Consider the following 230,686-nt stretch of genomic DNA (forward strand, 5'->3'; position numbering starts at 1 on the left):
TGGCTACCGCATCAGCTAGCCCTGGCTGGCTGGCAGCCTGATTGTAAAGCATACCGTGAGGCTTTACGTGCGACAGCATTCCCCCTTCAGCAGCAACGATCGCGCTGAGCGCACCAAGCTGATAGACCATCTGCGCAAAGACAATTTCTGCGGGTACATTCATCGCCTTGCGACCAAAATTTTCACGATCGAGAAAACTTGGGTGAGCGCCAAGCGCGACCCCATAGCCCATCCCCCAGCGTACTGACTGGCGCATGGTCTGTGCATCACCGGCGTGAAATCCACAGGCAATATTGGCCGATGTCACCAACTTCAGTAGCGCTTCATCGTTCTCACCGCCCTCGCCCAAATCAGCATTTAGATCAATAATCATGCAGCCTCCACGCCAATTGTTCGAGGTAACGCCGCTGTTCTTCTGCGGCTTTTTGCGCCTGAGCGGGCGTACAGTGAATAAAATGTATCGGTTCACCGAGCCGGATTTGCGCCAAATGGAATAAATCCGCTTCAATCACACTCGCAATACGCGGGTAACCGCCGGTGGTCTGCGCATCCGCCAGCAGGACAATAGGATGACCATTGTGGGGAACCTGCACGACGCCCGGCAGCAACCCATGTGAAGGTAGCTCGCGCGGTTTATTACCTGATGACGTAGTGCGCTGTAGCTCAGCCCCCACCAAACGATATCCCATGCGGTTACTTTGCGGGCTCAACTGCCAGGAGGTGCGCCAGAACAACTCCTGCATCTCTTCGCTGAACTCCTGATATTCAGGCCCCGGTAATGCCCGCACACGGTTGCTGAATAACAACTGCTTAATACCCACTTCTCGCGTCAATTCACGAATCGGCGTTCCCAGCGGAAGTTCATCGCCATCCATCAGCAAGCGTCCGTCAAAGCCCCCAAAACCAGCTTTCAAATCGGTACTGCGCGAACCCAGTGCCTCCGGCACATCAACACCACCAGACAGAGCCAGATAGCTGCGCATTCCATTACGCGGCAGGCGCATTTTCAACGTTTGCCCCGGCTTCACGGCGAAGCGCCAGCCTGTCCAGAGCGGCTTGCCATCGAGGTCGGCATGGCAATCCGCACCGGTCAGCGCCACCCAGCAGGCGGTGGTGAATGTTGCGGTAAACTTGCCCAGCGTAATTTCCAGCGCGGCCGCATTCTCCGCGTTGCCCACCAGCAGGTTAGCCATTTGCAGAGCAGGCAGATCGAGTGCACCTGACTGGCTGATGCCCAAACGACGAAAACCGACGCGACCGCCGTCTTGCACTGACGTATGCAATCCGGCATGGATAACTTTCAGCATACGCCCTCCTTCTGTGGCAGAAACCGAACGTTATCCCCAGGGCGCAACAGCGTTGGCGGCATCGTTTGCGGGTTGAACAGCTTCAATGAGGTGCGGCCAATTAATTGCCAACCACCCGGTGTCGCCAGCGGATAAATCCCCGTTTGCGCACCGCCAATCCCAACCGATCCAGCGGGCACACTCAGGCGCGGCTCGGCGCGACGCGGCATATGCAATTTCTCATTTAACCCACCGAGGTAGGCAAAGCCCGGCTGGAAGCCCAAAAAGTAGACCACGTACTGTGCAGCCGCATGCGCTTCCACAACCTGGCTCGCCGACAGGCCACTGTAAGCGGCAACTTCTGTCAGATCCGGCCCCGCTTCTCCACCATAAACAACGGGAATGTCGATGTCGCGCGGGTCAAACACTAGCGACTCACTCTCCTCCCACCAGCGCTGTAAACGCTCAATCGCATCCAGCGCCATCTGTTGCGGATGTGCCAACAGCACCGTCAGATTGTTCATGCCCGGGATCGCTTCCAGCACCTCTTCATGGTGATTCAAGCGCTCGGCAAGCCCCCATATTCGCTGCTGGCTCTCCAGAGACATAGGCGGTTCCAGTTCCAGAACAACAGCCCTCTCGCCCAGAAGGTAACACCGTGCTCGTTGCAATCTTTCCTCCTGAATCACGTTTTATCCATCATGGTGAACATGGCTAAATGATTAGCACTGCTTACTGTTCTGTTTTCTTCTCAATAGCGAAGCAACAACGATGCCAACATCAAAAATACGCCATCATTCCTGTGCGATACCGATATTTTCAGCCCATCAGGCCGGGTTAGGAATATCAATAAATGTCACATCAAAACCATGTTGCGTCGCCAACCATTCGCCCAACGCACGAATGCCGCCGCGCTCGGTAGCGTGGTGTCCGGCAGCGAAGAAGTGCAGCCCCATCTCGCGAGCAATATGGATGGTTTGCTCAGACACTTCACCAGTAATAAAGGCATCAACGCCGAACCGGGCCGCTTGTTCAATAAACCCTTGGCCGCCACCGGTACACCAGGCCACACGCTGTATCTGTTGCGGTGCATTATCCCCACAATGCAGCACGGTGCGCCCCAGCCGCTTTTCTACGCGACGGCAAAATGCCTCTGCTGTCATGGGCTGCACCAGCTCGCCATACGGCACCAGCGGTTCGATCATGCCCTGCACCTGAATCTCAAGCAGCGCAGCCAACTGTGCGTTATTCCCCAATTCCGGGTGTGCATCCAGCGGCAGATGATAGCCGTATAGGTTGATATCATTGAGCAGCAGCGTTTTCAGTCGGTTACGCTTCATGCCACAGACTATTTGCGGTTCGTTTTTCCAAAAATAGCCGTGGTGAACCAGAATCGCATCGGCCTGCTTTTCTACCGCCGCATCCAACAGCGCCTGTGAGGCCGTTACGCCCGTCACAATGCGTTTGATTTCGGCACGTCCCTCAACCTGTAAACCATTAGGCGAGTAATCCTGAAACGCCGCGGTACTCAGCTTCTCGTTAATGACCCTTTCCAATTCCGTATTACGCATACTTACTCTTCTCTTCTCGATCGTTATTCGCCATACCGGTATTTTTTGCCGCTTCAAATGCCGCCAACGTATCCTGACGGGCGGTTTTGTGGTCGACGATGGGCAGCGGATAGCTCAGCTTAAAATGTTGTTTGTCGGCCCAGCGATGGGGCTGATGAATGTCTTTATCCGGCACGGCGGCCAATTCGGGTAGCCAGTGACGAATAAACCGACCGTCGGGATCAAAACGCTCGCCCTGCGTTGTCGGATTAAAAATACGAAAATAAGGTGCCGCATCGGTGCCGGTCGAGGCAGCCCACTGCCAGCCGCCGTTATTCGCCGCCAGATCGCCATCCAGCAGTTGCGACATAAAGTAGCGCTCGCCTTCACGCCAATCGATCAGTAAATCTTTGACGAGAAAGCTGGCGCAGATCATACGCAATCGATTATGCATCCACCCCGTTTCATTCAGTTGACGCATCGCGGCGTCTACAATCGGATAGCCAGTTTTCCCCTGTTGCCAGGCCGCTAAATCCTCCGGCGATTCCCGCCATTTCACCCACTGCGTCCACGCAGTAAATGGACGGTGTTTACACAACTGCGGCCAGGAGACGATCAGGTGACGGTAAAATTCACGCCAGACTAGCTCGTTAAACCAGGTAAATGCTCCGCCTTCACGCCGTTCCAGCATCTCTGGGCACTCAGTGCGCAGGCGGTTAAAACATTGGCGCGGCGATACCATTCCAAGTGCCAGATACGGCGACAGTTTACTGGTGCCTGGCTGCGCGGGGAAATCCCGCTGTTGGTCGTAATCCTGTACCTGCTCTCGGCAAAAACGGCGTAATTGTTGCAAAGCAGCACGTTCGCCACAGGGGAAATCATCGTTATCCACCTCACACTGTGGATAGCTGAACGGCACCAGTGCCACCGTGTGATTGATCGGTTCACCGCGAACATCCGGTGCCGGTACACACGTGGTATCCGCCTCCAGCAAGCGTTTGATAAAAGCCTGACGAAATGGCGTAAATACTTTATACATCTCGCCGTTGCCCGTCAGCACGCTTCCCGGCGGCAGCAACAGGCTGTCATGGTAGCCATGGCAAACCACGCTCTCCGCCAGTCGCGCTTTCACCTGCTTATCACGTAGGCGCTCGTTGATTTCATACTGATAATTGTAAAAAAGATCGGAGGCCTGCTGCTGCGCACAAAACTGCACTAGCCAATCAACCGACGCCGCAAAATCAGCACATTCGTGGTAATGCAACGGGATGCCTTTCTCGGCTAGCGCATGCTGTACCAACGTCAGGTTCTCTAGCAGAAAAGCCGCCTGACGCGGTGCCATATCATGCTGCTTCCACTGCGCAGGCGTCGCGATGAATACCGCCAGCACGGTCGCATTCGGATTCTGACAGGCCGCATACAGCGCCAGATTATCGGTAACGCGCAGATCATTGCGCAGCCAGACAACATGTGTAACGACAGGCGTGGTCATGAAACTCCTCAGGCGATCAAATTAGTGTCCATAACGCAGGCGCAATGCTTCCGGGTACGGCTCAAAGTAACGCTGCTGAGCCAGATACGCATCGGGGTATTCCGCCATGTAATGTTTTAGCAATGTGATCGGTGCCAATAGCGGCTGCAAACCCTGTCGATAGCGATCGATAAGCTGCGCCAGTTCCTGTCGCTGTTGAGAATTTAGCTGGCGTCGGAAGTAGCCCTGAACATGCATCAGCACATTGGTGTGGTTACGTCGCGTCGCAGGGGTTGATAGCAGCTTCATCAACCGCATTCGGTATTCAACAATATAGTCTTCCAGCGATTCCCACTTATCGATTCCCGCAACAAATGGCCCCAGCTCGCGATATTCCGGCTGAGAGTGCGCCAACAGCAGTAATTTATAGCGGCTATGAAAGGCAATAAGCGCACCACGGCTCAGCCCGTTTTGCCATAGCTGATTCAGTTCGTGCAGCGCATAAACGCGCTCAATGAAATTTTCCCGCAAGCCGGGATCTTGCAGACGCCCATCTTCCTCAACCGGCAGCCAAGGCATTTGCCGCATCAACTCCTGCGTAAACAGGCCTATTCCGCTTTTACGCGCATCCTTTTGCGCTTCATCGTAAACCTTCACGCGCTCCATGCCACAGCTTGGCGATTTCGCGCAGACGATATAACCGCATAAATGCTGAAGTTGACTGACTTTGTCAGCAGAAAACACCGTCATCTGCTGGGTGACATCCAGCGGTGAGCCATTGCTGGCGCGTAGTGTGATGTGGCTTTCCCCTTCGCGCACCAGCCTGAGTGCCGGACGCGGCACCGGTAAACCAATTGCCATTTCCGGGCAGACCGGCTCAAAACGAAAATAAGGTGCCAATTGTTCAGCAGCAAACGTCAAGCGCTTGTGTCCACCATCAAACCGCACGGGATTACCGAGCAGGCAGGCGCTGATACCAACAGGGATGAGTTCGAGCGTCATGATTTATCCTTATACCCGTCATAGTTCAAGCTGTATGTGCGTTGGCATTCTGCAAACCCTCTGACCAGCATAGCGGATTTCACCGCGATTCAGTGCAGTCACAGCAAAGAATAAAGTAATAAATCATAAGATTGGAAAGGGATAATGGGATAGCTGGCGGGAAAGGAAAGGGGCAGACAGCATCGGAGGATCGCTTAACCGATACCCCATCAATAAAATGCCGTTCATTTTTCGTGTTTATCTGCCATTCCCATTTTAGGTATACAGCAGATAAACACGACAGATCTTACACACTAGCCTTAATAAAAATCGCAGGCAGCCGCTTCAGACTGCGCCATCCATACGGGTTTATCGCTGGTTTTCAGCCAGACACGGTGTAAATAGCTGTAAAAACGTGCCCGATCGCGACGGAACAGCATCACCGGTAATGCCAACACGCCGATAGCAACCACAGCGGCGCGACGCAGGAGAATACGGTGCAAGGGATAAGTAGTATAAAGCGACATAACGATCCTCCTCTGGGATAAGCACCCTTGTTCAGCGGCGCTTTTCATAACGATAAAATAAGAACTGTGATATTGGTTAAAATTTTACCGCCTTTCCTGAAAGTTTACTACTCATCTGACCAGTAAAAGATGAAATAATCGCCAATTTTTTCGCCATCACGTTATTAGGTTACAATAACGTTAAAAATAAATTCACCATTGGTTAATTTGTGGTTTTAAATTGGATCACTTTACTCCCTCCGCTTAATTCCCTTTTCTCGCCGCAGACGATTTTGTTAACCCCGTAACGCCACTCACCTCTCCGCCGCCTACTTTTCATCCCATTTTTATACTTTTTTTACGCTCGCAGATGGGAAATTTGCACCTTCTTTTCCTGCGTTTTCCTACTCTGACGCTGTCTATTTTGTTCTGGAGGTGTGTTGTGACGCTTAGCATCGTCTTAGGCGGCCTACTCGTGCTGCTGTTACTGGTCTATCTGGTTTATGCCTTATTGAAGGCGGAGGAATTCTGATGGCCGCTGACGCTTTTTTACTGATCTTCGGTCTGCTGCTCACAGTGCTGATCGTCGCTCAGCCGTTGGGTCGCGGGCTGGCTCATCTGATTGAGGGCGAAACAGGGACGCTCCTGCAAAAATTCGAAACGGGGGCGGCACGTTTCCTTGCCTTAGATACAACGGAGATGCGCTGGCAGCAGTATGCGGCGGCTATTCTAACTCTTAATCTGATCGGTATTATCGTCCTGTTCGTGCTGCTAATGGCGCAGGGCTACCTGCCGCTTAACCCAGAAAATATGCCGGGTCTGTCGTGGCATTTGGCGTTAAACACGGCAGTCAGCTTTGTCACCAACACCAACTGGCAGGCTTACAGCGGTGAAAACACGCTGAGCTACCTGAGCCAGATGGTTGGCCTAACGGTACAAAACTTCCTGTCTGCCGCGAGCGGCATCGCCGTGGCCTTCGCGTTAATCCGCGCGTTTTCCCGTCGCTGCGTCGACACGCTGGGCAACGCGTGGCTCGATCTGTTTCGCATCACGCTGTACGTGCTGCTGCCGCTGTCCCTGCTGCTGGCGCTGTTTTTTGTTAGCCAGGGCGTGCTGCAAAACTTACTGCCTTATCAGCACTTAACCACGCTGGACGGCACACCCCAAACGCTGCCGATGGGGCCCGTTGCCTCACAGGAAGCGATTAAACTGCTCGGCACCAACGGCGGCGGCTTCTTTGGTGCCAACTCGGCTCACCCATTTGAAAATCCGACCGCGCTGAGCAACATCGTGCAAATGCTGGCGATCCTGCTGATTCCTACTGCACTGTGCTTCGCCTTTGGTAAAGCCGTCAGCGACAACCGTCAGGGCCATGCACTGCTGTGGGCCATGGGGCTAATCTTTATCGTCGCGGCAGCCGTAGTGATGAAGATGGAGGTCACCGGTAATCCCCATCTGCTGGCATTAGGCGCGGATAGCAGTGCGAATCTGGAAGGCAAGGAGACACGCTTTGGCATTCTGACGTCCAGCCTGTATGCCGTTGTCACCACGGCGACGTCGACAGGTGCAGTGAACGCCATGCACGACTCCTTCACCGCGCTCGGCGGCATGGTTCCTATGTGGTTGATGCAAATTGGCGAAGTCGTGTTCGGCGGCGTCGGCTCAGGGCTGTACGGCATGCTGCTGTTCGTGCTTCTGACCGTCTTTATTGCCGGCCTGATGATTGGCCGCTCGCCGGAATATCTGGGTAAAAAAATCGAAGTCTACGAGATGAAGATGACGGCACTGGCGATTCTGATTCCTCCTGCGCTGGTGCTGATCGGCACGGCGCTGGCACTGAGTACGGAAGCTGGGCGCAGCGGCATTCTGAACCCCGGCGCGCACGGCTTTAGCGAAGTGCTCTATGCAGTGTCCTCCGCCGCGAACAACAACGGCAGCGCGTTTGCTGGCCTGAGCGTCAACACGCCGTTCTACAACGTTCTGCTCGCTGTCGCCATGCTGCTGGGCCGCTTTGCCGTCATGATCCCCGTGCTGGCTATCGCCGGTTCGCTGGTGGTGAAAAAGCGCCAGCCGGAAAGCAAAGGTTCACTGTCTACCCGTAGTCCGCTGTTTATCGGCATGCTCATCGCCATCGTTCTACTGATTGGTGCGCTGACATTTATCCCTGCACTGGCGTTAGGGCCAGTTGCTGAACATTTACAGTTCGGCCTGACTCACTAAGGCTGGAGACTTTTTATGACTCGTCACACGATGAATCATCAGGCAACACCGGAACCCACCTCATTACAACAGGGTGAGGTCTCCCGCCACGTTGGCAAACGTAAACAGCAAACGCTGTTTGACAGCTCGTTAATCCGTTCGGCACTGAAAGAGGCGCTGAAGAAACTCGACCCACGCGTGCAATGGCGTAATCCAGTCATGTTTGTGGTGTACCTCGGTAGTCTGCTGACAACCCTCGTCTGGTTAGTTATTCTGGCAGGCAAAGCGGAAGGCAATGCCGTGTTTACCGGGCTGGTGTCACTCTGGCTATGGTTTACCGTGCTGTTTGCCAACATGGCCGAAGCGCTGGCGGAAGGTCGCAGCAAAGCACAGGCTAATGCGCTGAAAGGTGTAAAAAAAACCAGTTGGGCGAACAAACTCTCTGCACCGAATCACGATGCCAGTTCGGAATCGGTTCCGGCCGACAGCCTGCGTAAAGGCGATATCGTGCTGGTAAGCGCGGGGGAAACCATCCCGTGCGACGGTGAAGTACTGGAAGGCGGCGCGTCCGTCGATGAAAGCGCTATTACCGGGGAATCTGCCCCCGTCATCCGCGAGTCCGGCGGCGATTTCGCTTCCGTCACTGGCGGTACGCGCGTGCTGTCCGACTGGCTGGTGATTCAGTGTAGCGTCAACCCCGGCGAAACGTTTCTCGATCGAATGATCGCCATGGTCGAAGGTGCACAGCGTCGAAAAACGCCGAACGAAATCGCGCTGACTATTTTGTTGATCGAACTTACGCTCATCTTCCTGTTGGTCACCGCCACGCTCTACCCGTTTTCCTGGTTCGGCGTGCAGGCGAATCACAGCGGTGATGTCGTCGGTGTGACGGTGCTTGTCGCCCTGCTCGTCTGCTTGATCCCAACTACCATCGGCGGCCTGCTATCAGCAATCGGCGTGGCGGGGATGAGCCGGATGTTAGGGGCTAACGTGATTGCCACCAGCGGGCGGGCAGTTGAAGCGGCGGGCGATATCGATGTTCTGCTGCTGGATAAAACCGGCACCATTACACTCGGTAACCGTCAGGCTTCCGCCTTCCTGCCTGCGCCGGGCGTCACTGAGCAAGCGCTGGCTGATGCCGCACGCCTCGCTTCCTTAGCCGATGAAACGCCCGAAGGGCGCAGCATCGTGGTGCTGGCAAAGCAGCGCTTTAATTTGGCAGATCAGGATCTCACCTCGCTGGACGCCACTTTTGTTCCCTTTACGGCGCAAACACGTATGAGCGGTGTCAATTTCGGTCAGCGCACCATTCGTAAAGGTGCCGTCGATGCTCTGCGCCGCTACATTGAAGCAAACAACGGCGATTTCCCGCATCAGGTCGAAGAAGCGGTATCCAATGTGGCACGCAGCGGAGGAACGCCGCTGGTCGTTGCGGAAGGCAAACGCGTGCTTGGCGTGGTGGAACTGAAAGATATCGTGAAAAGCGGCATTAAGGCGCGTTTCGCCGAGCTACGCAATATGGGGATCAAAACCGTGATGATCACCGGCGACAACCCGCTCACGGCGGCGGCTATTGCCGCAGAAGCGGGCGTTGATGATTTTCTGGCGGAAGCCACACCGGAAACCAAGCTGGCGTTGATTCGCCAATATCAAGCCGAAGGTCGGCTGGTGGCGATGACTGGCGATGGCACTAACGATGCGCCCGCACTGGCGCAGGCAGACGTGGCCGTTGCCATGAATTCCGGTACGCAGGCAGCGAAAGAAGCGGGCAACATGGTCGATCTGGATTCCAACCCAACCAAGCTGATCGAAGTGGTGCATATCGGCAAGCAGATGCTGATGACGCGAGGTTCGCTGACGACGTTCAGTATCGCCAACGACGTGGCGAAATATTTCGCCATTATCCCGGCCGCTTTTGCTGCGACCTATCCGCAGCTCAATGCGCTAAACGTGATGCAGTTGCACTCCCCTACCTCGGCCATGCTCTCGGCAGTCATCTTCAATGCGTTGATTATTGTCTTTCTGATCCCGCTGGCGCTCAAAGGGATTAGCTATCGCCCCATGAGCGCGGCGGCACAGCTAAGCCGCAATCTGTGGATTTATGGTCTTGGCGGGCTGCTGGTGCCGTTCCTCGGTATCAAGCTCATTGATATGTTACTGACCGGGCTGAATCTGGCTTAAGGACTGACGGGTATACGCTATGCGCTATTTACGTTCTTCTTTGTTTTTATTCTTGTTATTACTGCTGTTTACCGGTCTGGCGTACCCGCTGCTGACCACCGTGCTGGCACAGTGGCTGTTCCCGACACAGGCAAACGGATCGCTGATTTACCGTGATGATGCCGTCGTCGGCTCATCCCTGATCGGGCAGCCGTTCAATCGTGCTGGCTATTTTCAGGGACGTCCCTCCGCAACATCAGATGCGCCTTATAACGCACTGGCGTCCGGTGGTAGCAATCTGGCGGCCAGCAACCCAGTGCTCGATCAGCAGATAAGCGAACGCGCCACTCGTTGGTATCAGGTAGTCGGCAATCAGCAGCCCATTCCTACCGAGCTGGTGACAGCATCCGGCAGCGGGCTGGACCCGCAGATTTCCCCAGAGGCGGCACGCTATCAGGCACTTTACGTCGCACAGGCCAGAGGGCTGTCGCTCCAGCAGATACAACACTTGATCGATCGCTTTACTGAGACCAGCAAGCCTGCGTTCATTGGGCAGCCGACGGTCAATGTCCTGTTGTTAAATCTGGCGCTGGATAAGGAAAAGCCACTGCCGTAATCGACAGTGCGTTACTATTAATCATCATACCCGTCATACTTCAAGCTGCTTGTGCGTTGGCTGCCCTTAAATACTCGGCCCGTCGTGGGCCTCGCCCTAAAGGGCCAACGCTCTGCGTTGTTCAAAACGCTAACGTTTTGTCATGCAACTCGAATTATTTAGGGTATATACGGGGAGCCAGATTCCCCGCCGTCTTTGCTGCGGCCTGACCACGTTTCAGGCCTCGCTAATAAGGGATAGAACATGCTTGACGGTGAAGATCGTCGCCCGGACCCCGATAGCCTACTGGCACAGATCGGCGCGCCGCCGCGTGGCAAGCTAAAAATATTTTTTGGTGCCTGTGCGGGCGTAGGGAAAACCTATGCCATGTTGCAGGAAGCTCAACGGCTGCGGGCGCAAGGGCTGGATATTCTTGTCGGCGTGGTCGAAACCCACGGTCGTAGCGAAACCGCCGCGCTGTTGGAGGGGTTACCGCAGCTGCCGCTCAAGCATCTTCGCCATCACGGTCGTCACACTGTCGAATTCGATCTGGATGCCGCGCTGGCACGCTGTCCGGCACTGATTCTGATCGATGAACTGGCGCACAGCAATGTGAATGGATCACGTCATCCCAAGCGCTGGCAGGACGTACAGGAACTGCTCGATGCCGGTATTGATGTCTTTACCACAGTGAACGTCCAGCATTTGGAAAGTCTGAACGACGTGGTCGGCGGCGTAACCGGTATCAGAGTGCGGGAAACCGTGCCGGACCCCATCTTCGATCAGGCCAGCGAAGTCATTTTGGTAGATCTGCCGCCGGACGATCTGCGACAGCGTTTAAATGAAGGCAAAGTGTATTTGCCGCTACAGGCCGAACGCGCCGTTGAGAATTTTTTCCGTAAAGGCAATTTGATCGCCCTGCGTGAATTAGCACTGCGGCGTCTGGCGGATCGGGTTGACGATCAAATGCGCGCCATGCGTGCGGGACAAGGACGTGAGCAGGTCTGGCATACCCGCGATGCCATTCTGCTATGCATCGGCCACGGCACAGGCAATGAAAAGCTGGTGCGCACGGCAGCACGGCTCGCGGCACGGCTGGGGAGTGTCTGGCACGCGGTTTACGTCGAAACACCGCGCTTGCACCGGTTACCCGAACCGCAGCGGCGTGCCATCTTGCGGGCACTCAAGCTAGCACAGGATCTTGGGGCTGAAACCGTTACGCTATCGGAACCCGACGAAGAGCTTGCCGTCCTGCGCTATGCGCGTGAGCACAACCTCGGAAAAATCGTCATTGGTCGCCATGTGGAACAGCGCTTCGGCTGGTGGTGGCGCACTCGCTTCGCCGAACGACTCGGCAGATTGGGACCCGATCTCGATCTGGTCGTCGTCGCCGTACAGGACGATCCCCCCGCCACACCGATAAAAACGCCTGATGCTCGTGGGCTGGTAGAAAAATGGCGCATGCAATTATTCGGTTGCGGGCTGGCAACGCTGTTGTGCGCCTTTATCACCCTGCTTGCCTCGTGGTCACCGTTTGCCATGCTGGAATCGGTCAATCTGGTGATGATTTATCTGCTGGCTGTCGTCATCGTCGCGCTCTTCTTCGGTCGTTGGCCGTCGGTGTTCGCTGCCGTGATTAACGTCGCCAGTTTCGATCTCTTTTTCATTCTGCCGCGCGGTACCTTTGCCGTATCGGATGCGCAATATCTGCTTACTTTTGCCGTGATGCTCGGCGTCGGTCTGCTGGTTGGTAATCTGACGGCAGGCGTACGCTATCAGGCCAGAGTCGCTCGTTATCGCGAGCAGCGCGTCCGTCATCTGTATGAGATGTCCAAGGCGCTGAACCGTAGCCTGTCCAGTGCAGATATCGTCGAGACCAGCCAGCATTTTCTCAGCACCACGTTTCAGGCCAAGATCGCAGTGCTGTTGACCGATAGCCTGCACCCCATCTCGCCCGACCGCCAGCAGCCCACGCGCGATAGCCAGTCCTTAATTGTCGATAACGCTATTGCGCGCTGGAGCGTCGATCATCGTGCGCCTGCCGGTGCGGGGACATCCACCCTGCCCGGTGTGTCGTATCAGGTTCTGCCACTCACCACCACGCAGCAAATCTTCGGCGTGCTGGCGATTGAACCCAATAATGCGCGGCAGTTGATGATTCCCGAGCAGCAGCGGCTGTTGGAAACCTTTACCGTGCTGATCGCTAATGCGCTGGAGCGTCTGCACCTGATGCAAAGTACAGAAAATGCCCGGCTCGATGCCGAGCGTGAGCAGTTGCGTAATTCGCTGCTTGCCGCACTCTCGCACGATCTGCGCACGCCGCTGACGGTACTTTTTGGTCAGGCCGAGATTCTGACATTGAATCTGGCGAGCGAAGGGTCACCTTACGCTCAGCAGGCCAATCAGATTCGCCAGCACATTTTGAATACTACGCGATTGGTCAATAATCTGCTCGACATGGCACGTATTCAGTCGGATGGCTTTAACCTGCGCAAAGAATGGCAAACACCCGAGGAGTTAATCGGCAGTGCCCTGCAACAGTTGGAAAGTGCGCTGGCGAAAAACACTATTCAGGTTAATCTACCTGCTGAAATGGTTCTGGTTTATTGTGATGCCGGGCTGGTGGAACGCGTGTTCATTAATCTGCTGGAGAATGCGCTGAAGTACGCCGGAGAGCAGGCCACGATCGCGATTTCGGCGAGCGTTATTCCCACCAGCCTTATTGCAGAGAACACAGCCTCGCAGCCCAGTACGCAGGAAAGCGCGCTGGAAATCATCGTGCAGGACAATGGCCCGGGGATTGAACCTGGTCAAGAAAACATGATTTTTGATAAATTTTCCCGTGGTCACAAAGAGTCGTCGATTCCCGGTGTGGGGCTGGGGCTGGCGATCTGTCGAGCAATTGTGGAAATTCACGGCGGCCGTATCTGGGCAACGAATGCGGAAAGCGGCGGTGCAGCTTTCCACTTCACGTTACCACTATCGGCACCGCCGGATCTCGAGCCGGAAGATATTGAGGAGCACTGAATCCATTGCAGGCCACTATTCTGATCGTTGAGGATGAAAAAGAGATCCGTCGTTTTGTTCGTCAGGCGCTGGAAGGCGAAGGCTGTCGCGTGTTTGACGCAGAAACGATGCAGCGCGGTTTGCTGGAAGCGGCCACGCGTAAGCCCGATCTGATTATTCTCGATTTGGGCCTGCCGGACGGCAACGGTATCGACTACATCCGCGATTTACGTCAGTGGAGCAGCCTGCCCATTATTGTGCTATCTGCCCGTACCGACGAGCAGGATAAAATAGATGCGTTGGATGCCGGTGCCGATGATTACCTAACCAAACCGTTTGGCATTGGCGAGCTGCTGGCACGGCTGCGCGTCGCGCTCCGTCGCCACAGCCATACCCAGCAGGAAACGCCGCTGGTGAGTTTCGGTACGATCACCGTAGATTTGCTTAATCGGCAGGTGAACCGCGACGGTCAGGAACTGCACCTGACGCCCATCGAATTTCGGCTTCTGGCAACCTTGCTCGCCAGCCCCGGCAAAGTGCTGACGCAGCGCCAGCTTCTAACGCAGGTCTGGGGGCCAAACGCCGTCGAGCACAGCCACTATCTGCGTATTTATATGGGGCATCTACGCCAGAAGCTGGAAAGCGACCCGGCAAGACCTCGCCATCTCTTGACTGAAACCGCTATCGGTTATCGATTTATACCGTAAAATCATCCTTCTGTATCAGGCAGCGTCCTTGGAGAACCTTTTCCACGGTGCGCGCCTGCCTTCTCTTCAGGGATACGCCGTCATGAGTAGTTGGTTAATTTATGCTTTGTTGTCTGCCGTATGTGCCGCGATGGTCGCAATATTCGGCAAGATCGGTCTGCAAAATTTGGACGCCAATACGGCGACCGCGATTCGTGCCGTCATCATGGCACTTTTTCTGGTGGGTGTAGTGGTCGCGCAAGGTAAGCTGGCGCTGGTCGGTGACGTTATCGCTAATAAGAAAGCGCTGTTGTTCATTGTGCTCAGCGGCGTCGCAGGTGCGCTGTCGTGGCTATTTTATTTTGTGGCGTTGAAGAACGGTAACGTCGCACAGGTCGCGCCGATCGATAAGCTTAGTGTGGTCTTCGCGGTCGTGCTGGCAGTCATTCTGCTGGGAGAAAAAATTTCGCTGATGGCGGGAGCTGGCGTGGCGCTGATTTCAGTGGGAGCGCTACTGGTCGCGTTGGGATAAACCTATTATACGAAGGTTACTGACAAAACCCGTAGAGCGGTAGTAACGGATAGATCGTAAAGACGCTGTAAACACATCCCTGTGCGCTCGGCTTGCGCCATCCCTGGCGCAAACGCTTTACTCTTCTATTCCGTTACTACCGTTTTTGTTCTGTAAATAGGTTTGTCAGCAGTCTGAAAGGCGCTGCAAGCAGCGCCCTTTTCACTTATTTGGCGCTTGCCAGCACCGCACTGACAATTTCTACCGCTTCTTTCTCGATTCGCTCGCGGTGTTCCACCCCGAGGAAACTTTCACAGTAGATCTTGTAGGCTTCTTCCGTACCGGAAGGACGCGCAGCAAACCAGCCATTCTCCGTCATCACTTTCAGGCCACCAATCGATGCCCCATTACCCGGCGCAGCGGTCAGACGAGCCGTAATCGGATCGCCCGCCAGCGTGCTCGCTGACACCTGCTCAGGAGACAACTTGGACAGCGCGGCTTTTTGCGCGTGCGTCGCGGAAGCCTGAATACGGTTGTAGCTTGGCGCGCCAAAGCGCTGTGCCAGCTCATCATAATGCTGCTGCGGGTTTTTACCCGTCACGGCCGTAATTTCTGCTGCCAGCAGACACAGGATGATGCCGTCTTTATCCGTCGACCACGGCGTGCCGTCAAAGCGCAGGAAAGAAGCCCCCGCGCTTTCTTCACCGCCGAAGCCAAAGCTGCCGTCATACAGTCCGTCAACGAACCATTTGAAGCCAACCGGAACTTCTACTAGCTTGCGGCCCAAATCTGCCACTACGCGATCGATCATCGCGCTGGATACCAGCGTTTTGCCGACAGCAACAGACTGTCCCCACTGTGGTCGATGCTGGAACAGGTAGTTGATCGCCACCGCCAGATAGTGGTTCGGGTTCATCAGCCCTGCTGGGGTGACAATACCGTGGCGGTCATAGTCAGGATCGTTGGCAAACGCCAGGTCGAATTTATCACGCAGCGCCAGCAGCCCAGCCATGGCGAATTCTGACGAGCAATCCATACGGATCGCGCCGTCGTGATCCAGCGACATAAAACGGAATGTTTGATCGACGGCGTCGTTAACCAGCGTCAGATCCAGCTTGTAGTGTTCTGCAATGCGCTGCCAATAGGCAATACCGGAACCGCCCAGCGGGTCGACGCCCAGTTTAAGGCCAGCGCGTTGAATCGCCGCCATGTCCACCACACTAGCCAGACCTTCGACATAAGCCTGAACCAGATCCTGCTCGTGGACATGTCCGCTTTTCAGCGCCTGATCCAACGTAATGCGTTTCACGTCACGCAGTTCATCTGCCAACAGCGCATTCGCACGCGTTTCAATCACGCTGGTCAGGTTGGTATCCGCAGGGCCGCCGTTCGGCGGGTTATATTTAATGCCACCATCTTCCGGCGGGTTGTGGGACGGCGTAATCACAATACCGTCCGCCAGCGCACCGCCCTGACGATTGTGAACCAGAATCGCGTTAGACACCGCTGGCGTTGGGGTAAAACCATTATCCAACTGAACGATCACATCCACGCCATTGGCAGCCAACACTTCCAGCACGGAAATAAAGGCAGGCTCAGAGAGCGCATGCGTGTCTTTTCCGACATAGCACGGGCCGCTGATGCCCTGCTTTTTACGCTCTTCTGCAATGGCCTGCGCAATCGCCAGAATATGTAGTTCATTAAAGCTATGACGCCCCGCGCTACCACGATGGCCAGACGTACCGAATTTCACCGCATGCGCGGTATTGCCGACTTCCGGGCGCAGCACATAATATTGTGACGTTAACTGTGCCACATTAATCAAATCGCTCTGTCGGGCAGGCTGTCCGGCCCTTGGGTGATTAGCCATTGGCGCTTCTCCCTAACGCTGTAGTTAGTGTAGTTAGATAAGTGGTTAATGTTATTCCCCTCATTCTTCGAGCTGCCTGTGCGTTGGCTTCACGCAACTCGAATTATTTAGGGGATAGGTAGATGATTAGATGGTTCCGCACACTTTCTCTGTCAGTTCCGCAGGAAACTGCATCGTCAGCATAATGTGCTCAACCATACTGCGTTTACGGCCAGTATTCGTATTGGTAATCACCCAGTATGGCGTGCCAGGAATATGTTTAGGCTTTGTGTGTGTGCCATGCTGAAGCAATGTCTGTTGGTCACCCGCGAAATAGACCCGGGTACGGCCATGAAGCGATTCTGTCGCAGCAGCAAACTCCTGCGGCGATAGGGTATACAGCGTGCACAGAACCAGCATAAAGCGATTAATGGCCTTATTTTGTTCAGCGTATTCATCTGACAGCAGCAGCTCACGCAGGGTTCGAACCCGATCGCGCGGACTCGGCGCAGTAACAGGCTGAGACGTCGCCGTTGCCGTCGCTTCTACCACCGGCGTTGTGACAGGCTGCCCGGCCGTAAATTTCAGCATACGCCGTAAAATATCCGATGCGCTCTCACCAATATGCTGTGTGTGGCTGGCAATATAACGATAAAGCTCTTCGTCGACTTCTATAGTTTTCATCTTTATCCAGTGCTGTTTTTACCCATTACCGTGCAAATTACAGAGACGCTTCCCTTCTGCAACCCGACATCGATGGGTAGATGACTCAAATCAAAAGGATTATACAGGCGTTCAAACATTATCGAACAGCGGCATAATGGGACAATACCAAAAGTCAGACTATGCCCCAATGCCTTTCACATCCATTCAAGTAGCTATACGTGTCCCTTACCATTCCTTCAGTGACAACATTGCTTCTAAAGTCATGATACCCTAAGCCCATGTCTCTCTGAATGAACTTCACCATGAAATTGAATCATCGCTGGCAAAATGCGCACCAGTCCACAGATAAACGTCCTGTTGTCCTGATTCATGGCCTGTTTGGCACATTAGATAACCTGGGTGTATTAGGACGGGATTTGCAAAATACGCATGACATCCTACAAATCGATTTACGCAACCACGGTTTGTCGCCACGTTCATCACAGATGAACTACCCCGCAATGGCAGAGGATGTGTTGGCGCTGTTAGATGAATTGCATATCGAACGCGCTATCGTTATTGGCCATTCGATGGGCGGAAAAGTCGCAATGGCGCTCAGTGCACTCATTCCTGAACGACTGGACAGACTGGTCGCGATTGATATCGCCCCGGTGGATTATCAAGTGCGCCGCCACGACACCATTTTCGCCGCACTACGTGCCGTAACGGAAGCGGGTCTGACATCACGAACCGAAGCGACAGCGCTCATGCGCCAGCATATAAAAGAAGAAGGCGTGATTCAGTTTTTGCTGAAATCTTTCCAGCAGGGAGAGTGGCGTTTTAACGTACCGGTCTTGTGGGATGAGTACGAAAACATTGTTGGCTGGCAAGAGGTTCCGGCCTGGCAAGGGCCAATATTGTTCATCCGCGGCGGCGATTCCCCCTATCTGGACGATCGCTACCGCGATTCGCTACTGCGTCAGTTCCCGGCGGCGCGGGCGCATGTTGTCAGCGGAGCTGGCCACTGGGTTCACTCAGAAAAACCCGATGCAGTTTTGCGCGCTATCCACCGTTTTCTGGACGCGAATTAACCAGACCCTACTGACACTGGCGGATTCATGGCAACAGCGGCAGTTAACCGTTGTCGCCGCCAGTGCGGCTAGGGTATGATGGCGCTCGCAGTAGAGGGACGGCTGATTCAGCCACAAGTCATTGTAACCACTTCATCAAAGTGCACGCGTAATTTCCCGGCATGTTCAACAGATAGCCAAACCGCACTCTGACAATCCTATTGCAGAGTGAGAGCAGGCATCGATTTTATCTGTAGGGCAGAACGAGCAGCGCTGTGTATTTTGGTCAGAATACCTTGCAGTATCATTACTTATGGCAAAAGAACAAACGGATCGCACTACACTGGATCTGTTCGCAGATGAGCGTCGTCCGGGCCGCCCCAAGACCAACCCGCTCACACGTGACGAACAACTAAGAATTAACAAGCGTAATCAACTACGTCGCGATAAAGTGCGTGGCTTGCGCCGTGTTGAATTAAAGATTAATAGCGACGCCGTCGATATCCTGAACAGCCTTGCTGAACAGCGGAACATTAGCCGCAGTGAATTGATTGAAGAGATGCTGCTGGCGCAGTTGGCCGAACAGCAATCCTGATTGACGTAACCTGATATTTATAAATAACTTAAGCATTCATATTTTGTGCGGCGCCATTTCTGACGCCGCCTGAACATTCACCCAAGATTACACACGCTATCTCAGATTAAAACGACGCTTAGAACTTTTCCCAGTTGTCGTTACTGGGCGGTAGCGCCTTGCTTGCACGCGGGGCAATCGCTGGCGTTTTCTGCACCGGTTTTGCCGCCACTTTCAGCCCTGACTGCGTATCGGACAGTTGGAACAGCGATACGGTCTGGTTCAACAGTGCCGCCTGCTCTTCCAAAGACAACGCTGCCGAAGAGGCCTGTTCAACCAATGCGGCATTTTGCTGCGTTACGCTGTCCATCTCCGCCACAGCCTGACCAACCTGTGCGATGCCTTTGCTCTGTTCTTCCGATGCCGAGGCAATTTCACCCATAATATCTGTTACGTTAGTCACCGCGCGAACGATATCCTGCATCGTGTCTCCGGCATCGCTAACCAGATTGGAGCCGGTATCCACGCAGCGAACCGATTCAGAAATTAGCCCTTCAATCTCTTTCGCCGCCTGAGCACTACGCTGCGCCAGACTACGTACTTCTCCGGCTACCACGGCAAAACCACGCCCTTGTTCGCCTGCACGCGCCGCTTCAACCGCCGCGTTCAACGCCAGAATGTTGGTCTGGAAAGCAATGCCGTTAATCACGGTGGTGATTTCTGCGATTTTTCTCGAACTGCCGGAGATCTCTGCCATGGTTTTCACCACGTTCTCAACGATTTCACCGCCCTTCTTCGCCGTTGTCGAGGCTTGTAACGCCAGTTGGCTGGCATGGTTGGCGTTTTCGGCATTCTGTTTCACCGTTGCCGTCAGTTGCTCCATACTCGCCGCCGTTTCTTCCAGCGCGGAAGCCTGCTCTTCGGTACGTGAAGACAGATCGTTGTTGCCTGCGGCAATCTCAGAAGCGCCCTGATAGATGGAATCCGTGCTGTTTCTAATGGTGCTAACGGTGCTAGCCAAACTCCCCTGCATTTCACGCAAAAGTGGGAACAAGCGGCCAACACAGTTATTACCAAAGTCCAGAATCGGCTTGCCCAGGTGACCAGAAGCTATCACGCTAAAGTGATCGCGCAGGTTATTCAACGGGCGAACCAAGCACACCACCAGATAACGGTCTGTCAGGAACAGCATGATGAGGCCGATAACCAACCCGCTCAGCAAAATGTTCTGCCCAATCGTGGTGATTTGTTCAAAACGCACGCCCGCCGCATCGAATTTCTCTGCGCTGGCGTTACTGAACGCAGATAGAGAAGCACCAAACTGGCGACTCAATGGCGGCACAACATTCTTGGCCTGATTTTGGTAATCATCCAGCGCGTTGGCAGCGGCCTTTTGATAAAGCGGTTCTACGCCCTGAACAACCAGATTATTCCAGTCACGGCTGACAGCTTGCACCAGAGCATCGTCCAGACTCGCATGATCGATAGCATTAAACGCCACCAGATCAGACTTCAGCTTATCCAGCGCGACGAGCGCGGAGGCCTGCTCTTTATCTGCGGTGGCATTATCACCACTGCGACGCGCATCTACAGCGCGCGCCAGACGAGTTACCATACGGAAGTATTGATCGTTACCCTGATTGATAAAGTTCATGTTCTGAACCAGCAAGGTGCTGGTTTTCGAGGTCGCTGTCATCTCTTTAAAAGAGAACATGGTATATATTGATACGCCGCCCCAAAGAACACAAAAAATGCCCAGCACCCATAGCATAGCGGTTCTGATGGCAATATTTTTAATAAGTCTCATAGCTCACTCCAAATCAGGAAAATGGTTAAAAAGATTTTTATCGCTAATCAACCGATATGAATCAGAAAATTCACACCATGAAACAGGTCACTTCTCCCTAGCGTTCACATTTCACCGAGTTGAAAACTCAAAAACCACGCTAACTCATCGGCTAAATACAGAGAATATTTAGCACTCTTGCTATATTTATTAATATAATTTTTCGCACTGATAATAAATTAGCCTATTTTTATAAATATAAGGTTTTTAATCATAGGGTTGAACGCAAACCGACGGTCACCCGCTTCCCATGCGGATTGGCGTGGGTATGCAGCCAGGCTGGCAAAGCAATTTGGGCATCATTTTCATTTTATTCTTTAACATCAAAAAGCTAAAACCTTTCTCTTTAAGGTTGCATCGTTTCAGCTGTAAATGGTTATAATTCTTATCTTCTTCATTAGGAATTTTCCCGCAAAATGTTACACGCATTCAATTCGATAAAACATTATCTTTTGTATGCATTTTAATTTCCCTGAATAGGGATGTACCGTTCCGTGACTTTTATTTTTCACAAACAGAAGTCTGCTTTTAATTACAATTGAAACAAACCATAAAATAAAAATATCATTCATAAAAAATGAAACGGTGTTGCAAATAAATAACCTTTATAATACTAAGGCTGTGTAGACCTAATCTCAGAAGACATCATACTCACACAATTAAGGTGGGTATTTTAACGCCCATGGAGAGGGTTTTCCGTTTCTTTTATTGCCCTCAGCATTTCGCATGCTCTTGATTTACGCCTCCATACCGATACGAGTTTCTCCTGATGTGAGTGTCTGTTATTATTAACAGATAAGTGGGTGAAATATTACACCATACCATTAGGAATCAAGAGGTTATTCAATTCATGGCACTCATCGGAATATTCTTTGGCAGTGATACAGGCAACACGGAAAACATCGCCAAAACGATCCAACAGCAGTTAGGCACCAACGTTGCTGATGTTCATGACATCGCCAAAAGCAGCAAAGAGGACCTCGAAGGTTTCGATATTCTGCTGTTGGGTATTCCAACCTGGTATTACGGTGAAGCTCAGTGCGATTGGGATGACTTCTTCCCTTCGCTGGAAGAGGTTGATTTCACCGGAAAATTGGTTGCCTTGTTTGGCTGCGGCGATCAGGAAGACTATGCGGAATACTTCTGTGATGCCATGGGCACCATTCGTGACATCATTGAGCCTCGTGGCGCGACGATTGTCGGCCACTGGTCAACTGAAGGTTATTACTTTGAAGCCTCTAAAGGGCTCGCCGACGACAATCACTTCATTGGTTTGGCTATCGATGAAGACCGTCAACCTGAGCTGACCAGCGAACGCGTAACGACGTGGGTGAAACAGATCAGTGATGAACTGAATCTAAAAGAGCTGGTTGGCTAAGCCATTTTGGCCCTGATAATTTCGATCAGGGCCAAAATAGTATCGATAGGTAAAACCTTTCATAATAATTGATACATTTTTTTAACTTCTATCAGTAAACCTGTACAATAATCCCATCGGTTTTATACGTGCTTCATCCTTTCTTCATTCATCAACAATGGACTGCGCTGTATATCAGTAGTATGAATGGGGACAATATTGTTAACATTCCCTTGTTTTCATTTTGTATGCGCGGTTCTATAATTGAGACGCAATTACATTTTTTGAGCCGACCGATGTCATAGGCTAGGCAGCCTCCATTGATAAGTAAGCAACAGGACTAAACCCGCATGACTGACAACAATACCGCATTAAAGAAGGCCGGCCTGAAAGTCACTCTTCCAAGACTGAAAATACTGGAAGTGCTACAGGACCCTGTCTGTCATCACGTCAGTGCGGAAGATTTATATAAGAGACTGATTGATATGGGCGAAGAGATTGGTCTTGCTACCGTCTATCGCGTACTCAACCAGTTTGATGATGCAGGCATCGTAACCCGTCATAACTTCGAAGGGGGTAAATCCGTCTTTGAACTGACGCAGCAGCATCATCACGATCACTTAATTTGCCTCGACTGTGGCAAAGTCATTGAATTCCGCGATGAATCTATCGAAGCACGTCAGCGTGAGATCGCAGAAAGACACGGTATTAAACTGACCAACCACAGTTTGTATCTCTATGGGCATTGCAGTGAAGGGGATTGTCGAGAAGACGAAACTCTGCATGAGTCCACACGATAAATCGACCGCATCAAAAAATAAAACCGCCGAGGCGGTTTTATTTTTGTCTTCTACTTCGTGGCGTTAGCCAACCCAAGTATCGCGCAGCCCGACCGTTCGGTTAAACACCAGATGTTCTGCACTGGAGTAAACACGATCGGCACAGAAGTAACCTTCGCGCTCAAACTGATACGCTTTCTCTACTTCCGCCTGTGCCAAGCTCGCTTCGACAAAACCTTGCGTCACTTTCAGTGAATCTGGGTTAATCGTCGACAGGAAGTCATCCGCCGCGCCAGGGTTTGCCACACTGAACAGACGATCGTACAAGCGGAATTCCGCAGGGACGCCATGTGCAGCGGAGACCCAGTGGATGACGCCTTTCACTTTACGTCCATCAGCCGGATCTTTGCTCAGCGTTTCTGCATCGTAACTGCAATAGATCGTGGTGATGGTGCCCTGCTCGTCTTTTTCAATGCGATCGGCTTTGATCACATAGGCATTACGCAGACGCACTTCTTTACCCAACACCAAACGTTTGTACTGCTTGTTGGCTTCTTCGCGGAAGTCAGCGCGATCGATGTAAACTTCGCGGCTGAATGCCACCTGACGTGAGCCCATTTCCGGCTTATTGGGATGATTTGGCATCGCAACAAACTCTTCGTGCTCAGCAGACAGATTCTCGATCACCACTTTGACCGGATCTAACACTGCCATTGCACGCGGAGCATTCTCATTCAGATCGTCACGGATACAGGATTCAAGTGCAGCCATTTCCACGTTATTGTCCTGCTTCGTTACGCCGATGCGCACACAGAATTCACGGACGGAAGCCGCACTATAGCCGCGACGACGCAGGCCTGAGATAGTCGGCATACGCGGATCATCCCAGCCTTCAACCACGTTTTCCACGACCAGTTGGTTCAGCTTACGCTTGGACATAATCGCGTATTCGAGATTGAGGCGGGAGAATTCGTACTGGCGTGGGTGACAAGGAATCGTGATGTTATCCAGTACCCAATCGTACAAACGGCGGTTATCCTGGAATTCCAGCGTACACAGCGAATGCGTGATCCCTTCCAATGCGTCGGAAATGCAGTGGGTGAAGTCATACATCGGGTAGATGCACCACTTATTGCCCGTCTGGTGGTGATCGGCGAACTTAATGCGATACAACACAGGATCGCGCATCACGATAAAGGATGATGCCATATCGATTTTTGCACGCAAACAAGCAGTACCTTCGGCAAACCCACCGTTGCGCATTTTTTCAAACAGCGCCAGGTTTTCCTGCACGGTACGGTCACGATAAGGGCTGTTTTTACCCGGTGCCGTCAACGTGCCACGATATTCACGAATCTGATCGGCCGTCAACTCATCAACGTAAGCCAGTCCTTTACCGATGAGCTCAACCGCATAAGCGTGCAGTTGATCGAAATAATCAGAAGAATAACGAACGTTACCGCTCCATGAAAAACCCAGCCACTCGACGTCACGTTTGATCGACTCAACGTATTCGATATCTTCTTTTACCGGATTGGTGTCGTCAAAACGCAGGTTACATTGCCCCTGGTAGTCACGCGCGATCCCAAAATTCAGACAAATAGATTTGGCATGCCCAATATGCAGATAACCGTTCGGCTCTGGCGGGAAACGCGTCTGAATATGGTCATGCTTACCGGATGCCAGATCTTCATCAATAATCTGACGGATAAAGTTAGTCGGGCGGGCTTCAGCCTCACTCATTCTTCATTCCTCAATGCTAAAACGACGTATAACCGACAATGATCCAACAAGCTACGCTGGGAAACAACCGTTAATTATTCATAACGAAAAAAAGGGGTGAGATTGCTACCTCACCCCCCTTGAGTATCATCGACATGACACGGCGTTACACAAATACCGCCATGATATTACGACTTGGCATGCTCCACTTTCAACGCCGTTGCAATCGATTCAGCCTGCGTCCCCACAACAATCTGCACGCTTTGTTTATTCAGGCGAATAACGCCCGCCGCGCCAAGACGTTTCGCCAGTGCATCATCAACCAGAGAGGAATCAGCCACGTTCAAACGCAAACGAGTGATACAGGCATCGATGCCAATCAGATTGGCTTTGCCACCCAACGCCTGCAAATACCCCTGTGCCAATTCAGCCGTATCGTTTGACTTCTTGCCCGAAGACGCCTTAATCACGTCATATCCATCGGCCTCGCTACCGCTCACTGCCAGCTCACGTCCCGGCGTTAACAGATTGAAGCGCGTGATGGTAAAACGGAACACGACATAGTAAATGACGAAGAACACCAGCCCCTGTGCGAGCAGCATATACCACTGCGTTGCAAGCGGGTTGCGCGAAGACAGCACCATGTCCACCAAACCGGCGCTGAAACCAAAACCGGCAATCCAATGCATACTGGCTGCAATAAAGACGGAAAAACCTGTCAGCAACGCATGCAGGAAATACAACACCGGCGCGACAAACATAAACGAAAATTCCAGCGGCTCGGTAATCCCGGTGAAGAATGAAGCAAATGCCGCTGCCAGCATAATCCCGGCCACTTTGCTTTTGTTCTCAGGACGCGCGCAGTGGTAAATCGCCAGTGCGGCTCCCGGCAGGCCGAACATCATAATTGGGAAAAAGCCCGCCTGATAACGTCCGGTGATCCCCACCACGGCTTTGCCAGAATCAATCGACTGTTGGCCAGCCAGGAAGTTAGGAATATCGTTGATACCCGCCACATCAAACCAGAACACAGAATTCAGCGCATGGTGTAACCCAACAGGGATCAGTAGACGGTTAAAGAACGCATAAACCCCAGCGCCAGCCGATCCCAACTGTTGAATCTGCTCACCGAACGACACCAGCGCATTGTAAATGACTGGCCAGACGTACATTAAAATGAACGCGACCAGAATCATCAGAAAAGAAACCAGAATCGGCACCAGACGCCGCCCGCTGAAGAACGACAGCGCCTTCGGCAGTTCAACCTGACTAAAGCGGTTATACAGTTCAGCGGACATCACACCGACGAGAATCCCGATGAACTGGTTTTCAATTTTGCCAAACGCAGCTGGCACCTGTTCAACGGGAATTCGCTGAATCATAGCAACCACTGCGGGGGAACACAGTGTAGTCAGCACCAGATAACCGACAAAGCCGGTCAATGCTGCCGCGCCATCCTTATCTTTCGACATACCGTAAGCGACACCGACCGCAAACAGCACCGCCATATGCCCAATAATCGCCTCACCCGATTTGATGAGAAGTGCCGCCAATGCGTTCTCGCTTCCCCATCCAACCGGATCAAGCCAATAACCTATCCCCATCAGGATAGCGGCAGCAGGCAGCGTCGCGACAGGCACCATCAATGCCCGGCCGACTTTTTGTAAATAGCTCAGAGTACTCACTTTTCCCTCTCTTACCTTTGCGAGGTAAATGAAATGTTGTGGGGCAAACAAACCTGCCAATCAATTTCACTGCCGAAAAACTTCACTGTAGAAAGCTTCATTGTCAAAAAATCTGGCCAGCGGTGGTTCCAGGAGGAGTGTAAGAAAAATAATTCGCCACACAAATTAATCACCGTAATTATGTGATAAAAATCACCAAAAAACTGCATACAAAAAGTTTATACCTGAATAAAACCCCAACTTATTTCAAGATTAAAAAAAACAGAGTAGACTAATTTTAATGCATAGACAGACGCGTCACTGGCGCGATGACGTATTTAATTTCACCAGAAATAGGAGAGCGCTGATGAGACTCATACCTTTAACTACCGCCGCAGACGTCGGAAAATGGGCCGCCCGCCACATCGTTGAGAGAATTAACGCTTTCAAGCCCAGCGCAGAGCGCCCTTTTATCCTCGGGTTGCCAACAGGCAGCTCACCACTAGAAGCCTACAAATCGCTGGTCGCCATGCACAACGCCGGCCTGGTGAGTTTCAAATACGTCGTGACCTTCAATATGGATGAATATGTCGGCCTGCCGACTGACCACCCGGAAAGCTATCATACCTTCATGTATCAGAATTTCTTCAATCACATTGATATTCCGCGTGAAAACATTAACCTGTTGAACGGTAACGCCGAAGACACCACAGCAGAATGTCGCCGTTATGAAGAGAAAATAAAATCCTACGGGAAAATTCATCTTTTCATGGGCGGCGTGGGCAACGATGGGCACATCGCCTTCAATGAGCCTGCTTCTTCTCTGGCTTCCCGCACCCGTATCAAAACGTTGACGGAAGAAACCCGTATCGCGAATTCCCGTTTCTTCGGCGGGGACGTCAATTTGGTGCCTAAATTTGCCCTAACCGTTGGCGTTGGTACGTTGCTGGATGCCGAAGAAGTGATGATTCTGGTGACCGGACGCAACAAAGCACAAGCGCTACAGGCTGCGGTAGAAGGCAACGTCAACCACATGTGGACCATCAGCTGTCTGCAACTCCATGCTAAAGCCATCATGGTTTGTGATGAGCCTTCAACGATGGAACTCAAAGTAAAAACCGTTAAATATTTCCGTGAGTTAGAAACGGAAAGTATGAAAAATCTCTAACCGATCGCGGGAGTTGATGATGTACGCGTTAACCCATAGCCGGATTTTTACCGGCCATCAGATTTTGGATAATCACGCCGTGGTGATTGCCGATGGGCTGATCGAGCAGGTCTGCCCACTTGCCGACCTCCCTTCTGGCATTGAACAACACGACTTGGGCGGTGCGTTCCTCGCCCCGGGGTTTATCGATCTCCAGTTGAACGGCTGTGGCGGCGTGCAATTCAACGACTCGCTGGACACGATCTCCGTCAATACGTTGGAAATCATGCAACAGGCGAACCAGCGTTCAGGCTGCACCAGCTTTTTACCTACGCTGATTACCTCCAGCGATGCGTTCATGAAACACAGCATCAAGGTAATGAGAGAGTGGCTGGCGCAGAATAAGCATCAGGCGCTTGGGCTACATCTCGAAGGTCCGTGGCTGAATGTGATAAAAAAAGGCACGCATGACCCTGCTTTTATTCGCAAGCCAACGCAAGATCTCGTCGACTTTCTGTGTGCCAACGCGGATGCCATTACGAAAATTACGCTGGCACCAGAAGAAGTCGAACCGTTGTTCATCCGCCAGTTGACGGCGGCAGGTATCATCGTCTCTGCTGGGCATTCTAACGCCACCTGGGAACAGGCTAAGCTGGGTTTCGCCGCAGGTATTCGTTTTGCAACCCACCTGTTCAACGCCATGCCGTACCTGACAGGTCGCGAGCCTGGACTCGTTGGCGCGATTTATGATGCCCCTGAAGTCTATTGCGGCATTATCGCGGATGGCCGACATGTGGACTGGGCCAACATTCGCAACAGCAAGCGCATTAAAGGCGATAAGCTGGTGTTGGTCACTGACGCCACAGCACCAGCAGGCGCGGATATTGACCAGTTCATTTTTGCTGGTAAAACCATATACTACCGTGATGGCATTTGTGTCGATGAACACGGCACCCTAAGCGGTTCGGCACTGACGATGATTGACGCCGTGCGTAATAGCGTCGAACACGTTGGTATCGCACTGGATGAAGCCATTCGGATGGCGACGCTCTATCCCGCTCGTGCCATTGGTGTCGACAAACGGCTAGGCAGCATTGAAAGCGGTAAAGTGGCGAACCTGACCGCCTTTGACCGTGATTATCACATTCTCAAGACATTTGTTAACGGCCACCCTGTTTGGGGGTAAAGCGAAAAGCGTCTTGGGGTAACGCGGAAATACGTTGGGAAAAACCAAACAAGGTTTCCCCAACGTTGAGTTAAACCTAAGCGAGTACTTCTTAATGACCACAGGCGGACAGGCGCAGATAGGGAATGTCGATCTGGTTAAGCAATTAAACAGCGCGGTAGTTTACCGCCTGATTGATCAGCAAGGCCCGATCTCACGGATTCAGATTGCAGAGCAGAGCCAGCTTGCACCCGCCAGCGTCACGAAAATCACCCGCCAGCTTCTGGATCGCGGGCTAATCAAGGAAGTCGATCAACAGGCTTCCACAGGTGGCAGACGTGCCATTTCGATTATCACCGAAAATCGTCCTTTTCATACCATCGCCGTACGTCTCGGCCGTTATGACGCCACCATTGCGTTGTACGATTTGCAGGGAAAAGCACTGGAAGAAGCACACTACGAACTGCAAGACAAAACGCAGGCGTCGCTGGAAGGTACGCTTTTTCAGTCTATCAGCGGCTTTATCGCCAGCCACCAGCGCCGTATCCGCGAGCTTATTGCAATTTCTGTGGTGCTGCCGGGGTTGGTTGATCCGGTTGCAGGCATCGTTCGCTATATGCCACATATCAGCGTAGATAACTGGCAACTGGTTGAAAACCTGCAACGTCGCTTCAATGTCACCAGTTTTGTCGGTCACGACATCCGCAGCCTGGCGCTGGCGGAACACTATTTCGGTGCGACCCACGATTCACTGGATTCTATTCTGGTACGCGTCCATCGGGGTACGGGGGCGGGTATTCTCGTCAACGGGCAGATTTTTCTTGGCAGCAACGGCAACGTGGGTGAAATCGGCCATATTCAAATCGATCCACTCGGCGATCGTTGCCACTGTGGTAATTTCGGCTGTCTGGAAACGATCGTCGCCAACGGTGCGATTGAACAACGCGTACAACATCTGCTGCGCCAAGGCTACCCCAGCAAACTGTCTGCGAATAACAGTACGATTTCAGCAATTTGCAAAGCAGCGAATCGAGGCGATGCCCTCGCCCGTGAAGTGATAGAACAGGTTGGACTCAACCTCGGCAAAGCGCTTTCCATCGCGATCAATCTGTTCAACCCGCAGAAGGTCGTGATCGCTGGTGAAATTACCGAAGCAGAAAAAACGCTGCTTCCTGCGATTCAACGCTGCATCAACGCGCAGGTGCTAAAAGAATTTCGTCATAATCTGCCGATTCAGATCTCAAGCCTTAACCATCTTTCCGCTATCAGCGCCTTCGCCTTGGTTAAACGTGCGATGCTAAACGGCGTGCTACTTCAGCAATTACTCGAAAACGCGTGATTCCCTTTCTAGCCGGATTATGTAATCACTAAAAATCCGGCCTTTCCCCTTTGTTAATTTGACGAATCAACACAAAATCCGCTAAATAATTATCGAAACACCACGCCAAGCGCTTTTTTCATTAAATAATATTGAATTCCCATAGTGTTTTGATGCTAAATCAATAGCACTAAGGCCGAATTCGTAATTACTGGGAGTCATGTATGTGTTCTATTTTTGGTGTGCTTGATCTGAAAAGCGATCCTGTTGAACTGCGTAAGAAAGCGCTGGAGTTATCTCGTTTAATGCGTCATCGCGGGCCAGACTGGTCCGGCGTTTATGCCAGCGACAAAGCGATTCTGGCTCACGAACGTCTGTCTATCGTTGACGTCAACACGGGCGCACAGCCACTTTACAACGCCGAGCGCACCCACATTCTGGCCGTAAACGGTGAAATTTATAACCATCAGGCATTGCGTCAGCAATACGGTGACCGTTACGCGTTTCAGACTGGCTCCGACTGCGAAGTCATTCTGGCGCTGTATCAGGAAAAAGGCCCGGAATTCCTGGACGAACTGCGCGGCATGTTCGCTTTTGCACTGTATGACAGCGAAAAAGACGCCTACCTGATTGGCCGTGACCATCTCGGCATTATCCCACTGTATATGGGCTACGATGAGCACGGTAACCTCTACGTCGCATCTGAAATGAAAGCGCTGGTGCCGGTTTGCCGTACGATCAAAGAATTCCCAGCAGGCAGCTACCTGTGGAGCAAAGACGGCGAAATTCGTGAATATTACCAGCGAGACTGGTTTGATTACGACGCAGTAAAAGACAACGAAACGGATAAAGAAGCACTGCGCGACGCGCTGGAAGAAGCGGTGAAAAGCCACCTGATGTCTGACGTGCCCTACGGCGTGTTGCTCTCTGGCGGCCTGGATTCTTCCGTTATCTCCGCAATCACCAAAAAATATGCCGCACGTCGCGTAGAAGATGACGAGCGTAGTGAAGCCTGGTGGCCTCAGTTGCACTCTTTCGCCGTCGGCTTGGAAGGCGCACCAGACCTGAAAGCTGCACAGGAAGTCGCTAACCATCTGGGCACCGTGCACCACGAAATTCACTTCACCGTGCAGGAAGGGCTGGATGCGATCCGCGACGTGATTTATCACATCGAAACCTATGACGTCACCACGATTCGCGCGTCAACGCCGATGTACCTGATGTCGCGTAAAATCAAAGCGATGGGCATCAAAATGGTGCTGTCAGGCGAAGGCTCTGACGAGGTGTTCGGCGGCTATCTCTATTTCCACAAAGCGCCAAACGCCAAAGAACTGCATGAAGAAACCGTGCGTAAGCTGCTGGCACTGCATCAGTATGACTGCGCACGTGCCAACAAAGCGATGTCAGCCTGGGGCGTGGAAGCTCGTGTGCCTTTCCTGGACAAAAACTTCCTCGATGTCGCCATGCGCATCAACCCGCGCGACAAAATGTGCGGCAACGGCAAGATGGAAAAACACATTCTGCGTGAGTGCTTTGAATCCTACCTGCCGCACAGCGTTGCCTGGCGTCAGAAAGAACAATTCTCTGACGGCGTAGGCTACAGCTGGATCGACACGCTGAAAGAAGTGGCAGCGAATCAGGTTACCGATCAACAGTTGGAAACTGCACGTTTCCGCTTCCCGTACAACACGCCTGGCTCCAAAGAAGCGTACCTGTACCGTGAAATCTTTGAAGAGCTGTTCCCGGTTCCAAGCGCAGCAGAATGCGTGCCTGGCGGCCCGTCAGTCGCCTGCTCGTCGGCTAAAGCGATTGAGTGGGATGAATCCTTCAAAAAACTGGATGATCCATCAGGCCGCGCAGTTGGTGTGCACCAATCAGCCTACAAATAATTTGATTTAGTTTTATCAGTCAACGGGCCTTTATGGCCCGTTTTTGTAGGCTTAATTGACTGGGATTACGTGCTTTTTGGCGTTTTTCTCACCATACTGTTCACAACCCAAACAAACGATACATCAAGGGCACTTTTCGGGAAAAAACTAGTTGACGCAATTAGACCAACTACGCATAATGCGCCCCGCAACGCCGATGAAGGTAGCGCGGAAAAGATGGCTACGTAGCTCAGCTGGTTAGAGCACAGCACTCATAATGCTGGGGTCACAGGTTCGATTCCCGTCGTAGCCACCATCTTTTGCGGGAGTGGCGAAATTGGTAGACGCACCAGATTTAGGTTCTGGCGCCGCAAGGTGTGCGAGTTCAAGTCTCGCCTCCCGCACCATGTTATCTTTTCGGCTTAACATCGCTTTTCGAAGCCTGTTAGTGTTTTGTAGTGATTGGGGTATCGCCAAGCGGTAAGGCACCGGTTTTTGATACCGGCATTCCCTGGTTCGAATCCAGGTACCCCAGCCATTTCAAAATACATGCCGAAAAATTTGTTGTTCTGTTGGGGTATCGCCAAGCGGTAAGGCACTGGTTTTTGATACCAGCATTCCCTGGTTCGAATCCAGGTACCCCAGCCATCTACTTGATAGTAGAAGATTTTCTTGAAGTGAATTGATAATAGCAGTATATTTGGCTACGTAGCTCAGCTGGTTAGAGCACAGCACTCATAATGCTGGGGTCACAGGTTCGATTCCCGTCGTAGCCACCACATTTTTGGGGTATCGCCAAGCGGTAAGGCACCGGATTCTGATTCCGGCATTCCGAGGTTCGAATCCTCGTACCCCAGCCAAATAAAGCTGGTAAAACAGCAAACAAACAGGGCGACAGTCGAAAGACGTCGCCCTGTTTGTTATGTCGGGTATTAACGTAGTCTGGTGCTAACATATCCCGAATCAATCATTCGATTTTCCCAAAAGGGCGGCATGAAGGTTTTATCTACATTCTTTGTTACTCATGATCTCAGTCTCGTCGTATCATCGCGGCAATCCGCTATACGCGAGCGGTTAAGCACGTTGCTACTCAGTCTAGCCCTGCTGTTTTGCTTCTCCGCTCCAGCTTATGCCGCTAATGTCGCTTCTTTCAAGATTTCATCACAAGAGTTTGCTGACAGAATGAATGCCAACCTGACGCAACTCAATATCCCTCTCAAACTGACCATTAATCTGGAGAAGGGACATTCCGTTGATGATTTTCAGCATATTTTCAATGAGCATGTCGGGTTAATCGGATCGGCTGAGAAAAAAAATCAACAACTCACAGGGCTCATCGTGTTTAGCGCCTCATCAGAATCCGCCGAAACTGCGACACAAAACCTGCAAATCGTCACAGCCGCATTTTCTGCGCTATTAGGTGGAGATAACATCGAAAACCGTGAAGTGACCGAGATGATGTACGGCCTGCTTCAGGATAGCCGAACCTCAGATAAAGGCATTCGGCAGATAGGGAATACTCGCTTTACGGCAACAACTAATGAGGACACCGATATTATCTTTACCGCCGAGCCAGTACGATAGCAGGCGGCGTCCTCATTATCATCAATCAAACACCAATGGCATATTTCAATGCGCGCTGTTTTAACACGCCAGCGCGCTGTGCGACCATCAGCGCCATATTACGTGCAAAGCTCAGCGGCGGTAATGCGTTACTGAACGCGTTATAGAATAAATCCATCCCACTTTGCATCATCAGGTTATCCGGCATACGACGACACTGATAACGGCGTAAAATCCGTTCAGAAGACCACTCTTCCCCCGCATTGCGTGCGTTGATCAACACATCCAGCAGCGCCTCAACATCTCGATACCCTAGGTTAACACCCTGCCCTGCCAGCGGATTAATGGTATGCGCGGCATCGCCCAGCAGCACTAAACCGGGTTTGATATAAGTTTGCGCATGACGTCTGACCAGAGGGAATGACCCCGCGGAGAATGCCTTTACTGTACCCAATCGCTCTGGAAACGCGGCGGTAATCTCTTTATCCAACTGTGTGAGCGGCATAGCCTGAAGCTGGCGAATACGCTGCGGGCTGTCATACCACACTAGCGACCCCCATTCGCCAAACAGCGGTAAAAATGCACGCGGGCCACTCGGCGTGAACTGTTGCCAGGTAACATCCTGCTGCGGCTGCAAAGTCTCAACGCCGATCAACATACAAGACTGACGATACTGCCAGCCGCTGATGCCAATTCCCGCCCACTGGCGAACCTGAGAGTTCGCGCCATCAGCGCCAACCACCAGTGAAGCCGTCAGCTGTTGTCCATCGGCAAGCTGTAAACACCAGTCATCCCCCATACGTTGCAGGTTCTGCGGCGTTGCCGGACAGTAACATTGGCAATGCTCTTCTTCCTGTAAGCTTTCCCAGAGCGCCAATTGCAGCACGCGATTTTCCACCATAAAGCCCAGCTCAGGCAGGTGAATGTCGGCGGCATCGAAAACCACTCTGGCATTCGCCCATTCCCAGGTTTCCAGCCGGCGATAAGGCGCACTACGCATCTGCTGCACTCGCTGCCATACGCCCAGCTCTTTCAGCAACGCAACCGACGCATAACCAATCGCCGAGATCCGTAAATCTGGCGGGCTGGCGGCATCAAACGGCGCCGGCATGTCCTGCTCAATGACCGCAACCTGAAATCCCTGTTGTGCTAGCCCAAGCGCCGCAGCCGCACCGACCATACCACCGCCAACCACAATCGCATCGTAATGCATATTGGCTTTATCCCCTCTGATTCTGGTTTATTCACACCAGTAAAAATGCATGAAAATAGTGTACTGGATTTACGGGAGATTTTTCAGAAAAGCCGCATTTTTATAGAAAGTAAGGGGTTATCAAATCAGCGCAGTTTCCGGCACTGGTCACAACGCCAGCGAACGATTACAATACCCGCCCCAAATGAGGGGAATCTTTCTTATCCGCACTGAGTAATGGCAAGTCGATGACAAAAAAACTGCATATTAAAACCTGGGGCTGTCAGATGAATGAGTACGATTCATCAAAGATGGCTGATTTACTGGGAAGTACGCACGGCTATGAGCTTACTGAAATCGCTGAAGAAGCCGATGTCCTGCTGCTCAATACCTGTTCGATCCGTGAAAAGGCGCAGGAAAAGGTCTTCCATCAACTTGGTCGCTGGAAAGCGCTGAAAGATCTTAATCCGAACCTGATTATTGGCGTCGGTGGCTGCGTTGCCTCACAGGAAGGCGCACATATTCGTGAGCGAGCGCACTACGTTGACGTTATTTTTGGCCCGCAAACCCTGCACCGCCTGCCGGAAATGATTAATCACGTTCAGGGCACGCGTAGCCCCATCGTTGACATCAGCTTCCCTGAAATCGAAAAATTTGACCGTCTGCCAGAACCGCGCGCTGAAGGGCCGACGGCGTTCGTCTCCATTATGGAAGGCTGCAATAAATATTGCACATTCTGCGTGGTGCCTTATACCCGTGGCGAAGAAGTCAGCCGCCCGTGTGATGATGTGCTGTTTGAAATCGCTCAGCTTGCAGCGCAAGGCGTACGTGAAGTTAACCTTCTGGGACAAAACGTTAACGCCTATCGCGGTGAAACCTATGACGGTGAAATCTGCTCTTTTGCCGAGCTGCTGCGCCTGGTCGCCGCCATCGACGGGATCGATCGTGTCCGCTTCACTACCAGCCATCCGATTGAATTCACAGACGATATCATCAGCGTTTATGAAGATACGCCAGAGCTGGTCAGCTTCCTGCATTTGCCAGTACAAAGCGGCTCTGACCGCGTATTGACGATGATGAAACGCCGTCATACCGCGCTGGAATACAAAGCTATCATCCGTAAACTGCACAATGCGCGTCCTGGCATCCTGATCAGTTCTGACTTTATCGTCGGTTTCCCTGGCGAAACGCAAGCTGACTTTGAACAGACCATGAAGTTGATTGCCGATGTGAATTTCGACATGAGCTACAGCTTTGTCTATTCCGCTCGTCCGGGAACGCCGGCTGCGGATATGGTCGATGATGTACCGGAAGAAGAGAAAAAACAGCGTCTATACCTTCTGCAAGAACGTATTACCCAGCAGGCAATGCGGTTTAGTCGCCTCATGCTGGGCACCATCCAGCGTATTCTGGTAGAAGGTACTTCGCGTAAGAGCGTGATGGAGCTGTCTGGCCGTACGGAAAACAACCGCGTTGTCAACTTTGAAGGCACGCCAGATATGATCGGTAAATTTGTCGATGTTGAAATCGTTGACGTTTATACCAACTCATTGCGTGGCATCGTGGTGCGTACCGAAGATCAAATGGATCTGCGTGTACATGAATCACCATCTTCCGTGATTGCTCGTACCCGTAAAGAGAACGAGATCGGCGTTGGATTCTACCAGCCGTAATCGATGTTGATGCACTTGAATAGTATTGTGGGTGGCTTTGCCACCCATTTTTTATGGCAAGCCGGAATAGCAGCCCCTTCGGGCCGTTGCTTTGCAACGTTGAAAAACGTTCCCTGCGTTTTTTTATGGCAGGTAGAGATAACCTTCTGCCAGTTTCAATTTCATGCCGCTTACATTTGCTTTTGCGAAGCGGCATCCCAATATCATTATTGTGACTTGCACCATCGGGCATTCACGATGAATAATTCATTCATATGGCGGGCACATCAGGCCGTCTGACAACCGTTCATTTTGTATGGGCAGAATAGCGCCCGTACAGTAACGCTCAAGAGGAATAATTTGAACGTAACGACAAAAGAGATTGCCCTTGAACCCGCAGATAACCAACGCCTACTCAGCCTTTGCGGTCCGTTTGATGACAATATTAAACAGCTAGAGCGCCGCTTAGGCATCGAAATCAATCGCCGAGACAATCAGTTCAAACTGGTCGGTAAAAGCCTGCTGACGCAGGCTGCGGCAGATATTCTGCAACGTCTGTATGTTGATACAGCACCGGTACGTGGCGTCATCGGTGATATCGATCCTGAGCAAATTCACCTTGCGATTAAAGAATCCCGCGTGCTGGAGCAGTCTGCGGAACACGTTCCTGACTATGGCAAAGTGGTCAATATCCGCACCAAACGCGGCGTAATCAAACCGCGCACGCCGAATCAGGCACAGTATGTCGCCAATATCCTCGATCACGACATCACGTTCGGCGTTGGTCCAGCGGGAACGGGGAAAACCTACCTGGCCGTCGCTGCCGCCGTAGATGCATTGGAGCGTCAGGATATTCGCCGTATTCTGCTAACGCGCCCAGCGGTCGAAGCCGGTGAAAAGCTGGGCTTCCTGCCTGGCGATCTAAGCCAGAAAGTCGATCCCTACCTGCGCCCACTTTATGATGCCCTATTTGAAATGCTGGGGTTTGAGCGCGTCGAAAAGCTTATCGAACGCAACGTAATCGAAGTTGCGCCACTGGCTTACATGCGTGGCCGAACGCTGAACGATGCCTTTATCATTCTGGATGAAAGCCAGAACACCACCATCGAACAGATGAAAATGTTCCTGACGCGCATCGGGTTCAACTCAAAAGCCGTCATCACTGGCGACGTTACGCAGATCGACTTGCCGAAAAACCTGAAATCCGGCCTACGCCACGCCATTGAAGTGCTGGCCGATGTGGAAGAGATCAGCTTTAACTTTTTCCACAGCGAAGACGTAGTGCGCCATCCCGTAGTCGCACGGATTGTGAATGCCTATGAAGCGTGGGAAAATGCCGAACAGAAACGTAAAGACGCCTTAGCAGAACAGCGTAAGCGTGAAGCGCAGGCAGCGGCATCAGATCAGGAGCAAAAATGAGTCAGGTGATTCTCGATTTACAAATCGCCAGCGAGCAAGCACAGGGATTACCGGAAGAGAAAGACTTTCAGCGCTGGCTGGAAGGCGTTCTGCCGCAGTTTCAGGAAGTCGCTGAAGTCACCATCCGTATCGTGGATGAAGCAGAAAGCCGCGACCTGAATAACACCTATCGCGGGAAAGACAAGCCGACCAACGTGCTGTCGTTTCCTTTTGAAGCACCGCCTGAAGTCGAACTTCCTCTGCTTGGCGATTTAATCATCTGCCGTCAGGTTGTGGAGCATGAAGCTACAGAGCAGGAAAAAACCGTAGAAGAGCACTGGGCGCACATGGTTGTCCATGGTAGCCTGCATCTGCTAGGGTATGACCATATCGAAGACAGCGAAGCCGAAGAAATGGAAGCGCTGGAAACTGAGATTATGCAAAGTATGGGTTATGCCGATCCTTACCTTGCAGAAAAAGATGGCCTCACCGAATAAATAGAAATACATTTTATCTAGCCCGAGATCGGGAAGATATCGGGTATTTATCTGCTCCACGTCAGCCGCTGTGTCGATTCCAACGGCTGGCAATAATTCCTTAACAAGAGTGATGTTAATTAAAACGCATGAGCGACGACCATTCTCAAAACAGCGATGCACCCAGTCCCAAAAAGGGCTTCTTTTCTCTTATTCTTAATCAGCTTTTTCACGGCGAGCCAAAAGATCGTAACGGTTTACTCACTCTGATTCGTGATTCCGAACAGAATGAACTGATCGATCCTGAAACGCGAGATATGCTCGAAGGCGTCATGGATATCGCCGACCAGCGTGTACGCGACATCATGATCCCTCGCTCGCAGATGATTACGCTCAAGCGCGATCAAACGCTGGAAGAGTGTCTGGACGTGATTATCGAATCCGCCCACTCTCGTTTCCCCGTCATTAGCGAAGATAAAGACCACATTGAAGGCATCCTGATGGCGAAGGATTTGCTGCCGTTTATGCGCAGCGACTCCGAGCCCTTCAGTATGGATAAAGTCCTGCGTTCAGCCGTTGTTGTGCCGGAAAGTAAACGCGTTGATAGAATGCTGAATGAGTTTCGCTCATTGCGCTATCACATGGCGATTGTCATTGATGAATTTGGTGGCGTATCCGGTCTGGTCACAATCGAAGATATCCTTGAGCTGATCGTCGGCGAAATTGAAGACGAATACGACGATGAAGAAGACAGAGATATTCGTCAGCTTAATCGCCAGACTTACACCGTCCGTGCGTTAACCGATATCGAAGATTTTAACGAAGCTTTCGGCACACGGTTTAGTGATGATGAAGTTGACACCATCGGCGGCTTGGTCATGCAGTCTTTCGGCCATCTTCCTGCTCGTGGCGAAACCATCGACATAGAAGGTTACCTGTTTAAGGTTGCGATGGCAGACAGTCGCCGTATTATTCAAGTTCATGTCAGAATCCCTGACAATGCTCCTCAACCAAAATTGGAAGAATAATTTGGCAATGGTTGTCGCTTCTTTTCTACAACGCCAGCAGGTTAAAGCCCTGCTGGCGCTCTTATTTGGTGCCTGTGGCACGCTGGCATTTTCTCCCTTTGATTTCTGGCCTGCGGCGATTATCTCGCTCATGGGGCTACAGGCACTGACGCTCAACCGCACGAGTCGCCAGTCAGCCTGGATAGGGTTTTGCTGGGGGTTAGGTCTGTTCGGCAGCGGCGTAAACTGGGTTTACGTCAGCATCGCGCAATTTGGCGGAATGCCAGGTCCTGTCAATGTGGCGCTGGTCATTCTGCTCGCCGCCTATTTGTCACTCTATCCTCTGCTGTTTTCTGCCCTGCTCTCACGCCTGTGGCCCAAAACCACGCTGTGGCGTCTGGCGATTGCCGCCCCCGTACTCTGGCAATTAACCGAATTTCTACGCGGCTGGGTGCTCACTGGCTTTCCGTGGCTACAATTCGGCTACAGCCAGATTGACGGCCCGCTAAAAGGTATTGCGCCTATTCTGGGTATCGACACCATCACCTTCCTGTTGATGAGTCTCAGTGGGCTACTCGTTTACGCTATCAATCAGCGAAAAATCGCACCGGCGGCCATTGCGATCGGCGTTTTCGTTTTAGCATGGCCGCTACGTAATGTGCAGTGGTACACCCTGCAACCAGAACGCGCCGTCAATGTCGCGTTGGTACAAGGTAATATCCCGCAGGCCATGAAGTGGGAACAAGATGAGCTGTTGAACACGCTGAGAATCTATCTGGATAACAGCCTGCCCTACATGGACAAGGCACCTATCGTTATCTGGCCGGAAACGGCAATTCCCGATATTGAAAGCCGTCAAAACGCCTATTTGAAGCAGATTGACGATATTCTACGTAGCCGTAATAGCAGCCTGATTACGGGTATCGTCGATATCCGGCGCGATGGTAATAAGACCGATTTCTATAACTCAATTATCGTACTCGGCGACAAAGAGCCATACAACTACCCCACGACGAATCGCTACAACAAAAACCATCTGGTGCCTTTTGGCGAGTTTGTCCCGCTGGAAACGCTGTTACGCCCGCTGGCCCCGTTCTTCGATCTTCCGATGTCGTCGTTTAGTCGAGGGGACTATGTTCAGCCGCAGCTTTCTGTGCATGGCTTCAAGCTTAATGCCGCTATTTGTTATGAAATCATCTTAGGGCAACAGGTACGAGATAACTTCCGGCCAGACACCGATATGCTGTTGACCATCTCGAACGACGCGTGGTTCGGCCACTCAATCGGCCCGTGGCAGCACTTCCAGATGGCACGCATGCGTGCGCTGGAATTAGGCCGTCCTCTGGTTCGTAGTACCAACAACGGCGTCACAGCGGTGATTACGCCAGATGGCAAAGTCAGCGCCAGTCTGCCGCAGTTCACGCGTGCAGTGCTGGATACGCAGGTCGTGCCAGCAACGGGGATAACGCCTTATGCGCGCTTCGGTTCCTGGCCGCTCTGGATCATTACGCTACTGGGCGGTGTTGCTGCCATTTTCTTCGGTTTGCGTCGCCGATAACCCGCCCCTCTTCACATCCCTAAGGGCATGCTTTTGCATGCCTTTTTTTATTTCTGGCACGGTATTTGCCTCTTATTACCTTGTAAAGGGTTGTTTCTGTATTTTTTTGGATATTACGTCGGCGTAAAGCTCTCTTACGGGGCAAGTAACGCACCAAATTGGTGCCACCTTCTGACATTGCTGCTATTTGGTGCGGCGGATATCGCAAAAAACAAACATTCCTATTTCAATCTATTTACAATCAGCTACTTTTTAACTGTATAGACAGTAACTTCGCGCTTTAACGGTGCAGCGTTATCACAGAGAAATCGCAAAGCATTATGAGTGATGCAGCAATACGATGTTAGCTTGAAGACAATGTTAACTTGAAAATGACAGGTATATAACGACAGCAAAGGGGTTAGAACATGCAAATGCGTAAACTGGCATTATCACTGCTTCTGCTTGGCACCGCCGCCAGCGTAGCTCAGGCTGAAGATCTGGCCGGTACATTGAAAAAGGTCAAAGATAATGGCGTGATCGTCATTGGACACCGCGAATCGTCCGTGCCTTTTTCTTACTATGACAACACGCAAAAAGTGGTCGGCTACTCTCAAGCCTACTCTGACAAAATTGTCGAAGCGGTTAAGAAAAAACTGGATGCGCCTAATCTGCAGGTCAAGCTACTCCCTATCACCTCTCAGAACCGTATCCCACTGTTGCAGAACGGTACCTTTGATTTTGAATGTGGTTCAACGACTAACAACCTGGAACGTCAGAAACAAGCCGCGTTCTCTAACACCATTTTCGTGGTCGGTACGCGTCTGTTAACCAAAAAAGATTCCGGCGTAAAAGACTTCCCGGATCTGGCGGGTAAAACCGTCGTAGTGACTTCCGGCACCACCTCTGAAGTTCTGCTGAACAAGCTGAATGAAGAAAAACAGCTGAAAATGCGTATCATCAGTGCGAAAGACCATGGCGACTCCTTCCGTACGCTGGAAAGCGGCCGCGCTGTCGCCTTTATGATGGATGATGCGCTGTTGGCAGGCGAACGTGCGAAAGCGAAAAACGCCGATCAGTGGGATATCGTCGGCAAAGCGCAGTCTGAAGAAGCCTACGGCTGTATGCTGCGTAAAGACGATCCGCAATTCAAGAAACTGGTTGATGACACCATCGCTGAAGTTCAGACCTCCGGTGAAGCTGAAAAATGGTTCGATCGCTGGTTCAAACAACCGATCCCACCAAAAGATCTTAACCTGAACTTTGCACTGTCAGACGAAATGAAAGCGCTGTTCAAAGCGCCAAATGACAACGCACTAAACTAATTAATAATGAGAATAAGGGCAGAGCTATCTGCCCTCTGATTGCTGATTCGTGGCAGGACAGACAGGCATGTGATGGTCGTTCCCCATCACATGTTGCCCCGAGAAATTTCGATAAACAGGAAAATAAACAATACACCTGTAGTTTGAAACAGAACGGGAATATGGCCGCTCATCAATCTTCAGGGTAGCTTCGCTACCCTTTTTTTACCGGAGTTCGTTATGTCAATAGATTGGAACTGGGGCATATTTCTACAAGCCGCCCCCTTCGGCAACACAACCTACCTCGGGTGGATTTTGTCCGGTCTGCAAGTCACCGTCACATTATCTATCTGTGCCTGGATTATCGCCTTTCTTATTGGTTCTTTATTTGGAATCCTGCGTACCGTCCCAAATCGTTTTCTTGCGGGCATTGGCACCTGCTACGTCGAACTATTTCGTAACGTCCCACTGATTGTCCAGTTCTTTACCTGGTATCTGGTGGTTCCCGAGCTGCTTCCCGTCAACATCGGTATGTGGTTTAAAGCCGAGCTAGATCCCAATATTCAATTTTTCCTGTCATCGATGATTTGTCTGGGGCTCTTCACCGCAGCGCGCGTTTGTGAGCAGGTGCGTGCAGGGATTCAATCGCTACCACGCGGCCAGAAAGCCGCCGGGCTAGCAATGGGCTTGACGTTGCCGCAAACCTACCGCTATGTATTACTACCGAATGCGTACCGTGTGATTGTTCCGCCGTTGACCTCAGAGATGCTGAACCTGGTAAAAAACTCGGCCATCGCTTCCACGATTGGTCTGGTTGATATGGCAGCACAGGCAGGGAAACTGCTGGACTATTCCGCCCACGCGTATGAATCCTTTACCGCCATCACGCTGGCGTACGTTGGCATCAATGCCATCATTATGTTGATTATGCAGGTCGTTGAGCGAAAAACCCGTTTGCCGGGCAATATGGGGAGCAAATAAATCATGCATGAATTTGACTGGAGCTCAATTGGGCCAAGCATGCCGTACCTGATTCAGGGGATGGTCGTCACACTCAAAATTACGCTAACGGCGGTGGTCTTCGGGATTGTCTGGGGCACGATTCTGGCGGTAATGCGCCTGTCGCCGATCAAGCCTATCAGTTGGTTCGCCAAGCTGTATGTGAACCTGTTCCGCTCCGTTCCACTCGTCATGGTTCTTCTGTGGTTCTATCTGGTGGTTCCTAGCTTATTACAAAATGTGCTTGGGCTATCGCCGAAAACCGATATTCGACTGATTTCAGCTATGGTAGCCTTCTCGCTGTTCGAGGCAGCCTATTATTCTGAAATCATTCGTGCGGGTATCCTCAGCGTGTCACGCGGTCAATCTTCCGCGGCGTTAGCATTAGGCATGACGCACTGGCAATCCATGAAGCTGGTTATTCTGCCGCAGGCATTCCGCGCGATGGTGCCGCTGTTGCTGACGCAAGGTATTGTCCTGTTTCAGGATACCTCACTGGTTTACGTACTCAGCCTCGCTGATTTCTTCCGTACCGCCTCAACCATCGGCGAGCGAGACGGAACACAAGTTGAAATGATCCTATTTGCTGGGTTCATTTATTTTCTCTTCAGCATTACTGCCTCAATGCTGGTCAGTTACCTGAAAAAAAGGACGGTTTGATGATTTCCCTGAAAAATGTTTCTAAATGGTACGGCCAATTTCAGGTGCTAGCCGACTGCTCCACAGAAGTAAAAAAAGGTGAAGTTGTGGTCGTCTGCGGGCCTTCTGGCTCGGGTAAATCAACCCTGATCAAAACCGTAAATGGTCTGGAACCGATTCAGAAAGGTGAAATTACCGTCAATGGCACTGCTGTTAACGATAAAAAAACCAATCTGGCCCAGTTACGTTCCAAAGTCGGGATGGTGTTCCAGCACTTTGAACTGTTCCCACACTTGTCGATTATCGAGAACCTGACGCTCGCGCAGGTGAAAGTGCTGAAACGTAAGCGTGAAGACGCCAAAGCTAAAGCGCAGAAGCTGTTAGAACGTGTGGGGCTGGCGGCGCACGCCAACAAATACCCAGGGCAGCTTTCCGGTGGCCAGCAACAGCGTGTCGCCATCGCGCGCGCGCTATGTATGGACCCTATCGCGATGTTATTTGACGAACCGACATCCGCACTTGATCCAGAGATGATCAACGAAGTACTGGACGTTATGGTTGAACTGGCGCAGGAAGGTATGACCATGATGGTCGTCACCCATGAAATGGGCTTTGCCCGTAAAGTAGCGCACCGCGTGATCTTTATGGATGAGGGCAAAATCGTTGAGGATACCCGCAAGGATGATTTCTTCAACAACCCACAGTCTGAGCGCGCGAAAGACTTCCTGGCGAAAATCCTGCATTAATAATCAGATACAGCGTGCCGCAAGGCACGCTGCTGACTGGTAAAGCGCGTCGAGCGGTGGTAATGGGTAGATCGTAAAGACGCTGCAAGTACATCCGTGTAAGCTCGGATTGCGCAGATATGAATATCATCCCTGAGATTCACCCTTGCAGGGCAGTCGCAAGCGACGTTCAAAAGCGTTCCTGACGCTTTTGTCCATGGCGCAAACGCTTTACTCTTCTATCCCATTATCACCGTTCTCGTTCTGTAAATCGGTTTGCCAAAAATCTTAATATGCCGTAAGGCAGCTTATTTACTGCTCCTACAGCCCTACGGCTGAAACGGCTGGCGGTGGAACAGGTCATGTGAGCATTTCGGGCACAGTGGCAAGACCTCCGGCGTGTAGAACGCAATATGGTGATGGCAGTTCTCACACACCAGATTACCTAACCCCACCACTTCACCGCTGTGGTACACCCCGTGATGGTTCACATCTTTAAAAAGCTCGCGCCACTCCAACTGCGTTTTATCCGTAATATCCGCCAGTTCCTGCCACAAACTTTCCTTAATCACTCGCATAAAAACGCTGTCGGTGAATTCATCCTGACTTTCACTATAGCTGCGGCCAAACTCTTCCAGATCGCGCTGAACAGCCTGAATCACCTGTTCTATTTCTTTCTGCGTCAGCTCCGAGCCTTCCTGCAAGGTTTTGCGGGCGCTCTGCACCAGACTATCAAGATCGCGTTCACCGTTGTTCAGCCGGGCTGTAACTGAAGCCATTAACTCGCGGTAATAGCGGGCTAGTTTATTCATGCTTCCTCCTGAATAAGCGGGTTGAGGGGCGATAAAGCACGACTATTCGCCGTCTGGCACACCAAATCAAAAACCGATATGTTGCCTATCTCTCTCTATTTTAGATTATTTTTCCCGCACAACTGAGGAAATTGTCGTCAATTTGCGCAATTCATCGCAGTATGCCGCTCGCAAATCATAAATATTCCTCAGTCAGGCGCTGGGTGTTGTTGCCTGCGCCGCTTACGGCTATGCTATGCGGATCTTTTGTTATGAATCAGAACAGGCTACTCACGTAGCGATTCTCCACTAAACAGGACCCCTGGCAGCCATGCAAGAGCAATACCGCCCAGAAGAGATAGAAGCGGACGTCCAGCTTCACTGGCAAGAGAAGCAGACATTTAAAGTCACCGAACAGCCTGGCAAGGAAAAATACTATTGCCTTTCCATGCTACCTTACCCTTCTGGTCGACTACATATGGGCCACGTCCGTAACTACACCATCGGTGACGTGATTTCCCGCTATCAGCGCATGTTGGGTAAAAACGTTCTGCAACCAATCGGTTGGGATGCGTTTGGCCTGCCAGCTGAAGGCGCTGCGGTCAAAAATAATACCGCGCCAGCGCCCTGGACCTATGCCAACATCGATTACATGAAAAACCAGCTCAAGCTGCTGGGCTTTGGCTATGACTGGGATCGTGAAGTCGCGACCTGTAAACCAGACTACTACCGCTGGGAACAGTGGTTCTTCACCAAGCTGTACGAAAAAGGTCTGGTGTATAAAAAAACCTCCGCCGTTAACTGGTGCCCGAACGACCAAACCGTGTTGGCGAACGAACAGGTTATCGACGGCTGCTGTTGGCGCTGTGACACCAAGGTTGAGCGCAAAGAGATTCCGCAGTGGTTTATCAAAATCACCGCTTATGCCGACCAACTGCTGAACGATTTGGATACGCTGGAAAGCTGGCCTGAGCAGGTCAAAACCATGCAGCGTAACTGGATTGGCCGTTCCGAAGGTGTAGAAATCACCTTTGACGTGGCAGACAGCGCAGAGAAACTGACGGTTTACACCACGCGTCCAGATACGTTTATGGGTGTGACCTACGTTGCCGTTGCCGCAGGCCACCCTCTCGCAGCACAAGCTGCCGCAGCGAATCCCGCGCTGGCCGATTTCATTGCAGAATGCCGTAATACCAAAGTTGCCGAAGCCGATATGGCGACGATGGAGAAAAAAGGCATGGCCACCGGCCTGTATGCGATTCACCCGCTGAACGGTGAGAAAGTCGCTATCTGGGTCGCCAACTTTGTTCTGATGGAATACGGCACAGGCGCAGTGATGGCCGTTCCGGGCCACGACCAGCGCGACTGGGAATTCGCCACCAAATATGACTTGTCCATCAAGCCAGTTATTTTGAATTCCGATGGCAGTGAACCCGATCTGTCTGCTGAAGCGATGACCGAAAAAGGCAACCTGTTCAACTCCGGCGAATTTGACGGTCTGGATTTCGACGCAGCCTTCAACGCCATTGCCGATAAGCTGGTAGAGAAAGGCATTGGCGAACGTAAAGTCAACTATCGCCTGCGCGACTGGGGTGTGTCTCGTCAGCGCTACTGGGGCGCGCCAATTCCAATGGTGACGCTGGAAGACGGCACCGTCATCCCAACGCCAGAAGATCAACTGCCGGTGATCCTGCCGGAAGATGTCGTGATGGATGGCATCACCAGCCCGCTGAAATCTAACCCGGAATGGGCGAAGACCACCGTTAACGGTCAGCCAGCACTGCGTGAAACCGACACGTTCGACACCTTTATGGAATCCTCCTGGTACTACGCACGCTATACGTGTCCGCAGTACGACCAAGGAATGTTAGATCCGGCTGCCGCCAACTACTGGCTGCCTGTTGACCAATATGTCGGCGGTATCGAACACGCCATCATGCACCTGATGTATTTCCGCTTCTTCCACAAACTGATGCGCGATGCAGGTCTGGTGACATCTGATGAACCCGCCAAACGCCTGCTGTGTCAGGGCATGGTGCTAGCGGATGCCTTCTACTATCTGGGTAATAACGGCGAGCGCATCTGGGTTTCACCTACCGACGTTACCGTTGAGCGTGATGAGAAAGGTCGCATCGTCAAAGCCGTCGATAACGAAGGCCGTGACGTGATCTACGCCGGTATGAGCAAAATGTCGAAGTCCAAAAACAACGGCATCGACCCGCAGGTTATGGTAGAGAAATACGGTGCAGATACCGTCCGTCTGTTCATGATGTTTGCTTCCCCGGCGGAAATGACGCTGGAATGGCAGGAATCCGGCGTAGAAGGCGCGAACCGCTTCCTGAAACGCGTCTGGAGACAAGCCTTTGAGCACACAGAGAAAGGGGCAACAACGTCGCTGGATGTCGCGACGCTAACGGAAGATCAGAAATCACTACGCCGCGATTTGCACAAAACGATCGCTAAAGTGACCGATGATATCGGCCGTCGCCAAACTTTCAACACCGCAATCGCCGCCATCATGGAACTGATGAACAAGCTGGCGAAAGCGCCGCAGGAAAGCGATCAGGACCGCGCGCTAACGCAGGAAACACTGCTGGCCGTCGTTCGTATGCTCTATCCGTTCACTCCGCACGTTTGTTTCACACTGTGGCAGGCACTGCAAGGTGAAGGCGATGTGGATACCGCACCGTGGCCGGTTGCAGATGAGAACGCGATGGTGGAAGATTCCAAACTGGTCGTCGTTCAGGTTAACGGTAAAGTACGTGGTAAAATTACCGTTGCCGCTGACGCCAGCGAAGAACAGGTTCGCGAACGCGCTGCTCAGGAACCGCTGGTCGCGAAATATCTGGACGGCGTCACGGTTCGTAAAGTGATTTATGTCCCTGGCAAACTGCTTAACCTGGTTGTAGGTTAAGGCAAGGAGGAACTGTGCGACATCGTCTATTCACGTTGTTGCTGGGGCTGGCGGTGTTAATCACCGCTGGCTGCGGTTTTCATCTGCGCGGCACGACACAAGTGCCCACGCAGTTACAAACACTCATCGTCGACAGCAGTGACCCTTATGGTCCGCTAACACGTGCGGTGCGCGAGCAGCTCCGTCTCAGCGATGTAAAAATCGTTGATGATGCGACACGTCAGGATATCCCGTCTCTGCGGGTACTGGGCTCAAGCGAAACACGTGATACTGTCTCTATTTTTCAGGACGGTAAAACAGCGGAATACCAGATGGTGCTAACGTTGCAGGCGCAAGTGCTGATGCCGGGTGAAGATATTTACCCACTCAGTGTGACGGTGTTCCGCACGTTCTTTGATAACCCGCTGGCTGCACTGGCGAAAGATGCCGAACAGGATATCGTCCGTCAGGAAATGCGTGAACAAGCTGCTCAGCAGTTGGTACGTAAGTTGCTGACTATCAACGGTAGTCAGGAAGTCAAAAATCGGCTGCAATCCACCGATTCAACGACTGCCGCCACGCGTTCATGATTCGGCTTTACCCCGAACAACTCACCGCGCAGCTCCATGAGGGGCTGCGCGGTTGTTATTTAGTCTTTGGCTCAGACCCTCTCCTGCTGCAAGAAAGTCTCGATAACATCAAGCGAGTCGCTCAGCAGCACGAATTCAGCGAGCATTTCAGCTTCATTCTGGATCTGCATACCGACTGGGATGCGATTTTCAGTACCTGTCAGGCGCTCAGCCTGTTCGCTTCTCGCCAATCGCTTCTGCTGGTCTTGCCGGAAAACGGCCCGAACGCGGCGATGAGCGACAATCTGGTCAAGCTCTCTGGATTATTACACCCCGATATTTTGCTGATTCTGCGCGGCCATAAACTGACCAAAGCGCAGGAAAACAGCGCCTGGTTTAAAGCGCTGGCACAAGACAGTGTCTATATCAATTGCCTGACGCCGGAACAAGCACAGCTCCCCCGTTGGGTTGCTCAACGCGCCAAAGCCATGAAGTTGACGCTGGATGAACAGGCCACGCAGCTCATTTGTTACTGTTATGAAGGCAACCTTCTCGCGCTGTCTCAGGCGCTAGAACGGCTGGCGCTGCTGTATCCCGATGGCAAGCTGACACTGCCGCGCGTAGAAAATGCGGTAAACGATGCCGCTCACTTCACGCCTTTCCACTGGCTTGATGCATTGCTGGCAGGTAAAGCCAAACGCGCCTGGCACATTTTGCAGCAGCTGAAGCAGGAAGATTGTGAACCTGTCATTTTGCTGCGTACACTACAGCGCGAACTACTACAGCTGTTAGCGCTGAAACGGCACATGTCAGACACGCCGCTGCGTACGTTATTCGATCAGCAAAAAGTGTGGCAAAACCGGCGTGACCTGCTCACACAGGCATTACAGCGGCTCTCTCTTCAGCAGCTACAGCAGGCCGTGCGATTGCTAACGCAGGTGGAAATAACCTTAAAGCAAGACTACGGTCAGTCCGTTTGGTCTGAACTGGAATCACTTGCCATGCTGCTGTGCGGCAAAGCCTTGCCGGAGGCATTCATCTGAATACATCATCCGCAGCACCATCGTTGACCGCGTTTTTTGGCGGCACGTTTGACCCGATTCATTACGGCCACCTTCAACCAGTGACCGCGCTGGCAAAGCTCGTGGGGCTGACTCACGTCGTCCTGATGCCCAATAACGTTCCGCCGCACCGACAGCAGCCCGAAGCCAGTTCCCGCCAGCGTTTTCATATGGCTGAGCTGGCCGTTGAAGGCAACCCACTATTTAGCGTGGACGATCGAGAACTGCAACGACAAACGCCTTCCTACACGATTGATACACTGGAAGCATTGCGGGCTGAAAAAGGCGGCGATGCACCGCTGGGTTTTATCATCGGGCAGGACTCACTGCTGACGCTACACCGCTGGCACCGCTGGCAAGATCTACTCAGCGTTTGCCATTTGCTGGTGTGCGCTCGCCCCGGCTATCGCTCGACGATGGAAACACCCGAATTACAGCAGTGGTTGGACGATCATCTGACGCACACGCCGGACGATCTTCATCAGCAACCGCACGGGCGGATCTTTTTGGCAGACACGCCACTGGTCACCATTTCCGCAACGGACATTCGCCAGCGGCGACAGCACGGTCTGAATTGTCACGATTTATTGCCTCCCATCGTGCTCAATTACATCGACGAACACGGCCTGTACCACTAGCACAGGTTTTCCCGTCCATCAGCCACGGGCTTTATACCACTCGGCAAAAGTGCGTGATATACTCCGCGGCTGGTTTCAATCACCGGGAAAAGCGGGAATTCTCGGCAATTACTCGGTGATTTACGTTTTTCTTAAACAATTCAGCGCCACACGCGTTCATCAGTGACTGATAGAACGCCATTGAGGGGGAACCTTTGCAAGGTCAAGCACTCCAAGACTTCGTTATTGATAAGGTCGATGACTTAAAAGCCCAGGATATCGTTGCACTCAACGTCCAGGGTAAATCCAGCATCACCGATTACATGGTTATCTGTACGGGCACCTCTACACGCCATGTAGCGTCTATTGCCGATCACGTCGTGCAATCTTCACGCGCCGCGGGCCTGATCCCACTCGGAGTAGAAGGCGAAAGCGCCGCTGACTGGGTTGTTGTCGATTTAGGTGACGTGATGGTTCATGTCATGCAAGAAGAAAGTCGCCAGTTGTACGAACTGGAAAAACTGTGGGGCTAGCATGAAACTGCAACTGGTCGCCGTTGGCACCAAAATGCCCGACTGGGTGCAGACTGGTTTCACCGATTATCTGCGGCGCTTCCCGAAGGACATGCCTTTCGAATTACTCGAAATTCCGGCGGGGAAGCGGGGTAAAAATGCCGATATTAAACGCATTCTGGAGCGCGAAGGCGAACAGATGCTGGCTGCGGTGGGCAAAGGCAACCGTATTGTTACGCTGGATATTCCAGGTACTCGCTGGGAAACGCCACAGTTGGCGCAACAGCTTGAGCGCTGGAAACAGGATGGGCGCGATGTCAGTCTGCTGATTGGCGGACCGGAAGGGCTTGCGCCAGAATGCAAAGCCGCGGCGGAACAAAGCTGGTCGCTCTCGCCATTAACGCTGCCGCACCCGCTCGTTCGCGTGCTGGTGGCAGAGAGCCTGTATCGAGCATGGAGCATTACGACTAATCACCCTTACCATCGGGAGTAAGGCGATACGATGAAACATGTGAAATAACACTGGATGAAAGTAGAACGCAAACCCTTTCGTGATTATACGGCGGAGTCCGCTCTGTTCGTGCGCCGTGCTTTGGTAGCCTTTCTGGGCATTTTGCTGCTTTCTGGTGTATTAGTCGCTAATCTTTATCACCTGCAAATTTTGCGTGTCGATGACTATCGCACGCGCTCTAACGAGAACCGCATTAAGCTGGTTCCTATCGCTCCCAGCCGCGGTATCATTTACGACCGTAACGGCACCCCGTTGGCGCTGAACCGCACCATCTATCAATTAGAACTGGTGCCTGACAAAGTCGACAGCCTGAAAGAAACGCTGGAAGCACTGCGCCCCATCGTTAATTTGACCGATGACGATCTGGAAAATTTTGAAAAAGAGCGCAAGCGTTCACGCCGTTTTACCTCCATTCCAGTAAAAACCGGGCTTGATGAGATTCAGGTCGCACGTTTTGCCGTCAACCAATACCGCTTTCCTGGCGTTGAGGTTAAAGGCTATCAACGCCGCTATTATCCTTACGGTTCTGCGTTAACGCACGTCACGGGCTATGTCTCCAAAATCAACGATAAAGACGTAGAACGGCTGACCAAAGAAGAAAAAATTGCCGACTATGCCGCGACGCGTGACATCGGCAAGCTGGGTATCGAACGTCATTATGAGGATTTGCTGCACGGCAAACCCGGTTATGAAGAAGTTGAAGTTAACAACCGTGGCCGCGTGATCCGCCAACTTCACGAACAGCCACCGCAGGCCGGGCGCGATATTTATCTAACGTTAGATCTGAGCCTACAAATCTACATCGAGAAACTGCTGGAAGGCAGCCGCGCCGCCGTCATTGTCACCGACCCACGCGACGGCGGTATTCTGGCGATGGTTTCCACGCCCAGTTACGACCCCAATCTGTTTGTCGACGGGATTTCCACCAAAAATTATACCAAACTCCAAAACGATCCCGATCGTCCACTGATCAACCGTGCAACGCAGGGAATTTACCCTCCGGCTTCCACCGTTAAACCCTATATTGCGGTTTCCGCCCTGACTGCTGGCGTTATCACCACTAACACTAGCCTGTTCGATCCTGGCTGGTGGCAATTACCCGGCTCCGAAAAGCGTTTCCGCGACTGGAAAAAATGGGGGCATGGTCGTCTTAACCTCACCAAGTCACTGGAAGAATCCGCGGATACTTTCTTCTATCAGGTCGCGTATGACATGGGAATCGATCGCCTATCCGAATGGATGAATAAATTTGGTTATGGCGAGAAAACCGGCATCGATATTTCGGAAGAAAGCGCCGGCAACATGCCAACCCGTGAGTGGAAACTCAGGCGATTTAAGAAGCCCTGGTATCAGGGGGATACCATTCCCGTCGGGATCGGCCAAGGTTACTGGACGGCGACCCCTATTCAGATGAATAAGGCATTGGTCACGCTCATTAACGACGGCCAGGTAAAAACGCCACACCTGCTTTATAGTTCGCGGGAAAATGGCGTTATCGTGCCTTTCCGACAAACTGAGAATCTACAGATTGGTAATATCCACTCTGGCTATTGGGAAGTGGCGAAGGACGGAATGTATGGCGTGGCTAACCGCGCTAACGGCACCGCACACAAGAGTTTCGATGATGCGCCTTATAAAATTGCGGCAAAATCCGGTACGGCGCAGGTTTTCGGCCTGAAAGAAAACGAAACTTATAATGCGCACAAGATCGCAGAGCATCTGCGTGACCATAAATTAATGGTCGCATTTGCCCCGTATAAGGACCCAAAAGTCGCGATGTCGATTATTCTGGAAAACGGTGGGGCTGGTCCGACCGTGGGTGCTATCACTCGCCAGATCCTTGATCATATCCTGCTGGGTGACAACAATACCGATTTACCTAGCGCGCCTCCTGCGCCGCCGGGTAGCGAGAGTGAGTAACAGACAGTCATGACCGATAGCCAACAAAAAGGTTCGTTCTGGGCGAAAATCCACATCGACCTTCCGTTCCTTCTCTGCATCCTGGCACTGCTGGGCTATAGTCTATTTGTCTTATGGAGCGCTAGCGGACAGGACGTCGGCATGATGGAGCGAAAAGTCGTTCAGATCGTGCTAGGGTTTACGGTAATGATCGTAATGGCGCAAATTCCTCCTCGCGTCTATGAAGGCTGGGCACCCTACCTCTATGTAGTTTGTGTCATTTTGCTGCTGATCGTAGATATTTTCGGACAAATAAGTAAAGGCGCACAGCGCTGGCTGGATTTAGGTTTTATTCGCTTCCAGCCATCGGAAATAGCCAAGATCGCCGTGCCACTGATGGTTGCCCGTTTTATTAACCGTGATATGTGTCCACCCTCGCTAAAAAATACGGCGATTGCGTTGATCCTGATTTTTGTTCCTACACTGCTGGTTGCTGCACAGCCGGATTTAGGCACCTCGATCCTGATTGCATTATCTGGCCTGTTTGTGCTTTTTCTCGCCGGTATGAGCTGGAGCTTGATTGGCATTGCTGTGCTACTACTCGCCGCGTTTATTCCGATACTCTGGTTCTTCCTGATGCACGATTATCAACGAGCCAGGGTCATGATGCTGCTCGATCCGGAAAGCGATCCGCTCGGTGCGGGATACCATATTATTCAGTCGAAAATTGCGATAGGCTCAGGTGGCCTGTCTGGCAAAGGCTGGCTGCATGGCACACAGTCTCAGTTAGAGTTTCTGCCGGAGCGGCACACTGACTTTATCTTTGCCGTGTTGGCTGAGGAGCTTGGATTAATCGGCGTCTTAATTCTGCTCGCGATGTACCTGTTCATGATTATGCGCGGTCTGGTCATTGCCGCTAATGCGCAAACCTCGTTCGGCCGGGTTATGGTCGGCGGACTGATGTTAATTCTGTTTTTCTATGTTTTCGTCAATATCGGGATGGTCAGCGGTATACTTCCCGTCGTTGGCGTGCCGCTGCCGCTAATCAGCTACGGCGGATCGGCGCTGGTCGTTTTAATGGCGGGATTCGGTATCGTCATGTCGATACATACTCACCGCAAACTGCTATCCAAGAATTTATAACACGAGGTGAGCGATGCGTAAGGATTGGCTTTGGGTCGGCGTAGCAACTCTGGCGCTTGCGGCCTGTACCACAACGGAACAGCGGCAGCCTGCACCGCCTGTTACTCAGGTTTACAGCGGCCCGACGGAAGAGATCGGCGGCGCGGAACCGCGTTATGAACCCTACAATCAGGGTACGCTCCAAGACTACAGCATCAAAGGCAAGAGCTATAAAATTGTCAAAGATCCACAAAACTTTAGCGAAACAGGCTTAGCTGCATGGTACGGCGAGGAGGCCAGCGGTAATCGCACGTCAATCGGCGAAACGTTTGACCCTAACGCGATAACTGCCGCCCACCCGACACTGCCGCTGCCAAGCTATGTCCGCGTCACCAACCTGAGTAACGGCCGTCGTCTGGTTGTACGCGTAAACGACCGCGGGCCATATACGCCGGGCAGAATTATCGATCTGTCGAAGGCCGCAGGCGATCGCCTGAATATTTCGAACAATACCAAAGTGAAAGTGGACTTCATCAACGTCGCACCAGACGGCACGCTTTCAGGCCCCGGAACCGTGGGCACCACCGTCGCCAAGCAAAGCTTCGCTCTGCCGGAACGTCCGAGCTTCGGTGCCAGCGGACTGGGTACACCCATGATGGAAACGACACAACCAACATCCAATAGCGACGTACGGCCAATCAGCAATAGCGGCCTGAGCGTGCCAGCAGAAAGCACGCAGCCGCAGAGCAGCGCGCCGTCGCACAGCGGTGGTTTTCTGGGGGCACCTTCCGCGCTGCGCGCTGGTGTGGTTGAGTCCAGCGTGACACCAACGGCAACCTCATCACCGTCCGCTGCGCCAGTAAACGTCGCTCCAGCGGCTGCCATCGTTGCTGCTCCCGCCGCCGCCGCACCATCTTCTACGGGTCGCTATGTCGTTCAGGTCGGTGCGTTGAGCGATCAACAGCGCGCGCAAACCTGGCAGCGTAGCCTGAGTGAACGCTTCCGCGTAGCAGGTAAAGTCACCGCGAGTGGTGGACTGTACCGTATCCAACTGGGGCCATTCCAGAATCGTCAGCAAGCCGCTGAACTTCAACAACGTTTGTCAGTCGAAGCTCAGCAGCAGTCGTTTATTACCGCCGCACCCGGCACGCTCTAGCCACGGATAATCGGCAGGCTCACGAAGCAAAAACGGCGGCTATGGCATTGAACATACCGCCCTTTTGCAAAATCACGTAACGTAATGCCTGATGCCTGCCTATTCCCCATCTGCTATAGTGTGGCTCGTTTTTTAACTCATACCCACGGATGTTGTTGTTCCAATCATGAATACTGTAAACACGTCTCGTTTTACTAAGCGTACTGCGCTTGGCGCACTGCTCGTCATTAGTGCCTCTTCCTTTGCCTATGCCGAAGATATCAATCTTAAAACGATGATCCCCGGCGTCCCGCAAATTGATGCTGAATCCTACATCCTGATTGATTACAACTCTGGGAAAGTGTTGGCGGAAATGAATGCCGACACGCGCCGCGATCCGGCCAGCTTAACGAAAATGATGACCAGCTATGTCATTGGTCAGGCGATTAAATCAGGAAAAATCAGCCCGAACGACATCGTTACCGTCGGTAAAGATGCCTGGGCAACCGGTAACCCGACCTTCCAGGGGTCTTCCCTGATGTTCCTTAAACCGGGCGACCGTGTTCCTGTTTCCCAACTCAATCGTGGCATTATCCTGCAATCGGGTAACGATGCCTGCGTCGCGATGGCCGACTATGTTGCTGGCAGTCAGGATGCTTTCGTTAACCTGATGAATGGTTACGTGAAAGCGCTGGGGCTGCAAAACACCAATTTTGAAACCGTACACGGTCTTGATGCTCCGGGTCAGTTCAGTTCGGCGCGTGATATGGCGTTGATCGGTCAGGCACTGATCCGCGATGTGCCAGAAGAGTACGCGACCTACAAAGAAAAAGAGTTCACGTTTAACAATATTCGCCAGCCTAACCGTAACGGCTTGCTGTGGGATTCCAGCCTGAATGTTGATGGCATCAAAACCGGCCATACCTCATCAGCGGGCTTTAATCTGGTTGCTTCGGCAACAGAAGGTCAGATGCGCCTGATTTCAGCGGTACTGGGCGGACGTAATGCCAAAGGGCGCGAATCAGAAAGCAAAAAATTGCTGACCTGGGGCTTCCGCTTCTTTGAAACCGTTGCGCCGTTGAAAGCAGGTAAAGAATTCGCGTCTGAACCCGTCTGGTTTGGCGACAGCGACCGTGTGGCGTTAGGCGTGGAGAAAGATGCCTATCTGACCATTCCACGTGGCCGTATGAAAGATCTGAAAGCCAGCTATGTTCTGGACAACACGGAACTGCATGCACCGTTAGCCAAAAATCAGGTTGTGGGTTCCATCAACTTCCAACTGGATGGCAAAACCATCGATCAGCGCCCGCTGGTGGTCATGAACGAAGTGAAAGAAGGCGGGATCTTTGGCCGCATGATCGACTACATCAAACTGATGTTCCACCACTGGTTCGGCTAATCCCCCTTGTCTGGGGCAAAAATGCCCCCATATAGCTAGCATCCATAACTCCCGCAGAACGCGGGAGTTATATTTTTTAGTATAATGTACCTATGTCAGTGCTAATACCGACGGTATTCCCCTCTCTGGAGCGCAAATGAAAACCAAATTAAACGAACTGCTTGAATTTCCGTGTGTTTTTACCTACAAAGTTATGGGTGAGGCAAAGCCGGAATTAGTCGATCTGGTCGTTGAAGTGGTACAGCGTCACGCGCCTGGCGACTACACCCCACAGATCAAACCCAGCAGCAAAGGGAATTATCACTCGGTTTCCATCACCATCACGGCGACACACATTGAGCAGGTGGAAACGCTGTACGAAGAACTGGGCAATATCGACATCGTGCGCATGGTTCTATAAAGCAAGGCATAGCGTTCTGTAAAAGTCGTACTGTAATCAAAACGGGCGGGGAAACTGGCGAGTGCGCCAGGGTTTTGTGATTTTGCAAAGTGCTGTTCGCTGAGGCTTCCCGCCGTTATAATCTCCCCACCTTTCCTTAACCTGAAGATGACACACTTGCTACAGGATAAGATCATCGTACGCCAATTTGACGTACAGCCGTATGAACCCGTCTCTCTGGCGATGCATAATTTCACCGACCGACGTGATGATAAAACCCCAGACGAAATCTGGCTGGTTCAGCACCCTCGCGTATTTACACAGGGTCAGGCAGGCAAAGCCGAACATGTCCTTATGCCCGGCGATATTCCCGTTATTCAAAGTGACAGAGGCGGTCAGGTGACCTACCACGGCCCCGGTCAGCAGGTTATGTACGTGTTGATTGACCTAAAGCGCCGCAAGCTCGGCGTTCGTCAGCTCGTCACCGCGATTGAAAATACCGTGATTGCTACACTGGCACACTTCCAGATTGACGCCCATGCGCGCCCTGATGCACCCGGCGTCTATGTGGGTGAGCGTAAAATCTGTTCGCTAGGACTGCGTATTCGTAAAGGTTGCTCTTTTCACGGGCTGGCGCTGAATATCGCCATGGATCTTTCTCCTTTCCTGCGCATTAACCCGTGTGGTTACGCCGGAATGGAGATGACGCAAATCAGCGATCTGGTGCAGGGCGTCACGCTGGATGACACCGCCCCTGTGCTGGTAAACACCTTTTTGCAGTTAGTCGGCTACTCCGCACCCGAATTTGTTTCGTGGAATCTGGACGTTCAGGGTGAGCCGCTTCCTGGTTAACGCATTTCATCCTGTTAATAAAAATCAGTCGGTTAGGCGATCATTTTTTGATAAATTACATTTTATTCACATAATTTCTTCATTTTGATCGCGCAAAGGCTGATTGTGATTAGGCAAGATGATATAATTTTTATAGTTTTTTAAAAAAAAGTTTAACCAAAAACATAATCCTTTGAATTTGAAAAATAAATTTAAAGAAACGATTCAGAACTGGAACTTACGCAAACATGAGTAAACCGATTCAGATCGAACGCGGCGTCAAATACCGCGATGCCGATAAGATGGCGCTAATCCCGGTACGTACTGTTGTTACCGAACGCCAAGAGCTTCTGCGCAAACCTGAATGGATGAAGATTAAACTTCCAGCGGATTCGAGCCGTATTCAGGGAATCAAAGCGGCCATGCGCAAAAACGGGTTGCACTCAGTTTGCGAAGAAGCGTCCTGTCCGAATCTGGCAGAGTGTTTCAACCACGGCACCGCCACCTTCATGATTCTGGGTGCCATTTGTACCCGTCGCTGCCCGTTCTGTGACGTTGCCCACGGCCGCCCGCTTACGCCGGATGCGAATGAGCCTGAGAAACTAGCACAGACCATCCATGACATGGGCTTGCGCTACGTCGTGATCACCTCTGTTGACCGTGATGACCTGCGCGACGGTGGTGCTCAGCACTTTGCGGATTGTATTAGCGCCATTCGCCGTAAGAACCCGAATATCCGTATCGAAACGCTGGTGCCAGACTTCCGTGGTCGTATGGATCGCGCGTTAGAAATCCTGACTGCCACGCCGCCGGATGTGTTCAACCACAACCTGGAAAATGTGCCGCGCGTTTACCGTCAGGTTCGCCCCGGTGCGAACTATGAATGGTCGCTGAAGCTGCTGGAAAACTTCAAGAGCGCGCATCCCGATATCCCGACCAAATCTGGCCTGATGGTGGGATTGGGGGAAACCAATGCTGAAATCGTAGAAGTCATGCGCGACCTGCGCCGCCACGGCGTAACGATGCTGACGCTGGGACAATATTTACAGCCGAGCCGCCATCACCTGCCGGTACAGCGCTACGTCAGCCCGGATGAGTTCGATGAGATGAAAGCCGAAGCGATGGCGATGGGCTTTACCCACGCGGCCTGTGGCCCGTTTGTTCGCTCATCCTACCATGCCGACCTACAGGCAAAGGGCATCGAAGTAAAATAAGAGCTCATAGTTTTTTACACATTTTTTGTGTGGGAATAAAAAACGGACGGCAATTGCCGTCCGTTTTGTTATGTGGAGTGCGATCAGGATTCTTTGCGAGACGAATCATTCAGCGCAGCCGTGTCATCTGTCTTGGCCGGTTGATCGTCATTCATCGCCTTTTTAAAGCCTTTAATCGCCGTACCTAAATCACCGCCCAGGCTACGAAGTTTATTCGTACCGAACAGCAGAATGATTAATGCGCCAATCACCAATAGTTTGGCAATACTGATACCTTCCATACAAACCTACCTGATTTACAGAGGCTGGAGACGCCAGCAAACGAGAACTCGTACTTGTCGAATAGTGGTTGTCAAAAAAACATCGTTGTCGAAAAAATTCTTTGTACCCTATGTCCTCTATGTAAAACCTTACGCAGCACGACACAATCTGCATCTGTAACAAAGTAAGACGCCGCTTTCGCACGCATTCAGATCGCTTTACAACTTTCCTCTCTGCATCACTACAAAAACCCTGCCTGACGGCGTAAACTTTTCATACTAAAGCGGGGATGACATTCCTCCCTACCCTAACGCCACCAAAAACGTTGGCAGCCCGAGATATAGGGTACAACCGCCACTCGGCTAATGATGTCTACGTCCACCTCGCAGAGAGGGCGTAGCGTCCTGCCCACAACTCTCCGAGATCGCAAAAAAACCATGCGGAAACAATCCATGCAAAAGCAATCCAAGAAAGGTTTCTATGCTTAGTACATTACTCGCAGTATTTATTGGCGGCGGAGTCGGTAGCGTGGCGCGCTGGCAGTTAGGCGTTAAGTTTAACAATCTGTATCCAGCGTTGCCGTTGGGTACCCTGCTTGCCAACTTGATTGGTGCTTTCGTTATTGGTGGCGCGCTCGCTTTCTTCCTGCGTCATCCCAGTCTCGATCAGGACTGGAAAATATTGATTACTACTGGGCTGTGCGGCGGCTTAACAACGTTTTCGACCTTTTCCGCAGAAGTCGTTATGTTTCTGCAAAGTGGGCAGTTGGCGGCAGCGGGGTTACACGTCCTGTTGAATCTGGCGGGTTCATTGCTGATGACCGCATTGGCGTTTGCCTTGGTCACTTGGGTGGCAACACTCTGACACCATCATGAAAAATAAAGCAAAAAAAACCCGCCATTGGCGGGTTTTTCACGAAATCGGTATAATTAAATAGCGTTAACGTTAGCAGCAGAAGGACCTTTGGCACCGTCAGTGATTTCGAACTCTACACGCTGACCTTCAGCCAGAGTTTTGAAACCATTGCTCTGGATGGCAGAGAAGTGTACGAACACGTCTTTGCTACCATCTTCTGGAGTAATGAAACCGAAGCCCTTGGACTCATTAAACCACTTAACACTACCTTTAATCTTAGACATCAAACTTACCTTTACATGAATGAAAGACACAAAATCTGTGTCACGTACAGTACAACAATAGATTGACCTTTTGTCCAGTTGAAGTTGGATAAAAAGTGATAAAAGTCGCTAAAAATGTATACCGAGTAGCCCGGTTGCCCTATTTTAATCCGATGCAGAACGCGGAGAGTTCAGTTCTGGCTGATTCATTACTTTTTATGATATCGAAGGGAGACACTATGGTAAGTAAAACGCTGGGTCTTATCGGGGGAATGAGCTGGGAATCCACTATCCCGTATTATCGCATTATTAACGAATATGTGAAAAACCAACTAGGTGGCCTGCACTCCGCCAAAATCATCCTTCACAGTGTCGATTTTCACGAGATAGAACAATTACAGTCACAGGGGGATTGGGCTCAGGCTGCTACCATGCTGGGTAATATCGCCGTAGGATTACGTCAGGCGGGAGCTGACGCGATCGTCATCTGTACCAACACCATGCATAAAGTCGCTGATGAAGTTGAACGCGCCAGCCAGCGCCCCCTTTTACATATTGCCGATGCTACCGGAGCCAGTCTGAAACAGCACGGATTGAAGAAAGTTGGTTTGCTCGGCACCCGCTACACGATGGAGCAAGACTTTTATCGCCAACGCATTCAGGAACGCTTTGGTGTAGACGTGATTGTTCCCGATCAGGCAGGAAAAGAAGCTGTTAACCGCATCATTTACGACGAGCTGTGTCTGGGGAACATTAACGACACCTCGCGACAGGTCTATCGGGACATTATCCAGCAGCTTGAACAGCAAGGCGCAGAAGGCATCATTCTGGGTTGTACGGAAATTCCGCTGTTAATCGGTGCAGCAGATGCGACGGTTCCTCTTTTTGATACGAGTTACCTCCACGCCATCGCCGCCGCGAAATTCGCCCTTAATCAGCCATTATCATGAATTAAATAGAGAAAAATAAAATTCGCACGCTAGCTAATAATAGCCTCTTTTATTTACTCAGGTTTCCCCTTTTTGGATAGAAAAAAAGCAGTATTGAGAGACTCAATACTGCTTATTCGTATGATTTTATTCCTGGTATGCAATGACTAACAGTACTTCTCGTTATTATTTACGTAACATTGCTTCAATAAAATCTTTCCAAGTACTCACTTCTACTTCTACCATGCGAACCTCTTGGTGATTAACGGCGACGCATTATACGCACACTTTTTAATCAGGTAAAAGTGTTATGAAAGTATAAAAAGTGTACTGACGCCTATTTCTGCTACACAGTTCACAGTAGATCTCCCCGCCTTTTTTCGGCATGCTGGGCTATCGCACGATTAGGCTCCGTCGAGCCGTGCTGTCCAGCACAGCAATCGTCATGCAACTCAATAAGCAGAAAGGATTTTCCCTCTATGGCGCTGACCATGTACGGCATTAAAAATTGTGACACTATAAAGAAAGCGCGCCGCTGGCTGGACGATCAGCAGGTAGCGTACCATTTTCATGATTATCGCGCCGACGGTCTGGATGCACAGCAGCTACAGCGTTTCATCGACCAATTGGGGTTTCATGCCTTACTCAACACGCGCGGAACGACCTGGCGTAAACTCAGCGAAGAACTGCGTGAACGGATCAACAGCGATACCAGCGACAGCGCAGAGGCTGCCAAAAACCTGATGCTGGAACAGCCAGCTGTGATTAAACGACCGCTGCTGATTGCCGATGACGGCAATGCATTACTTGGGTTCAGTACCGACAGCTATCAGAAATTTATTGCGGAGAACAAATAACGTGTCTTGCCCAGTCATAGAGCTTGCTCAACAGTTAATTAAACGCCCTTCCCTCAGCCCAAATGACGAGGGCTGCCAGGCACTCATGATTGAACGCCTGACGGCGATCGGCTTTACCGTCGAAGCGATGGATTTTGGCGATACTCAAAATTTCTGGGCATGGCGCGGCACAGGAAAAACATTGGCCTTCGCCGGCCACACCGACGTGGTTCCCAGCGGCGATGAAAGCCATTGGCAGCATCCGCCGTTTGAACCCATCATTCGTGACGGCATGTTGTACGGTCGCGGCGCGGCGGACATGAAAGGTTCGCTGGCCGCCATGGTGATTGCCGCCGAGCGCTTTGTCGCTGCCCACCCCAACCATCAGGGGCGTCTGGCGTTTCTGATTACGTCGGACGAAGAAGCCAGCGCCGTTAACGGCACGGTAAAAGTCGTCGACGCGCTGATGGCTCGTCACGAGCGATTGGACTATTGCTTGGTCGGCGAGCCGTCCAGTACGCATGTCGTAGGCGATGTAGTAAAAAACGGTCGTCGTGGCTCTATCACCGCGAATCTGCGCGTACACGGCGTACAAGGGCACGTAGCCTACCCTCATCTGGCGGACAACCCGGTTCACCGTGCAGCACCGGCGCTCAACGAACTGATCGCTACCGAGTGGGATCAGGGCAACGAATTCTTCCCGCCAACCACCATGCAAATCGCCAATATTCAGGCGGGTACGGGTAGCAATAACGTCATCCCCGGCGAACTGTTTGTGCAGTTCAATTTTCGCTTCAGCACCGAATTAACGGATGTGTTAATTCAGCAGCGCGTAGCGGAATTACTGGATCGCCACCAGCTTAATTACACCATCGACTGGAAGCTCTCCGGCCAGCCATTCCTAACCGCTCGCGGCGAACTGGTCGATGCCGTGGTGAATGCCGTCAAGCATTACAACGAGGTTACCCCAGAACTGCTGACAAATGGCGGCACCTCCGATGGCCGATTCATTGCCCGCATGGGCGCGCAGGTCGTTGAACTGGGTCCCGTTAATGCCACGATCCATAAAGTGGATGAATGTGTCAGCGCCGCAGACCTGCAACTGCTAAGCCGCATGTACCAGCGCATTATGGAGCAGCTCATCGCATGATGACGCCAGCTATGTTAACCGGTAAAAGCGACCAGCATCTGGTCGCTTTACATGGTCGCCACCGTCTTCAGCCAGAGGCGGTAACCGCGTTTCTGGCGCTACAGCACGCGGCCAAAACGGCAGGATTCAACCTACAGCCCGCCAGCACGTTTCGCGATTTTGAGCGCCAGCGTCAAATCTGGAATAGCAAGTTTCATGGCGAACGCCCCGTCATGGATGCCAACAGCCAACCGCTGGATGTCTCGTCTCTGGACGACGGCGAGCGCTGTGAAGCCATTCTACGCTGGTCTGCGATGCCCGGCTCCAGCCGTCACCATTGGGGCAGCGATCTTGATATCTACGATCCTGATTTATTACCCGCAGACAGCTCGCTTCAGTTGGAGCCGTGGGAATATGAAGAAGGCGGTTATTTTGCCGCGCTGAATGCATGGCTGAGCGCACACATGCATGAATACGGTTTTTATCGGCCTTATGCGCACGATCTCGGTGGTGTCGCAGTCGAACCCTGGCATATCAGCTATTATCCATTAGCACAGTATGCGGAAGAACAGCTTACACCCGACCTCATCCTTGCCGCCTGGCAAGATGAAGATATTGCAGGCTACCACTGGCTTTGCCAGCACTTGCCGCAGCTGTTTACCCGTTATATTCATAATGTTGATGAGGCGTAACCATGGCATGGCTGGCTGATTACTGGTGGATAATCCTGATTATCCTGATAGGCATGCTGATTAACGGCATCAAAGAATTGCGCAACGTTGACCATACGCGTTTTCTGCTCAATAAACCAAAATTGCCTCCACATCGTGACAACAACGACAAATGGGACAATGAAGACGACGACTGGCCGCAGAAAAAACCCTGATACCTATCATCGCCAAACCGCCTGCACGTGCGTTAAGCCTTACGCTGCGGGCGGTTTGGGTTCTCACGCGGCGGGAACAAAACTTTCCGCCCGCTCCAGAAGAAAATCATAAAATTCTTTCGCGCACACCGACAGTTGCCGTTCTTTATCCGTCACCAGATAGATGCCGCGCTGCAACGATAGATCCCGGAACGGAATAATCGCAATGTCTTTGTGCTGGAACTGGAACAGCGTCAGCCCCGTTACAATACTCACGCCATAATTTGCCGCCACCAGCCCCATCATGGTGGTCAATTGACGTACTTCCAGCACGTAGTTAAAGCCCTCCGGCTCGATAAGCTGATCGGTATACTGCCGGATGCTGGTGCCTTTGCAGAACCCGACAAACGGGTATTGCGCCACATCGACCACATCAACACTGTCGCGCTGCGCCAGCGGGTGCGAGTTCTGGCAGATCAGGTAAAAACTGTCGGCAAACAGCATGCGAGAGCTGAACGTTCCCGGCGATGGCTGCCCTGCCGTCAGTGCCAAATCGGCGCGTCCATCCAATACCGCTTTCAGGCAGCGATCCCACTGTGTATCCAGCAGTTCAACCTTTATCTTGGGGTAAGCACGATGATATTGCGCCAGCACCTGAGGCAACCATTCCACCGCCATTGACGGCAATACCGCCAGCACAATCTTCCCTTTGTACCCCGTAGCATACGACTTGATCTCACCGACAGCATCATCATGGGTTTGCACCAGCCGACGGGCAATATCAATGAAATGGAGGCCATCGGCATTGAGTTGCACTTTACGTGTATCGCGGTCAAATAGTCGATAGCCGACCTCTTCCTCTAACCCGGCAATTAATGAACTAAATGCAGGTTGCGAGAGATTTATTTTTTGAGCGGCACGCGTGAAATTATCAGTTTCAGTCAGTGCGATAAAGGCGCGTAATTGTTTTATCGATAAGTTCATAGTGTTTTTATATAAATAAAATGAAGTCTCCGGTAAGAAAGGAACAAATTCAATAAAAAAAATTGGCAACTACCATTTTTATGATCCTTCCCGCATTTATTTAATTCCATTCAAACAACGCCACTATTCATAAAAATGGACATTCTGGATAAATATCACAAATCATAAAAAACAATTAAGTGAAAAGACTTAACTATACAAACCAAATCAATCAATTAGACATTAATAAGAAAATCAAAACGATTCATATCATTAACAAATAAAATAAACCCATTAGATTTACGAATAAAATCATTTCGATTACGAGTTAGTATAAAGAGGGATGAGAGTGATAAAAATAGTGCAGACAAAAAATCAAATGACTCTGAGATAAGCATTCATTTTTATTTGTTAATTATTACATGGATTGTTATTGAGTTGTTTAATTTATTGTAAATAAAACCATACAATTATACTAATGAGGAGTTTTTATGCTGGCTCTCATCGGGGTGCTCACTATAGCTACCCTGCTCTTTTTCATCATGACCAAACGAATGTCGCCTCTGGTGGCGCTTATCGTGATTCCCGTTCTTGGCGCGCTCGCGGCAGGCAGCGGCACCGATACCGCGAAATACGTGGTAGATGGCATCACCAAACTAGCCCCAATGGCGGCAATGTTTGTTTTTGCCATCGCCTTTTTCGGTGTCGTCACCGATGCCGGCATGTTTGATCCTATCATCAAAGGGATCTTACGCATGGTCGGCACCAACCCGGTAAAAATCATTATCGGTACAGGCGTGTTAGCACTGATCGCGCACCTGGACGGTAACGGTGCCGTCACCTTCCTGATCACCATTCCCGCGATGCTGCCGCTGTTTAATAAACTCGGTATGGATAAGCGCATCCTGGTCGGCATTACCGCACTCAGCGCGGGGGTTAACTTCCTGCCGTGGACCGGGCCGATGATCCGTGCCGCCGCCGCGTTGAACACCACCACGCACGATCTGTTTATTCCCCTCATCCCAGCGCAACTTTGCGGCCTGACCTTCATGGTGCTCATGGGCTATTACTGGGGTAAGAAAGAAGAGAAGCGTCTGGGGCTGGCATCGGGTAATCCGCTGGCAAGTGGTACGCAATCCATCACCGCGGAAGCGCATGTGAAAGAGCTGACCGATGCGGAAAAAGCGCTGCGCCGCCCAAAAATGTTCTGGGTCAACATTGCGCTGGTGCTTGCCGTTATCGGCACCATGGTGTTTACCAAAATTTCACCGACGGTCGCCTTTATGATCGCCCTGACGCTGGCGTTGATGTTCAACTACCCCAACGTTGAAATGCAGAAGGAACGCATTAATGCCCATGCTAAAGCGGCGCTGATGATGGCTAGCATCCTGTTCGCAGCGGGTGCTTTCACCGGCATCATGAGCGGTACTGGCATGCTGAAAGCCATGTCGCTCTCGGCGGTCAGCTTTGTGCCAGAATCTTTTGCCTCCCACATTCCGTTTATCGTCGGCCTGATCTCCATGCCGCTGAGCCTGGTGTTTGACCCAGACTCGTACTACTTCGGCATCATGCCAGTCATTGCCCACACAGTGGACATGTTAGGCGTACCACCGATTCAGGTCGCACAGGCTTCCGTATTAGGACAAATGACCACCGGCTTCCCGGTTAGTCCGCTGACGCCAGCCACCTTCCTGCTGGTCAGCCTTGCGGGTGTCGATCTCGCCGACCACCAGAAATTCTCTATCCCTGTGCTCTGGGCCGCTAGCGTCATCATGACGTTCGCCTGCGTCATCTTCGGGGTCTTCCCCTTGTAGGGAACAGATGGTTTCCCATTGATGATGCCAACAGACACATTTCATTGATAAAGGTAAGTTTATGAAAACAATTCGTATTGGTTCCGGGGCTGGCTATGCTGGCGATCGCATCGAACCAGCCGTAGAACTGGCTCAAAAAGGCGACATTCAGTATCTGGTATTTGAATGTCTGGCAGAGCGCACTATCGCTATCGGCCAAAAGCAGAAACAGCAGAATCCAGAAAAAGGCTACAACGAGCTGCTGGCTGACCGCATGCACGCCGTGCTGCCGCTCTGCCTGGAAAAAGGTATCAAGATCATCACTAATATGGGATCGGCTAACCCTGTCGCCGCCGGTCAGCGCGTATTGGAAATCGCCAAAGAGCTCGGCGCAGACAAACTGAAGATTGCGATCGTCACCGGTGACGATGTGCATTCAGTTCTGATCGCACAAGACTCCAAATTGGATGAGATTGGCCTGCCTGTTTCACGCTGCGGTAAAGACATTCTTTCCGCCAATGCCTATCTGGGTGCGGATGCGCTGGTTGAAGCGCTGCATCAGGGTGCAGACGTGATTATCGCCGGCCGCGTTTCCGATCCGTCTTTGTTCCTGTCCGCCATGATGTATGAATTCAACTGGGCAGCCGATGACTGGGATCGTCTGGGCAAAGGTACCTGCCTCGGACACCTGCTGGAATGCGCAGGTCAAATCACCGGTGGTTACTATGCCGATCCCGGTGTTAAAGATATCCCCAATCTTGACCGTCTTGGCTTCCCAATTGCGGAAATTAGCGAAGATGGCAGCGCGGTGATCACCAAGGTTGAAGGCTCCGGCGGCTGCGTCTGTGTTGATACTTGTAAAGAACAGCTACTGTACGAAATCCACCGCCCGGATAGCTATATCACCCCGGACGTGATTGCCGATTTCAGCCACGTCACGTTTGCCCAAGACGGTGAAAACCGCGTACGCGTACAGGGAGCAACCGGACGGGAAAAAACCGACACGCTGAAAGTGTCTGTTGGCTATCAGGATGGGTTCATCGGTGAAGGCGAAATTTCTTACGCAGGTCCCGGTGCGGTGGCGCGCGGCCGTTTAGCGCTGGATATCGTCAAAGGGCGCTTTGCGCTGTGCCAGATCGATTTTCAGGAAGTGCGCTATGACCTGATCGGTGTCGATGCCCTGCACGGTGCACAGCGGTCGCAAAGCAGCGAACCGTATGAAGTGCGTGCACGCGTCGCGGCACGCTGCACCTCCAGAGCACAGGCGGTGAAAGTAGGCAATGAAGTTGAAACGCTCTATACCAACGGCCCGGCAGGCGGCGGCGGCGTTAACAAAGCGGTGAAAGAAATACTGGCGATGGATTCCACCCTGCTGTCTCGCGCCTGCGTCACACCAGCCGTTGATTATCTGGAGATTAAATAATGAAACTGCGTGAAATTGCTCACTCTCGTACCGGCGATAAAGGAAATACCTCCAATATTTCGCTGATTGCTTACCGTGCAGAAGATTACGACGTGCTGAAAGAGAAGATCACTGCCGAAAAAGTGAAATCCTGGTTTGCCGATATCGTGACGGGTGATGTCGTTCGCTATGAGTTACCGAGCATCGGCGCACTGAACTTCGTCATGTACGGCGCACTCGGCGGCGGTGTCACCCGCTCGCTAGCGCTGGACATGCACGGCAAAGGACTAAGCTCAGCCATACTGGATATCGATATTTAATTCGATAACAGGGAACAGGTGGAGTTATTCAATTCCCTCTGTTCCCGCTAAATAACGTACATGTGCCGCCATGATTAGCAGATATTTATTTATCTGCGGGGATTCGTGCGGCCATTTTTCAGAGCAACAACTTTCAGAGTCATTATTTAAGAGTAAATATGCAATGAACAATAAAGTCATTGATGCCAGCCATTTCCGTTCTTATTTATTTGACGGAATGACAATTATGTTCGGTGGTTTTATGGGCGTCGGAACACCGAAATTATTGGTAGATGAAATCATTAAATCCGGCGTCTCTGATTTAACCCTGATTGGAAATGATACCGGATTTGTCGATACCGGCGTTGGGCCGTTAATTGTCAGCGGTCAGGTAAAAAAACTGATTACTTCACACATTGGTACGAATCCAGAAACTGGACGCCGTATGCTCTCCGGTGAACTGGACGTAGAGCTAGTGCCACAAGGGACGCTGGCGGAACGCATTCGCAGCGGTGGCGCGGGGCTAGGCGGTTTTTTAACGCCAACCGGCGTTGGCACCATCGTCGAAGAAAATAAGCAAAAAATAACCATTAACGATATTACTTATTTATTAGAACTGCCCATTAAGGCCGATCTCGCCATATTACAGGCCAGCATTGCCGACACCAGCGGAAATCTTATTTATCACCTCACCGCCCGTAATTTTAACCCGCTCATTGCGCTTGCCGCGAAGAAAGTCGTGGCGCAATGCGAGCAGGTTATTCCGGTTGGTCAATTAGCACCGGAATGTATTGTCACCCCAGCCGCGCTGGTCGATCACCTGTATTTGGGAGAGAAATAATGGATGCGAAAGAATTAATCGCCCGCCGCGTCGCGCAGGAACTGAAAAACGGTGACGTGGTGAATTTAGGTATTGGCTTACCCACCAAAGTGGCGAATTACGTGCCGCACGGCATCGAAGTCACTTTCCAATCAGAGAACGGCTTTTTGGGACTCGGCGCGGTTACCGAACCGGATGGCAATCTGGTTAACGCCGGGGGTCAGGCATGCGGCATGGTGCCTGGTGCGGCCATGTTCGACAGCGCGTTTTCCTTTGCGCTAATTCGTGGCGGTCATGTCGATGTCTGCGTGTTGGGCGGTTTGCAGGTCGATGAACATGGCAACCTCGCCAACTGGATGGTACCGGGAAAAATGGTGCCCGGCATGGGCGGCGCAATGGATCTGGTTGTCGGCGCCAAGAAGGTCATCATCGCCCTTGAGCACTGCGCCAAAAATGGCGATGCGAAGTTATTGCATCAGTGCACCTACCCACTGACCGCCGCCAATAAAGTCAGCATGGTCGTCACTGAACTGGCGGTCTTCCAGTTTATCGACAGGCAAATGGTGCTGACCGAAATCAGCCCGAACATCACCGTGGACGAGCTGCGCCAGAAAACCGAGGCGAACTTCATCGTGTCCGCCGATTTACAACCCTTCAGCATTCATTAATCGAGGCGACCATGAACGACTCCGTTGTTATTGTTAGTGCCAAACGCACCGCGATTGGCAAATTCGCAGGCAGTCTGGCCAACACATCTGCTATCGAGATGGCTTCTGCCACCATTCGCGACTGTCTGTCTACGCTGCCGGACACGTTGGCGATTGATGAAGTGATTCTCGGCAACGTGCTGCAAGCCGGTCTGGGGCAAAACCCCGCGCATCAGGCGAGTCAGGCCGCCGGTATCGCCGTTGAAACGCCCTCGCTGACCGTCAGCAAAGTATGTGGTTCCGGCTTAAAAGCGGTTGTGCTGGGGGCGCAGTCTATTCTGTCTGGAGATAACCAGGTCTGTGTGACCGGCGGGATGGAAAACATGAGCGCCGCGCCTTATCTGCTGGAAAAAGCACGCCACGGTTACCGCATGGGGGATGGCAAACTCGTTGACATCATGATTAAGGATGGCCTGTGGTGTGCATTTAATGATTACCACATGGGCACCACGGCAGAAAATATCGCCGAGCGCTATCAGCTCACGCGAGAAGAACAGGATCGAGTAGCGCTGGCGTCGCAACAGAAGGCGGTCGCCGCGATTGAAGCGGGCCGCTTCAAAGCCGAAATTACCCCGCTGTCGCTGCGTAGCAAAAAAGAGACACGGATTTTCGATCGGGACGAATTCCCTCGCGCAGACACCACGCTGGCGTCGCTGGCGACGTTACGTCCTGCTTTTTCCGCTAACGGCACTGTTACCGCAGGCAATGCATCCGGCATTAATGACGCGGCCGCGACGCTGGTGTTAATGCGTGAATCCGAAGCGAAAAAACAGGGGATTACCCCACTAGCGCGCATCCGTAGCTGGGCCTCTGCCGGCGTGCCGAGTGACGTCATGGGGCTGGGGCCAATTCCTGCGACGCAGAAAGCGCTGATCAAGGCTGGGTTGACGATCGGCGATATTGACCTGATCGAAGCCAATGAAGCCTTCGCCGCACAGTTCCTAGCGGTACAGCGCGATCTCCAACTCGATCCAGCCAAGGTGAACGTTAACGGCGGCGCGATTGCATTAGGCCACCCTATCGGCGCGAGCGGCGCGCGTATTCTCGTTACGCTGGTACATGCGCTGCACAGCTATAACAAAACGCTGGGGCTGGCGACACTGTGCATTGGCGGCGGGCAAGGTATCGCGATGATCGTCGAGCGCGTTTAAAGCGGGTTGTTCCCGGTTAAAACGACAATGCAGGCCATTACGGCCTGCATTGCTTTGTTGTGCTATACGTTTCGATCAGCAGCAACACGATTCCTCAGTTAAAACGTTTCCCAATTCGCATTCGATGATCTGCCGGACGTAGGTTTGGGCAATAGCGATGTCGGTAATGCAGCCGGAGAGGGTACGCTCTCGACACGATGTGCCTGCGTTGTCGCCTGGTTAATATTGAACACCTCAACCGCGTTCTGCAAAAATCTAGCCTGTTCTTCCAATGCCGCGGCGGCAGAAGCCGATTCTTCAACCAGCGAGGCATTTTGCTGCGTGACGCGATCCATTTCATTGATCGCCTGTCCGACCTGATCGATACCCCGGCTTTGCTCATCCGATGCTGATGCGATTTCGCCCATAATATCCGTTACCCGGCTCACGGCACTGACGATTTCCTTCATCGTATCGCCCGCGTCTTTCACCTGCAAAGAACCGGTATTCGAACGGCTAACCGAATCATCAATCAGCACTTTGATCTCTTTTGCGGCCTGCGCACTGCGCTGTGCCAACGTGCGCACTTCGCCCGCCACCACGGCAAAGCCACGCCCTTGCTCCCCAGCTCGCGCAGCTTCAACCGCTGCATTCAGCGCAAGAATATTGGTTTGGAAAGCAATACCATCAATCACGCTGGTAATGTGGGCAATTTTCCGTGAGCTATCAGATATCTCATCCATCGTTTTCACGACGTTATTAACCACAATGCCACCTTTATTCGCCGTCTCTGACGCATTTTTTGCCAGCAATGTGGCCTGACGTGCATTGTCTGAGTTTTGCTTCACCGTTGAGGTCAGTTGCTCCATACTGGCAGCCGTTTCCTGTAACGAGGCGGCCTGCTGCTCCGTACGCGAAGACAGGTCATTACTGCCCGCTGAAATTTCACTGGCACCTGCGTGGATGGAGTGGGAACTGTCGCGTACCAAACTCACGGTGCGAGTTAATGACTGCTGCATATGGTGTAGCCCCGCCGCCAGTTGGCTCATCTCATTACGACCGCTAGCATCAATATGCAGCGTTAGATTACCTTCAGCAATGGCGCTGATATGTTGCATGAGCGTGCGCAGCGGATGTAAAAGGATACGCTGCAACCCGATCCAACTGAGAAGAATCACCAGCACGACAACCACAGAGAGTGCGCCTAAAACCCACAGCATCGTTTCAAACGCGACGTGGTTTTCCTGTAAACCGTCGTCTGACAGCTGGTTTTGTGCCGCACGCCACGCAATATAGGCATCCTGCATCGCCACGTTAAATGGCGTCGCCCCACCGCTCAATTTCATCGCTGCCCCTGCTAACCCACCGGAAAGCGAATCAACAATATCGTTCAGCAACTTATCGTAGGCGGTATAACTCTCTTCAAGTTTTTTAGATAATGACTCATCCAATCCGGGCGTATTAGGCAGAGACAAATAATATTTATAGCTACTCTCTGAAGCAGCCAATTGCGATTTGGCTTGCTGTAAGAGTGCCTGCATGGCCTCTTTATCCGCATTCCCCATCATCATGTTTTGTATAATAGATCCGATAGCGATGCGTGTCTGGTTCATCATAATCCAGGCATCAGTAAAGGCGGCCACATTCTGGTTAGAGCGTTGAGAAACAAGGAAACTGTCTCTATCGTTCATCAATGCCCGAACGGATAGCGCCCCTGTTAAAAACTGAGATATTCCTAATACAAACAATAAAATGACAAGGATGGTAATGACTTTAATACGCTTAAACATGGCACACCCTCTTTTTCCATAAGGATGTGATAGTTATATCCGAAAAAAGAAGGTAAATATTGAACACTCAACACAAATCAAAACATTGCCGATATTATTTAACATTCCAATATGGATAATATTATTTTTAATATGGATAAAAACCATTATTCAAAAAACATATTATTTAATTTAAATAGAGGCAACGTTCGTTATCAAAATAACCGATATACCCGTCATACTTCAAGCTGCTTGTACGTTGGCCTAAAGAGCCAACGCTACGGCTGCCGGAAGTATAATGGAATCGCGTTTATTTAAGGTAAGCCAATGCCAGTTTCAGCATCCGTTCATCAATGCCGTGCCCAACGCCGGGTACACTATCCACCGTAAACGACGTCCCCAGTTCCTGAAAGCGATGAGCAGCAGCATGCGCATGCCCAACCACAATCACGCCGTCCGCTTCACCATGAATCAGATGCACCACAACATCGGCAAATGCCGTCTCTGGTAAAACAGCAAAACGGCCGCTGAAAGCAATAATGTGTCCAGCGAGTGAGGCTTCGGACTTCAACGCTTCCAGCGACATAATGCTCCCCTGCGAGAACCCCACCAGCACGGTTTGTTCTGCACTAATGCCGCTTTGTTCCTGCCAGTGGCGCACCGTATCAACAAAACGCGGCAGGTTGGCTTCAATGCGCGATAACCGATTCTCTTCCGTCACGCCCTGAACAGAGAACCACTGCCGTCCATCGCCATAGCCAGTACTAAACGGCCCAGCAATGCTGACCACCATCGCCTGCGGTAATGCGGCAGCAAAATAGCGCCCAATTTGCGCCATACCCGCCGCGGTATCACCCACGCCATGGAACAGCAGGATTAAGCGATTCGCCTCCGAGGGCTGCTGAACAACAATATAATCTTGATTCACGTTTCTCTCCTGACGTCGTGCACCGAACGCATCATCTGCCGACATTCGTCATAAAATACGGTTAATTCTCACTATACGCCGCACGTTGACAGGAGAAATCGGGAATTACTGAACGAGATGTTCCATTTTTTGCAATAACAAGGAGGGATGCACAACAACCCGCGCGCCGTCAGTGCGATTTGATAATGCGGATCGTTGAGGCCGGATCGTTCACCAGACAACGTGCCGGCCGCACGGGCCGTTTGACCAATCCACCACCGCAGTTCGGGCAGACGTGGTGAAATAGGGAATCCGCACAGTCAGGACAGAACGTGCACTCATAGGAGCAGATATAGGTTTCTGCGTCCGGCGGTAAATCACAGTCACAGCGTTCACAGTTAGGGCGTAATTCCAGCATCGGCTTATCCTGATTCAATCAAATACGGTCGCTACAACGTAGCAGATCCCATCACCCTGCGTGAATCCATTTACCACACGGTGCCAACATCAACGTAGTGACATCACGCCTGTGGGGAAGAAAAACGTATTCATTCGGCTATCCATAAAGAATCAGTAAAAAATACCTCATGATCGCTGACGCTTTTTATTACTCATCCCACAAAGACAATGAAAGCGAAATAACCAGCCATTTTTCGAAGGCGCAGATCCCCCATTAGCCTTCCATTACGTTATTCGCCCAATGGACAACTATCCGTTATTTCGTCCCGACGTCATTCGGGAGGGAATTTTATGTCTCTTATCCTCCAGGGAAACGACTATGGCACAGCAAGAAAGCACGCTATCGCTACGCTCTCCAAATAAAAAAACCGTCTTCCATCGCTCCATACTGGCTGCGCATATTGGTCTGGCTTTATTGGTTTTAGCCGGATGTACGGGAAAAGGGGGCACAGGTAACAACGTTACCCTTTCCAGCAATTCAACCACGCCCACAACACCGACCACACCAACACCAACAACACCGACAGTGTCTGCCGTTAAAGTCGGGATTATTGATTCCGGTCTGGAAGCGGCTCGGCCAGAATTTAACTACAGCAACCTGCATTTTTCCTCTTTTGTCGGTGGCAGTTCACAGCTTCACGACAATCAGGGCGTTAACGGCCACGGTACGCTGGTTGCGTTGGCGGCAGCTGGCTTGGCCACGGCAAATTATGAGGGCGGCGTAGCACCGGACAGCGAACTCTATATTGCACAAGCATCATTCCAAAACCGTTTCGGCGATCAAAACACCACGTCTGCCGTAAACTGGCTACTCAATTCAGGCGTGAAAATTATCAATATGTCTTATGCTGCGGATGAGCGACTCACCACCACCGCAGAGCTGAATAATGCCAGTAACAGCTTGGGCTACCTCCTAGTCCGTAACCAATTGAGCAGTATCGTCGATGCCGAAGCACTGAGCATCGTCGCCACGGGGAACAATGCAGGCTCAACCCCCTCACCCAATACCCAAATCCCACTGATTTTTAGCGATGCCTCATTGCAAAAAGGCATTTTGGCCGTGACGGGCTACATCCCTGAATGGGTAGGCGGTGAAGGCACCACGCGCCCCGCTGAGCTCTATCTCTTTGATGCCTGTGGCAATGTCGCCGCTTATTGCATGAGTGCACCAGGCTATGTAGATTACCCCGTTGCGGGCAGTGAGTTTTCAGAACGAGAACACGGCACGTCATTTGCCGCTCCACGCGTGGCAGGCGGAGCTTCACGGGTACAGGCAGTCTATCCGTGGATGACCGGGTACAACCTGCAACAAACACTGCTGACTACTGCGACCTACCATACTGATGGGTTCAACCGCTATGATCCTGATAATTCTTACTACGAAATCATCAGAGACAACGATGGCAATATCATCAACAGCGTGTTTCATCCGGTCTATATTTCAATAGCAGACACCGCTAACGGTCGACCTTATAACGATACGTTTGGCTGGGGCGACATGAACGTTGAGAAGGCGATAAAAGGCCCGGCGATGTTTTATGCCGATAATTTTACTGCGCGTTTAACCGCAGGTGACTACACGTTCTCGAACGACATCAGCGGCGACTATGGGCTGATCGTCAACGGTGCCAACAATGCAGGCGGTGTGCTTCATCTGACGGGCAGCAATACTTATCGGGGCGATACGCAAGTCACCGCCAATAGTCTCTACGTTGATGGTTCAATCGTCGGTAACGCGACGGTATCCGAGGCTGGCACGCTGGCAGGAAGAGGCCGCATTGGCGGCAATGTGAGTAACACGGGTATCGTTGCCACCACCGCAGAGGGCGGGCTGACCGTCGGGGGCAATTATACCCAAGGTAGCAACGGCCTGCTGAGCGTAACGCTAGCCAACCCGTTCACCGTTGAAGGCAGCGCAGCGCTGGATGGCACATTACGCGTTGGCCTGCCCAGCGATACCTACATCGTTCAGGCACAGGAAACGCTGTTGCACAGCAATCAGGGGATCAGTGGCACATTTAGCACCACCAATCTCGGGCTGTTCCTGACGGGAAATCTGACTTACGGCAGCAACGACGTGACGGGTGCATTCAGCCGCCTCAACACCGTCGATGCAGTCACCAGCAGCGGCTTACAAAGCGCGGCACAGTTGCAGACCGCTGCCAATATCGAATCGGCGCTACGGGTTGCCGACCGCTGGTCTACCTTGTCTTCAACAACCGATCAACAATCCAGCTTGCTGGCCAAAGCCGCCGCCTTCCAGCAGTTAGGCAGTACGGGTGCTGCCGCTATCGCACTGGATTCATTGTCTGGTCAGGCGCACGCGTCCAGCAACGCTATCCTGTTTAACAGCCTGGATTATCAGAATCAGTTGCTGAACAACCGTCTGGATTTATTGGGAAGAGAGAAAAGCTACGGACTGTGGATTGAGACGGGCAAGCTGCGCGGCAATCTCAATCAAAAAGGCTATTTGGGTAGCGATTACGATATCACCCTGACCGCCATCGGGACGGATACTGATTTTAACACACCGGGATTACGTGCCGGGATTGCCTATACCAACAGCCAGATCAAAGCCGATTACGCCGGTAGCGGCGGCAACAGTGAGAATAAGCTGCACGGGGTGATGACCTATGCCCGTTATAACCTCACGCCAGAATGGTATGTTCAGGGTAACCTGAGCTATCAACATGGCCGCGATAAGCTGAACCGTTCGGTCTTACTGAATAATGTCGAAGCCGTTTCCAGCAGTACCTCAAGCGATAGCTGGCAGAGCCTGCTCAAAACCGGCTACGAATGGGCGCTCAACGATATCTTTAGCGTACAGCCCTATGCGGGACTCAAATACAGCTACCTGTCTACCGGTGGCTTTACGGATACCGGCAGCGCATTCGGTCTGACGGGGGAAGGCAACGATTACTCTCGTACCGTCGGTCTGACAGGGGTTAACCTGCGTGCTCTGCTGCAATGGAATCAGGGATGGTGGAGCAGCATCGGCGTTAACGGTGAGTATCAGCATGCGTTTACCAATCCTTCGCTGGATGTGACCGCACGCTGGAGCGGTTTGGGTCGCGAAGGAGAACGCCTGGATATTCCCGGCATCCGACTGGACAAAGACTCCCAGTGGGCAGGCGTGCGGCTGGACGTAGGTAAGGCAGCCGATGCGCGTTTCTTCCTGCGTGCTGACAAACACTTTGCTGACCGGGGTAACGAAGAAGTACTGCGCGGCGGTATCGACGTTTCCTTCTAATCATCCATGACGCCGACGGTATCATCCGTCGGCGTCAATTTGATAGTAATGTGATCACCGGAAAGAACACATTATTTAAACGGGAAATCACTTTTGGCGACGTACCACTTATTACCATCATGTATTCCACATAGCTATATTTTATCTATTCTATACCGATTAAATCATGACATATAAAATAGGCCAGATGCCGTAAATTGCGTAAAATAACTGAAAAACCGATATCGTTTCTCACCTAAAATAATAATGATATTCAATACAGGAAAAAATCGTGAAAAGGAAAATATCACTATTGGTTATTTTCAACTCTTTTATTCTCCTCATCGTAGGTTACCTTGCTGTCACCGACAAGGCCTATTCAAGCATTGCCATGTCCGTCGCTGGATGCTTCATCGGTGCCATAATAGTCCTGGCGACTAAGAAAATAATTTTTAAGCGTAAAATATCAGAATATGATGTCTCGGCTATTACTGTCATCACTATATTATTCTCTCTCGTCACCGCTACTTCTGGCCTATTCTTGTCAAATTCAACGCTGCCAATTAACGTACTCATAACCAGTGTAATCTTACTGATAGGGGGCCTTATTGCGCTGAAAATCTTTCATCATTCTAATAGAAATACACCATCCAGAAGCGAGTAACCACCTCTCAGTATCACAAGGGGAATAAAGTGGAACAGCATGATAAACCCTATTTACAACGCGTCTATTTCCATCCACAGAAAACACTCGATCCACATACTTACCCATTAAATATTCCGGCGATAAAGGATCTCGAACAGATTCGCTTTCATCCCGATGTCACTTTTCTTGTTGGCGAGAACGGTTCTGGGAAATCGACATTGTTAGAAGCCTTGGCAATCGTGATGGGCTTCAACCCGGAAGGCGGTTCGCGTAACATCAATTTCAGCACGCGAGATTCCCATTCCAGCCTGAGCGACCACCTCCGCATCGTCAAAGGTATTAAACGCCCACGCACCGGCTATTTTTTACGGGCAGAAAGTTTTTTCAATGTCGCAACAGAAATAGAAAACATCGACCCCGGCCTGATTCAACTGGCTTACGGTGGTGTTTCGCTCCACCAGCAGTCGCACGGCGAATCGTTTATGGCGCTGTTAAACCATCGCTTTGGCCCCAACGGGTTTTATCTGCTGGACGAACCGGAAGCCGCGCTGTCTCCTACCCGGCAACTCACTGCGCTAGCGCGTATCCACCAGCTAGTGAACGCGGGGTGTCAGTTCATTATTGCTACTCATTCCCCGATTATTCTGGCTTACCCCAACGCGGTGATTTATCAGTTCGATGAAAATGGCATTCAACAGGTGGAGTGGCAGGATACGGAGCACTATCAAATCACCCGGCAGTTTTTAAATAACCCGCAGGGCATGATGAATATCTTATTCGCCGATGAAGACGACGGCGACGAGAACACGTAGCATGTCGCCATATTTTCTAAAACCAAGGAAATGAGAGATGACAGGCGACAAAGATGAAGTTTATCGGCTCGTGAGTGAGCTGTTGCGCGGCATCCAACATGGCGATCCGGTTACTCTGGTAAATTTTGGTGTGAGCCCAGCTATTTACGAAGAGATGATTGAGGAACTGGAGAGCGCGGGGGAAAACATGGCTGAGTTGGCGGTTCCGCCTTACGACGTTGCTTTTACGCCTGATAAAACAGGAAGGATTCCCCTGTACAGTTATGCGATGGACGCCAGCCCGCAGCAAAAGAGAATCGAGTGTCAGCTCTGGTCTGGAGAGAAAAAAACCGATCTCACGTTAATTGCCGATTACCCAGACAAACAGGGAAAAGCGCCTCTGATTTTCCGACTCTTAGAGACGCAATAACCTGCCTATGCTCGACGCACCGATCGAGTATTCCTGTGACGATTTAACACATCACAGGAATTGACCACCCCACACGGCGAGTTTCAAAACACATCATTCATGACGTCAGGCAAAACCGCGATCGTTAAACGCTTGATGCGACGTCGCTTCATCGCCAGTCTGGTCTTCCCTATCAGGCTCGCTGCCCCTTCCGATTGCCGGTGTCAGATGCAGATGATGAGTATGGAAAGTCGCTAATGTTTCCCGGTGCGCCACGCTGATAATGGCGCTGTCAGGCAAGCAAGTCACCAGCGCCTGATAAACCCGCTGCTCGGTTTCAGGATCGAGCGCGCTGGTCGCTTCATCCAGAAAAATAAAGTCGGGCCGGTGCAGCAACGTGCGGGCTATTGCCATTCGCTGCTGTTCGCCGCCGGATAGCCGCTGCTGCCAGCGATCTTCATTCTCCAACTGCGTGACCATATCCGGCAATTCACTGTCCAGCAGCGCCTGTCGACACTGCTCGTCGGTAAAATCTCGCGCGTTGCCGGGGTAGCATAATGCCGCTTTCAGCGTCCCTGTCGGGAGATAACTTTTTTGCGGTAAAAAGAGAGTGTGGCCGTTGCGAGGACGCACAATTTCCCCTGTACCGTGCTGCCATAGTCCGGCACAGGCACGCAGCAGCGTGCTCTTGCCCACACCGGATACGCCGTTCACCATCCAACGTTCACCGGGTAAGACCTGCCAGTCGTCGAGCGCCGTCAGCGCACGCCCCTCCGGCGTTAACAGATGCAGCGCCCGGCAGGAGAACCCCGGCACATCCAGCTCCGTCACGCGAATAGGCGATGGCGACTGCTCGCTTTTATTCAGCGCGATTTCCATATCTTGCAAACGCCTCGCCAACGCCAGCCAGCGGGTAAAGGACTGATAGGCTTGCATAAAATAACTTAACACCGCCCCCAGAGAACCGTAAGCCATCTGAATCCGCGTCAAATCGCCAAAGGTGATCTCTCCACGTAACAACTGTGGCAATGCCAGCAGCGTCGGTAACGGCGAGAGGAAATGGCTAAACAGGCTTTGACCAAACGACACTTTAAAGCCGCGCAACAGCACAGACAGCGCATTATCACGCACGCGAGCAAAGCGCTGAGCGAGTCGTTCCCCTTCCCGATTGCCGCCTTGATAAAAGGCAATCTGTTCTGCATTTTCACGCAGTTGCACGCCCAGAAAACGGAAATCGCCTTCCGCATTCTGCTGGTTCATATTCAGCTTAATCAATGCCTTACCAAGCCAGTGCGAAAGGGCAACCTGAAGAACATATTCGATATATAGGGCATAGACCATATAGCCGGGTATAGCCCAGTCGCTGCCCATAAATGAGAAACGTAATACGCCAGAAACCGACCACAATAGCGCGGTGTAGGTGACGGTACTGATGATAACCGAGAGAATACTGAGAAAAAAATTTAGTGAGGCTGTCACCAGCTCATTCACATCATCGGCGATGCGCTGATCGATATTCGGCAGCACACCTTCCCTTTCTATTTGGTAATAAGCCGATGTCCCCGTCCAGCGCCGAATATAGTGAAGCGTCATCCAGGTACGCCAGCGCAAGGCCAGATAACCTTGGCCCAGTACGTTTACCCATTTCAGCATCATGGCCCCTAAGCCAAGTATAAAGCTGAAGATAAACAACGGTTTTATTTGCTCCCAATCCACCCCAATCAGCGCATCGGTAAATTTCCCGGCGACACGGTTTGCCTCCACGCTAATGTAGGCAGTCCCCAGATTGATGCTAATAATCATGGCCAGGATCAGCAGCGCCAGATACTTCTCCGGCGTCAGCCAATAGGGCACCAGAATCTGACCGATGCTCGGTCTTGTCGTACTCGCTTCTTTCACGCTCATGCGCCGTTTCTACCTGCGAATTCGTCTGGATGGCCACACAGGCCATCCGTTAAACGGGTTATCAGAACGAGTACGTTCCGGTAAGACGCCATGTCCGTCCCTCTTTCATACCGATATACAACGGCGTCGTGCTGGTGTAATAGATATCGCGATCGAAGACGTTATTGGCACCAAAGGTGACCGACCAGATTGGCTGGCGATAAAAGACGGTGACATCCGTAGAAGCCTGGCTTCCAATGGTGAAGTTTTGACGCGTATCCCCGTTTTCGGTTCTTGATGTTCCGCTAATCCCGGCAGAGGCACCAAAGCCCTGATAGCGGCCGGACTGAACCTCATAAGACGTCCAAATATTGGCGGTATGGCGCGGCGTGTTGGTCCGAAACCTTGTCGTAGCAGGGTCTTCGCTGGTGGAGTAGGTGTAGCTGGCTGAGACATCCCATCCCGGCAAGAGCGTACCATTCAAATCGACATCAAACCCTTCGCTTTTTCTCCCAGTGGAGGCAATAGGAAAACCGTTACCGTCCGTTACCCTCAGGTTGTTTTGTTCAATATTAAATACCGCCGTTGTTAACGTCAGATCATCGTCCAGCAGGCTAAATTTCAGTCCCGCTTCCTTAGATTGCCCGGTGGTCGGTGGAAGTTGGACTCCCGTCCGCGTAACGGACGCATTCCCGCTAAAACTGTTCAGCAAATTGGCATAAATCGTCACATCTGGCGTGATATCGAAGCTGACACCATAGTTAGGAATCCATTTACTGGCGGTGTAGGTCGATGGCGTCGTTCCAACCAGATACGCGTTATTCCACGTCGAGCGTTTAACCGAGAGCTGGAAATGCAGGCGTTCAAACACATCGATCTGATCCTGAAACAGGAAACCACTCTGGATTAATTTCGTTGTGTAAGACCGATAGCTTGGTTCACCGATGCCAGGGAAAGAGAGAGAATCCGAGTTATAGATATTCCCATTATTCAACAGAATAAAATCATTATCGTAGCTGGCATAACGTTCATGCTTATAGTCGTGGCCTAACAACAAGGTCTGGGTGACAGGCCCCGTCTCGATTTTACCCCGGATATCATTTTGCAGGCTAAATGTCTGATTAGTGGATTTATAGGCTAAAGGATGGCTGATTTTGTTGCCATTGGCGGCGATATCCAACGTTTCATTCATCTTCATCTGAGATGAGGTACTCTGAAAGCCCGCTTTGCTGTTGAATGTCCAATCGTTAACGAGCTTTTGCTCCAGCTCATAATACGTATTGGTGGTCTTGGTTTTATTATGATCGTCTTTGTCCCCAAGACGATATTTAGGCAACTGCTGAATGGAACCGTTCAGATACACGGTGCCTGCGGGGCCAGAACGCCTGCCCTGGCTGGTTTCCGCCCCAAACGTCAACGTGGTGTTATCATTTTTCCACGTAAAGGCAGGCGCTAAATAGTCGCTGTGATTGCCATTAAAATCAGGAAAAGCATTGCGCGACTTCATGCTCGATACATTGAGACGATAACTCCAGGACTTGTCCTCGGTAATGGCATCACCGACATCGAACGACGTTTTTATCTCGCCGTAGCTTGCCGTTTCGACTTTCACTCGACGTAGTGGTTCCGTCACGGGCTTTTTACGCACCACGTTGATCGTCCCCGCCGCCGAGCTGCTGCCAGCCAATACGGACTGTGGCCCTTTCAGCACTTCGACGCGCTCAACCCCTTCGATCTCAGTGCCACGGCCAATTCCTGCGTTGCTGGAGCCGGATAGCCCATCCGTTGCCCCAGAGGTGACGGCATAGCCACGTATCCAGTAGGTCGGTTCACCACGGTTCGACTTTATGGTGACGACGCTGCCCGAGTTTTTCAGCACATCCTCCAGTGACGTCGCCTGGCGTTCCGTAATCAGTTTATTGCTGATGACCTGAACCGACTGCGCCGTTTGCTGTAACGAGGTGCTGGTGCGTAAGGCCGAAGACGAGGTGCCAGGGTTCAATACCGTTTCATCTTCGCTCCCTGCGTTGACAGTAATCGCTGGCAACGCGTTATCGCTGGCCTGCGCCACTTCCGCATCATTAGCACGGGAAGAAATAATGGTCAGCATACCGTTATCGGTGGTCGTTAATAATAACGGCGTCCCCTGTAATAAACGTAAAATTGCCTGACGCGTCGAGTAGTTGCCATTCAGCGCGGCGCTTTGATAATTCGCCACCAGAGCAGGATTAAATGAAAGGGTTTGCTGACTTTGGTTGGCGATGGCTAGCAACCCTTTTTGTAGATCGCCAGCCGGAATAGAAAAGGCAATCGTGTCGTTTTCACCCGCCGCGTAGGCGGCAATCGGTATGGTCGTCGCACCGACGAATAAAGCGGTATTGATTGTCAGTATTTTGGTAAGAAGCAGGCGTTGCTTAAAACCCAGCCCCAGAGCGGGAGAGATACCATCTCTTTTTTTCATATTTCCCTCGTCAATTGCTTCAAAAAATCAGTTTTTATTGGTCTTCGTATGATTTGTGCAATGACGATGAAAAAGTGACAGCAATAATCATTTTTTTTTATGAACTAAATTTCATCTAGTAATAATCGACGTGATTAAAAAGACGCCGGCTCATTTTTCTACCTAAATAAACCTGCTCATCTTCATTCGGATGAAAGAAAGCCTGCCCGCCAGATAAGGAGGGAATGTGTATGGAGCCCCTATTTACCGACGTCACCATGTTCTTTCGTATTCCCCCTCAACTGGCTTTTTTTACAAATTTCTTAGCAACATAACAATTTTAAATAAACATATAAGAAAATCGTTGTTTGACTCTTCCGTGTTTTGTCTTAAAAACGCAAGACAGAATGCTCTTATTCGGAAATAACGAATTTCCCTGTATTGGCGGCCTCGGGGTATCCCGGTTCAAAGATTGTCTGTTTAGGTTGTGGTTTATGTTGCTGAGGATTCCCCATGTATACCGAGTCTGTTAAAAAAACCGACTTACTGTCGCTTATTTTTCGCAGCGATTATCGCTGGTTAACGGACCGATTACGCCGCCGTATTGCTTACGGCTGTGAAGCGGAAGACGTTGCCTCAGAAGCATTTTTACGTTTAGCCTCGCTACCCGATCTCGCCAGCGTGCAGGAGCCACGAGCGATGCTGACCACGCTGGCTAAACGTGTGCTGTACGAAAACTGGCGTCGGCGCGATCTGGAAAAGGCCTATCTCACCGCACTGGCAAGTAAGCCAGAATTTCACCACCCCTCACCGGAAGACCAACAGCTGTTAATGGAAGCGCTGTTCACTATCGATCAAGCCTTGGACGGACTTTCTACCAATGCACGGCGGGCTTTTTTGTACAGCCAGCTTGATGGTATGACCTACGCCGATATTGCCGAAAAACTCGATGTTTCCGTCAGCATGGTAAGAAAATATATCGCCAAAGCACTCACCAACTGCTACCTGGCAACACAAGACAGCAGTGATTTATAGGTGAACCGCATGGCCAGAAGACACATGGATGACCCAATTGCCGAGCAGGCAATTGAATGGATGGTGTTGTTGCGATCTGGTGAAGCAACGCAGACCGACTATGATGATTACCGCCATTGGCGAGATGAAAACGTTCTGCATGAGCGCGCCTGCCAGCGCATTGAACAAACGTTGGGACAATTTCAGCCGCTTCTCGCCGCGTTACCCAACGACCCGATTCGTCAGGCGTTGTTAGCGCCGTCGGGGCGGCGAAAAGTGTTGCAATACGGATTAGGCATGGTCGCTATCGCCTCGTTGAGCAGTCTATTGCTCAATCAGCACTACCCGCTGTCGCCACTACTGTCTGATATGAAAACCGCGACAGCACAGCGCCAGCAAGTGTCACTCAGCGACGGCAGTGCGATCATGCTCAATGCGCGTACCGCCGTCGACGTTAATGTACAACCCGAGAGCCATGCACGTCAGGTCGCCCTGCACACCGGGGGCATTTTCGCGGAAATCAGACCCGATACCCAACGTCCCTTCGTTATCGCGACCCAAATGGGTGATATTGTCGCCCTCCAGGCCAATGTGAACGTGCGTTATGAAAGCGGCGGCGTACACGTCGGCGTACTGGATAACATCGCCAAAATTACCAACCGAGCCGGGCAAAGCCTGCGCCTTAATGCGGGTCAGGGCGTATGGTTCGATGACGCAACGCTCTATCAGGTCGCTATTACGCCAGAATCAGAAATAGCCTGGCTGAAAGGTCGACTTGAAGTCCGCGATCGTTCACTCGCTTCGGTGATTAATTCGCTACGCGACTACACGCCAGGCATCATCAGGCTCGACCCTGCCATCGCTGATTTACGCGTCAGCGGAAATTTCCCCCTCAATGACATTAACTACACGCTGGATTCACTCGCGCAAACCATGCCTATCGCTATCGTGCACACCACAGATTACTGGATTCACATCCGTGCTATCAGACACGGGTAAAAAATTCACGTTATGTGGTGACACTTTTTCTACCTCGTTGCACATCATTAATAAAGAGTATGACGATTGGTCGGCTGACGTCGCCAACACAGTAAGCTAAGAGCAGTAGGGGAAAACGTGCAACAGGCATCCGTGCAACACCTATCGTTAAACGCGCGCGCTGAGGCGACTCCCGCAGCACGGTATGAAAACGTCACCACGCTGTCATCGCTAAGCGTCGGGGCATCTACTCAGGGAGAAACCAGAAGGATCGCAATCAGCTTTCTGGCGGTGGCATTGATCCATGCTGGCGTTGCAGCCTTGCTCATCACTCGCACTACCGAATATAAGCCGATCAACCTGCTTAATCCGGCTGCCAGCGTGAGCATTCAGGCCACGATGGTTGAAGCCCCAGAACCGGAACCCGTTCCCGTACTGTCACCGGAACCGCCGGTACTCACATCAGAACAAGGCGAGCGTGAAATCGCGCCCGTCGTGGAAAAAACGATCGTAGAACGGCAAGAAACCCCGCCGCCTCCCGTTAAGAAAGAGGTTCCGAAACCGCCGGTGAAACCCGTGGTTAAACCGCAGCCCGTCCGCCCCAAAACCACGGCCGAGCGTCAGCCTGCCGCGCCCCCAGCGCCAGAAAGCGTGCCAACCGTACCTGATGCCACCGCAGGGGCGCTCACCAGCGCCAGCAAAGGCAATATGATGCAGAACCATCCCGGTGCGCAGCCCAAACAGGTGGCGTCCGTTGGTTGCATCGTGCCACAGCCGGATTACCCCCGCCGCGCTAAACGTCTCCAGCAAGAGGGGGATGTGCTAGTGCGTCTGGTCATCAGCCCGGAAGGCCGCTTAATCCGGCACGATATTGCTCGCAGCAGCGGAGTTGAAGCCTTAGATGAGGCGGCCATGAGTGCTGTGGCGCAAGCACGCTGTACACCTTACCGCGAAAACGGACAGGCTATCACCGTCATGACCGTTCAGCCCGTCAACTTCCGATTGGCTCGTTAACACAGAACTCGCGTCGAAATGGCCTCACACGCCGTTTCACTGACGCCCGAATCAGTCTATTGCACAAGAGGTCACACATGAACACGTTAGATATTCAACATTTCTGGCAGCAGGGCGATGCAGTTACCCACTCGGTAGCGGTTATTTTGCTGATCATGTCGCTGTTGTCATGGACCGTTATTTTGGTCAAAGCGCGGCAACTATTGACGCTGAACAAGAGCGTTCAGCACAGCCGACAGGCATTTTGGCAGGCCACAAACCTGCAAGATAGCCTCGGCCAGTTTGGTAAACAGCATTTTAACCCGTTCCGTGATTTAGTGGTTGAAGGCCATGCACTGTTGAAACACCCGCATAAATTCTCCTCCACGCTGGGTGGACATGTCGATCTCAGCGACTGGCTGGTACGCGGCCTGAGCAACACGCTGGACACCAACGCAGGAAAACTGCAATCCGGCCTCGGAACACTGGCGTCTATTGGCAGCACTGCGCCGTTTATCGGCCTGCTTGGCACCGTCTGGGGTATTTTCCACGCGCTGCAAACCATCAGCACTATCGGCCAGCCCGATCTGGCACAGGTTGCTGGCCCTGTCGGCGAGGCGTTGATCATGACGGCGTTCGGCCTGTTCGTCGCAATCCCCGCTGTATTAGGGTTCAACGCGATCAACCGTCGTAACCGCGTCGTTCTGCATGCCATGAATCGCTTTGCCCACGATCTGCACGCTTACCTGCTGACTGGCGCACGTGTTGAAACCAGTCTCGCCGATCTGAACACGGCGATCCCGCATCAATCATCTCATCCCGTTGAACGCTCAGCCTGAGGAGGAACACTGCCATGAGTATGTCATCCCCGTTTGAAAGTCAGGACGACGCCCTGCTCAACGATATCAACATGACGCCATTTATTGATGTCATGCTGGTGCTGCTGATCGTCTTTATGATTACCCTGCCGGTCATTAATCACGCCGTCAAAGTGGAACTGCCGCGCGCCAGCGTCGAGAAAATCACGAAAGATCCGCAAGCCGTGGATATCGCGATTACCGCGACCGGACAAATTAACTGGAATAAAGAAGCGGTTGATGATGCGCAACTGATTGCCAAACTCGATGCGGCCTCAGCCGAAGGAACACACCCGAATATACGGCTGTTTGCCGATCAGGCCGTCGAGTATGGTCGAGTGGCCTATGTCATGACCAGCGCTCAGCAGCGTGGCCTGAGCAAAATCGATTTCGTCCTGCAACCGGTCAAAACACCTTGATTTTCCCTTCCCCGCAGAGGCTGACGACCTGCCGTCAGCTTCTGCGGACAACATCCCCCTTGCCTCTTAGCACCTTGTAAAAAAGTCTCACCTCGCACTGACGCTTTTCTATCTTCGTTGCACATCATGAGTAGAACACTGCTACGCATGGATACCCAATATGCCTTCTCTTGATGAATCTCTCACTCTTGCTACGCCGCAGTCTGGCACGCTCCAATCACTGGCCGGAAACGTGCTGGACCTCGCTGCCGCAAAAGGCGCAAGTCAGGCAGTCGTTAACGTTTCTCAGGGAAACCGACGCACGCTGCGCGTCAGAAAGGGTGATATGGATACGCTGACGCAAAATCAGAGCCAGTTTCTGTCCGTTACGGTTTACTTTGGTCAGCGTTCAGGCACCGTGTCATCCACCTTGTTGAGTCAGGAAGCCTTGCAGGACACCGTTGACGCTGCCAGTACGCTGGCTAAATATGCGGATGAAGATGCGTGTAGCGGCCTGCCAGACTCTCAGTATTTCGCCCGAGACATTTACGATCTGAAGCTGCACCACAACGACGCGCTAACCGTCGAACAAGCGCTGTCGCTGGCACTACGTGCCGAACAGGCCGCCAATGCCGCACACGAATACAGCTATAGCGAGAGTACGGAGATTACCTCACAGCAGGGGGACTTTATTCTGGCAAACTCGGCTGGTTTTTGCGCGGGCTACCCCACCTCGCTACACACGCTGTGGAGTCAGGCCATCGCCCGTGACAATACGGCGCGTCAGAAAGGATTCTGGCACACCACGGGACGATCGCCAGCATTCCTGGCAGCGCCGGAAACGGTCGGGCACACCGCCGCACAACGTGCCATCGCACAATTAAAGGCTCGTAAACTCTCAACTCGACGCTGCCCGGTACTGTTTGAAGCGCCCGTCGCGCATAGCCTGATTCATCATCTGGTCAATGCGCTCAGTGGCGCGGCGCTTTATCGTTCCACGTCCTTTCTGGGGCAATGCCTCGGTGAGGCCATCACCGCACCACACCTGAGCCTGTATGAAAATCCGTTTATTCCCGGCGCACTAGCCAGCGCCTGCTTTGATACCGAAGGTGTCGCCGCCGCGCCACGTCACGTTATCCACGACGGCATTGCACAAGGCTATTTTCTCTCCAGCTACAGCGCTCGACGCTTGGGGCTCACGACAACCGGACACGCTGGCGGAGCCTATAACCTGATTGTCAGCAGCAGCCAAAGTCACGCTAACAATGACTTGCCGACACTACTGCACACTATGCAGACAGGGCTATTGGTCACCACGTTGCTGGGGCATGGGCTAAATCCAATGACGGGCGACTACTCTCAGGGCGTTGCCGGTTTTTGGGTCGAAAACGGCGAAATACAGTACCCGGTCGAAGAGATCACCATCGCGGGCAACCTAAAAACGCTGCTTCAGCAATGCGTCGCGCTCGGTGCGGATATCCACACGCAGGGCAACCTCTCCTGCGGTTCCCTATTGATTGAAGAGATGCAGATCGCCGGGCAGTAATCCCCTATTGCGTCACAGAAACAGGATCACCATCATGACCATACATGCCACTGGGACGTCAGTCTCATCTGCACTGTCGGCATTCTCGCTGGGCACACCAGAGATAACGCACGCGCTGAATCACATCATGCAGCGTCAGGTGGACTATGCCGATCTCTATTTTCAGCGCCGTCAGCAGGAAGGCTGGCAGCTCGAAAACGGTATCGTGCGCCCGACAGGATTCAGCCGCGATCAAGGGGTTGGCGTTCGTGCCGTCAGCGGTGAGAAAACCGCGTTCTCCTACACCAATGACTTGAGCCCACAGGCGATTCTGCAAGCCGCCAGCACCGTAAGGGAAATCAGCCGACAGGGGCAAACGGCTAGCGTCGCGCTCCCCGCCTCTTTACCGCACGGCGCGACCACGCTCTATCCGTCAAACAATCCGCTGCTTGCCGTAACCGAAGAGCATAAGCGACAGCTACTGTTTTCGATCGATCGCAAAGCGCGCGCGCGCGACCCGCGCGTAACGCAGGTAACGGCCTACCTGAATGCTTCGCATGAAACCATTCTCATCGCCCGCCACGACGGCAAGCTCGCGACGGACGTTCGCCCGTTGGTTAATCTGTTTATCAGCGTCGTCGTGGAACAGCAGGGCCGCAGAGAGAACGGAAGCAGCGGCGGAGGAAGACGTCTCGACTACGGTTTCTTTGATGACGAAGCGATCACGCACTGGGTGAACCGAGCGGTCGATCAGGCATTGAATAATCTGGACGCCAGCCCAGTGCCAGCAGGAACGTACAGCGTGGTACTCGGCGCAGGCTCACCCGGTATTCTGCTGCATGAAGCCATCGGACACGGGTTGGAAGGCGACTTTAACCGCAAAGGCAGTTCCGCCTTTTCCAACTTGTTAGGGGAACGGGTCGCCGCACCGGGGATTACCGTCGTCGATGACGGCACACTCGCCACTCGCCGGGGCTCGCTGCATGTGGATGATGAAGGCACGCCATCGCAATGCACGACGCTCATTGAGGACGGCATACTACGCGGCTATTTACAGGACAGTCTTAACGCCAAACTGATGAATACCGCATTAACGGGCAACGCCCGCCGTTCCTCCTACTCCGCGCTACCTCTGCCACGAATGACCAACACCTACATGCTGGCAGGACAATATCCCGCAGAAGAAGTGATCGCCTCCGTTAAAAATGGCCTCTATGCCGTCGGCTTCGGTGGCGGGCAGGTTGATATCAGCAGTGGGAAATATGTTTTTTCTACGACCGAGGCCTACCTGATTGAGAACGGCAAAGTGACCCGTCCAGTTAAAGGCGCGACGCTGATTGGTCACGGGCCAGAAGCGCTGCTGCACGTCGCGATGGTAGGCAACGATCTGGCGTTGGATGACGGCAATATCGTGTGCAGTAAAGAAGGACAAACCTTGCCCGTCAGCGTCGGCCAACCGACGCTGCGCATCGACAATATGACCGTAGGGGGGTCGCAGTAAACCTCGGCTAAACCCTATTGATTTTTAACTATTTTCTAATGGAAACACTATGTCAGACACCATTATTACTGCCAGCGATACGTCGCTGGATACGCTACTCGCGACTAGCGACAAGCCCATATTGCTTGATCTGTGGGCCCCGTGGTGCCAGCCCTGTAAAACGCTGGCTCCCCTGCTGGAAACCCTCGCCGATAACACGCCAGACAATTTGACCGTGGCCAAGCTGGATGTGGAGCAATATCCGGCGTTTATGCGGCGCTTTGGCGTGCGTGGTATTCCCACCCTACTACTGTTTAAAAATGGGCAGGAAGTCTCACGACAGATCGGCGTAAAAACGCTGGCACAGCTACGCGGCTGGCTGGAATCACATCAGGTTGCGATACAAAAAACGACACAGCCCTTGGCAGATGCCCACGTAGCGTGGGGAACGTTTTACGGCGACCCGTCGCTGCGCGACTTTTTACACCAGCGCCTGCGCCAACACGCGGTCAATGGCGACATTCAACAAGCCTATGCCCCTTACTGGGAAGATAATAAAGGCACAATCTGCGCTGTGCTGGCGCACAGCGCAGATATTCGCATCTTTGAACGTTTAACCGGGTTTCCCGCGGCCCTTGGCCTGCTGCTGGAAAAACTTCCCTGCACAACGCCAGCGCAGGTGGATGCACTCTTTGCTGCGATTCCCCCAGGAAAAGCCGTAGACGGCATCGCCCTACAATGGCTGCACCACTGGTTAACTAACGACGGGAACCCATGGAGCGAGTGGCTGGCTGACCGCACGCTAAATGACTTACGCCAGCAGTGGTTACAGCTCGTTGCACCGCTGTTGGCTGGCGAAAGCGTGGCCGAAAGCGCCTGGACCGAATTGCACCAGCAGACCGTTAATTTGACAGAAGCGGCCACCAGCGAGCAGGGGCTGGAAAAAAATCTGGCGTCGCTATTGTCCCGCCTTTCCCCGCCCCCTGCGCCATCGGATGCGGAGAGCTGGCGAGGTATCTCTGTACAGCTTGGCTTTACGCTGTCGCAGATACTGCAAATTCAAGATGGCTGGAGTGCCGAAGAACGCGCAACGCCCGCCAAACGCGAACGCTGGTTTGAGAAACAGGAAGATGCCATGCCCAATAAGCAGCTAACGCGTGAGCAAATCACCCAGCTACGCGAGCAATGGCTTCAGGAAAACACCGCATTTTCCGCCAAAGAAGGCGCGTTTCATCAGCGCTATCCCGAGCTGATCGAAAATCAGAAAATCCCCTTACAGACAACGCTGTGGGAATTGCTTCGTCACGCCCCCGCCTTCAAATCGCAGTTGGACTGATGCCACAACCTGCGTTTCGATAACGATGCGTTTCAGGGATGAGGCGCATCACCCGTCGAATGGGTGGAAAGTCCCCATTGTCGCCAAAGCTCACCGCGTTGCGCATCGAGATCGATTAGCGCACTGGCAGTTTCTTCTCGCCAGCGTTTCAGAAGCGCTTTCTTTCCCGTTAGCCCCAACGTAGCGGCAGCCTGTTCGCCTTCACCCGATTTTTCCGTCAACAAACGTAGTGCAGGCAGCGGCAATGTAGTGTGAATAAGCAGGCGGCAAAGCGCAGCGAAGCTGGCTTCCATCGGCCGATGCGCAAAAGCAAATCCCGCCAGCTCACGCCAGTCGTCATCATTCAGTTCCGTACTCTCAACATCCAACGCCGTACTTTCTGTCTGCGGCAGCGTGAGGTTCAGCGGAATCATGCGCTGTAGCCAATACCAGTCACGCGCCAATTGCTGGCTCCCCTGCTCCGCCAGCTTATGGCCTGCGTTACTCAGCGGTAATATCGCCATCGCGCTGTAACAGCCGCTGCTGGCCTCAAGGTGGCTACCAATGCGCACCAGTTGAAACCCACACGATTGCCAGAACGCCCACAGCGCTGTCTGATAGCCGAAACTGACTGACAGGTAATCCAGCGCCTGTTTTTGTGCTTCGTGCATCTGCTCGGCGATTAACGCTCGTCCTACTCCCTGTCGGCGAGACGACGATGCCACCGCGATCCGGCTTATGCGACGAGCGCGTAGCATCGGCGCATTCCACAATCCAGCATGCGCCGCCAGCGATTGGGCGACCAGATTACCACGTGGGCGTCGCCGTCCGGCCCACACCTCATGAGCCAATGAAGCAGACAGCCCGCCTTCCTCCACTAGCCACAGTACGCCACACATCTCGTCCTCTACCTGTGCGCTGGCGATGTGCATACCTGGCGCATCCATCAGACGACGCAAATCCAACGGCGAGGTACGATAATGCGCACTGCACAATAGCGTGTAGCACCACGTCAGGCGTTCGGGATGTGTCAGCCAGTCGGCGGCACGTTCGGTTCGAATATCCAGTTCGGCAGAGGGCGAAACCAGCGAATCAGCAACGGGATTAAGCGGAGAATGAAGCGAGGTAGGCTCGTTGAACAGCAGTGTCTGATCCAACACGCGCTCTAGCGGATCGTTAACAGCCCAGCGCAGCGGATCGTCCAGAGAAAATACGCGACACTGCGGCAATGCCGCGCAAAACTTCAACAGAAACCCCCGCCCCGTGCCTTCATACCCTTGCACCGTCGTGGTCATCAGAATACGGGAAAAATAGGGCAACAGCGCTGAGAGGACGGAAGACGGAATCGCCGCCGCCTCATCAATTAATAACCACTCGATATCGGGCGAGCCATGAAGGCGACAGTGCGCCAACAACGCATCCGGTGCCCAGAATTGCGCATCAGCACGCGCATGCTGATGCAGGATATCCGTCGCTACGCGAGAAGGTGCGGTGAGCCAGCAGGTTCCGCGACTACGCTGCGTTAGCATACCCGCCAGCGTCGATTTCCCCCGACCACGCGGCGCGGTAATCACAAATATGCCAGACTCGGCAGTATCGAGTTCATGCAGAATCTGCTGCTGTGGCGCGGTCGGTTCACCGTTTACAGGCTGCCAGTCGCCCCGCTCAGCCAAAGGCCGAACCGCTAATTCCTGCCCCTGTTGCCAGAGAACGACATCTTCATCGGCCAACAGCTGACGTTGGAAATGCTGAATAAAGTACGGGGTAGCAATCGGCTGTTGCTGTTCGCTCCAGCGCAGGCTGTCTTCATCGGGTAAGGTCGGCCATGACTGCCACGACGGCACCAGCATAATCAGCCAGCTACCGGCCTGTAGCGTGCCTGACAGCATCGCCAACGCCTCGACATCCACGCCTTTACGCGCATCAAACACCGCGTGGAGAAACTCTCGCCCCAGCAGCATGCGAACCCGACTGGCAGAGAGTGAAGCGACGGAATCCGGCGCATCTTCGCTAATCCACAGCCAGTCGCCAATTGACTGACAACTGAGCGCCAGCGCCTGTTCTTCACACCAGTTCGCTTCACCGCTCAGCACCAACAGTCGCCGGACGCCATAGCGTTGCTGCTGGTGTTGGCTGTGGAGAAAATCACGCAGCATCATCACACGCGCCGGATGAATCAGGTCTTGCCGATCAGCAGAGAAAGTAACCCTGCGGCGATCAGCGGTCCGACCGGAACGCCGCGAAACAGCGCCACGCCCATGACCGTTCCCACCAGCAATCCCGCCACCACGGAGGGTTGGCTGCTCATCAGCGACACGCCGCGTCCGCCAAGCCAGGACACAACAACGCCAATGAGGATCGCCAGCAGGGATTTCCAGTGCAGAAAGGAATGCATCACTTCACTGGCGGTAATTTTTCCACTGGCAATCGGTGCCATTACGCCAATCGTCAGCACCACAATACCGATACTCAGCCCATATTTTTCCACCCACGGAAAATAGTTATTTAAAGGGGTGATACGTATTGCCAGCAGAACCAGAATTGCCAGCGTGACGGTCATGTTGTGGCTGATAATACCCAGCCCCGCCAGAACGAGCAGAATTAACAATGTTGGATCGAAGTAAGCCATGGATGCGAGTCTGTCGAAAGTAGTCAGGTTGCGCGTTAAGCAAACCGCGATGATAGCATTAATCGGAGTGAGGGACAGGTCAGCAAATCATTCAGCAAAGACGAGAATAGAAAGGCGGCTTTTCGAGAGAAAAATCATTAAAACATTCAGGTCGCCAGGGTATTGCAGATTGGCGACCTGAACGTAAACGATTGCGCAGTTAGTCTAATTTTACGCCGATACGGTGCGCAACTTCTTCATACGCTTCAATCAAACCACCGAGGCTCTGACGGAAACGGTCTTTATCCATTTTGTTCAGCGTTTCTTTGTCCCACAGGCGGCTACCGTCTGGTGAGAATTCATCACCCAGCACCACTTCGCCTTTGAACAGACCAAACTCCAGCTTGAAATCGACCAGAATCAGACCAGCGTCGCCAAACAGTTTGCTCAGCACATCATTCGCTTTATAGCTCAGCTCTTTCATGCGAGCCAGATTCTCTTCATTCACCCAGCCGAACGTCTTGCAGTAAGATTCGTTCACCATTGGATCATGCATCGCATCGTTTTTCAGGAACAAATCGAACAACGGCGGATTCAGCTCGATACCTTCTTCGATCCCCAGACGTTTTACCAGCGATCCCGCCGCACGGTTGCGCACGACGCACTCGACCGGCACCATCTCCAGTTTTTTCACCAGCACTTCATTGTCAGAAAGCAGGCTCACCATTTGCGTTGGGATTCCAGCTTCTTCCAGTTTGCTCATGATGAAATGGTTGAACTTGTTATTTACCATTCCTTTCCGGTCAAACTGCTCAATGCGCGCACCGTCTCCTGCTGATGTATCATTGCGGAACTCCAGCACCAGTAGATCGGGATCTTCGGTGGTGTAGACAGTTTTCGCCTTTCCACGATACAGCTCAGCTAGCTTTTGCATCTTTATTACTCCACACAGTGAGGGTCAAAAATACGACCCGTATATTTAACGCTTTCCCGAACGGTTGCCAACAGCGCCCGCCAATTCGGGTAGATAGGTTGAATGAAGAAGGGCCGGATAATCCGACCCTTGATTTATGCGTTATTTACCGAACGCCGCCTGGAATACGGCCACCAGCGCATCATTCTGAGACTGGGTTAGCGTATGCCCTTTGGAATCGATAAATTGCAAACTGCTGCGGTTATCTAAATCGCCAACCTGCAATTTGTAATCGCCGTTAGGCAGTTCAGGGTTTTTCGCGCCCAGATCATCCCAGGTTCCGCCGCTTGGTGCACGATACGTGACGGAGACAGAGCCTTGCGGACGGCTACGATCGTTCACCTTCATGCCGATCTTGTCCAGCGCCGCAGGCAGACGATCCCATACCACCGTGTACGGACCGCGTACAATCAGAAGTGGCAGGCCTGTATCATCCGCTCCACTTTGTACATCCAGCGAACCAATAGTGCGATTTGCCAGCGCATTTTCGCGTGCCGTTGCCTGAGAATCCAGACCATTGCTAAGCGCATTCAGCATCAACCCGGTGTAACGCTGAGTCTGATCGCCCGCTGTCACTGGCTGGCCGTTCAACTGCAATCCCAGCAATTTTACGACCAAAGCAACCTGATAGCCCTGCTGCTGTACGGAAACCTGATAACGCCCCTGATACGGTACGTCTTCATCTTCACGCGGCCATGAGATCCAGTCAGTGGTCAGCGTTTGGCTGGCATCCTGACGGCTAGCAATGGTGAACGCTTTGTCTTGCAACACGCGGATAACCTGAGACCAGAGCTGGCTATTTTGCGCGCTGTTTTCTAAAAACAGCGTTGCCGTATCCCCCGAAACCTGGGTACGGGAACCATTCAACAAAGCCAATGGCTGCACAGGAGGACGAATATCCAGTGCCTTGCCGACCGCACCATTCAGGGTAACCGGTGGTATGTCATAATCCCCGTTCTGCAAGGGTAAAATCATCCCGGCAGGCGTATTCAGCGCGTGATGCTCAGGCGCTTTCAAATAGGATTCATCGCCACTGACCTGACGCTTATAGCGCTGATCGCTGGAACAAGCCGCAAGCAACATCACGAGTGATAAGCCAACGACTTTTGCCACCATCGACTTTTGTAATGAATAACTCATTAAATCTCCCTAACGATTACAGCAAACCCGCTTGCTTAAGTGCTTGCCCCATCACCGTGCGGCCAGAATCGGTCAACGGTGTCATCGGCAGGCGCAGCGTATCGGTCGCTATGAGTCCCAATTCCTTACAGGCCCACTTCACCGGAATAGGATTGGGTTCAACAAATAACTTCTGATGCAGTGGCATCAGGCGCTGATTTAAACGGCGCGCTTCGACAAAATTGCCCTGCGCCGCCAGCTTGCAAAGTTCCGCCATTTCACGCGCAGCAATGTTCGCCGTTACGGAAATCACCCCTTTACCGCCGAGTTGCATAAAGTCTAACCCGCTAGCGTCATCGCCGCTCAGCAAAATGAAGTCTTCACTAACCAGCTCTTGGATCTGGCTTACCCGACTTAAGTTCCCCGTCGCTTCTTTAATTGCGACAATATTTTTCACTTCAGACAAACGGGCAACCGTTTCCGGCAGCATATCGCAACCGGTACGAGAAGGTACGTTATACAGGATTTGTGGCAAATCGGTATGTTCGGCGATCGCTTTGAAGTGCTGGAACAGCCCTTCCTGCGTCGGTTTATTATAGTACGGTGTCACCGTCAGGCAGCCAACAACGCCCGTGCCGTGAAAGCGTTTCGTCAGTGAAACACCTTCGGCGGTAGCATTCGCACCGGTTCCAGCGATAACGGGAATACGCCCGTCGCTCAGTTCCAGCGTCAACAATACAACATCGCCATGTTCGTCATGGCTCAACGTAGCGGATTCGCCCGTCGTGCCGACAGAGACAATCGCCGATGTACCGCTAGCGACATGATAATCAATCAGTTTCTTCAAGCTCGCCCGATCGACAGCGCCTTTGGCGTCCATCGGCGTAACCAGCGCAACAATACTTCCCGTAAACATTGGCCATCCCCTCCACAAACAAGTGCTTCATGGTACTTTTGACCTCTATGCAAAAGCAAGCGGACAAGGGCGTTGTAGGTGCCTGACGCAGGTTTTTTTATGACGCAGTAAACGAAATTAAAAATGCTTCTGATGTTTTGGGAAAATAGACCGCGTAAATCGAGCTAAAAATGGCTCCAGGTTTTTTACGGCGGGCTATCCCTGCCCGCCGCCCTTCGGGCCGCCGCAAGCGGCGTTAAAAATTGCTCCAGGCAATTTTTTATGTTTACCATGTATTAATGGGAAAAAAGACAGGAAGCATGATGTTGCCAAGCTCACAAGAACACTATCTGGTTATTACCGCACTGGGAGTCGATCGCCCCGGTATTGTCAATGCGATTACCCGCCACGTCAGTAGCTGTGGCTGCAATATCGAAGATAGCCGTCTTGCTATGCTGGGCAAAGAGTTCACGTTTATTATGCTGCTGTCCGGCAGTTGGAACGCCATAACGCTGATTGAATCTACCCTGCCGCTGAAAGGTGCGGAGATGGATTTATTGATCGTGATGAAGCGGACAGAGTCACAGGCCAGCCAGCCAACACCGTCCACCGTTTGGGTGAAGGTTGACGTCGCCGATTCGCCTCACATTATTGAGCGTTTCACTGATTTGTTCGATTCTCACCAGTTAAACATTGCTGAGTTGGTTTCAAAAACGCAGCCCGCAGAGGGCGGAAAACCACCGCAGCTGTATATTCAGATTGCCGCACACAGTTCTGCAACGCTTGATAGCTTAATTATTGAGCCAGCCTTTCATCAGCTATGTACAGAATTGAACGCACAAGGCAGTATTAGCGTCGTTAACTATGCCCAATAGTATAATTATGGGTATATCCACAGCATGAAGAGACACAAGACGGAGAGTCGTGATGAACACACTGAAAGCCGGTGATATTGCACCGAAATTTAGCTTGCCCGACCAAGATGGCGAACAAGTAAATTTAACCGACTTCCAGGGACAGAAAGTGTTGGTGTATTTCTACCCTAAAGCAATGACGCCAGGATGCACCGTTCAGGCTTGCGGCCTGCGCGATAACATGGACGATTTGAAAAAACATGGCGTTGAAGTTCTCGGTATTAGTACGGACAAATCAGAAAAACTGTCCCGTTTTGTCGAGAAAGAGGTCTTAAATTTCACGCTGCTTTCTGATGAGGATCATCAGGTTTCAGAAGGGTTTGGCGTTTGGGGAGAAAAAACGTTCATGGGGAAAACCTATGACGGTATTCATCGCATCAGTTTTCTGATCGATGAAAATGGCAAGGTAGAGAAGGTGTTTGACGACTTCAAAACCAGCAACCACCACGACATCGTTCTCGATTATCTGAAAAACGCCTAATTCGCGGTTTTCAAATCGCCCACCGGCACCGTCATACGTGCCGGTTTTTCCTGCCTTTATCTCTCTTCACCACGTTTTTCCCGCTCGGGCATTTCTTTGTCTTCCATCGCTGGCTAAGATAGTCGGCAGAATGCTTTCACGTTAGCTGTTGATAAGGTTATCTTCCGTTATGTCTATTCGGTTAAGAAAAACGCTCATGTCCGTCCTGTTTGGGACACTACTGGCTGGCAACCTGCTTCCTGTTCAGGCTGACACGCAGGATCGACTGCCGGATATTGGCACGACCGCAGGTGGTACGCTCAGTATCAATCAGGAACTGGCGATGGGCGATTTTTACGTCCGTCAACTGCGGGCTGGTGCGCCGCTTATCAACGATCCGCTGCTGTCCAATTACATTAACCAGCTCGGTAACAGATTGGTCAAGCAGGCTGATTCGGTACGTACGCCGTTCCATTTTTATCTAATCCGTAATGACGACATCAACGCCTTCGCCTTCTTCGGCGGCAACGTAGTACTGCATTCTGCGCTGTTTCGCTATGCCGATAGCGAAAGCGAACTGGCCTCGGTGTTGGCGCATGAAATCTCTCACGTTACCCAGCGCCATCTGGCGCGCAGCATGGAATCACAGCAGCGTAGCGCCCCGCTCACTTGGGTTGGCGCGCTCGGTTCTATTCTGCTGGCAATGGCCAATCCACAGTTGGGAATGGCAGCGCTCAGCGGCACGCTGGCAGGTGCGCAGCAGGGCATGATCACGTTCACGCAGTCGAATGAACAAGAGGCAGACCGCATCGGGATTCAGGTGTTACAGCGCGCGGGCTTCGATCCACAAGCTATGCCGAATTTCCTGCAAAAGCTGGCTGACCAATCACGTTATGCTTCAAGACCGCCGGAAATGTTGCTGACCCACCCATTGCCGGAAAGCCGCCTGTCAGACGCCCGTAACCGCGCCAATCAGATGCGCTCAACGCCCGTGCAGTCTTCTCAAGATTTCTTGTTCGCCAAAATACGCACTTTTGGCATGTATGGTTCGCCGGATCGCCCATTAAACGACGATCTGCTGGTGCAATGGGAAAAAGGTAACGTGCGGGAACAGCTGGCCGCGAAGTATGGTCGTGCCATTCAGCTGTATCAGGCCAAGAAGTACGATGACGCGCGCAATGTGCTGCAACCGCTGCTAAGCAGCGCGCCAGAAAACCCGTGGTTTCTGGATATGATGACCGATATCGATCTGGGACAAAACCGCGCTACGCAAGCTATCGCCCGTTTACAAAACGTATCCGGTATGCAGGCGAACCCGGTACTTCAGCTTAATCTGGCGAATGCTTATGTGGAAGGGAAGCAGCCGGCTGCCGCCGGCAAAATATTGTATCGCTATACCTACGCGCACCCTGACGATCCGAACGGCTGGGAGCTGTTGGCGCAGGCCGCCGCAGCCCAAGGACAGCGTGCAGAAGAGCTGGCCGCTCGTGCAGAGAGTCTGGCACTTAACGGCCAACTCGATCAATCTATTCGGCTACTGAGCAACGCGAGTTCATTGGTCAAACTGGGGAGTCTGGAGCAGGCGCGCTACGATGCCCGTATTGATCAGTTCCGCCAGTTACAACAGCGTTTCCGCCAGTACCAGAAATCCTGATAAGGAGCATAACGATGACACAGCCTTCAAAGCAAAAATCCGTGACGATTTACCATAACCCGCGCTGCTCCAAAAGCCGTGAAACGCTGGCGCTACTGCAAGAGCACAATATTGCCCCAAACGTCGTGCTCTATCTCGACACACCGCCCGATGCCGCGACACTGGCTCAGCTTATCCAACAGTTGGGTTTTAGCAGCGCGCGCGAATTGATGAGAACCAAAGAAGAGGCTTATCAGCAGTTAGGGTTGTCCGATGTTGCACTAACAGAAGTGCAGCTGATTCAGGCGATGATCGATAATCCAAAGCTCATCGAGCGCCCTATCGTCGTGGTACAAGATCAGGCACGTCTTGGTCGCCCGCCAGAACAGGTACTGGAAATTCTGTAACCGTCAGAGATCGATGATCTTCAGCTAGCGATCCCCAGCTACAGCCCGAGGATCTCTTTCACAAAAGGAATGGTCAGCTTGCGCTGTGCAGTGATGGAAGCGTGGTCAAGCTGATCGAGCGTCATAAATAACGTGCGCATTTCTCGATCCAAACGCTTAAGCAGAAAACGACTCACGTCTTCTGGCAATTCGAACCCGCGCAGTTTGGCACGCAGCTGCAATGCCTCCCCCTTTTCGTCATCCGATAACGGTTGTAGCTTGTAGATTTGTCCCCAGTCGAGACGAGAAGCCAGATCGGGCAGACGTAAATTTAGCTGACGCGGCGGACGATCTCCGGTAATTAACAGCCGGGCTCGCCCCGTTTCCTGAATGCGGTTATACAGATTAAATACCGCCATTTCCCATTCTTCATCGCCTGCGATAGATTCGATATTGTCGATACAGACCAGCGCCAGCTGTTCCATGCCTTCCAGCACGTCCGGCACAAAGTAGGCGCGTTTATCTAACGGCACATAGCCCACCGCGCGTTCCTGACGCGACAGTTCGGCACAGGCAGCATGCAGCAGATGACTGCGCCCGCCTCCTTCGCGTGACCAAAAATAGATATAGCTACCATGCTCTTGATACAAAGCATTATTGATGGCGGCAAGAAGAGACGCGTTTTCGCCCGGATAGAAACTGGCAAATGTTTCGTCATCGGGTAAGTAGAGTGGCAATGAAAGCTGTGCCGGCGTGTTCAGAATCACCTCAAGCAAAACGGGCAGGAAAACGAATCGAGTTTACCACAGAAACCAGTCCCTGTTGAGGCCGCGATATTGACGGCCTCAACGGGGTGAATAACGCCGTTATGAACGCGCGTCGTTCTCTTCCGGCGCATCGAGGATTTCTTCCTCTTTACGGAACAGGCTGATGACCTTAAACACCAGGCTCATCCCAATACCGACAACCGTCGCCAGCGCCATGCCCTTCAGCTCGGTCGAGCCCAGATGCACTTTTGCGCCGCTGACGCCGATGATCAGAATCACGGAAGTCAGGATCAAGTTTTGCGCTTTGTTGTAATCCACTTTGGATTCAATCAGCACGCGAATACCGGACGCACCGATCACGCCGTACAGCAACAGCGATACGCCGCCCATGACAGGAACCGGTACAGCCTGAATCGCCGCCGCCAGTTTACCTACGCAGGAAAGCAGGATCGCGAGGATCGCTGCACCGCCGATAACCCAGGTGCTATACACTTTGGTAATCGCCAGTACGCCGATGTTTTCGCCATAGGTCGTATTCGGCGTAGAACCGAAGAAGCCGGACAACACGGTTGAAATGCCGTTAGCGAACATAGAACGGTGCAGTCCCGGCTCACGCATCAGATCTTTCTTCACGATATTCGCCGTCACCACCAGGTGGCCAACGTGTTCAGCAATCACCACCAGCGCAGCAGGCAGTATCGCCAGAATGGCAAACCACTCAAAGCGCGGCGTGTAGAATGTCGGCATCGCGAACCAGTGCGCTTCACGAATCGGGGTTAAATCTACCACGCCCAGCGCGAACGACAGCGCATAGCCAGCCAGTACCCCGATCAGAATCGGAATGATCGCCAGAAAACCGCGAAACAGCACCGATCCCAGAATGGTGATCGCCAGCGTCGCCAGAGAAATTGTTACCGCGGTGGAATCAACGGATGTGCCATCGGCAGGCAACAATCCAGCCATCCCTGCCGCAACACCCGCCAGTTCAAGACCGATAACGGCGACAATCGCCCCCATCGCCGCAGGCGGAAACAGGACATTCAGCCAGCCGGTGCCCGCTTTCTTAACAATCAGCGCCACCAGACAAAACAACACGCCGCACATAATGAAACCACCCAGTGCGACTTCATATCCCAGCGGCAGCAGCAGTAAAACCGGAGAAATAAATGCGAAGCTCGACCCCAAATATGCCGGGATTTTTCCCTTACAAATAAATAAATAAAGCAGCGTACCCACGCCGTTGAATAACAGTACGGTCGCGGGGTTGATCTTGAACAGAATGGGGACCAGAACGGTAGCGCCAAACATCGCGAACAGATGCTGGAAACTCAACGGGATGGTTTGTAACAAGGGGGGTCGTTCACTCACCCCGATGGCGCGACGAGTCATCTTCAATATCCTCTGTAGTGTTGCTATTTGTGTGTGCAGGTAGACCCGCACTTATTATCACAGCCAGACGCATCCCGCCCCACCGTAGTGAAGCAGGAACATGTTGGCTGCTGATGTATAAAAGAACCGCGTGTGACGTAATACAGGCCGTGGCGCACCATAGGAAATACCGATACCCTAAATAATTCGAGTTGCGTGAAGGCGGCAACCGCACGAATCTCCAGGAGCTTACACAAGTAAGTGACTGGAGTGAGTAAGGGCGGCCAACGCACAAGCAGCTTGAAGTATGACGGGTATCCTTGCGCCAAAAAAAAGCCGACTATAAGTCGGCTTACCTGTTATTTCGTACCAAATATTTTATCGCCCGCATCGCCCAGGCCTGGCATGATGTAACCCTGCTCGTTGAGACCTTTATCAATGGATGCAGTATAAAGCTCGATATCCGGGTGAGCTTTCTCCAGTGCGGCAATGCCTTCTGGCGCCGCGACCAACACCAGCACCTTAATGCTGTGGCAGCCTGCTTTTTTCAGCAGATCGATCGTCGCGATCATCGAGCCACCGGTCGCCAGCATAGGGTCAACCACCAGCGCCATGCGCTCTTCGATATTGGAAACCAGCTTCTGGAAATAAGGGACAGGCTCCAGCGTCTCTTCATCACGGTAAATACCGACAACGCTGATACGCGCGCTAGGGACATTTTCCAGCACGCCTTCCATCATCCCCAATCCTGCACGCAGAATGGGTACAACGGTAATTTTCTTGCCTTTGATCTGATCGACTTCAACCGGACCGCACCAACCATCAATGGTGACTTTTTCGGTTGCCAGGTCAGCCGTCGCTTCGTAAGTCAGCAAACTTCCCACTTCGGAAGCCAGTTCACGAAAACGCTTCGTGCTAATATCGTTCTCTCGCATCAAACCCAGTTTGTGTTTGACGAGCGGGTGTTTCACCTCGACGATCTTCATCATTATCTCCCCATCGGCTAGTGGACGGACAAAAACGCCAAACGCGTTTTTAAACACCGCTTGCGGCGGCCCGCAGGGCGGCGGGCACGAGAGCCCGTCGTAAAAAAAATCGCGGGATTATACCGCCTTTTTTACTTAGCGCCATATGATTAAGCCTGATCCAGATCAACCGAGAAGAGAAATTGTCGCCATTAACGAAAAATAGCCAGCCGATGACTCATCACTCGCAAACGATTGCCTACACTGTTAGAATTAGCGCGCACTATTTTTACCACAGTATGTTTTCTAAATACCGTGTTTTCTGAATACGACCCGTAACCTTCGTGGGGACTCAGCAGTGACCGACAAAACCTCTCTCAGCTATAAAGACGCAGGCGTGGATATCGATGCAGGCAATGCATTGGTCGACCGTATTAAAGGTGTAGTGAAACAGACCCGTCGCCCGGAAGTTATGGGTGGATTGGGTGGTTTCGGTGCCTTGTGCGCCTTACCGCAAAAATACCGCGAACCGATTCTGGTTTCCGGCACTGACGGAGTCGGCACCAAACTGCGCCTGGCGATGGATCTGAAGCGCCACGATACCATCGGTATCGATCTGGTTGCGATGTGCGTGAACGATCTGGTGGTTCAGGGTGCTGAACCACTGTTCTTCCTCGACTATTACGCCACAGGCAAATTGGATGTCGATACCGCTGCCAGCGTGATTACCGGTATCGCGGAAGGCTGTAAGCAATCAGGCTGTGCGCTGGTCGGTGGCGAAACCGCCGAAATGCCGGGCATGTACCACGGCGAAGACTACGATGTTGCTGGTTTTTGCGTCGGCGTCGTAGAAAAATCGGAAATCATCGACGGCAGCAAAGTCAAAAATGGCGATGTTCTGGTTGCCCTCGCGTCCAGCGGGCCACATTCCAACGGCTATTCGCTGGTACGTAAAGTGCTTGAAGTCAGCAAGACCAATCCAGAGCAGTTCGAGCTGGAAGGCAAACCGCTGGCCGATCACCTGTTGGCACCGACCAAAATCTACGTGAAATCTATCCTGTCCCTGATTGAGAAAGTGGATGTCCACGCGATTTCTCACCTGACTGGCGGCGGCTTCTGGGAAAATATCCCACGCGTGTTGCCAGAAGGCATGCAGGCGACTATCGACGAATCCAGTTGGCAATGGCCTGCTGTCTTTAACTGGCTGCAACAGGCCGGTAATGTCAGCCGCCATGAAATGTATCGTACTTTCAACTGCGGTGTTGGTATGATCATCGCACTGCCAGCCGAACAGGCAGACGAGGCCGTTGCATTACTCAACAGCAGCGGCGAAAACGCATGGAAAATCGGCGTCATTACTCAAACCGATGCCGGAGACGCAGTGGTTATTAACTGATGAAAAACATCGTTGTGCTGATTTCAGGTCATGGAAGCAACTTACAGGCGTTGATTGACGCCTGTAAGAACGGGCGCCTTAAAGGAAAGATCGTCGCCGTATTCAGTAATAATGCGGAGGCTTACGGGCTAGAACGCGCACAGAATGCGGATATTCCTACGTGCGTCTTGAACCCTGAAGATTTTGCCGACCGCGCTGCATTTGATGCGGCACTGGCAAATGAAATTGAGCAATATGAACCGGCGCTGGTGGTCTTAGCAGGCTATATGCGCATCCTCAGCCCGGAATTTGTCGCGCAATTCGCAGGCAAAATGCTGAATATTCACCCGTCCCTGCTGCCGAAATATCCTGGATTGCATACGCACCGTAAGGCGCTGGAAAATGGCGATCGGGAACACGGCACGTCCGTGCATTTTGTCACCGATGAACTGGATGGCGGCCCGCTAATTCTGCAAGCGAAAGTGCCAGTATTTAGTGACGATACGGAAGAAAGTCTAAGCGAACGCGTGAAGACGCATGAGCACACGATTTATCCGATGGTCATTAACTGGTTCCTGAACGGTCGACTGGTGATGCGCGAAAATGAAGCCTGGTTGGACAGCGTGCGTATTCCTCCACAGGGTTATGCCGCCGAGTAATTCTGTCAGTTCGTCATATTCGTAAGGCTCTCCTGCGGGGCCTTACCTCTTCTTCTTCACGTCTTTCTTTTCCTGCCGATTCGCATCACTACCGCCCTTCCCCCTATTTACGCTTTAAATATTTACTAATCTTTTACAAAAAAATCATTAACCCACAGATAAGAAAGAACATTTCCATCAACCGGAATTACACGTACTCTTCGTCGGTTGAAAACGAAAATGACAATGATTATCTTTCCCCATCTTAAATTTTGTGAACTCCATCATGCGTACCGTCTTGTTGCTTTGTCTGCTTTCACTCAGCCCACTCCTACATGCAAAAACCGTCACCGATATTTTGGGCCGACAGGTAGAGGTTCCAGACGATCCCCAGCGCATCATCCTGGGCGAGAGCCGCATGCTATATACGTTAGCCCTACTTCAGCCCAATGAACCAGCCAAACATGTTGTCGGCTGGCCGGGCGACATGGCGCGCTACGATGCACAAAGTTGGTCACGCTATACCGAAAAATTCCCACAGATAAGTCAGATTCCACAACTCGGCAACGGTAGTCTGCAAGCGATGAACGCAGAGATGCTGCTGCCGCTAAAACCCGATTTGGTCATTCTGCCACGGTTGGCAAAAAACGCAGCTAACGAAGATCAACTGCAACAGACGCTGACTCGCGCGGGTATTCCCTTCATTTACGTCGATCTGCGTGTCGATCTACTTAACAACACATTACCCAGCGTTCGCCTGCTCGGCGAGGTGTTGAACCAACCTCAGCGCGCTGAGGCCTTCAGCAATTTCTATCAGCAGCATATGGACGTAGTTCGCCAACGCATTGCGCATTATCACGGTAAGAAACCGACAGTCATGCTGCACCTCCATCTGGGCAGACGAGACACCTGCTGCACCACGGCGGTCGGCGGCAGCCTTGGCGATCTGCTGACTTTCGCCGGTGGCGAGAATATTGCCAGCGGCACCATCAATAGTGTCTACGGCGAGCTGAGCCCAGAGCGCGTGCTGGCCGCCAATCCCGACGTTTACATCGCCACCGGTATGGCCGGGCCGGAGGGCAAACGTTTCTCCAGTCTGATGCTCGGGCCACAGGTTAACGCCGCGCAGGCGAAAGAGAGTTTCGACACGCTTATCCGCCAAGAACCTATTTTGTCTCACCTACGAGCCGTGCAAACAGGCCGTGCCTGGAGCATGTGGCACAACTTCTACCTCAGCCCGTACCACGTCGTGATGGTCGAGATGTTTGCCAAAGCACTTTATCCAGACCGGTTTGCCGATATCGATCCGCAACAGACACTACAACAACTCTATCAACAGTTTTTACCTATTGAATTTTCAGGGATTTATTGGAGTCAGATTTCGCATGAATAAGTTTGCTATAAAAAAGAATGCATTCCGTCACAGCTGGCCGCTGCTGGCGCTGTTGCCGTTTAGTATTCAGGCTGCCATCGTTGATGGCAAAGAAGACACCATGGTGGTGAATGCCACCACTGGTGGCCAGACAGGAAAAGAAACGGGCTACCAGCCGCATAAAACCGTGACCGGCACCCGTACTGAAAGCCGACTGTTAGATGTCCCACAGGCCGTCAATGTCGTCCCTACGCAGGTGCTTGAAGATCGCGCGGTACGCAATATTGATGAAGCACTGTATAACGTCAGCGGTATCACCCAGTCCAATACGCTGGGCGGTACACAGGATGCCATCATCAAACGTGGCTTCGGCGATAACCGCGACGGTTCGATCTTTCGTGATGGCGTGCGTTCCATTCAAGCACGTAACTTTACGCCCAGCAGCGAACGCGTCGAAGTGCTGAAAGGTCCGGCTTCCATGCTCTACGGCATGGGTGAGCCCGGCGGTGTTATCAATGTCATCAGCAAAAAGCCTGAACTGGTACAAAAAACGCATATTGAAGGCTGGGGAAGCAGCTTCAAAGGCGGTGGCGGGCAGTTGGATGTCACCGGCCCGTTAGGTGCGTCCGGTCTGGCTTACCGTATGGTGGTCGATCACGATGAAACTGACTATTGGCGCAACTTCGGGCGTAACCGCCAGACGACAGTTGCGCCATCCCTCATGTGGTACGGCGAAGACACCACCGTGCGTGTAGCCTACGAACATATGGAATATCTGACGCCTTTCGATCGCGGCACCCTTATCGATCCGAAGACGGGCAAACCAGTTAATACACCACGAGATCGCCGCTTTGATGAAAGCTACAATGCGACACGCGGCGATCAGGACAGCGTCACCATTCAGGTTGACCGCAACCTGAATGACCGCTGGAAAAGCAGCCTGACCTATTCGTATAACCGCAACCGCTACAGCGATAATCAGGCGCGTGCAATGGGCTATGACGCCAATACCGGAATATTAACACGCCGAGCAGACGCAACCGCCGATGCACATTCTCAGGCGCAGATCGTGCAGCTTACTGTAAATGGCGATGTGGACTGGGGACGTATCAATCACCAACTGCTGTTTGGATTTGATTACGAAGCAGACCGTACTTTCCGTGGCGATATGATCCGCGGAAGCAGTAATGCGACCAGTTTCAATATCTACAATCCAATTTACGGTCAACTGAAAGTCCCTACAGCCGCCAATGCTTCAGACAGCGATCAACGCGAGAATATCGATAGCAGGGCGTTCTTTATGCAGGACGCTATCCGCCTTAACGATCGCTGGCAGTTGTTGGGCGGCCTACGGTATGACACCTTTGATGTGATGTCAGGTAAAGGACGCCCGTTCGTCACACGGACAGATAGTACCTACAGTCGCGTCGTCCCTCGAGCGGGTGTCATCTATAATCTGACATCCTATTCTTCGCTTTATGTCAGCTACAGTGAATCATTCAAACCTAACTCCTCTATTGCAGCACAGGCCACCTCTCTGCCGCCAGAGTTAGGGCGTTCTTATGAAATCGGAGCCAAGTGGGATTTAGACAACCGTATCAGCGGTAATCTGGCTCTCTTCGATATCGAGAAACGCAACGTCATGGTGACAGAAAGAATAGGAAGTGAAAATTTTGGCCGTGTTGTAGGTCAAGTCCGTTCACAAGGAGCTGAACTTGATCTCGCAGGAAAACTAACGGATTCACTGAGTCTAATCGGTTCCTATGCCTACACCGATGCACGAGTCACCGCCGATCCAAAAAATAATGGCAAACGCATGCCGAATGCCGCTCGCCATACCGCCTCGCTATTCCTGACGCAGGATTTTGGCAATTTTGGTCTGGCCGCAGGTGACAATCTGCGCGCGGGGGCTGGCGCACGCTACGTCAGCCGTCGTGCAGGAAAAGACGATAACAATTTCTATCTGGATGCCTACACGGTCGCCGATGCGTTTATTGCCTATAGCCTGCCTCTCAACGGTTACAAGGTGAAATGGCAGCTCAACGTGAAAAATCTGTTCGACCAGACCTATTACCCCTCCAGCGGTAATGACAATCTGCGTGTCGCCATCGGCGAACCGCGTCAGGTAGTGCTGCGCGCCAGCGTCGATTTCTAATGTGCTTTCGCCCCGCATCTCAGCGATGCGGGGTCTCTTGTCGTGTTTCATTCCACATTACGCGTTCAGCGCCAGCCTATCCGCCGCTATACTAGCATTGGCATACTCATGCCAGCGTGACCCCGATAACCACGGTTCACGTCCATTTGATTAATTAAGGATTCACTATGTCCGGTACGAGCAATGCCGTTCGGCTACGACCGCTGGAGAGAGACGATCTCACTTTTGTTCATCAGTTGGATAACAACGCCAGTGTAATGCGTTATTGGTTTGAAGAGCCTTATGAGGCCTTTGTCGAACTCAGCGATCTGTACGACAAACATATTCATGACCAAAGCGAGCGGCGCTTCATTATTGAACACGAGCAGACTAAAGTCGGTTTGGTTGAACTGGTGGAGATTAACCATATCCACCGTCGCGCGGAATTTCAGATCATCATCGACCCGGCCTATCAGGGCCGTGGCTACGCCAGCATGGCGGCCAAACTGGCAATGGATTACGGCTTCTCAGTATTGAACCTCTACAAGCTGTATTTGATTGTGGATAAGGAAAACAACAAAGCGATCCACATCTACAGCAAGCTCGGTTTTGAGGTTGAAGGTGAACTGATCCACGAATTTTTCATTAACGGCGAATATCGCAACACGATCCGCATGTGTATTTTCCAACATCAATATCTGGCGAAACACAAAACCGTGACGGGAACCGGCGGCGAAGCACCGGGAAGTTCCATCAGTCAGTAAGGTAAAAAGATAGATTTCCTCTGTTATCCGGCATCAAAAATTATGCAGCGGTGAGCTTGACCGCCGAGTGAGCGACAGGACGTCGCGAAAGCCAGTGCCGCGTCGGACAAAAACGTCAGAGGCGTTTTTGAACAGCACTTGTGCTGGCCCGAAGGGCGAGCCCCATTTATGGGGCGAGTAAACGCGTCACTGGCGGCTCGGTTAGCGGTCATGAACACCGATGGAACCGCGTAGCGGCATAATTTATGCCAGAAGCCAGGGTTCGCAGGGCTGCGGCGCTTGAGCGCCCTGCGTCGGGCGCTTATAAGGTTTTGCATAAACGTGGCGGCGGTACTGCGCATGAAACTTTCTCTGTGTTTGCATAGCAATTCGTCTCAGAAAAAATGGCGTATTCTTATACGCAATTTTATCCCGAAAACTGCCGGAACAGGGCTTTACCGCGTAAGAGTCGTAGTCCCAGCCAGCCGCCGCAGAGCGACAGCAGGAACGCCGCGATTAACGGCAGTGCTATCCACATCCCGATATTCGGTTCCCAGGCAAAGTTAAAGACCTTACGCTGCAATAGCCACAAAGCCGATTCTGCGCCAATCGCCGCCGCCGTTCCTGCCACCAGCCCCAGTACCGCAAACTCACACCACAACGTGGTGCGCAGCAGGCGTAATCCGGCGCCAAGCGTTCTGTACACCATCAGTTCCTGACGCCGTTGACGCATCCCGACCTGAATTTGTGCCAGCAGCAGCAATACACCGCAGAACAACACCAGAATGACCATAATTTCCAGCGCACGGCTTACCTGCTGCAAGACCTGCCCAACCTGACGCAGAATACTGCCGATATCCAGCACGCTCACCGTCGGGAACTGGCGATTCAGTTGGGTAATCATCTTCTCATCGCCATCGTAGCGGAAGCTGGTCAGCCAGGATTGCGGCTGGTTATCCAACGCCCCTACGGGGAAAATAAAGAAGAAGTTCGGACGCAAGCTTTCCCAATCTACCTGACGGAAGCTGGTTACCGTAGCGCTAAACGGCTGCGTATCACCAGTAAAGGTCAACGTATCGCCAATATTGATCCCCATCTCTTTGGCTTCTTTCGCTTCCATCGAGACTTCACCCGCCTTGGGTGCTTCCCCTTCCACCAGTACGTTGTGCTGCGGAATCCCGTTCATCCAGGTTAGGTTCAGTTCACGGTTCACCGTGTTGCCGCCCGGATCGTCCTCATGGATCACTTCCGTCGCAATCTGTTGATTAATTTCCGTCAGCCGCGCACGAATAATCGGGAAGAACTGCTCTGGCATCACGTTATGCTGAGAGAGGAAGTCCCTCACCTGCGGCACCTGTTCCGCCGTGATGTTCAGCAGGAAATAGTTCGGACTGCCCGGTGGCAACTGCTGCTGCCAGCGATCCAGTAAATCGCCGCGCATCACCAGTAGCAACGCCAAGAGCATGAAAGACAGCGAAAACGCGGCCAGTTGACTGAGTGTCGACCACGGCTGACGCAACAGACGATTAATAGCCAAACGCAACGCCAGTCGTTTCACCGTCAAACGCCGTAACAGTAGCAGCCCGCCCCAGCCGATAACGCCCAACAGTAGCGACAGTACCGCCACACCGCCGAGCAGCGACCACAGCAGCACACCGCCGCCGGACAACACCGCAAGCAGACCGACGACAATAAGTAGAACAATCGGCATGTAGTAACGCAGCGGCCACACGTTCGCCACCACATCCTGACGCAACACACGCAGCGGCTGTGTCGCCAGCAGCAGTCGATACGGGCGCAACCCAACCAGCAGTGAAATCAGCACTAGCGACCCCAGCGCCCACACCCATGGCCATAGCCCGGATGCTGGCAGTGCGGCGGGTAGCACCGGCGCCAGCATTTTCATCAACAGCGCTTCAAAGCCCAGACCAAGCACGCTACCACAAACCGCTGCCAGCCCGAGCACAGAGAGCCACTGGCCGATGATTAAGCGCCTCAGCGCTTGTTTACCTGCGCCCAGCGTTTTCAGGATAGCGACCAAGTCATAACGGCTGCGGCAGTAATGCCCCATCGCCACTGCAACGGCAGCGATAGACAACAGCAGCGTCAGCAGCGCCGACAGCAACAGGAACTGCTGTGACCGCTTTAACGACTGGCTCAGCGCACCTTCAGAATCCTCCATGCCATACCAGCGCTGATCGGGCTTGAGCTGTGGCTTGATGAAGTTGCTAAATTCACTAATTTGCTTCTCATCACCGGAAAACATGTAGCGCCAGGTAATGCGGCCCCCCGGCTGAATCGCACCGGTTTTCTCGACATCGTCCAGATTCATCAGAATACGCGGCGCGGTTTCGAACGGGTTAAAACCGGAATCCGGTTCCTGAATCAGTTCACCGCTGATACGTAGCGAGGTATCGCCAACGTCCAGCATGTCACCGACTTTCAGCCCAAGTAACGCCAGCAGGCGCGGCGCTACCAGCACCGTTCCCGCTTCAGCATGCAGCCCTTCAGGACGCGTCTGCAAATTGCCATACAGCGGGTAGCGCTGGTCGGTAGCTTTGACCTGCGCCAGCTGCGGCGTATCGCCTGCGAACGTCATGGTCATGAAAGAAATCTGGCGGCTGAGCGTCAATCCGCGCTGTTGCGCGTCCAGAAGCCAGGTTTCCGCAACAGGCCGTGACGCACGCAGCACACGGTCACCTGCCAGAAAATCACGGCTCTGCTGACTAAGACCTTTTTCCATACGGTCGCTGATCGTGCCCAACGCCAGCACGCAGGCTACTGCCAACGTTAACGCCAGCCAGACAATCAATAAGGAAGGAGAGCGCCATTCGCGCCAGAACCACCGCCAGATCATGCGTCCTCCCGCAGCTTGCCGTCGACTAACCGCAGACGTCGCTCGCAGCGTGCCGCCAGTTGTTCATCATGCGTCACCAGAATCAGCGTCGTGGCGTAATCACGATTGAGGGAAAACAGCAGATCAACGATGCGTTCACCGGTTTTACGATCCAGATTCCCGGTAGGTTCATCGGCAAACAAGACATTAGGCCGACCGCTGAACGCACGCGCCAGCGCTACACGCTGCTGCTCACCGCCGGAAAGCTGAGCCGGGAGATGATGTAAGCGCTCACCCAGTCCAAGCTGCTGCAGAAGTTGTTCAGCTTGCCCACGGCTGTGGCTGTCGCTTTCACCGCGCAGCAACGCGGGTAACTGTACGTTCTCCAATGCATTCAGCGTCGGTACCAGCATAAAAGACTGAAAAACAAAACCGACATGCTGGGCACGTAGCGCCGCACGGCCTTCTTCATCCAGCGCATTCAGCGATTTGCCCATCAGGCTCACATCCCCTTCTGTGCCATCATCCAGACCAGCCAAAATCCCCAGCAAGGTTGACTTCCCCGAACCAGATTCGCCAATCAGGGCAATTGTCTGCGCAGGTTTGACAATAAGCTCAACTCCGGTAAGGATGGAAAGCCGATTCTCTCCTTGACCAACGTGCTTACTAAGATGATGAACTTCAAGAATGTTTTCTACGTGCGCAGTTTTGCTTGGCGTAGCACTCGCTGGGCTGGTCTTCGCAAACATGTTTTCGTCCTTTTGCTTCTGGGATTATGCAGCGTACGCGCTTTCGCCGCTGACACATTATTAATTCTGGGTGATAGCCTCAGTGCGGGCTACCAGATGCCGGCTGCTAACGCGTGGCCAACGCTGCTGAACACCCAGTGGCAGACGCAGAAAAAAGGCATCGCGGTGGTTAACGCCAGCATTAGCGGTGACACCACCGCACAAGGGCTGGCTCGTATTCCTGCTCTGCTAAAACAGCACCAGCCACGCTGGGTGCTGATTGAACTGGGCGGCAATGACGGGCTTCGAGGGTTTCCGGCAGCCAATATCGAGCAAGATCTGGCAAAAATCATTACGCTAGTCAAACAGGCTAACGCCCAGCCGCTGCTCATGCAGGTTCGTTTGCCGACCAACTATGGCCGCCGCTACACCGAGTCATTCAGCAATATCTACCCCAAACTCGCGGAGCAGTTTGCGCTTCCTCTGCTGCCTTTCTTTATGGAGCAGGTGTATCTTAAACCCGAATGGATGATGGAAGATGGCATCCATCCAACCCGTGATGCCCAACCGTTTATCGCAGAATGGATGGCGAAGCAGCTGGAACCCTTAGTTAACCATGAGTCTTAATAAATAGGCTTTTGAATTAGGTAAAGTTATGCAAAAAACGGTCTTCATTACCGGTTGCTCTAGCGGCATTGGCCTGATTGCCGCACAGGATTTGCAAAAACGCGGCTATCGCGTGATCGCGGCCTGCCGCCGCGCAGAGGATGTCGCGCGTCTGACCGCATTGGGTTTGGAAACCATTGCGCTCGATCTGGATGACAACGCCAGCGTTGAACAGGCCGCAGCGGAGGTGATCAGGCTGACCGATAACCATCTGTATGGCTTGTTTAATAACGCCGGATATGGCCTGTATGGACCATTGAATACAATCTCACGCCAGCAGCTCGAACAGCAGTTTTCCAGCAACCTGTTTGGCACGCATCAGCTTACGCAGTTGTTATTACCCGCGATGCTACCGCACGGCGAAGGCCGCATCATCCAGACCAGTTCGGTCATGGGGCTGGTATCTACACCGGGACGCGGCGCGTATGCCGCCAGCAAATATGCACTGGAAGCCTGGTCGGACGCATTGCGTATGGAATTACACGGCAGCGGGCTGCACGTCAGCCTGATCGAACCCGGCCCGATTAGCACTCGCTTTACTGATAACGTGGCACAGACGCAGACGGACAAGCCGGTCACCAACCCCGGTATCGCTAAACGTTTTACGCTACCGCCGGAAGCGATACTGCCGAAGCTCCATCATGCGCTGGAAAGCTCGCGGCCTAAATTACGCTATCCCGTGACGCTGGTAGCCCATTCCTTAACCTGGCTGCGTCGCCTGCTACCGGGATGTCTGCTGGATAAAGTATTACGAGGATAAGGCAGTAGAAAGTGACGTATTGCTCACTCACCGCTGCACGAGGCTTGTAAGTGGCACCGACAGGCCCCATCTAAAGGTCAAGTGAATTCAAGAAGTAAGAGAGACTACTCATGTTAGAACAACAAGCGACTATCGTTGACGTTAACGAATCCAACCTGCATCAGGTTTTGGAACACTCCACGACACTGCCAGTCCTGTTTTACTTCTGGTCGGGACGTAGCCAGCACTGTCTGGAATTGGAGCCGGTGCTGGATAAACTGGCGCAGGAATATGCGGGGCAGTTTGTTCTGGCGAAGGTGGACTGTGATGCCGAACAACGCGTCGCCGCTCAGTTTGGCCTGCGCTCAATCCCAACCGTTTATCTGTTTAAAGACGGGCAGCCGCTGGACGGTTTTCAAGGGCCACAACCGGAAGAAGCGATTCGTGAACTACTGAAACGCGCACTGCCGAAAGAAGAAGAGCTGAAAGTCGCTCAGGCACAGCAGCTGATTCAAGAAGACAAACTGCCAGAAGCGATGCAGCTACTGAAAGACGCCTGGCAACTCAGCCAACAGCGCAGCGACATCGGCCTGATGCTGGCAGAAGTGCAGATTCAAATTAAGCGCAGTGAAGACGCCGAAGCCGTGCTGGCGACCATTCCTTTGCAGGATCAAGACACGCGCTATCACAGCCTCGTTGCGCAGATTGAGTTGCTGAAACAGGCAGCAGACACGCCGGAAATTCAGCATTTACAGCAGCAGTTGGACGCTGACCCACAAAATGCGGATCTGGCAGTACAGTTATCTCTGCAACTGCATCAGGTTGGCCGTAATGAAGAAGCGCTTGAACTGCTGATGGGATTCCTGAAAAAAGATCTGGCCGCCGCTAACGGTAGCGCACGCAAAACGCTGATGGACATCATGGCCGCCCTCGGTACCAGCGACGCCCTCGCTGCCCGCTACCGGCGCCAACTCTACTCGCTACTGTATTAATTCTCTTGTGAAGAAGGCCAGAACGTTGATTCTGGCCTTCTTATTTCAAACATTCGTCATCGCCTATATTGGATTGATACGATGATTTCGGGTGTGCTAACTCGGCGTAAAAAATTATGCTGAGGAGATAGCAGGCTTAGGATGAGCCGCAGGACGCGGCGAAAGCTTGCGCCACGTCGGACAAAAACGTCAGAGACGTTTTTGAACAGCACTTGTGCTGGCCCGAAGGGCGAGTCCCATTTATGGGGCGAGTAAACGTGTCGCAAGCGGTCCGTTGAGCCTGATACCGACGAAGGCACCGCGTTAGCGGCATAATTTCCGCCGAAAAGCCTGGGGTCAAGGGGCGAGCGGCGTTTGAGCCGTCCCTTGTCGGGCGCGTGCTACGAGGTAGCATGAAAATAACGGTATCATCGCGCACGAAACTACCCCCGAAAGCCGAATAGAAATGCAGCTAGGCAGAGCCCCTCAATCCCCCGCTGACTACAGCGTCTTCAGCACCGTAATCCAACCGTGTCCGCCGTAGACTGACCAGCCGTTTAGCCAGCGACGCAACATATTCATCGCCAGCATCGCAACCACTTCCTGATGCGTTTTCAGGCTGTAGCGCTGTACGTTGAACTGTATCGTTTGGGCGAAAGACCCTTCCGGCGTATGCAGCGCTAAGGAAAGCTCAGCATCGTCCCTGCTGCCGACCACCAGCGCTAACGATGCGCCCTGACGCTCTGCCAGATGGCGAGCGTAGCCCGCTAATCCAGACAGGCTGGCATCTTGAACGCTTGCCAGCAACTCTCCGCCAGCCAGCGGAGCACTTGCAGACTGGAGCTGCCAGTTGAGCAACCCCGCCGTGAAGTGCTCACTCACCGCCAACGTCATATCACGTTCGGCAAGGCGTCGAGCAAGCTGTGCGGGTAACCCTTCAGTGCCTTCAAAGATCGTATTCTCTCCAGCAACAGTACGCACCGTTTCCCACAGTTGCTCCATCTTTTCCTGCTGCGCAGCCGGGCCAGTTAACTTCAGTTCAATAATCGGCATAGAAGATCGGTAGCCCAGCACCACGCCCGGCGGTAATGCCATACCATCTAACTGGCTTGCCAGATCGCTTTCTGAACGGCCAAAGGTCGTCAAACGCAAGCACAGCGGAGCATCGGCGACAGCAAAACGCTCGCGCAGACGCGGCATAATTTGCTGATCGACCATGACCTTAAACTCAGAGGGGACGCCCGGCGTAAAGAACATCAGGCATTTGTTCAATTGCAATGCAAAGCCACAGGCGGTGCCTACCGGGTTATCCACCATTTCCGCGCTGGCAGGGATTTGCGCCTGTTTGCGGTTGCTGGGAGCCATGACTCTACCGCGTTCGGCAAAGAAAGCCTCCATACGCGCCAGCCATTCGGCGTGCTCAACCAATCCCTCTCCAGCGGCGGTAGCTGCCGCCAATGCGCTGAGATCGTCGCTGGTCGGCCCCAGCCCACCGTTTACAATCAGGATATCGGCTATCTGGCTACGCTGCGTGATTGCGGTCACCAGCGCATCGAGATCGTCACCCACCGTCATCCGGCTGGTCATCGGTAATCCCTGCACAAACAGATAATCCGCCAGCCAGGCCGCATTGGTGTCAATAATCTGGCCATGCAGCACTTCATCACCGGTACATAACATCTCAACCCTAAGCATTTTTTTACTCCTGATGATAATCCTGAATCCACTTTAAAAACTCGGATGAGCAAACACAATATTTCTTTCAGCCTGTCCAATAATGCTCTGCTGCCGATGGCTCGCCTCTGGTGTAAATATAAAATTACACTCTTCGTAACGGCGTTTTGACAGAAATCACTGAATACTCTACCCTGCTGCCAAAAATATCTGGATAGCCACGCTATATATAGAGGAATAGGTGAAAAATCGTACTCTTGGCAGTATTTTTATCGTTGCTGGTACCACAATTGGAGCAGGAATGTTGGCGATGCCGTTGGCAACGGCTGGCGTCGGGTTTGGTACTACCTTGATGATATTAATCGGTCTGTGGGCGCTGATGTGTTACAGCGCCTTGTTGCTGGTCGAAGTGTATCAACATCAGCCGTCGCACACTGGGTTAGGCACGTTGGCAAAAATCTATCTCGGCCGTTGGGGACAGTGGATCACCGGTTTCAGTATGCTATTTCTGATGTATGCGCTCACGGCAGCGTATATCAGCGGCGCAGGCGAACTGCTCGCTAGCAGCATTAGTCAGTGGAGTGGCTACTCACTTCCATTGTCCGCAGGCATTCTGCTCTTCACGCTGGTTGCCGGCGGGGTCGTCTGCATCGGCACGTCTTCCGTCGACTTGTTTAACCGTATCCTGTTTAGCGGCAAGGTACTGATGCTCGTCATCATGCTCGCCGTCATGGTGCCACACATTCAACGCGTCAATCTGTTAACGCTCCCACTGCAACAGGGTCTGACGCTCTCGGCATTGCCCGTCATTCTGACCTCATTCGGCTTTCACGGCAGCATCCCCAGCATTGTCCACTACATGGGGGGCGACAGCCGTAAGCTGCGCCGAATATTTCTTATCGGTAGCGTGATACCGCTGATTGCCTATATTTTCTGGCAGCTCGTGATGTTGGGCAGCCTCAGCTCTTCAACATTCAATGCTATTTTGGCCGATCAGGCAGGATTGAATGGGTTGATGCAGGCTATTCGTACGCTGGTTGCCTCACCGCACGTTGAACTCGCCGTCCACCTGTTTGCCGATCTGGCACTGGCGACCTCTTTCCTCGGCGTGGCGCTAGGGTTATTCGATTATTTAGCCGACTTGTTTAAGCGTAAGAATAGCGTCATAGGGCGCGCGCAGACGGGCCTGCTGACCTTTATTCCACCACTGGTATTCGCACTCTTTTATCCGCAAGGTTTTGTAATGGCCTTGGGCTATGCAGCAATTGCGCTGGCCGTGCTAGCGTTACTCATTCCCGCCTTGCTGAGCTGGCAGGTACGCAAGCGGCGTCCTGAAATGCGCGCGACCCGCGGTGGTGCACCCGTCTTGGTGCTGATCTTCGCCAGCGGCGTGGGCATTATTCTGATCCAGTTAGCGATGGTGGCGGGCTGGCTGCCGTCAATCAATTAACGTCGCGTGCAGGAAGCACGCCATAAAAAAGAGCGTGAACTCAACATTCACGCTCTTTTTTCTTTCCAGTCACGACATCAAGCCAGTACACCTGCGGCTTGATGTATGACGGTATATTAGAAGTTCAGCCCAACGCCGATATAGGCAGAATCAGCCAACTTGTTATCAGGGCCGTTTTCACGCGCCATATTGATATAGCGGTAACCGACATCGACGCTCAGCGGTGCAAACACCTGCCAACGAACGCCCGCTTTCCCTTCAACATAGTGGTCAACATGGCTGGAGAATGAATCCGGCGCATAGTAACCTTCACCATACAGTGAGAACTGACGGCTTAGCGGCCACTGCACGCCACCGCCCAGAGCAACACCATAGCCATCATTGCCGTGATCCTGATTCAGGTACAGCGCTTTACCACCCAGCGTCAACTTAAGTGGGCCAACAGGGATGGTGTACCCCAGACCAAAACCGTATACATCATTGTTGTTGTCGCCATGGGAATAGCTCACGTTACCAGCAAGCCCTGGAATACCCAGACCGAAGCCCGCGCTAGCACCTGCGTAATCACGGCCTGCTTCCCCGGAAAGGCTAATGGCATGTACAGAAGCACTTGCAAGCAACAGGCTTCCCGCACAGGCAATCACAAATCTTTTCATTTTCAATATCCTTAAAACCGTCGTTAAACGCGCGTGTAAAGATGTTATCGCTGCCGATTCTACCCGAAACGCGCCTTCACTCCAGCATGAAATAGTGTAAAGCCAAGTCGCACTAAGGTTTGAGCTGGTGGCGCATGGCGTTGACCCAGCTTTTCACCTGCTGGCGAGAAAGCTTAATTCCACCGTTTTTCAGTTCAGTTGGCAACGTGTAATACGCTACCGGACGCTGAAATCCGGCAAGCTGCGGCTGTAGCCAATCTCGCACCGCATCAAGCGTCGAGGAATGCGCCACCTCGACTACCGCAACAGGGCGATGGCCAAACTCCACATCGTCAACGGGCACCACGCATGCCTGTTGAACGTCGGGATGCGTCAACAGCACGGCTTCGATATTCTCCGGCTGAATGCCTTCCCCACCGCTGAAAAATTGATTATCCAAACGCCCCTGAATGTGCCACTCGCCCTCGACAAACCGCCCGCGATCTCGCGTGTGGAACCAGCCGTCATCATCAAGCAGCGGGATCAGTTTTCCGTCACGCCAATAGCCAGTCGCTAACGTGCTGCCACGCAGCAGAATTTCCTCCTCCACCAACCGGATCTCTCGTCCCTGTAGCGGCATACCGACGCCCGAGCGACCATCGGCACGTTTAGCGCAGACAGTGGACGCCAGTTCCGTCAGACCATAACCACACCAGCAGCTTACGCCTCGTGCTTCTGCCTGCTGCGTCAGCACCTGCGGGATCGTCGCACCGCCAAGCAATACGGCTTTCAGTGCCGTAGGCAATGTCTCCTCCGACAGCAGTCGCCACAGTTGGGTTGGTACCAGAGAAGCATGGGTACAATCGCGCAGCGCACTGTCCAGAGGCTGATGCGCACGAACCACTATCGTGGCTCCCGCAGCAAGCCAGCGCCAGACGATACCTTGTCCAGACACGTGAAAGAGCGGAAGTGACAGCAGCCAACTGTCGCTGGCGGAAAATGCCATTATTTGGACTACGCCTTCCGCACTGGAGAGATGAGCAGCGAACGTGTGCACCACCGCTTTCGGCATTCCGCTAGAACCGGATGTCAGCGTCAGCGTCGCTAGCCGATCGGCCTGCCAGCATAATCGACTCGTGTAGTTGGTTGCTTCGGTATCACCTAATGACGAGGAAGCCGATGGTAAAGAAAGCGAGCGTACGGTATTCGGCCAGAGCTTATCATTCAGACACAGGCCGTAGCCCACACCCAGCGTGGGCAGCAGCGCCTCGGTTAACGTATCAGGCAATTGTGGATTCAGCGGAAGTACTCGCACACCGCACTGTAACAGCGCCAAATAACAGAACAGCATCTGTACGCTGTTTTTCCCACGTAGTGCTACCGTGCTTTCAGCGGTAACACCCTGCTGTGTGAGATGTTCTGCCAGACGATCCACCCGCTGGGCGAGCGCCTGCCAGCTCCAGCGGATTTCGTCTTCAATCAATGCAACAGACAGGGGCGTCTGGCTAGCCCAGTATCGCCAAGGCCAGTCAGTCAGGATTGCCATACCACGTCCAGTTGCTCGGTAGCCAGAAGCGGCAACGTACTATCTGGCCAGCGTTGAATCACCTGTGCCTGCATCAGATCTAACGTATCCAGCCCTGGAACCGTGTCCGGCGTTAGCCAGTGTGCCACCCGCGCCAGTTGCGTTAGACCCAGACTGGATTCAATGCTGGAGCTGATCACCGCCGTTAATCCGGCCTGATGCGTTTCCTGCACCAGTTGCTGACAGCGTGCCAGACTGCCGACCAGCGTCGGCTTGATCACAATCGCGCTCACGCCCAGCTCGGCTTCCACCCGAAAATCCGCCTCGCGCACGCTCTCGTCCCAGGCAATGTTGATGCCGGTTTCCCGCGCAAACTCACGGGATTCGTCACGGGTTTTGCAGGGCTCTTCGAGAAAGGCAATACGTGAACGCAATGACGGAGCGACATAGCGGGCGAAGCCGTCCGCTTTGGCTCGTGTCCAACTACGGTTAGCATCCAGGCGGAGCTTCAAGTCCGGCAAGGCTTCCAGCAGGACGTTAACGATCATGCCGTCACGCACCGCTTCGTACAGACCGACTTTTATCTTTGCCACTTTCTCGCCCGGCATCGCCTGAAGCATCTCGAACAGTTCATCAGGATCGCCATTACACAGCGGCGCTTTGCGATAGTCCGCCGCCTGAGGCAGGTGCTGATCCAGTTCGGCCTGTGCACAGCTCAATCCAAAGGCAACAGACGGCGGAAGATCGTCAGAAAATGCTCGCCCCGTCGCCCACGATTGCAGTTGTTCAAGCGCGGCGGATTCCGCCTCTGCCAGCGTTTCCACGCTGAACTCCGGCAACGGCGCAATCTCGCCCCAGCCCAACCGTTCACCGTCTTGCAGGCGAACGATAAGGCCATCGCGGGTTTTCAGACGCTGATTACGCAGCACCACCCCGGCTTCCATCGGCACGCTGTAACGATAGAGAGTGACCCGACGCATTACGGATTCCGTTTGAATTTGCTGAAGTCAGGCTGGCGTTTTTCATTAAACGCGTTACGACCTTCCTGCCCTTCGTCCGTCATATAGAACAACATGGTGGCGTTGCCCGCCAGTTCCTGCAAGCCAGCCTGACCGTCACAGTCCGCGTTCAGTGCCGCTTTCAGGCAACGCAACGCCATCGGGCTGTTTTGCAACATTTCACGGCACCAGCGCACCGTCTCTTTTTCCAGATCGGCCAACGGAACCACGGTGTTCACCAACCCCATATCCAACGCTTGTGCCGCATCGTACTGGCGGCACAGGAACCAGATTTCACGTGCTTTCTTCTGACCAACGATGCGAGCCATGTAAGAAGCGCCCCAGCCGCCGTCAAAGGAGCCGACGCGCGGGCCAGTTTGACCGAAGATGGCGTTTTCTGCCGCAATCGTCAGATCGCACATCATATGCAGCACATGTCCGCCACCGATGGAATAGCCTGCGACCATCGCGACAACCGGTTTTGGGCAGGTGCGGATCTGGCGCTGGAAATCCAGCACGTTCAGGTGGTGCACACCGCTGTCATCCTGATAACCGCCGTAGTCGCCACGTACTTTCTGATCGCCGCCGGAGCAGAATGCTTTATCGCCAGCACCGGTCAGGATAATCGTCCCGATACCATCGTCATGACGCGCATTATCGAGCGCCTGAATCATCTCTTTTACCGTTTGCGGACGAAACGCATTGCGTACCTGAGGACGGTTAATGGTGATTTTGGCAATCCCATCGATAGATTTATGGTAGAGAATATCGGCGAAGTCGCCGCTGCAATCGTGCCATTCAACGGGTGCGTAAAGCAGTTCTTCACTCGGATAAAGCATAGTTATCAGTCCTTAACGGGGTGCAAAAGAAAAGAGCGAACCCGCTCGGCATAGGCCGTTGGGTTCGCCTGATGAGCATTATGACCCGCCTGAGCGATGCTCAGTAACGGCAGGCCGTATTGCGCCGCCAGCGTCTGAAATTTCACATCGCGGGCACCGCATAAGTAAACAAAAGGGATCGACAGATGCCGCAGGCGTTCCGCCAAAAAAGGCTGCCGCCCCAGCGAGGTCGCTTCCAGCATCGCCGCAACAGACGCGCCATGATTGCCGCTGCGACGTACTATCAGTTGCTCACGCTGCGCTGAATCAACATCGGCAAAAACGGCCTGCTGATACCAATCCTGCAAGACCGCTGGCAAGGGCTCCTGACGAAAACGCTGCGCCCAGCGTGCATCATGATGAATACGTTCCGTACGCAGTTCTGGCGTTGCCAAACCGGGATGTCCCCCTTCGACCAGCAGCCCCAGCATGCCGTCATGGTGCCCGTCGCAGGCGTGATACATCGCAATGCGCCCACCGAGCGAATAGCCCAGCAGCCAATAACGTTCGATGCCCTGCGCCAGCAGCGTTGCGGTTAATTGGCGGCTGATATCGGCAAAATCTGCTGTAGTACTAGCTCGTGACGTGCCGTGTCCGGGTAAATCGACCAGCAGCACGGGCCAGTCACGAAAACACGGCAGGACAGGCAGCCAGTCCTCGCCACTGCCTAATAAACCATGCAGGCACACCAGCCACGGCTGCATGGGAGCCACCGCGCCATGCATCACTGTTCGACAACCTAGCCCCTGAGAATCTAGTGAACCCACGCCGCCACCTGCGCGACCAGCTCATTGAGCGTTTCCGCGCCGTCTTTCGGTTCAACCACCACTTCAAGCAGCGTGATCCCGCCCTGCGTCCAGCAATTTGACACCGTATCCGCGAGTTGTTCCCAGTTCTCGGCACGCACGTAATTCAGGCCAAACATCGCCGCAGCGTGTCCGAATTCCACATTTTGTGGCATGCAATAAAACGCTTCGCGCTGGTCAACCGGCGTAGGCAGCAGGGAAAAGATCTGACCACCGTTATTGTTCACCACGATCAGCACCAGCGGTGCGGGAGACTGACGCAACAGCGCCAGCGCATTCAAATCGTATAATGCAGAGAGATCGCCAACGATGCCCAGCGTCGCTTTCGCCGTGGCGCGCTGTACACCAGCCAGCGTAGAAATCAGGCCATCGATGCCGCTGGCTCCTCGATTCCCATACACGGGATATCCCTGCGGAAGCTGTGCCAGTGCATCGATCAGACGCACCACGAGGCTATTGCCGACAAACAGCTGCCCATCCGGCGGCAGCAGCGCTGGTATTCGCTGCGCCAACTGCGCTTCACCAAAACGGGAAGCCAGATACGTATCGATCTGCCGCTGCGTTCTGTCGGCAATATCCACCAACAAATCCGCCCACGACGCCTGTTTTTCTGCTGGATGCGCCGACAGCCATTCGCCAACATCCGCAACCAAACGACGCCCGCGATGGTGAGCCGGGTCCAGTCGTCCCGGCAGATCGTCAATTAACCAAAATTCTTGCGGCTGACACTGTTCTTGCCATTGCAGCAGGCGTTTACCGGTCAGGCTACCGCCGAACTGTAAGACGATGTCTGCCTGTCGTAAAAGACTTGCCGCTTCAGGGTGTGCCAGCCAAATATCCGCGCAAGGCAAAGGTTGCCCGCTTTGCGACAGCACATCACCAATCAACGGCCAGCCCAATTCGCTCGCCCACGCCGCAAGACGCGTTCCTTGTTCGGGGCTCACACGCCCAGCGAGGACAACGCCACGCCTCTGCCGCCACTGCGGCCAGTCCGGCTGCACCGCCAGCGCACTCTGGCGCATTTCACGTAGCCAAGGCTCGCGGCTGTTCCACCAGTCACCCAGCGTCATCAGCCAGTCTTGATAAGCCGTGCCATCATCAGCACCGTAAAGCGGTTCAGCAAAGGGACAGTTAATGTGCAACGCACCGTGCGTAAGCCGTGCCATCGCACTATCCACGGAGGAAACCAGCCAGTTAGCAGGAATATCGGGCGTAGGGCGCGGTAAATCCAGCGCCAGCGTGGGGTGTGACGCATACAGTGCATGCTGGCGAATCGCCTGATTCGCCCCGCAGTCAATCAGCTCCGGTGGACGATCGGCTGTCAAAACCACCAGCCGTTCACCGGTCAGTCCTGCTTCAATAATTGCCGGATAAAGGTTGGCAGCGGCAGTACCTGACGTCACGATAATCGCAACCGGTTCACGCGAAGCCTTTGCCAGCCCGAGCGCAAGATGCCCCAACCCCCGCTCATCAAAATGCGTGTGGCAAATTAGTGCACGATTATCTGCCGCAGACAGCGTCAGCGGGGTAGAGCGAGAACCAGGCGCGATGCAGATATGCCGGACGCCATGACGGGTCAGCGATTCCAGCAGCAATGTAGCCCAGCGGCGATTAAATACACTTGTTGACATGATGTACTCAACAACTCAGGTTGCAGGTTATTCCCGTCATACTTCAAGCTGCATGTGCGTTGGCAATACTCAGCTCATCTCTGAGCGTCACCCTGAAGGGCCGCCGCAAGCGGCGTTCAAATCGGCTAAGCCAATTTGTCCTGCAACTCGAATTATTTAGGGTATAGCAAATACTCTTGATCCAACTGTTGGCGGCCTGGTTGCCCTTCAACAACTATCGCGATCAGCCTTATTATATTTTTTTTTACCACGCCGACTTTGATATAAACCAGTACCTGGCACAACAACCATAAAACAAAACTATGACATATCACCGTCTAACAGCGATCTCAGCCCCGCAGCTTTGTTTTCCAACTCCTGCCATTCTTGTTCTGGATCAGAATCGGCCACAATTCCGGCACCAGCATAGAGCGTCAAAACATGATCCCGCACTTCTGCTGAACGCAGTGCCACGCTGAATTCAGACTGCTGACGCGACAAGTAACCCGCAGAACCCGCATACCAACCGCGCTCAAACGGCTCATTAGCCGCAATAAAGCGGCGTGCCTCCTGCCTCGGCAAACCCGCTACTGCCGCCGTAGGCTGCAATGTATTCAGGCACGCACTATCAGACGCGGTTCGCAGCGTGGCATGAATGGTGCGACGCAGGTGCTGCACCTTACGCAAACGCACAATTTCTGGCGGCATGACATCCAGCGACAGCGCAGATTGCTGTAGCCGCTGACAAATATCATCCACCACCAGCATGTTCTCGCACTGATTCTTAGTGTCTTTCATCAGCCAATCGGCTAGTTCAGCGGCTTTGTGTGCATCGCGATCGCTTGCCACCGTGCCCGCCAAAGCTTCCGTTTCCAATTCGCTCCCTCGCCGGCGATAAAGCCGCTCCGGGCTGGAACCAAGAAACGCATGACGTGCATCGTGTGCCAGCATGAAATGGAAACAGTGATGATTCGCCGCACGGCTGGCAGCCATAAAAGTGGTTGCCTGTAGTGGTTGTGTCAGGGTTAGCGTGGTTGCCCGCGCCAAAACGACTTTTTCCATTAGCCCTGTTTTGATGTCATGCAGCGCCCGCTGAAGCAAATCAATCCACCCCTGACGCTCAGGCAGATGCGCAACAGACTGCACTTGCGCATGCAAAAGAGGCAATGGCGCGGGGGGAAGCAGCAGATTAATAAACGCAGAAGCTTCGACAGCATCCTGTTGCAATGACGTTTCACTGAACAGGTTAATGCTCAGGCTGAGCGTATCATCCTGACGTCGCAGTTCCGCACGGGGCAAGAACAGGTAGCCGGGCGACGAAGCGCCCTCTTCTTTCGACTGGTTAAATGCATTCAGCCCCCAGATGCGGACATCGGGATCGCACTGCTGCTGAACGAGGAATGCCTCAGCGTCCTGAATATGACGAAATCCACACACCTTGCCACAAACGGCAACCTCTTCACGATCCTGACGGTGCTGCCAATAAAACTGGGGATACACAGGCTGAGTCGCCAACCATGGCAATAACTCAGCCGCCTCACTGAGGCGTAATGAACGCGTTATTTGTCTGAAACCTGCGCGTTCAGGCTGTGGCTCGCGCAAATCTTGCTGCATATGGCGCAGCAAGTCGGAAAGTTGTTTCACCGTCACCCCGGAGACCTAACACAAAGTAGGGGATTATACGGGAAAAAAACACGTCGTGGGTGAGAGGTTATGCAAGACGCAAAAGCCACCACCAGCAGAGTGCGTTTCAGTACATTTTTATGACGTACCATCCCTGGCCGTCACCCTTACAGGCCGTTGCTTGCGCAACGTTAAAAATTTCTCCTGGAAATTTTTTACTCCCTAAAGGGTATCCGCATGACCACAACGGTGAGCACGGGGTGAAATCGCATCAAACGGCAAAACGGTACGCACACATCGCACTAAAATCTTATTTCATCATCATTATTGCTTCAATTGACCCTTTCTTCTGCCGATTATCTAGTCGGCATTTTTTTGCGTGCGGCATCGCATCAAGACATATTTTCACCTCTCGCCTTTCGCCGTCTGCTTGGATTCTTTCCATTCAGACCGCTAATTATGGTAAAAATAGGCTCTTGTCACGTATACCGGATAGCCTCGTTCAGGATGAGTACGACACTGCATTCCAACTCGTTAAGCATTAACCAGAATCTGCCGGGCAAAAAAGCACAGGCAGCCACGCGCATCGCTTTCTTTGTTGCAGGTTTTGCTATGGCTTCCTGGGCACCGCTGGTGCCCTTTGTTAAAGCGCGACTGGCTATCAGTGATGCCTCTCTCGGGATGTTGTTACTTTCTCTGGGCATTGGTTCGCTGTTGGCCATGCCGCTCACCGGCTTCCTCACCAGTAAATGGGGATGCCGCAGCGTTATTTTGCTGGCAAGCGCGCTGCTTTGTCTGATATTGCCCGCCCTGACGCAAGCAGAAACGCTGCCGTTGATGGCAGTCGTGCTGCTCTTTTTTGGCGCATCTATTGGTATGATCGATGTTGCCATGAATATTCAGGCCGTCATCGTAGAACGTGCCAGCGGCCGCGCGATGATGTCCGGCTTTCATGGTTTCTTTAGCATCGGCGGGATTGTCGGTGCTGGTGGCGTCAGCGCCCTGCTGTGGCTTGGTCTGTCCCCGTTAATGGCGATACTGACTATTGTTGCGTTGGTGCTGCTATTCATGACAATGGCGCATAAGCACCTGCTACGCACCACAAATCAAAATGAAGGCGGCCCGCTGTTTGTGATCCCACGCGGATGGGTCATGTTCATTGGTTCACTCTGCTTCATCATGTTTCTGGCCGAAGGTTCGATATTGGATTGGAGCGCCCTCTTTCTAACGGTTGAGCGCAACCTGAGCGGCGCACAGGCGGGTATGGGCTATGCGGCATTTTCCGTCGCGATGACGCTCGGCAGACTCAATGGCGATCGCATTGTTAATGCGCTTGGGCGCTACGCGATTCTGACTGGCGGCAGCCTCTGTGCCGCACTCGGTCTGCTGTTAACGATCAGTATTGATAATGCAGTAACCGCCATTCTTGGCTTCGTGATGGTGGGTATCGGCGCATCCAATGTAGTACCGATCCTCTTCAGCGCGGCGGGAAACCAAAAGATCATGCCACCCAATCTGGCCATCGCCTCCATTACCACAGTAGGCTATGCGGGCATTCTTATCGGCCCAACCATTCTCGGCTTTATTGCGCAGCTCAGCAATTTGGCTACCGCATTCGGGTTCGTCGCACTGCTGTTGCTGGCCGTCAGCGCCAGTGCACGAGCAGTCATCCGCTAATCAGGAGCGTTAATTGATGCCAGCCATGATCTTGCGTTATTTTTCCCTCCTTACGGTGTTATCGCTCCTTATTACTGGAACGTTTGGCTATAGCTACATCAACGATTTGCTGGCGGACAAAAAGCATTCGCTGACGACCATTGCTCAGGGCATACAGAAACGCGTCGATACTTACCGTTTTTTCACCTATCAAATTTACGGCAGTCTGAACAGTGAACCGTCCGCTAGTGACGCCAACATTAGCGCGATTAATTTAATGCCCAATGTTTTCTATGTAGAAAAAAACGGTCAGAAAACGGATGCGTTGATTTTTGGGCAACACGATAAAGGGACGCTGACATCGGTTCGTCGGATATCACGCTATCTCGATATTCTCTGGGGAGCAGAGAATAACGTCTATTCCATGTATTACCTGAACGGTATCGACAACAGCCTGACGATGATTTCTACGCAAACGCTGAAAGATATCTCTTCGCAGTTCCGCGGCAATTATATTACGGTCATTGCTGAAGCCCGCCGAACAGAAATGCTACAACAGGCGAATGTATTAGACGAGCGCGAAAGTTTTTCCCCGCTGCGTAAATTACGCTTCTATAACGACTACTATTTTACGCTGCGCACCACATTCAATCAGCCGGGCCATCTGGCGACGATTCTGGCATTCGATTTGCCAATTAACGATTTAATCCCAGACACGATTCCGCGCGAGCATCTTATGCTGAAGCCAGATACGCCAGCGGCCAGCAATATTGACAGCAGCAATAATGGCGAAGGCGCAGCTGACGTGCAGCTTCATGGCTCTAATCTTGAAATCTCCGCCACACTCGTTAATGCACCGCTAAAAATCGTTTTTCAGGTGCCGGTGAAAGCTCTGATGATTGATGTGTTGCGTAATAACATCTGGTTTCTACTGCTGAATCTGGTTCTGCTGAGTTTGTCCGTTATAGGTTTTTATCTTTTCCGGCGGACGTATGCGCATCCCGACGAAGACTTATCCCATCAGTTGGAAAATAAGCTGGATATTTACCGCGAAACCACGGGAAAAATCCCGATGGGCGTATTGGTTTATGATTTCAGCAGCAACAAGATCATTATACAAAATGAGCGTGCAGAGCATCTGCTTCCTCACCTGAGCCTGCAAAAAATCACCAATATGGCAGACGAACATCAGGGCGTTATTCAGGTCACTATCAATAATGAAATGTATGAAATCCGCCAATTTCGTAGCCAATATTCGCCAGACTATTGTCTCTTCCTGCTGCGCGAACAGGATAAAGAGATTCTGGTGCAGCGGAAATTACTGCTAGCCCAGCGTGAATATGAAAAGAATATTCATGCCAGAAAACGCCTATTCCAAAACCTGCTCAGCGAATTCAAACAACCGTTGATCTCACTACAACAACATATTCAGGCGATACGCCACAGTGATGCGGCGATCATAGAAGCACAGACGCTGGAGCAACTCACAGCAGATACCCGCTGCGCGATCGAGCTGTTGGAAAATATCGCCCTGCATGAAAAGCTGGAGGCGCAGGAATGGACGGTGGTCAACGCCAGTTTTTCACCGCTAGCGCTTATCGACAATGTTCTCCTTGAGCTGCTGCCACGGTTGAATCAAAAAGGGTTAACCTTATTCCATCATTATCATCTGGATAGTAATCAAACTTATGTGGGTGATGCCGAGCTGTTGAAAAAGATGCTGGCACTGCTGCTAAATTATTCGGTGACCAATACGGATTACGGAAAAATTACGGTGTCGGTTGACAGAAAAAATAATGAGCCGGACAGGCTGGTTATTCAGGTCAGCGATACAGGAACACATATTTCAGGTAAAGAGCAGGAAAATATTCGGCATCCTTTCCTGCATCCTGCAACTTCCGACCATTTCGGACAAAATTCAGGATTGACCTTATTTTTGTGCAATCAACTCTGTAATAGACTGGGCGGCGCGTTAACCATCAACAGTAAATCCGGGCTAGGTACACACTATATTCTGACGTTAAAACTAGAGCCGGAAGCGCTGCCCGTTGAGGACGAAAAACTGCTGGATGGTATTACCGTTCTGCTGGATGTAACGTCTGATGAAGTACAGAATATCGTCGGTAATATGCTGGCGGGCTGGGGAGCGAATTATCTGATCAGCGAGGAACGCCAGATTACTCAGGAAGCCGATATTTTTATTACTGATGACCCGGAGAAAAAAGCAGATTATACGCTGCTGTTGAGTCATGACGATGACACGCTAATGCCTTTGGGCCCGCGCCGTTTACGGGTGAACTACAATATCAGCCACCTCCTGCTGGAGGCATTGCTTAAGCTGATTGAACTGCAACTGGAAACACCCCCCGATACGACGCAGGAAGGAGAACAGAACGATATCGAATTTTACGCCGCACAATTGGCGTCAAGCGACTATTATTCGCTGTTCGTGGAGACAGTACCGGATGATTTAAAGAGGCTGTATACTGAAGCGCAAGCAGGCGATTTTCCGTCACTTTCGCAGACGGCGCACCGGCTGAAAGGCGTGTTTGCCATGCTGAATCTGCACCCTGGCAAACAGTTGTGTGAACAGCTTGAACAGCATATTACCGCGCACGATAGTGTACAGATTGAGGCTAACCTTCATGAAATTGAGAGGTTTGTCAGTGCATTACTATCCCCAAGCGAACCTAAAGGGCAGCAAGGTAGCCAACAAGATGAGTAACCAAAACGATGAGTAACCTAAACGTAATTATTGCCGACGACCATCCTATTGTCCTTTTTGGCATCAAAAAATCACTTGAGCAAATTGAATGGGTCAATGTGGTTGGCGAATTTGAAGACTCAACCGCGCTGATCAATAACCTGCCTAAGCTGGACGCTAATGTTTTAATCACCGATTTATCCATGCCAGGCGATAAATACGGCGATGGTATAACGCTCATTAAATACATTAAGCGTCATTTCCCTCATCTCTCTATTATTGTTCTCACCATGAACAATAATCCGGCGATTCTGAGTGCGGTGCTGGATCTGGACATCGAAGGCATCGTACTGAAACAGGGCGCGCCGACCGATTTACCCAAAGCGCTAGCAGCCCTGCAAAAAGGAAAGAAATTCACGCCGGACAGCGTATCCAAAGTGCTGGAGAAAATCAGCGCCAGCGGCTACGGCGATAAACGTCTGTCCCCGAAAGAAAGTGAAGTACTGCGTTTGTTTGCAGAAGGCTTTTTAGTGACCGAAATCGCCAAAAAACTGAATCGCAGTATCAAAACGATCAGTAGCCAGAAGAAATCAGCCATGACCAAGCTCGGCGTCGAGAACGATATCGCCCTGCTCAACTACCTGTCCTCCGTTAACGGCGGCGCAACACAGGTCGACTAGGTTTTTCTCCCTGCATCGGCAATTGCGCCGATGCAGGTCACTTCTCGGATGTTCTCGCCTGACGCACCACGTTACTGTAATACGCCAGCGCCTGCTGCAATGTATCCAGCGTAACCGGTTTTGACAAACAGTGATCCATCCCCGCCCCAAGGCAGCGTTCTCTTTCCTCTGCCAATGCATTCGCCGTCACGCCAATGACCGGGAAGCGTAGCCCCTGCTCCCGCATGCGCTGGGTGAATAAATAACCATCCATATTCGGCATGTTGACGTCCGTCAGCACGATATCAATGTGGTGTTTACTCAATACGCTCAGCCCATCTACGCCGTCATTCGCCGTCATCGCCTGATACCCCAGAGAACCCAACTGATCGGCCAGCAATCGACGGTTGATAGGGTGATCGTCAACGACAAGAATCATAATGTCGCCATTCTCAACCCGCTCATAGTGCGTCAGCGGCGGTGAAATCTCCTCGCGAGTGTTTTCTTCACTTTCTGAGCGATAAATTTTCTCCAGCAAATCAGGCAGATGTTGAGGTGTCGATGTCCCCTGCACCCAGTGGCCCTCACTCACTTTCTGTGCCGATCCGTTATGTGCGCCGCTTATCACGATATGCGCCCGAACAGTAATATCTTCTGGCGGGCTGTAATCACTAATCATCACATCATCGGGCGACACAGTTTGATTTTGGTAACGCACAGCCTGCACGCCTTGGTTCTGCAACAACGTCAGTAGATATGCCTCCAGCCGGGCATTGCGCACCCTCAACCAGCATATTTTCCCTTGCAGGCTGGCGTTGATCGCCACGGGAGCATAGTGCGCTTTATACAACGGAATTCTGACGCCAAACAGGCTGCCGAGCCCCGGTTCCGACTCGATGGTAATGTCGCCATCCATCAGATTGATCAGCTTCTCACAAATGGCCAACCCTAGTCCTGTACCCTGAAAATGGCGCTGTACACCACTCCCCGCCTGGAAGAATGGATCAAACAACTTCACTGCCTCACGCGGTTGAATACCCACACCAGTATCACGCACCACAAATTCCAGATAACCATCGCGGCAGCCAACTTCAAAAATGATGCAGCCCGTATCCGTAAACTTGATCGCGTTACTCAACAGGTTAGACAGCACCTGCTGTAAACGAACAGGATCGCCAAACAGGCTGACCGGTACATTAGGATCGATAAAGCAGTACAGCATCAGGCGTTTTTTGACCACCAGCGGGAGATAGTTACTGGTGATGTGGCTGATCACCTCATGCGGTGCAAATTCACAGGGTTCTATCTTCAACTGCTCCGACTCAATCTTGGAAAAATCGAGGATATCGCTGATGATCTTCAGCAGCAGTGAGGAAGAGTTGTTCATCGCCAAGACCAAACGGTTAGCATCCTGCGGCAGCGCCTTGGTTTGCAGCAAATCAAGATTGCCAATAATGCCATAAAGCGGCGTGCGCAATTCATGGCTCACAGTGGCAAGGAACATCGATTTAGACTGGCTTGCCTGCTCGGCGGCATTCGCCATTTCCTGTAGCGACTCTTCCATTTTGACGCGCGCGCTAACGTCCAGCAGCACACAAATCGCCACATTTTCATTGCGGTAACGCGAATGGACAAAGCTGATTTGCAGGTGGTGGTTACGGCTGGTCATCACATCCACAAACTTGGACTGCTGCTCGCAAATAATGCGGGTAATTCTCAATCGGTCTTCGTGGGTGAGTAAATTAAGGTAGTTGTGCGCCAGTTCGTTACTGAGGATATTTGTACCGTCACTAATACGCAGAATACAAATGCCTACCGGTGCCGACGCCACGATCTTGCGGTTGAATTGCTCATTCTCTTCCAACTGAAAGGCATTCACTTCCGCAGGCAACAGCATTTTTCGCTCAAACACCAGCGCCAACACAAACAATAGAATTGCTGAAAGGATATTCAGCACGAGCATATTGATCATCAATGCACTGATATGTGACAACAGCACCTTCAGCGGCAGCGAGTACACAATACTGAACGAAGTAGGCGGCAGCGCCTTCTTCAGAATGAGTTCATCATAGCCATTCGCATAACCAAAATAGTTATGATCGGAGGGATAACCCTCTGCCGAGGAAGCAGAGAGCCCTCTGTCATCGGAAAACTGTAAAACGACCTGATTATATTGATCCAACAACTTGGCATTGAGCGGAAATTTGCTGACGGTGACGAAGTCATCCAGACGAATCGTCTGTTCAATCCCCATGATGACTTCCAGCTTGTTATCCACATAGATCGGCGTGAGTGCATATAAATAGCCGACATCGGGGATGGATGCGGGGGTAATCCAATAAAGCGTTTCATCACGCCCAGTTTGGGTACGATTTTTCTTCTGATCCTGAAACCGATCCTGCACATTTTTAAGCAAGTTATCACGGTCAAGCGACTGATTACGAATGCCAAAATCAACCATACAGCGCCGATCGCCGCCGACAAAAAAGACCCGATTAAGATCGTAGACGGCAGAGAAATTATCCTGCCAGCCATTGAAAAAATGACTCAATGAGAGCAGCGCTGCATTCCCGCCATATTGCGTGGAACAGGTTGCGCCGGGCGTAAGCGCATAAACAGAAACACCCGGCCCCCCTTCTGTTGGCGGCTCAGCCCTTTCTCTCGCCAGCACTAAACGATTTGCCGCCAGATACTGAAGTTCGCGCACAATATCCGCAGCATGGCGGATGTATCCCTGCGACTGATCAAAGCTAAGATTATATTCCTGCCGCAGCTCCGACTCTTTTTCATTCAATACTTTAGTAATATAGAAAACGGATATTAGCGCGCCTAACACCCACAGCATGATCGCCAAAACCCGGAACAAATAGCGGGAGACTTTTAATGTGGTATGGAATGAGGCGAGATATTTCAAGTGAATACCGTTGAATGATGGAAGAACCAGTTGGCTGATACACTACCGAGTGTCGATAAAAAAAGCCAGCGCATCGCGCTGGCTTACTCGGCTCATTCCAGTTTAAGGAAAAGGCTTATTCGTCATCTTCAGCGATATCATCATCGCCATCAATGTCGTCGATAGCATCATCGTCTTCGGCAATTTCGCCTTCAACGTTTACCACGCCATCCAGCTCTTCATCTTCTACCGGTTCAGCAACACGTTGCAGGCCGACAACATTTTCATCTTCCGCCGTACGAATCAGCGTCACACCCTGGGTGTTACGCCCAACGATGCTGACTTCAGACACGCGTGTACGCACCAGCGTTCCCGCATCGGTGATCATCATGATCTGGTCTGCAGCATCAACCTGAACCGCACCAACCACTTTACCGTTACGCTCGCTGACCTTGATAGAAATAACCCCTTTCGTCGCACGTGACTTGGTTGGGTACTCACTCACCGCAGTACGTTTACCAAAGCCATTTTGTGTGACGGTCAGGATGTCGCCCTCACCGCGAGGAATAATCAACGACACCACGCGATCTTCACCTTGCAGGTTGATACCACGAACGCCCGTTGCCGTACGCCCCATGGAGCGCACCGCCTGTTCAGAGAAGCGGACTACTTTACCTTCCGCTGAGAACAGCATCGCTTCATCGCTGCCATCGGTCAGGTCAACGCCAATCAGCTCATCACCCTCGTTCAGATTAACCGCGATGATCCCCGCGCTACGTGGGCGGCTGAATTCTGTCAGCGCAGTCTTCTTCACCGTACCGCTCGCCGTTGCCATGAAGATATGGCGGCCTTCTTCGTATTCACGGACTGGCAGAATCGCCGTGATACGTTCATTTGGCTCAAGCGGCAGCAGGTTAACGATCGGACGACCGCGCGCGCCACGGCTGGCTTCCGGCAATTGATACACCTTCATCCAGTACAGACGGCCACGGCTGGAGAAGCACAGGATCGTGTCGTGGGTATTGGCTACCAGCAGACGATCGATAAAGTCTTCTTCTTTAATACGAGCCGCAGATTTACCACGACCACCACGACGTTGGGCTTCGTAATCGCTCAGCGGCTGATACTTCACATAACCCTGGTGAGACAGCGTGACGACAACATCTTCCTGATTAATCAGGTCTTCGATATTGATATCGGCGCTATTCGCCGTGATTTCTGTACGGCGCTCATCGCTGTACTGCGTTTTGATTGCTTCCAGCTCTTCGCGGATCACTTCCATCAGGCGCTCAGGACTGTTGAGGATATAAAGCAGCTCAGCGATCTCCGCCAACAGCGCTTTATATTCATCCAGCAGCTTTTCGTGCTCCATCCCAGTCAGTTTTTGCAAACGTAGATCCAGAATCGCCTGCGCTTGCTGTTCTGTCAGGTAGTAGCGACCGTCACGAATACCGAACTCTGGCTCCAGCCACTCTGGACGTGCAGCATCATCGCCCGCGCGTTCCAACATGGTAGAAACGCTGCCCAGTTCCCACGCTTGTGCGATCAGCGAGGCTTTCGCTTCAGCAGGTGACGCCGCACGACGAATCAGTTCGATAATCGGATCGATGTTCGCCAGCGCAATGGCCAGACCTTCCAGGATATGGGCGCGGTCACGGGCTTTACGCAGTTCAAAAATGGTACGGCGCGTCACCACTTCACGGCGATGGCGCACAAACGCAACCAGAATATCTTTCAGCGGCATGATCTTAGGCTGGCCCTGATGCAGTGCCACCATGTTGATGCCGAATGACGTCTGAAGCTGCGTCTGGGAATACAGATTATTCAGGACCACTTCGCCCACGGCGTCGCGCTTAATCTCGATGACGATACGCATACCGTCTTTATCGGATTCGTCACGCAGGGCGCTAATCCCTTCAATACGTTTGTCTTTGACCAGCTCAGCAATTTTCTCGATCAGGCGTGCTTTGTTCACCTGGTACGGAATTTCATGCACGATGATGGTTTCACGTCCGGTTTTCGCGTCCGCTTCAACTTCAGCACGCGCACGGATGTAAATTTTACCGCGCCCGGTGCGATAGGCCTCTTCAATACCGCGTCGGCCATTGATGATCGCCGCCGTCGGGAAATCCGGGCCTTTGATGTGCTCCATCAACCCTTCAAGGGTAATGTTTTCATCGTCGATATACGCCAGACAGCCGTTCACAACTTCCGTCAGGTTGTGCGGTGGAATGTTCGTTGCCATCCCGACGGCGATACCGGAAGAACCGTTAACCAGCAGGTTGGGAATACGCGTAGGCATGACGTCAGGAATCTGCTCGGTGCCGTCATAGTTCGGCACAAAATCGACCGTCTCTTTTTCGAGATCGGCCAGCAGTTCATGAGCAATTTTCGACATGCGAATTTCGGTATAACGCATGGCCGCAGCGGAGTCGCCGTCAATCGAACCAAAGTTACCCTGACCATCAACCAGCATGTAGCGCAGTGAAAAAGGCTGCGCCATACGCACGATGGTTTCATAAACGGCAGAGTCGCCGTGTGGGTGGTATTTACCGATGACATCCCCGACGACACGGGCGGATTTTTTATACGGTTTGTTCCAGTCGTTACCCAGTACGCTCATCGCATACAGTACGCGGCGGTGTACCGGTTTCAGTCCATCTCGAACATCTGGTAATGCACGTCCGACAATAACGGACATCGCATAATCCAGATACGAGCTTTTCAGCTCTTCTTCAATATTGACCGGTGTGATTTCTCTGGCAAGGTCGCTCATGGAGCCGCTATCCCTCTATTTAGGCATCTACCCGTGTTCAGAAAAGTGAACCGTTCAGAAAGGTGAACTGTTCAAAAGGTGAAAAATTATATCACAAACCGCCGTTTCGGGGGAAACTCCCTTCCGCTCTGAACAGACTGTTTTCCTCATGAATGTTTATCCCACAGAAAAAAGCGACAGCGCTGCACGTTGCGACATGAAGGGGTATACTCGCGGCAGTAGAAGATGATGAAAGGCAGCGATGACACATGAATGTAGAAAATCAAACCCCGAACGTTGACCATCAGGAAATTGCCAAATTTGAGGCTATTGCCTCCCGCTGGTGGGATTTAGACGGTGAATTCAAACCCTTGCACCGCATTAATCCGCTGCGTCTGGGCTATATTTCACGGCGTGCGGAAGGCCTGTTCGGCAAGAAAGTGTTGGATGTCGGCTGCGGCGGCGGCATTTTGGCCGAGAGCATGGCGCGTGAAGGTGCGGACGTCACCGGGCTGGATATGGGCGCAGAGCCGTTAGACGTTGCGCGTTTACATGCGCTGGAAAGCGGTATCACTGTCGATTACGTGCAGGAAACGGTAGAAGCCCATGCTCATGCTCACCCAGGCCTTTACGATGTGGTCACCTGCATGGAGATGCTGGAACACGTTCCCGATCCGCAATCCGTGGTGCAGGCTTGCGCTAAGTTGGTCAAGCCCGGCGGGCACGTGTTTTTCTCCACGATCAACCGCAATGCAAAAGCGTGGATGATGGCCGTTATCGGCGCTGAGTATGTTTTAAAAATGGTGCCACGCGGCACGCACGATATTAAGAAATTCATTCGCCCAGCAGAGCTGATGCACTGGGTTGACAGTACGCCGCTGCGTGAAAAGCATATCACCGGGCTGCATTACAACCCGTTGACGGACCACTTTAAGCTCGGTCCAAACGTAGACGTGAACTACATGCTTCATACCCGCCACGATAAATAGAACCCATTAAGAATACTCTTAAAAGTTGCGTGGTTTTTCACCGCGCAATTTTTTGGGTTTATCTGAAAAACCAACAAAATGGACGCGACTTATTTTTTTTACAGAATATTGACATCCTCTTAGCCCTTACAAAATCAGGATTTCGAGAAACCAACGCTTCAGCAACCTGAAATTAACACCAAAATCAAGCCTTGTACTCAAACGAATCCAGACTAGAATACTCACCATGTAGTAGCCATTTATCAAAAAATATCCATATCTAGTATTTATCCACAGAGTTAGTCACAGAGGAATTTCTGTGAATAAACGGGGGATATTTTTTTATTTTCATCAACAGGTAAATCCCAACATGAACCAGAGCTTGCTCGTTACCAAACGCGATGGCAGTAAAGAAAAAATCAATTTGGATAAAATCCACCGCGTCATTACCTGGGCCGCAGAAGGTTTACACAATGTCTCCGTTTCTCAGGTGGAACTGCGTTCCCACATTCAGTTTTACGACAGTATCAAAACCTCTGATATCCATGAAACCATCATCAAGGCCGCTGCCGATCTGATCTCCCGCGAAAGCCCAGATTATCAATACCTGGCCGCGCGTCTGGCTATCTTCCATCTGCGCAAGAAAGCCTACGGTCAGTTTGAACCCCCCGCGCTGCTGACGCACGTCACCAACATGGTAGAACTGGGTAAATACGACAAGCACCTGCTGGAAGACTATAGCCCCGAAGAATTCGCTCAGATGGACGCTTTCATCGATCACTGGCGTGACATGAATTTCTCCTATGCTGCGGTTAAACAGCTGGAAGGAAAATATCTGGTCCAAAACCGCGTGACCGGTGATATCTACGAAAGCGCCCAGTTCCTGTACATTCTGGTCGCCGCCTGCCTGTTCTCCGGCTACCCGCGTGAAACCCGTCTGGATTACGTTAAACGTTTCTATGACGCGATTTCCACGTTCAAAATTTCTCTGCCGACGCCAATCATGGCGGGTGTGCGCACCCCGACACGTCAGTTCAGTTCCTGCGTGCTGATCGAATGCGGTGACAGTCTGGATTCCATCAACGCAACGTCCAGCGCTATCGTGAAATATGTTTCCCAGCGTGCCGGTATCGGCATCAACGCGGGCCACATCCGTGCGCTCGGTAGCCCAATCCGTGGCGGTGAAGCGTTCCATACCGGCTGTATCCCTTTCTATAAGCATTTCCAGACAGCCGTGAAATCCTGCTCTCAGGGCGGCGTACGCGGCGGGGCTGCCACGCTGTTCTATCCGCTGTGGCATCTGGAAGTAGAAAGTCTGCTGGTGTTGAAAAACAACCGTGGCGTAGAAGGCAACCGCGTTCGTCACCTCGATTACGGCGTACAGTTGAACAAACTGATGTATCAGCGCTTGGTAAAAGGTGAAGAGATCACGCTGTTCAGCCCATCTGACGTTCCGGGGCTATACGACGCGTTCTTCGCCGATCAGGATGAGTTCGAGCGCCTGTATGTGAAATACGAGCAGGATGACAGCATCCGCAAGCAGCGCATCAAAGCCGTTGAACTGTTCTCCCTGATGATGCAGGAACGTGCTTCTACAGGCCGTATCTATATTCAGAACGTTGACCACTGCAATACGCACAGTCCGTTCGATCCGGTGATTGCGCCGGTTCGTCAGTCCAACCTGTGTCTGGAAATCGCGTTGCCGACCAAGCCGTTGAACGATGTGAATGATGAAAACGGTGAAATCGCACTGTGTACGCTGTCAGCGTTTAACCTCGGCGCGATTAATAGCCTGGACGATTTGGAAGATTTAGCCACGCTCGCAGTACGCGCGCTGGATGCCCTGCTGGATTATCAGGATTACCCGATTAAGGCAGCAGAGCGTGGTGCGATGGGTCGTCGTACGTTGGGCATTGGCGTCATCAACTTTGCCTACTATCTGGCGAAAAATGGCGTACGTTACTCCGATGGCAGCGCCAACGGCCTGACGCACAAAACGTTTGAAGCGATCCAATACTATCTCCTGAAGGCGTCGAATGTGCTGGCGCGTGAGCAAGGTGCCTGCCCATGGTTCAATGAAACCACCTACTCACAGGGTATTTTACCGATCGATACCTACAAGCGCGATCTGGACGCGATTTGCAACGAACCGCTGCATCTCGACTGGGAAGCGTTGCGTAAAGATATTAAAGCGTACGGCCTGCGTAACTCAACGCTGTCTGCGCTGATGCCGTCTGAAACGTCGTCTCAAATCTCTAACGCCACCAACGGTATTGAACCACCGCGCGGCCACATCAGTGTCAAAGCGTCCAAAGACGGCATTTTGCGCCAAGTCGTGCCAGAGTACGAAACGCTGAAAGATGCCTACGAACTGCTGTGGGACATGCCAAATAACGATGGATACCTGCAACTGGTGGGTCTGATGCAGAAATTTGTCGATCAGGCGATCTCCTCCAACACCAACTACGATCCATCACGCTTCCCGTCAGGTCGGGTGCCAATGAAGCAGTTGCTGAAAGATCTGGTCACGGCCTACAAATTCGGCGTTAAAACGCTGTATTACCAAAACACCCGTGACGGCGCTGAAGACGTACAAGACGATCTGTTGGCAGAGCCACAGGACGATGGCTGCGAAGGCGGCGCGTGTAAGATTTAAGCCAATAATAAAAGGCTGCGATGCAGCCTTTTATCCTTTTAGCGCGGGCGTTTTACCCGCAGCCGCAAGCGGCGTTAAAAAATGCTCACGGCATTTTTTGGAGAGATTAATGGCCTACACCACTTTTTCACAGAATAAAAATGACCAGTTGCTAGAACCCATGTTCTTCGGCCAGTCTGTTAACGTTGCACGTTTCGATCAGCAAAAATATGAAATTTTCGAAAAGCTAATCGAAAAACAGCTGTCCTTCTTCTGGCGCCCGGAAGAAGTTGATGTGTCTCGCGACCGCATCGACTATCAAGCACTCCCCGATCATGAAAAACACATCTTCATCAGCAACCTGAAATACCAGACGCTGCTGGATTCGATTCAGGGACGTAGCCCAAACGTAGCGTTACTGCCGCTAATCTCTATCCCTGAGCTGGAAACCTGGGTGGAAACCTGGGCATTCTCGGAAACCATTCACTCACGTTCCTACACCCATATTATTCGTAATATCGTGAACGATCCGTCGCTGGTATTTGACGATATCGTAACGAACGAAGAGATTCTGAAGCGTGCCAAGGATATCTCCGGCTACTACGATTCACTGATCGAGATGACCAGCTACTACCATCTTCTGGGCGCAGGGACACATCAGGTTAACGGTAAAACCATCACCGTGGATTTACATACGCTGAAAAAACAGCTGTATATCTGCCTGATGAGCGTTAACGCATTGGAGGCGATTCGTTTCTATGTCAGCTTTGCCTGCTCGTTTGCTTTTGCAGAACGTGAACTGATGGAAGGCAATGCCAAAATCATCAAGCTCATCGCCCGTGACGAAGCACTGCACCTGACTGGCACGCAACACATGCTGAACCTGATGCGTTCTGGTCATGACGACCCTGAAATGGCGCAGATTGCCGAAGAGTGTCAGCAGGAGTGCTATGACCTGTTCGTACTCGCCGCTCAGCAAGAAAAAGAGTGGGCTGAATACCTGTTCCGCGACGGTTCGATGATTGGCCTGAACAAAGATATTCTGTGCCAGTACGTGGAGTACATCACCAACATCCGCATGCAGGCAGTAGGTCTGCCGCTGCCATTCCAGACGCGTACTAACCCCATTCCGTGGATTAACGCCTGGCTGGTATCCGATAACGTACAGGTTGCACCGCAGGAAGTCGAAGTCAGCTCTTATCTGGTCGGTCAGATCGATTCAGAAATCAGCGACGACGACCTGAGCGATTTCCAACTGTAATCGATGAGCAATCCAACTATTACGCTGCGCACATCAGGTGCGCAGTTTTCCTGTTCAGACGATGGCCCTTCCCTGCTGGATGTGCTGGAATCCAACCGTGTCAGCATTGAATACCAGTGCCGCTCTGGCTATTGCGGTTCCTGTCGGCTGCGTCTGGTAAAAGGCAGAGTCGCGTATCGTCAAACACCACTAGCCTGTATCCAACAGGATGAAATCCTCCCCTGCTGCTGTATGCCGCAAGGCGACATCGAACTGGATCTATAGCCCTATCTCTTTCATATTTTTTGTTCTTGCTATTGAAGATTATTTAATTGAATAAGCTCGCTTATTTGGTTATTTTTTCTTTACTCAGAATAAGTCAATAATATCGACACATCATGCCAAAATAATAACCATCATATTACAACTCGATATACATTTGTTTTACGATTTTGACTATACATAGCAAAAAAGGACCTATCACATGAGAATAAGCACAAGATTAAACACCGGATTCGGTGCAGGGATGCTAATAGTCGCTATTATTGGCTTTATTTCAACGGTTAATTTATCCAGCCTTAATAATCAAGTAGAAAAAATAGTTCAGACGCTATATCCCACCACGGCTTACGCCAATACGTTAATTAGTGAAATAAATAACGTCTTCGTCGAACAATCCGCTTTTTTTATCAATGAAAAGCCGGAAGACAACGAGGCAACAATTGAAGCGATTAAAAAACATCGCAGCAAGATGGTTGAAAATCTGGATCAACTACAGCGACTGGTCGTAAATGATCCTGGCCTTCAAGAGAAATTGGCTGAACTAAAAAAAGCGCATCAGGCCTTTTCCCAATCGAGCGATAACTTACTTCAGGAAGCCAAAATAGGTAACAAAGACGGGTTACGTGAACAGGCGTTAAATGTAACCTGGCCGCTTGGCACGACGCTGAAATCACTGGCTGAGCAGTTTATTGATGAATCGAATAATAGAATGACGCAGTCGGAAAAAACGGTACATGATGAATATCACACGGCCAGGTTATTTCTCCTGTTTATTATTGTAGTTGGTATTGTCTTTAGCTTTATCATTTCTCGCATCGTCATTCGTAGCATTATTCCGCCATTAACGCAGGCATTACATTTAGCCCAGCATGTCGCAAAAGGTAACCTGACACATTCTCTGCAAGGCTCGACGAAAGATGAAGCAGGTATATTACTTAATGAATTAAACAATATGACAGTCAGCCTACGAGATATTGTCAGTCAGGTACGCGACGGTGCCAGCGCGATCTCCACAGCGACATCGCAATTGAATGCCGGAAATAGCGATCTATCGGCTCGGACTGAACATCAGGCCAGTTCGCTGGAAGAAACCGTCTCATCAATGGAGCAGTTAACGTCCACGCTGAAAAATACGGCTGAAAATACTCATCGCGCCGACGCCCTTGCTTCCGAAGCATCGAAGGATATGCAAGACAGCACAGCGACGATGAAACAGGTAACAGAAAAAATGCGCGACATTCGCGATTCATCGCGCCGCATGGTGGAAATTATCGGTACGATTGACGGCATTGCATTCCAAACTAATATTCTGGCGCTGAACGCCGCTGTTGAAGCCGCCAGAGCGGGTGAGCAAGGGCGCGGATTTGCCGTTGTCGCAGGTGAGGTACGCAATCTGGCGCAGCGCAGCGCATTAGCCGCCAAAGAGATTAAAGTGCTCATTGATAACTCAGTAGATAAAATCCATGAAGGTATGGAGATGGTGGAAACCGCAGAATCATCGATCGGTGCGCTGGTCGACAACGCGTCAACCGTCGGCCAGATCATGAATGAGATTGCGCGCGCCAGCGGAGAGCAGAGCGAAGGGATCAACCAGATAAACATTGCCATCGGGCAAATTGACATGGCCACACAGCAAAATGTGTCGTTGGTCGAGCAGTCCACCGCGGCGACACAATCGCTGCAAGATCTGGCTCAACAGCTATCGGCATCCGTCTCCACCTTTATTCTCACTGATTCTATCGATACGCCCCAGTTCATCAATGCACCACAGCGCCTCTTGACGGGCTTGCCAGCAGCCACGTCTCGTCTCTGATCTCGACAACGCATCCCCTCAATTAACCAGCCAGTCCGACTCTCTCGGGCTGGCTGCCGTCAAAGATAGGTTTTAGCCGTGGATGGCGCTAGAATCGTCATGCAATACATTTTCGCCTAATCTTCTCTGGGACACTCAAAAAACAGTCATAAATAGAGGTTAATACTATGCTTACCGTCATTCCCGTTTTGATCTTTGTTGCACTTATCATCGTCTGGTCAGGCATCAAAATCGTACCTCAGGGATACCAATGGACTGTAGAACGTTTTGGCCGCTACACCAAAACGCTGATGCCGGGGCTTAATCTGGTCGTGCCTTTCATGGATCGTGTTGGTCGTAAAATCAACATGATGGAGCAGGTATTAGACATCCCCTCTCAGGAAATTATCTCACGCGATAACGCCAATGTAGCGATTGATGCCGTCTGCTTTATTCAGGTAATCGATCCAGCGCGGGCGGCCTATGAAGTCAGTAATCTGGAACAGGCTATCGTCAACCTCACCATGACCAACTTCCGTACCGTGCTGGGTTCCATGGAGCTGGACGAAATGTTGTCCCAGCGCGATAGCATCAATACTCGCCTGCTGCACATCGTTGACGAAGCCACCAATCCGTGGGGCATTAAAATCACGCGTATTGAGATCCGTGACGTCCGTCCGCCAGCAGAACTGATTGCGGCAATGAACGCGCAGATGAAAGCGGAACGTAACAAACGTGCCGATATTCTGGAGGCTGAAGGGGTACGTCAGGCCGCTATCCTGAAAGCCGAAGGGGAAAAGCAGTCGCAAATTCTGAAGGCGGAAGGCCAACGCCAGTCCGCATTCCTTGAAGCGGAAGCGCGTGAACGTGCGGCAGAAGCAGAAGCACAGGCAACTAAAATGGTCTCTGAGGCCATCGCGGCGGGTAACATTCAGGCAATTAACTACTTTGTCGCCCAGAAATATACCGATGCCTTGCAGCAGATTGGCTCCTCCAATAACAGCAAAGTGATCATGATGCCGCTAGAAGCCAGTAACCTGATGGGAGCCATTGGCGGGATCACCGAGCTGATTAAAGACAGCAAAGACAGCCGAGGTCAATAATGGGCATTGAACTGGTGATGGAAAATGCACACTGGTTCTGGCTGTCACTCGGCGGTCTGCTTTTAGCCGCCGAAATGCTAGGTGCCAGCGGTTATCTGCTGTGGAGCGGCTTATCCGCCGTATTGGTTGGGCTACTCACGTGGGTTATGCCGCTGGGCTGGCCATGGCAGGGGACAATTTTCGCCATCATGACGATCGTTACGGCGTTGCTCTGGTGGTATTGGCTGCGTAAGCGAACGCTGTCGCGCCCACCGTCAACGCTTAACCAACGTGGGCAACAGTTGATTGGCCTGCGCGCTACCCTGACCGAACCCGTGATTAACGGCTTTGGCCGGGTCAACATCGGCGATAGCAGTTGGCGCGTGAAATCAGAGCAGGAACTGCCTGCCGGCACGCATGTTGAAGTGTTTGCCGTTGACGGCATCACACTGCATGTCCGGCCGATTGAGCACTAACAGAGCGCACTATTTAGGGGAGCCCGACTCCCCTTTCTGACAGCAGCCCGCCAGATTATTAATGATCGGACACTCAGCACTTCCGTCACCAGGGCACTGTTCGGCCAACGCCAGCAGTTGTTCACGCATTGTTTTCAACTCTTCGATATGCATCTCGATTTCCTGCACTTTCTGCAAGGTTCGCGCTTTGACATCCGCACTGCGCCGCAGCGGATCGTTAAATAGCGTAACCAGTTCCCGGCATTCCTCCAGATTAAAACCAACCTGGCGCGCCTGACGCAGCAGCGTTAGCTCTTCGACATGATGCTCGTCGTAGCTACGATAACCATTTTCAGAACGCAGCGGCGTAGTCAGAAGTTCTTTCTCTTCATAAAAGCGAATGGTTTTACTGCTAAGACCGGTTTTTTTCGCAACATCACTGATATTCATGATTTCCCCCTTGACCCTCCCCTTGCTAGAAGGTTTACCTTACTCAATAACTAGTAGAAATCAGATAGCCGGTCAACGTCTTTCACCTCCGGCTGTGATCACGGGAGAAAATTGTTATGTCACAAACCATAGTGTTGTCCTTGCAGGGGCTGACCTGCGGGCACTGTGTTCAACGCGTTAAAAAAGCACTGGACGCGCTACCTGCTGTCGAACAAACCGACGTCACCCAACAGTATGCCAGAGTCAGCGGAGCCGTTGATTCTCAAACGCTGATCGACACTATCGAACAGGCTGGTTACGACGCGCAACTCGCCACCACGCCGGATGTGTCTCTCCAGCTTTCCGGCCTGAGCTGCAATCACTGCGTCGCCGCGACACGTAAAGTGCTGGAAGCCATTCCCGGCGTCGTGGCAACGGATGTCACTACAGAGCAGGCCGCCGTGTATGGCAACGTTGAGGCCACGGTACTGATTAGCGCGATTGAAGAAGCCGGCTATCACGCCAGCGTACAGGAGAGCGCTCACCCAAAAACTGAGCCGCTGGCACAAGTAGCGACAACGCCGGAAGCGCTGCCAGCGGCCGAGAATACTCTTCCGGCAATAACAACACGAACCACCAGCGATGACGACAGCGTACAGCTCCTGCTTCAGGGGATGAGCTGCGCCAGTTGCGTGAACCGCGTACAGACTGCACTACAAAACGTCAGCGGCGTTACGCAAGCGCGGGTGAATTTGGCCGAACGCAGCGCGTTAGTAAGCGGTCACGCTGAGCCTGAGGCGCTGATTGCTGCCGTTGAGCAAGCAGGCTATGGCGCGGAAATTATTCAGGACGAAGAAGCGCGCCGGGCGCGCCAACAGCAAACGGCTCAGCAGGCAATTCGACGTTTTCAGTGGCAGGCGGCGCTAGGTTTGCTGCTTGGTGTCCCCCTGATGCTGTGGGGCGTATTGGGCGGCAGCATGAGCCTGACGCCAGAAAGCCGCACACCATGGCTCGTCATCGGTATTCTGACGCTGGCGGTGATGGTGTTTGCTGGTAGCCATTTTTACCGTAATGCCTGGCGCAGCTTGAAAAACGGCACTGCAACCATGGATACGCTGGTCGCGCTGGGAACGGGCGCGGCATGGCTTTACTCTATCACCGTCAACCTGTGGCCGGATCTTTTCCCGATGGCGGCGCGCCATCTTTACTACGAAGCAAGCGCGATGATCATTGGTTTAATCAACCTGGGTCATGCGCTGGAACAGCGCGCCCGTCAGCGATCTTCACGTGCGTTAGAACGGCTGCTGGACTTAACACCGCCTACTGCCCGCGTCGTGACGGCAGAAGGAGAAAAATCCATTCCGCTGTCAGAAGTCCAGTCCGGCATGACGTTGCGCCTGACAACCGGCGATCGTATTCCTGTCGACGGTGAGATTTTGCAAGGCGAAGTGTGGGTCGATGAAGCCATGCTGACCGGGGAACCGATCCCGCAATCTAAAACAACTGGCGACAACGTTCACGCCGGCACATTGGTTTCCGATGGCAGCGTTCTCTTCCGGGCTGACGCAATCGGCAACCAAACTACCCTGTCGCGAATCATCAGGCTGGTCAGACAGGCGCAAAGCAGCAAACCCGCTATCGGCCAGCTAGCAGATCGTATTTCTGCCGTGTTTGTTCCCGTCGTCGTTGCCATCGCGCTTCTCAGCGGTGCGATCTGGTTCTTTGTCGGGCCACAGCCGCAGATAGTCTATACGCTCATTATCGTCACAACGGTTCTGATTATTGCTTGCCCCTGTGCGCTTGGGCTGGCAACGCCGATGTCGATTATTTCCGGCGTTGGACGTGCAGCGGAGTTTGGCGTTCTGGTTCGGGATGCCGATGCCTTGCAACAGGCCAGCAAGTTGGATGTGTTGGTGTTTGACAAAACCGGGACGCTAACTGAAGGGCAGCCGCGCGTCGTAGCGATTCATACCGTCGGTGATGTCACGGAAGCACTGGCGCTAACCTGGGCAGCGTCGTTGGAACAGGGATCTAATCATCCACTGGCGAAGGCAATTCTTGAACGTGCGGAAAACCTTACGCTCGCGCAAGTCGAGCAGTTCCGCACGCTGCGCGGTCTCGGCATCAGCGGCAAGATCTCGGATGTCGATCTACTGCTGGGGAATCCAGCACTGCTCAAACAGCATCAGATCGATATCACCGAAGGTGAAACGCTGATCAACGAGCAGGCTCAGCGCGGCATTACGCCGGTGTTGCTCGCAGCAAATGGTCACATCATTGCGGTATTCTCTATTCACGATCCACTGCGAGCGGATAGCGTCAGCGCGTTGCAACGTCTACACCAGCAGGGCTATCAATTAGTTATGCTCACAGGAGACAACCCACTCACGGCAAGGAGCATTGCTAAAGAAGCCGGTATCGATCAGGTGATTGCTGGGGTGCTGCCAGACGGCAAAGCAGAGGCTATCAAAAAGCTACAGGCGCAAGGCAAACGCGTGGCGATGATTGGCGATGGCATCAACGATGCACCCGCACTGGCGCAGGCCGATGTCGGCATTGCAATGGGCAGCGGCAGTGATATCGCGATTGAGACCGCCGCTATCACGCTGATGCGCCACAGCCTGCACGGTGTCGCCGATGCGCTGGCACTCTCCAATGCCACGCTGCGCAACATGAAGCAAAACCTGCTGGGCGCGTTTATCTATAACTCGCTGGGTATACCGATTGCCGCGGGCGTGCTCTACCCGCTGACCGGAACGCTGCTCAGCCCGGTCGTCGCCGGTGCCGCGATGGCGCTCTCCTCTATCACGGTGGTCAGCAACGCCAACCGCTTGCTGCGCTTTAAGCCTAAAAGCCAGTAATGCAAACGCGGCACGTCTCAACAACGCGCCGCGTTTTCCTTTGCCGAACATCGTCACGATATTTATCGCTGGCAACCAGACCTATTCAACCGCGCTCATTCCAGCTCATGGCGTGCGGCTTCTGCCAAAAAATGGCTGCGATCGCGATAAGTACCCGGCTGCTCTCGCACGCGATTATCAATACGCTGTATCAACGTATCGGGAAGTGAAATGTTCAATCGCTGTGGCTTTCCCTCAAAAGCTGATAGATCGATATCCAGCACGAACCAACTATCATAGTCCGCAAAATCTGGCATCGCCGCATAGATGAGGTGTCCAGCGTCATTAAGTCGTCTAATGTCCAGATTTCCACGGCTCACGGCTTCGTCAATAAGGGTTAAAATCGCTTCCCGCGCCATGCGTGCAATCTCTTGCTGGCTGTCCGCCGCAGAGAAGCAACCGTAATCATCAGTACACAATGCCGGAACGATCAGCCCATATGCCGTAGCATCATCTTTTGGCGTTTCTACACCGACTGAAAAAAACATATTGCCTCCGAAAAGGCGGGGATCAGATCCCGCCATTTTTTTGATGGATTTGACAGTTCCAAGTGGTAAATCCTTTTTTGGATGCGGCACTGGAAACGTTTTTCCAGTAATAGGTGACCACCATATTTGGTGACTCCCGCCGTTATGCCGTTTGCACTCACAACCTGCCGCTGCCAGCTCCTTTATCAGGTCGGTTGATTTCATGTATCCTCCTAACCTGACTTTTATTATACACACCAATACACACTCATCAATATTTTACGCATAGGGAGAATCGATAGGAAGTGAGTAGCCAAACACGTAGGCTTCCGCGCCCTTAGGATTGGTACCCCTTGTATTGTTCCGTATCTAGCGTTTAGCATAGTTGTTCACACATCAGGAGACGGAACCAATGGGGCAACTGCTGCGTAGGATCGCGACTTTTCTTGGCTTTGTTTCACCGCTAGCTTATGCCTACCCGGCGATAGACGTTCAACTCACTAACAAACGACGGTTGCATCTGGTCGGCAGCATTCATATGGGCAGCCAAGATATGGCACCGCTGCCCGCTACGCTGCTACAACAACTTCGACAGGCAACCGCTCTGATCGTAGAAGCCGATATCTCTGATTCTCATTCCCCCTTCGGTAAGAATGATGCCGAGCCACCGCTCGTACAGCGCCTCAGTCCAGAAAACTATCGCCAGTTGCAAAAAATCTGCGAATCGCTCTCTTTCGATGAGAGCACGGTCAATACGCTTCCGGGCTGGCAGGTCGCGCTGATGCTACAAGCAAGACAGGCCCAACTGCTGGGCTTACGCCCCGACTGCGGCATTGATTATCAGTTGATTAATGCTGCAAAATCTCACGGCATTCAGGTTATCGAACTGGAAGGACAGCAGACGCAGGTCAATCTGTTACAGCAACTGCCGCAGGGTGGCCTGTTGCTGCTAGAAGATACGATTCAACACTGGCACGCTAATGCCCGTCTGCTGCAAACGATGGTAGGCTGGTGGCTAGACAGCAGACCAGGAAAATATAAACCGGAGATTCCCGCGACGTTCAGCAATGAGATGTCCGACCTGCTGATGGGTCAACGTAACCACCGCTGGCAACAACAGCTTCAGGCGCTACCACCTGGAAATTACATTGTGGCCGTCGGCGCACTGCATCTGTATGGCGACGAAAATTTACCTTCTCTGCTAAAAGGTAGCCATTCATAAACTCAGTAAAAGAACACACTATGACGTGCCACCGCGTCCGTAAGATAAGGCCCACAAAGGGTTTAAGGATAGTGAAGTCATGACACCCGCAGTCAATTTACTCGAAAAGAACAAGATCGCCTTTACGCTACACAGCTACCACCACGACAGTGACGAAACCAACTTTGGCGAGGAAGCGGCCAGAAAGCTGGGGCTTAATAAAGAACAGGTTTATAAAACGCTACTTGTTTCCCTGAATGGTGATGCAAAAAACCTCGCCGTGGCCGTAACACCGGTCGCAGGGATGCTGGATCTCAAGAAAGTCGCTCGCGCGCTGTCTGCTAAAAAGGCCGATATGGCCGATCCGGTCATCGCTCAGCGTGTAACGGGTTATCTGGTGGGAGGAATCAGCCCGCTCGGGCAGAAGAAACTACTGCCGACCGTGATTGATGAACCGGCACGCCAGTTCGATACCATTTTCATCTCCGGCGGTAAACGAGGATTGGACATTGAACTATCGGCAAACGATTTGGCACGGCTACTGCGTGCCACCTTTGCTGATATCGCCAAACATGATTAATTACTGCGATTAAACAAGCGTAGCCTGCCAGACGATAGGTAGTAAAGGAAGCAGATAGCAGAGGACTCCACGGCCAGTGTGTCCCCTGCTACCGCCTCATATACTCGTCATACTTCAAGTTGCATGTACGTTGGCTACACTCACTCGCCCGAATCACTTACTTGAGTAAGCTCATCGGGACTCCTTCCCTTGCCGCGTTATTCGGCCTTGTGGCCTCACCCCTTTGGGGTCAGCGCAAGCGCTGTTCAAAACGTTAACGTTTTGTCCTGAAACTCGAATTATTTAGGGTATAATCGATTACTGATCGACTTTCGCCCCTTTATCCAACTGCATCACCGGACCTTCTTTCACATTTAGCGTCAGGCCTTTGGTTTGCAGCTCCGCGTTCCTTATGCGAATACCTTTATCCGCATCAATGCGCACGTTATCAAAGTGGAAACCACTGAGTGGCGCTTCCGGTACGCCGATAATGTACGCTGCGGCTTTGGTCTTCCCAGCCGATTCCAAATTCTCGATCGTCACATTGCTGAAATGCGGCGTCTTGTACTGATCGAACGGCTGCTCTGGATCGGTATCCGGTGGGTAAATCTGCTCACCCATCGTGAAGCCACCTTCGGCCAGCATCTTATCTACCTCAGCCTGCACAATCGGCGCAGCTTTGTAGTAAGCGGCAAAGACCAGCGGGATTTCGACATCCACCATTTTGGTATTACGGTAAGTGATGTTTTTCACTTCGCCGCCTTTACCACGCAGGGTTTTAATGCGGATACCGTACATGGAACCTTCAAACTGGTTGTTTTCAACCAGCACGTTATTCACGCCGCCAGACGTTTCACTGCCGATGGAAATGCCGCGTCCCTGCTTCAGGATATTGTTGGCGATGTAGATGTTATCCACGACACCATTCGGGAAGCGGCTATCCGGCTTCTCGGCTTTTATCGCAATATGGTCGTCATTACAGTCAATGTAGTTATTAGTAATGCGGATGTTCTGGCTATCAATCGGGTCAATAGCATCGGTGTTCGGCGCATGCCACGGTGACAGAATCCGCGTACCGTTAACATCCACATCGTGCGAGTAACGCATCACAATATGGAAGCTAGGGGAATGGGTGAGTGTGACACCATCCACCAGCACGTTGCTGGAGCTTTTGATATAAATCAGACGGGGACGATCGGTCCCACCTTTCTTGCCAGTCGCACGAATATTCTCACGCCAGCGCTCCCACCAGACAGCGCCCTGCCCATCAATAGTGCCTTCGCCGGTAATCGCCACGTTCTGCGCATCGGCAATACTGATAAAGGGAAGCCAGCCATTTTCCGCTTCAGCGTATTTAGTTTTTTCCGTCGCGCGATACGCCGCGACTTCGGTCGACGCGACGATAGTGGCATCTTTTGCCAGATCCAGTCGGATGTTACTTTTCAGGAACAGCGGATCGACCAGATAGTTACCGCGAGGAACATGTACCGTTCCACCGCCAGCCGCAGCACAATCATCAATTGCCTTCTGGAAAGCTTCGGTATTTAGCGCGATTTGTAGGCGATGGCCTTCAGCCCCGTATTGCGTGACGTCACAGATTTTATCCGGGAATTTCACTGAACTGGCAGCCTGTGCCGTACCAGCTTGAATACCCAGTGTGATGCAGGAAGCCATTAATGACAGAGCAAGACCACTACGCATACTTAACCTCGCAGAATAATGAAATATCGTTTTAATAAAATATCACCAACACATCATTAAAAAGCGAAGGACGATCACGTTTTAGCTCTATTTGTAATAATTACAATAAGGTAGGATTTTTTTCAGGCAATTGCACTATTCCCATTCTGAGAATCAGCACTCCCCCGTCAGACAGAATGCGACACAAGCAGAACCAGGAATAGAACGAAAATAGGATTGAAGAGATGATAGTGCTGGCCTGAATGACCAGCACAAAAAGGCAGAAACGTTATGCCGTCAGACGAGCGAAAGCATCACGGATTTCCTGTTCAGGTAAATCCACACCAATAAACACCAGCACGCTCTTTCTTTCTTCATCAGCCTGCCATTCTCTGTCCCAGTCTGCGCTATACAAGCGCTGAACGCCCTGAAACAGCAGACGACGGTCGTCACCGTTGATGGCCAGAATACCTTTATAACGCAGTAGATTATCGGAGAATTGTAGCAGCAGGTTTTCCATCACATCGGAAACAGCCTGAAGCTCAACGGCATCATCAAGATACACAACTATCGACTGCACGTTATTCTGCGTAGGTGCAACAAAGCGAAATACCGGCGTTTTCACATCCAGTTCATCGCTGAGAACATTATCGCCAAGAACAAAACCGTCGATGTTAAACAGCACGCTCAGATCGATATTACCATGTACCACAGGGTAGATCGGCGCACGCGCATTGATGCGCTGCAAACGCGGTAGCAGCGTTTCGTCTTCGGCTGCCACGTCGGTTTTGGTTAGCAGTATCCGGTCAGCATAGCCAATCTGCGACTGGGCGATAGTGAACTGATCGAGCTGTTGCTGCGCATGTACCGCGTCCACTAGCGTGATAATTCCGTCCAGAACAAAACGTTCACAGATAACGTCATGGGAGAAGAAAGTCTGTGCCACCGGCCCCGGATCGGCCATACCGGTGCATTCAATGATGACGTGATCAAAATCCAGCGTACCGTTATCCACACCATCAACCAGATCGAGCAGCGCATCAGCCAGCTCATTGGACTGTGTACAGCAGATGCAGCCGTTGCTCAACGTCGTAATCTGGCTAGCACGTTCACCGATTAATGTATTATCGATGGGGACTTCACCGAATTCGTTTTCAATCACAGCAATTTTATAACCGTGATCGGCATTCAGGATATGCCGTAGTAAGGTGGTTTTTCCTGCACCGAGAAACCCGGTCAGAATAGTGACATACACAGGTTTAGCCACATCAGATGATAAAGGTTCAGTCATAACAGATTCCAAGTCGTTAACAGCAACGCATCCCGCCTTTGCCGTCTCCGCCGTAACGTGCCTGCTGGCGTTCGCGGAAGAATTCTTCGTACGTCATCGCAGGTTTATCGGGATGATTAGTCTGCATATGCTGCACATAGGTATCATAATCTGGCATACCGACCAGCATACGCGCCGCCTGGCCCAAATATTTTCCTGCTTTTCCCAGATTGCCAAACATCATTACCTCCAGACCATCGCCTGCAATAGCGGCTAGATAAAAAATACCCTGTATAACGTTATACATTATACAGGGTATCTGTACCCGTCATCTTTCACGTTCAACCTTGCAAGCGGTCTCGCAAAATCTGACGGGCGCGAGTGGCTTAGTGACCGGAAGAAACTTTCACGCCACCTTCAGGAACCGGAACATACGGTGTTTCCTGATCGGTACGTTCAGCGACTTTACGTGCAGCCAACGCCGCTTTAATACCGTACGCGATGATGCTGTACACCACGATCAGGAACAGAATGCTCAGACCGGCGTTGGTATAGTTATTGGTCACGATATGGTTCATATTCGAAATCTGCTGCGCGCTCAGATCCGCACCACCTTCTGCAATTTTGCCCTTGAACATGTTCGCCATGTAGAAGAAGCCTTCCAACTGTGGGTTGTCGCTGAACAGTTTCAGACCCAGCGCCCAAGTGGTACAGATCAGTAGCCAAATAGCCGGAACCAGCGTGACCCAAATGTACTGTGTACGTTTCATCTTAATCAGGATAACCGTACCCAGAATCAGCGCCACCGCAGCCAGCATCTGGTTAGAGATACCGAACAACGGCCACAGGCTCTTCACGCCGCCCAGCGGATCAACCACACCTTGGTATAACAGGTAGCCCCACAGACCGACACAGCCCGCGGTGCCGATCATACCCGCGATCAGCGAGTCAGTTTTCTTCAGGAATGGAACGAAGTTACCCAAGAGATCCTGCAACATGAAGCGGCCAGCACGCGTACCCGCATCCAATGCCGTCAGAATGAACAGCGCTTCAAACAGAATACCGAAGTGATACCAGAAGCCCATGTCAGCACCAGGAATGATCTGGTGGAACACGTGTGCGATACCAACAGCCAAGGTTGGTGCACCGCCTGCACGGTTCAGGACGGAAGGCTCACCGATATCTTTCGCCGTTTGCAGAATTTGCTCAGGAGAAATCACGAAGCCCCAGGAGCTAACGGTCGCCGCCGCGTGTGCGGATACATCCTGTAACTGCGCCAGAATCATTGGCGCATCCGCCGTGCCCAATCTATGCAGATCTGGCATCGTAATACCCAACGCCGCTGGCGGGGTATTCATCGCGAAGTATAGACCTGGTTCGATGATAGACGCCGCAACCAATGCCATGATCGCCACGAAAGATTCCATCAGCATGGCACCGTAACCGATGAAACGCGCATCGTTTTCGTTAGCCATCAATTTCGGCGTAGTACCGGAAGCAATCAACGCGTGGAAACCAGACACCGCGCCACAGGCGATCGTAATAAACAGGAACGGGAACAGCGTACCTTTCCAGACTGGACCAGTGCCATCTACAAACTGCGTTACCGCTGGCATTTTCAGATCGGGATTCAGGATCACGATACCAATTGCCAGACCGACGATGACACCAATTTTCAGGAAGGTCGCCAGATAGTCACGCGGCGCCAGAATCAACCATACCGGCAGCAGCGCAGACACGAAGGCATAGCCAATAAGCGTATAGGTGATGGTTGTATCTTTGAAGGTCAGCGCTGGGCCCCAGTACGGGTCGTGTGCAACAACACCACCAAACCAGATTGCCAACACCAGCAGCACAATCCCGATCACCGAGATTTCACCGACTTTACCCGGGCGGATAAAGCGCATGTAGACACCCATAAACAGCGCGATCGGCACCGTAGAACAAACGGTAAAGACGCCCCACGGGCTTTCTGCCAGCGCTTTCACCACAATCAGCGCCAGTACGGCAAGAATGATGATCATGATAAGGAAGCAGCCGAACAGCGCAATCGTACCCGGTACTGGACCAAGTTCTTTCTTAACGATTTCGCCTAACGACGCGCCGTTACGACGGGTCGAAATAAACAGCACCATGAAGTCCTGCACGGCACCCGCCAGCACAACCCCCGCCAGCAACCATAAGGTGCCAGGCAGGTAACCGACCTGTGCGGCCAGTACCGGCCCGACCAACGGACCTGCACCGGCGATAGCAGCAAAGTGGTGCCCGAACAGCACGTTACGGTTCGTCGGCACGTAGTTAAGGCCGTCGTTATTGACAACGGCAGGGGTTGCTCTGGTTGGGTCCAACTGCATGACTTTTTGTGCGATATACAGGCTGTAGTATCGATAAGCCACGAGATAAACGGCGACAGAAGCAACAATAATCCATAAGGCACTGACATGCTCACCGCGACGTAGTGCGACTACGCCGAGGCAGGCAGCCCCAATGATTCCAAGAATCATCCAGGGGATGTGTTTAAGAATGGAATTGCTCTTCATAAGACATCCTTCAATTAAAAATCACAATCGTTTGATTTTGTTAGCTGTGGAAAAATAAACCCTGGTAAAGCGTTGTGCGATAACGCAAGCCATCGCGTATTTCAGATAAGGAAGAGAGTGGCGGCACAGTACGTCATCGCGTACGCGCGTGGAGCAGGTATTTGGGTAGGCGGCAGAATAGCGTGCTAAGCGGTTAGAATGACGCAGTGAGTGGCTGGAGAAAAATGGGGCTACATCAAAAAGAGAAGGCCGCGAAATTCGCGGCCAGTAAAGAGTTGAGTAGCGTGAGCGATTACGGAACCTGATACGCCAGTTTGTAATTACCCGCCGTCGCGGTGCGGAATGTCACGCTGTCGGTGCGCCAGCGGATTTCCACTTCCGCAGGGGATTGCACTTTCCAGCTAGACGCATCGTTGACGTTCAGCGCCAGCCGGTCAATGGTCGCGACATCCGCCACCGGATCGGTGATATCAAGTGCGAATGCAAACGCAAGTGAGTCCGGTACGCCATTGTTGGATGCAAACAGTTGCGTCCACTGTGCCGCCGTAATACTGCCTAGCTCAGTTGGCGTCATACCGTCTGCAACCAGCGCCGTTGCACCTGCCGTATCTACTGACAGCGCACCAACATCAACCCATACCCCATTGCGCAAGACATGCCAGTTCACCAGATCTCGCGTGACGGCGACACGTACTTTGCCGTTGCCCGTTTGCGTTGCCGTTAGCGTTGCGGAGTTGATTTGAGGCCATGTGGCGGGCATCAGTGATTTTTGAATGGCTATCTGATTGATTGGATAATTATTCACTGTAACACTTATCGCATGGGATGATATTATTTCAAATGGCGCTAATCGCTGCACATCATATGAGGAAATAACCCCAGACTCATAGAACCCAGTGAGTTCTATATCTAATCCAGATTCCGGTTTTTTTACTTCAGAAATAATTCCACTGTGTGATGTGTAATACCGTCCACCAGAACGTATCAACATACGTGATTCGGTACCGAATAATCGCAATTCTTGTATTGTACATGCATCTCTCGTTGTATTATATCGAGTTATATACAATCTGTAATGATTAAAACGACTCGGCACTGATAGTTTAAACTTCTTCTCTTCGTTTGATGAAAATGTGATGTCAGACCTACTATCCAGTACATTCCATTGTTTTCCGTCATTGCTTCCCTGAAGCTCAAAATCGATCGGAGTTCCACCCACATTCATATTCTGCCGAGCAGTTATTGAGTATGAATCTACTGTTGTTACTACTGGAAGCTGAATAGACAGCCAGTGCGGAGCTGGCGTATTTGTTGCTGACCATCTTGATGTATCACCAGTTACGACACCATCAAATGCCAGCCATCCCATCCATGCAGGATCGTAATAGCTATCCTGAGATACAATATAACCCGTAGGAAGGATATTTGATGACATAGAAGGTACTATTGATGATAAAGGTATTTTTATATCAATAGGCTCCCCATTATTAACAATTTCTGTTGAATAAAAATCACTATTAACTGTTAAATCGTAAGAACTTCCTGTAAATAGCTTCATTTTTCCATCAAAAATAACCGCACCAGTCGCGTTGTAATTTGGCTCACTCGACACATTAAATTCATCAACAATATAAGTCTGGTTTGCCGTACCCGCTTCTTCTTTCAGCGCATACGCCGCGAGATTAAATTTATTTTGTGGGCTAATGCTGAACACGTGATTTTGTCCTGCCGTTGCGCCCTGTCGGTCTGCGACAACATAACCGGAACTGCCGCTGCCGGAACCGCCGCCCGTAGCGCTAATTACCGTTTTCTCATTCGCAGGGTCATAGCTCAGCGTCACGCCTGTTCCTGCTTCCAGTGAGGAATGGATGAGCTGTTTTGTTTTTTGCGTGTAGTCGGTGATTTCCGCTGTGGTATGTGTATGTCCTACCGCGGCTGCCCCCATTTGCGCTGGCGTTAGTGAAAGATCACCGCTGCCCAACAATGACTGGCCAAAGAGCGTACGGATAGTAGTGCCAGAAATTAACTCATCCTGCTTCGCATTCCAGACTGCTTTTTCATCCGATGTGACAAATTTTCTGGTGGCCGTTTCGGTAATCTGATCGGCCGTATAATCTCCAGACTGGGCAGTGACAACACCAGTCCGTCCGAATACAGAGGCGACACCCGAAACGCCGGGTTCTTGCCCGCTTCCGTTATCAGAATGGCAGCAAGTGTGAGGATTAATCAGGATAGGAGGGTGAACGGTACATGTGGATTTACCTGTGCTGTCACAGACGTTGATTTCAATATTAATATCTTTCATGGTGCTAACGACTCCGTTGATAAAAGGCATCAGGAGTGTCGTTTATTTGGCGGGGGAACTATTTTAAAGCGAATTAAGAAAAAAATAATATAATTTAACAAGTCACATCAATTAATTATATTATTTCAATTTAACAGCTAAGGGACTAAATAAAACATATTTCTTGAAGATCCCTCAGAGAAAAAACAGCGGTTTTCGCCACCAGCGAAGAGACAAAAACCGCCATTATTATTAATTACTTATAAAAAATCTCACCTTTCGGTGCATAGGCTTCTGCATCCAGCGGAGAATGTTTCTCGATGTACTGCTTCAACACTTCCGCATCGACAAAGCCAGTGTTCACATAGCCTGGTAGATTATCAAGACGCGGGTAGCCATCGCCCCCCATCGCATTAAAGTTCAGCGTTGCCATACGATAAACTTTATCGGCCTGCAACGGTTCGCCTTTGATTTTCACGTTCTGCACACCTTGACCATCGGCCGTCAGGCTGACGTTAAGGAATTGTGCATAGGCACCAGAATCCACCTTTTTATTGGCGGCAACAGCCAGATATTTCTCGACGTCACTGCCTTTCATATCGATATAAACCAGCGTATTCGCAAATGGCTGAACCTTCAGTACATCTTTATAAGTGATATCACCCGGTTCAATCGAATCACGCACACCACCGCCGCTCATAATGGCAAAATCTGCCTCTGCACGCTCAAGCTGCGCTGACAGCAGCACGCGAGCCAAATTGGTCTGACGGAAACGTACCTGATTACGATCGCCTTCCAATTTGCCTTTCACGCTACCAATCTTAATACCTAGTTGCGCCTGCCCTTTTTCCTGGAACGGCGTCAGCATTTTCATGACGTCAGAATCCTGTGCGATTTCATGCGTATAGAACACACGTTCGGTTTTGCCGTCTTTTTCTACTTTCTTCTTCAGGTTGATCGGTATCAGTTGATAGTGTTCAAGCTTCAATTCGCCATTACGGAATGTGAAATCAGCACGACCGACATATTTACCCCACTCGTGCGCCTGAACAATCCAGGTGCCGTTCTGGCGATCGGGTGCACAAGGCGTACCCGGCACATAATCCACCTGTTTTTTATTTTCCTGCGCCATACAGACCGGGTCCTGCGAGTGACCACCGACGATCATGTCCAGATAGCCAGCAGGTAAGCTACGCGCCATTTCCACATCACCTGGCGCGTTAGAGCCGTGATTACCATCGTCATAGTGCCCCATGTGCGTAGCGGCAATAATCACATCCGGTTTTTCGCTCTTACGCAATTGCTCAACAACCTGCTTCGCTTCCGCCGAAGGATTACGGAATTCGATATCGGTAAAATACTCAGGATTGCCTAATTTGGCCGTATCATCCGTTGTCAGGCCGATAACTGCGATTTTTACACCTTGTTTGTCGAACAGGGCATAAGGCTTGAACAAGCGCTGATTAGTACTTTTTTGGTAGATGTTAGCCGATAATAGCGGGAATTTTGCCCATTTCTCCTGCTGACGCAGCACAGACAGTGGATTATCGAATTCGTGGTTGCCAAGCGCCATCGCATCATAGCCAACCATGTTCATACCACGAAAATCAGGCTCTGCATCCTGTAAATCAGATTCAGGGACGCCGGTATTAATATCACCGCCGGAAAGTAGTAATACGCTGCCACCTTTGCTCGCCACTTCCTGACGAATCTGGTCGACCAACGTTTTTTGTGCCGCCAAACCATATTCGCCGTGATCGTTATGCCAGAAATGGCCGTGGTGGTCATTCGTATGCAAAATAGTGATGGCGTATGTTTTGTCTTTTTCCCAAGCCATTGACATAACAGGCGTTAGCGCCAGCGATACCGCCATCGCACATCCCAGAGCTTTTAGTGAAAAGCGCATGATAAATCTCCGTTTATTTTAAAACTACAGTGGAACCACTGAGAAATTCATTGCACAAATTATCACAGCCAGATGAACAATGCGCCAAGCACGTTCACGCCGTTCGTCAGCAATGTGCGATAGCCGACAAAATCAGATTAGGCATCGTAGCTAGAGTCATATCGTATTGACCTGGCACTGTCGTCGCGCCGTCATGAACTCTTGTTAATATGGATGCTTCATCGGAATAACCCAGCATCATACCGTTTATCCTCTGTTTTCCGGGGTTTTACACCGGTAGAAAAATTTTTTTCACTGAATACACAGAAAAGCAGTGAGGCATTACAGTCAAGAACATCACGCTATCAGAATAATTACGCATGTTTATCAATGCTTATCGCCAGAAACCATCACTAAATCTGTGTTACACTATCTTTAGCTGGAGAAACTGATATTTTTCATAAAATACCACTTTTATCCAAGCAACATTTCTCTACATGCAATAGAATTTATGTATACCCAGAATAATTGGCGTTGCAGGTAGACAGCAAACGAACGCCTCCCAATACACTTTTCGATACATATAATAAAAGTGATAAGGATGCGTAAGTACTGCTAACTACGTTGCAGCTTCAAGACAAGAAGGGTAAATCCGCTCAATTACGTTTCACCTATGGCACAAGGAGTTGGGATGCATGCTGCAACACCGCTAATTTCTACTATCGCCGGGGGGCTGGTTCTTGCCTTCCTTCTTGGCATTCTGGCAAACCGCCTGCGCATCTCTCCCCTTGTTGGTTACCTTGCCGCAGGCGTACTTGTCGGTCCTTTTACCCCCGGCTTCGTCGCCGATACGTCACTGGCATCAGAACTGGCTGAACTCGGCGTAATCCTGCTGATGTTTGGCGTCGGCCTGCACTTCTCTCTGAAAGACCTGATGGCGGTAAAGTCCATCGCCATTCCCGGTGCAATAGCCCAGATAGCTGTGGCAACGCTGCTTGGAATGGGGTTGTCCACTATGCTGGGCTGGAACCTGGCGAGCGGCCTGGTTTTTGGCCTCTGTCTGTCTACCGCCAGTACCGTGGTTCTGCTACGTGCGTTGGAAGAACGTCAGCTTATTGATAGCCAACGTGGTCAAATCGCCATCGGTTGGCTGATCGTAGAAGATCTGGCTATGGTGCTTACGCTAGTCCTGCTGCCCGCCTTCGGCGACATGATCGGATCTGAACATGCCGATACCAGCAAACTGCTGGCTGACTTAGCCTGGACCATCGGTAAAGTCATTGCGTTTATCACCCTGATGATTGTAGTAGGCCGCCGTCTGGTGCCCTGGGTGTTGGCAAAAAGCGCCAGCACCGGATCACGCGAGCTTTTCACGCTGGCAGTGTTAGCGATGGCATTGGGTATTGCCTTTGGCGCAGTGAAACTGTTTGATGTCTCCTTTGCTCTAGGTGCATTCTTCGCTGGCGTGGTATTGAACGAATCAGAACTCAGCCAGCGGGCAGCGCACGATACCTTGCCGCTACGCGATGCCTTCGCTGTACTGTTCTTCGTTTCCGTCGGAATGCTGTTTGATCCGATGATCCTACTGAACGACCCCATTTCCGTGCTGATCACACTGGCAATCATTGTGTTCGGTAAGTCAGCGGCCGCTTTCGTGCTGGTTCGTCTCTTTGGTCACTCAAAACGGACGGCATTAACGATTTCCGCCAGTCTGGCGCAGATCGGTGAATTTGCCTTTATTTTGGCCGGGCTCGGCATTGTGTTAGGGCTGTTGTCTGAAGAAGGACGAAATCTGGTACTGGCTGGTGCCATTCTCTCCATCATGATAAACCCGCTCCTGTTTACGCTGCTTGAACGCTATCTGGCGAAGAACGAAACAATAGAAGAGCAAATTGTGGAAGAAGCGATTGAGGAAGAGAAACAGATTCCTGTCGATATGTGCAACCACGCGCTACTGGTCGGCTATGGCCGCGTCGGTAGTCTTATTGGTGCCAAGTTGCATCAGGCTGGAATTCCCGTAGTAGTCATTGAGAATTCACGCACACGTGTCGATGCACTGCGTGAACAAGGAATCAAGGCCGTATTGGGTAATGCCACCAAACCTGAAATTATGGATATTGCTCGTCTCGACTGTGCTCGTTGGCTATTACTGACGATTCCAAACGGCTATGAAGCCGGGGAAATCGTCGCAGCAGCCCGTGAGAAGCGCGCCGATCTGGAGATTATCGCGCGTGCGCACTATGACGATGAAGTCAGCTACATTACCGAGCACGGAGCGAACGAGGTGGTAATGGGAGAGCGGGAAATCGCCAACAGTATGATTACACTCTTGAAGCTGGATGAAATTCCACCAGCACCTCAGGCGTGTCCTATCTAAGTAGCTATATACTACTGAATACAAAAAATGGCGGACACATTATGTCCGCCATTTTTTTATGCTCTCAGATGCAGACGCGATATCGTCAAGCACCACCAAACAGACACCATCTTACCCATTTTTTCCGACTAACTGTTCCAGCAGATCGATATGCAGCGGATCATCATTGAGCGCAGGAATGTAGTGGAAAGCCTCTCCACCTGCGTGCAGGAAGATTTCACGGTTCTGTTCCTGAATTTCTTCCAACGTTTCCAGGCAGTCAGCAGCAAAACCCGGGCACATAATCTGAATATGTTTAACGCCCTGCGCAGGCAACCCCTGCATGGTTTCATCCGTATACGGCGTCAGCCAGGGTTCACGACCAAAACGCGACTGGAAGGTCATCATTATTTTTCCTTCCGGCAGCCCCAGCGCAGCAATCAGTGCCTCTGTCGTCGCCCGACAGCGCTGCGGATAGTCGTCCCCTTCGTTTGCATAACGCACAGGTATACCGTGATAGGAAATAACCAATCTGTCCGGTTCGCCATGTTCAGCAAAAGACTGCTCAACACGGTGTTTCAACGCCGCAATATAGGCAGGATGTTCAGCGTAATCACGGATAAAGCGAATCGCAGGCAGTTGACGATTATCACGCAGTTGCGCAGCTAGCCCATCCCACACGGCGGCAGTCGTTGAGCAGGAATATTGCGGATACATCGGCAAGACCACCAGTTGCGTTACACCTTGCGCCAGTAACTTATCCAGCGCTGAACGCAGGCTGGGTGAACCATAGCTCATTCCCAGCTCAACGGGCGTTTCTGGCATACGTGCAGCCAGTGCCTGCTGCTGTCGGCGGCTAATCACCAACAGCGGCGATCCCCCTTCCATCCAGACCGATTGATAGAGCTTTGCCACTCGCGGTGAGCGAGTTGGTAGTATGATGCCGCGCAGCAGAGGCCACCAGAGCAAACGCGGCGTATCCACCACACGTCTATCGCTCAGAAACTCAGCCAGATAACGTCTTACCGCCTGCGGCGTTGGGGCATCGGGTGTTCCTAAGTTCACCATCAGCACGCCGTATTTCTCTTGTTTCATCGCCGTCTTCCTTTTGTGGAGAAGCAAGCTTTCTTTCAGCCCGCCAGTGCGTAACATCAAGTGTCTATACCCTAAATAATTCGAGTTGCAGGCAGGCGGCAACCGCACGAATCCCCAGGAGCTTACACAAGTAAGTGACTGGGGTGAGCAAAGACAAATTGGCTTAGCCAATTTGAACGCCGCTTGCGGCGACCCTTCAGGGCGAGGCCCAGATATGTGCCGAGTATTGCCAACGAACATGCAGCTTGAAGTATGACGGGTATATTGTAGCGAAAAAAAGCTAAACAAATACGGGTAGATAACAGGGGTAATACCAATGCTACTAATAGAGGAAAATAAACAAGAGAGGGTTTCAGAACGAAAAAATGCCAGACGATTATCTGGCATTCAGAGGGTGGAACTCAGTTCACTAGAAAAATTAGCCCAGAATAGTTTCCAGCTCTGCGCGAACTTCTTCCACTTTACGCGTACCTTCTACTTTGAAGTAGCGCGTATTACCCGCATCAGCTTCTTTTTGATAGTAAGAAACTAACGGTGCAGTCTGCTGATGGTACTCAACCAGACGTTTACGCACGGTATCTTCCTGATCGTCCTTACGAATGCTCAGATCTTCGCCTGTCACGTCATCTTTGCCTTCAACTTTAGGCGGATTGAATTTTACATGATAGACACGACCGGATGCCGCATGCACGCGACGGCCAACGATACGATCGATGATCAGTTCGTCAGGAACGGCGAATTCGATAACGTAATCCACATCGATACCAGCGTCTTTCATCGCATCAGCTTGTGGAATAGTGCGTGGGAAGCCATCCAGCAGAAAACCATTACGGCAATCGTCCTGGGCGATGCGTTCTTTAACCAGAGCAATGACCAGTTCATCAGTGACGAGTTTACCCGCGTCCATGATTTCTTTAGCCTGTTTGCCCAATTCAGTACCCGCTTTTACCGCAGCACGCAGCATGTCACCCGTGGAAATCTGCGGAATACCGTATTTTTCCATGATGAATTGAGCCTGAGTACCTTTGCCTGCGCCCGGAGCGCCCAGCAGAATAATACGCATCGCGTAAATCCCCTTGCTATGTAATATTTATAAAATAAATTTGAAAAACGCTAAACCATACCATTCCAGACGCTTATGCTCAAGGAACGGGCTCGCTTCAGCAATGTATAGGCAGATGAAAAAAAGCCAGATACCTAAAAATACGGTTTGCCGCCTGCCCAATGTTGCCATTTAGTGTAGACGAATAAACCCTCGTCAGAGGAAGGAAGCGTAAAAGTCGGGGAAGATCCCGGTTGGCACCGGGATCTGAAGGGCATCACTATCAGGCACTTAACAGCTGATTCATACGGCGGATGAACAGATTCGGATCGTCCAACGTGCCACGTTCGGCCAGCAACGCCTGATCAAGCAGCAGCTCAACCCACTCGCCAAATTCAGCTTCATCAGAAACGTCGGCTGCACGTTTAATTAACGCATGCTCCGGGTTCAGTTCAAAGATGTACTTCACTTCCGGTGCTTGCTGGCCCGCCGCTGCGAACAGTTTTGCCATCTGTGTGCTCATCTCGTCCGCATCCGTCACGACAATCGCAGGCGTGTCGGTCAAACGGTACGTGAAACGCACGTCTTTAACACGCTCACCCAACAGCGTTTTCACACGCTCAACAAACGGCTCCAGCGCTTTTTGTGCTTCTTTCTGCGCATCGTTTTCTTCATCAGCCAGTTTATCCAGCGCATCATCCGCCTTGCTGACAGACTGGAAGGATTTACCGTCAAACTCGGTCAGGTAGCTCATCATCCATTCGTCAATACGCTCGGACAACAGCAATACCTCGATGCCTTTCTTACGGAATAGCTCCAGATGTGGGCTGCCCTTCGCCGCAGCATAGCTGTCTGCGGTGATGTAGTAGATCTTGTCCTGACCTTCTACCATTCGACTGACGTAATCTTCCAGCGATACCGTCTGCGCAGAACTGTCAGATTGCGTGGTAGCAAAACGCAGTAATTTCGCGATCGCTTCACGGTTACTGCCGTCTTCCGCCGGGCCTTCTTTCAGCACCAGGCCAAACTGTTGCCAGAACGTCTGGTATTTTTCCGCGTCGTCTTTCGCCAGTTTATCCAGCATTTGCAGCACGCGTTTAGTCAGTGCATTACGCAGGTTCTGCGTCACACGACTGTCCTGCAAAATCTCACGGGAAACGTTCAACGGCAGATCGTTGGAATCAATCAGGCCGCGCACAAAACGCAGGTAATTCGGCATGAACTGCTCGGCGTCATCCATAATAAAGACGCGCTGAACGTACAGTTTCAGACCGTGTTTATGATCACGATTCCACATATCCCACGGTGCACGCGCTGGGATGTACAGCAGGCTGGTATATTCCTGCTTACCTTCCACACGATTGTGGCTCCAGCTCAGTGGATCGGTAAAGTCATGGGAGATGTGCTTATAAAATTCGTTGTACTCATCATCGCTGACTTCAGATTTACTGCGCGTCCACAAAGCTTGTGCCTTGTTAATCTTTTCCCAGCTAACGGTGGACTCACCGCCTTCTTCTTCACTTTCTGTCCGGGATTCGATTTCTACCGGCAGCGCGATATGGTCGGAATATTTACTGATGACGGAACGCACACGCCAATCATCCAGAAACTCGTCTTCACCTTCGCGCAGGTGCAGCGTGATTTCCGTACCGCGATCGTCTTTGGTGATATCGGCAATAGTGTAATCGCCTTCACCGGCAGATTCCCAATACACGCCCTGATCGGCATTCGCGCCCGCAGCACGGGTACGCACGGTCACTTTATCCGCAACAATGAACGCGGAGTAAAAGCCCACACCGAACTGACCAATCAGTTGGCTATCTTTAACCTGCTCTGAACCCATGGATTCCAGAAAGGCCTTGGTACCAGACTTCGCAATCGTACCAAGGTTATCAATCACCTCATCACGGCTCATGCCGATACCGTTGTCAGAAATCGTCAGGGTCCGTTTTTCTTTATCGGTAGACACTCGCACGCGCAAATCGCCATCGCCTGCGTACAGTTCAGGGGTAGACAGCGCGCGAAAGCGCAATTTGTCCGCCGCATCGGAGGAGTTGGAGATCAATTCACGCAGAAAAATTTCTTTGTTGGAATAAAGCGAATGGATCATCAAATGCAGGAGTTGCTTAACTTCGGACTGGAACCCGCGAGTTTCTTGGCCTTTCATACTCATTGTTGCTTACCTCAATCCTAATATTATTCAGGCTGATTAAACTGACGATAAGTACCAGATGGGGATAAATCAGGATGATTTCAAGGGGTAAATTTCAGCGGTTCAAGAAAATGGTGGGAGAAGAAAAGAAGACGCGGCTGTCAGAGAATGACGCTGACAGCCGACAGATTAAAACCGGAAAGGCTGACGACCTGCGAGCGAATGAGAAAGCGTTGTGCCATCGACCATTTCCAGCTCACCGCCAACGGGAACACCGTGTGCAATGCGGCTGGCCATCACGCCATGTTGCGCGCAGAGTTCAGCGATATAGTTCGCCGTAGCATCACCTTCTACCGTCGGGTTGGTAGCCAGAATGACTTCGCTGATCGATTCCACTTGCAGGCGCTCTTCCAACCGCCCCAAACCGATATCGTCTGGGCCGATGCCATCCAGCGGCGACAAATGTCCCATCAGCACAAAGTAACGGCCAGCAAACTGCCCCGTCTGTTCAATCGCATGAATATCAGCCGGGCTTTCTACCACGCAAATCTGCCCATTTTGCTGGCGACGCGGGTTCGAGCAAATCGCACAAACGTCCTGCTCGGTGAATGTCCGACAATCGCTACAGTGGCCGATTTCGGACATCGCCCGCGTCAACGCCTGCGCCAGACGCATACCACCGCTGCGGTTACGTTGCAGTAGTTGAAACGCCATGCGCTGCGCCGATTTGGGTCCAACGCCCGGCAGGCAGCGCAGCGCTTCCATCAATGATTCAAGAAGCGGACTGGTCTGCATTAGAACGGCATCTTGAAGCCCGGCGGCAATTGCATACCGCTGGAAACCGCTGCCATCTTCTCTTTCTGCGTTTCAGCGATGCGACGCGCAGCATCGTTGAACGCCGCAGCGATCAGATCTTCCAGCATCTCTTTGTCGTCTTCCATCAGACTTGGATCGATTTCAACGCGACGGCAGTTATGCGCACCGTTAATTGTGATTTTCACCAGACCGGCACCTGATTCACCCGTGACTTCCAGATTCGCCACCTCTTCCTGCATCTGCTGCATTTTTTCCTGCATCTGCTGGGCTTGCTTCATCAGGTTGCCAATTCCACCTTTACCAAACATAGTTTTCTCTCTATCACGTCGGGCTGCGCACTCGCAGCGGTTAAACAGGGCGGATACTTTCTTCGTCCAGTTCCGCATCAAAGAAACGCCGCAGCGTTTGAATCGTCGTATCGGCCAGGATCGACTGACGCGCCTGCGCCAGCTTCTCTTCATAGATAGCCTGACGCCACTCCAGCGGCGTCCGCACCGCCGGGTTGTCGTCTTCAGTAATCAGTAATTCTACAGGATGCCCGTAGTGGGCCGTCAATGCATCTATCAGCGTCTTTTGCGCCGCAGGCGAATTCAGATGCCGCTGGGATGAACGCAGATGCAGATGGACTTTACCTGCTTCCTCACTCTCTTTAAACGCATTAAGCGCCAGCTGTTGTACCAGCTTTGGCAACGTCAGGCGATGGATTTCCGCCGCCCAGGCATCCCGCTCCAGCGACTCTTCCGCCAGCCGTGCCGCCAGCTCCGGCGTCTTTTCGTGCTCTAAGGCCGAACGCAGTGCCTTTGGCGTCGCCACATCGGCCTTCACCTCATCAACCTTGTTTTGCGCCCGCCAACGATACGCTTCCGGTTTTTTGGGTTCGGAAGGCGAGGTTTTCGCGTTTTGCCGTTGAATGCTACGCTCAGTTACCGAAGCCAATCGCTCCAGCGCTGAAGTTGCCGGCCGCGTGTTGTCAGACGCTGCCGGTTCAGCCTTTTTTGGTGGCGTACTCCCCTGCTTTCTCAGTAGCTGGCTGCGAGCCTGTAGCAGTTGAGACGTCGCATCAGGCAGTTCGCTCTCACCATGCTGCTCCGCGGCGCTGGCCGAAGCCGTCAGTTCCCCTAACGGCGGTGCATACGCGGAGACATCCATCGGCGGTTCGGGAGAATAAGACGACGGTAGCACGTCGTTATGAGATTCAGCGTGTTGCGACACTGGCACACGAACCGTCGCCGATGCTGTAGCTACGGGCTGTTGCACAGGAGGCTGAATAGAAGGCACTCGCGTAGCCTGAACTGGCGCGACGCTTATTGGTGCAACAGGTTCGGCAATTATCTGACTGGGATGAAACGCCAACGCTCTCAGCAACGTCATTTCCACGCCCATCCGGCGATCGGGCGCAAAAGGCAGTTCTTTGCGGCCAATGAGTATCGTCTGATAGTAAAGCTGCACGTCCGCAGGCGGTAGCACACGGGCCAACTCTCGCATACGCGCTTCAACAGCAGCGTAATCATCGCCTAGCGCTGCTGGCAGCAGTTGAACCATCGCAATACGGTGTAACAGCGTCTGGGTTTCCACCAGCAGCGACTCCCAGTCCACACCGCGTGCCGCAACCTGATCTAACAGCGACATCACCTGTGCGCCATCGCCTTTCGCCAGCGCTTCGATAAGCGCTAGCGGTTGCTCGTCGTCCAACGTACCGAGCATTTGGCTGACGGAAACGGTCGTGACCTGCCCCTGCCCCATGGCAATCGCCTGATCGGTCAAACTCAGAGCATCACGCAAGCTACCATCGGCAGCGCGCGCCAAGAGTTGCAATGCTCGTGGTTCACTGACCAGATTTTCCGCCTGTAATACCTGTTCCAAATGCGCGCGAATCTGTTCGACATCCAGCGCTTTGAGGTGAAATTGCAGGCAGCGCGACAAAATGGTCACCGGCAGTTTCTGCGGATCGGTGGTCGCTAGCAAAAATTTGACGTGTGGAGGGGGTTCCTCCAACGTTTTCAGCAGCGCATTAAAGCTGTGACGAGATAGCATGTGTACTTCGTCAATCAGGTACACCTTGAATCGCCCACGCGCTGGGGCATATTGCACGTTATCCAGCAGATCGCGTGTATCTTCTACTTTTGTGCGAGACGCGGCATCGATTTCGATTAGATCGACAAAACGACCCTGTTCGATTTCTCGGCAGTTATCACACTGGCCGCACGGCGTTGCCGTCACGCCCTGTTCGCAATTCAGCCCTTTTGCCAGCAAACGGGCAATTGTCGTCTTCCCAACACCACGAGTGCCAGAAAACAAATAAGCGTGATGGATTCTGCCTAGAGAAAGGCCGTTAGCCAACGCGGTCAGGACATGTTCCTGACCGACAACATGGGTAAAGGTTTGAGGACGCCACTTACGGGCAAGAACCTGATAGCTCATCAATACCGCAACAGTCGAGTTATTGAGGCGATCATGCTAACACAGCCACGCCGCTATCGGCGAGACTGTTATGATTAATGTCCGGGGAAGTCAACCAGGCTATAGCAGGTTACGCCCATCTCGGTCAGACGTTGCTCACCACCCAGATCGAACAAGTTAATGATAAAAGCGGCATCATTCACCGTGCCACCCAGACGACGGATCAATTTCACCGTGGCTTCGAGCGTTCCCCCCGTTGCCAGCAGATCGTCGATCACCAGCACATTATCCCCTGCGGAGATCGCATCTGCATGAATTTCCAGCGTATCTGAACCGTACTCCAGCTCATAGCTTTCACCGATCGTCGGGCGTGGCAGTTTGCCCGGTTTGCGCACGGGAACAAAACCCACGCCCAGCGCCAGAGCAACCGGTGCGCCAAACAGAAAACCACGCGCTTCCGTACCGACAACCTTCGTCACACCGGTGTTGCGGTAACGGTTCGCCAGCATCTCAATACTGGCCGCATAGGCTACGGGATCTTCCAGCAGGCTGGTGACATCACGGAACAGTATGCCCGGCTTTGGATAGTCGGGGATGCTTTTGATACTGTTTTTAATTAATTCTGCCTGCTGCTGCGCTGTTACGGTCATCATAGTTGTGCCTGATAAAACGTTCTAAACATACAAATGCCGGTCGCCACAAGGCTTTCACCATCGCATGATGTGATGAATAAGCATTATGACAAAGAGGAGAATGGCGACCCGCGCACGAAAACGCTCAAATCTAGTCAAAGTGGCGGACAAATGCAACTATCCGCACTCTGGGTGGGTATTTTTTGTATTCTTGTCACAGAGACCGCCGCTTACGCTATCTTTTCGGATTCACGCCTTGCATTTGTTGTTCTGGATCAACCACAGGTAAACGAAGCATGAAGGTCAACAACATTGCCAAAATCACCAACAGCAAAATCCTGACCCAAACCAGTTTAACCAGCCAGAGCGAAAGCGCGAACGTTAACAGAATCATGGTGACAGCCTTCCATTTTGCTCCCGGCGGCAATGCCCGATGTTGTTGCCAATGGCGCAGATAGCTGCCAAACCAGGAACGGTACAGTAGCCAGTCATGGAAACGCGGGGACGAACGGGCAAAGCACCAGGCCGCCAGTAACAAGAAAGGCGTGGTCGGTAATAAAGGCAACACGACACCCAACGTTGCCAGCACAACAGAAACCCACCCCAGTATAATCAGCAACACGCGATACATATTCACCTTTACGCTTTGTCCGCTACAACTAACATCACACTTTATCACCACCTTGCCCGATGGATTAGTTAAGATATCCTCATGCAGGCCACAAGGCGTCGTATAACTTACCATGCTGACATATCACGCCGGAGTAAGCTGGCTGAATCATTGACCTTAATCGTAAGGGAAAAAAGTGAACACGCATCAATTGCTGCAGGCGCTTGAGCAACAAATTAATTCGCTGTCGAAAGAGCTGGAACCGCTGGCGGATAAAGCGGTGCCGCAATCACGCTTTGATCGTCAACTCTTTAGCAGTTACGGCACCCGACTGCGTGATTATCGCGCCGAGGTTGAACAAAATCTGCATACAATAAAACAGCTGGTCGCAGAGCAGCGCACCGATCGCGTAGCATTTCTGGCTGAAAAGCTGGTCAGCCAGATAGCCGCCTTGCAGCGTGAGCTGGCGACGCAGTCACTACGCAGACAGGAGCAACGCACTACGCCACAGCCAGATGAAGATGTGTATCACAAGCTAGCGGAACATCAGGACTATGAACGCCGTTTGCTTTCCATGATTCAGGATAGAGAAAGTCTGCTCATCACCCAAACGCTTTTCAGCGAGCAACAGCGGCTGCAAAAAGAGCTGGCGGCGCTGGAAGGACGACTGGCACGCTGTCGTCAGGCGCTGTCACGGCTAGAACGTCAGATAGAACGCCGGGAGCAAGGGCTATAGCGCAGCGGCTTCGCAGAGAAAAAAGAGGAATTGATTCATGTCACTTGAAAACGCCCCACCTGAAGTCAAGCTGGCGGTCGATTTGATTATGCTGCTGGAAGAAAACCAGATCGAACCGCGTATCGCACTGGCTGCGCTGGAGATTGTGCGTGCCGATTTTGAGAAAAAATGCCAGCAAGAAGAAAACAGTGTGAAATCTTCTGCCCAAAAAGAATAATTCCGGTGCTTAATGGTAAAATTTGTAAGCCAGGTTAAGCCGCAGGTTTACGTAGCGCTGGGCTAAAATGCAGCATATCGATAAACGCATCCACCAGCGCCGGGGCTTCCTGATCGAGATCGAAACTTTCCGGCATAAATAGCCAGTTTTCCATCACACCGGAAAAATAGGCACGCAGCGCAATCGCAGCACGGCGGGGATAAATGTCCATCGGCAACATGCCCAGACGAATGCACTCAATCAGGTTTTCTTCAATATCAACATAGCAGGAAAGATAAAGCTCTTTGCGCGCATTATACGATTGCAACATTTCACCGACAAACTCACATTTGTGAAATGCGATTTCCATAATCGAGCGCCAGTGCGTATCGCTAACTGTTAAACGCAGCATATAAATCAACAATTCACGCATCACGCAGAGTGGATTATCAGGAAATTTTGTCTGATACTCTATTTTAAACTCATCTATTTTTGACTCAGCCAACGCCCAGATTCCGTCAAAAATTTCGGCTTTGTTTTTAAAATGCCAATAAATAGCACCGCGGGTCACACCAGCAGCAGTCGCAATGTCGGACAATGAAGTCGCAGACACGCCATGCTCAGAGAACACTCTTAACGCGGTATCCAGTATCTGTTGTCGGGTTTCCTGAGCCTGTTTTTTGGTTTTTCGTGCCATGATAATTTGGTTTTTCGTGCCATAACGCTGTATTTGAAGGAAAGTGAGATTTACATACATTCAAGTATGTATGTAACATAGCATGAACATAAGACTATAGCAGCAATGGGTTTTTGGGCTTGTGATCCATTGGTCAATTTCAAATCGGACACTTGAGGTTTATCTATGAACAAAAACAGAAGGCTAACGCCTCTGGCGGCAGTTCTGATGCTTTCTGGCGGCTTAATGCTCGCAGGATGTGATAGCGGCAATAATCAGCAAGGTGGCGCGCAGCAGCAGATGCCTGAAGTGGGTATTGTCACGTTAAAAACGGAAGCACTGAATGTCATGACCGAGCTGCCGGGCCGCACAAGTGCTTACCGCATTGCTGAGGTTCGCCCACAGGTTGGCGGAATTATCCTAAAACGCAACTTCGTTGAAGGGTCGGACGTTAAAGCGGGCGCATCGCTGTATCAGATCGATCCTGCGACCTATCAGGCAAATTACAACAGCGCCAAAGGTTCACTCGCTCAGGCTCAGGCTCAGGCAGAAATTGCCCGTCTGACGGTTAATCGCTATAAGCCACTGCTGGGCACCAACTACGTCAGCAAGCAGGATTACGATCAGGCTGTCGCCACGTCCCGTCAGGCTGATGCTGCCGTTCTGGCTGCCAAAGCAGCAGTGGATACCGCGCAAATCAATCTGGCTTACACCAAAGTTAATTCGCCGATCGAAGGCCGTGTAGGAAGATCAACGGTAACAGAAGGGGCATTAGTAGGAACCGGGCAAACGGCAGCATTAACGACCGTGCAACAGCTTGATCCGATCTATGTTGATGTCACCCAATCCAGTAATGATTTCTTGCAACTGAAAAAAGAACTGGAAAACGGCACGCTGAAGCAGAATCAAGGTAAAGCGAATGTGCGTCTGCTGTTGGAAAACGGTACTGAATATGCAGAGGCGGGTACATTGGAATTTTCTGATGTTACGGTAGATGAAACCACAGGTTCCATCACGCTGCGTGCCATTTTCCCGAACCCACAGCATAACCTGCTGCCCGGCATGTTTGTGCGTGCTCGCCTCGATTCCGGCGTTAATCCGACCGCCTTATTAGTACCACAGCAAGGCGTCACCCGCGACCCACGTGGTCAGGCTACTGCGATGGTGGTGGGAGAAGGCGATAAAGTGGAACCTCGCACGCTTAAAACCAGTAAAGCAGTTGGTGACAAATGGTTGGTTACCGAAGGCTTGAAAGCGGGCGATCGCGTTATTGTCACCGGTCTGCAAAAAATCAGACCCGGTGCACAGGTGAAAACTCAAGAAGTCGCTCCAGAAAATCAGCAGGCGCCGCAAGCGTCAGCAGAACCCGCGAAGTCTTAAGACGTTCTAACAGGAGCCGGTATAATTCATGGCTAAGTTTTTTATAGATCGACCCATTTTTGCATGGGTACTCGCCATCATGGTGATGCTGACGGGGTTGCTGGCAATTGTTAAATTACCTATTGCCCAGTATCCGACGATCGCACCGCCCGCGATTGACGTAACAGCAACTTATCCAGGGGCCGATGCATCAACGCTGCAAGATTCCGTTACACAGGTTATCGAACAGAATATGAACGGTATCGACAACCTGATGTATATGTCATCAAGCAGTGACTCTTCCGGTACAGTCCAGATTACGCTGACCTTTGAGGCAGGTACCGATCCAGATATCGCGCAGGTTCAGGTGCAGAACAAACTGCAACTGGCCATGCCGCTATTACCGCAGGAAGTACAGCAGCAAGGGGTTAACGTTCAGAAATCAAGTAGTAGCTTCCTCATGGTTGCCGCCTTCATCAGTGAAGACGGTAAAATGTCGCAGGAAGATATCGCTGACTACGTGGCCGCTAACGTTAAAGACCCTATCAGTCGTACATCCGGCGTAGGCGACGCGCAGCTATTTGGTTCCCAGTACGCTATGCGTATCTGGCTAGACCCAAACAAGCTGAATAACTATCAATTGACCGCAGGTGACGTCAGCGCAGCAATCCGAGTTCAAAACAACCAGATCGCCGCAGGGCAATTAGGGGGAGCGCCACCCGTTCCAGGCCAGCAGTTGAATGCCTCGATCATTGCTCAGACTCGCCTGAATTCAGCAGAAGAATTTTCTAAAATACTGCTGAAAGTTAACGCTGATGGTTCTCAGGTTCGCCTTAAAGACGTTGCACGCGTTGAGCTGGGTGCTGAAGGCTACGACGTTATCGCACGTTTCAATGGTAAACCCGCTGCCGGTATTGGTATCAAGTTGGCAACAGGCGCGAACGCGCTGGATACGGCAACGGCAGTAAAAGAGGCACTAACCAAAGCGGAAGAGTTCTTCCCCACAGGTTTGAAAGTCGTTTACCCGTACGATACAACGCCCTTCGTTAAGATCTCCATCAACGAAGTAGTGAAAACACTGGTGGAAGCTATCGTACTGGTCTTCCTGGTGATGTACCTGTTCTTGCAGAACTTCCGTGCCACGCTGATCCCAACAATCGCAGTACCAGTCGTTTTGCTGGGGACATTTGCTATCCTCTCCGCGTTTGGCTATTCCATAAACACCTTGACGATGTTCGCGATGGTTCTCGCTATCGGGCTTCTGGTGGATGACGCCATCGTCGTCGTGGAAAACGTGGAACGTGTCATGGCAGAAGAAGGTCTGCCGCCTAAAGAAGCAACCAAACGATCCATGGAGCAAATCCAAGGGGCGTTGGTCGGTATTGCGCTGGTATTGTCCGCTGTATTCGTCCCGATGGCGTTTACCGGTGGCTCCACAGGGGCAATCTATCGCCAGTTCTCCATCACAATCGTTTCTGCGATGGTGCTGTCAGTTCTGGTTGCGTTGATTTTGACACCAGCCCTTTGTGCGACCCTGCTAAAACCGATCGCCAAAGGCGATCACAGTGAGAAAACCGGCTTCTTCGGCTGGTTCAACAGAGTGTTTGAGAAGAGCACGCATCACTACACCGACAGCGTTGCTAATATTCTGCGTAGTACCGGTCGTTATCTCGTTATCTATCTGTTGATTGTTGTGGGCCTGGCACTCTTGTTCTTACGTTTGCCTACGTCCTTCCTGCCAGATGAAGACCAAGGGGTTCTTCTGAACATTGTTCAGTTGCCTTCAGGTGCGACGCAGGAAAACACCCAAAAAATCATGGACAGAATGACGCAATATTATCTCGAAAATGAGAAAAATAACGTCAAGTCTGTGTTTACGGTCACAGGTTTCGGGTTCTCTGGTCGTGGGCAGAATGCCGGTCTGGCTTTCGCCAGTCTGAATGACTGGAGTGAACGAAGCGGCGCAGAAAATAAAGTTATGGCGATTGCAGGCCGAGCAAACGCAGCCTTTAGCCAGTATAAAGAAGCTATGGTTTTCGCAGTCAACCTTCCTGCGATTATCGAACTGGGTACCGCAACAGGTTTCGACTTCCAGTTAATTGACCAAGCCAACCTTGGGCACGCAAAACTGACGGAAGCACGTAACCAACTGCTAGGCATGGCGGCACAACGCCCTGATACGCTGATACAAGTTCGTCCTAACGGGATGGAAGATACACCGCAGTTCCGTCTCGATATCGATCAGGAAAAAGCACAGGCGCTTGGCGTGTCGCTGTCGGATATCAGTTCAACATTGGCAACCACGCTGGGTGGTTCTTATGTAAATGACTTTATCGATCGCGGTCGCGTGAAGAAAGTGTACGTTCAGGCCGATGCGCCTTTCCGTATGCTGCCAGATGACATCAAAAACTGGTACATCCGCGGTAACAATGGACAAATGGTGCCGTTCTCTGCCTTCACGCAGAGCCACTGGGAATACGGTTCACCGCGTCTGGAACGTTATAACGGCCAGCCATCGATGCAAATCCAAGGTCAAGCCGCGCCAGGTAAGAGTACCGGTGAGGCTATGGCATTGATGGAAAGTTTCGTGGCACAGTTACCGCAAGGTATCGGCTACGAATGGACGGGGATGTCTTATCAGGAACGGTTGTCTGGTAACCAGGCACCTGCAATCTATGCCATTTCATTGATTGTCGTGTTCCTGTGTCTGGCTGCGCTTTATGAAAGCTGGTCAATACCGTTCTCCGTCATGCTGGTTGTTCCATTGGGGATCGTTGGTGCATTGATTGCAGCAAATATGACAGGTCTTGAAAACGACGTTTACTTTAAGGTGGGCCTGCTGACAACCATAGGGCTATCCGCGAAGAACGCCATATTGATTGTCGAATTTGCTAAAGATCTGATGGAAAAAGAAGGGAAAGGACTGATAGAGGCAACGCTGGATGCGGTTCGTATGCGTTTGCGCCCAATCCTGATGACATCGCTGGCCTTTATCCTCGGCGTAATGCCTCTGGTAATCAGTAGCGGTGCAGGCTCCGGTGCACAAAATGCCGTCGGTACTGGCGTAATGGGCGGGATGATTACAGCAACCGTGCTGGCCATCTTCTTCGTCCCTGTGTTCTTTGTTGTGGTTCGTCGTCGCTTCAGTAAGAAAGCAGACGATACAACAGCCCACTAATACTTCGTAACACCCCATATCTACTCTAAAAGGCCGCCTAGCGGCCTTTTTTATCTCTTCTGCCCTATACCCGACTCATACAAGCTAAACGGCACACTGTGCTTTTTTCATCTTATTCGTATCTACAATGATTTAGATAATGCTGCCGCCTCACTGCAACATAATGGTTGATCATGATGATAAAAAAGCGCAACATACAGATATGTTATAACATAACAATAGAGGCAATAATGAAGGCAGGAATTCACCCTGACTATCGTACAGTGGTATTTCACGATACCAGCGCGGATGTCTATTACAGGACAGGGTCAACCATTAAAACCGATCGGACAATCGAGCTTGAGGGCGTCAACTACCCTTACATAACTATTGATGTTTCTTCGGCGTCGCATCCCTATTACACCGGGAAGCAAAAAGAATATTCCAAAGAAGGCAGCACGGCGCGCTTCCAGCAGCGCTTTGGGAACTTCTTCAAGTAATCAGAGAGGGTTATTAAATGCAGGTGCTTAGTTCGCTGCGTTCAGCAAAAAATCGTCACAAAGATTGTATTGTGGTCCGCCGTCGCGGGCGAGTTTACGTTATATGTAAATCCAACCCACGCTTCAAGGCTGTGCAGGGCGGAAAAAAGAAAAAAGGTTAATCTTTCTCTACCACATCCCGATACAGTCTATGCTATGACGTGAGTAAGGCTGTACGGGATGTGTTTTCGTTAAAAAACTTATTAAACAATAAGATAACAATAATCACGATACCGTACTACCGAACAATCTCTTCGCATTTCTTCTACCCTTTCTCATATTTTCAGATAGAAACAATTAAATAAGCTGCCGATGGGTTTATTCTATGCTCATTGTTACAAAAAAATCTGAGGATTAATCAAAATAAATAGCGGTGAAAACCTTACCTATTATCCGCGAATTTCACGAACGCTTTTGCTATAGTCATATATAGAATGACCTAATCGTAACCAACATGGTATAGCTATACTTAAGGTTAAGTCATGATAGGTTGGTATTTACGCCAGCCCTATTTCACGACATAGTAATATGTGAGAGGTTCGAAAATCGCCGTTGTCTCATTCAATGTTGAACGAATCACAATGGCTAAACGCATTGTCTGTAACAACATCAATACGAAACAATGCTAACGTCTTTATCTTGCAGGCTTCATCAGTCTACCTGTTTACCAGGTGTTAACCGCAGTAACACTGAATAACGGCTTAACGGAGGGATTGATATGGATGAGTACACACCAAAACATTATGATATTGCCCAACTCAGATTCTTATGTGAGAATCTGTGTGATGAAAGCATAGCAACGTTAGGCGATAGCAGTCATGGCTGGGTCAATGATCCAACCTCTGCGATCAATCTCCAATTAAATGAGCTTATTGAGCATATCGCTACGTTTATTCTCACATTTAAAATAAAATACCCTAACGAAAGTGAGCTTTCAGAGCAGGTAGAAAAGTATTTAGATGATACTTACGTCTTGTTTAGCAACTATGGTATTAATGATGCTGAACTACGACGCTGGCAGAAGTCTAAAGCAAAATTATTCGGAATGTTCTCAGGGGAGAACGTCTGTACGCCTGCTAAAACTTAAGCAATAATTTATTTATATTTTTTAACCACCAGGTACTGTTTGCATAGGCCATTATGAAAAAAATCGATTATTTGATGCGTTTGCGTAAATGCACAACCATAGACACTCTCGAACGCGTTATTGAAAAAAACAAGTATGAACTCTCCAATGATGAGCTGGAGATGTTCTTTTCTGCAGCCGATCATCGTCTGGCAGAGCTGACGATGAACAAACTCTACGACAAAGTTCCTACCGCAGTATGGCGATACGTCCGTTAATTTCTAACGGCGTGCATACAAAAACTGACATTAAATACACTGTGCCGATAATATTATCGGCCTTTGTTTTTATTATCTTTTTAATACATTAATTAAACGAGACTTGTAACAAATTGTATTTTCCACATAAAAAAATGAAATACTATTTCACCCGATTTATTTCCCTGCCGTTTATCATTTATACCCTAAATAATTCGAGCTTCAGGACCAAACGAACTCATTTTGAATAATGCGGCAAGGAAAGGACAAATTCATCAGGCACGAATTTGACCAGCCAACAGTTGGCCTTCGGTGAGAGACAAGACGTCTATCATTTCATACCGATGGGTTTACTCAGGTAAGTGGTTCGGGTGAATGAATGCCGCCAATGCACAGGTAACTTGAAGTATAACGGCATATAGCAATCGCATTGATATCATCATAAATGGTATATCCCGTGATAAAAACAGGGGTCGTAATAATTGGCGCAATGATTAATCGCGAAGTAAAGAGATCCGAGAATCCGCCAGAAAAAACAGAGTTCAAGCAACGACGCCTGTAGAATCGAGAATGACGGCACAAAGATTATGTATGAGAGTGGGTTTATGGCGGCGAGTCGAGTTTATCGACAGAGAATGAATACCTCGTCGACGATGAAGCATCCATACAAGAACAGAAATGGTGGAGGCCCTGCCAGCTACATCCCGGCACACACGTCTCCTGCTGCGGCTGCTTCCTTCCGGATCTGACCGAGTCCACAGGTTAGTGTTGCGGGAGAACCGACAGGGCCTCCATTGACGACTTTATAACAATGCTACTGCTCGTCACAAAGCGGTGGGCATTATCGGCGATGAGATAAGCAATTGCAAGCTAACACACGCTAACCGTTGTTTTCTTACCCACCCTGCTGTGCCACTATGGCATCCAATCGATTCAGGAGCAGCCAGGAATATGCGCTGATGTCAGAAGAAAACGATAATTTCCGCCAACGCGTTTTTCAAATTGTCGCGGCGATTCCCTATGGAAAAATAGCAACCTATGGCGACATCGCGCAACTTGCCGACTCTCCCAGAGCCTCGAGGCAAGTCGGCGGTGTGTTAAAACGTTTGCCGAAAGACAGTAAACTCCCCTGGCATAGGGTAATCAACCGTAAAGGCGAAATATCACTCGTCGGTGGAGATTACCTACGCCAAAAATCAGCGCTACAAGCGGAAGGCATTATTTTCAATCGCCAGGGTAAGGTTGATCTTGCTAAGTATCGCTGGCAATACGCGCCATAACGGCGCGTATACTGATGAATTACCAGATTGGCTGCGCAGGCACCATAGAGGATGAAGCAGGTTGCCCCTGAAGCATATGAGGGGTTTCATTCGCCGGATTGGATATCATCGATCCCTGATTTTTCGCGGGTAACGGGACTGAAGCAACAGGCACCAATACCAAATCAGCACGGTTCACCCCATTGCTAATAACGGGTAAAACGTTCTCCGTCACCATGACGACGCGATTATCGATCGCAACTGCCGCGCTGAGTAAGATACGCGCGTTGGGCTGAATATCAGCCGGGTTATACGGTAACTCGAATTGGAAAGGTGCCTGCTTTCCTTCTGTACGCGTCACACTCTGAGTAATCACTTTTGAAGGCGCATCCGCCAGCGATGCATCAGACACCGTAACGGTCAAAACCGCGTTATGAGGCAACGCAATACGCTGACGAATATTCACTGTACCCGTTACCGCAGGCATTGCGACAGCCGGGCGCTGTGAGGAAACAGAGGTAACAGGTGCGCCAGTCTGAGGAGAAACGCCATAATCACTTCTCTGTGCACATGCGGCCAGAGTCATCGATAACGTGATACCGCCTAAGATATGCCATAATTTCATTCGGTCAGTCTCCTTTATTATTGTCAGACTACCGGTATCGTAAACCGGCACTCACAAATAGTATGATTCAATAAACATAATAGTGATGGTGCAAAATTCTGATATTTTCCTAAAAACCACACATTCATTATAGTAAAAAGCCACAAATAGATATTTTAAACCTTACAGAACAAACAGATAACTAACCACCCGCATCCATTGAGGCCGATACCATGAGTCAATCACTACAACACCTTCTCGACCTCTTGCATTTAGAGAAACTCGAAGAAGGGCTATTTCGCGGACAAAGCGATGATTTGGGGCTGCGCCAGGTCTTTGGTGGGCAAGTCGTGGGACAGGCGATGTCAGCCGCCAAGCAGACCGTTCCTATCGAGCGCAACATTCACTCTTTTCACAGCTACTTTTTGCTACCCGGCGACAGCCAGAAACCGATTATTTATGACGTTGAAAACCTACGCGATGGCAATAGTTTTAGCGCCCGACGCGTTAGTGCTATCCAAAATGGTCGACCCATTTTTTATATGACGGCCTCTTTTCAAAGCCATGAGGAAGGGTTTGAGCACCAAAATGTGATGCCAGACGTCGCACCGCCAGAAGCACTACAATCCGAACAAGAAATCGCGCAAAGTATGCAGCACCTTCTGCCGCCACGCTTTCGCGATAAATTTATTCAAGCTAGTCCGATTGAGATGCGCCCGGTTAAATTCCACAATCCCCTGAAGGGGGAAGTGGACGAGCCAGTCAGGCACGTTTGGTGTCGTGCCAGTAGCACGCTGCCGGACGATAAGCGTATTCATCAATATCTTCTCGGCTATACGTCTGACTGCAATTTCTTACTCACCGCCTTGCAGCCTCATGGCGTCGGCTTTTTGGAACCGGGTATGCAAGTTGCCACGATCGATCACTCAATGTGGTTCCACCGTGATTTCCGGCTGGATGACTGGCTGCTATACACCGTAGAAAGCACGTCCGCATCCGGCGCTCGTGGCTTCGTGCGCGGGCAATTCTATACCCGAGAAGGCGTGCTGGTTGCATCCAGCATGCAGGAAGGCGTCATGCGTCGCCGCGAGCACTAAATTCACTATACCCGTCATACTTCAAGTTGCATGTGCGTTGGCTGCGTTACTCAGCACACTGGCGTGTACCTCGCCCCGTTGGGGCCGCTGCAAGCAGCGTTCAAACCTGCCTCTGGCAGGTTTGTCAGTCACTCGAATCACTTACCTGAGTAAGCTCATCGGGATGAAATAAGAGACATCCTGTCTCTCACCGAAGGCCAGCCTCTGGCTGGTCAAATTCGTTCCAGACGAATTTGTCCTTCTCTTGCCGCCTGCCTGAAATTCGAATCATTTAGGCTATATAATGTCGTAAATAAAACAGGCGTGGAGTTTCCCCCACGCCTGTTTACTGTCGATCTCACTTACTGGTTATAAGCACAATTACTGGTTGTAAGCGCTCTCGCCATGGCTGTTGACGTCCAGACCTTCGCGCTCTTGCTCTTCAGGTACACGCAGGCCGACAATCATATCCGCCACTTTGAAAGCAACGAATGCCACTACGCCAGACCACACCAGACAAACAATCACGCTGAACAGTTGCACCCAAACCTGATGCGCCATCGTCACGCCTTCTGCATAGCCAGTACCACCCAGCGAAGCCGAAGAGAACACACCTGTCAGGATACAACCAACGATGCCGCACACGCCGTGAACACCGAACACATCACACGGGTCATCCACGCGCAGCCATCTTTTCAGTACTGTTACGCCCCACAGACCGGCAACACCACCAGCCAGACCGATGATCAATGCGCCACCCACACCTACCGTACCTGCCGCTGGGGTAATGGCCACCAGACCCGCGATACAGCCAGAGCACGCACCTAGCAGAGAAGGTTTACCGCGAACCAGCCACTCACCGCCAACCCATGCCAGAATGGCAGCAGCAGTCGCAACAACCGTGTTCAGGAAAGCCAGAGCAGCAATACCGTTCGCAGCGCCCGCAGAACCGGCATTGAAACCAAACCAGCCGATATACAGAATCGCCGTACCGATAAATACCATCGGCAGGTTATGCGGTTTAAACGCTTCTTTACCAAAGCCGGCACGCTTGCCCAGCAGGTAAGCACCAACTAACCCAGCAACCGCAGCGTTGATGTGAACGACCGTACCGCCCGCGAAGTCCAGTGCGCCATCCGCAGCCAGATAACCACCGCCCCACACCATGTGCGTCATTGGCAGATAAGAGAATGTCAGCCACAGTGCAACGAAAATCAGCACCGCAGAGAAACGAATACGCTCAGCAATTGCCCCGACAATCAGCGCAACGGTGATGCAGGCGAAGGAAGCCTGATACGCTACGTGTACAAACTGATAGAAAGTGCCACTGATAGACTCAATCCCAATGCCTTTCAACATAAAGGTGCTGAATCCACCAAAGAATGCGTTACCTTCGCTGAAGGCCAAACTATATCCATAAACAACCCACAGGATACAGACCATTGCGAATGTTACGCTCACCTGCGTCATCATAGACAGAACGTTCTTTGAACGGATCAGGCCGCCATAAAACAGTGCGATGCCCGGTATAGTCATAAAGAGTACCAGCGCGGTACAAATCATAATAAAAGCGTTATCCGCTTTATCAATCGTCGGTGTTGCAGCCATTGCCCAGGTCGGGAGTAATGCCGCCACACCGAGACCTAATGAAGAGAGTAGTTTTTTCATTTTCATCCATCCCTATTTACGTATCTACGCTAGGTGTTGTTAAAGTGCGGCTTCGTCAGTTTCACCCGTACGAATACGGATAACCCTTTGCAGCTCGGCGACAAAAATCTTGCCATCACCAATTTTTCCGGTATACGCGGCTTTGCTGATGACGTCGATGACTTCGTCCAGTTGATCGTCTGCAATCGCGATATCAATTTTTACCTTGGGCAAAAAGTTAACGCTGTATTCAGCACCACGGTATAGCTCCGCATGCCCTTTCTGACGACCAAATCCTTTCACCTCAGTGACAGTAAGCCCCTGAATGCCGACAGAAGATAACGCTTCACGTACATCTTCCAGCTTGAATGGTTTTATCACCACAGTAACCAGTTTCATTTATCTTCCCCCTAGCCATTACGTTCAGGCTTTCGCCCGCCACTTGTTCGATTACGCGCTCTATGAAGTCGGTCTACGCAATGATTAAAGCAAACGGTGTGCCATAAATGATTTATCTGGCATAAATCAGGAAAGATAACGTGATTAAAGATGGGAAAGGGTAAAAATCAAATTCACTAGGAAAGAAAGATGGAAAGATACGGGCAAAAAACGCACCGAATTAGTGCATCGAGAGTGTTTTCAGTGCAGAGCGAGCAAAAAGCTGAATCATGATGCTTGCTGATGGTGCGAAGACATGAGCTGACTGTCGTTCTGCACCACTCGACGCGGTGCAGAACGTGGAATGACAGATAATGGTGCTATGCGGTACAAGGCTCGGTACTGGTGCTAGCAAGATCCTCTCCGGCCAGTTGCAACTGATACATTTGATAATAGCGCCCCTGCTGTTGCAGCAGTTGCTCATGTGTTCCCCGTTCGACGGTTTGTCCGTGATGGAGCACCATGATCGTATCTGCCTCAACGATGGTGGAAAGCCGATGTGCAATGATAATTAAGGTTGTCTGTTCCCTAATAATTCGCAGCGCCTTTTGTACCGCTTGCTCCGTACCCGAATCAATATTCGCCGTCGCTTCATCAAGAATCAGGATTTTAGGCGTTTGCACCAGCACCCTTGCAATCGCTAACAGCTGTTTTTGTCCAGTAGACAGGTTATTCCCCTGCTCACCAATGCGCGTATGTAACCCTTCAGGGAGATCACGAACCAATTCAGCGAGCTGCACCACTTCCAGCACCCGCCAAACGGCCTCTTCACTGATATCACGCCCCAGAGTTACATTCACAAACATGGACTCCGCCAGCACTACCGGGTCCTGTTGCACCATTGCCACATTTTGGCGCAAAACTCCATGGGATAACGTCGATAGCGGCCGACCATCAAGCCGAATCTCCCCCTCCCCCGCAGCGTAATACCCCATGAGTAAGCTGGCTAATGTACTTTTTCCACTACCGGTATGCCCTACTAAAGCGACAAAGCCGCGATCGGGTATCGTCAGAGAAATATTCTGTAGCACTCGTTTTTCTGTGCCATATGAGAAAGAGACATCGTTAATATCAACGCGTCCAGACACCAGAGGACGATCGTCATTTCCGTAGCGCTGCTTTGTGCCATCCATCAACTCAAAGATACGCTCACCGGCAACAACCGCCTGCTGCAACATCGATTGCTGAGTCGTCAGTTCAATTAGCGGTTCATTCAACCGGCCAAGGTAGTTGATAAAGGCATACAAGACCCCAACACCAACCGATCCCATCGAGCTAAAACCGAATTGGATCAACAACCCACACAGTACCATCGCAGCAAATAAGCTGAGCAGAGGCCGCAGCAGGAAACCTTCCAGACGCAAGGCCTTCATACGTGCTTCGTAATGCGCATGGCTGGCTACGCCTAGCTTCTTCCCAAAGCGTGCCTGCTGGCGGAATTGCTGAATGACACCCATGCCATTAATGACTTCGTTGAAACCGTCATTAATGTCCGCCAGATAGCTTCTCACTTTGCGTACAATCGGCGTACTAAAGCGGTGGTAGAGTGCCATAACCGCCGCTACTGCGGGGAAAATCATCAGCGCAACAAGCGCCATCTGCCAGTTCAGACTGAACATCGCTACCAGCATCGCACCAACCAGTGCCGCACTGCGTAATACTGTTGACACCACCATGACGTACAAATCTTTCACGACTTCTGTGTCATTGGTGACGCGTGAAATCAACTGCCCGACAGGTTGCGTATCAAATGTGCTAAGCGGCTGGCGCAATGCAGCATCCATGACATCAATACGCAGTTGCTGCACGACACCCACTGCTACCCGATTAAACAATAACGTCTGAAAATAGTGCAGTGAAGCCGCCAAAATTTGCAGCAGGATATAGGCCATTGCCAAGCCAGCCGCAATCGCCACCGGGAATTGGCCTTTAGCCACCAGATTATCAATGAAATAGCTCACCAATATAGGACCAGAAACTTCAGCGATAGCAGCAACCCACAGCATCAGGACACCGAACATCAGCGGTTTTCGCCAAGGGGAACCATAGGCCAGCAAACGTTTCAGGGTTGGCCAAAACTGTTGGGGGCTATTCATTTTTCGATCCTTCCAACTGCGGCACATCATCCAGCGCCGCCTCCAGCTGTTGATAACGATACATATCCCGATACCAGCCAGGTTCTGCCGCCAGCGCTCGGTGCGTGCCACGCTGCACGGTTTGCCCCTGTTGCAGCACCACAATTTCATTCGCCTCGGTTAGGGCCGACAGGCGGTGTGCACTGATGATCAGCGTCCGTTTTTCGCCCCATGTTTTGAGATTCTGCAAAATCTGGTGCTCCGTTCGCCCATCAACCGCAGACAGCGCATCGTCCAGCACCAAAATTTCAGCATCCAGTAGTAGCGCTCGTGCAATCGCGATTCGCTGTTTTTGACCGCCAGAGAGCATCACGCCGCGTTCGCCAACTTCTGTCAGGTAACCCTGAGGCAAACGCAAAATATCATCATGCACACTCGCAAGCCGTGCCGCATGTTCAATCTCCTGCTGCGTGGCATTCGGGCGACCCAGTGCAATATTTTGTGCCACCGAATCCGAGAACAAAAAAGGCATTTGTCCGACAACGGCAAAACGGCTCCTGAGCTCATCCAAGCGAATGGCATTCAATGGACGCTCGTGATAACGAATCTCTCCCGATTGGCTATCGAAATTACGCAAGATCAGGGCTAGCAGCGTACTTTTTCCCGAACCTGTCGGCCCGCATAGCCCCAACATATTGCCCGGAGCCAAGGTAAATTGAATATTTTTTAAAGCATCGCGGGTATTATCAGGATAGCGAAACGCGGAGATATTCACTGCCAACACGCCCCGATCGGCAGGCAATGACTCCTCACCGTCTTTCACCACAGCGTCTTCCGCGAGTAGCTGTCGAATACGGCCATATGCCGCACTACCGCGCTCAACAATATTAAACATCCAGGCCAGCGCCAGCATCGGCCATATCATCAATCCCAGATACATGACAAAACTGGTCAACAAGCCTAATGTCAGCGAACCATTGATCACCATCCAACTGCCGCCGCCAATCGCCAGCAAATTCGACAGCCCGACGGCAATATAAATCGTGGGATCGAAGCGGGCATCGACTCGGGCAACGTGCATATTTTTAGCGCCAGCATCCGCGGCAACCTGCGCGAAACGTGCAGATTGATAGTTTTCCAATCCAAAGGCTTTAATCATCCGAATACTGGTCAAACTTTCCTGCGCCTGATCGTTAAGCGAAGAAAATGCCGCCTGTGCGGATTTAAAACGGTTATGCAGTTGGGTGCCATAACGTTTGATGAAAAGTGCCATGATGGGCATCGGGAGCAGCGCCAGCAAAGTGAGCTCCCAACTAATCTGCGTACACATGACCACCAGCACAGCACAGCCCATCACCATCGAATCAACCAGTGTCAACACGCCTTCGCCGGCAGCAAATACCACGCGATCGACATCGTTAGTCGCGCGCGCCATGAGATCGCCAGTACGGTGGCGTTGATAAAATGCAGGATGCTGGCGGCTTAACTGGCGGTAAAAATCTTCTCGTAACTCGACCGCCAACTGGTATGAGGCCCCAAACAGGAATACACGCCACACATAGCGCAGCAGATAGACCATGACGGCGGTCAGTAGCATCACGCCAATCCACTGCATCATTTCGGCCATCGACATGCCGCGTTGCGTCACACCATCGACAATCACGCCAACCAGTTTTGGAGGGAGTAATTGCAGAATAGCAATCGCAATGAGTAGTGCGACAGCGCCCAGATAGCGACGCCATTCGCGGCGAAAATACCAACTTAGTTGAGCAAACAGTCTCACGCGGTTTTCGTTCCAATAGTCAGACGGGTCATGACAGACTCAGAAAAATGATTATTAAAAGACGGATGAACGATAGATCACAGGGATAAGGGCAATGCCGTGGTATGTTTGATTCGTTCCATAGCAAAGCTAGATGTTACATCGACTAGCCCGGGAATGCCATTCACTAACCGCTTATAGAAATCATCATAGCTTTTCATATCAGCGACCTGAACCTGCATCAGGTAATCGTATTCGCCAGCCATACGATAGAAAGCCAGTACCTCCGGCATATCGGACACCACGCGAGTAAAGGTCTGATACCAGTCCCGATTGTGCTGTTGCGTCTTTAATAAGACAAACGCCGTCAACCCTAAACCCAAACGTTCATTATCTAGTAGTGCCACTCGCGCTCTGATTATCCCCTCTTCTTCCAAACGCTTTAGACGTTTCCAGCACGGTGTGGATGTCAAATTGACCGCATCGGCCAGCGTCTGTAGCGAGAGCGTGCAATCCTGTTGCAGCATATTCAGCAATGTGCGATCAATTTTATCCAACATAAGGCCACTCCATAGAAAACTTTTCTCTACTTTCCGCCATTGGGAGAGAAAAGCAATGTTCTTTCCGCCCCAAATTGGCTTCAACACTCGCTGACAACATCAGAAAACCACATCACCATTCGATAATGAAAAAACATAACGAACTGTATAATATGGGAATTCATTACCTTTTACAGAGAGTGATACGATAAACAGGCTGGTTGAGTTCTACGATTTGTGGCGATATCGACCAACAGCGTATTTTATGCCAATCAGGAGTGGCGAAAATGATGACAACAGATAAAAAGAGTAAATTCAGCACGATTGGGATGGTGCTTGGTGCATTGGCACTGCTTATTGCCGTTTCCTACTTTTGGGCAGGGCCATCGACGCCCGACGTCACCATTGAAGAACAAATCGCAGAGAAAATTGTTTCTATCCGAGACACAACCCTAAACAGGCTGATGGGGAAAGCCCCCCCGACACAACAACCTGAGTCATCCTTTAATGAACGACGACTCGTTATTGCTGCAACATCAGCATTAGGCTGTCTCGCGATTATTTTCGCTATTTTCGGCTTCTCTCGCCGTGAATCTGCCAGACCTTGCATCAGCGCGGCAATGCTCGGCATCGCAGTAATCGCATTCCCTTTCATTATTAGTGCCATCAATATGGCATTTACTTTAATGGCTCTCGTAGTAATAGCCGCTGCGATTGCTATGATTTTTGGGTAACGATGCCATCGTATTTTAATAGAAAAATAAACCCCAAAAATAAATTTAAGGAGTTAATTTTTCTATAAAATTGGTCATGAAGAGATAAAAAGATAATTTTTTTATCCTGAAAACTCGTTAATCTATTCACATAGTTATCTAACCGAGTTTTCATCATGACCAATACCTGGGTTAAAAATGCCATCAGCGCCATCGAAGCAGATTTTCAGCGTTCGGCGGATACGCATCTTATCCGTCTGACTCTGCCGGATTATCCCGGTATCTATTTTTACCTCAAAGATGAAAGCACACACCCCAGCGGCAGCTTGAAGCATCGTCTGGCTCGCTCTTTGTTTCTCTACGGGCTGTGCAACGGTTGGATTAAAGAAGACACGCCAATTATCGAAGCGTCATCTGGTAGCACAGCGGTATCAGAAGCGTATTTTGCACGCTTGCTCGGCCTACCGTTTATCGCCGTCATGCCCTCCTGCACAGCAAAAAGAAAAATTGAGCAAATCGCTTTCTATGGTGGACGTTGCCATTTTGTTGAACAGGCGGGGCAAATTTATGCGGCATCTGAACAGTTAGCGCAAGAGATGAACGGCCATTATATGGATCAGTTCACCTATGCAGAACGCGCCACTGACTGGCGTGGCAATAACAATATCGCTGACAGCATTTACCGCCAAATGGCACGCGAACCGCATCCCGTGCCGGACTACATCGTGATGAGTGCAGGAACTGGCGGCACATCGGCAACGCTCGGACGCTACATTCGTTATCAGGGATTGGATACGCAATTGGTCGTTGTCGATCCAGAAAACTCCGTCTTCTACGACTGCTACCAGCAGCGGGATCGTTCCATCACAGGTCCGTGCGGTAGCCGGATAGAAGGTATCGGCCGCCCGCGAGCCGAGCCTTCTTTCATTCCAGGCGTTATTGATAGCATGATTAAAGTACCGGACGCTGCCAGCATCGCAACACTGTACTGGCTGGAAAGCGTATTAGGCCGCAAAGCGGGAGCCTCTACCGGCACCAACGTCTGGGGTATGCTGCAACTGGCGAAAAAGATGGCTAGCCGTGGTCAAAAAGGCGCGATTGTGACCTTGCTATGCGACAGCGGAGAACGCTATTTGGATACCTACTACAACAGCAGTTGGGTAGAAAAAAATATCGGCGACATTAGCCCGTACCTTGATGCGCTAAACACCCCAGAGATATCTCATCTACTGTCTGAATCCAGCCCGGCGTGAGATCTGTGTATTCGGCGCGCAGCCACAGCGCTGAATACAGGCCATTTTTCAGGTAACCTGGTTTCAGGTAACATAGCGACTTTGTACCGCAGTGCATTACAAACGTATTGCGGTTAACGTCGCGTTAAGGTGAATGAAGAATGAAGCGTGCGGTTGTCGTTTTTAGCGGTGGACAAGATTCCACAACTTGCCTGATCCAAGCTCTGCAACATTATGATGATGTCCACTGCATCACCTTCGATTATGGTCAACGCCACCGCGCTGAAATTGATGTCGCTCGGGAACTCAGCCTGAAACTGGGTGCAACGGCACATAAGGTTCTGGACGTGGGCTTACTGAATGAACTCGCCACCAGCAGCCTGACGCGCGACAGCATCCCGGTTCCTGATTACGATGCCAATGCGCAAGGCATCCCCAACACCTTCGTTCCAGGAAGAAACATTCTCTTCCTGACACTCGCCTCCATCTACGCCTACCAGGTTGGTGCCGAAGCCGTCATTACTGGCGTGTGTGAGACCGATTTTTCCGGCTACCCAGACTGTCGCGACGAATTCGTCAAGTCATTGAATCAGGCCATCGTTTTAGGTATTGCTCGCGATATCCGTTTTGAAACGCCGCTGATGTGGCTCAATAAGGCTGAGACTTGGGCACTGGCTGATTATTACCAGCAGCTCGATACCGTACGTTATCACACGTTAACCTGCTATAACGGCATCAAGGGCGATGGATGTGGCCAGTGCACCGCCTGCCATTTACGCGCAAACGGGCTCACACAATACCAAAACGATTCTGCGGCAGTCATGGCATCACTGAAGCAAAAAGCAGGGCTACGCTGATACCTCACAACACAGAGACATCACGCAACGCCAAAAAACAGCAGGCCACGTCGTACAACCGTGGCCTGTTGCTTCAATTAACGGCAAATCTCGTTTAGGTGTTCCAGCAGTTCTCCCTCCAGCGGCAGTGCTTTTTGCGTCAATAAATCGATGCAGACAAACGTTAGCGTGGCATCGGCCACGTCGCTTTCATCAGACACTCGGGTTATCTTCTGGCTGATCACGCCACTTTTCGTATTCATCTGTAGTAGCTCGCTATCAATACGCAGCACGTCACCGAGAACGGCAGGCTTGCGATAGTTGATATTGATGTTCACCACGACGAAAGCAATATTGTTGCTATGCATCCAACCAAAAGCAGGCAACGTTTCCAGCCACTGCCAACGCGCCTCTTCCAGAAACTCCAAATAGCGCGCGTTATTAACGTGCTGATAAACATCAATGTGATAACCACGAACGGTAATGAAAGTCTGCATAGACGTAATACTCCTGTGACAAAACCAATAACTGGTATGACCTGATAATTAGCCTAGCAGAGGTTCACAGCCCAGAGAAGACGCTCGACTGGGCTGCGACTGATATCACAATTTTAAACGAGAGAGATTACGTTCAACTAATGCAGCCCCAATGCCTGGGACCTCAGTTAATTGATCGATCTGGGTAAAAGGACCATTTTGTTCACGATAGCTAACGATCGCCTCCGCCTTTTTAAGACCGACACCGTTCATGATTTCAGCTAACTCAGCCGCCCCCGTCGTGTTAATGCTTACCTTATCCTCATCACCATCAGGAAGCGTTGCTTTTTCCGCTTTCTGATCTGCTGGCGCAGACTTCACCACCGTCGCCGTACTGTCAGCGACTTTAGGTGCTGCCTGCCCCAGTAATGGCAGCCCAGACAAACTCATACCAATTATCAAGCACAGTGCTTTTATTCCTGATTTTTTCATGCTGTTTCCTCCATGTGTGTGACAGCACGGCTACCTTGCCGCAGACCTATCAACACCGCAAACAGCAGAATTTAAATGTGGAAAAGGCCGCGAAAGCGGCCTTTGGTTGTTGCAACGATTTGCAAATTTTTGCGGAGCTTATTGCTGTTCCTGCGCCGCATTGCCCATCTTGATTTTTGCTTCGCTACGCAAGCTGGACAACAGAGAATCGAACAGCGCGCCCAGAGAACCTTGCTGAACCTGGCTGGCAAACTGTGTTTTCTGCTCTTCATTTAGCTGATGTGGCGTCACGCTATCCAGCGCAGCTAACACAACGTTCCCGGCCTGATCCTGAGTAATCGCATAAGAAGGTTTATCTTTCTCTGGATGCGGCATAGCAAAAATGGTCTCGGCCGTTGCATCGCCCTGAGAGATAGATGACAGCGTTTTTGCCTCACCAAAGCTCAATCCAGCAGCTTTAAGTGCATCGTCCTTACCTTGCTTCAGTTCAGCCAGAATTTTTTCAGCGTCTACGCGAGCCTGCTGTTCAGCTTTCTGACGTTTCAGCGTCTCTACGATCTCGGTGCGAACCTGATCCAGAGGGCGAGTACTTTCGGGCTTGTGCTCAGTGATGCGCAGAACGAAAGCACGGTCGCCGTCAACGTTAATCACATCGGAGTTGTTGCCCGCAGTACCATTTTCCCCCAGCAGTGCACCGCTAAAGATAGCCTGCGTTACTGGCTGGAAGTTCAACGCGGCGGGAACCTGCTCACGCGTAAACCAATCGGTCTGCGTTGCTTTCACACCGGCAGCTTCTTCTGCTGAAGCCAGAGATTCGTTGTCATTGCTAGCCGCTTCGCTGACTTTTTGTTGCAACGCATAGTAGCCATCCTGCGCTTTATCATGCTTCACTTTCTCAGCAATTTCAGCACGCACTTCGCTCAGCGGCTTGACCTGCTGCGGCTGAACATCATCCAAACGCACGATAAGATAGCCAACAGAGGATTTAATCGCTGCGGAAACCTGACCTTTCTCCGTCAGTTTTGCCTGCTTAAGCTCATCAATCATGCTGCTTTCGTCCATCCACCCCAGATCGCCACCGTTACGACGTGAGATGATGTCAGTTGATTTCTCTTTAGCCAGCGTAGCGAAATCACCACCTTGCTTCAGCGCATCCAAAACAGACGTGGCGTCGGCCTCATTCTTCACCTGAATGACGCTGAATTTCTTGCGTTCAGGTTGGGAATAGTCGTTCTTGTTCTGTTCGTAGAAATCATTGATGGCTTTATCATCCACTTTCACACTGTCCATGATGCTTGCAGCATCCAGTGCGATATAGCTGACCTTGAATTCTTCTGGTGCGATGAAACGCCCTTTGTTTTGATCGTAATAGCTCAGGACTTCATCATCAGCCACCGCTTGAGCTTTCGCCTTGGCAGCGACATCAATGGTTGCCACACGAACAACGCGATCTTGTGCAGCCAGTTTCACCAGATTATCAATCTCCTGCGGCAGCAGGAATGCTGTATTGCCAAAGCCACGAATCAACTGTTGTGAAGTCAATTGCTTACGCAGCATCTGAGCATACATATCCGGCGTTACGCCAAGGCGACGAACCTGATCCAGATATTTTTCGTTATCAAAACGGTTGTTTGTCTGAAACGCGGGAACGTCAAAGATTGCCTGTCTGATTTGCTCATCACTGATGTTCAGTCCTAGCTTGTTGGCATACTGATCCAGCAAGGTTTCATCAATGAGTTGGGAGAGTGCCTGCTTACGCAATTGCTGCATGTAGCCGTCATTACTCGCCAGGATAGAGAAATTCTCACCCAAGGTTTCCTGCTGACGACTACGTTCGTTTTGTACCGCTTGCTCAAGCTGTCCACGGGTAATTTCCTGCCCGTTCACCTTTGCAGCGTAATCTCCTGAACCACCAATAAGATAATCACCAACGCCAGTTAAAACGAATGATGCGATGATCAAAGCAAGAATAATTTTGAGCACGACGTTATTCGCGGCCGTACGTAAATTGTCCATCATAATGTGACAACACTCCGCTGTAGAATGAATAAAACTCCCTGCGCTGGCCGGAGCCATGCATCCTTGCTATAAGCCCAATACAAGGCTAGGGCGCACTTACATACTTCAAACTGCATGTGCATTAGCTGCGTTACTCGGTACACATCCGTGTACCTCGCCGCGCAGGAGCCGCTGCAAACAGCGTTCAAATCTGCTTCTGGCAGATTTACCAGCCGCCTGAATCACTTACCGGAGTAAGCTCATCGGAACTCCCTCTTTTGCCGCCTTCACGCAACTCGAATTATTTAGGGTATGGTTCTATATAAATAAAAGGCACATCACAAAATGATGCGCCTCGTATCTTACCTTACCAATATCATTGCGTCAGGTATTGTTTGGCACCCAAAGTGGTTATCAGCCAAACCTGTGACGTAATAATCAGTTAACGGCGTCTTTCAGCGTTTTACCAGCACGGAATCCTGGTACTTTTGCCGCAGGGATACTGATTTCCTTACCAGTTTGCGGGTTACGGCCGGTACGAGCAGCACGTTCACGTACGGAGAAAGTACCAAAGCCAACCAAAGCAACATCATCCCCTTCTTTCAGGGATTCGGTAACGGAACCAATAATTGCATCTAACACACGCCCTGCTGCCGCTTTGGAAATATCAGCATCTGCGGCAATTTTGTCGATCAATTGTGACTTGTTCACTCTGTCATCCCCTCTGGAATTCTCTTATCGCGCTTCGATGTCCCAAGACGCGACACGTAACTTATTATCAATTCTGTCATGCTTAGCCAGTTACGGCTAAAACTAACAGTGCTCTAACTTAGCGGTACAAAAAAAAGCTGGCAAGCACGATTTCACTCACCAGCCCTGATTTTCTCAAGGGTTTTTGCGACAGGTCACTATTTTGCCTTGGCCTTGGTTCTGGCTTTAGGGGTCGAGACCACTTGGATGCCAGAAGGCGCATTCAGCAACGCTAACGCCAACACTTCCTCAATACGTTTCACCGGATGAATCTCCAGATCGGCAATCACGTTCTGCGGAATATCTTCCAGATCGCGTTTGTTATCATCTGGGATCAATACCGTCTTGATTCCACCGCGGTGTGCAGCCAGCAATTTCTCTTTCAGACCACCGATCGGCAACACCAGACCACGCAGAGTAATCTCACCCGTCATTGCCACGTCAGCACGTACCGGGTTCCCTGTCAGACAAGAAACCAACGCAGTACACATAGCAATACCCGCACTTGGCCCATCTTTCGGCGTCGCACCTTCAGGAACGTGAACGTGAATATCACGTTTCTCATAAAAATCAGCGTTGATGCCTAATTTTTCCGCACGGGCACGAACCACGGTAAGCGCAGCCTGAATCGACTCCTGCATTACCTCACCCAACGATCCAGTATAGGTCAGCTTGCCCTTGCCAGGGACACAGGCGGTTTCAATCGTCAACAGATCGCCGCCCACTTCTGTCCAAGCCAGGCCAGTCACCTGCCCTACGCGGTTTTCATCGTCCGCACGCCCATAGTCAAAGCGCTGTACCCCAAGGAAATCCTTAAGGTTATCGCCCGAAATCTGGATGTGTTTAGTTGATTTATCCATCAGCAGCGTTTTCACTGCTTTGCGGCACAGTTTGGAGATTTCACGCTCCAGACTACGCACGCCAGCTTCACGTGTGTAATAACGGATAATACCAACAATCGCACTGTCTTCTACCGACAACTCGCCATTTTTCAGTGCATTACGCTCAATTTGTTTCGGCAGTAAATGCTGTTTGGCGATATTCAGTTTTTCATCTTCGGTATAGCCGGAAAGACGAATAACTTCCATACGGTCAAGCAACGGTGCTGGGATGTTCATGGAGTTAGACGTGGCAACAAACATCACATCGGACAGATCGTAATCGACTTCCAGATAGTGATCGTTAAACGCGACGTTCTGCTCAGGATCGAGCACTTCCAGCAGGGCCGAGGCCGGATCGCCACGCATGTCGGAAGACATCTTGTCGATCTCATCCAACAGAAACAGCGGGTTTTTTACACCGACTTTCGCCATCTTCTGGATCAGTTTGCCCGGCATTGAACCGATATAGGTACGACGGTGCCCACGGATTTCCGCTTCGTCACGCACGCCACCCAACGCCATACGCACATACTGACGCCCGGTCGCTTTAGCAATAGACTGACCAAGCGACGTTTTACCCACGCCAGGAGGCCCTACAAGGCAGAGAATTGGACCTCTGATTTTGCTGACGCGACTCTGTACTGCGAGATATTCAAGAATACGTTCTTTGACGCGATCCAGACCATAATGATCGGTATCCAGCATTTCCTGCGCTTTCAGCAAATCTTTCTTCACTTTGCTGCGCGCATTCCATGGCACCTGCACCATCCAGTCGATATAGCTACGCACCACTGTCGCTTCCGCAGACATTGGCGACATCATCTTCAGCTTTTGCAATTCAGCTTCGGCTTTTTCACGCGCGTCTTTCGGCATTTTTGCCGCTTCAATCTTACGCTTTAACGCTTCGTGTTCATCCGGTGCGTCGTCCATCTCGCCCAGCTCTTTCTGAATGGCTTTCATTTGCTCATTCAGATAGTACTCCCGCTGGCTTTTTTCCATTTGCTTCTTAACACGACCGCGGATTCGTTTTTCTACCTGCAACAGGTCGATTTCAGATTCCATCATCGCCATCAGGTACTCCAAACGTTCAGTAATATCGAACATTTCAAGTACAGACTGTTTATCAGCCAATTTCAGTGGCATGTGCGCAGCAATGGTATCGGCTAGACGCGCAGCATCATCAATGCTGTTCAGCGATGTCAGCACTTCCGGCGGGATCTTCTTATTCAGTTTGATATATCCCTCAAACTGATTGATCGCCGTACGCATAAGAACTTCCTGCTCGCGCTCGTCAATCGCCGGGGAATCAAGATATTCGGCGTGTGCCGCGAAGTGCTCACCGCTATCAGAGAGCGTGGTAATACGCGCACGCTGTAACCCCTCGACCAGTACTTTTACCGTACCGTCAGGCAGTTTCAGCATTTGAAGAATTGAGGCTACCGTCCCTACCGAGAAAAGATCGTTAATACTTGGCTCATCCGTTGAAGCTTCTTTCTGTGCCACCAGCATGATCTTCTTGTCATGATCCATTGCGGCTTCAAGGCACCGAATCGATTTCTCCCGACCAACAAACAACGGAATGACCATGTGCGGATAAACCACCACATCGCGCAAGGGCAATACGGGGATTTCTATGCGTTCGGAACGCTCAGGGTTCATAGAGCTCTCTCTTAGTTTCGTTTCCGCCAGGTTATGGGAATCTCGTGAAACGCGGTTTTCACGGTTTCATCAAATAGGTATTTGAGTATATGGGGATAAATATCTCACATTCAACGACCAGCATGCGTGTAAAAAACAAATGGGGGATAAAATCCCCCATTTTTATTTTGTGACGCCGTTTAATTGATTAATTATTCGCCGGAAGCCTGCTGTGTCTCAGGTTTTCCATAGATTAATAATGGTTCCGACTGCCCAGCAATCACAGATTCGTCGATAACCACTTTATCCACACTTTCCAACGACGGCAGATCGTACATCGTTTCCAGCAACGCGGCTTCAACAATAGAACGTAAACCGCGAGCACCAGTCTTACGTACCATCGCTTTCTTCGCAATCGCCGTCAGAGCTTCATCACGGAATTCCAGCTCAACGCCTTCCAGATTGAACAGCGCCTGATACTGTTTAGTCAGTGCATTTTTCGGCTCACGCAGGATCTGAATCAACGCGTCTTCGCTCAATTCTCTCAGCGTTGCGACAACTGGCAGACGTCCGATGAATTCAGGAATCAAACCAAATTTGATCAAATCACCCGGCTCAACATGACTTAACAGCTCGCCTTCGGTCGCTTTCTCAGCCGATCCTTTAACCGTCGCGTTGAAGCCAATACCGCGTCCCGTGTCGGTACGCTGCTCGATCACTTTGTCCAGCCCCGCGAACGCACCGCCACAGATGAAGAGGATCTTGGAAGTATCAACCTGCAAGAACTCCTGCTGTGGATGCTTACGTCCACCCTGCGGTGGAACTGCGGCAATTGTCCCTTCGATCAGCTTCAGCAGCGCCTGCTGCACGCCTTCACCAGAGACATCACGAGTGATCGATGGGTTGTCTGACTTCCGAGAAATTTTGTCGATTTCATCGATGTAGACAATCCCGCGCTGCGCTTTCTGCACATCGTAGTCGCATTTCTGCAACAGCTTCTGAATGATGTTTTCAACGTCTTCGCCAACGTAACCCGCTTCAGTCAGCGTGGTCGCATCCGCCATCGTGAACGGAACATCCAGGAAACGCGCCAGCGTTTCGGCCAACAGCGTTTTACCACTCCCTGTCGGGCCGATCAGCAGGATGTTACTTTTACCCAGTTCGATCCCGTTGCTGCTGTCACCATTACGCAAGCGTTTATAGTGGTTATAGACCGCAACGGCCAATACCTTCTTGGCCTGCTCTTGACCAATGACGTAATCGTCAAGGTGGCGGCGAATTTCGTGCGGCGTCGGCAACGCACTGCGCTCACGGTGGGGCGCAACTTCCTTAATTTCTTCGCGAATAATGTCGTTACACAAGTCAACACATTCATCGCAGATATACACCGACGGCCCGGCAATCAGCTTACGCACTTCATGCTGGCTTTTGCCGCAAAAAGAGCAGTACAGTAACTTTCCTGAACCGTCTTTGCGCTTATCTGTCATGAGTCAAACCTCTTTTCGTCTTTTGCCCGCAGGCCAACCACAGCGATACCGCTACAACGAACGCCGATACTTATAGCCAATACGCGTAAAACAACCTCGCACAACAGACTATCGGGCGAACACTGATTTTAGCCACACCAGATCGCTAATATGGCGAATGATCACCCACGGTTAGTGAATACGGAGTCTACTAAACCGTATTCTACTGCCTCACTCGCGGAGAGGAAACGATCGCGCTCAGTGTCTCTCTCTATCGCTTCAAGAGGTTGCCCCGTGTGCTTCGCCATCAGCTCATTCATTTTGGCTTTCACTTTCAGTATTTCTTTGGCATGGATTTCAATATCCGTTGCCTGCCCCTGGAAACCACCCAACGGCTGGTGAATCATGACACGCGAGTTAGGCAAGCAAATACGTTTGCCTTTAGCGCCTGCCGTCAACAGGAACGCGCCCATTGAACAAGCCTGCCCCATACAGATTGTACTGACGTCCGGCTTGATAAACTGCATGGTGTCGTAAATGGACATACCCGCCGTAATAACGCCACCTGGCGAGTTAATGTACAGATAAATGTCTTTCTCTGGGTTTTCGGCTTCCAGAAACAGCATCTGTGCCACAACCAGATTCGCCATGTGATCTTCCACCTGACCAGTCAGGAAGATTATCCGTTCTTTTAGCAGACGGGAATAGATATCGTAAGAACGTTCCCCACGTGAGGTCTGTTCAACCACCATCGGCACTAACGCCATATGAGGTGCTTGTCTTTCTTGTTCGCCACTGTATGACATTCACGTCTCCTAGATAAAATGCGTCCGGCACTCTTATTGCGTCGTTCAATCATTGCATCGCTCAATTCTACTAGAGATAGGGGGGGATGACTATGGAACCCTGCCCTATCCATCCCTGAGCTCCTGTTGAACAACCCAACCGCCGATAATCTTTACCTGCTGTGCCAGCTTTTCCTCTTCAGTGAGTGGGGGCACATACATTGTATTTCAAGCTTACACTATCAATCGCTCTGTATTAAAGAGCCAATTATTTTATTATTAACACGTTATCGACACAGTAAACCTGTGGTTTAACTCTTTGCCTGACCTAATAAATTCTTCACTGAGTTAATCATAGTGCAATTTCAGGCAATCATGCCTTGAGTCTTCTCTGACGGGTACGCCGGAGATCACGTAGCGTCCAAATGCTCACCATCAGTATCAAGATGGCATAGACCTACAAGCAAAAAGCCCGCGCCATAAGGCACGGGCTTTTAATAGGGAAGCATCCCCACTACACAATAAACAATGTTGATATCAACAAAGCTTATGCCGTAGTCGTTTGGTTCATCAGTTCGTTGAAGCTTACTGATTTCTCAACGACTTTCGCTTTAGCAAGAACCGTTTCTACCGCTTGTTCTTCCAACGCAACGTTACGCATGTTGTTCAGCAGTTCTTTATTTTTGCCGTAGAACTCGATAACTTCCTGCGGATCTTCGTAGGCAGAAGCCATTTCTTCGATCAGTGCATTAACGCGCGCTTCATCAGCTTTCAGCTCATTGCTGCTGATCACTTCGCCCAACAGCAGACCGATAACAACGCGGCGTTTCGCTTGCTCTTCGAACAGCTCACGCGGCAATTCCAGCGCTTGCTTCTCGTTGCCACCAAAACGCTGTGCAGCCTGACGGCGCAGAACATCGATTTCGCCATCGATCAGTGCAACAGGCACTTCGATGTCGTTTGCGCTGATCAGTCCGTCCAGAACCTGAGTTTTCACACGGTTACGCACCGCGCCTTTCAGCTCACGTTCCATATTTTTACGGACTTCAGCACGCAGGCCTTCCTGAGAACCATCAGCCACGCCGAAACGTTTGATGAATTCTTCAGTCAGTTCAGGCAGCTCACGCTCTTCAACTTTCTTCAGGACGATAGCAAACTGAGCCGCTTTCCCTTTCAGGTTTTCTGCGTGGTAATCTTCTGGGAAGTTCACGTTGATCGTGAATTCTTCGCCCGCTTTGTGCCCAACGATGCCATCTTCAAAGCCTGGGATCATGCGATTCTGGCCCATTGCCAGAACGAAGTCGGATGCTTCTCCGCCTTCGAAAACTTCACCGTCAATAGAGCCGGTGAAATCGATAGTGGCACGATCTTCCGCTGCCGCAGCGCGATCAGTTTCTTTCCAGGTCGCCTGTTGCTTACGCAGCGTGTCCAGCATGGTGTCAACGTCAGCATCAGTCACTTCAACAACCGGTTTTTCAACTTCGATTGCTTCCAGACCTTTCAGTTCGACTTCTGGGTAGACATCAAACTCAACAGAGTAAGTGAAGTCGCCACCGACAGCGTATTCGCCAGGGATATAGTTAGGCGCGCCAACCGGATTAATTTTTTCTTTGATGATAGCGTCAACAAAGTTGCGCTGCATCAGGTCACCCAATACGTCCTGACGCACAGAGGCACCATAACGCTGAGCAACAACATTCATCGGCACTTTGCCTTTACGAAAACCGTCAATACGTACTTTTTTAGCCGCGTTGACCAGCTCGCTCTTCACCGCACTCTCAATGATGTCAGCTGCAACGGTAATCGTTACGCGACGTCCCAGACCTTGAGTGGTTTCAACTGAAACTTGCATCTTGTTACCTCAAAAAATCACAGTGATCGGTCAACCCCAAAACTATTCTCGCGACGAAAAACTCTCACGACAGCAAGATTTAATTCAGACGGCCAGCACCAAAGCACACAGCTCGAATCAACCCTGCAGAACCGGGAAATTGCCAACCCCGTCCTTGTAGTCAGAAGCGTCCCGAATACATTCAGGAAAAATAGACGCAGCATTATAGCGATATAGAGAGGATGAGTCGAGAACGGCGGGCAGACTATTACAGCAACAGATTCACACTTTTGTTAGTAACCCGCTCCGATATGTCAGGAACGGGTCATATTCATGACTTAAGAAAGGATGCCAGCGCCGCCACAGGGCGGTGAAGAAGGGACGGCATTTTGCAAACTGACCCACTCTTTCGTCGTGTATGTATGTAGCGCTAAGGCGTGTACGGAGCCTGCAAGTTCCGCCGCTAATACGGCATAGACAGAACGGTGTCGTCCAATCACGCGTTCGCCCGTGAATTTATCGCTAACCAGCACAACTTTAAAATGGCTTTCCGCTCCCGCAGGCACGTTGTGACGATAGCTTTCATCAGTCACCTCTAAGTGAACGGGTTCAAAACCCACACGCAACTTTTCCTCTATCGTTTCACGCATCATACGGCTACCCTTTCAGCTTGGAGAAAAATTGATATCAACGCGACATAGCTGTCATTCACCGATGCCCGAATCATTTAACCTTAGCGTTTTTTCAAACTGCAATGCGCAAAAGACGGCATTAAAGGAAGAAAAATGTTCGCAACAGGTTGATATGCCATCGACGGGCTTGATGTGATAAAACGTTTTTTTCGTGTCAAAAGCATGAAAAAGATGAATTTCAGGACAATTTACCTACTATCTGCTCTTCTTCCTGCCAGTGGCAATGATATGATATCAACAATATTTGTCAGCTCACCACACTAATCATTACTGAGAAAATACGAATGTTAAAAAAATTATTTTTCCCTCTTCTGGCCGTCATTCTGCTTGCCGGGTGTGCAGCAAAAAGCAACACGCTGAACATCACCCCCAAAATCAGCCTGCCTTCCCAGGACCCGACGCTGATGGGCGTAACGATTAGTATCAATGGTGCAGACCAACGCGCCGATCAGGCTTTGGCGAAAGTGAATCGCGACGGCCAACTGATTACGCTGACACCTTCTCGCGATCTACGTTTCCTGTTGCAAGAAGCGCTGGAGAAACAAATGACCGCGCGTGGTTATATGATCGGTACTGGCGGCCCAGTCGCCTTGCAGATTGTGGTTAACCATCTGTATGCCGATGTCTCCGAAGGCAACCTGCGCTACAACATCACGACCAAAGCGGATATCTCAATTATTTCTCAGGCGGCAAATGGTAACAAGCAGGTGAAAAACTACCGCTCAACCTATAATGTTCAGGGCGCTTTCACTGCGAGCAACGAAAAAATCACCGATGCGGTTAACACGGTGTTAGGCGATGTCATCAACGATATGGCGCAAGACACCAGCGTAAGTAGCTTCGTCAAAGAAAACGCTCGTTAATTTCTGTACGCCGCTTCCCTTGCTCCTGATTTCTCATGGAGCAAGGGAAAGGACTCTTCATGTTTAGTCGCATCATTACTTTGTTCAGCCAACGTAATTCGCTTTTTATGCTATTGCTTGGCTTTGCTTCCGGTTTACCCCTGGCCTTGACATCCGGCACGCTGCAAGCGTGGATGACCGTCGAAAACGTCGATCTGAAAACCATTGGTTTTTTCTCTTTGGTTGGCCAAGCCTACGTATTCAAGTTTCTGTGGTCTCCCCTGATGGACCGCTACACTCCGCCGTTTCTTGGCAGACGCCGCGGCTGGCTGATTCTCAGCCAACTTCTGTTGATTGCTGCGATCATTGGTATGGGGTTTATGAACCCGGCGCGCGATCTCTGGTGGCTGGCTGCGCTGGCGGTTCTGGTCGCGTTTTGCTCTGCGTCTCAGGATATTGTTTTTGATGCCTATAAAACGGATTTACTTCCCCCTGAGGAACGCGGCACCGGTGCGGCAACCTCGGTATTAGGCTATCGGATTGCCATGCTGGTTTCTGGCGGATTAGCACTGTGGATGGCCGATCGTTATCTCGGCTGGCAGGCAACCTATTGGCTAATGGCAGGATTAATGCTGATCGGTGTCTTCGCCACGCTATTAGCGCCGGAACCACTGAATAGCCAGCCCGCGCCGCGCACCATGGAACAAGCGATTGTTGCCCCACTGCGCGATTTCTTCGAGCGTAACAACGCCTGGCTTATTCTTCTGTTGATTGTGTTATACAAACTCGGCGATGCTTTTGCGATCAGTCTGACGACAACCTTCCTGATACGCGGCGTTGGCTTCAACGCTGGCGATGTTGGGCTGGTTAACAAAACCCTTGGGCTCTTCGCCACCATTGTCGGCGCGATTTACGGCGGATTGCTGATGCAGCGGCTCTCATTGTTCAGAGCGCTAATGCTGTTTGGCATCCTTCAGGCCGTTTCCAATGCTGGGTACTGGCTCTTGGCTATCACAGACAAAAGCCTGTTCACGATGGCCAGCGCTGTTTTTCTGGAAAATCTCTGTGGCGGGATGGGAACGGCAGCATTTGTCGCTCTGTTGATGACATTGTGTAATAAATCATTCTCAGCCACACAGTTTGCCCTGCTTTCTGCCCTTGCAGCCGTCGGACGGGTTTATGTTGGCCCTATTGCGGGCTGGTTTGTTGAATCCTACGGTTGGGCATGGTTCTATCTGTTCTCGATTTTTGCCGCATTGCCGGGTCTGGCAATCCTGATGATTTGCCGTGAAACGCTGGAGTTTACCCAGAAAACAGACACCTTTCAGTTACGCACAAATTTCCCGAATTATTACAAGAAGGCTTTGCATGTGTTGGGATTGGGTGTGATATTGCTGGCATTGTGGCTCATTTTGCTCATCAGTAATGCGCTGGAATGGTCTTCATTGCCGCTGTTAGCAGAATGCCTGCTCGCCGCAGGCGGTACGCTCGCGCTGCTGGGAATTTTCTTCGGTAGTCTGCTGGATTATCTGTCACTCAGACGAGCATCTAAGCCGTCCGTACACTAACGATATTGGTTCAGGCAGTTCCCCCTACTGCCTGGACCAATTACCCCATTCCTTTATTTAATTATTTTTTTCATAATTATCTTGCTAGAGGGAATTTTATTTCCTCGTAAAATCTCCCCAGAACTAATTTCATTCGTTATCAAAAACACAGATTGGGCAAAAATCCCAGCAAACTAAAAATAGAAAATAAGCGTTACGGTAAGTTGTAATTTCTTATTATCCATCCATACTCTCATCTGGGTAGCCACTTAATTTGCTGTTTTTAAATACCATTTTTATTTTGGCTATCTTTGTGACATTAAGGGCAAAAAACAGCAACAATCGGCTGACATAACCTTAATCATGTTTACAGTGCAGTAACCTTCCCGTAAAATGCCCGCTCGCATGAAATGACAATAGAGCCCTTGTTATTGAGGTCGCTAGATGAGACTCAAGAAATACAATAAAATTTTTGGGATGCTGTCTTTATTTGCAGCCACTGTTCTACTGAGCGGTTGCGATATGGCGCTGATGAACCCCAAAGGAGAGATCGGGTTAGAACAAAGATCGCTAATACTGACTGCCATCGGGCTGATGTTGATCGTTGTGATTCCCGTTATCGTTATGACGATAGCTTTTGCCTGGAAGTTCCGTGCTTCTAATGAAAAGGCAAAATATACCCCGAACTGGTCACACTCCAACAAGATAGAAGCCGTAGTCTGGACTGTACCAATTATCATTATCGTTATTCTTGGCACGATTACCTGGAAGACGACCCACTCGCTTGATCCGTACAAGCCGCTGGTATCAGACGTCAAACCTATCAATGTCGAAGTTGTTTCGCTTGACTGGAAATGGCTGTTTGTTTACCCGGACCTTGGTATCGCTACGGTTAACGAATTGGCTTTCCCTGCCAACGTGCCTGTTGCATTCAAGATCACATCCGACTCCGTGATGAACTCCTTCTTCATCCCTCGTCTTGGTGGACAGATTTACGCCATGGCCGGAATGCAGACGAAGCTCCATTTAATTGCTAATGAACCGGGCAAATATGACGGTATCTCTGGCGGTTATAGTGGTAAAGGCTTCTCTGGTATGAAGTTCACCGCAATTGCCACACCAACCCAACAGGAATTCGATCAGTGGGTTGCGAACGTTCGTGCGTCCGCCAAGACACTGAATACCATGGATGAATTCAACACGCTGGCTAAGCCAAGTGAATTCCATCCTGTCGAATACTTCTCCAGTGTCCAGCCGGATTTGTTCAATAATATTATTCGCAAATTCATAGGCAACGACATGAACATGCAACATCATGGTGAAGGCATGAAGCCCGATGAAAACATGCAACACGGTGAGGGTATGAACATGGGCGAGCATAGCTCGCACAAAGGAGCCGAGGGATAATACGATGTTCGGAAAACTTACACTCGATGCGGTTCCGTACCACGAACCCATTATTATGGTCACCGTGGCGGCGATCATCGTTGGTGGCCTTGCGCTACTGGCGGCAATAACCTATTTCGGTAAGTGGAAATGGCTGTGGGCCGAGTGGTTCACCTCTGTAGACCACAAAAAAATCGGTATCATGTATATCATCGTTGGTTTGGTGATGATGATACGTGGCTTTGCCGATGCCATTATGATGCGCGGTCAGCAGGTTCTTGCCTCTGCCGGGCAAGAGGGCTTCCTAAACGCTCACCACTACGATCAGATCTTCACCGCTCACGGTGTCATCATGATCTTCTTCGTGGCAACCCCGTTCGTTGTTGGCTTGATGAACCTTGCGGTTCCCTTGCAGATCGGTGCGCGTGACGTTGCTTTCCCCTTCCTGAACTCCCTCAGCTTCTGGTTGTTTGTAGCTGGCGTGGTCTTGATCAACCTCTCTCTCGGCGTGGGTGAATTCGCGCAGACTGGCTGGGTAGCCTATCCGCCGCTGTCAGGCAAGGAGTACAGTCCCGGCGTCGGGGTCGATTACTGGATATGGAGTCTACAGATATCCGGTATCGGTACCACGCTGACGGGCGTTAACTTCTTCGCGACAATTCTGAAGATGCGTGCACCGGGCATGACGCTGATGAAAATGCCAGTATTTACCTGGACAGCGCTGTGTACCAACGTGCTGATCATTGCCGCATTCCCGATATTGACCGTTACCATTGCGCTGCTGACGCTTGACCGTTACCTCGGCACCCATTTCTTTACCAATGATATGGGTGGCAACATGATGATGTACATCAACCTGATTTGGGCATGGGGTCATCCTGAGGTTTACATTCTGGTGCTGCCGATATTCGGTGTTTACTCCGAAGTGGTTGCTACCTTCTGTAAAAAACGTCTGTTTGGCTACACCTCATTGGTATGGGCAACCATTGCGATTACGGTTCTGTCGTTCATCGTTTGGCTGCACCACTTCTTTACCATGGGGTCCGGCGCGAACGTCAACGCCTTCTTTGGTATAGCCACCATGATTATTTCAATCCCTACCGGGGTTAAAATCTTCAACTGGCTGTTCACCATGTACCAAGGTCGTATTCAGTCTCACTCCACGATGCTGTGGACGACGGGCTTCATCATCACCTTCACCATTGGTGGGATGACCGGGGTACTGCTGGCCGTACCGGGCGCGAACTTTGTCCTACACAACAGTCTGTTCCTGATTGCTCACTTCCATAACGTGATCATCGGCGGTGTGGTGTTTGGTTGCTTCGCAGGTATTACTTACTGGTTCCCTAAAGCCTTTGGTTTCACCCTGAATGAAACCTGGGGTAAACGCGCGTTCTGGTTCTGGATTATCGGCTTCTTCGTTGCCTTTATGCCGCTGTACATTCTCGGCTTCATGGGTATGACGCGTCGTCTGAGCCAGCAAATTAACCCTGAGTTCCACGCGTTGCTGGTTGTGGCTTCCATCGGTGCAGTATTAATCGGTATCGGTGTACTGTGTCAGGTTATCCAGTTCTACGTCAGTATCCGTGACCGTGACCAGAATCGCGATCTGACGGGTGACCCGTGGGGTGGACGCACACTGGAGTGGGCAACGTCTTCTCCTGCGCCGTTCTACAACTTCGCTATCGTGCCACATGTTGACGAGCGTGATGCTTTCTGGGAAGCGAAAGAGAAAGGTGAAGCTTACAAACGTCCTGCCAGCTATGAAGAGATTCACATGCCGAAGAATACCGGCGCTGGTGTGATTATCTCTGCATTTAGCCTGGTATTCGGTTTTGCTATGATCTGGCATATCTGGTGGCTGGTCATCGCTAGCTTCGCAGGCATGATTGTGACCTGGATTGTGCACAGCTTTAATCAGGACGTGGATTACTACGTACCGGTTAAAGAAATTGAGCAAATTGAGAATCAGAATTTTGATCAACTCAGTAAGGCAGGCGTGAAACATGTCAACTGAAACTCTGACTAACCACAATACCGCCCATGCAGAGCATGGGCACCACGACACAGGAGCCAATAAGGTATTTGGCTTCTGGGTCTACCTGATGAGCGACCTGATCATTTTCGGGTCACTGTTCGCGACCTATGCGGTACTGGTTAACGGTACTGCTGGTGGCCCAAGCGGGAAAGACATTTTCCAACTGCCTTTCGTGTTGGTAGAAACGTTCGCGCTGTTGTTCAGTAGTATTACCTACGGCATGGCGATGATCGCCATGAACAAGGGCAACAAAGCTCAGGTTAATACCTGGTTAGGTGTGACCTTCTTGTTCGGTCTGGTGTTTATCGGGATGGAAATCTATGAATTCCATCACCTGATCGTTGAAGGCTATGGCCCGGATCGCAGCGCGTTCCTGTCCGCCTTCTTCGCACTGGTCGGTACTCACGGGCTCCACGTAACGGGCGGTCTGATCTGGTTGGTCATCATGATGATTCAGGTGTCCAAACGTGGGCTGACTGCAACCAACAAAACGCGTCTGATGTGTCTGAGCCTGTTCTGGCACTTCCTTGACGTGGTGTGGATTTGTGTCTTCACCGTTGTTTATCTGCTGGGGGCAATCTAATGAGTCATTCAACAACCGATCATGCAGGTGCCAGCCACGGTAGCGTTAAGTCATATGTGATAGGTTTTGTTCTGTCTGTTATTTTGACAGTCATTCCTTTCAGTATGGTCATGAGCGGCACCGCATCGCATAACGCCATTCTTTTCACGGTGGTGGGATGTGCAGTGGTTCAAATTCTGGTGCATCTGGTGTACTTCCTGCACCTGAATACGTCCTCAGAAGAGCGCTGGAACGTGGTGGCTCTTGTGTTTGCCGTCCTGATTATCGCGATTGTCGTCGTGGGCTCCATCTGGATTATGATGAGCGCACACCACAATATGATGATCCAGTAACAGAGCCGTAAAAGATGATTAAGCAATACCTGCAAGTTACTAAACCAGGAATTATTTTCGGAAATCTGATTTCCGTTATCGGTGGGTTTCTCCTTGCGGCACAAGGCCGCATTGATTATCCCTTGTTTCTCGCCACCCTCGTGGGTGTGTCGTTAGTCGTTGCATCTGGCTGCGTGTTTAACAACGTTATTGACCGCGACATCGACAAGAAAATGGAGAGAACCAAAAATCGGGTTCTGGTAAAAGGACTGATTTCGCTGAAGGTAACGCTGGTTTACGCATCGCTGTTAGGTATTGCGGGCTTTGCTCTGCTGTACATCGCGGCTAATCCGCTGGCTATGTGGCTGGCGGTGATGGGATTCGTTGTGTATGTCGGCGTATATAGCCTGTACATGAAGCGGCATTCTGTTTATGGCACGCTGATTGGCAGTCTGTCCGGCGCAGCACCACCGGTTATCGGTTACTGTGCCGTCAGCAACCAGTTCGACGCTGGCGCGTTGATTCTGCTGTTGATCTTCAGTCTGTGGCAGATGCCGCATTCCTACGCGATTGCGATTTTCCGCTTCAAGGATTATCAAGCAGCTAACATTCCGGTACTACCTGTTGTGAAAGGTATCTCCGTTGCGAAAAACCACATCACGCTCTATATCGTCGCGTTTGCGGTCGCAACATTGATGCTGTCTCTCGGCGGTTACGCCGGCTACAAATACCTCATCGTTGCCGCCGCAGTTAGCGTATGGTGGTTGGGTATGGCGTTGTCAGGCTATAAAAATGCGATTGATGACCGCGTATGGGCAAGAAAGCTGTTTGTTTTCTCCATCGTCGCGATTACCTCACTGAGCGTGATGATGTCTGTAGATTCAATGGCGCCAGCGCATGAAGTCCTGCTGACCTATCTGCGTTAATCACAAGCTGCGTTCTATACATTAAAAAAACAGGTGGCTCGTCCGCCTGTTTTTTTATGGCGAGCTTCCTGCTCTCCCCCCTCCCCTCTTCGCACCGCCGCAAGCGACGTTGAAAAACGCTCCCTGCGTTTTTTTCTTTTCCCCTCCCCTACTTTCCCCTCCGCCAAATCACGTAACAAACCTATCGTTTACTGTCTGGCCAATAACGCACTAAAATAGCGCCAATTGTTTTCAGAGGTAATGAATGAACGATAATAAAATGACCCCAGGCGAATTACGCGCCACATGGGGCTTGGGTGCCGTTTTTTCACTACGCATGCTTGGCATGTTCATGGTGTTGCCCGTTCTCACCACCTACGGTATGGCATTGCAAGGTGCCAGTGAAGCGCTGATCGGGATTGCGATTGGTATCTATGGTTTGATGCAGGCTATTTTCCAGATCCCCTTCGGTTTAGTCTCCGATCGCATTGGCAGAAAGCCGCTGATCGTCGGGGGACTACTCATTTTTGCACTGGGTAGCGTCATCGCTGCACTGAGCGACTCCATTTGGGGCATTATCCTTGGCAGGGCATTGCAGGGCGCGGGCGCCATCTCCGCTGCCGTCATGGCGCTGCTTTCCGACCTGACGCGTGAACAAAACCGAACCAAAGCTATGGCGTTTATCGGCGTGAGCTTCGGCGTCACCTTTGCTATCGCCATGGTCCTTGGTCCTATCATTACTCACGCTTTCGGCTTGCAGGCACTTTTCTGGGGCATCGCCGTTCTATCACTCGCGGGCATTGCTATCACGCTGACATTGATTCCTTCCGCACCAGCACACGTCCTGAATCGAGAATCAGCGATGGTACGTGGCAGTTTCCGCAAGGTGCTCGGCAATAGCCGCCTGCTGAAACTGAATATCGGTATCATGTGCCTGCATATTTTATTGATGTCGAGCTTCGTTGCCCTACCCCGCGCAATGGAATCCGCAGGACTGGAACCGCAAGATCACTGGAAAGTTTACCTAGTCACTATGTTGGTTTCCTTTGCCGGTGTCGTCCCCTTCATTATCTATGCCGAAGTGAAAAGGCGGATGAAGCAGGTTTTCATCGGTTGCATCGTGGTATTAATCGCCGCAGAGGTCGTCCTGTGGGATGCGGGTAACCATCTCTGGCAAATTATCATCGGCGTACAGCTGTTCTTCCTGGCTTTTAACGTCATGGAGGCGCTGCTACCATCGCTAATCAGCAAGGAATCGCCTGCCGGATACAAAGGCACTGCAATGGGGGTTTACTCCACCACACAGTTTATCGGTGTAGCAATCGGAGGAAGTCTCGGTGGCGGGCTTTTTGAGCTTTATGGCGCATCTGTCGTGTTTATGGCTGGTACAGCCATTGCGGCTATCTGGCTATTCGTCAGCTTCACCATGCAGGAACCGCCCTATCTCAGTAGTCTGAGAATCTCGCTGACTGATTTAGCATTGCAGGATAGTGAGTTGGAACAGAGAATTCGCACTCAGCCCGGCGTTGCGGAAGTCGTTATCGTGCCGGATGAATACAGCGCCTATGTGAAGATCGACAACAAAAAGACCAATCGGCAGCAGTTAGAACAAGTAGCGGGCCAAGTTTAAGCCAAGCAAAAGGCCAGCTTTCGCTGGCCTTGTTATTCGCCGACATGGGACTAAAAGTATCAATCGCGGAAGTTAGTAAACTGGAACGGCTGTCCCAAATTACCACCGCGAATCAATGCCATCACACCTTGTAAATCATCACGTGATTTCCCAGTAACGCGAACCTGTTCACCTTGAATCTGCGCCTGCACTTTCAGCTTGCTGTCTTTAATCAGCTTGATAATTTGCTTCGCCAACGTAGTTTCAATGCCTTGCTTCAGCTTCGCTTCCACGCTGTACGTTTTACCGCTGTGCTCGAACGCTTCCGGGACCTCTAACGCCCCACCTTCAATCCCACGCTTCAGCAGTTTCTCGCGCATAATATCAATCAGTTGCTGCACCTGAAAATCAGACTCGCTGGTCGCTTTAATACTTTGCGATTTCTCATTCAGTTCAAAGCTGGCCGGAACATTACGAAAATCCCAGCGTGTGCTCAGCTCACGCGTGGCATTTTCCACCGCGTTACGGACTTCCTGCATATCAATTTCCGAAACAATATCGAAAGATGGCATAATTCGCTCTCCTGACAAATGTGGCTGGCGAGCATAATAACCGCTCTTCTGCGATAAGCAAGATACCAGACACGATCCCGATTTTTACTCTATATCGGGTAAACAGGCCGAATAGCACAAGATCGTGACATGAATGATAGCCTATGATGGCAGAACGACAGCGCCCGCATCAAATAAGGGAGACGTACATGAAAATCACCGTTCTTGGCTGTGGTGCGCTAGGCCAACTTTGGCTCGCAGCGTTGCATCAGCAAGGGCATGATGTCCAGGGATGGCTCCGCGTTCCGCAACCGTATTGTGCGGTCAATGTCACCATGCTGGACGGCCAGCACTGTAATCTCAATCTGACAGCTAACGATCCCGATCACCTTGCCCAGAGCGAGTTGCTGCTGGTCACGCTAAAAGCCTGGCAGGTCTCCGATGCCGTTACCATACTGTTGCCCCAGCTCAACCCGCATTGCACGATTCTGCTATTACATAACGGCATGGGTACACAGGAAGAATTACCGCGGTTACTACAGCCGCTGGTGATCGGAATCACCACCCATGCCGCACGGCGCGACGCAAACAACGTTGTACACGTTGCCGCAGGCACGACGCACATAGGGACGTTTAACGGCGACAGTAGTCAAAGTCATTTAGCTGAAATACTCCATCAGGCTTTACCTGATGTGGCCTGGCATAGCAATATCAGCGCGACCTGCTGGCTGAAGCTGGCGGCTAACTGCGTCATCAATCCGCTAACAGTGAAATATCACTGCACCAATGGCGAACTTGCCGCCTATCCAGAACCGATCGCTTCACTTTGTCAGGAAGTAGCCGATGTTATGGAACGAGAGGGCTTCCATACATCGCAAGACAGTCTACTGCTCTACGTGAATCAAATTATTCAGAACACCGCAGCAAATACCTCATCAATGTTGCAGGACGTCATCGCTCAGCGACATACCGAAATTGACTACATTACCGGGTATTTACTGCACCGCGCACGTCTTCACGGCCTGACGCTCCCCGAAAATGCCCGCCTGTTTGACTACATTAAGCAAAAGGAAAACGATTATGACCGCATCGGCACTGGTGTGTCTGGCACCTGGTAGTGAAGAAACTGAAGCCGTCACGACCATCGATTTGCTTGTCCGCGCGGGTATTCAGGTCACGCTTGCCAGCGTAGCCAGCGATGGCAATCTTGAAATCGTCTGCTCACGCGGGGTAAGGCTACTGGCGGATGCGCCGCTGGCTGCCGTCGCCGATCGGCCTTTCGATGTGCTGGTCTTACCAGGTGGACTGCAAGGCGCGGAATGCTTCCGCGATAGCCCAATACTGGTGGAGTGTATCAGACAGGCGCATCTGGAAGGAAAAATTGTCGCTGCGATGTGTGCAACGCCTGCGCTGGTGCTGGAATATCATCAGTTGTTCCCCGTCGGAAACATGACGGGCTATCCGGCGTTTAAGGATAAGATTGCGCCAGAAAAATGGATGGAAAAACGTGTCGTCTACGATCCGCGCGTGAATCTGTTAACCACACAAGGACCGGGCACCAGCATGGATTTCGCCTTGAAGATGATTGATTTGCTACTGGGAAAAGAAAAAGCTGCTGAAGTCGCCGCACAGCTCATCCTGCCACCGGGTATTCATAACTATCGTGATTAACGTAGAGGAAAAAGGCGCTTACGCGTGTTCGATACGGCGATAAATCTATTTGAGGAACGAAAACGGTGATAATGGAATAGAAGAGTAAAGCGTCCGCGCCAGGGATGGCGCGGCTCGAGCTTACAGGGAGGTACTTGCAGCGTCTTTACGATCTATCCATTAACACCGCTCGGCGCACTTTGTCAGAAAGTCTAAGGCGCTTACGCGCCTTTCTATATTACGGACGGTAGACCTTCACATTGCTAAAACCTTGCTCACGTAGGTATAGCGCCTGCAAGCGGCTCATCACGCCGCGCTCGCAGTAAAGCAGGTAGGTTTTGCTCTGATCCAAATCGCCAAACTGCGTACCCAGCTTGTAGAACGGTAAGGATTTGATTTCGATCTGATCCAGCTCCAGCGGCTTATCATCCTGTTCATCCGGCGAGCGGATATCCAGCAGTACGTCGGTTGGTGCAAATGAGGCAACCGTTTCGACTTCAACCACGTCTTGCTTGGTCTGCTCGGCGATCTCACGAATATCAATATTCCGCGCTTCGCTCACCACACGATCCAGAATAGCGAAATCAAAATGCCCTTCTTCGGCCTCAATCTTCGCTTTTACCGCCTTCACCGTCGGGCTTTTGGAGATCACACCGCAGTATTCCGGCATCGTTTTAGCGAAATCTTCCGTCCCCAGCTCGCGAGCCTGTTTAATAATGTGCTCTTTATCATGAGAAATCAGCGGGCGCAAAATCAGGGTATCGGAAGCATTGTCGATCAAGCGCAGGTTAGTCAGCGTCTGGCTGGAAACCTGCCCTAGCGCTTCGCCAGTCACCAACGCCTGAACGCCATAACGCTCAGCTATTTTGGAGGCCGCACGCACCATCATGCGCTTCAAAACAACACCCATCTGGCCGTCGTCAACCTTCTCCAGAATTTCACCGACAACGGGATCGAAATCGATAGCAATAAAACGCACCCGGTGCGAACTACCAAATCGATTCCACAGGTAATGTGCCACCTGTTTCACCCCAATCTCGTGCGCCGCACCGCCAAGGTTGAAGAAACAGTAATGCACGCGGCACCCTCGGCGCATCAACATGTAGCTGGACACACCAGAATCGAAACCACCAGAAATGAGAGACAGTACATCTTCCTGCGTACCGATCGGATAGCCGCCGATCCCTTCATAGCGGCCTTTAATCAGCAGCAGACGATCCTGCTCGATTTCCAGATTTACAGTGATCTGCGGAGAAGTGAGATTGACTCGCGCCGTTTCAATGTGCTGATTCAACCCGCCGCCAACATAGCGTTCCACATCCTGTGAGCTAAATTCATGCTTACCGCGGCGTTTCACTCGCACACAAAACGTCTTGCCTTCCAGTTGTTCACGGTACAGCGCCAACGCTTGTTCAAAGATGTTGTGCACATCAGTATAGGCATGATCTTCAACTTCCAGAATATGGTGAATACCCGGAATTCTCGTCAGCGCATCACGAATCGCGCCACGCTGGCTTTCGTCTTTGGCCCGAACTTCGATATGATCCCAGTGACGGACAACCGCCAGCGTTTCATCATAGTGTTTTAATACGTTGCGAATGTTTCCGGTTAGAATCTTGATAAAGCGCAACCGCACAGATTGGCTCTTGATGGTGATTTCCGGGAACAATTTAATGATAAACTTCATGGTGGCTGTCGTTACTTGGTCAGACAGGTGTAAATAAATTTACCCTGAGCACTAAAATCACGTTATCGGTAAAATCAGCCAGAACAGAGATGATTTTACCAATAGCATCCAGGGCGCGGAGTATATCATTATATGCAGATATACTGTGCGTTTTAACCGTATAATCGTCACGCCATCCACGGATGACTAAACGCAATACCACGCTTTGCCGCTACAAGCCAACGGCGTATAACACCAGGATTCTGAAACCACTATGCCTAAGAAGACCGAGCAGCCAGTCAGCTTTGAAAGCTCGCTGAACGAACTGGAAAAAATCGTTACCCGCCTCGAATCAGGTGAACTGCCGCTGGATGATGCGCTAAATGCGTTCGAACATGGCATCCAGCTCGCTCGTCAGGGACAGCAAAAGCTGCAACAGGCCGAACAACGCGTACAAATCCTGCTGAGCGACGATCCCGATGCACCACTGTCACCATTTACGCCAGATAATGAGTCGCTATGACCGATTTCAGCACGCAACTGAATGCGCATTACCAACGTACTAACCGTATGTTGGGGCACTTCATCGCCGCTCTCCCCTTTCAGAGTAGTCCACTGGTCAATGCAATGGAGTATGGCTCACTCTTAGGTGGCAAACGCCTGCGTCCATTTCTGGTTTATACTACTGGCGAACTGTTTGGCATGCCGCTAGAGAGCCTGGATGCCCCAGCAGCGGCAGTAGAATGTATCCATGCCTATTCATTGATTCATGATGATCTGCCAGCAATGGACGACGATGATTTACGCCGCGGACAACCGACCTGCCACATCAAATTTGGTGAGGCCAACGCCATTCTGGCAGGTGATGCACTGCAAACGCTGGCATTCTCTATTCTGACCGATGCGCCGATGCCGCAGGTTTCTGACCGCGATCGGCTGGCAATGATCTCAGAATTAGCGCAGGCAAGTGGCGTAGCAGGCATGTGCGGCGGTCAGGCTTTTGATCTGGAAGCGGAAGGCCATCAGGTCGATTTAGCTGCGTTAGAGCGAATTCATCGCCACAAAACGGGAGCCTTGATCCGCGCCGCAGTCCGACTGGGCGCATTCGCCGCGGGTGACGCAGGGCGTGCAGCTTTACCGCACTTGGATCGTTATGCTAACGCGATTGGGCTCGCCTTTCAGGTTCAGGACGATATTCTCGATGTTGTTGGCGACAGCGCGACAACAGGCAAACGTCAGGGTGCAGACCAACAGTTAGGTAAAAGCACCTACCCCAGCCTGCTGGGGTTAGATAACGCACGAAAAAAAGCACAGGAGCTTTATCAGGAATCACTGGCATCGCTGGACGATCTCGTTGCATCTAGCTCTACGTCCCTGAATATTGCACCACTACAAGCGCTGGCGAATTTCATCGTTGAACGCGATAAGTAATTACCTAATGAGTCTCTATGAGTTTTGATACCGCGAAGTACCCTACATTAGCGTTAGTGGAAACACCGGATGAACTTCGACTGTTGCCGAAAGAGAGCCTGCCAGCACTGTGCGATGAACTGCGCCAATATTTGCTAGATAGCGTCAGCCGTTCAAGCGGACATTTTGCTTCAGGGTTGGGGACAGTTGAATTGACGGTTGCGCTACACTACGTCTACAACACCCCTTTCGATCATCTGGTGTGGGATGTTGGTCATCAGGCTTATCCGCATAAGATCCTGACGGGCCGTCGCGATCGTATTTCAACGATCCGCCAAAAAGGCGGTCTGCACCCCTTTCCGTGGCGTGATGAAAGTGAATATGACGTATTAAGCGTCGGGCATTCATCCACCTCCATCAGTGCTGGACTGGGCATGGCCGTCGCAGCCGAGCGTGAAGGAAAAGGCCGTCGTACGGTTTGTGTGATTGGTGACGGCGCGATTACTGCGGGCATGGCCTTTGAGGCGATGAACCACGCAGGCGACATCAAATCCGATCTGCTGGTGGTGCTAAACGACAATGAGATGTCGATTTCGGAAAACGTCGGTGCATTGAACAACCATCTGGCGCAACTGCTATCCGGCAAGCTTTATGCCAGTTTACGTGAAGGCGGTAAAAAGGTGTTATCCGGCTTGCCTCCAATCAAAGAGCTGGTGAAACGCACCGAAGAACACCTTAAAGGCATGGTCGTTCCAGGTACGCTATTTGAGGAGCTCGGCTTTAACTATATCGGCCCAGTCGATGGTCATGACGTTCAGGCTCTGGCGCATACGCTGAAAAATATGCGTAATCTGAAAGGCCCTCAGCTTCTGCACATCATGACGAAGAAAGGCAAAGGGTACGCCCCCGCCGAGCAAGATCCGATCAGCTGGCACGCCGTGCCAAAATTCGATCCCGCCAGCGGCACATTGCCAAAAAGCAAAGAAGGCGCACAGCCAACCTATTCCAAGATCTTCGGCCAATGGTTACAAGAAACTGCCGCCAAAGACAGCAAGCTCATGGCGGTCACACCAGCAATGCGTGAAGGCTCCGGCATGGTGCAATTTTCCCGCGACTATCCGCAACAATATTTTGACGTGGCGATTGCCGAGCAGCATGCTGTAACGTTTGCTGCTGGTCTGGCCGTCGGTGGCTATCATCCCGTCGTCGCCATTTACTCTACTTTCCTGCAACGTGCTTACGATCAGGTTATCCACGATGTGGCGATTCAGAATCTACCGGTTCTGTTTGCGATCGATCGCGGTGGTATTGTTGGTGCAGACGGGCAAACGCATCAGGGTGCATTCGATCTCTCTTTCTTACGCTGTATCCCGAATATGGTCATTATGACACCCAGCGATGAAAATGAATGTCGTCAGATGCTGCACACCGGCTACCACTACCAGAAAGGCCCTACAGCGGTGCGTTACCCGCGTGGAAACGGTACGGGTACGGAACTGGCGCCATTATCAGAACTGCCAATCGGTAAAGGTGTGGTGCGTCGTCAGGGTGAAACGATCGCTATTCTGAATTTTGGTACGCTATTACCGGAAGCGCAGATTGCGGCTGAGAAATTGAACGCCACGCTCGTCGACATGCGTTTTGTGAAACCGCTAGATGAAGCGTTACTTGAAGAGTTGGCACAGTCTCACAGCACATTCGTGACGCTGGAAGAGAACGCAGTCATGGGCGGTGCCGGGAGCGGCGTAAATGAATTCCTGATGGCGAAACGCCTTGCCATCTCGGTGCTGAACATCGGGCTACCAGATGTATTTATCCCGCAAGGTTCGCAGGAAGAGATCCGTGCCGACTTCGATCTGGATGCCGCTGGCATCGAGCGAAAAATTATACAGTGGACGAAATAAGAAACTATCGGCAACCGGGGCGACACATAGCCCCGGTGCAATGACACAGTAGAGTCGCCAGCAGCAAATGCCACGGATTACCCAACCATAAGCGGAGTTTTGTTACAACAGAACCCTTCGTTTTGTTCGCGGGGTCAGTCTTGTTCGCTAAAATGGTCATACCCTTTCCAGCTCAACTCGGTCACTTTATTATCTATGAAAAAGCGTAACCCTTCGGATGAAGGCCCGATTTGCCCGATACAGGTATAGTCAGCGCCGAGATGCCCCAAGGCAAGTTCCAGCGCACCACGGTTAATTTCCGGCACGGTAAAGCACAGCTCATAGTCTTCGCCGCCAGATAGTGCCCAGCGCAACGCCTGTTCTTCGTCCGTGCAGCTTCGCAACCAATCAGATTGTGGAATCGCATCCAGATGAATACGTGCACCACACTCGCTGGCTTTAAGTATATGCTGTAGATCGGAGATGAGACCGTCGGAAAGATCGATGGCGGAACTAGCCAGATCGCGCAGCGCCTGCCCTTGCAAAATTCTAGGCTGAGGACGAAGATGACGCTGAATCAATCCCTGACGCGTGCCCTCATCATCAACATGCAGTGAATTCTGGAGGATAGCCAGACCGGCAGCGCTATCGCCTAATGAACCGGTAACATAAATCCAGTCGCCAATTCTCGCCCCGCGACGCGTCAATGCCCGTCCCACAGGCACCAGACCATGGATAGTCAATGTCAGGCTCAATGGACCACGCGTCGTATCGCCGCCTACCAACTGCATGCCATAATAATCAAGCAGCTCAAACAAGCTGTCGCTATAGGCGGACAGCCACTGGCTGTTGCTTTTAGGTAGAGTAATAGCCAGAGAAAGCCAGGCAGGATCGGCACCCATTGCAGCCAGATCGCTTAAATTGACCGCCAGAGATTTGTAACCTAGATCGGCGGGATCGATATCAGGTAGGAAATGAACGCCAGATACGAGTGTGTCGGTACTCACCGCCAACATCTGCTTATCTGCCACCGTCAGTAACGCGCAGTCATCGCCAATGCCTAACTCAACATCGCGACGTGAACTTCGAACCCGATTAAAATAGCGGGCAATAAGGTCAAACTCACCTTCAACCATAACCTTTCCAGCCAGCCTATCATTCAAAAGCGATCAGGGCCGGATATCCGGCCCTGATGCGATTCATTTTACTTCTTGCCTTTCCGTACACTCGGAGCAGCTTTATCTAGCACGCCATTCACAAACTTATGGCTATCTTCAGCACCGAAGATTTTAGCCAGTTCGATGGCCTCGTTAATCGCCACTTTGTAAGGAACATCTTCGCGCTTGCTCAGCTCAAACATAGCCAAACGCAGAATCGCTTTTTCAACCTGTCCCAATTCCTCGATCTGGCGAGACAGGAAAGGTGCCATCAGTTGGTCCAGCTTCTCAGCTTGAGTGGCAACACCCGCCAGCAATTCACGGAAATAGGTAATGTCGACATCTTTGACATCCTGCTCGCTCAGGAATTGGTGTTCAACATCGGCAATATCATTTTTAGATAATTGCCAGGAGTAAAGCGCTTGAACCGCACATTCACGAGCGCGGCGACGAGCAGCAGGTTTCACGGAATTCCCCTTACTTAATCAGGCTTACTTAATCGCTTTCAATACATTAATCATTTCTAGCGCGGTCAAGGCGGCTTCTGCACCTTTGTTCCCCGCTTTCGTGCCAGCACGCTCAATCGCCTGTTCAATGCTTTCCGTCGTCAGAACGCCGAAAGCAACAGGAATTTCGCTATCCATCGCAACGGAGGACAAGCCTGAGCTACATTCACCAGCAACAAATTCAAAATGCGCTGTTCCACCGCGAATGACCGTTCCCAGAGCAATAACGGCATCATACCCGCCATTTTTCGCACTTTTGGTCAGCGCACGAACCGTCAATGGCAGTTCGTAAGCACCCGGCACCCAAACAACGGTGATATTTTCGTCTTTAACCTGACCGATGCGTTTCAATGCATCAACCGCACCTTCCAGCAGGCTATCGTTAATAAAATGGTTAAAACGCGCAATCGCAATCGCCACACGGGCATCAGGAGTAGCAACAACACCTTCGATAACGTTCATAGCTTTCCTTGTATTTGGTCTTTATGGCCCGCAGGGGGGCGGATTCTATCATAATTTTTGTTGGCACGTATCCGGTTTTGTCAGGCCTGTGCCACGTATTTACATATGTATACCCGTCATACTTCAAGTTGCATGTGCGTTGTTCAAACATTAACGTTTGTCCTGAAACTTGAATTATTTAGGGTATATCAGAATTTGGGTCTCAGGCGTAATCGCAAATCTGGACCAATCTGGCGAACCTCTACGATGTCAAATTCCGGTGCCTGAGACAGTTGATCTAGCCCTGGCAAGAGGCATAGCGAACGGGCATTTTCACCCAGTAGTTTGGGGGCAAGATAAACGATGAGTTCATCAACGACACCGGCATTAAGCAACGCCCCGGCCAAACTCGCTCCAGCTTCAACCCAGACAGAGTTAATCTGACGTCTTCCCAACACCATCATCAGTGCCACCAGATCAACACCGCCATTGTGCTGCGGTAGCATGACTTGCTCAACGCCCTGCGGCCATATCTGTTCATCTGCTTGAACACGCGCCAGCCAGGTCTCACCCGGTTGGCTAATAACACGATGTTGCGGCGTGACCCGCTGCTTGCTGTCCACAATCACCCTAATGGGCTGCCTGAGATCGGCTTCGGAATAGCGCTTCTGGACATCAGCATCCAGTTCTGACCACCGTACAGTAAGAGAAGGATCGTCGGCCAATACCGTCGCGCTGCTGCTTAGAATCGCCGCACTCTCGGCACGAAAACGCTGTACATCCTGCCGTGCCTGCGGTGACGTAATCCACTGGCTTTCTCCCGACGCCATCGCAGTACGCCCATCCAAAGACGCCGCCATTTTGAGCTGCACATAAGGAAAACCCGTCCGCATACGTTTCAGGAAGCCAACATTGACTTTCTCTGCTTCAGCCATCATCACGCCATGGCTAACGGTAATCCCTGCTTGCTGTAAGCGATGCAAACCACGACCAGCAACCTGCGGGTTGGGGTCCTGCATCGCGGCCACCACGCGGGAAACGCCAGCCGCAATCAACGCATCGGCACAAGGCGGCGTTCGTCCATGGTGGCTGCACGGTTCCAGTGTGACATAGGCCGTCGCATCACGTGCGCGCTCTCCCGCCATTCTCAGCGCATGTACCTCAGCATGGGGTTCACCCGCACGGAAATGGTAGCCTTCACCGACAATTTCACCATCACGCACGATCACACAGCCAACATTGGGGTTAGGTGCCGTCGTAAAACGGCCACGACGCGCCAGCTCTAACGCACGCGCCATGTAGAATTCATCCTGCGGCAAGTGACCGTTTTCCTGAAAAGCGCTCATTCCGACCCTCTTATCTCTTTCAAATCGACGCGTCTTAATCCTGCAAACGCGCAATCTCTTCGCCAAATTCGCGGATATCTTCAAAACTCCGGTACACCGAGGCAAACCGGATATAAGCCACTTTATCCAGCTTTCTCAACGCCTCCATTACCAGGTTGCCTACCATTTTGGTAGTCACCTCACGTTCTCCGGTCGCACGGAGATGAGATTTTATATGATTAATCGCCATTTCGACGTCATCAGAACTCACTGGCCTTTTTTCCAGCGCTTTCAACATCCCGCTACGCAATTTGTCTTCATTAAACGGCTCGCGCACTTCATTGCTTTTGATGACTCGCGGCATCACCAGTTCAGCCACTTCAAACGTGGTGAAGCGTTCATGACAAACCAGACACTGCCGACGACGACGGACTTGAGAACCTTCGCCGACCAGACGGGAATCAATGACTTTGGTATCAACAGCGGAACAAAATGGGCAATGCATGATGTGTCCTGACCAGTAATCCTTAACGTAAAGACAGTTTACCCTGAATTAACGGACTAACCAAAACTCCTGATTCACGTTGCGAAGGGTTTCGCATCTCTTCCGGTAAGCGGATGAAAAAAGCTGTCTCACCTATGACTTAGACTTAATCACAGCTAAACTCAGCAACAGGGATCAATGAATAAGACATCGAAAGGGGAACCACAGATATGAGAACCCGATATCGCGTACTGACCTTCCTGCCAGCGCTATTATTGCTAGCGGGGTGCGCCGAACAGCGCCAGATGCCCAAATTGCAGAATCAGATAGGTCAGCTAAACCACCAGTTACAAACGCTAACCGATCAGGCCACGGCGTTGGAGCGGCAAAATGCGTTGAATTCCCAATCTACCTCTGGTGTTTATTTACTGCCGGCTGCGCAGACGAGCATACCGTTAGAAAGCAGTATTGGCAGGCTCAGTGTCTCGTTACGCAATATAGAGACTGAAGCGAACGGAACCAGCGCGTTGTTACACATTCGCACGCTTGATGCGAAGGGATTACCCGCCTTTGGCGCACAGTTGGACTGGGGACGACTCGACCCCGTTAGCGGTAAACCTTTAGCAGGGGATACGCAAACACAGTCCTTTGTTGTCTCACCCACATTGTTACCCAAAGCTGAAGCGATTATTGAATTGCGTCTGAGTGGTTTGTCGCCGGAAGAACTTGGCTTTGTTCGTTTACATCAGGTCCAGGAAATACAGGCTCCGCCGCCTGTTGCCGCCACCGAGTCCCCTTAGTAAACACATTTCCCAACGCTAAGATGCAAAAAACCCCGCAGCGACGCGGGGTTTTTCATGTTTACCGTCAGCAGATTAAGGCAGGATAGACGGTTGGTCCGCCCCTTCTTTTTCCACTTTCTGAACGATCAAGTGTTCACGCTTCATACCCAGTTTCAGCGCCAGAGCAGAAGAAACATAGATAGAAGAGATCGTCCCGATGATCACACCAATAAACATCGTTAACGAGAAGCCATGCAGCAGGGCTCCACCGAAGACCATGAGGATCACGATCATCGCCAACGTGGTCGCTGATGTAATAATGGTACGGTGCAGCGTCTGTGTCAGAGAAATGTTGGTAATTTCGTAAGGTGTGCCACGGCGAACCTTGCGGAAGTTCTCACGAATACGGTCAGATACCACGATCTTATCGTTAAGCGAATAACCAATTACCGACATCAGTGACGCAATGATCGTTAGGTCGATCTCAATAGAGAACAAAGACAGCAGACCCATCGTGATGATCGCATCGTGCGCCAAAGCCAGCACGGCACTCATCGCCAGACGCCATTCAAAACGAAAACCGATATAAATAAGGATAGCAATCAACGCAGACAGCAGCGCCAATGCGCCCGCCTGTGCCAAATCACTCCCCACGCTCGGCCCGACAAACTCAATACGTTTCACCGTCGCATGCTGCTGGAAGGTATCGTTCACTACCTTCAGCACTTTGTTACCGAGCGCTTCGTTCTCGCTGCCAGAAACCGGTGGCATACGTACCATCACGTCACGGCTGCTACCGAAATTCTGCACCTGCGGCTCTGAAAACCCAGAGGTCTCTAATGAACTACGCAGGACATCGAGATCGATCGGTTTCTCAAGGTTAATCTCAATGACCGTACCACCGGTAAAATCGAGTCCCCAGTTGAAACCACGTACACCCATAATCGCAATAGACGCGATAATCAGCAGACCGGAAATGACAAATGCCAATGTGTCCCAGCGCATGAAATCATGGACTTTACGCCCATGATTGAGTTGTTCAATGTTGTATTCCTGTTCCTGTGCCACAACGCACTCCTAGATAGACAGCTTGTTGATACGTTTACCGCCGTAAAGCAGGTTAACGATGGCACGAGTACCGACGATCGCCGTAAACATTGAGGTCGCAATCCCAATCGCAGTCGTGATAGCAAACCCTTTGATAGAACCGGTACCAACCGCATACAGGATGATGACTTTAATCAACGTCGTGACGTTCGCATCAACAATCGAACTGAATGCACCTTTGTAGCCCTCATGAATAGCCTGCTGTATAGAGCGACCATTGCTGAGTTCTTCTTTGATACGTTCGTTAATAAGTACGTTAGCATCGACTGCAACCGCCAGTGTAAGCACGATACCCGCGATACCCGGCATAGTTAGCGTCGCGCCTGGTAGCAGAGACATCACGCCGACAATCAACACCAGGTTAGCAACCAATGCACTGGTCGCGATGACGCCAAACTTCTTGTAGAAGAAGACCATGAAGAGGATCGACGCGATCAAGCCCCACAAACAGGCTTCCAGACCCTGAGTGATGTTTTGCATCCCCAACGTTGGCCCAATAGTACGTTCTTCCACAATCTGGATCGGTGCAATCAGCGCACCCGCACGCAGCAGCAGAGAAAGCTGACGCGCTTCATTTGGGTTATCAATGCCGGTAATACGGAAGCTGTTACCCAGTCGCGACTGAATCGTCGCTACGTTGATGACTTCTTCGTGTTTTTCCAGTATCGAACGGCCCGTCGCATCTTTCTTACCGCTGTCTTTATATTCCACGAACAGCGTCGCCATCAGCTTGCCGATACTGTCTTTGGTGAAGTTGGACATGGTGTTGCCACCCGCGCTGTCCAGAGAAATATTCACCTGAGGACGGTTGTATTCGTCATTGCTTGATGTTGAGTCAGTGATGTGATCACCCGTCAGAATGACGCGTTTGAGCAGCACAACGGGTGAACCGTCACGCATATTCTTCACTTCGGAATCGCCCGGCACGCGGCCGTTCGCCGCTGCGGTCGCATCAGCATTACTGTTGACCAGGCGGAATTCCAGCGTAGCGGTGGCACCAAGAATTTCTTTCGCGCGCGCCGTGTCCTGGATACCCGGTAACTCAACAACGATACGATCGGCGCCCTGACGCTGTACTAGCGGTTCGGCGACACCCAGTTGGTTCACACGGTTACGCAGGATATTGATGTTCTGCTGTACGGCGTATTCACGTGCTTCACGCAGACGTTCATCAGACATCACTGCACGTAGCAGGTTGCTACCGCTGCTGCTGAGAACCAGATTACGGTGACGAGTCGTCAGATAGTTGATGCCCTCATCACGCGTTTGAGCATCACGGAAACGAATTTCGACGCCGTAATTATCAATTTTACGCACTGCGGCATAAGGGATGTTCTTCTCACGCAGATCGCTGCGCAAAGAGTCCATGGTTTGTTCTTGCAGTTTACCCAGCGCCGTATCCATATCCACTTCCATCAGGAAGTGAACGCCGCCGCGCAGGTCGAGCCCCAATTTCATCGGTTCAGCGCCTAACAACCGCAGCCACGTTGGCGTGGCGGGAGCAAGGTTAAGTGCGACGACGAATTTTTCGCCCAGCTCATTAACGAGCGCTTCGCGCGCGCGGAGTTGAACATCAGGGTTAGAGAAGCGAGCCAGGATTGCACCATTTTCCAATGCAATCGACTTACTGGTAATGTTTTGTTCTTTTAAGACATTCTGGACTTGGATCAGCGTCGTTTCGCTGGCGGCGGTTCCCCGCGCGCCAGTAACTTGTACCGCCGGATCCTCACCATATAGGTTAGGAAGTGCGTAGAGCAGGCCGACGAACAACACCACGACCAGCATCAGGTACTTCCACAAAGGATAACGATTTAACACGGCAGTTCCCTTCGGGAAAATCGGAAATTACAGGGCCTTAATCGTGCCCTTCGGCAGCACGGCAGCCACGAAATCACGTTTGATAACCACTTCATTGGTCTCGTTCAACGCAATAGCAATATAGCCAGTTTCGGACACTTTAGTCACGCGACCAACCAGACCGCCAGTCGTCAAGACTTCATCACCCTTGCCGATGGAATCCATTAACTTCTTGTGTTCCTTGGCGCGTTTTTGCTGAGGACGCAGGATCATAAAGTAGAAAATCAGACCAAAAACGGCCAGCATAATAACCAGAGAGTACGGGCTTCCCTGAGCCGGAGCGCCGGTTGCAGCTACAGCATCGGAGATGAAAAGACTCATTTAAATATCCTCTTTTTTGTCAAAAGATAAGCTATCAAAAAGATAAATTATCAACCTTACAATCGTAAAAACGCTTCACAGCAAAATGCTATTCATAGCAAACGGGCTGTCAGTTGCTTGCGGCAACGTCTTTTTCAGCAAGCGGCGGAATGGGTTTGCCTATCCGTTGGTAAAAATCCACCACAAAGTGCTCTAATTTACCCTCTTCAATGGCCTGACGTAAACCTGCCATTAAACGCTGATAATAACGCAAGTTATGAATGGTATTGAGTCGTGCTCCGAGTATTTCGTTGCAACGGTCAAGATGATGCAAGTAGGCGCGACTATAATTGCGACACGTGTAGCAATCACAGTGTTCATCCAGCGAGCTGACATCATCTTTATGCTTCGCATTACGGATTTTCACTACGCCATCAGTCACGAAAAGATGTCCGTTACGTGCGTTACGCGTTGGCATCACGCAGTCAAACATATCGACACCGCGACGTACACCTTCCACCAAATCTTCCGGCTTGCCCACGCCCATCAGATAGCGTGGTTTATCTTCTGGAATCTGTGGGCAAACGTGCTCCAGAATACGGTGCATGTCCTCTTTCGGTTCACCCACTGCCAAACCGCCCACAGCGTACCCATCAAAGCCAATGTCTACCAGACCTTTTACGGATACATCACGTAAATCTTCGTAAACACTACCCTGAATAATACCGAACAGCGCATTTTTATTCTCTAGTTCGTCAAAACGCTGACGGCTGCGTTTCGCCCAGCGCAGGGACATCTCCATAGAGCGCTTGGCGTAATCCCAATCGGCGGGGTACGGCGTACACTCATCAAAGATCATGACAATATCGGAACCGAGATCGTGTTGAATCTCCATCGATTTTTCCGGGCTAAGGAAAATCGAATCCCCGTTGATCGGGTTACGGAAATGCACGCCCTGCTCAGTAATTTTGCGAATATCGCCGAGGCTGAATACCTGAAAACCGCCAGAGTCCGTCAGAATAGGGCCGTGCCACTGCATGAAGTCATGCAGATCGCCGTGCAGTTTCATGATTTCCTGACCGGGACGTAGCCACAGATGGAACGTATTGCCGAGCAAAATCTGTGCGCCAGTCTCTTTCACTTCTTCCGGCGTCATGCCCTTCACCGTGCCGTACGTCCCCACGGGCATAAAAGCTGGGGTTTCCACCACGCCACGTTCAAAAATCAATCTGCCGCGTCGCGCACGGCCGTCTGTTGTTTGTAATTCGTACTTCACTTAACCTCCGGCATCAGAAAAACAGTCTGATGATAATGATGTATTAACGCCTGACAGAGCGTGGTCTGTGACGTTCCTCTTGAGCGGAAAGCAGGATTTATCCCACTTTTTCCTGTTCAGCCAGCGGGTTGTGCGTAATAAACATCGCATCACCGTAGCTGAAAAAACGATATTGCTCTGCCACCGCTTCACGGTAGGCAGACATCGTGTTCTGGTAACCGGCGAAGGCGGACACCAACA

The 230,686-nt window shown here is 51.5% G+C and carries 202 protein-coding genes, 6 tRNA genes, 1 other RNA gene, 1 pseudogene and 1 riboswitch (2 of these 211 only partly in view); of the genes and pseudogenes, 121 read left to right on the top strand and 89 right to left on the bottom strand.

What is annotated here, in order from left to right:
- The 7 genes from pxpA to A6301_RS10340 form a co-directional block, all read right to left on the bottom strand.
- Positions 1–373: the 5' portion of a 5-oxoprolinase subunit PxpA gene (gene pxpA, locus A6301_RS10310; protein WP_107168274.1), read on the bottom strand. Its footprint begins 365 nt before the window's first position; 373 of the gene's 738 nt are visible here — the first part of the coding sequence; its start codon is at positions 371–373; the stop codon falls past the left edge of the window.
- Positions 363–1,307 (bottom strand): 5-oxoprolinase subunit PxpC, encoded by a 945-nt coding sequence (pxpC, locus tag A6301_RS10315; protein ID WP_234257726.1) that lies wholly within the window; start codon positions 1,305–1,307, stop codon positions 363–365. The genes pxpA and pxpC overlap by 11 nt, the downstream gene beginning before the upstream one ends.
- Complete coding sequence (gene pxpB / locus A6301_RS10320; protein ID WP_107168276.1) at positions 1,301–1,957, bottom strand: 5-oxoprolinase subunit PxpB; 657 nt, start codon at positions 1,955–1,957, stop codon at positions 1,301–1,303. Before pxpB ends, pxpC begins: the two co-directional genes overlap by 7 nt.
- Before the next feature lie 156 nt (positions 1,958–2,113).
- A complete protein-coding gene (locus A6301_RS10325; RefSeq protein WP_234257727.1) occupies positions 2,114–2,857 on the bottom strand; it encodes a type 2 GTP cyclohydrolase I in 744 nt (247 codons plus the stop codon).
- A complete protein-coding gene (gene phrB, locus A6301_RS10330; protein ID WP_234257728.1) occupies positions 2,850–4,328 on the bottom strand; it encodes a deoxyribodipyrimidine photo-lyase in 1,479 nt (492 codons plus the stop codon). Before phrB ends, A6301_RS10325 begins: the two co-directional genes overlap by 8 nt.
- Positions 4,329–4,349: 21 nt before the next feature.
- Positions 4,350–5,309 carry a 2-thiouracil desulfurase family protein gene (locus A6301_RS10335; RefSeq protein WP_107168279.1) on the bottom strand — a complete coding sequence of 320 codons (960 nt, stop codon included), beginning with the start codon at positions 5,307–5,309 and terminating at the stop codon, positions 4,350–4,352.
- A 299-nt stretch (positions 5,310–5,608) separates the two neighbouring features.
- Positions 5,609–5,815 (bottom strand): YbfA family protein, encoded by a 207-nt coding sequence (locus tag A6301_RS10340; protein ID WP_010299142.1) that lies wholly within the window; start codon positions 5,813–5,815, stop codon positions 5,609–5,611.
- 421 nt (positions 5,816–6,236) lie between these two features.
- Here A6301_RS10340 and kdpF point away from each other — a divergent pair, with 421 nt between their 5' ends.
- The 7 genes from kdpF to A6301_RS10375 all read left to right on the top strand — a co-directional run bounded on the left by kdpF (position 6,237) and on the right by A6301_RS10375 (position 14,972).
- Complete coding sequence (gene kdpF / locus A6301_RS10345) at positions 6,237–6,326, top strand: K(+)-transporting ATPase subunit F (RefSeq protein ID WP_014914657.1); 90 nt, start codon at positions 6,237–6,239, stop codon at positions 6,324–6,326.
- Entirely contained in the window at positions 6,326–8,014 is a 1,689-nt protein-coding gene (gene kdpA, locus A6301_RS10350) for a potassium-transporting ATPase subunit KdpA (protein WP_234257729.1), read from the top strand. Before kdpF ends, kdpA begins: the two co-directional genes overlap by 1 nt.
- A 15-nt stretch (positions 8,015–8,029) precedes the next feature.
- Positions 8,030–10,174, top strand: coding sequence for a potassium-transporting ATPase subunit KdpB (gene kdpB / locus A6301_RS10355; RefSeq protein ID WP_107168281.1), 2,145 nt, complete (start codon positions 8,030–8,032; stop codon positions 10,172–10,174).
- Between the two features lie 19 nt (positions 10,175–10,193).
- Positions 10,194–10,769 carry a potassium-transporting ATPase subunit KdpC gene (gene kdpC, locus A6301_RS10360; RefSeq protein ID WP_234257730.1) on the top strand — a complete coding sequence of 192 codons (576 nt, stop codon included), beginning with the start codon at positions 10,194–10,196 and terminating at the stop codon, positions 10,767–10,769.
- A gap of 243 nt (positions 10,770–11,012) precedes the next feature.
- On the top strand, positions 11,013–13,775 hold the full coding sequence (gene kdpD / locus A6301_RS10365) for a two-component system sensor histidine kinase KdpD (protein ID WP_234257731.1): 2,763 nt from the start codon (positions 11,013–11,015) through the stop codon (positions 13,773–13,775).
- Between the two features lie 5 nt (positions 13,776–13,780).
- Positions 13,781–14,461, top strand: a complete 681-nt coding sequence (kdpE, locus tag A6301_RS10370) for a two-component system response regulator KdpE (protein ID WP_107168284.1) — start codon at positions 13,781–13,783, stop codon at positions 14,459–14,461.
- Between the two features lie 82 nt (positions 14,462–14,543).
- A complete protein-coding gene (locus tag A6301_RS10375; RefSeq protein ID WP_107168285.1) occupies positions 14,544–14,972 on the top strand; it encodes an EamA family transporter in 429 nt (142 codons plus the stop codon).
- 205 nt (positions 14,973–15,177) lie between these two features.
- Here A6301_RS10375 and pgm read toward each other — a convergent pair whose 3' ends face one another.
- Both pgm and seqA read right to left on the bottom strand, forming a co-directional pair.
- Positions 15,178–16,821: a phosphoglucomutase (alpha-D-glucose-1,6-bisphosphate-dependent) gene (gene pgm / locus A6301_RS10380; protein ID WP_234257732.1), complete on the bottom strand. Its 1,644-nt coding sequence runs from the start codon at positions 16,819–16,821 to the stop codon at positions 15,178–15,180.
- Positions 16,822–16,947: 126 nt separating this feature from the next.
- Positions 16,948–17,484, bottom strand: coding sequence for a replication initiation negative regulator SeqA (seqA, locus tag A6301_RS10385; RefSeq protein ID WP_107168287.1), 537 nt, complete (start codon positions 17,482–17,484; stop codon positions 16,948–16,950).
- A gap of 284 nt (positions 17,485–17,768) precedes the next feature.
- Here seqA and ybfF point away from each other — a divergent pair, with 284 nt between their 5' ends.
- Complete coding sequence (gene ybfF, locus A6301_RS10390; RefSeq protein ID WP_234257733.1) at positions 17,769–18,536, top strand: esterase; 768 nt, start codon at positions 17,769–17,771, stop codon at positions 18,534–18,536.
- Positions 18,537–18,828: 292 nt separating this feature from the next.
- A complete protein-coding gene (ybfE, locus tag A6301_RS10395; protein WP_107168289.1) occupies positions 18,829–19,110 on the top strand; it encodes a LexA regulated protein in 282 nt (93 codons plus the stop codon).
- 118 nt (positions 19,111–19,228) lie between these two features.
- On the opposite strand, the gene A6301_RS10400 is transcribed toward ybfE, so the two are convergent.
- The gene (locus A6301_RS10400) at positions 19,229–20,896 is read right to left on the bottom strand and encodes a methyl-accepting chemotaxis protein (RefSeq protein WP_234257734.1); all 1,668 of its coding nucleotides are present in this window, start codon (positions 20,894–20,896) and stop codon (positions 19,229–19,231) included.
- Positions 20,897–21,785: 889 nt separating this feature from the next.
- On the opposite strand from A6301_RS10400, the gene fldA reads away from it, so the two are divergent.
- A complete protein-coding gene (gene fldA / locus A6301_RS10405) occupies positions 21,786–22,313 on the top strand; it encodes a flavodoxin FldA (protein WP_119881833.1) in 528 nt (175 codons plus the stop codon).
- 329 nt (positions 22,314–22,642) lie between these two features.
- Positions 22,643–23,092 carry a ferric iron uptake transcriptional regulator gene (gene fur / locus A6301_RS10410; protein WP_005973843.1) on the top strand — a complete coding sequence of 150 codons (450 nt, stop codon included), beginning with the start codon at positions 22,643–22,645 and terminating at the stop codon, positions 23,090–23,092.
- Positions 23,093–23,155: 63 nt separating this feature from the next.
- On the opposite strand, the gene glnS is transcribed toward fur, so the two are convergent.
- Positions 23,156–24,814 carry a glutamine--tRNA ligase gene (glnS, locus tag A6301_RS10415; RefSeq protein WP_107168291.1) on the bottom strand — a complete coding sequence of 553 codons (1,659 nt, stop codon included), beginning with the start codon at positions 24,812–24,814 and terminating at the stop codon, positions 23,156–23,158.
- A gap of 167 nt (positions 24,815–24,981) precedes the next feature.
- Positions 24,982–26,478, bottom strand: a complete 1,497-nt coding sequence (gene nagE / locus A6301_RS10420) for an N-acetylglucosamine-specific PTS transporter subunit IIBC (RefSeq protein ID WP_107168292.1) — start codon at positions 26,476–26,478, stop codon at positions 24,982–24,984.
- A gap of 346 nt (positions 26,479–26,824) precedes the next feature.
- On the opposite strand from nagE, the gene nagB reads away from it, so the two are divergent.
- The 11 genes from nagB (at position 26,825) to A6301_RS10475 (ending at position 33,539) form a co-directional block, all read left to right on the top strand.
- Entirely contained in the window at positions 26,825–27,625 is an 801-nt protein-coding gene (nagB, locus tag A6301_RS10425; RefSeq protein WP_107168293.1) for a glucosamine-6-phosphate deaminase, read from the top strand.
- Between the two features lie 19 nt (positions 27,626–27,644).
- Positions 27,645–28,790, top strand: a complete 1,146-nt coding sequence (gene nagA / locus A6301_RS10430; RefSeq protein ID WP_107168294.1) for an N-acetylglucosamine-6-phosphate deacetylase — start codon at positions 27,645–27,647, stop codon at positions 28,788–28,790.
- A gap of 94 nt (positions 28,791–28,884) precedes the next feature.
- A complete protein-coding gene (locus A6301_RS10435) occupies positions 28,885–30,108 on the top strand; it encodes an ROK family protein (RefSeq protein ID WP_234257892.1) in 1,224 nt (407 codons plus the stop codon).
- A gap of 203 nt (positions 30,109–30,311) precedes the next feature.
- The gene (gene asnB / locus A6301_RS10440) at positions 30,312–31,976 is read left to right on the top strand and encodes an asparagine synthase B (protein WP_039472522.1); all 1,665 of its coding nucleotides are present in this window, start codon (positions 30,312–30,314) and stop codon (positions 31,974–31,976) included.
- Between the two features lie 218 nt (positions 31,977–32,194).
- Positions 32,195–32,271: transfer RNA gene (locus A6301_RS10445), tRNA-Met, on the top strand.
- A 6-nt stretch (positions 32,272–32,277) separates the two neighbouring features.
- A tRNA-Leu gene (locus A6301_RS10450) sits at positions 32,278–32,362 on the top strand.
- Positions 32,363–32,418: 56 nt separating this feature from the next.
- A tRNA-Gln gene (locus tag A6301_RS10455) sits at positions 32,419–32,493 on the top strand.
- 35 nt (positions 32,494–32,528) lie between these two features.
- Positions 32,529–32,603, top strand: a tRNA-Gln gene (locus A6301_RS10460).
- Between the two features lie 54 nt (positions 32,604–32,657).
- A tRNA-Met gene (locus A6301_RS10465) sits at positions 32,658–32,734 on the top strand.
- 6 nt (positions 32,735–32,740) lie between these two features.
- Positions 32,741–32,815, top strand: a tRNA-Gln gene (locus tag A6301_RS10470).
- A 133-nt stretch (positions 32,816–32,948) separates the two neighbouring features.
- A complete protein-coding gene (locus A6301_RS10475; protein WP_234257735.1) occupies positions 32,949–33,539 on the top strand; it encodes a hypothetical protein in 591 nt (196 codons plus the stop codon).
- A 25-nt stretch (positions 33,540–33,564) separates the two neighbouring features.
- Here A6301_RS10475 and ubiF read toward each other — a convergent pair whose 3' ends face one another.
- The gene (gene ubiF, locus A6301_RS10480; protein WP_234257736.1) at positions 33,565–34,731 is read right to left on the bottom strand and encodes a 3-demethoxyubiquinol 3-hydroxylase; all 1,167 of its coding nucleotides are present in this window, start codon (positions 34,729–34,731) and stop codon (positions 33,565–33,567) included.
- A gap of 227 nt (positions 34,732–34,958) precedes the next feature.
- Between ubiF and miaB the strand changes: the two genes are divergently transcribed.
- The 9 genes from miaB (at position 34,959) to A6301_RS10525 (ending at position 44,468) form a co-directional block, all read left to right on the top strand.
- Positions 34,959–36,383, top strand: a complete 1,425-nt coding sequence (miaB, locus tag A6301_RS10485) for a tRNA (N6-isopentenyl adenosine(37)-C2)-methylthiotransferase MiaB (protein WP_107168299.1) — start codon at positions 34,959–34,961, stop codon at positions 36,381–36,383.
- 339 nt (positions 36,384–36,722) lie between these two features.
- The gene (locus A6301_RS10490; protein ID WP_039472515.1) at positions 36,723–37,781 is read left to right on the top strand and encodes a PhoH family protein; all 1,059 of its coding nucleotides are present in this window, start codon (positions 36,723–36,725) and stop codon (positions 37,779–37,781) included.
- Entirely contained in the window at positions 37,778–38,257 is a 480-nt protein-coding gene (ybeY, locus tag A6301_RS10495) for an rRNA maturation RNase YbeY (RefSeq protein ID WP_234257738.1), read from the top strand. Before A6301_RS10490 ends, ybeY begins: the two co-directional genes overlap by 4 nt.
- A gap of 128 nt (positions 38,258–38,385) precedes the next feature.
- Complete coding sequence (gene corC / locus A6301_RS10500) at positions 38,386–39,264, top strand: CNNM family magnesium/cobalt transport protein CorC (protein WP_010285415.1); 879 nt, start codon at positions 38,386–38,388, stop codon at positions 39,262–39,264.
- Between the two features lie 7 nt (positions 39,265–39,271).
- On the top strand, positions 39,272–40,801 hold the full coding sequence (lnt, locus tag A6301_RS10505) for an apolipoprotein N-acyltransferase (RefSeq protein ID WP_234257893.1): 1,530 nt from the start codon (positions 39,272–39,274) through the stop codon (positions 40,799–40,801).
- Between the two features lie 407 nt (positions 40,802–41,208).
- Positions 41,209–42,105 (top strand): amino acid ABC transporter substrate-binding protein, encoded by an 897-nt coding sequence (locus tag A6301_RS10510; RefSeq protein WP_234257739.1) that lies wholly within the window; start codon positions 41,209–41,211, stop codon positions 42,103–42,105.
- A 219-nt stretch (positions 42,106–42,324) separates the two neighbouring features.
- Entirely contained in the window at positions 42,325–43,065 is a 741-nt protein-coding gene (locus A6301_RS10515; RefSeq protein WP_010285409.1) for an amino acid ABC transporter permease, read from the top strand.
- A 3-nt stretch (positions 43,066–43,068) separates the two neighbouring features.
- Positions 43,069–43,743, top strand: coding sequence for a glutamate/aspartate ABC transporter permease GltK (gene gltK, locus A6301_RS10520; protein WP_014914631.1), 675 nt, complete (start codon positions 43,069–43,071; stop codon positions 43,741–43,743).
- On the top strand, positions 43,743–44,468 hold the full coding sequence (locus A6301_RS10525) for an amino acid ABC transporter ATP-binding protein (protein ID WP_005976306.1): 726 nt from the start codon (positions 43,743–43,745) through the stop codon (positions 44,466–44,468). The genes gltK and A6301_RS10525 overlap by 1 nt, the downstream gene beginning before the upstream one ends.
- Before the next feature lie 308 nt (positions 44,469–44,776).
- On the opposite strand, the gene A6301_RS10530 is transcribed toward A6301_RS10525, so the two are convergent.
- Positions 44,777–45,259: a zinc ribbon-containing protein gene (locus tag A6301_RS10530; RefSeq protein WP_234257740.1), complete on the bottom strand. Its 483-nt coding sequence runs from the start codon at positions 45,257–45,259 to the stop codon at positions 44,777–44,779.
- Positions 45,260–45,569: 310 nt separating this feature from the next.
- Here A6301_RS10530 and leuS point away from each other — a divergent pair, with 310 nt between their 5' ends.
- The 13 genes from leuS to lipA all read left to right on the top strand — a co-directional run bounded on the left by leuS (position 45,570) and on the right by lipA (position 59,380).
- Positions 45,570–48,152, top strand: coding sequence for a leucine--tRNA ligase (gene leuS, locus A6301_RS10535; RefSeq protein WP_234257741.1), 2,583 nt, complete (start codon positions 45,570–45,572; stop codon positions 48,150–48,152).
- A 14-nt stretch (positions 48,153–48,166) separates the two neighbouring features.
- A complete protein-coding gene (lptE, locus tag A6301_RS10540; protein WP_014700736.1) occupies positions 48,167–48,721 on the top strand; it encodes an LPS assembly lipoprotein LptE in 555 nt (184 codons plus the stop codon).
- Positions 48,718–49,743: a DNA polymerase III subunit delta gene (holA, locus tag A6301_RS10545; protein WP_215484532.1), complete on the top strand. Its 1,026-nt coding sequence runs from the start codon at positions 48,718–48,720 to the stop codon at positions 49,741–49,743. Before lptE ends, holA begins: the two co-directional genes overlap by 4 nt.
- Positions 49,740–50,399 (top strand): nicotinate-nucleotide adenylyltransferase, encoded by a 660-nt coding sequence (gene nadD, locus A6301_RS10550; protein ID WP_205543285.1) that lies wholly within the window; start codon positions 49,740–49,742, stop codon positions 50,397–50,399. The genes holA and nadD overlap by 4 nt, the downstream gene beginning before the upstream one ends.
- A gap of 194 nt (positions 50,400–50,593) precedes the next feature.
- Positions 50,594–50,911: a ribosome silencing factor gene (gene rsfS / locus A6301_RS10555; protein ID WP_010284049.1), complete on the top strand. Its 318-nt coding sequence runs from the start codon at positions 50,594–50,596 to the stop codon at positions 50,909–50,911.
- Between the two features lies 1 nt (position 50,912).
- The gene (gene rlmH / locus A6301_RS10560) at positions 50,913–51,383 is read left to right on the top strand and encodes a 23S rRNA (pseudouridine(1915)-N(3))-methyltransferase RlmH (protein WP_015730925.1); all 471 of its coding nucleotides are present in this window, start codon (positions 50,913–50,915) and stop codon (positions 51,381–51,383) included.
- Between the two features lie 33 nt (positions 51,384–51,416).
- Complete coding sequence (gene mrdA / locus A6301_RS10565; protein ID WP_107168307.1) at positions 51,417–53,321, top strand: peptidoglycan DD-transpeptidase MrdA; 1,905 nt, start codon at positions 51,417–51,419, stop codon at positions 53,319–53,321.
- A gap of 9 nt (positions 53,322–53,330) precedes the next feature.
- Positions 53,331–54,443 carry a peptidoglycan glycosyltransferase MrdB gene (mrdB, locus tag A6301_RS10570; protein WP_107168308.1) on the top strand — a complete coding sequence of 371 codons (1,113 nt, stop codon included), beginning with the start codon at positions 53,331–53,333 and terminating at the stop codon, positions 54,441–54,443.
- 13 nt (positions 54,444–54,456) lie between these two features.
- The gene (gene rlpA, locus A6301_RS10575) at positions 54,457–55,578 is read left to right on the top strand and encodes an endolytic peptidoglycan transglycosylase RlpA (RefSeq protein WP_205541642.1); all 1,122 of its coding nucleotides are present in this window, start codon (positions 54,457–54,459) and stop codon (positions 55,576–55,578) included.
- Between the two features lie 166 nt (positions 55,579–55,744).
- Positions 55,745–56,956: a D-alanyl-D-alanine carboxypeptidase DacA gene (dacA, locus tag A6301_RS10580; RefSeq protein ID WP_014700744.1), complete on the top strand. Its 1,212-nt coding sequence runs from the start codon at positions 55,745–55,747 to the stop codon at positions 56,954–56,956.
- Positions 56,957–57,092: 136 nt separating this feature from the next.
- Positions 57,093–57,356: a DUF493 family protein YbeD gene (gene ybeD, locus A6301_RS10585; RefSeq protein ID WP_005976281.1), complete on the top strand. Its 264-nt coding sequence runs from the start codon at positions 57,093–57,095 to the stop codon at positions 57,354–57,356.
- Positions 57,357–57,503: 147 nt separating this feature from the next.
- Entirely contained in the window at positions 57,504–58,187 is a 684-nt protein-coding gene (gene lipB, locus A6301_RS10590; RefSeq protein WP_205541640.1) for a lipoyl(octanoyl) transferase LipB, read from the top strand.
- A 227-nt stretch (positions 58,188–58,414) separates the two neighbouring features.
- Positions 58,415–59,380, top strand: coding sequence for a lipoyl synthase (lipA, locus tag A6301_RS10595; protein ID WP_107168310.1), 966 nt, complete (start codon positions 58,415–58,417; stop codon positions 59,378–59,380).
- 83 nt (positions 59,381–59,463) lie between these two features.
- On the opposite strand, the gene tatA is transcribed toward lipA, so the two are convergent.
- Positions 59,464–59,661, bottom strand: a complete 198-nt coding sequence (gene tatA / locus A6301_RS10600) for a Sec-independent protein translocase subunit TatA (RefSeq protein ID WP_205541638.1) — start codon at positions 59,659–59,661, stop codon at positions 59,464–59,466.
- 256 nt (positions 59,662–59,917) lie between these two features.
- A riboswitch (Fluoride riboswitch) is annotated at positions 59,918–60,023 on the top strand.
- 98 nt (positions 60,024–60,121) lie between these two features.
- Here tatA and crcB point away from each other — a divergent pair.
- Entirely contained in the window at positions 60,122–60,505 is a 384-nt protein-coding gene (gene crcB / locus A6301_RS10605) for a fluoride efflux transporter CrcB (protein WP_107168312.1), read from the top strand.
- Positions 60,506–60,570: 65 nt separating this feature from the next.
- On the opposite strand, the gene cspE is transcribed toward crcB, so the two are convergent.
- A complete protein-coding gene (gene cspE / locus A6301_RS10610; protein ID WP_005976270.1) occupies positions 60,571–60,780 on the bottom strand; it encodes a transcription antiterminator/RNA stability regulator CspE in 210 nt (69 codons plus the stop codon).
- Positions 60,781–60,998: 218 nt separating this feature from the next.
- Between cspE and A6301_RS10615 the strand changes: the two genes are divergently transcribed.
- Entirely contained in the window at positions 60,999–61,709 is a 711-nt protein-coding gene (locus A6301_RS10615; RefSeq protein WP_234257742.1) for an aspartate/glutamate racemase family protein, read from the top strand.
- 165 nt (positions 61,710–61,874) lie between these two features.
- On the opposite strand, the gene ypfM is transcribed toward A6301_RS10615, so the two are convergent.
- Positions 61,875–61,934, bottom strand: a complete 60-nt coding sequence (gene ypfM, locus A6301_RS22475; protein ID WP_137739554.1) for a protein YpfM — start codon at positions 61,932–61,934, stop codon at positions 61,875–61,877.
- 233 nt (positions 61,935–62,167) lie between these two features.
- Between ypfM and A6301_RS10620 the strand changes: the two genes are divergently transcribed.
- Genes A6301_RS10620 through A6301_RS10635 form a run of 4 tightly spaced genes read left to right on the top strand, consistent with a single transcriptional unit; the run spans position 62,168 to position 64,539 of the window.
- Positions 62,168–62,545: an ArsC family reductase gene (locus A6301_RS10620; protein ID WP_234257743.1), complete on the top strand. Its 378-nt coding sequence runs from the start codon at positions 62,168–62,170 to the stop codon at positions 62,543–62,545.
- A 1-nt stretch (position 62,546) separates the two neighbouring features.
- Entirely contained in the window at positions 62,547–63,674 is a 1,128-nt protein-coding gene (dapE, locus tag A6301_RS10625) for a succinyl-diaminopimelate desuccinylase (protein WP_215484528.1), read from the top strand.
- The gene (locus A6301_RS10630; RefSeq protein ID WP_205541630.1) at positions 63,671–64,345 is read left to right on the top strand and encodes a M15 family metallopeptidase; all 675 of its coding nucleotides are present in this window, start codon (positions 63,671–63,673) and stop codon (positions 64,343–64,345) included. Before dapE ends, A6301_RS10630 begins: the two co-directional genes overlap by 4 nt.
- Positions 64,346–64,347: 2 nt before the next feature.
- Positions 64,348–64,539: a YpfN family protein gene (locus tag A6301_RS10635; protein WP_014700752.1), complete on the top strand. Its 192-nt coding sequence runs from the start codon at positions 64,348–64,350 to the stop codon at positions 64,537–64,539.
- Positions 64,540–64,602: 63 nt separating this feature from the next.
- On the opposite strand, the gene A6301_RS10640 is transcribed toward A6301_RS10635, so the two are convergent.
- The gene (locus A6301_RS10640; RefSeq protein ID WP_205541628.1) at positions 64,603–65,502 is read right to left on the bottom strand and encodes a LysR family transcriptional regulator; all 900 of its coding nucleotides are present in this window, start codon (positions 65,500–65,502) and stop codon (positions 64,603–64,605) included.
- Positions 65,503–65,972: 470 nt separating this feature from the next.
- Between A6301_RS10640 and A6301_RS10645 the strand changes: the two genes are divergently transcribed.
- The 6 genes from A6301_RS10645 (at position 65,973) to A6301_RS10670 (ending at position 71,653) form a co-directional block, all read left to right on the top strand.
- Entirely contained in the window at positions 65,973–67,295 is a 1,323-nt protein-coding gene (locus A6301_RS10645; protein WP_205541626.1) for a CitMHS family transporter, read from the top strand.
- 61 nt (positions 67,296–67,356) lie between these two features.
- Positions 67,357–68,697 (top strand): acyclic terpene utilization AtuA family protein, encoded by a 1,341-nt coding sequence (locus tag A6301_RS10650; protein ID WP_234257745.1) that lies wholly within the window; start codon positions 67,357–67,359, stop codon positions 68,695–68,697.
- Complete coding sequence (locus A6301_RS10655) at positions 68,697–68,996, top strand: hypothetical protein (protein WP_005976252.1); 300 nt, start codon at positions 68,697–68,699, stop codon at positions 68,994–68,996. Before A6301_RS10650 ends, A6301_RS10655 begins: the two co-directional genes overlap by 1 nt.
- Positions 68,997–69,159: 163 nt before the next feature.
- Positions 69,160–69,816, top strand: a complete 657-nt coding sequence (gene atoD / locus A6301_RS10660) for an acetate CoA-transferase subunit alpha (protein ID WP_015730933.1) — start codon at positions 69,160–69,162, stop codon at positions 69,814–69,816.
- Positions 69,816–70,463: a 3-oxoacid CoA-transferase subunit B gene (locus A6301_RS10665; protein WP_107168320.1), complete on the top strand. Its 648-nt coding sequence runs from the start codon at positions 69,816–69,818 to the stop codon at positions 70,461–70,463. Before atoD ends, A6301_RS10665 begins: the two co-directional genes overlap by 1 nt.
- An 11-nt stretch (positions 70,464–70,474) precedes the next feature.
- The gene (locus tag A6301_RS10670; protein ID WP_234257747.1) at positions 70,475–71,653 is read left to right on the top strand and encodes an acetyl-CoA C-acetyltransferase; all 1,179 of its coding nucleotides are present in this window, start codon (positions 70,475–70,477) and stop codon (positions 71,651–71,653) included.
- A 98-nt stretch (positions 71,654–71,751) separates the two neighbouring features.
- Here A6301_RS10670 and A6301_RS10675 read toward each other — a convergent pair whose 3' ends face one another.
- From A6301_RS10675 to A6301_RS10685, 3 genes are all read right to left on the bottom strand, one after another.
- On the bottom strand, positions 71,752–73,422 hold the full coding sequence (locus tag A6301_RS10675) for a methyl-accepting chemotaxis protein (RefSeq protein ID WP_234257748.1): 1,671 nt from the start codon (positions 73,420–73,422) through the stop codon (positions 71,752–71,754).
- 289 nt (positions 73,423–73,711) lie between these two features.
- Positions 73,712–74,329 (bottom strand): esterase, encoded by a 618-nt coding sequence (gene ypfH / locus A6301_RS10680; protein ID WP_205541616.1) that lies wholly within the window; start codon positions 74,327–74,329, stop codon positions 73,712–73,714.
- A gap of 169 nt (positions 74,330–74,498) precedes the next feature.
- Positions 74,499–74,726, bottom strand: coding sequence for a DUF1272 domain-containing protein (locus A6301_RS10685; RefSeq protein ID WP_107168324.1), 228 nt, complete (start codon positions 74,724–74,726; stop codon positions 74,499–74,501).
- Positions 74,727–75,086: 360 nt separating this feature from the next.
- Here A6301_RS10685 and A6301_RS10690 point away from each other — a divergent pair, with 360 nt between their 5' ends.
- The 3 genes from A6301_RS10690 to A6301_RS10700 all read left to right on the top strand — a co-directional run bounded on the left by A6301_RS10690 (position 75,087) and on the right by A6301_RS10700 (position 79,863).
- On the top strand, positions 75,087–78,017 hold the full coding sequence (locus tag A6301_RS10690) for an autotransporter domain-containing protein (RefSeq protein WP_234257750.1): 2,931 nt from the start codon (positions 75,087–75,089) through the stop codon (positions 78,015–78,017).
- 672 nt (positions 78,018–78,689) lie between these two features.
- Complete coding sequence (locus A6301_RS10695; RefSeq protein WP_234257751.1) at positions 78,690–79,454, top strand: AAA family ATPase; 765 nt, start codon at positions 78,690–78,692, stop codon at positions 79,452–79,454.
- 37 nt (positions 79,455–79,491) lie between these two features.
- Positions 79,492–79,863, top strand: a complete 372-nt coding sequence (locus A6301_RS10700; RefSeq protein ID WP_215484520.1) for a hypothetical protein — start codon at positions 79,492–79,494, stop codon at positions 79,861–79,863.
- A gap of 105 nt (positions 79,864–79,968) precedes the next feature.
- Here A6301_RS10700 and A6301_RS10705 read toward each other — a convergent pair whose 3' ends face one another.
- Both A6301_RS10705 and A6301_RS10710 read right to left on the bottom strand, forming a co-directional pair.
- On the bottom strand, positions 79,969–81,747 hold the full coding sequence (locus A6301_RS10705; protein WP_234257752.1) for an ABC transporter ATP-binding protein/permease: 1,779 nt from the start codon (positions 81,745–81,747) through the stop codon (positions 79,969–79,971).
- Between the two features lie 61 nt (positions 81,748–81,808).
- Positions 81,809–84,187 (bottom strand): TonB-dependent receptor, encoded by a 2,379-nt coding sequence (locus tag A6301_RS10710; protein WP_234257753.1) that lies wholly within the window; start codon positions 84,185–84,187, stop codon positions 81,809–81,811.
- A 492-nt stretch (positions 84,188–84,679) separates the two neighbouring features.
- On the opposite strand from A6301_RS10710, the gene A6301_RS10715 reads away from it, so the two are divergent.
- The 8 genes from A6301_RS10715 (at position 84,680) to trxA (ending at position 92,747) form a co-directional block, all read left to right on the top strand.
- Complete coding sequence (locus A6301_RS10715; protein ID WP_215484518.1) at positions 84,680–85,201, top strand: sigma-70 family RNA polymerase sigma factor; 522 nt, start codon at positions 84,680–84,682, stop codon at positions 85,199–85,201.
- 9 nt (positions 85,202–85,210) lie between these two features.
- On the top strand, positions 85,211–86,179 hold the full coding sequence (locus A6301_RS10720) for a FecR family protein (protein WP_234257754.1): 969 nt from the start codon (positions 85,211–85,213) through the stop codon (positions 86,177–86,179).
- Between the two features lie 117 nt (positions 86,180–86,296).
- Positions 86,297–87,172 (top strand): energy transducer TonB, encoded by an 876-nt coding sequence (locus tag A6301_RS22480; RefSeq protein ID WP_234257755.1) that lies wholly within the window; start codon positions 86,297–86,299, stop codon positions 87,170–87,172.
- Positions 87,173–87,249: 77 nt separating this feature from the next.
- On the top strand, positions 87,250–87,990 hold the full coding sequence (locus tag A6301_RS10730; protein ID WP_215484516.1) for a MotA/TolQ/ExbB proton channel family protein: 741 nt from the start codon (positions 87,250–87,252) through the stop codon (positions 87,988–87,990).
- Between the two features lie 14 nt (positions 87,991–88,004).
- A complete protein-coding gene (locus A6301_RS10735) occupies positions 88,005–88,427 on the top strand; it encodes a biopolymer transporter ExbD (protein WP_234257756.1) in 423 nt (140 codons plus the stop codon).
- 160 nt (positions 88,428–88,587) lie between these two features.
- Positions 88,588–89,952, top strand: a complete 1,365-nt coding sequence (locus A6301_RS10740; protein ID WP_234257757.1) for a metallopeptidase TldD-related protein — start codon at positions 88,588–88,590, stop codon at positions 89,950–89,952.
- A gap of 34 nt (positions 89,953–89,986) precedes the next feature.
- Positions 89,987–91,432 (top strand): metalloprotease TldD, encoded by a 1,446-nt coding sequence (gene tldD, locus A6301_RS10745; RefSeq protein ID WP_234257759.1) that lies wholly within the window; start codon positions 89,987–89,989, stop codon positions 91,430–91,432.
- Positions 91,433–91,481: 49 nt separating this feature from the next.
- Positions 91,482–92,747 (top strand): thioredoxin, encoded by a 1,266-nt coding sequence (trxA, locus tag A6301_RS10750; protein WP_234257761.1) that lies wholly within the window; start codon positions 91,482–91,484, stop codon positions 92,745–92,747.
- 32 nt (positions 92,748–92,779) lie between these two features.
- Here the strand turns inward: trxA and A6301_RS10755 are convergent, their stop codons facing one another.
- The 5 genes from A6301_RS10755 to dapA form a co-directional block, all read right to left on the bottom strand.
- Positions 92,780–94,885, bottom strand: coding sequence for a tRNA(Met) cytidine acetyltransferase TmcA (locus A6301_RS10755; protein ID WP_234257762.1), 2,106 nt, complete (start codon positions 94,883–94,885; stop codon positions 92,780–92,782).
- A gap of 17 nt (positions 94,886–94,902) precedes the next feature.
- A complete protein-coding gene (locus tag A6301_RS10760) occupies positions 94,903–95,355 on the bottom strand; it encodes a DUF441 domain-containing protein (protein WP_107168340.1) in 453 nt (150 codons plus the stop codon).
- 199 nt (positions 95,356–95,554) lie between these two features.
- Positions 95,555–96,268 (bottom strand): phosphoribosylaminoimidazolesuccinocarboxamide synthase, encoded by a 714-nt coding sequence (gene purC, locus A6301_RS10765; RefSeq protein ID WP_015839428.1) that lies wholly within the window; start codon positions 96,266–96,268, stop codon positions 95,555–95,557.
- A 141-nt stretch (positions 96,269–96,409) separates the two neighbouring features.
- Positions 96,410–97,447 (bottom strand): outer membrane protein assembly factor BamC, encoded by a 1,038-nt coding sequence (bamC, locus tag A6301_RS10770; RefSeq protein WP_107168342.1) that lies wholly within the window; start codon positions 97,445–97,447, stop codon positions 96,410–96,412.
- A gap of 16 nt (positions 97,448–97,463) precedes the next feature.
- A complete protein-coding gene (gene dapA / locus A6301_RS10775; protein WP_107168343.1) occupies positions 97,464–98,342 on the bottom strand; it encodes a 4-hydroxy-tetrahydrodipicolinate synthase in 879 nt (292 codons plus the stop codon).
- Positions 98,343–98,644: 302 nt separating this feature from the next.
- Between dapA and A6301_RS10780 the strand changes: the two genes are divergently transcribed.
- The 4 genes from A6301_RS10780 (at position 98,645) to arsC (ending at position 101,735) form a co-directional block, all read left to right on the top strand.
- Positions 98,645–99,196 (top strand): glycine cleavage system transcriptional repressor, encoded by a 552-nt coding sequence (locus A6301_RS10780; protein WP_193555632.1) that lies wholly within the window; start codon positions 98,645–98,647, stop codon positions 99,194–99,196.
- A gap of 52 nt (positions 99,197–99,248) precedes the next feature.
- Positions 99,249–99,716, top strand: coding sequence for a thioredoxin-dependent thiol peroxidase (bcp, locus tag A6301_RS10785; protein ID WP_010286501.1), 468 nt, complete (start codon positions 99,249–99,251; stop codon positions 99,714–99,716).
- A 169-nt stretch (positions 99,717–99,885) separates the two neighbouring features.
- Positions 99,886–101,349 carry a M48 family metallopeptidase gene (locus tag A6301_RS10790; RefSeq protein ID WP_107168344.1) on the top strand — a complete coding sequence of 488 codons (1,464 nt, stop codon included), beginning with the start codon at positions 99,886–99,888 and terminating at the stop codon, positions 101,347–101,349.
- A 14-nt stretch (positions 101,350–101,363) separates the two neighbouring features.
- On the top strand, positions 101,364–101,735 hold the full coding sequence (arsC, locus tag A6301_RS10795) for an arsenate reductase (glutaredoxin) (protein WP_205541584.1): 372 nt from the start codon (positions 101,364–101,366) through the stop codon (positions 101,733–101,735).
- Between the two features lie 38 nt (positions 101,736–101,773).
- Here arsC and hda read toward each other — a convergent pair whose 3' ends face one another.
- The 3 genes from hda to upp all read right to left on the bottom strand — a co-directional run bounded on the left by hda (position 101,774) and on the right by upp (position 104,835).
- Positions 101,774–102,481 (bottom strand): DnaA inactivator Hda, encoded by a 708-nt coding sequence (hda, locus tag A6301_RS10800; protein ID WP_107168346.1) that lies wholly within the window; start codon positions 102,479–102,481, stop codon positions 101,774–101,776.
- A 99-nt stretch (positions 102,482–102,580) separates the two neighbouring features.
- Positions 102,581–103,870 (bottom strand): uracil permease, encoded by a 1,290-nt coding sequence (gene uraA / locus A6301_RS10805; RefSeq protein WP_010286494.1) that lies wholly within the window; start codon positions 103,868–103,870, stop codon positions 102,581–102,583.
- A gap of 338 nt (positions 103,871–104,208) precedes the next feature.
- Positions 104,209–104,835, bottom strand: coding sequence for a uracil phosphoribosyltransferase (gene upp, locus A6301_RS10810; RefSeq protein WP_014914591.1), 627 nt, complete (start codon positions 104,833–104,835; stop codon positions 104,209–104,211).
- 337 nt (positions 104,836–105,172) lie between these two features.
- On the opposite strand from upp, the gene purM reads away from it, so the two are divergent.
- From purM to speG, 5 genes are all read left to right on the top strand, one after another.
- A complete protein-coding gene (purM, locus tag A6301_RS10815; RefSeq protein WP_205541582.1) occupies positions 105,173–106,210 on the top strand; it encodes a phosphoribosylformylglycinamidine cyclo-ligase in 1,038 nt (345 codons plus the stop codon).
- Positions 106,210–106,848, top strand: coding sequence for a phosphoribosylglycinamide formyltransferase (gene purN / locus A6301_RS10820; protein WP_107168348.1), 639 nt, complete (start codon positions 106,210–106,212; stop codon positions 106,846–106,848). Before purM ends, purN begins: the two co-directional genes overlap by 1 nt.
- A 265-nt stretch (positions 106,849–107,113) precedes the next feature.
- Positions 107,114–108,220: an ABC transporter substrate-binding protein gene (locus A6301_RS10825; protein ID WP_234257763.1), complete on the top strand. Its 1,107-nt coding sequence runs from the start codon at positions 107,114–107,116 to the stop codon at positions 108,218–108,220.
- Entirely contained in the window at positions 108,213–110,354 is a 2,142-nt protein-coding gene (locus A6301_RS10830; protein WP_234257764.1) for a TonB-dependent siderophore receptor, read from the top strand. Before A6301_RS10825 ends, A6301_RS10830 begins: the two co-directional genes overlap by 8 nt.
- Before the next feature lie 167 nt (positions 110,355–110,521).
- Positions 110,522–111,097: a spermidine N1-acetyltransferase gene (gene speG / locus A6301_RS10835; RefSeq protein ID WP_234257765.1), complete on the top strand. Its 576-nt coding sequence runs from the start codon at positions 110,522–110,524 to the stop codon at positions 111,095–111,097.
- A gap of 406 nt (positions 111,098–111,503) precedes the next feature.
- On the opposite strand, the gene ybbP is transcribed toward speG, so the two are convergent.
- Together ybbP and ybbA are read right to left on the bottom strand one after the other, a co-directional pair.
- On the bottom strand, positions 111,504–113,933 hold the full coding sequence (ybbP, locus tag A6301_RS10840) for a putative ABC transporter permease subunit YbbP (protein WP_234257766.1): 2,430 nt from the start codon (positions 113,931–113,933) through the stop codon (positions 111,504–111,506).
- Positions 113,930–114,661: a putative ABC transporter ATP-binding protein YbbA gene (gene ybbA / locus A6301_RS10845; protein ID WP_005976200.1), complete on the bottom strand. Its 732-nt coding sequence runs from the start codon at positions 114,659–114,661 to the stop codon at positions 113,930–113,932. The genes ybbP and ybbA overlap by 4 nt, the downstream gene beginning before the upstream one ends.
- On the opposite strand from ybbA, the gene tesA reads away from it, so the two are divergent.
- The 3 genes from tesA to A6301_RS10860 all read left to right on the top strand — a co-directional run bounded on the left by tesA (position 114,584) and on the right by A6301_RS10860 (position 117,037).
- Entirely contained in the window at positions 114,584–115,267 is a 684-nt protein-coding gene (tesA, locus tag A6301_RS10850; RefSeq protein WP_107168398.1) for a multifunctional acyl-CoA thioesterase I/protease I/lysophospholipase L1, read from the top strand. The two genes, ybbA and tesA, sit on opposite strands and share 78 nt — an antisense overlap.
- A gap of 28 nt (positions 115,268–115,295) precedes the next feature.
- Positions 115,296–116,066: an SDR family oxidoreductase gene (locus A6301_RS10855; RefSeq protein WP_234257767.1), complete on the top strand. Its 771-nt coding sequence runs from the start codon at positions 115,296–115,298 to the stop codon at positions 116,064–116,066.
- 110 nt (positions 116,067–116,176) lie between these two features.
- The gene (locus tag A6301_RS10860; protein ID WP_205541570.1) at positions 116,177–117,037 is read left to right on the top strand and encodes a co-chaperone YbbN; all 861 of its coding nucleotides are present in this window, start codon (positions 116,177–116,179) and stop codon (positions 117,035–117,037) included.
- A gap of 480 nt (positions 117,038–117,517) precedes the next feature.
- Here A6301_RS10860 and A6301_RS10865 read toward each other — a convergent pair whose 3' ends face one another.
- Entirely contained in the window at positions 117,518–118,711 is a 1,194-nt protein-coding gene (locus A6301_RS10865) for a nicotinamide mononucleotide deamidase-related protein YfaY (RefSeq protein WP_107168352.1), read from the bottom strand.
- 220 nt (positions 118,712–118,931) lie between these two features.
- Between A6301_RS10865 and tyrP the strand changes: the two genes are divergently transcribed.
- Positions 118,932–120,140: a tyrosine transporter TyrP gene (tyrP, locus tag A6301_RS10870; RefSeq protein ID WP_107168353.1), complete on the top strand. Its 1,209-nt coding sequence runs from the start codon at positions 118,932–118,934 to the stop codon at positions 120,138–120,140.
- Positions 120,141–120,256: 116 nt separating this feature from the next.
- On the opposite strand, the gene A6301_RS10875 is transcribed toward tyrP, so the two are convergent.
- From A6301_RS10875 to menF, 7 genes are all read right to left on the bottom strand, one after another.
- On the bottom strand, positions 120,257–120,796 hold the full coding sequence (locus A6301_RS10875; RefSeq protein WP_107168354.1) for a YfaZ family outer membrane protein: 540 nt from the start codon (positions 120,794–120,796) through the stop codon (positions 120,257–120,259).
- A gap of 112 nt (positions 120,797–120,908) precedes the next feature.
- Complete coding sequence (gene menE / locus A6301_RS10880; RefSeq protein ID WP_234257768.1) at positions 120,909–122,321, bottom strand: o-succinylbenzoate--CoA ligase; 1,413 nt, start codon at positions 122,319–122,321, stop codon at positions 120,909–120,911.
- Positions 122,309–123,280 (bottom strand): o-succinylbenzoate synthase, encoded by a 972-nt coding sequence (gene menC / locus A6301_RS10885; protein WP_234257769.1) that lies wholly within the window; start codon positions 123,278–123,280, stop codon positions 122,309–122,311. The genes menE and menC overlap by 13 nt, the downstream gene beginning before the upstream one ends.
- Complete coding sequence (menB, locus tag A6301_RS10890) at positions 123,280–124,137, bottom strand: 1,4-dihydroxy-2-naphthoyl-CoA synthase (RefSeq protein ID WP_107168357.1); 858 nt, start codon at positions 124,135–124,137, stop codon at positions 123,280–123,282. Before menB ends, menC begins: the two co-directional genes overlap by 1 nt.
- Positions 124,138–124,142: 5 nt before the next feature.
- Positions 124,143–124,943: a 2-succinyl-6-hydroxy-2,4-cyclohexadiene-1-carboxylate synthase gene (gene menH, locus A6301_RS10895; protein WP_234257770.1), complete on the bottom strand. Its 801-nt coding sequence runs from the start codon at positions 124,941–124,943 to the stop codon at positions 124,143–124,145.
- Positions 124,931–126,613 carry a 2-succinyl-5-enolpyruvyl-6-hydroxy-3-cyclohexene-1-carboxylic-acid synthase gene (gene menD / locus A6301_RS10900; protein ID WP_234257771.1) on the bottom strand — a complete coding sequence of 561 codons (1,683 nt, stop codon included), beginning with the start codon at positions 126,611–126,613 and terminating at the stop codon, positions 124,931–124,933. The genes menH and menD overlap by 13 nt, the downstream gene beginning before the upstream one ends.
- A gap of 300 nt (positions 126,614–126,913) precedes the next feature.
- The gene (gene menF, locus A6301_RS10905) at positions 126,914–128,236 is read right to left on the bottom strand and encodes an isochorismate synthase MenF (RefSeq protein WP_215483151.1); all 1,323 of its coding nucleotides are present in this window, start codon (positions 128,234–128,236) and stop codon (positions 126,914–126,916) included.
- 486 nt (positions 128,237–128,722) lie between these two features.
- On the opposite strand from menF, the gene A6301_RS10910 reads away from it, so the two are divergent.
- Genes A6301_RS10910 through rcsB form a run of 3 tightly spaced genes read left to right on the top strand, consistent with a single transcriptional unit; the run spans position 128,723 to position 133,255 of the window.
- Positions 128,723–129,892: an MFS transporter gene (locus A6301_RS10910; protein WP_107168361.1), complete on the top strand. Its 1,170-nt coding sequence runs from the start codon at positions 128,723–128,725 to the stop codon at positions 129,890–129,892.
- A 16-nt stretch (positions 129,893–129,908) separates the two neighbouring features.
- Positions 129,909–132,596, top strand: a complete 2,688-nt coding sequence (rcsD, locus tag A6301_RS10915; protein ID WP_234257772.1) for a phosphotransferase RcsD — start codon at positions 129,909–129,911, stop codon at positions 132,594–132,596.
- A gap of 8 nt (positions 132,597–132,604) precedes the next feature.
- On the top strand, positions 132,605–133,255 hold the full coding sequence (gene rcsB / locus A6301_RS10920) for a response regulator transcription factor RcsB (RefSeq protein ID WP_005976164.1): 651 nt from the start codon (positions 132,605–132,607) through the stop codon (positions 133,253–133,255).
- A gap of 37 nt (positions 133,256–133,292) precedes the next feature.
- On the opposite strand, the gene rcsC is transcribed toward rcsB, so the two are convergent.
- Together rcsC and gyrA are read right to left on the bottom strand one after the other, a co-directional pair.
- The gene (rcsC, locus tag A6301_RS10925; protein ID WP_234257773.1) at positions 133,293–136,148 is read right to left on the bottom strand and encodes a two-component system sensor histidine kinase RcsC; all 2,856 of its coding nucleotides are present in this window, start codon (positions 136,146–136,148) and stop codon (positions 133,293–133,295) included.
- Positions 136,149–136,263: 115 nt separating this feature from the next.
- Positions 136,264–138,903: a DNA topoisomerase (ATP-hydrolyzing) subunit A gene (gyrA, locus tag A6301_RS10930; RefSeq protein ID WP_234257774.1), complete on the bottom strand. Its 2,640-nt coding sequence runs from the start codon at positions 138,901–138,903 to the stop codon at positions 136,264–136,266.
- Between the two features lie 248 nt (positions 138,904–139,151).
- On the opposite strand from gyrA, the gene ubiG reads away from it, so the two are divergent.
- From ubiG to A6301_RS10965, 7 genes are all read left to right on the top strand, one after another.
- Complete coding sequence (gene ubiG, locus A6301_RS10935; protein WP_215483147.1) at positions 139,152–139,871, top strand: bifunctional 2-polyprenyl-6-hydroxyphenol methylase/3-demethylubiquinol 3-O-methyltransferase UbiG; 720 nt, start codon at positions 139,152–139,154, stop codon at positions 139,869–139,871.
- Between the two features lie 349 nt (positions 139,872–140,220).
- Positions 140,221–142,506, top strand: coding sequence for a class 1a ribonucleoside-diphosphate reductase subunit alpha (gene nrdA / locus A6301_RS10940; RefSeq protein ID WP_205541547.1), 2,286 nt, complete (start codon positions 140,221–140,223; stop codon positions 142,504–142,506).
- A 109-nt stretch (positions 142,507–142,615) separates the two neighbouring features.
- Positions 142,616–143,746, top strand: coding sequence for a class Ia ribonucleoside-diphosphate reductase subunit beta (gene nrdB, locus A6301_RS10945; protein ID WP_107168367.1), 1,131 nt, complete (start codon positions 142,616–142,618; stop codon positions 143,744–143,746).
- A 3-nt stretch (positions 143,747–143,749) separates the two neighbouring features.
- Positions 143,750–144,010 carry a class I ribonucleotide reductase maintenance protein YfaE gene (gene yfaE / locus A6301_RS10950; protein ID WP_107168368.1) on the top strand — a complete coding sequence of 87 codons (261 nt, stop codon included), beginning with the start codon at positions 143,750–143,752 and terminating at the stop codon, positions 144,008–144,010.
- A 199-nt stretch (positions 144,011–144,209) separates the two neighbouring features.
- The gene (locus tag A6301_RS10955) at positions 144,210–145,820 is read left to right on the top strand and encodes a methyl-accepting chemotaxis protein (protein WP_234257775.1); all 1,611 of its coding nucleotides are present in this window, start codon (positions 144,210–144,212) and stop codon (positions 145,818–145,820) included.
- A gap of 167 nt (positions 145,821–145,987) precedes the next feature.
- Entirely contained in the window at positions 145,988–146,902 is a 915-nt protein-coding gene (locus A6301_RS10960; RefSeq protein ID WP_107168370.1) for an SPFH domain-containing protein, read from the top strand.
- The gene (locus A6301_RS10965) at positions 146,902–147,357 is read left to right on the top strand and encodes an NfeD family protein (protein ID WP_107168371.1); all 456 of its coding nucleotides are present in this window, start codon (positions 146,902–146,904) and stop codon (positions 147,355–147,357) included. Before A6301_RS10960 ends, A6301_RS10965 begins: the two co-directional genes overlap by 1 nt.
- 9 nt (positions 147,358–147,366) lie before the next feature.
- On the opposite strand, the gene cueR is transcribed toward A6301_RS10965, so the two are convergent.
- Entirely contained in the window at positions 147,367–147,786 is a 420-nt protein-coding gene (gene cueR / locus A6301_RS10970; protein ID WP_107168372.1) for a Cu(I)-responsive transcriptional regulator, read from the bottom strand.
- Positions 147,787–147,902: 116 nt separating this feature from the next.
- Between cueR and copA the strand changes: the two genes are divergently transcribed.
- The gene (gene copA, locus A6301_RS10975) at positions 147,903–150,626 is read left to right on the top strand and encodes a copper-exporting P-type ATPase CopA (protein WP_234257776.1); all 2,724 of its coding nucleotides are present in this window, start codon (positions 147,903–147,905) and stop codon (positions 150,624–150,626) included.
- A 95-nt stretch (positions 150,627–150,721) separates the two neighbouring features.
- Here copA and A6301_RS10980 read toward each other — a convergent pair whose 3' ends face one another.
- Positions 150,722–151,153 (bottom strand): type II toxin-antitoxin system HicB family antitoxin, encoded by a 432-nt coding sequence (locus A6301_RS10980; RefSeq protein ID WP_107168374.1) that lies wholly within the window; start codon positions 151,151–151,153, stop codon positions 150,722–150,724.
- A gap of 27 nt (positions 151,154–151,180) precedes the next feature.
- Positions 151,181–151,357: pseudogene (locus A6301_RS10985) on the bottom strand (type II toxin-antitoxin system HicA family toxin); the annotation flags it as partial.
- Positions 151,358–151,544: 187 nt separating this feature from the next.
- Between A6301_RS10985 and A6301_RS10990 the strand changes: the two are divergent.
- Both A6301_RS10990 and ybaK read left to right on the top strand, forming a co-directional pair.
- Positions 151,545–152,354 carry a TraB/GumN family protein gene (locus A6301_RS10990; RefSeq protein WP_234257777.1) on the top strand — a complete coding sequence of 270 codons (810 nt, stop codon included), beginning with the start codon at positions 151,545–151,547 and terminating at the stop codon, positions 152,352–152,354.
- 79 nt (positions 152,355–152,433) lie between these two features.
- Entirely contained in the window at positions 152,434–152,913 is a 480-nt protein-coding gene (ybaK, locus tag A6301_RS10995) for a Cys-tRNA(Pro)/Cys-tRNA(Cys) deacylase YbaK (protein WP_107168376.1), read from the top strand.
- 297 nt (positions 152,914–153,210) lie between these two features.
- On the opposite strand, the gene A6301_RS11000 is transcribed toward ybaK, so the two are convergent.
- The 6 genes from A6301_RS11000 to ushA all read right to left on the bottom strand — a co-directional run bounded on the left by A6301_RS11000 (position 153,211) and on the right by ushA (position 162,572).
- Positions 153,211–154,593, bottom strand: coding sequence for a glycoside hydrolase family 28 protein (locus A6301_RS11000; protein WP_234257778.1), 1,383 nt, complete (start codon positions 154,591–154,593; stop codon positions 153,211–153,213).
- 268 nt (positions 154,594–154,861) lie between these two features.
- Positions 154,862–155,863, bottom strand: coding sequence for a GTPase (gene yjiA / locus A6301_RS11005; RefSeq protein ID WP_234257779.1), 1,002 nt, complete (start codon positions 155,861–155,863; stop codon positions 154,862–154,864).
- A gap of 16 nt (positions 155,864–155,879) precedes the next feature.
- Complete coding sequence (locus A6301_RS11010) at positions 155,880–156,083, bottom strand: YbdD/YjiX family protein (protein WP_005976130.1); 204 nt, start codon at positions 156,081–156,083, stop codon at positions 155,880–155,882.
- Between the two features lie 145 nt (positions 156,084–156,228).
- Positions 156,229–158,382 carry a carbon starvation CstA family protein gene (locus tag A6301_RS11015; protein ID WP_107168379.1) on the bottom strand — a complete coding sequence of 718 codons (2,154 nt, stop codon included), beginning with the start codon at positions 158,380–158,382 and terminating at the stop codon, positions 156,229–156,231.
- 292 nt (positions 158,383–158,674) lie between these two features.
- The gene (locus A6301_RS11020; protein ID WP_234257780.1) at positions 158,675–160,687 is read right to left on the bottom strand and encodes a discoidin domain-containing protein; all 2,013 of its coding nucleotides are present in this window, start codon (positions 160,685–160,687) and stop codon (positions 158,675–158,677) included.
- Between the two features lie 235 nt (positions 160,688–160,922).
- The gene (gene ushA / locus A6301_RS11025; RefSeq protein ID WP_234257781.1) at positions 160,923–162,572 is read right to left on the bottom strand and encodes a bifunctional UDP-sugar hydrolase/5'-nucleotidase UshA; all 1,650 of its coding nucleotides are present in this window, start codon (positions 162,570–162,572) and stop codon (positions 160,923–160,925) included.
- A gap of 670 nt (positions 162,573–163,242) precedes the next feature.
- On the opposite strand from ushA, the gene ybaL reads away from it, so the two are divergent.
- On the top strand, positions 163,243–164,928 hold the full coding sequence (gene ybaL / locus A6301_RS11030; protein WP_107168383.1) for a YbaL family putative K(+) efflux transporter: 1,686 nt from the start codon (positions 163,243–163,245) through the stop codon (positions 164,926–164,928).
- Between the two features lie 111 nt (positions 164,929–165,039).
- On the opposite strand, the gene hemH is transcribed toward ybaL, so the two are convergent.
- From hemH to A6301_RS11070, 8 genes are all read right to left on the bottom strand, one after another.
- Positions 165,040–166,002, bottom strand: a complete 963-nt coding sequence (hemH, locus tag A6301_RS11035; protein WP_234257782.1) for a ferrochelatase — start codon at positions 166,000–166,002, stop codon at positions 165,040–165,042.
- 418 nt (positions 166,003–166,420) lie between these two features.
- Complete coding sequence (adk, locus tag A6301_RS11040; RefSeq protein WP_205541528.1) at positions 166,421–167,065, bottom strand: adenylate kinase; 645 nt, start codon at positions 167,063–167,065, stop codon at positions 166,421–166,423.
- Between the two features lie 262 nt (positions 167,066–167,327).
- Positions 167,328–169,211 (bottom strand): molecular chaperone HtpG, encoded by a 1,884-nt coding sequence (htpG, locus tag A6301_RS11045; RefSeq protein WP_234257894.1) that lies wholly within the window; start codon positions 169,209–169,211, stop codon positions 167,328–167,330.
- A 174-nt stretch (positions 169,212–169,385) separates the two neighbouring features.
- On the bottom strand, positions 169,386–169,991 hold the full coding sequence (gene recR / locus A6301_RS11050; RefSeq protein ID WP_014914551.1) for a recombination mediator RecR: 606 nt from the start codon (positions 169,989–169,991) through the stop codon (positions 169,386–169,388).
- Positions 169,991–170,320, bottom strand: a complete 330-nt coding sequence (locus A6301_RS11055; protein WP_010286242.1) for a YbaB/EbfC family nucleoid-associated protein — start codon at positions 170,318–170,320, stop codon at positions 169,991–169,993. Before A6301_RS11055 ends, recR begins: the two co-directional genes overlap by 1 nt.
- A 40-nt stretch (positions 170,321–170,360) precedes the next feature.
- Positions 170,361–172,433, bottom strand: a complete 2,073-nt coding sequence (gene dnaX, locus A6301_RS11060; RefSeq protein WP_234257783.1) for a DNA polymerase III subunit gamma/tau — start codon at positions 172,431–172,433, stop codon at positions 170,361–170,363.
- 74 nt (positions 172,434–172,507) lie between these two features.
- Complete coding sequence (apt, locus tag A6301_RS11065) at positions 172,508–173,062, bottom strand: adenine phosphoribosyltransferase (protein WP_005976108.1); 555 nt, start codon at positions 173,060–173,062, stop codon at positions 172,508–172,510.
- A gap of 217 nt (positions 173,063–173,279) precedes the next feature.
- Complete coding sequence (locus A6301_RS11070; protein WP_107168388.1) at positions 173,280–173,675, bottom strand: DUF454 family protein; 396 nt, start codon at positions 173,673–173,675, stop codon at positions 173,280–173,282.
- Positions 173,676–173,850: 175 nt separating this feature from the next.
- Here A6301_RS11070 and priC point away from each other — a divergent pair, with 175 nt between their 5' ends.
- Both priC and rsmS read left to right on the top strand, forming a co-directional pair.
- The gene (gene priC, locus A6301_RS11075) at positions 173,851–174,390 is read left to right on the top strand and encodes a primosomal replication protein PriC (RefSeq protein WP_234257784.1); all 540 of its coding nucleotides are present in this window, start codon (positions 173,851–173,853) and stop codon (positions 174,388–174,390) included.
- A 37-nt stretch (positions 174,391–174,427) separates the two neighbouring features.
- Positions 174,428–174,607, top strand: a complete 180-nt coding sequence (gene rsmS, locus A6301_RS11080; protein ID WP_234257785.1) for a pleiotropic regulatory protein RsmS — start codon at positions 174,428–174,430, stop codon at positions 174,605–174,607.
- 34 nt (positions 174,608–174,641) lie between these two features.
- On the opposite strand, the gene acrR is transcribed toward rsmS, so the two are convergent.
- Complete coding sequence (gene acrR / locus A6301_RS11085) at positions 174,642–175,283, bottom strand: multidrug efflux transporter transcriptional repressor AcrR (protein ID WP_107168400.1); 642 nt, start codon at positions 175,281–175,283, stop codon at positions 174,642–174,644.
- A 165-nt stretch (positions 175,284–175,448) separates the two neighbouring features.
- Between acrR and A6301_RS11090 the strand changes: the two genes are divergently transcribed.
- The 6 genes from A6301_RS11090 to A6301_RS11115 all read left to right on the top strand — a co-directional run bounded on the left by A6301_RS11090 (position 175,449) and on the right by A6301_RS11115 (position 181,661).
- Positions 175,449–176,642 carry an efflux RND transporter periplasmic adaptor subunit gene (locus tag A6301_RS11090; RefSeq protein WP_107168391.1) on the top strand — a complete coding sequence of 398 codons (1,194 nt, stop codon included), beginning with the start codon at positions 175,449–175,451 and terminating at the stop codon, positions 176,640–176,642.
- Positions 176,643–176,670: 28 nt separating this feature from the next.
- Entirely contained in the window at positions 176,671–179,799 is a 3,129-nt protein-coding gene (locus A6301_RS11095) for an efflux RND transporter permease subunit (protein WP_205541519.1), read from the top strand.
- 230 nt (positions 179,800–180,029) lie between these two features.
- The gene (locus A6301_RS11100) at positions 180,030–180,278 is read left to right on the top strand and encodes a type B 50S ribosomal protein L31 (RefSeq protein ID WP_107168401.1); all 249 of its coding nucleotides are present in this window, start codon (positions 180,030–180,032) and stop codon (positions 180,276–180,278) included.
- A gap of 17 nt (positions 180,279–180,295) precedes the next feature.
- The gene (gene ykgO / locus A6301_RS11105; protein ID WP_005976091.1) at positions 180,296–180,439 is read left to right on the top strand and encodes a type B 50S ribosomal protein L36; all 144 of its coding nucleotides are present in this window, start codon (positions 180,296–180,298) and stop codon (positions 180,437–180,439) included.
- A 596-nt stretch (positions 180,440–181,035) separates the two neighbouring features.
- Positions 181,036–181,404, top strand: a complete 369-nt coding sequence (gene tomB / locus A6301_RS11110) for an Hha toxicity modulator TomB (protein WP_005976089.1) — start codon at positions 181,036–181,038, stop codon at positions 181,402–181,404.
- A gap of 53 nt (positions 181,405–181,457) precedes the next feature.
- On the top strand, positions 181,458–181,661 hold the full coding sequence (locus A6301_RS11115) for an HHA domain-containing protein (RefSeq protein ID WP_005976087.1): 204 nt from the start codon (positions 181,458–181,460) through the stop codon (positions 181,659–181,661).
- A gap of 667 nt (positions 181,662–182,328) precedes the next feature.
- Here A6301_RS11115 and ffs read toward each other — a convergent pair.
- Positions 182,329–182,425, bottom strand: an RNA gene (gene ffs, locus A6301_RS11120) — signal recognition particle sRNA small type.
- A gap of 174 nt (positions 182,426–182,599) precedes the next feature.
- Here ffs and A6301_RS11125 point away from each other — a divergent pair.
- Positions 182,600–182,920, top strand: coding sequence for an MGMT family protein (locus A6301_RS11125; protein WP_107168393.1), 321 nt, complete (start codon positions 182,600–182,602; stop codon positions 182,918–182,920).
- 19 nt (positions 182,921–182,939) lie between these two features.
- Here the strand turns inward: A6301_RS11125 and A6301_RS11130 are convergent, their stop codons facing one another.
- Complete coding sequence (locus A6301_RS11130; RefSeq protein ID WP_107168394.1) at positions 182,940–183,524, bottom strand: YbaY family lipoprotein; 585 nt, start codon at positions 183,522–183,524, stop codon at positions 182,940–182,942.
- Between the two features lie 212 nt (positions 183,525–183,736).
- Here A6301_RS11130 and tesB point away from each other — a divergent pair, with 212 nt between their 5' ends.
- Positions 183,737–184,600, top strand: coding sequence for an acyl-CoA thioesterase II (tesB, locus tag A6301_RS11135; protein ID WP_107168395.1), 864 nt, complete (start codon positions 183,737–183,739; stop codon positions 184,598–184,600).
- Between the two features lie 360 nt (positions 184,601–184,960).
- Here tesB and amtB read toward each other — a convergent pair whose 3' ends face one another.
- The 5 genes from amtB to A6301_RS11160 form a co-directional block, all read right to left on the bottom strand.
- On the bottom strand, positions 184,961–186,247 hold the full coding sequence (amtB, locus tag A6301_RS11140) for an ammonium transporter AmtB (RefSeq protein ID WP_165800659.1): 1,287 nt from the start codon (positions 186,245–186,247) through the stop codon (positions 184,961–184,963).
- Between the two features lie 39 nt (positions 186,248–186,286).
- Positions 186,287–186,625, bottom strand: a complete 339-nt coding sequence (gene glnK / locus A6301_RS11145; RefSeq protein ID WP_002208627.1) for a P-II family nitrogen regulator — start codon at positions 186,623–186,625, stop codon at positions 186,287–186,289.
- 359 nt (positions 186,626–186,984) lie between these two features.
- On the bottom strand, positions 186,985–188,760 hold the full coding sequence (locus A6301_RS11150) for a SmdB family multidrug efflux ABC transporter permease/ATP-binding protein (RefSeq protein ID WP_234257786.1): 1,776 nt from the start codon (positions 188,758–188,760) through the stop codon (positions 186,985–186,987).
- Positions 188,753–190,522 carry a SmdA family multidrug ABC transporter permease/ATP-binding protein gene (locus tag A6301_RS11155; protein WP_107169962.1) on the bottom strand — a complete coding sequence of 590 codons (1,770 nt, stop codon included), beginning with the start codon at positions 190,520–190,522 and terminating at the stop codon, positions 188,753–188,755. Before A6301_RS11155 ends, A6301_RS11150 begins: the two co-directional genes overlap by 8 nt.
- A 77-nt stretch (positions 190,523–190,599) precedes the next feature.
- Entirely contained in the window at positions 190,600–191,061 is a 462-nt protein-coding gene (locus tag A6301_RS11160; protein WP_005976040.1) for an Lrp/AsnC family transcriptional regulator, read from the bottom strand.
- A 266-nt stretch (positions 191,062–191,327) separates the two neighbouring features.
- Here A6301_RS11160 and A6301_RS11165 point away from each other — a divergent pair, with 266 nt between their 5' ends.
- The 3 genes from A6301_RS11165 (at position 191,328) to queC (ending at position 193,842) form a co-directional block, all read left to right on the top strand.
- Complete coding sequence (locus tag A6301_RS11165; protein WP_234257787.1) at positions 191,328–191,774, top strand: hypothetical protein; 447 nt, start codon at positions 191,328–191,330, stop codon at positions 191,772–191,774.
- Between the two features lie 155 nt (positions 191,775–191,929).
- Positions 191,930–193,006, top strand: a complete 1,077-nt coding sequence (locus A6301_RS11170; RefSeq protein ID WP_255764530.1) for a PLP-dependent cysteine synthase family protein — start codon at positions 191,930–191,932, stop codon at positions 193,004–193,006.
- A gap of 140 nt (positions 193,007–193,146) precedes the next feature.
- Complete coding sequence (queC, locus tag A6301_RS11175) at positions 193,147–193,842, top strand: 7-cyano-7-deazaguanine synthase QueC (RefSeq protein ID WP_234257788.1); 696 nt, start codon at positions 193,147–193,149, stop codon at positions 193,840–193,842.
- A gap of 77 nt (positions 193,843–193,919) precedes the next feature.
- Here queC and A6301_RS11180 read toward each other — a convergent pair whose 3' ends face one another.
- The 9 genes from A6301_RS11180 to bolA form a co-directional block, all read right to left on the bottom strand.
- Positions 193,920–194,318, bottom strand: coding sequence for a thioesterase family protein (locus A6301_RS11180; protein ID WP_234257789.1), 399 nt, complete (start codon positions 194,316–194,318; stop codon positions 193,920–193,922).
- Positions 194,319–194,423: 105 nt separating this feature from the next.
- On the bottom strand, positions 194,424–194,789 hold the full coding sequence (locus A6301_RS11185) for a helix-hairpin-helix domain-containing protein (RefSeq protein WP_234257790.1): 366 nt from the start codon (positions 194,787–194,789) through the stop codon (positions 194,424–194,426).
- Between the two features lie 138 nt (positions 194,790–194,927).
- Positions 194,928–196,808 (bottom strand): peptidylprolyl isomerase, encoded by a 1,881-nt coding sequence (ppiD, locus tag A6301_RS11190; protein ID WP_205541506.1) that lies wholly within the window; start codon positions 196,806–196,808, stop codon positions 194,928–194,930.
- A gap of 417 nt (positions 196,809–197,225) precedes the next feature.
- The gene (gene hupB / locus A6301_RS11195) at positions 197,226–197,498 is read right to left on the bottom strand and encodes a nucleoid-associated protein HU-beta (protein WP_005976031.1); all 273 of its coding nucleotides are present in this window, start codon (positions 197,496–197,498) and stop codon (positions 197,226–197,228) included.
- Positions 197,499–197,695: 197 nt separating this feature from the next.
- Positions 197,696–200,077 (bottom strand): endopeptidase La, encoded by a 2,382-nt coding sequence (gene lon, locus A6301_RS11200; protein ID WP_137739367.1) that lies wholly within the window; start codon positions 200,075–200,077, stop codon positions 197,696–197,698.
- Between the two features lie 191 nt (positions 200,078–200,268).
- The gene (clpX, locus tag A6301_RS11205) at positions 200,269–201,543 is read right to left on the bottom strand and encodes an ATP-dependent protease ATP-binding subunit ClpX (protein ID WP_215483110.1); all 1,275 of its coding nucleotides are present in this window, start codon (positions 201,541–201,543) and stop codon (positions 200,269–200,271) included.
- 161 nt (positions 201,544–201,704) lie between these two features.
- Positions 201,705–202,328, bottom strand: coding sequence for an ATP-dependent Clp endopeptidase proteolytic subunit ClpP (gene clpP / locus A6301_RS11210; protein ID WP_014700831.1), 624 nt, complete (start codon positions 202,326–202,328; stop codon positions 201,705–201,707).
- Positions 202,329–202,854: 526 nt separating this feature from the next.
- Positions 202,855–204,159, bottom strand: a complete 1,305-nt coding sequence (tig, locus tag A6301_RS11215; protein WP_215483111.1) for a trigger factor — start codon at positions 204,157–204,159, stop codon at positions 202,855–202,857.
- Between the two features lie 317 nt (positions 204,160–204,476).
- Positions 204,477–204,791 (bottom strand): transcriptional regulator BolA, encoded by a 315-nt coding sequence (bolA, locus tag A6301_RS11220; protein WP_107169971.1) that lies wholly within the window; start codon positions 204,789–204,791, stop codon positions 204,477–204,479.
- Between the two features lie 323 nt (positions 204,792–205,114).
- On the opposite strand from bolA, the gene A6301_RS11225 reads away from it, so the two are divergent.
- The 8 genes from A6301_RS11225 (at position 205,115) to A6301_RS11260 (ending at position 214,072) form a co-directional block, all read left to right on the top strand.
- Complete coding sequence (locus tag A6301_RS11225) at positions 205,115–205,693, top strand: lipoprotein (RefSeq protein ID WP_014914528.1); 579 nt, start codon at positions 205,115–205,117, stop codon at positions 205,691–205,693.
- A gap of 59 nt (positions 205,694–205,752) precedes the next feature.
- Positions 205,753–207,240: a muropeptide MFS transporter AmpG gene (ampG, locus tag A6301_RS11230; protein WP_215483112.1), complete on the top strand. Its 1,488-nt coding sequence runs from the start codon at positions 205,753–205,755 to the stop codon at positions 207,238–207,240.
- Positions 207,241–207,663: 423 nt separating this feature from the next.
- Positions 207,664–208,626 (top strand): cytochrome o ubiquinol oxidase subunit II, encoded by a 963-nt coding sequence (gene cyoA / locus A6301_RS11235; RefSeq protein ID WP_048259130.1) that lies wholly within the window; start codon positions 207,664–207,666, stop codon positions 208,624–208,626.
- A gap of 4 nt (positions 208,627–208,630) precedes the next feature.
- A complete protein-coding gene (gene cyoB, locus A6301_RS11240; RefSeq protein ID WP_107169974.1) occupies positions 208,631–210,622 on the top strand; it encodes a cytochrome o ubiquinol oxidase subunit I in 1,992 nt (663 codons plus the stop codon).
- A complete protein-coding gene (locus A6301_RS11245) occupies positions 210,612–211,226 on the top strand; it encodes a cytochrome o ubiquinol oxidase subunit III (protein WP_107169975.1) in 615 nt (204 codons plus the stop codon). The genes cyoB and A6301_RS11245 overlap by 11 nt, the downstream gene beginning before the upstream one ends.
- Entirely contained in the window at positions 211,226–211,558 is a 333-nt protein-coding gene (locus A6301_RS11250; protein ID WP_011092734.1) for a cytochrome o ubiquinol oxidase subunit IV, read from the top strand. The genes A6301_RS11245 and A6301_RS11250 overlap by 1 nt, the downstream gene beginning before the upstream one ends.
- 14 nt (positions 211,559–211,572) lie before the next feature.
- Positions 211,573–212,463 carry a heme o synthase gene (gene cyoE, locus A6301_RS11255; protein WP_005976015.1) on the top strand — a complete coding sequence of 297 codons (891 nt, stop codon included), beginning with the start codon at positions 211,573–211,575 and terminating at the stop codon, positions 212,461–212,463.
- A 244-nt stretch (positions 212,464–212,707) separates the two neighbouring features.
- Positions 212,708–214,072: an MFS transporter gene (locus A6301_RS11260; RefSeq protein WP_234257792.1), complete on the top strand. Its 1,365-nt coding sequence runs from the start codon at positions 212,708–212,710 to the stop codon at positions 214,070–214,072.
- Between the two features lie 59 nt (positions 214,073–214,131).
- Here A6301_RS11260 and A6301_RS11265 read toward each other — a convergent pair whose 3' ends face one another.
- Positions 214,132–214,623 carry a YajQ family cyclic di-GMP-binding protein gene (locus A6301_RS11265; RefSeq protein ID WP_107170897.1) on the bottom strand — a complete coding sequence of 164 codons (492 nt, stop codon included), beginning with the start codon at positions 214,621–214,623 and terminating at the stop codon, positions 214,132–214,134.
- A gap of 188 nt (positions 214,624–214,811) precedes the next feature.
- Between A6301_RS11265 and panE the strand changes: the two genes are divergently transcribed.
- Positions 214,812–215,720, top strand: a complete 909-nt coding sequence (gene panE, locus A6301_RS11270) for a 2-dehydropantoate 2-reductase (RefSeq protein ID WP_234257793.1) — start codon at positions 214,812–214,814, stop codon at positions 215,718–215,720.
- Positions 215,683–216,273, top strand: a complete 591-nt coding sequence (gene yajL / locus A6301_RS11275; protein WP_205541495.1) for a protein deglycase YajL — start codon at positions 215,683–215,685, stop codon at positions 216,271–216,273. Before panE ends, yajL begins: the two co-directional genes overlap by 38 nt.
- 217 nt (positions 216,274–216,490) lie before the next feature.
- Here the strand turns inward: yajL and thiI are convergent, their stop codons facing one another.
- Positions 216,491–217,939, bottom strand: coding sequence for a tRNA uracil 4-sulfurtransferase ThiI (gene thiI / locus A6301_RS11280; RefSeq protein WP_205541493.1), 1,449 nt, complete (start codon positions 217,937–217,939; stop codon positions 216,491–216,493).
- Between the two features lie 253 nt (positions 217,940–218,192).
- Between thiI and xseB the strand changes: the two genes are divergently transcribed.
- The 3 genes from xseB to dxs are packed head-to-tail and all read left to right on the top strand — an operon-like array spanning position 218,193 to position 221,232.
- Complete coding sequence (xseB, locus tag A6301_RS11285) at positions 218,193–218,441, top strand: exodeoxyribonuclease VII small subunit (protein WP_107170900.1); 249 nt, start codon at positions 218,193–218,195, stop codon at positions 218,439–218,441.
- Positions 218,438–219,349 (top strand): (2E,6E)-farnesyl diphosphate synthase, encoded by a 912-nt coding sequence (ispA, locus tag A6301_RS11290; protein WP_215483115.1) that lies wholly within the window; start codon positions 218,438–218,440, stop codon positions 219,347–219,349. The genes xseB and ispA overlap by 4 nt, the downstream gene beginning before the upstream one ends.
- Positions 219,350–219,366: 17 nt before the next feature.
- Positions 219,367–221,232 carry a 1-deoxy-D-xylulose-5-phosphate synthase gene (dxs, locus tag A6301_RS11295; protein ID WP_205541490.1) on the top strand — a complete coding sequence of 622 codons (1,866 nt, stop codon included), beginning with the start codon at positions 219,367–219,369 and terminating at the stop codon, positions 221,230–221,232.
- 134 nt (positions 221,233–221,366) lie between these two features.
- Here the strand turns inward: dxs and thiL are convergent, their stop codons facing one another.
- The 5 genes from thiL to nrdR form a co-directional block, all read right to left on the bottom strand.
- On the bottom strand, positions 221,367–222,347 hold the full coding sequence (gene thiL / locus A6301_RS11300) for a thiamine-phosphate kinase (protein WP_107170903.1): 981 nt from the start codon (positions 222,345–222,347) through the stop codon (positions 221,367–221,369).
- Between the two features lie 68 nt (positions 222,348–222,415).
- The gene (nusB, locus tag A6301_RS11305; protein WP_010282066.1) at positions 222,416–222,835 is read right to left on the bottom strand and encodes a transcription antitermination factor NusB; all 420 of its coding nucleotides are present in this window, start codon (positions 222,833–222,835) and stop codon (positions 222,416–222,418) included.
- Positions 222,836–222,859: 24 nt separating this feature from the next.
- Positions 222,860–223,336: a 6,7-dimethyl-8-ribityllumazine synthase gene (ribE, locus tag A6301_RS11310; RefSeq protein WP_107170904.1), complete on the bottom strand. Its 477-nt coding sequence runs from the start codon at positions 223,334–223,336 to the stop codon at positions 222,860–222,862.
- Positions 223,337–223,524: 188 nt separating this feature from the next.
- Positions 223,525–224,661, bottom strand: a complete 1,137-nt coding sequence (ribD, locus tag A6301_RS11315) for a bifunctional diaminohydroxyphosphoribosylaminopyrimidine deaminase/5-amino-6-(5-phosphoribosylamino)uracil reductase RibD (protein WP_107168824.1) — start codon at positions 224,659–224,661, stop codon at positions 223,525–223,527.
- A 34-nt stretch (positions 224,662–224,695) separates the two neighbouring features.
- Entirely contained in the window at positions 224,696–225,145 is a 450-nt protein-coding gene (gene nrdR / locus A6301_RS11320) for a transcriptional regulator NrdR (protein WP_005975999.1), read from the bottom strand.
- Between the two features lie 209 nt (positions 225,146–225,354).
- On the opposite strand from nrdR, the gene A6301_RS11325 reads away from it, so the two are divergent.
- Positions 225,355–225,924 carry a DUF3251 domain-containing protein gene (locus A6301_RS11325; protein ID WP_107168823.1) on the top strand — a complete coding sequence of 190 codons (570 nt, stop codon included), beginning with the start codon at positions 225,355–225,357 and terminating at the stop codon, positions 225,922–225,924.
- 75 nt (positions 225,925–225,999) lie between these two features.
- Here A6301_RS11325 and secF read toward each other — a convergent pair whose 3' ends face one another.
- The 5 genes from secF to queA form a co-directional block, all read right to left on the bottom strand.
- Positions 226,000–226,911 carry a protein translocase subunit SecF gene (gene secF, locus A6301_RS11330; protein WP_051906119.1) on the bottom strand — a complete coding sequence of 304 codons (912 nt, stop codon included), beginning with the start codon at positions 226,909–226,911 and terminating at the stop codon, positions 226,000–226,002.
- Between the two features lie 72 nt (positions 226,912–226,983).
- Complete coding sequence (secD, locus tag A6301_RS11335) at positions 226,984–228,831, bottom strand: protein translocase subunit SecD (RefSeq protein WP_205541485.1); 1,848 nt, start codon at positions 228,829–228,831, stop codon at positions 226,984–226,986.
- Positions 228,832–228,858: 27 nt separating this feature from the next.
- Complete coding sequence (yajC, locus tag A6301_RS11340; RefSeq protein WP_010282033.1) at positions 228,859–229,191, bottom strand: preprotein translocase subunit YajC; 333 nt, start codon at positions 229,189–229,191, stop codon at positions 228,859–228,861.
- Positions 229,192–229,300: 109 nt separating this feature from the next.
- Positions 229,301–230,446, bottom strand: a complete 1,146-nt coding sequence (tgt, locus tag A6301_RS11345; RefSeq protein ID WP_107168821.1) for a tRNA guanosine(34) transglycosylase Tgt — start codon at positions 230,444–230,446, stop codon at positions 229,301–229,303.
- Between the two features lie 97 nt (positions 230,447–230,543).
- A protein-coding gene (gene queA / locus A6301_RS11350; protein WP_234257794.1) for a tRNA preQ1(34) S-adenosylmethionine ribosyltransferase-isomerase QueA crosses the window boundary here: on the bottom strand, positions 230,544–230,686 show its final stretch. 925 nt of this gene lie beyond the right edge of the window; the window shows 143 of its 1,068 coding nt (coding positions 926–1,068); the start codon falls outside the window, past its right edge; the stop codon is at positions 230,544–230,546.

Origin of the sequence: Pectobacterium sp. IFB5596, from assembly GCF_021432585.1 — a bacterium.
GTDB lineage: Bacteria > Pseudomonadota > Gammaproteobacteria > Enterobacterales > Enterobacteriaceae > Pectobacterium > Pectobacterium punjabense.

Excerpts from the sequence above, each read along its gene's own strand:
- pxpC (WP_234257726.1), bottom strand. The coding sequence starts at position 1,307 with ATGCTGAAAGTTATCCATGCCGGATTGCATACGTCAGTGCAAGACGGC.
- A6301_RS10325 (WP_234257727.1), bottom strand. The coding sequence starts at position 2,857 with ATGCGTAATACGGAATTGGAAAGGGTCATTAACGAGAAGCTGAGTACC.
- phrB (WP_234257728.1), bottom strand. The coding sequence starts at position 4,328 with ATGACCACGCCTGTCGTTACACATGTTGTCTGGCTGCGCAATGATCTG.
- A6301_RS10335 (WP_107168279.1), bottom strand. The coding sequence starts at position 5,309 with ATGACGCTCGAACTCATCCCTGTTGGTATCAGCGCCTGCCTGCTCGGT.
- A6301_RS10340 (WP_010299142.1), bottom strand. The coding sequence starts at position 5,815 with ATGTCGCTTTATACTACTTATCCCTTGCACCGTATTCTCCTGCGTCGC.
- kdpA (WP_234257729.1), top strand. The coding sequence starts at position 6,326 with ATGGCCGCTGACGCTTTTTTACTGATCTTCGGTCTGCTGCTCACAGTG.
- kdpB (WP_107168281.1), top strand. The coding sequence starts at position 8,030 with ATGACTCGTCACACGATGAATCATCAGGCAACACCGGAACCCACCTCA.
- kdpC (WP_234257730.1), top strand. The coding sequence starts at position 10,194 with ATGCGCTATTTACGTTCTTCTTTGTTTTTATTCTTGTTATTACTGCTG.
- kdpD (WP_234257731.1), top strand. The coding sequence starts at position 11,013 with ATGCTTGACGGTGAAGATCGTCGCCCGGACCCCGATAGCCTACTGGCA.
- A6301_RS10375 (WP_107168285.1), top strand. The coding sequence starts at position 14,544 with ATGAGTAGTTGGTTAATTTATGCTTTGTTGTCTGCCGTATGTGCCGCG.
- pgm (WP_234257732.1), bottom strand. The coding sequence starts at position 16,821 with ATGGCTAATCACCCAAGGGCCGGACAGCCTGCCCGACAGAGCGATTTG.
- seqA (WP_107168287.1), bottom strand. The coding sequence starts at position 17,484 with ATGAAAACTATAGAAGTCGACGAAGAGCTTTATCGTTATATTGCCAGC.
- ybfF (WP_234257733.1), top strand. The coding sequence starts at position 17,769 with ATGAAATTGAATCATCGCTGGCAAAATGCGCACCAGTCCACAGATAAA.
- ybfE (WP_107168289.1), top strand. The coding sequence starts at position 18,829 with ATGGCAAAAGAACAAACGGATCGCACTACACTGGATCTGTTCGCAGAT.
- A6301_RS10400 (WP_234257734.1), bottom strand. The coding sequence starts at position 20,896 with ATGAGACTTATTAAAAATATTGCCATCAGAACCGCTATGCTATGGGTG.
- fldA (WP_119881833.1), top strand. The coding sequence starts at position 21,786 with ATGGCACTCATCGGAATATTCTTTGGCAGTGATACAGGCAACACGGAA.
- fur (WP_005973843.1), top strand. The coding sequence starts at position 22,643 with ATGACTGACAACAATACCGCATTAAAGAAGGCCGGCCTGAAAGTCACT.
- glnS (WP_107168291.1), bottom strand. The coding sequence starts at position 24,814 with ATGAGTGAGGCTGAAGCCCGCCCGACTAACTTTATCCGTCAGATTATT.
- nagB (WP_107168293.1), top strand. The coding sequence starts at position 26,825 with ATGAGACTCATACCTTTAACTACCGCCGCAGACGTCGGAAAATGGGCC.
- nagA (WP_107168294.1), top strand. The coding sequence starts at position 27,645 with ATGTACGCGTTAACCCATAGCCGGATTTTTACCGGCCATCAGATTTTG.
- A6301_RS10435 (WP_234257892.1), top strand. The coding sequence starts at position 28,885 with ATGACCACAGGCGGACAGGCGCAGATAGGGAATGTCGATCTGGTTAAG.
- asnB (WP_039472522.1), top strand. The coding sequence starts at position 30,312 with ATGTGTTCTATTTTTGGTGTGCTTGATCTGAAAAGCGATCCTGTTGAA.
- A6301_RS10475 (WP_234257735.1), top strand. The coding sequence starts at position 32,949 with ATGAAGGTTTTATCTACATTCTTTGTTACTCATGATCTCAGTCTCGTC.
- ubiF (WP_234257736.1), bottom strand. The coding sequence starts at position 34,731 with ATGCATTACGATGCGATTGTGGTTGGCGGTGGTATGGTCGGTGCGGCT.
- miaB (WP_107168299.1), top strand. The coding sequence starts at position 34,959 with ATGACAAAAAAACTGCATATTAAAACCTGGGGCTGTCAGATGAATGAG.
- ybeY (WP_234257738.1), top strand. The coding sequence starts at position 37,778 with ATGAGTCAGGTGATTCTCGATTTACAAATCGCCAGCGAGCAAGCACAG.
- corC (WP_010285415.1), top strand. The coding sequence starts at position 38,386 with ATGAGCGACGACCATTCTCAAAACAGCGATGCACCCAGTCCCAAAAAG.
- lnt (WP_234257893.1), top strand. The coding sequence starts at position 39,272 with ATGGTTGTCGCTTCTTTTCTACAACGCCAGCAGGTTAAAGCCCTGCTG.
- A6301_RS10510 (WP_234257739.1), top strand. The coding sequence starts at position 41,209 with ATGCAAATGCGTAAACTGGCATTATCACTGCTTCTGCTTGGCACCGCC.
- A6301_RS10515 (WP_010285409.1), top strand. The coding sequence starts at position 42,325 with ATGTCAATAGATTGGAACTGGGGCATATTTCTACAAGCCGCCCCCTTC.
- gltK (WP_014914631.1), top strand. The coding sequence starts at position 43,069 with ATGCATGAATTTGACTGGAGCTCAATTGGGCCAAGCATGCCGTACCTG.
- A6301_RS10525 (WP_005976306.1), top strand. The coding sequence starts at position 43,743 with ATGATTTCCCTGAAAAATGTTTCTAAATGGTACGGCCAATTTCAGGTG.
- A6301_RS10530 (WP_234257740.1), bottom strand. The coding sequence starts at position 45,259 with ATGAATAAACTAGCCCGCTATTACCGCGAGTTAATGGCTTCAGTTACA.
- leuS (WP_234257741.1), top strand. The coding sequence starts at position 45,570 with ATGCAAGAGCAATACCGCCCAGAAGAGATAGAAGCGGACGTCCAGCTT.
- holA (WP_215484532.1), top strand. The coding sequence starts at position 48,718 with ATGATTCGGCTTTACCCCGAACAACTCACCGCGCAGCTCCATGAGGGG.
- rlmH (WP_015730925.1), top strand. The coding sequence starts at position 50,913 with ATGAAACTGCAACTGGTCGCCGTTGGCACCAAAATGCCCGACTGGGTG.
- mrdA (WP_107168307.1), top strand. The coding sequence starts at position 51,417 with ATGAAAGTAGAACGCAAACCCTTTCGTGATTATACGGCGGAGTCCGCT.
- mrdB (WP_107168308.1), top strand. The coding sequence starts at position 53,331 with ATGACCGATAGCCAACAAAAAGGTTCGTTCTGGGCGAAAATCCACATC.
- rlpA (WP_205541642.1), top strand. The coding sequence starts at position 54,457 with ATGCGTAAGGATTGGCTTTGGGTCGGCGTAGCAACTCTGGCGCTTGCG.
- dacA (WP_014700744.1), top strand. The coding sequence starts at position 55,745 with ATGAATACTGTAAACACGTCTCGTTTTACTAAGCGTACTGCGCTTGGC.
- ybeD (WP_005976281.1), top strand. The coding sequence starts at position 57,093 with ATGAAAACCAAATTAAACGAACTGCTTGAATTTCCGTGTGTTTTTACC.
- lipB (WP_205541640.1), top strand. The coding sequence starts at position 57,504 with ATGACACACTTGCTACAGGATAAGATCATCGTACGCCAATTTGACGTA.
- lipA (WP_107168310.1), top strand. The coding sequence starts at position 58,415 with ATGAGTAAACCGATTCAGATCGAACGCGGCGTCAAATACCGCGATGCC.
- tatA (WP_205541638.1), bottom strand. The coding sequence starts at position 59,661 with ATGGAAGGTATCAGTATTGCCAAACTATTGGTGATTGGCGCATTAATC.
- crcB (WP_107168312.1), top strand. The coding sequence starts at position 60,122 with ATGCTTAGTACATTACTCGCAGTATTTATTGGCGGCGGAGTCGGTAGC.
- cspE (WP_005976270.1), bottom strand. The coding sequence starts at position 60,780 with ATGTCTAAGATTAAAGGTAGTGTTAAGTGGTTTAATGAGTCCAAGGGC.
- A6301_RS10615 (WP_234257742.1), top strand. The coding sequence starts at position 60,999 with ATGGTAAGTAAAACGCTGGGTCTTATCGGGGGAATGAGCTGGGAATCC.
- A6301_RS10620 (WP_234257743.1), top strand. The coding sequence starts at position 62,168 with ATGGCGCTGACCATGTACGGCATTAAAAATTGTGACACTATAAAGAAA.
- A6301_RS10630 (WP_205541630.1), top strand. The coding sequence starts at position 63,671 with ATGATGACGCCAGCTATGTTAACCGGTAAAAGCGACCAGCATCTGGTC.
- A6301_RS10635 (WP_014700752.1), top strand. The coding sequence starts at position 64,348 with ATGGCATGGCTGGCTGATTACTGGTGGATAATCCTGATTATCCTGATA.
- A6301_RS10640 (WP_205541628.1), bottom strand. The coding sequence starts at position 65,502 with ATGAACTTATCGATAAAACAATTACGCGCCTTTATCGCACTGACTGAA.
- A6301_RS10645 (WP_205541626.1), top strand. The coding sequence starts at position 65,973 with ATGCTGGCTCTCATCGGGGTGCTCACTATAGCTACCCTGCTCTTTTTC.
- A6301_RS10650 (WP_234257745.1), top strand. The coding sequence starts at position 67,357 with ATGAAAACAATTCGTATTGGTTCCGGGGCTGGCTATGCTGGCGATCGC.
- A6301_RS10655 (WP_005976252.1), top strand. The coding sequence starts at position 68,697 with ATGAAACTGCGTGAAATTGCTCACTCTCGTACCGGCGATAAAGGAAAT.
- atoD (WP_015730933.1), top strand. The coding sequence starts at position 69,160 with ATGAACAATAAAGTCATTGATGCCAGCCATTTCCGTTCTTATTTATTT.
- A6301_RS10665 (WP_107168320.1), top strand. The coding sequence starts at position 69,816 with ATGGATGCGAAAGAATTAATCGCCCGCCGCGTCGCGCAGGAACTGAAA.
- A6301_RS10670 (WP_234257747.1), top strand. The coding sequence starts at position 70,475 with ATGAACGACTCCGTTGTTATTGTTAGTGCCAAACGCACCGCGATTGGC.
- A6301_RS10675 (WP_234257748.1), bottom strand. The coding sequence starts at position 73,422 with ATGTTTAAGCGTATTAAAGTCATTACCATCCTTGTCATTTTATTGTTT.
- A6301_RS10685 (WP_107168324.1), bottom strand. The coding sequence starts at position 74,726 with ATGCTGGAATTACGCCCTAACTGTGAACGCTGTGACTGTGATTTACCG.
- A6301_RS10690 (WP_234257750.1), top strand. The coding sequence starts at position 75,087 with ATGGCACAGCAAGAAAGCACGCTATCGCTACGCTCTCCAAATAAAAAA.
- A6301_RS10700 (WP_215484520.1), top strand. The coding sequence starts at position 79,492 with ATGACAGGCGACAAAGATGAAGTTTATCGGCTCGTGAGTGAGCTGTTG.
- A6301_RS10705 (WP_234257752.1), bottom strand. The coding sequence starts at position 81,747 with ATGAGCGTGAAAGAAGCGAGTACGACAAGACCGAGCATCGGTCAGATT.
- A6301_RS10710 (WP_234257753.1), bottom strand. The coding sequence starts at position 84,187 with ATGAAAAAAAGAGATGGTATCTCTCCCGCTCTGGGGCTGGGTTTTAAG.
- A6301_RS10715 (WP_215484518.1), top strand. The coding sequence starts at position 84,680 with ATGTATACCGAGTCTGTTAAAAAAACCGACTTACTGTCGCTTATTTTT.
- A6301_RS10720 (WP_234257754.1), top strand. The coding sequence starts at position 85,211 with ATGGCCAGAAGACACATGGATGACCCAATTGCCGAGCAGGCAATTGAA.
- A6301_RS10730 (WP_215484516.1), top strand. The coding sequence starts at position 87,250 with ATGAACACGTTAGATATTCAACATTTCTGGCAGCAGGGCGATGCAGTT.
- A6301_RS10735 (WP_234257756.1), top strand. The coding sequence starts at position 88,005 with ATGAGTATGTCATCCCCGTTTGAAAGTCAGGACGACGCCCTGCTCAAC.
- A6301_RS10740 (WP_234257757.1), top strand. The coding sequence starts at position 88,588 with ATGCCTTCTCTTGATGAATCTCTCACTCTTGCTACGCCGCAGTCTGGC.
- tldD (WP_234257759.1), top strand. The coding sequence starts at position 89,987 with ATGACCATACATGCCACTGGGACGTCAGTCTCATCTGCACTGTCGGCA.
- trxA (WP_234257761.1), top strand. The coding sequence starts at position 91,482 with ATGTCAGACACCATTATTACTGCCAGCGATACGTCGCTGGATACGCTA.
- A6301_RS10755 (WP_234257762.1), bottom strand. The coding sequence starts at position 94,885 with ATGATGCTGCGTGATTTTCTCCACAGCCAACACCAGCAGCAACGCTAT.
- A6301_RS10760 (WP_107168340.1), bottom strand. The coding sequence starts at position 95,355 with ATGGCTTACTTCGATCCAACATTGTTAATTCTGCTCGTTCTGGCGGGG.
- purC (WP_015839428.1), bottom strand. The coding sequence starts at position 96,268 with ATGCAAAAGCTAGCTGAGCTGTATCGTGGAAAGGCGAAAACTGTCTAC.
- bamC (WP_107168342.1), bottom strand. The coding sequence starts at position 97,447 with ATGAGTTATTCATTACAAAAGTCGATGGTGGCAAAAGTCGTTGGCTTA.
- dapA (WP_107168343.1), bottom strand. The coding sequence starts at position 98,342 with ATGTTTACGGGAAGTATTGTTGCGCTGGTTACGCCGATGGACGCCAAA.
- A6301_RS10780 (WP_193555632.1), top strand. The coding sequence starts at position 98,645 with ATGTTGCCAAGCTCACAAGAACACTATCTGGTTATTACCGCACTGGGA.
- bcp (WP_010286501.1), top strand. The coding sequence starts at position 99,249 with ATGAACACACTGAAAGCCGGTGATATTGCACCGAAATTTAGCTTGCCC.
- A6301_RS10790 (WP_107168344.1), top strand. The coding sequence starts at position 99,886 with ATGTCTATTCGGTTAAGAAAAACGCTCATGTCCGTCCTGTTTGGGACA.
- arsC (WP_205541584.1), top strand. The coding sequence starts at position 101,364 with ATGACACAGCCTTCAAAGCAAAAATCCGTGACGATTTACCATAACCCG.
- uraA (WP_010286494.1), bottom strand. The coding sequence starts at position 103,870 with ATGACTCGTCGCGCCATCGGGGTGAGTGAACGACCCCCCTTGTTACAA.
- upp (WP_014914591.1), bottom strand. The coding sequence starts at position 104,835 with ATGAAGATCGTCGAGGTGAAACACCCGCTCGTCAAACACAAACTGGGT.
- purN (WP_107168348.1), top strand. The coding sequence starts at position 106,210 with ATGAAAAACATCGTTGTGCTGATTTCAGGTCATGGAAGCAACTTACAG.
- A6301_RS10825 (WP_234257763.1), top strand. The coding sequence starts at position 107,114 with ATGCGTACCGTCTTGTTGCTTTGTCTGCTTTCACTCAGCCCACTCCTA.
- A6301_RS10830 (WP_234257764.1), top strand. The coding sequence starts at position 108,213 with ATGAATAAGTTTGCTATAAAAAAGAATGCATTCCGTCACAGCTGGCCG.
- speG (WP_234257765.1), top strand. The coding sequence starts at position 110,522 with ATGTCCGGTACGAGCAATGCCGTTCGGCTACGACCGCTGGAGAGAGAC.
- ybbP (WP_234257766.1), bottom strand. The coding sequence starts at position 113,933 with ATGATCTGGCGGTGGTTCTGGCGCGAATGGCGCTCTCCTTCCTTATTG.
- tesA (WP_107168398.1), top strand. The coding sequence starts at position 114,584 with ATGATGAACTTCAAGAATGTTTTCTACGTGCGCAGTTTTGCTTGGCGT.
- ybbA (WP_005976200.1), bottom strand. The coding sequence starts at position 114,661 with ATGTTTGCGAAGACCAGCCCAGCGAGTGCTACGCCAAGCAAAACTGCG.
- A6301_RS10855 (WP_234257767.1), top strand. The coding sequence starts at position 115,296 with ATGCAAAAAACGGTCTTCATTACCGGTTGCTCTAGCGGCATTGGCCTG.
- A6301_RS10860 (WP_205541570.1), top strand. The coding sequence starts at position 116,177 with ATGTTAGAACAACAAGCGACTATCGTTGACGTTAACGAATCCAACCTG.
- A6301_RS10865 (WP_107168352.1), bottom strand. The coding sequence starts at position 118,711 with ATGCTTAGGGTTGAGATGTTATGTACCGGTGATGAAGTGCTGCATGGC.
- A6301_RS10875 (WP_107168354.1), bottom strand. The coding sequence starts at position 120,796 with ATGAAAAGATTTGTGATTGCCTGTGCGGGAAGCCTGTTGCTTGCAAGT.
- menE (WP_234257768.1), bottom strand. The coding sequence starts at position 122,321 with ATGGCAATCCTGACTGACTGGCCTTGGCGATACTGGGCTAGCCAGACG.
- menC (WP_234257769.1), bottom strand. The coding sequence starts at position 123,280 with ATGCGTCGGGTCACTCTCTATCGTTACAGCGTGCCGATGGAAGCCGGG.
- menB (WP_107168357.1), bottom strand. The coding sequence starts at position 124,137 with ATGCTTTATCCGAGTGAAGAACTGCTTTACGCACCCGTTGAATGGCAC.
- menD (WP_234257771.1), bottom strand. The coding sequence starts at position 126,613 with ATGTCAACAAGTGTATTTAATCGCCGCTGGGCTACATTGCTGCTGGAA.
- A6301_RS10910 (WP_107168361.1), top strand. The coding sequence starts at position 128,723 with ATGAGTACGACACTGCATTCCAACTCGTTAAGCATTAACCAGAATCTG.
- rcsD (WP_234257772.1), top strand. The coding sequence starts at position 129,909 with ATGCCAGCCATGATCTTGCGTTATTTTTCCCTCCTTACGGTGTTATCG.
- rcsB (WP_005976164.1), top strand. The coding sequence starts at position 132,605 with ATGAGTAACCTAAACGTAATTATTGCCGACGACCATCCTATTGTCCTT.
- gyrA (WP_234257774.1), bottom strand. The coding sequence starts at position 138,903 with ATGAGCGACCTTGCCAGAGAAATCACACCGGTCAATATTGAAGAAGAG.
- ubiG (WP_215483147.1), top strand. The coding sequence starts at position 139,152 with ATGAATGTAGAAAATCAAACCCCGAACGTTGACCATCAGGAAATTGCC.
- nrdA (WP_205541547.1), top strand. The coding sequence starts at position 140,221 with ATGAACCAGAGCTTGCTCGTTACCAAACGCGATGGCAGTAAAGAAAAA.
- nrdB (WP_107168367.1), top strand. The coding sequence starts at position 142,616 with ATGGCCTACACCACTTTTTCACAGAATAAAAATGACCAGTTGCTAGAA.
- yfaE (WP_107168368.1), top strand. The coding sequence starts at position 143,750 with ATGAGCAATCCAACTATTACGCTGCGCACATCAGGTGCGCAGTTTTCC.
- A6301_RS10955 (WP_234257775.1), top strand. The coding sequence starts at position 144,210 with ATGAGAATAAGCACAAGATTAAACACCGGATTCGGTGCAGGGATGCTA.
- A6301_RS10960 (WP_107168370.1), top strand. The coding sequence starts at position 145,988 with ATGCTTACCGTCATTCCCGTTTTGATCTTTGTTGCACTTATCATCGTC.
- A6301_RS10965 (WP_107168371.1), top strand. The coding sequence starts at position 146,902 with ATGGGCATTGAACTGGTGATGGAAAATGCACACTGGTTCTGGCTGTCA.
- cueR (WP_107168372.1), bottom strand. The coding sequence starts at position 147,786 with ATGAATATCAGTGATGTTGCGAAAAAAACCGGTCTTAGCAGTAAAACC.
- copA (WP_234257776.1), top strand. The coding sequence starts at position 147,903 with ATGTCACAAACCATAGTGTTGTCCTTGCAGGGGCTGACCTGCGGGCAC.
- A6301_RS10980 (WP_107168374.1), bottom strand. The coding sequence starts at position 151,153 with ATGTTTTTTTCAGTCGGTGTAGAAACGCCAAAAGATGATGCTACGGCA.
- A6301_RS10990 (WP_234257777.1), top strand. The coding sequence starts at position 151,545 with ATGGGGCAACTGCTGCGTAGGATCGCGACTTTTCTTGGCTTTGTTTCA.
- ybaK (WP_107168376.1), top strand. The coding sequence starts at position 152,434 with ATGACACCCGCAGTCAATTTACTCGAAAAGAACAAGATCGCCTTTACG.
- A6301_RS11000 (WP_234257778.1), bottom strand. The coding sequence starts at position 154,593 with ATGCGTAGTGGTCTTGCTCTGTCATTAATGGCTTCCTGCATCACACTG.
- yjiA (WP_234257779.1), bottom strand. The coding sequence starts at position 155,863 with ATGACTGAACCTTTATCATCTGATGTGGCTAAACCTGTGTATGTCACT.
- A6301_RS11010 (WP_005976130.1), bottom strand. The coding sequence starts at position 156,083 with ATGTTTGGCAATCTGGGAAAAGCAGGAAAATATTTGGGCCAGGCGGCG.
- A6301_RS11015 (WP_107168379.1), bottom strand. The coding sequence starts at position 158,382 with ATGAAGAGCAATTCCATTCTTAAACACATCCCCTGGATGATTCTTGGA.
- A6301_RS11020 (WP_234257780.1), bottom strand. The coding sequence starts at position 160,687 with ATGAAAGATATTAATATTGAAATCAACGTCTGTGACAGCACAGGTAAA.
- ushA (WP_234257781.1), bottom strand. The coding sequence starts at position 162,572 with ATGCGCTTTTCACTAAAAGCTCTGGGATGTGCGATGGCGGTATCGCTG.
- ybaL (WP_107168383.1), top strand. The coding sequence starts at position 163,243 with ATGCATGCTGCAACACCGCTAATTTCTACTATCGCCGGGGGGCTGGTT.
- hemH (WP_234257782.1), bottom strand. The coding sequence starts at position 166,002 with ATGAAACAAGAGAAATACGGCGTGCTGATGGTGAACTTAGGAACACCC.
- adk (WP_205541528.1), bottom strand. The coding sequence starts at position 167,065 with ATGCGTATTATTCTGCTGGGCGCTCCGGGCGCAGGCAAAGGTACTCAG.
- htpG (WP_234257894.1), bottom strand. The coding sequence starts at position 169,211 with ATGAAAGGCCAAGAAACTCGCGGGTTCCAGTCCGAAGTTAAGCAACTC.
- recR (WP_014914551.1), bottom strand. The coding sequence starts at position 169,991 with ATGCAGACCAGTCCGCTTCTTGAATCATTGATGGAAGCGCTGCGCTGC.
- A6301_RS11055 (WP_010286242.1), bottom strand. The coding sequence starts at position 170,320 with ATGTTTGGTAAAGGTGGAATTGGCAACCTGATGAAGCAAGCCCAGCAG.
- dnaX (WP_234257783.1), bottom strand. The coding sequence starts at position 172,433 with ATGAGCTATCAGGTTCTTGCCCGTAAGTGGCGTCCTCAAACCTTTACC.
- apt (WP_005976108.1), bottom strand. The coding sequence starts at position 173,062 with ATGACCGTAACAGCGCAGCAGCAGGCAGAATTAATTAAAAACAGTATC.
- A6301_RS11070 (WP_107168388.1), bottom strand. The coding sequence starts at position 173,675 with ATGTATCGCGTGTTGCTGATTATACTGGGGTGGGTTTCTGTTGTGCTG.
- rsmS (WP_234257785.1), top strand. The coding sequence starts at position 174,428 with ATGTCACTTGAAAACGCCCCACCTGAAGTCAAGCTGGCGGTCGATTTG.
- acrR (WP_107168400.1), bottom strand. The coding sequence starts at position 175,283 with ATGGCACGAAAAACCAAAAAACAGGCTCAGGAAACCCGACAACAGATA.
- A6301_RS11090 (WP_107168391.1), top strand. The coding sequence starts at position 175,449 with ATGAACAAAAACAGAAGGCTAACGCCTCTGGCGGCAGTTCTGATGCTT.
- A6301_RS11095 (WP_205541519.1), top strand. The coding sequence starts at position 176,671 with ATGGCTAAGTTTTTTATAGATCGACCCATTTTTGCATGGGTACTCGCC.
- A6301_RS11100 (WP_107168401.1), top strand. The coding sequence starts at position 180,030 with ATGAAGGCAGGAATTCACCCTGACTATCGTACAGTGGTATTTCACGAT.
- ykgO (WP_005976091.1), top strand. The coding sequence starts at position 180,296 with ATGCAGGTGCTTAGTTCGCTGCGTTCAGCAAAAAATCGTCACAAAGAT.
- tomB (WP_005976089.1), top strand. The coding sequence starts at position 181,036 with ATGGATGAGTACACACCAAAACATTATGATATTGCCCAACTCAGATTC.
- A6301_RS11115 (WP_005976087.1), top strand. The coding sequence starts at position 181,458 with ATGAAAAAAATCGATTATTTGATGCGTTTGCGTAAATGCACAACCATA.
- A6301_RS11125 (WP_107168393.1), top strand. The coding sequence starts at position 182,600 with ATGTCAGAAGAAAACGATAATTTCCGCCAACGCGTTTTTCAAATTGTC.
- A6301_RS11130 (WP_107168394.1), bottom strand. The coding sequence starts at position 183,524 with ATGAAATTATGGCATATCTTAGGCGGTATCACGTTATCGATGACTCTG.
- tesB (WP_107168395.1), top strand. The coding sequence starts at position 183,737 with ATGAGTCAATCACTACAACACCTTCTCGACCTCTTGCATTTAGAGAAA.
- amtB (WP_165800659.1), bottom strand. The coding sequence starts at position 186,247 with ATGAAAAAACTACTCTCTTCATTAGGTCTCGGTGTGGCGGCATTACTC.
- glnK (WP_002208627.1), bottom strand. The coding sequence starts at position 186,625 with ATGAAACTGGTTACTGTGGTGATAAAACCATTCAAGCTGGAAGATGTA.
- A6301_RS11150 (WP_234257786.1), bottom strand. The coding sequence starts at position 188,760 with ATGAATAGCCCCCAACAGTTTTGGCCAACCCTGAAACGTTTGCTGGCC.
- A6301_RS11160 (WP_005976040.1), bottom strand. The coding sequence starts at position 191,061 with ATGTTGGATAAAATTGATCGCACATTGCTGAATATGCTGCAACAGGAT.
- A6301_RS11165 (WP_234257787.1), top strand. The coding sequence starts at position 191,328 with ATGATGACAACAGATAAAAAGAGTAAATTCAGCACGATTGGGATGGTG.
- A6301_RS11170 (WP_255764530.1), top strand. The coding sequence starts at position 191,930 with ATGACCAATACCTGGGTTAAAAATGCCATCAGCGCCATCGAAGCAGAT.
- queC (WP_234257788.1), top strand. The coding sequence starts at position 193,147 with ATGAAGCGTGCGGTTGTCGTTTTTAGCGGTGGACAAGATTCCACAACT.
- A6301_RS11180 (WP_234257789.1), bottom strand. The coding sequence starts at position 194,318 with ATGCAGACTTTCATTACCGTTCGTGGTTATCACATTGATGTTTATCAG.
- A6301_RS11185 (WP_234257790.1), bottom strand. The coding sequence starts at position 194,789 with ATGAAAAAATCAGGAATAAAAGCACTGTGCTTGATAATTGGTATGAGT.
- ppiD (WP_205541506.1), bottom strand. The coding sequence starts at position 196,808 with ATGATGGACAATTTACGTACGGCCGCGAATAACGTCGTGCTCAAAATT.
- lon (WP_137739367.1), bottom strand. The coding sequence starts at position 200,077 with ATGAACCCTGAGCGTTCCGAACGCATAGAAATCCCCGTATTGCCCTTG.
- clpX (WP_215483110.1), bottom strand. The coding sequence starts at position 201,543 with ATGACAGATAAGCGCAAAGACGGTTCAGGAAAGTTACTGTACTGCTCT.
- clpP (WP_014700831.1), bottom strand. The coding sequence starts at position 202,328 with ATGTCATACAGTGGCGAACAAGAAAGACAAGCACCTCATATGGCGTTA.
- tig (WP_215483111.1), bottom strand. The coding sequence starts at position 204,159 with ATGCAAGTTTCAGTTGAAACCACTCAAGGTCTGGGACGTCGCGTAACG.
- bolA (WP_107169971.1), bottom strand. The coding sequence starts at position 204,791 with ATGATGCGTGAAACGATAGAGGAAAAGTTGCGTGTGGGTTTTGAACCC.
- A6301_RS11225 (WP_014914528.1), top strand. The coding sequence starts at position 205,115 with ATGTTAAAAAAATTATTTTTCCCTCTTCTGGCCGTCATTCTGCTTGCC.
- ampG (WP_215483112.1), top strand. The coding sequence starts at position 205,753 with ATGTTTAGTCGCATCATTACTTTGTTCAGCCAACGTAATTCGCTTTTT.
- cyoA (WP_048259130.1), top strand. The coding sequence starts at position 207,664 with ATGAGACTCAAGAAATACAATAAAATTTTTGGGATGCTGTCTTTATTT.
- cyoB (WP_107169974.1), top strand. The coding sequence starts at position 208,631 with ATGTTCGGAAAACTTACACTCGATGCGGTTCCGTACCACGAACCCATT.
- A6301_RS11245 (WP_107169975.1), top strand. The coding sequence starts at position 210,612 with ATGTCAACTGAAACTCTGACTAACCACAATACCGCCCATGCAGAGCAT.
- A6301_RS11250 (WP_011092734.1), top strand. The coding sequence starts at position 211,226 with ATGAGTCATTCAACAACCGATCATGCAGGTGCCAGCCACGGTAGCGTT.
- cyoE (WP_005976015.1), top strand. The coding sequence starts at position 211,573 with ATGATTAAGCAATACCTGCAAGTTACTAAACCAGGAATTATTTTCGGA.
- A6301_RS11260 (WP_234257792.1), top strand. The coding sequence starts at position 212,708 with ATGAACGATAATAAAATGACCCCAGGCGAATTACGCGCCACATGGGGC.
- A6301_RS11265 (WP_107170897.1), bottom strand. The coding sequence starts at position 214,623 with ATGCCATCTTTCGATATTGTTTCGGAAATTGATATGCAGGAAGTCCGT.
- panE (WP_234257793.1), top strand. The coding sequence starts at position 214,812 with ATGAAAATCACCGTTCTTGGCTGTGGTGCGCTAGGCCAACTTTGGCTC.
- yajL (WP_205541495.1), top strand. The coding sequence starts at position 215,683 with ATGACCGCATCGGCACTGGTGTGTCTGGCACCTGGTAGTGAAGAAACT.
- thiI (WP_205541493.1), bottom strand. The coding sequence starts at position 217,939 with ATGAAGTTTATCATTAAATTGTTCCCGGAAATCACCATCAAGAGCCAA.
- xseB (WP_107170900.1), top strand. The coding sequence starts at position 218,193 with ATGCCTAAGAAGACCGAGCAGCCAGTCAGCTTTGAAAGCTCGCTGAAC.
- ispA (WP_215483115.1), top strand. The coding sequence starts at position 218,438 with ATGACCGATTTCAGCACGCAACTGAATGCGCATTACCAACGTACTAAC.
- dxs (WP_205541490.1), top strand. The coding sequence starts at position 219,367 with ATGAGTTTTGATACCGCGAAGTACCCTACATTAGCGTTAGTGGAAACA.
- thiL (WP_107170903.1), bottom strand. The coding sequence starts at position 222,347 with ATGGTTGAAGGTGAGTTTGACCTTATTGCCCGCTATTTTAATCGGGTT.
- ribE (WP_107170904.1), bottom strand. The coding sequence starts at position 223,336 with ATGAACGTTATCGAAGGTGTTGTTGCTACTCCTGATGCCCGTGTGGCG.
- ribD (WP_107168824.1), bottom strand. The coding sequence starts at position 224,661 with ATGAGCGCTTTTCAGGAAAACGGTCACTTGCCGCAGGATGAATTCTAC.
- nrdR (WP_005975999.1), bottom strand. The coding sequence starts at position 225,145 with ATGCATTGCCCATTTTGTTCCGCTGTTGATACCAAAGTCATTGATTCC.
- A6301_RS11325 (WP_107168823.1), top strand. The coding sequence starts at position 225,355 with ATGAGAACCCGATATCGCGTACTGACCTTCCTGCCAGCGCTATTATTG.
- secF (WP_051906119.1), bottom strand. The coding sequence starts at position 226,911 with ATGCGCTGGGACACATTGGCATTTGTCATTTCCGGTCTGCTGATTATC.
- yajC (WP_010282033.1), bottom strand. The coding sequence starts at position 229,191 with ATGAGTCTTTTCATCTCCGATGCTGTAGCTGCAACCGGCGCTCCGGCT.